The organism is Reyranella sp. (assembly GCF_004297265.1).
GTDB lineage: Bacteria > Pseudomonadota > Alphaproteobacteria > Reyranellales > Reyranellaceae > Reyranella.
This window is the reverse complement of record NZ_SCUT01000040.1, coordinates 1-210,843: the sequence shown is the minus strand read 5'-3', so window position 1 is coordinate 210,843 and position 210,843 is coordinate 1. Positions and strand designations below refer to the sequence as shown.

Here is a 210,843-nt window from a genome sequence, read left to right as displayed (position 1 = left end):
TTCTATCTGCCGTCGATGGTGCCGGCGCCCTACGATTTTTGGATGTATGGCAATGCGCTGGTTTGCTTTGTCGAAATTCTGCGCGACTTGGTGCTGGGGGGCAGACTGCCCAACATGATCCTCTACGGCTGGACATTGTTCATTTCGCTGTTCAGCTTCTATTTCGGCTACTGGTTCTTTGACAGGTATCGGAATGTCATCGTCGACGTCCTCTGAGATCGTCGTCGAGGCGAAGAACCTCGGCAAGGCGTTCCAGCTCTACGCCCACCGCAACGACTGGTTGAAGCAGGTTCTGTTCGGCTGGTGGAAGGCGTACTTCAAGCCGTTCTGGGTGCTGCGCGACATCAGCCTCGAGGTGAAGAAGGGCGAGAGCATCGGCATCCTCGGCCGTAACGGTTGTGGCAAGTCCACGCTGCTGCAGGTGGTCTGTGGCATGACGCTGCCCAGCCATGGCGAACTCAGGGTCAACGGCCGCATCGCGCCGGTGCTGGCGCTGGGCTCGACCTTCGACATGGAGCTGTCGGGCCGGGAGAACGTCCTGATCGGCGGCGCGGTGCTCGGCCTGAAGCGCAGCGAAGTCCTGCGCAAATTCGACTCGATCGCCGAGTTTGCCGGCATCGGCGAGTACATGGACCAGCCGGTGAAGCACTATTCGATGGGCATGCGCACGCGCCTTGCCTTCTCGATCTGTGCGCACGTCGAGGCGGACATCCTGGTCGTCGACGAGGCGCTGTCGGTCGGTGACGCGGCGTTCCAGCGCAAGTGCCTCGACTGGATCGACAATTTCCGCAAGACCGGGACGCTGCTCTTCGTGTCCCATTCGATGGCCGAGGTCCGCCGCCTGTGCACGCGCGCGATCTGGATCGAGGAAGGGCGCATCCGCGAGCAGGGCGATCCCAACGATGTCATCCGCTCCTATCACCGCGCCCTGCTGGTCGAGAAGGACGACGTCCAGCGCTTCTCCTCCGGAAACGCCAAGCAGGTCGCTGCGGGCGAGTAGGGCGGCATGGAGCCGGGGACCCTGGCGTGGCTCGGCTTCGGCTGGTGGTCGTTCGGTTCGGCGATCCAGTGGGCAAGTGCCGCGCTGGGGCGTAGGCCCCGACGGATTTTTGCCGCCAGCCATCGGGCGAATGATTTCAGCATCGTGGCGCCGATGGCCGGCGCCGAGGATGCGACGGCGGCCTACGTGCAGGCCCTGCGGCGGCTGGCCGAGGCCGGGGTCGAAGTGCTGATCTGCGTGGCTGACGCCGACGATGGTGCCGTGACGCCGGTCAGGACCCTTTGGCCCGAGGCGCCGATCCTCGTCGGCAAGGACGACACCTTCAATCCGAAGATGAACAACGTCCGCAAGGGGCTGGAGGTGGCCAGCCGTCCGGTCGTGGGCCTGTGCGATGCCGGCATCCAGCTCAGCCTCGACGAGTTGCGCCGTGCGGCTGCCCCTCTGGCGACGGGAGCGGGGCTTGTGCTCGCACTCAAGGCGGCGGAAGCACCGGCGACTTTCGCGGCCGAGATCGAGCGCGCCTATATCGACGGCCATCAGGCGAGGTTCCTGTTCGCCGCCGACCGACTCGGGCTCGCCGTGGCGTCGGGCGGCGTCACGCTGATGACCCACGAGACGCTTCAGCGCATCGGCAACTGGCGGGGCTTCAACCGCTGGATCGCCGACGACTATTCGGTCGTGCGTTCGGTGCGCGAACTGGGCCTTTCCACACATCTGGGTGAGATTATGCTGCGCCTGCCGATTGGCGAGCGGTCCTGGCCGACCGTGTGGCGACGCCAGGTTCGCTGGGCGCGAACGCGGCTGCGACTGCCCGTCTGGCCGCTCGTGCTGTGGGAACCCGCGATCGGCTGGGCTGCCACGGGCCTCGCCGGCGTCGGCGCTCTCGTCTGTTCGGGGGCGAACGCGGCTCTGGTCGCCGCCGCCCTGGTCCTCCATACCGTCGCATGGCTGCTGGCCGAGAAATGGTTCATGACGGGTCGCGGCCTGTCCTTCGGGCTGCGCGCGGCAACTGCGGCGCTGGTTCGCGAGGCGCTCGCGCCGGTCCTGATCGTGAATGCGCTGTGGGGCCGCACGATCCAATGGCGCGGCAGCGATCTGGGCGGGCAATGGCGGGATCGCCATGTGGCCGCCAGCGACAGGCAGAGGGATGCTGAATCCGGGAAGTCCGTATGAGTAGCATGATCAGGAAGCTGCCGATCTCCACCGTGATGCTGCCGGCCAAGGTCGATTCCGTGACCGCTACGGCGGTCGAAGGGATGCTGCTGGCAGAGCTTCGGCCGGGTGCGCGTGTCATCGTCGATGGCAGCGAGGTCGCCTACATGAGTGCCGCCGGCGTCCGGACGTTTGCGTCCGTCCTGCATCGGGCGGCGGACGTGCAGGCGCGCATCGTGTTCTGCCGGTTCGCCGGTGCGGCGTGGGATTGCCTTCTCGTCAGTGGCTTCTCGGAACTGCTGGAGATCACCGGGACGACTGAAGAGGCCGCGGCGAGGCTTGAGAAGGAACCACGACTCCCCGCAGGGGAAAGCTTGCACCCGCGCCGCACCGCGGGTTAACTACAGATTGGGCTGAGTGACGTATCAATGAGTTGGGACCAGGCGCGGCGCGAATCGCGGCGACAGTTCCGGACGGAGATCGGAATTTGACAATCTGGAGCTGGCTGCGCGCCGCCGCGCGACCTACCGCCATTGTCCTCGGCCTGGTTGTTGGCTTGGCGGCCTGCACCGCGATGCCCGGCGACGGTCCCTGGATGGGGGGCGCGGCCACGACAACGACCGATGCCTTGCCCTTCGACGTGATCGACCTCACGCCGACGACCATCGCGAACTATCGCCAGCCTCCGCCTATCGACCGCGCCTCGACGGTGAGCAATCTGTCGGCCGGCGGCCGAGTCGCCGTGGCGCCCGGCGACGCTATCAAGGTCCGCATATTCGAGCCCTACGAAGGCAGCATCTTCCCGACGATCCAGCGGCCAGGAGCCGATTTCGGCGTCCAGCGCGTCACCGACGACGGCACCATCAACGTCCCTTTCGTCGGCACGATCAAGGTTGCGGGCCTTGACCTGAGCCAGATCGAGAAGAAGATCTCCCAGCAGGTGGCCAGTTCCGGCAAGGCCCAGGACCCGCAGGTCATCGTCGAATTCGTCGCCGACCGGACCCACACCGTGATGGTATCGGGCGACGTCCGGAACCCCGGACGGGTCTCCCTGCTCGAGGGGGTCCGCACCGTCGTCGAGGCGATCAACAAGTCCGGCGGCCCGTCCGGCATCGGCGGACAGCAGCCCAACGGCGTGGGCGCCAATCAATTCGAGGTGGTCGTGCGCCGCAACGGCCAGATCATCCTGCAGCAACAATATTCCGACCTGCTGGCCGGGGGCGACATCGGCCTTCAAAAGAACGACGAGATCGTTGTTCGCCCCAATCCTCGGATGTTCACCGTGCTGGGTGCCGTCGTGAAGGCGGGCAATGTCGACATGTCCAAGCATTCGATCAGCCTGCTCGAGGCCATGGGCATGGTCGGTGGCCTGAACGACTCGCGGGCCAACAAAACGGGCGTTTATGTGTTCAGAATGGGGGATTTGCAGAACAATCCCACAGCCCGGGCGCGCGTTTTCCGGCTGGATCTCTACCAGCCGGTATCCATTTTCATCGCTCAGCAGTTTCCGGTGCTGCCGAAGGACGTTGTCTACATTACGAACGCGCCACTCTACGAGTACGACAAGATCTTGACATCAATCTATCGTACATTCTCGATCGTGGGTGTCGCGCGCGGCAATGTTCTGACAACCGGCTTCTGACGCCGGGCTTCCAACTAGGGGCAGCGTCCCCAGGGGTTTTCTGGTACTATTTGTTATGGCGCAGGTAAGAAAGTTCACTTGGAGCGCCGCAGGATTGGTCGCGCTGCTCGTCGGCGCGGCTCTCATCCTGTGGATGACCCCCAGCCGGCAGACCAGCAGTGCCCAGGACGGCCCCCGTCCGTTGCCACCGCTGATTTCACGTGGCTACACGGACGCGCCTGCGGGCACGGCCCTGATTGCCGGGGACCCGGCCGGCGGCGGCGTGCTGAACGAACTGCGGGTTACCGACGGTCAGACGGTCAAGCGCGGCGAGGTCATCGCCGTCCTGTCGAATTATCCAAAGGCCGACATCGCCGTTCGCACGTCGGAAGCCGAACTTGCCAAGACCGAGCGGGCTCGTGAGGCAATGGTCAGCGGCTATCGCATGGCCGAGATCGCCATGCAGGAAGTCATGGTCAAGTCCGCGGCCGAAGAGGTCAAGCTCAAGAACCTCGAGATGCAGCGTTCCGGCAAGCCGCCGGACCAAAAGCAACTCGAGCAGAGCATTTCGCAGCAGAGCCTCGAGCGGGAGCAGGCAAAACTGCGCGTCATGAAGGAAACGCTCCAGACCGACCTGCAGCAGATCGATACGGACATCTCGATCATCAAGGCCAAGCTGGACAATGCCCGGAACACGCGCGAGCAGGCGCTGGTGCGTTCGCCGCTCGATGGCATCGTGATCCAGATCTATTCGCGTCAGGGCGAGCGCGTGTCTCAGAACGGCATCGCCAAGATCGTCGACCTGTCGCAGCTTCGCGTGCTGGCCGACGTGGACGAATTGAATGTCGGTCGCATTGCGACCGGCGGCAAGGTCGAGGTGACCTTTCGCGGTAGTCCGACCGTTTACATGGGCACGATCTCCCGTGTTGCGCCGACGGTAAAGCGCATGCAGCGCATGGAGCCCGATGGCGGCTCCTCCACCGACGCGCGCGTGGTCCAGGTCGAGATCCAGCTCGACGACCCGTCCAGCATGCCCCAGGTTCTGGGCCGCGAGACGCGCGTCACCTTTCTCTGATGGCTGTCACGCTGCCAGGCAATCCGTCGCTGCGGCCGCGGCGCTGGTTCAACTGGTGGGCGGGCTTCTCGTTGACGCGGTTGCGGGCGGCGGCCGTCACCGCCACGCGCATGCCGCTGGGCGCCCAGCAGCTCAAGCGCCAGCGGACGAGTACCCTTCTGTCGCTCGCCGGCGTCACCGCGAGCCTGCTGGTCATCTTCGCCCAGCTCGGCATCGAGCGCGCCGTCTATGACTCGGCGATCCGGCTTCACCGCTCGGTGGTCGGTGACCTCGTCCTGGTGCCCTACGGCTTCAAGTCGCTGCAGCTTCACGCCGAAGTGCCGGCCTCCATGACAGACGTCCTGTCGGCCAATCCGGCGGTGACCAACACGCTGCCGTTCTGGTTCGGCGTGATGTCGATCACCCACAAGGGCATGGACAGCGGGCGCCGGATTGCCTGGTATGCGGTCGATGTCGAGCGCCCGGCCATCGACGTGCCCGGCCTGCGCGAGAACCTCTACCGGCTGCGCGAGGCGCGCCGGCTGCTCTACGATCGCGAATCGAGACCCTATTTTGGCGATCTCGCCGACCAGGTAGGACCTGGCAAGCCGGAGTTCCAGGTGCTTGGACCGCCCGACAATCGCGGGCTGCTGCGCCAGCTGTTCGTGGTCGGCACATTCGCCCTCGGCCCCAACGTGCTGAACGACGGCTCCATCATCATGTCGGAGGACACGATGGCCGAGGTATTCGGTTCGTGGTGGTCCGACCGGCCGGCGTTCATCGCGATCCAGCTCGCCAAGGGCTCGAACGTCGAACAGGTCCGCCGGGAGCTCAATACCGCTCTGGCCGGGCGCGGCGAGGTCGTCACCCTGCGCGACTTCGAGAAACGCGAACGGACCTATTGGTCGCGCGAGACGCCGGTCGGCTACATCACCGACCTGGGCTTCGTGATGGGCGTGATGATCGGCATGGTCTTCATCTATTACGCCCAGTACCAGATCATCCGCTTCTACCTGCCGGAATATGCCATCCTGAAGAGCCTCGGCTACGACTGGTGGTTCTTCCTGTTCATGATCGGCCAGATCGGCGCCGCCATCATCACGCCGGCCTTCCTCGTGGCCTTCACGCTCGGGCGCTTCGTCTACGGCGCCACGGAAGCAGCCATGCATCTCGGCATGACGATGGGCCTGCGCGAAATGGTCGTGGCGCTGGTCGCCTGCCTGATCATGACCGTCGTTTCCAGCCTGTTCGCCATCCGGCGTCTGTGGCGGGTCGATCCCATCATGCTGTTCGAGTGACCATGACCGCCGACACACAGGGATTCGGGCCGGCGGTCGTCGAGGCCGTCGACGTTCACCACCACTATGGCGAGGGGCCGCAGCGGGTCGACGTCCTGTTCGACATCAACATGCAGGTCCGCGAGGGCGAGCTGGTGATCGTCACCGGCCCGTCGGGGTCGGGCAAGACGACGCTGCTTACCATCCTCGGGACCATGCGCAAGCCCTCCGAGGGCAAGCTTCGCCTGCTCGGGACCGATATCGTGGGCCTGGGCGGCTCTGCCCTCGACGAATTGCGCAATCGCATCCGCTTCCTGTTCCAGAAGCGCAATCTGCTGTCCTCGCTGACGGCCCTGCAGAACGTGATCGCCGGCGTCTCCACGACGCCGCTCGCCGATCCGGCGTGGGACGAGCCGCGCGCGCGGCACCTGCTCGGCATGCTCGGCCTCGGCGACAAGGGCGCTGCATGGCCGGATGAGTTGTCGGGTGGTCAGCAGCAGCGTGTCGCCATCGCCCGGACCATGATCGGGCTGCCTGATCTCATCATCGCCGACGAACCCACTTCGGCCCTGGATCGCGTGTCGGGCCGGCTGGTGGTCGACCAGCTCAAGGACCTGGCCCTGCGTGCCAAGTGCGCGGTGGTGCTTTCGACTCACGACGAGCGCATCTTCGACGTTGCCTCGCGCCGCCTCCACATCGAGGACGGCCGATGCTTCGAAGTCCCCATCCATTACCATTGAGAGCGGCGGCCCCGGCATGCTGCTGTTCCTGATCGATCTCCTCGTCTTCCTGTGCCTCGCCGCGCAGTTCGCGATCGCAGGCTACTTCCTCTATCTGGTGTACTGGCTGTTCGAGCTGCCACGCGGGCAGGCTCCGGCGCCTTCATTGCCCGAGGATCTGCCGCGCGTGCTGGTGCAGGTGCCGGTCTACAACGAGCCGCTGGTGGTGGAGCGCTCGATGGCCGCCATGGGTGCGCTCGACTGGCCGCGCGACCGACTGACGATCCAGCTCCTCGACGACAGCAACGACATCACCTCGGATATCGCCGCCCATGCCATCGCCCGCCTGCGCAAGGCAGGCATAGATGCCCATCATGTCCGCCGCAGTGACCGTGGGGGCTTCAAGGCCGGGGCGCTGGCGGCGGGCCTCGCGCTCGACGATGCGCCCTTTGTCGCCGTGTTCGACGCCGATTTCGTGCCGCCGTCGGACTGGCTGAAGCAGGCGATGGCCGCGATGCTGGCCAATCCGCGGGCCGCCTTCGTGCAGACCCGCATCGAGTGGGGCAACGGCGAGCGCAACTGGCTGACGCGCACCCAGCGCCTCATGCAGGACGCGCATTTTGCCGTGGAGCAGGACGTCCGCGCCCGGCGCGGCGTGCCGTTCCAGTTCAACGGCACCGGCGGCATCTGGCGCCGCGCCGCCGTCGAGGAGGCGGGCGGCTGGTCGCACGACACCTTGTCGGAAGACCTCGACCTGGTCCTGCGGACCTACCTGAAGGGCTGGACCGGCGTATTCCTGATGGACACGCACGTGGTCGGCGAACTGCCGCAGAAGGTCGAGGATTTCAGCGCCCAGCAGAGCCGCTGGTCCAAGGGTTTCGTGCAGGTCGCCCGCAAGCTGCTGGTGCCGATCTGGAAGTCGGCCTGGCCGACCGAGGCGAAGCTCACCACCACCGTGGCGCTCAGCCAGCAGCTCATCTTTCCGCTGCTCGTGGTCGGCATCATGGCCCTGGTCGTCTCGATCCTGGGCCATGGACGGCTGCTGGGGCTCTTCGGTTTCGGCCTCTGGCTGTGGCTGATCGGCATGCTCGCCGTGCTGTTCGGCATGACCTGGGGCGCCTACCGGCGCCTGAAGCGCGGCGGCACGGCGCGCTACTTGGTCACGGCTGCCAGCGTGCCCGCGCTGATCGTATACCTCGCCGTCGCCAACGCCACCGCGATCGTCAGCGCCGGCTTCGGCAAGAAGACCGAATTCAACCGCACGCCCAAGACGGGCGTCTGAGGCAGCGTCGATGGCCATGCTTGCCACCCTGGCTCTCCTTTTCGGCGCCGTGTTCACGGTCTGCTGCGTGTTGCTGGCCGCCTTCATCGGCAGCCTGCTCTACATGGTAGTGCTGCACCACCGCCTGAAGGCCCGCGGCCTCCGTCGCGAGGAGATGCTGCTTTCGACGCCGCTGCCGGCCGACGCCGACCTGCCGCATGTCGTGGTGCAGATCCCGTCGTTCAACGAGGGCCCGGTGGTGCGTCGCGGCGCGGAGTCGGCGGCGGCGCTCGACTGGCCGCGCGACAAGCTGCACATCCAGCTCCTCGACGACAGTACCGACGAGACGGCGGAGATGGTGCGCCAGGTCGCGGCCGAGCTGCGGGCCAAGGGTTTCGACGTGGTCGCGCTCCAGCGCACCGACCGCAGCGGCTACAAGGGCGGCGCCCTGCACGAGGCGATGCAGCAGACGCCCTACGATTTCTTCGCGATCTTCGACGTAGACTACATTCCGCCGACCGACTTCCTGCGCGTCTGCATGCGTCCCTTCTTCGCCGAGCCGAAGACCGCCTTCGTCCAGGCGCGCTTCGACTTCCTCAACCCGCACGAGAACGCGCTGACCGAGATGCAGATGGTGACGCTCGACGCCCATCTCGGCATCGAGCAGGCGACGCGCTGCTGGGCCGGCCATCCGCTGCCCTTCAACGGCACCTGCGGCATCTGGCAGCGCGCGGCGATCGATGCCGGTGGCGGCTGGAAGGGCGATACCGTCACCGAGGATCTCGATCTCACCTACCGCGGCTGGGTAAAAGGCTGGCGCGCGCTGTTCCTGACCAGTGTCGGCGTGCCGGGTGAGCTGCCGGCCGACACCAAGACCTGGCTGCGCCAGCAGCAGCGCTGGCAGGACGGGTTCCGGCACGTCTCGATGCGCATGTTCCCGGAAATCCTCAAGAGCCGGGACATCACCCTGTCGTCCAAGCTCGCGGCTCTCCTGCATCTCTGCATGGCGCTCAACCAGCCGGTGCTTCTGGTCGGCATCGTCTCGGGAATCCTGGCGGGCCTGCTGGCGCCGTCCCTCGTGCCGCTGCTGCTGACCTTGTTCGTCGTCACGGTGGCGTGGGTGCTGGTCTGCGCCACGACCTTCCTGCGCGCCGGCCACAACTTCATCCGCGGCGGCGAGATACCGCCGCTGGAGTTCGGCGTCGTGCTGCTGCGGTTCGTGGGCGGGCAGGTGGCGACCGTCTTCCGCTCGTTCGGCGTCCACCTGCGGAAGACGTTCAGCAAGCCCAAGCCGGTCGTGTTCGACCGCACGCCCAAGCGCGGAACCTAAGCCAGCACGCTCTCGCGCAGCAGCGGATTGTGGGCACAGCGCAGGCCTCCGCCCAGCCGGATCGGGCCGTCGAAGGGCAGGGGGATGACGTCGACCTTGCGCTTGCGCAACTCGTCGATCACGCGCTTGTTGTCCGCGTCGACGATGACCCGCCCCGGCTCGAGGACGAGGCCGTTGGTGGCGAGAAGCGCGGCTTCCTCGGACGAAACCTCGATCTTGTCCCAGTCGCGCAGCGACATAGGCAGGCCGTCGATGAGCTTCTGCGGGCAATGGATCACCAGGCCGGGCTGGATCAGCGCCATGGCGCAGTCGAGATGGAGGACGTGCGACTTCAGGGCGACCGGGATCACGCGATAGGTGTCGCCGAGCAGGGCCTGCAGCCAGTCGGCGCCGGCGAGATCGGAAGCGCAGCCCGAGATGCCGACATAGATCTCGTGGCCGTTGAGCAGCGTGTCGCCGCCTTCGAGGAAGGGACCGTCGACGCAGCCGGGCGAGCCCAGCGGAACGCTCGACCAATGCGCACCCTTGGCCAGTATGGCGTTCTGGATCAGCAGTCGCAGGCCATAGCGCTCGCGCTGGCGGCATTTCAGGCGCAGCGAGGCGTCGATTACGTGCCTGCCGACGACGATCATGCCGTCACGCGGAAAGAGCTGCGCGCCCTCGCCGTTCGGCGCAAGGAACGTGCGCTCCTCGCCCTTCAGCCTTTGCGGGCGATGCACCGTGATGCCCTCGCGGGCCACGAGTTCGGCCAGCGCATCGACCTGGCGTTCGATGCGGTGCGCCCAGTCCGGATCGACGTCGATCAGGCGCCGTCCGGTGTGGCGGCGGCTGAATTCGAGACCCTCCGGCGTCAGCCAGCGGCACGATTCCTCGTAAAAGACGACGACGTCTTCGGCCGGGGAGAGCCCGATCACCATTTCGCGAAGCCTGCCCCACTCGTGGTGTGCGCCGAACAGCATGCTCAGACCCGCGCGTAGATGTCCTCGTAGCGGACGATGTCGTCTTCCTCGACATAGTCGCCGGTCTGCACTTCGACCACTTCCAGGAGCTCTGTGCCCGGATTGGCAAGGCGATGGACGCCGCCGATCGGAATGTAGGTCGATTCGTTCTCGTGGAGCGTCATGACCTTGCCGTCGAGCGTGACCTCGGCGATGCCCTTCACGACCACCCAGTGTTCGGCGCGGCGATTGTGACTCTGCAGGCTGAGCTTGCCGCCGGGCTTGACCGTGAGGCGCTTGGCGCGGAATCGCTCGCCGCGGTCGATGTCCTGGTAGCTGCCCCAGGGACGATGCATCACCGCGTGCTCGGTCGCGGCGCGGTGCTTGCCGTCGGACATGCGCTGCACGACGTCCTTGAGGCGCGGAAGGTTGTCGCGATGGCCGACCAGCACAGCATCGTTCATCGACACCACGACCACGTCCTCGACGCCGATCACCGCGGTCAGCGGTCCGTCCGAACGGATGTAGGAATTGCGCACATGGTCGATCTCGACCGGACCTTCAGTGACATTGCCGGCGCTGTCGGCGTCGCCGACATCGAGCAGCGCGTCCCAGGTGCCGAGGTCGGACCAGCGGAAGCGGGCCGGCACCACCCAGCACTTGTCGGTGCGCTCCATCACGGCATAGTCGATCGACTTGGCCGGCGCCCTGGCGAAGGCCTCGGCGTCGAGGAACACGGTGGAGCCGGTCTTCCTCGCCTTGGCGACAGCCTCCTCGGCGGCGGCGGCCATGGCCGGCTCGAAGCGCTTCATCTCCGAGAGCAGCAGCTCGGGCGGGAACAGGAAATTGCCGCTGTTCCACAGCAGGCCCTCGGCGATGTACTGCATCGCCTTCTGGGCATTGGGTTTCTCGACGAAAGCCGCGACCTTCATCACGGGGCCGATCGTCTCGCTGCCGGGACGGATGTAGCCGTAGTCGGTCTTGGGCTCCGTGGGCGGGATGCCGAAGGTGACGATGCCGCCCTGTTCGACGGCGGTAAGGCCCTCTCGACAGCCGGCGAGGAATTCCTCGGCGCCGATCACCAGATGGTCGGAGGCGAGCGCCAGAACGGCCTTGGCGCCCAGACTGCGGGTGTAGGCGGCGGCGGCCGCCATGGCGGGGCCTGAATCGCGGCGAGACGGCTCGACCAGGATGTCGATCTCGACGCCGATCTCCCGCGCCTGGCTCTCGCACATGAAGCGGTAGGCGTCGTTGGTCGCGATCACCGGCTTGCCGAACAGGCTGCGGTCGGACACGCGCAGGAGCGTCTGCTGGAAGGTCGACTGCTTGCCGAGCAGCGGCACGAACTGCTTGGGCATGCTCTCGCGCGACAGTGGCCACAGGCGCTTGCCGGAGCCTCCGACGAGGATAACGGGCGTGATGAGCGACATTGCGGAGCTTTCGTTGCCTGAGGGGCTTAGCGGGCGGCTTCTGCGGCCGCGTGCCGGGCCGCGATATAGCCGAAGGTGAGGGCTGGGCCAATGGTGATGCCGGCGCCCGGATAGGTGCCGCCCATGACACTGGTCATGTCGTTTCCGGCGGCATAGAGGCCCGGGATCGGCGCCCCCGTGGCGTCGAGGACCCGGGCATGGCCGTCCACCCGAAGGCCGAGGAACGTCCCGATGTCTCCGGGCACCATTTTCATGGCGTAGAAGGGCCCCTGCTCGAGCGGCGCCAGGCAGGGATTGGGTCCGTGCGTGGGGTCGCCGTTGAAGCGATGGTAGGCATCGGTGCCTTTGCCGAAATCGGGATCCTCGCCCCGGGCGGCGTGCCCATTAAATTGGGAAATCGTTGACTGCAGTGTATCTGAATCAACGCCGGTTCTGGCCGCCAGCTCCGGCCAGCTCGCTGCCGTCAACAGATAGCCATTCCGGATGTGGGGGCCGAGCGGCAGCGGCGCCGGCCCGATGGCGCCCATGCCGTAGCGCCGGATGGCACGGTGGTCGCAGAGCAGCCAGGCGCTCGTCTCGCTGCGGCCGCGGCAGGCCTCGACCATGGCCGGCACGAAGTCATGGTAGGAGGCCGATTCGTTCGCGAAGCGCCGGCCCGCCGGGTCGACGGCAATGTAACCGGGCTTGCCGCGCTCGTAGAAATGCGGGAACGGCAGCGTCGATCCATCCGGCTGCGGAACCAGCGAAACCGGAACCCAGGCCGCTGGGTAGGCGACATCTTCCGCCATCGCGCCGCCGACCGACCGGCCGAGCCGGATCCCGTCGCCGCGATTGCCCGGCGGTGGCGCCGAGCGATGGAAATGGCCGTCGCGCACATGGCCGTAGTAGCGGCTCTTGAGTTCGTCGTCGGCGGGAAAGCCGCCGCAGGCCAGCACGACGCCGCGTCGCGCACGGATCTCCTGCCGCTTTCCGTCTCGCTGCACGATCGCGCCGGTAACGACAGCGTCGCGCTGCATCAGCTCGACGACCGGACTCCCCAGCCAGAGCTCGATCCCGCGTTCCTCGGCCGAGAGGGCGAGGGCGGCGATGAGGCCGTTGCCGTTGGTGAGACGGGTGCCGCGATCGTGGCTCAGCCGGTCGATCGCATAGCGTGCCGTCATGCCCGCGACATGGAAAGCCGAGCGGGCGGAGCGCGTCATCTTGAAGACATGGGGCAGGTCGTTGCGGCCGAGCATCATGCCGCCGAACGCCATCATGGTCCGCAGCGGTGCCCGCAATTGGTTGAACCGCTTGCCGAGCCGCCGTCCATCGAACGGCAGCGGCAGCAGCGAACGTCCGCCCTGGGCGGCGCCGGGCCTGGTCGGATGATAGTCGGCCCAGATCGGCACGGCCTCGTATCGGACGTGCGTGTTGTTCTCGATGAACTCGACCGCGGGATTGCAGTTTTCCAGAAAGGCATTGGCCAATTCGAGGTTCAGGCGATTGCCGGCCTCGTGCTGCAGGTAGGTGAGCGCGTCCTCCTTTGAGTCCGCGATACCGAGCGCGCGGCCGTGCCGGTTGCCGGGGATCCAGATGACGCCGGCCGAATAGGCGGTGGTGCCGCCGAACAGCTTCTCCTTCTCGACCATGAGCACGTCCAGGCCGGCATGAGAGGCCGTCAGGGCCGCCGAGAAGCCCGCAGCTCCCGACCCGATCACCAGCAGGTCGGTTTCAATCATGACGTCGTCCCCCCGGATTGGCGCTCGAGGTTCTCCTCGCGCCGACGCCTGGCCTCGTTCTCCACGGCTTCGGCAAGGGCTGGAATGTGGGAGGCGATCTCGTAGAAGTCGCTGGCGTAGAGGACCAGAAGGGTCGTGGGTGTGGTCGTGGCGATGGTTGCGCCGCGAGGCTGCCGGTTGAGCAGCGACATCTCGCCGAAGAAGGCGCCGTCGCCCAGGCGGACCGTGCCGCCGGTCGGCAGGCGCACCTCGACTTCGCCGTTCGAGATGAAGAACATCGAGTCGCCTGGATCGCCGCGACGCAGGACCGTCACGCGGGCGGGATAGTAGCGGGTACGCAGCTTGCCCACGATTTCGGAGAGGGTGACGGTGCCAAGCGACGCGAAGATCGGGACGCGCGTGACCTGATCCCAGACGCGCAGATATTCGCGACGCCGCTCCTCCTGCGCGAAGCCCGTTGCGAGCACACCGGTCATCAACGCCAGCACCGCGATGCCACTGATCATCAGCAGCGAGCCGATGATGCGGCCGGCGGGCGTCAGCGGCACCACGTCGCCGTAGCCGGTCGTCGTCAGGGTGACCACCGACCACCACATGGCGTTGGGAAGGCTGCCGAACTGCTGGGGCTGGCCGTCGCGCTCCGCGATGTGGGCGCCGGTGGCTGCGGACATCAACAGGATCGCAAACACGATCAGTACGCTGGCAATGGGCGCACGCTCATTGGAGATCACGCGGGCGAGCGTGCCGAAGGCGGGCGCGTGAAGGCCGAGCTTCAATATCCACAGGATGCAGAAGACGGACGCGGCATCTGTCCCGGCAATGCTGTAACCACCCGCCAGCATGATGGCGGGCGTGATCGCGAGCAATCCGATCAGGCCGGGTACGCTGCAGGCCCAGCGCAGCCGCGCCGCCAAGGGAGACATGTCGGCCATGTGGGGCAGTTCGGGCGCCACCCAGAGGCGGGCCAGGTACTCGACGAGGAAGAACAACGTCACACCCCAGATCGCGCCACGCAGGACCACCCGATGTGGGGGCGACAATTCATCCACGGACAGCAGGATGACCGCGAGCAGTCCGATGGCGAGGATCACCAGGTGGGCCGTCCGCCAGCGGCGGGCGCCCGGCAAGGGGTCGTTGGGGCGCAGGAGTTCGAACAGCTGAGCCCGGAGCGTCTTTTCTTTGGCCGTCACGGAGCGACCATAGGCGGGCTGGCCTGCGAATTGCAACGCGGCGGCGCCCGGTCTACCCTCAGACCATCCCCCCGAGACAGAGGTTTGCACTCAAGGTGATCAACGATTTGCGTATTGCCGTCGACATTGGCGGCACGTTCACGGATGTGGTGTTGGAAGAAGGGGGCCGTCGGATAACGCGCAAGCTGCTGACGACGCCACAGCGGCCCGAGGAGGCCGTCCTCGAAGGGGTCCGCCTCATCCTCGGCGATGCCGGCAAGGGGTTTGGCGATGTCGGTGTCTTCGTGCACGGGACCACGCTGGCCACCAATGCGGTTATCGAACGACGCGGCGCGCGCACGGCCCTGATCGCTACGGAAGGCTTCCGTGACGTCCTCGATATCGCCAACGAGAGCCGCTACGACCAGTACGACCTCGGCATCGAGAAGCCCAAGCCGCTCGTTGCGCGTGCGATGCGGTTCACCGTCCCCGAACGAATGGACGTCCACGGCAAGGTTCGCTTGGCCTTGGATGAGGGCGCTGTGCGGACTTTGGCTGGAACGCTCAAGGCCGAAGGCGTCGAAAGCGTCGCCGTGGCATTCATGCATTCCTACGTGAATCCGGCTCACGAGCGGCGCGTACGCGAGATTCTGAATGCGGAACTGCCCGAACTCCGGGTGACGCTTTCGAGCGAAGTCTGCCCCGAGGTTCGCGAGTACGAACGGACATCGACGGCGGTGGCCAACGCCTATGTGCAGCCGTTGATGGACTCCTATCTCGCCCGCATGCAGGCGGCCCTCGCGGCGGAAAAGTTCACCGGCACGATCTATCTCGTGACTTCCGGCGGCGGCCTCACCGCCATTGAGACGGCGCGTCGCTTTCCGGTGCGTCTGGTCGAATCCGGCCCGGCCGGCGGCGCGATCTTCGCGGCCCAGGTGGCGGCGCGGGCCGGCGAGGGGCGGGCGCTGAGCTACGACATGGGCGGCACCACGGCCAAGATCTGCCTGATCGACGACTACCAGCCCCACACCGCACGCGTGTTCGAAGTCGACCGTGCGGCCCGTTTCCTGAAAGGCTCCGGCCTGCCGGTCCGCATCCCGGTGATCGAGATGGTTGAAATCGGCGCAGGCGGCGGCTCGATTGCCCGCCTCGATGCCCTGAAGCGCGTCACGGTCGGCCCCGAGAGCGCCGGCGCCGAGCCCGGGCCCGCTTGCTACGGCCGCGGTGGCCGGCATCCGGCCGTCACCGACGCCAATGTCGTGCTGGGCACGATCGACCCGGCGCATTTCGCCGGCGGCTCGATCGCCCTCGACGTCGAGGCCGCGCGTGGTGCCATCGAGCGCGACGTGGCGGAGGGCATCGGACTCTCCAGCGAGATGGGAGCCTACGCCGTTTATGAGATGGTCTCGGAGAACATGGCGAGCGCGGCGCGCGTCCATGCGGTCGAGCGCGGCTCCGTCGTCAACCAGTACACGCTGATCGCCTTCGGCGGCGGCGCGCCGCTCCATGCCGCGCGCGTCGCCGAGAAGATCGGCGTGCAGCGCGTCATCGTGCCGCCCAACGCCGGCGTGGGTTCCGCGGTCGGGTTCCTGGCGGCGCCGGTTTCGTTCGAGCTGGTGCGCAGCCGCTACATGCGCCTCGACACGTTCGATGCGGAGGCGGCTGGCGAGATGCTGGACGAGATGAGCCGGGAGGCGACGGCGCTGGTGGCGCCGGGCGCGCGCGGCCAGCCGACTTTCGAGCGGCGCGTCGCCTTCATGCGCTATGTCGGCCAGGGTCACGAGATCATGGTGACCCTGCCGCAACGGCCGCTGACCGCGGCCGACACCGCTGCTTTGCGCGAGGCCTACGAGCGCGACTACGGCGTGCTGTTCGAGCGTCATATCCCCAACGCGGCCATCGAGATCCTGAGCTGGTCGGTCCAGGTTTCGACCGAGGCCAGGCGGCCCGACGTGCAGGGGAAGGCCGGCAGCGCGCCGGTGCCAGAGCCGGTGGGACGCCGCCCGGTGTTCGACGGACGAAGCGGAAAGACTGCCGACGTGCCGGTCTATCGCCGCGAGAAGCTGCCGCCGGGCAGCAGGTTCGCCGGACCGGCCATCGTCGCCGAGGACGAGACGTCGACCTATGTGTCGGCCAGTTTTGCCGCGCATATCGATGCCTCCGGCTGTATCGTTATGGATCGCAAGGCAGCGTGAGGAGTAACCCATGAGCCAGTCCAACAGCGTCGGCCTGATCGATCTCCAGATCATGTGGAACCGCCTGATCGCGGTGGTCGAGGAACAGGCGCAGACCCTGATGCGCACCGCCTTCAGCCCGATCGTGCGCGAGTGCGGCGATCTCTCTGCGGGTGTCTTCGACCTGCAGGGCCGCATGCTGGCCCAGGCCGTGACCGGCACGCCGGGCCACGTGAACTCGATGGCCGAGTCGGTGAAGCATTTCCTGCGGTACTTCCCGATCGAGACGATGAAGCCCGGCGACGCCTACATCACCAACGATCCGTGGATGGGCACCGGCCACCTCAACGACTTCGTCATCACCACGCCGTGCTTCCGCAATGGCAAGCTGGTGGCGCTGTTCTCGTGCACCAGCCACCTCATGGACATCGGCGGCATCGGCTTCGGCCCGGATGCGACCGACGTGTTCATGGAGGGGCTCTACATCCCCATGTTGAAGCTGTTCGACCAGGGCCGCACGAACGAGACGCTGATGGCGATGATCCGCGCCAACACGCGCCAGCCGGTCGACACCGAGGGCGACGTCTACTCCCTGGCCGCCTGCAACGACGTCGGCGCCCGGCGGCTCGTCGAGATGATGGACGAGTTCGGTATCGATTCGCTGGACGAGCTGGGCGACCACGTCATCGCGCGCTCGCGCGAGGCGGTGCTGGCCGAGATCGCCAAGCTGCCCAAGGGCACCTGGCACAACAGCATGACGGTCGACGGCTACGACGAGCCGGTGACCCTGAAAGCCGCGCTGACCATCTCGGACACCGGCATCCATGTCGACTTCACCGGCACGACCGGCGTGTCGCGGCGCGGCATCAACGTGCCGCATGCCTACACGACGGCCTACACGGTCTTCGGCCTGGGCTGCGTCGTTTCCACGAACATCCCGAACAATGCCGGGTCGCTCGAGCCGCTCACGGTTTCGGCGCCGGAGGGCTGCATCCTGAACGCGCCCAAGCCGACCGCGGTCGCCTCGCGTCATGTCGTGGGCCAGATGCTGCCGGACGTGACCTTCGGCTGCCTGCGTCAGGTCGTGCCGGAGCGCGTGCCGGCGGAGGGCACCTCGTGCCTGTGGAACATCAACGTGCGCGGCCGGGTGAAGGGCGGCGAGGGCGGCAACTACGGCTTCGGCATGGCCATCACCTCCAACGGCGGCACGGGCGCGCGTCCCGACAAGGACGGGCTTTCGGCCACGGCCTATCCCAGCGGCGTGCGCGGCACGCCCGTGGAGATCGCCGAGACCCAGACGCCCCTCATCTTCTGGCGCAAGGAGTTCCGTCCCGATTCGGGCGGCGCCGGCCGCACGCGCGGGGGCCTCGGTCAGATCATGGAGATCGAAAGCGGCATCGACGAGCCGTTCGACCTGCTGGCAGCCTTCGACCGCATCGACCATCCGGCGCGGGGCCGCGACGGCGGCGGCGACGGCAAGGCCGGCGTGGTGGCCTTCAAGTCGGGCCAGACGCTGAAGGGCAAGGGCTTCCAGCTCATCCCGCCGGGCGAGCGGCTGGTGATCCTGACGCCGGGCGGCGCCGGCATCGGCGCGCCGCGAGACCGTGATCGTGCGCAGGTTGCCAACGATCTCGCCGACGGCCTGATCTCGAAGGAGTCGGCCGAAGAGGTCTACGAATTCAAGCCGCCGCAGGCCGCGGAATAAGCCGGCGTCGACGTGAAACGGGGAACGGTGTCAATTCAACGATGGGGGCTTCGATGAAGCTGGGACGCAGGAAGGCCTTGAAGGCGGGCGTGGGTGCGATGGCGATGGTCGGTGCGCCGGCCGTGGTGATGGGGCAGGCGGCGCTCAAGCTGCCGCTGGCGACCGTATGGCCGGATGGAAACTTCCATACGGTCAACGTCAAGCGCTTCGCCGAAGAGGTGAAGAAGGGGACGAACGGTGCTGTCGAGATCGACGTCAAGTCGGGCGGCCAGCTCGGCTTCAAGGGCCCCGAGCAGATGCGCGCCGTGCGCGACGGCCTCGTGCCGATGGCCGACATCCTGAACATCCAGCAGATCGGCGACGAGCCGATCTTCGGCGTCGAGGGCATTCCCTTCATCTGCAACAACATCGAAGAGCTGAAGGTGCTGCACAAGTATCTGCGGCCCGAGTACGAGAAGGTGCTGCTGAAGAACAACCAGACCATGCTCTACACGGTGCCGTGGCCGACGCAGTACCTGCACCTCAAGATCAAGGCGGAGTCGCTCGATGCGCTGAAGGGCATCAAGATCCGCGTGCCCGACAAGAACGCGCAGGAAATGTGCAGCGCCATCGGCATGGCGCCGGCTCTGATCCCCTGGGGCGAGACGATCGCGGCGCTGTCGTCGGGCGCCGTCGCGGGCGTGTCGACCTCGTCGGTGTCGGGTGTCGACGGCAAGTTCTGGGAGTTCCTGAAGTTCTTCCATCAGACCAACCATGCCTGGTCGTCGGAGATCGTCACGATCAACAACGACACCTGGAAGAAGATCTCGCCGGCCAACCAGAAGATCATCGTCGATCTGGCGAAGAAGCTGGAGCCCGAGTTCTGGCAGTCGTCGCTGCAGGCAGACAAGGACAGCAACGCCCGCCTGATCGCGGGCGGCATGCAGCTGGTCATTCCGCCGCCGGCGATGACGGCTGAACTGCAGAAGAAGACGGCGCCGATGATCGCCGAGTTCTACAAGCGCGTTCCGGCCGCGGAGAAGCCGATCAAGGCCTATCTCGTCGAAATGAAGCGCGCGTGAGCGGCCGCGGCCCCAATCCCAACGCCGGCGCGCCGCCCGTGCTGCGCGCCTTCCTCGACGGGATCGACATGCTGGGCCGTCTCGATGGCTGGATGGGCGCCGCCTGCCTGGTGGCGCTCACCTGCCTGATGCTGGGCGAGGTCCTCGTCCGGGCGCTCTCGGACATCTTCCCCTGGGTGCCGGCCGACATTCCCGTCGCCTGGGAATACGGTTCCTATCTCATGGCGGCAGCCTTCACCTTCGGGGCTGCCATGACGCTCCGGGCCGGCGGCCATATCCGCGTCACCCTCGTCCTGGCACGGATCGGGCCGAGGGCAAGGCGCTGGTTGGAGACGGTCCTTGCGGCGCTGGGCGTCGCCTTCTCCGGCTATCTCGCATTGGCCATGGTGAACTTCACCTGGCGCAGCTTCGTGTCGGAGCAGGTCTCGATCTCCAGCGCGACGCCGCTCTGGATTCCGCAGGCGCTTGTGACGTTCGGGATCTGTCTGCTGGTCATGCAGTTCATCGCGCGGTTCTTCCAGGCCCTGTTCGGCCTGCCGCTCGAGGACCTCAATATGCGCGCCGGTTCCGTCGCTGAATAGTCGTTCGCGCAAGTTGAGATCCCATGCTTGAAGTCGTCCTCACCATGTTCGTCGTGCTGTTCGCCTTCCTGGCGGGCGGCCTGTGGATCGGCTGGACTCTGGCCGTCACCGGCACGGTGCTGCTGGCGATCTTCCGCGACATCCCGCTCGACAAGCTGCTGGCGCAGTACACCTGGAACATCCTGACCACGCAGGAACTTCTGGCCCTGCCGCTGTTCATCATCATGGGGGAGATCCTGTTCCGGACGCGGCTGTCGCAAACGCTGTTCAGCGGGCTGTCGCCGTGGGCAGCGATGCTCCCGGGCAGGCTGCTGCACGTGAACGTCATCGGCTGCACGATCTTCGCCGCCATCTCGGGCTCGTCGGCGGCGACGACCCAGGTGGTAGGCCGCATCTCGCTGACGGAACTCCTGAAGCGCGGCTATTCGAAGGATGTCGCCGTGGGCTCGCTGGCCGGGGCAGGGACCTTGGGTTTCCTGATTCCGCCCTCCAACATCATGATCATCTATGGCGTCCTGGGCGACGTCTCGATCGCCAAGCTCTTCACGGCGGGCTTCATCCCCGGCTTCCTGCTGGCGGGCTGCTTCATGGGCTGGATCATGATCAACACCGCGCTGAAGCCCGAACTCGTGCCCGAGGCGGAGCGCAAGGTGCGCATCGCCAGCGCGGCGGAGTTCCTGACCTCGATCCGAGAACTGGGACCGGCGGTGTTCCTGATCCTGTGCGTGCTGGGTTCGATGTATGGCGGCCTCGCGACACCGTCGGAGGCCGCGGCCGTCGGCGTGCTGGGGGCGCTCGTGGTGGCTGGCATCCAGCGCGAACTGTCGGTGCCCGCGCTGAAGGCCATCGCCATCGGCTCGGTGCAGACCTGCGCCATGATCGCCCTGATCGTGCTGGGTGCGTCGATCCTGGGCAGCGCCGCGGCCTTCCTCGGCATTCCGGCGGCCGTCGCCGAGTTCGTGAGCAGCCTCGGTCTTTCATCGTTCATGCTGATCGTGGCCCTGATCGTCTTCTACCTGATCCTCGGCTGCTTCCTCGACGGCTTCAGCATGATCGTGATGACCCTGCCGATCGTCATGCCGATCGTGAAGAACGCCGGCTTCGATCCGATCTGGTTTGGTGTCTTTCTCGTCCTGGTCGTCGAGATGGCGCAGATCACGCCGCCTGTCGGCTTCAACCTGTTCGTGATCCAGGGGCTGACCGAGGACGGGCTGGGCTATATCGCCCGCGTGACCTTGCCCTTCCTCGCGATCATGGTTCTCTTCACGATGGCGATCGCCGTATTCCCCGACATTGCCCTCTGGCTTCCCCGCTACCTCAGCAGCTAGTCTGCCGCGGGGTAACGAGGGGAGTTGGATGGAACCGCGACAGGTCAAGACGGCTGCCGACGCACTGAAGATCGTCAAGCAGCGGGGGCTCACCCACGTGAAAGTGGGCGTCCACGACATCGACGGCATCCTTCGCGGCAAGTACATCCACGTCGACAAGTTCCGCTCCGCCCTCGAGGGAGGCTTCGGCTTCTGCGACGTGGTGCTGGGCTGGGACATGAACGACCAGCTCTACGACAACGTCACCTACACGGGCTGGCATACGGGCTATCCCGACGCCAATGTCCGCATCCTGCCGGAGACCTGCCGCGAGATCGCGACGGAGCCCGGCAACCTGTTTTTCCTCTGCGAGTTCGTCGGAACGGCGGAGGAGATCTGTCCACGCGGCACCCTGCGTCGAGTGCTGGAGCGCGCGCAGAAGCTCGGCTTCGAGGTCAAGGTCGGCTTCGAATACGAATTCTTCGTCTTCGCCGAGACACCGGAATCGATCCGCGAGAAGGGCTACCGGAACCTGAAGCCGATCTCGCCCGGCTTCTTCGGCTACTCGGTCCTGCGCAATTCGGTCCTGTCCGACTGGTACCGCGACCTGCTCGCCCTGTGCGAGGCGATGGACATGGGCATCGAGGGTCTCCACACGGAGACCGGCGCCGGCGTCCTCGAGGCGGCGCTCCGGGTCGACGATGCGCTCGCAGCCACCGACAAGGCCGCCTTGTTCAAGATCTTCACCAAGGTGCTGGCGCAGAAACGCGGCTGGCTCGCCACCTTCATGGCCAAGTGGTCGAAGGACTGGCCGGGCTGCGGTGGCCACATGCATATGTCGCTGTGGAAGGGCGGCAAGCCTGTCTTCTTCGACGAGAAGGCGCCGTATCGCATGAGCCGGACGATGCGGCAGTTCGTCGGCGGCCAGGCGGCGCTGATGCCGGAGCTGCTGGGCATGGTCGCCTCGAACGTGAACTCCTATCGCCGCCTGATCCCGGGCTTCTGGGCGCCGACCGCCTCGACGTGGGGCGTCGAAAACCGCACGACGTCGCTGCGCGTGATCCCGGGCTCGGCCAAGTCGACCCGCGTCGAGTATCGCGTCGCCGCCGCCGATGCCAATCCCTACCTCGCGATCGCCGCCGCCATCGGTTCGGGCCTGTGGGGCATCGAGAACGACATCGATCCCGGCGAGCCCGTCACGGGCAATTCCTACGAGAAGAAGCACCCGGCCAAGTCGCAGCTGCCGCGGACGCTCATGGAGGCGGCCGGCCGGCTCAAGACCTCGAAGCCGGCACGTAATCTCTTCGGCGACGCCTTCGTCGATCATTATTCCGCAACACGCGAGTGGGAAGAGCGTGAGTTCCGCAAGGCCATCACGGATTGGGAACTCGACCGCTACATGGAAATCATCTGATGTCGTCCGCGATGCCGCTCTTCGGCAACTGGAACTTCCCGACCTCGATCCGCTTCGGCGCCGGCCGCATCCGCGAACTTGCCGATGCCTGCAAGGAGGTCGGGCTCCGGCGGCCGCTGCTGGTTACCGATCCGGGCCTGGCGAGGCTCTCGATGGTCTCCAGCGCGACCCTGTCGCTGCGCAAGGCGGGCATCGAGGTTGCGGTGTTCAGCGACGTAAAGCCCAACCCGGTGCTGGCCAATGTCGAGGCCGGCGTCCGTGTGCTGCGGGCGGGCAAGCATGACGGCGTCATCGCCTGGGGCGGCGGGTCAGGCATCGATACCGGCAAGGCCGTTGCCTTCATGGCGGGTCAAACGCGACCCCTATGGGATTTCGAGGATGTCGGCGACTGGTACACGCGCGCCAATCCGGCCGGCATCTGTCCGTCGATCGCCGTACCGACCACGGCCGGCACCGGTTCGGAGACGGGCCGAGCGGTGGTGATCACCGATCCCGCGACCAAGACGAAGAAGATCATCTTTCATCCGAAAATGATGCCGCAGCTCGTGATCGCCGACCCGGAGCTGACGATCGGCTTGCCGGCTAGGCTGACAGCAGGCACCGGCATGGATGCCTTCTGCCATTGCCTGGAGGCTTATTGTGCACCGGGTTACCACCCCTATGCCGAGGGTATCGCCGTCGAGGGCATGCGACTGGTGAAGGAGAACCTCGCCCGCGCGGTCAGAGACGGCCGCGATATCGAGGCCCGCGGGCATATGCTGGCAGCGTCGCAGATGGGCTCGACGGCCTTCCAGAAGGGACTGGGGGCCATCCATGCGCTGTCGCATCCGGTGGGGGCCGTTCTGGATACGCATCATGGGCTGACGAATGCCGTCGTCATGCCCTACGTGATCCAGTTCAATCGTGCGGCCATCGAGGACAAGATCGTGCGCCTGGCGCGCTGGCTCAACCTTCGCACGCCGACCTTCGAGGGCTTCCAGCAGTGGACGCTCGACCTGCGGCGTGAAGCGGGCATTCCCCATACGCTGGCCGAGCTCGGCGTGAAGGCCGAGCATCTCGAAAAATTCTCGGAGATGGCCGCGGTCGATCCGACGGCCGGCGGCAACCCGGTCAAGGCCGGCGTGCCGGAGATGCGCAGGATGTACGAGGCCGCCGTCGCAGGGAGGCTCTGATGGCCGCGTTTCCAACCCAGGCCCGCGTCGTCATCATCGGCGGCGGCATCATGGGCTGCTCGACCGCCTATCACCTCGCCAAGCACGGCTGGAAGGACATCGTGCTGCTGGAGCAGGGGCGGCTGAGCGGCGGCACGACCTGGCATGCGGCCGGCCTCGTGGGCCAGTTGCGCAGCGTCCAAAACCTGACGCGGCTGATCCGCTACAGCACCGAGCTCTATTCGAAGCTCGAGGCCGAAACCGGTCTCGCCACTGGCTGGAAGGAATCCGGATCGCTCATCGTGGCGCGCACCGAGGAGCGCATGACCCTGCTGCGCCGCTCCGCCGCCATGGCCAATGCGCAGGGTGTCGTCTGCGAGCCGCTGACGCCGCAACAAGCCGGCGACAAGTATCCGATCATGCGCACCGACGATCTCGTCGGCGCGGTGTGGCTGCCGGGCGACGGCAAGGCCAACCCGGCCGACATCACGCAGTCCCTGGCCAAGGGCGCGCGCAACGGCGGCGTCCGCATCCTCGAGAAGGTGCGCGTCACGGCGATCGACACCGAGGACGGCCCATCGGGGCCGCGCGTCACCGGCGTGCAAACGACGGAAGGCCCAATCAAGGCCGAGATCGTCGTCAATTGCGGTGGCCAGTGGGCACGCCAGCTCGGCCGCATGGTCGGCGTGACGGTGCCGCTCTATTCCTGCGAGCACATGTACATCGTCACGGAGAAGATGGAGAACGTGCCGCGCGACCTGCCGGTCATGCGCGATCCCGACGGCTACATCTATTTCAAGGAAGAGGTCGGCGGCCTGCTGATGGGCGGCTTCGAGCCCGAGGCCAAGCCCTGGAACAAGGACGTCATCCCCGACGATTTCGAGTTCGGGATGCTCCCCGACGACTGGGACCAGTTCCAGATCCTGATGGACAATGCGCTGATCCGCGTGCCGTCGCTCGAGAAGACCGGCATCAAGACCTTCATGAACGGGCCCGAAAGCTTCACGCCGGACATGAACTACATTCTCGGCGAGGCGCCGCAGCTGCGCGGCTTCTACGTCGGCGCCGGGTTCAACTCCATGGGCATTGCGAGTTCGGGCGGCGCCGGCATGGCACTGGCGGAATGGATCGTCGCGGGCGAACCGACGATGGACCTCTGGCCGGTCGACATAAGGCGCTTCGCGGGCTTCCACGGCAATGATGCCTGGCTGCGCAGCCGGGTCGCCGAGACGCTGGGCCTGCACTACAAGATGCCGTGGCCGCAGCGCGAGCAGGAGAGCGGCCGCCCGTTCCGCCGCTCGCCGCTCTACGACCGCCTCAAGGCGCGCGGCGCCTGGTTCGGCAACAAGATGGGCTGGGAGCGGCCCAACTGGTTCGCGGGCGAAGGCAAGGCGCCCGAGATGCGTTATGGCTGGGGCCGCGGCGCCCCAGGCGGTTGGTTCGATGCGGTCGCCGCCGAGCACCGCGCGACGCGCGAAGACGTGACGATTACCGACGAGACCTCGTTCGGCAAGCTGCTGGTGCAGGGCCGCGATGCCGAGGCCGTGCTGCAGCGCCTGTGCGCCAACGACGTCGCCGTACCGGTCGGCCGCACCGTCTATACCGGTGTGCTGAACGAGCGCGGCACCTTCGAGAGCGACGTCACCGTCGCCCGGCTGGCGCGCGACAAGTTCCTGGTCATCACAGGCTCCGCCCAGCCAGTCCGCGACATGGATTGGCTGGGCCGGCACATGCCGGCGGACGCCCACGCCATCCTGACCGACGTGACGTCGGGCTGGACCGTGCTCTCCGTCATGGGACCGAAGAGCCGCGCGCTGCTCCAGAAGGTGAGCCGGGCCGACCTCTCGAACGAAGGCTTTCCCTTCGCGACGATCCGCGAGATCGGCATCGGCTACGCCACGGTCCTGGCTTCGCGCCGGACCTACATGGGCGAGCTGGGATGGGAACTCTACGTGCCCGTCGAATTCGCCGTCACGGTGTTCGAGACGCTGCACGAGGCGGGCGCTGGACTCGGCCTGCGCGATGCCGGCTACTACGCCATCGAGACGCTGCGCCTGGAGAAGGGCTACCGCGCCTGGGGCCGCGAGCTGACGCCCGACGACACGCCCTTCCAGGCGGGCCTCGGCTGGACGGTGAACCTCGGCAAGCCGGGCGGCTTTATCGGCCAGAAGGCACTCGTGGAAGCCAAAGCCAGGCCGCTGGCCCGGCGGCTCGTCTCGGTCGTGCTGGAGGATGGCGAACCGCTCCTGTGGGGGGGCGAGGCGCTGCTGCGGGACGGCAGGCCGGTCGGCGATCTCACCTCGGCAGGCTACGGCCACACGCTCGGCGCCTCGGTCGGCCTTGGCTACGCGAAGCGCGGCGATGGCGAGGCGATCGACGTGGCCTGGCTGGAAGGCGGCCGTTTCGAAGTCGATCTGGCCGGCAAGCGGCACGCAGCGAGGGTCTCGCTGCGCGCGCCCTACGATCCGAGCGGGCTGCGGATCAGGGGCTGATCCGTCGTCGTCTTGAGGCGAGTCTCGGCCAGTTCGCCGGCGGCCTCGAGGATCGGATAGGCCACGGTTGTGAAGTGGCCGTTGATGCGCTTCAGGTCGCGGATCACGTCCATGTGGATCGAGCTGGTCTCGATCGATTCCGGCCGGCCTTCGCGCAGACGTGCATAGTGGCTGTCGGCGGCGTGCGCCTCGGCCTCACGGATCGCCGCCTTTTCGGCCACCAGCCGGCGGGCAAGGGTGATGTCGCGGGTCGTGAAGACGTTCAGCGCCAGCCGCAGATTGTCGAGCACGCGGGCGTGGAAGGCGCGCAGCTCCGCCGTGCCCTCGGTCGAGAAGGCGTAGCGGTTCTTGATCTTCTTGGCGGCGAGTTCCATCAGGTTCTTGTCGATGATGTCGCCGGCATGTTCGAGGTTGGTGACGAAGGTCAGGATCTCGACGTAGCGCTTGCCGTCCTCTTCGCCCAGTTCCGTGCGCGAGGTCTGGATCAGATAGAGCTTGATCGCCTCGTAGAGGCTGTCGACGGCATCGTCTGCCGCCTCGATCGCCTTCATCGCGCGGGCGTCGTTTTTCTCGAACACCTCCATCGTCTGGCGCAGCATGTCGGCGACCCGGTCACCGAGATTGAGCGTCTCGCGCATGGCACAGCCCAGCGCTTCGGCCGGCGTGTCGAGCACGTTGGGGTCGAGGCTGCGCGGCTTGCCGGGGTCGTCGGTCTGCGGCCGGTCGGGCACCAGGCGTCGGCACAGCGCGGCCATCGGATCGGTCAGCGGCAGGAAGACGATGCCGGCGATCACGCTGAAGGCCGTGTGGAAGTTGACCAGCAGGCGGCCGGGCGCCGGATCGATCATCAACAGCCACTGGTGAAGGTGGCCGAGGAACGGCAGCAGCGCGAGGCCGACTGCCACACGCGTGATGAGGTTGCCGAGCGGCAGGCGCCGTGCCTCGACATCGGTGGAGGCTTGGTCGAAGTAGGGGGCGACCGCGCCGCCGATATTGGCGCCGATCACCATCGCCATGCCGAGCTTCGGATCGATGATGCCGCTCGCGGCAAACGACATGACCAGCAGCACCGTCGACAGGCTGGAATGGATCAGCCAGGTGGCGCCTGTGGCAACCAGAACGGCCATGACATACTCGTCCTGCAGGCCTTCCAGTACGGCCACGAAGGCCGGGGCGGAACGCAGCGGGAGGGCGGCGGCTTCCAGGAGGTGCAGCGACAGCAGCATCAGGCCGAGGCCGATGGCGACCCTGCCGAGATGACGCGCCCGGTCCGAACTGTTCGACAGGAAGGCGATGACGCCGCCCGCGATCATCAGCGGCGAGATCCAGCCGAGCGGGAAGGAGAGGATTTGCGCCGTCAGCGTCGTGCCGACATTGGCGCCCAGCATCACCGCGAGGCCGATCGAGAGCGAGATCAGCCCGCGCCCGGCGAAGGAGGCGAGCAGCAGGGCGGTGGCGGTGCTGGACTGCAGAACGCCGGTCAGCACGACGCCGCCCGCGAAGGCCGAGACGCGGTTGCGCGAGCAGGCGCCGATGGCACGGCGCAGCGAAGCGCCGAAGGCGCGCGTCAATCCCGTGCGCACCATGCGCACGCCCCACAGCAGCAGGCAGACGCTGCCGAGGATATTCAGGATCGTGTCGACGCCATTCATGATTGCGGAATCCTACGCCTCGTTGTCCGATGACGAAAGTTTTTTGACAGTTTTGTTACGACGCAAGTTTCGTCGCTTCGTCCATGAAAGCACGAACGAGCGCGACCCTCCGACGCTCCTGCAGGCACACGGCATATTCCGCGACCGCCAGATCCTGATCGGTGATGGTGATGCGGCGGAAACGGCGATCCTCGCCGAGTTCGCTCGCGAACACCGCGCCGACGCCGAACCCGGCCGCAACCGCCTCGCGCACGCCTTCGCGGGTCTGCACCTCGACGATCGACGCCGGCCTGATATCGGCGGCTGCCATCGCCTGTTCAAGCACTTCGCGCGTGATCGACCCGCGCTCGCGCAGCACCAGCTCCTGGCCGGCCAGTGCCGAGAGGGGCGTGCGGCCGCGTTTGCCGAGGGCATGGCTGGCCGGCGCGAACAGGACCAGCCGGTCGGTGCGCAACCGAACGGCGTGCAGGCGCGGATCGGAGAGGCTCTTGGCCATCACCGCGACATCGGCCTCGTGGCGCAGCAGGCGCTCCAATACGACGGCCGAATTGTCGATCGAGAGTGCGAAGGTGAGCCCGCCGGCCCTTTGGCGCAGCGCGGCCATGATCGGCACGACATGGTGCGCGGAGTCGGCGGCGATGCGGAGATGGCCGCGCGTCAGGGCCTGTTCGCCCTGGAGCAGGGCCTGCGCTTCGTCCTGAAGGGCGAACAGGCGCGTCGTAACGCCGTGGAGCTGACGGCCGGTCTCGGTCGGCGTCACGCTGCGGCCGCGCCGGTCGAACAGGCGGACTCCGTAGGCCTTCTCCAGGGCCGTCACCTGGCCCGAAAGGTTGGGCTGGCTGAGACCGGAGGCGCGGGCGGCGGCGGAGAAGGAGCCGGCCTCGGCCACGAGGTGGAAGGCGCGGAGCTGGGTGGGCGTCATATATGAGAAACCAATAGTTAACATATGGATTATATACTGGACGGATAGACACAGCGAGCCGATCATCCGCGCCATGAAAACCAAGCCTGCTGCCTCCGAAACCGGCGATCCGCTGCTGCTGACGCCCGGCCCGCTCACCACCTCGGCCAGCGTGAAGCAGGCCATGGTCCACGACTGGGGCTCGCGCGATCAGGGATTCATCGCCATCAACAAGATGGTGCTGGAGAAGATCGTCGAACTGGCCGGTGGCCAGGGCACGCACGTCACCGTGCCGGTGCAGGGATCAGGCACTTTCGCCGTGGAGGCGATGATCACGACCTTCGTGCCCAAGACCGGCAAGCTGCTGGTCGTCATCAACGGCGCCTACGGGCAGCGGGCGAAGAAGATCGCCGAGATTGCCGGGCGCGCCGTCGCGACCTACGAGACGCCGGAAGACACGCCCCCTGATCTCGCCAAGCTCGAGAAGATTCTTGCTGACGACAAGGCGATCACCCACGTCTTCGCGGTCCATTGCGAGACCACCTCGGGCATCCTCAATCCCATCGCCGAGCTTGCCGCCCTGGTGAGGAAGCAGGGCCGCCGCCTGCTGGTCGATTCGATGTCGGCCTTCGGCGCGATCGAGATCGATGCCCGTACCGTCCACTATGACGCGCTCGCGGCCTCCTCAAACAAGTGTCTGGAAGGCGTGCCGGGCCTCGGCTTCGTCGTATGCCGCAATGCCGCCCTCGCCGAATGCAAGGGCAACGCGACCACGCTGGTGCTCGACCTGTTCGACCAGGCCGAGGGCTTCGCCAAGACAGGCCAATACCGTTTCACGCCGCCGATCCATGTCATCGTGGCGCTGGGCAAGGCGATCGAGGAACACGCGGCCGAGGGCGGCGTGGCGGGCCGGGGCAAGCGCTATCGCGAGAATGCCAAGGTCCTGATCGACGGCATGCGCGCCATGGGTTTCAGGACGCTGTTGCCGAACGACCTGCAGGCGCCGATCATCGTCACCTTCCACATGCCGACCGATCCGAAGTTCGTCTTCCAGGATTTCTATGACGGGCTCAAGGACCGCGGCTACGTGATCTACCCGGGCAAGCTCACCGTCGCGGATTCGTTCCGCATGGGCTGCATAGGCCGGCTCAACGCCGAACACATGCGCGGCGCCCTGGCGGCGGTCCGCGAGGTGCTGGACGAGATGCGGGTCACCAACGGCGGTCCGGCACTGGCGGCAGAATAGGGGAACGAAACATGGCACCCGACAGCATCAACGTCAGCGGCGGCGACATTTCCGTCAACGGCCGCACCTATCGTCTGCCCCGCCAGCCCGTCGTCGTGGTCTGCGTCGACGGCTCGGAGCCGGGCTATATCGAGCGCGCCGTCGAGGCCGGCCAGGCGCCGTGGTTCGGCAAGGTCCTGAAGGAGGGTACCAACCTCATCGGCGACTGCGTGGTGCCGAGCTTCACCAACCCCAACAACCTGTCGATCGTCACCGGCCGTCCTCCGGCGGTCCATGGCATCTGCGGCAACTACTTCCTCGATCCGGAGACGGGCAAGGAAGTGATGATGAACGATCCGAAGTTCCTGCGGGTGGAGACGCTGTTCCCGGCCTTCCAGCGCGCCGGCTGCCGCATCGCCGTCGTCACCGCCAAGGACAAGTTGCGCGGCCTTCTGGGCAAGGGCCTCGAGCTGGGTGCCGGTAAGGCCTGCTCTTTCTCGTCGGAGAAGTCCGACAAGGCGACTCTGGCCGACAACGGAATCGACCATGTGAACGAGCTGGTCGGCATGGGCGTGCCCGACGTCTACAGCGCCGGCCTCTCGGAGTTCGTGTTCGCCGCCGGCGTCAAGCTGATGGATCGCGACCGGCCGCAGATCATGTACCTGTCGACCACCGACTACATCCAGCACAAGCACGCGCCCGGCACGCCGGTCGCGAATGCCTTCTACGCGATGATGGACGGTTATCTGGCCAAGCTCGACGCCATGGGCTGCACCATCGTCGTCACCGCCGACCATGGCATGAATGCGAAGTTCGGCGGCGATGGCCAGCCGGACGTGATCTACCTGCAGGACCTGTTCGACGGCTGGGTGGGCAAGGACAAGGCGCGCGTCATCCTGCCGATCACCGATCCCTACGTGGTGCATCACGGCGCGCTCGGGTCCTTCGCCGTCGTCTATTGCGACAACCCGAAGGAGTGGGCTGCCAAGCTCAAGGCCATGCCGGGCATCGAGGCGGCGCTCACCAAGGAAGAGGCCGCGGCGAGATTCGAGCTGCCGGCCGATCGCCTGGGCGACCTCATCGTCGTATCGACCAAGCACAAGGTACTGGGGACCTCGGCCTCGCGGCACGATCTCTCGGGCCTGACCGAGCCGCTGCGCAGCCATGGCGGCGTGTCCGAGCAGCGGGTGCCGCTGCTGTGCAACCGCAAGCTCGCGAACGCCGATACGGGTTCGCATCGCTGGCGCAACTTCGACGCCTTCGACCTCGCCCTCAACCTCGTCGCCTGAGAGAGTTCCATGGACACCATCACAAGTTCGAGCGAACGGGCCGGCTCTGACGTCCGGCACGAATATCTCCGCATCGCCGGCAAGAAGGTCGAGACCAAGGCGCGCCTCGAAGTGCGCTTCCCCTGGGACAATCGCCTGGTCGGCACCGTGCCGCGCGCCACGCCCGAGCTGGTCGCCGAGGCCTTCCAGATTGCCCACGACTACAAGCCCAGGCTGACGCGCTATCAGCGCCAGCAGATCCTGCTCAAGACCGCCGATCTCCTGGTCTCGCGCAAGGAAGAGCTGTCGCGCCTGATCACGCTGGAGTCGGGCCTCTGCCTCAAGGATTCGCTCTATGAGGTCGGCCGCGCCTACGACGTATTCACCTTCGCCGGCCAGCTCTGCATGCTGGACGACGGGCAAACCTTTTCCTGCGACCTCACCCCGCACGGCAAGTCGCGCAAGATCTTCACCCTGCGCCAGCCGTTGAACGCCATCTCGGCGATCACGCCGTTCAACCATCCGCTCAACATGGTGGCGCACAAGCTGGCGCCGGCCTTTGCGACCAATAACTGCGTCGTGCTGAAGCCGACCGAACTGACGCCGCTCACGGCGCTGTTCCTCGCCGACACGCTTTACGAAGCGGGCCTGCCGCCGGAAATGCTGTCGGTGATCACCGGCAATCCGTCCGACATCGGCGACGCGATGATCGTCGACCCGCGCGCCGATCTCGTGACCTTCACGGGCTCGGTCCGCGTCGGCAAGTACATCGCCGAGAAGGCAGGCTACAAGCGAATCGTCCTCGAACTGGGCGGCAACGATCCGCTGATCGTCATGGAGGATGCCGACCTCGACAAGGCGGCCGATCTGGCAGTTGCCGGCGCCACCAAGAATTCGGGCCAGCGCTGCACCGCCGTGAAGCGCATCCTGGTCGTCGACAAGGTGGCCGACGCCTTCGTCGAGCGGGTGCTCGCCAAGGCGAAGAGACTAAAGGCCGGCGATCCCCTCGATCCCGAGACCGATGTCGGCACCGTGATCCACGAGCGCGCGGCCACGCTGTTCCAGAACCGGGTGAGCGAAGCGGTGGCGAAGCACGGCGCGAAGTTGCTGCACGGTAATGATCGCCGCGGCGCGCTCTTCCCGCCGACGGTGGTCGACCATGTCGATCCGCAGGCCGAGCTGGTGCGTGAGGAGACGTTCGGTCCCGCGATCCCGATCATCCGCGTGAAGGACATCGAACACGCGATCCGGGTTTCGAACGGCACGGCCTACGGCCTGTCGTCCGGCGTCTGCACCGACCGTCTCGACTACATCACCAAGTTCGTCGACGAGCTGCAGGTCGGCACGGTGAACGTCTGGGAAGTGCCGGGCTACCGCATCGAGATGTCGCCGTTCGGCGGCATCAAGGATTCGGGCCTCGGCTACAAGGAAGGCGTGCTCGAGGCGATGAAGAGCTTCACCAACGTGAAGACCTGGTCGCTGCCCTGGCCGGCCTAGCGACCGCCGTCACGGCGGCGTCATGGTGGCCTTGTCCCGGTTCTTGTCCGGATTATAGACGGTGATCGCGGCGGCCTTGGCCGCCGTCTCGGGGCCGTGATACCGCTCGTATACGACGCCTTCCTGGTTGACCATGAAGGTCATCACGCCGGTGTCGCCGTAGCGGACCGGCCAGGCGAGGATGGCGAAGCCGCCGATCATCCGGCGCTTCACCAGATATTCGCATGCCCTACCGCGGCCGAACGGCGAGACAAGAGGCAGCGTTGAAATAATCTCGATTGCCCTGCAGAGAGCGGGCGAGACAAACTCCGCCGATTGGTCGAACAGGGGAAGGGTTCCATGAGCGTCAGCCAGGCCGAGAAGGCCCGTAAGTTCCGGGTGCTCCATGAGAGGCCGGGCGCATTCGTCATCGCCAATCCCTGGGATGCGGGTTCGGCACGGATTCTGGCGGGGCTGGGCTTCGAGGCCCTGGCGAGTTCGAGTGGAGCCAAGGCGGGCGTGCTGGGCAAGCGTGACGGCAAGGTGACGCGCGAAGAGGCCCTGGCGAATGCACGGCTGATCGTGAACGCGACCGACCTGCCGGTGGCGGCCGACCTCGAGAAGGGCTTCGGCGACCTGCCCGAGGATGCGGCCGAGACGATCCGGCAGGCAGCAGGCGTCGGGCTGGTCGGCGGCTCGATCGAGGATGCGACCGGCAATCCGGACCAGCCGCTGTTCGACATCGAAACGGCGACGGCGCGCATCAAGGCGGCGGTCGAGGCGGCGCGTTCGCTGCCGGTACCCTTCGTCCTTTCGGCGCGCGCCGAAGGCTTCCTGCGTGGCAAGCCGGATCTCGGCGACGTGATCAAGCGCCTGCAGGCCTATGAGGCCGCAGGTGCCGATGTCCTGTTCGCGCCGGGCCTGCCCGACCTGGCGTCGGTCAAGAAGGTTTGCGGTGCGCTCCGCAAGCCCTTCAACTTCATGGTCGGCATCAAGGGAAAATCGTTCAGCAAGGCCGAGCTCGAGGCTGCGGGCGTGAAGCGCATCAGCCTCGCCACCTCGCTCTATCGCGCCGCCATGACGGGTCTGATCGATGCGGCGACAGAGGTGAAAGAGAAGGGCGCTTTCGGCTATCTCGACCGTGCGATCCCGACGGGCGACCTCAATGCGTTCATGAAGGAGTAGAGTGCCGAGATGCTGACTGAAGACGAGATGAAGCGCATCGCGGCCGAGGAGCGCTATCGCCATTCGATCCGCAAATCCCTGGAAGAGGAGTCCGCCCGGCCCGCGCCCGAGCCGCCGCCCCCTCCGGCTCCGCCGGGATTCGGCTCCAAACTCTACGAGTTCCTGAACAGCTCGGTGGGCATGTGGCTGTTGTCCTCGGTCGTCCTCACCGGCGGCGCGGCCTTCCTGCAGCAGGTGCAGCATCAGCATGAGATCGATCAGAAGAACCGGGCGGACCTGATCAGCCATCGCTTCGAGATCGAGCATCGGCTGGACGGCATGAGCTTCCTGCTTCGTCGCGCCACCACGGTGGGCGACGCGAAAGCGGCACTGAGCGGCGTGTTCAAGAGTGCGATCCCGGTCACGCCGGAGCTGCAGAACCGCAGCCTCGCCTCGCTCTATCTCTCGGTCTATCCGTTGCTTGCCGGCACGGAGAAGGAGAAGACCAACAGGGCCTACAATCTCGTGAAGCAGCTCGAAGATGTCGAATTGCTGCTGCAGCCGCTGCCGGACGACAAGCCGCTCGACGAAGCCCAGCGCACCCAGATCTCCAAGTTGATGACGGCGATCCAGCAGCTCAAGTTCGACGACGGCAAATAGGCCTCAGGCCTTGTCGACCGCGCCGCCACTCTCGACCCAGTCCTTGAAGGCGCCGAGGTTGAAGACGTTGGCGTACCCGAAATCCTTCAGCACCTTGCCGCTGAGGGCCGAGCGGCCGCCCGAGGCGCAGTAGACGATCACCGTCTTGTTCTTGTCGAATGCCTTGTCGTGCGCGGGCGATTCGGGGTCGGCACGGAATTCCAGCATGCCGCGCGAGACATGGACCGCGCCCGCGACCTTGCCGCTGTTGGCAACCTCGGCCGCGTCGCGCACGTCGACGACCAGCGTGTTGCCCCTGGCGATCATCTCCTTGGCCTCTGCCGGTGTGACCCGCGGCACCGCGGCATTGGCTGCTTCGATCATCTGCTTGACGTTGGTGGCCATGACATCCTCCCTCGCGTTCGAGTGACGGTAGAGCATAACATGGCCGCGTCGAAGTCATTGGTCGGCGATGGCGCCGGACGCATAGTGGCGACTGTTCTCGAGGGTGATTGAAACATGAGCAGAAGCGACATCACGCGCGTCCCCAATCCGAGGGTACCGGCCAAATCCTCGGTCGCGGTCTACCGGCTGCCGGGCGGCGGCGGCTTTCTGTGGGGCGTGGCGACGTCGCCGGACCGCACGCAGGACATCCGCGTCCAGACCTTGGGCGCACTGGGCGTCATCGACGGCTACCTGAAGGACGCCGGCCTCGACCGGACGCGCATCGTGAAGGCCGAGATCGTCGTGACCGATCACGACAACAAGCCGGCCTTCGACGAGGCATGGGCCACCTGGATGCCGGCCAACCACGGCCCGGTCCGCTCCTTCGTCCAGTCCGTCATGCCCGAAGGCGACCTGATCGAGATCATCATCACCGCGGCGCTGTAGGCTTGCGGAAAGGCGAGTTGCCAGTCGGAATTCTTTCGGCAATGAAGTCGACATGGATACCATCATCTCGCCGGCAGCGGCGCACGGCACAGCAACTGAACATTTCGACGTGCTGATCGTCGGCGCCGGGCTTTCGGGCATCGGCGCCGCCTGGCATCTGCAGAAGAACTGTCCGGGCAAGCGCTATGCGATCCTCGAAGGGCGCGCCGCCAGCGGCGGCACCTGGGACCTGTTCCGCTATCCCGGTGTCCGCTCGGACTCCGACATGTACACGCTGGGCTATCGTTTCCGGCCATGGAAGGATGCCAAGGCGATCGCCGACGGGCCGTCGATCCTGAGCTACATCCGCGAGGTCGCGAGCGATCACGGTATCGATCGCCACATTCGCTACGGCCATCGCGTCGTTGGCGCCTCCTGGTCGACGCCGGACGCGAGATGGACGGTCGAAATCGAGCGCGGGCCGGAGCGCGTATTCATTTCCTGCAACTTCCTGTGCATGTGCAGCGGCTACTATCGCTATGAGGCCGGCTACCTCCCGGAGTTCCCCGGCATCGCCGACTTCAAGGGCCGGGTCGTGCATCCGCAGCACTGGCCGCAGGATCTCGACTATGCCGGCAAGAAGGTCGTGGTGATCGGCAGCGGCGCCACCGCGGTTACGGTCGTGCCGTCGATGGCGGAGACCGCCGCTCACGTCACCATGCTGCAGCGCTCGCCGACCTATGTGGTGGCGCGCCCGGCGCAGGACCCGTTTGCCAACAAGATGCGGCGCCGGCTGCCGCTCAAGCTCGCCTACATGGCGACGCGCTGGAAAAACGTGCTGATGGGCATGTATTTCTACCAGATGTGCAAGCGCAAGCCGGAGAAGGTGAAGAGCCTGATCCTGGGCGGCGTGCGCCAGATGCTGGGGCCGGACTATGACGTCGCCACGCACTTCACGCCGAAATACAATCCCTGGGATCAGCGGCTCTGCCTGGTGCCGGACGCCGATCTCTTCCGTGCCATCCGCAAGAAGAAGGCATCGGTCGTGACCGACACGATCGAGACCTTCACGGAGAAGGGCATCAAGCTGAAGTCGGGTACCGAACTCGAAGCCGACGTGGTGGTGACGGCGACCGGCCTGGTCGTGCAGCCGCTGGGCGGCGCGAAGCTGGTGGTCGACGGCAAGCCGGTCAAGCCTTCGGACACCATGATCTACAAGGGCATGATGTATTCCGACGTGCCCAACCTCGCCGCGGTGTTCGGTTATACCAACGCCTCGTGGACGCTGAAGGCCGACCTGGTCTGCGAATATGTTTGCCGCCTGCTGAACTACATGGACCGCAAGGGCTTCAGGCAGGCGACACCGCACAACAGCGACCCGACGCTGACAGAAGAGCCGTGGGTCAATTTCTCGTCCGGCTACATCCAGCGCGCCCTGCCGCACCAGCCCAAGCAGGGCAGCAAGCGGCCGTGGAAGCTCTACCAGAACTACGTGCTCGACCTGATCACGCTGCGCCACGGGTCGCTGCGCGACAAGGCGATGGTGTTCTCGCGTTGATCTCTTGTCACGGCGATCGGCGTCAGCGGTGATCGCATGAGAAGGTGGCGATTCAAGTTCGTCCTGGCGGCGAGTGCCGCGGCCATCGGCACCGCGAGCCTTGGCGCCGAACCTTTGGACGCATTCGACAAAATACAAGCTGGCGACACGGAGGAGGATGCACGGAAAGCCATGAGCGAGAGCGAAATCGGCGCACGCAATGTCTCGCGATGGGTATTTGATCGCACAGATTACGAACTGTACGTCGACTTCGAGAATGGGCGAACCGTCAGTGGGGCAGGCGGGTCCGGTAAGAAGGCAGACCATATAAAGATGGATTTGCCTGAGCTGCCCTTAGGCCTCTCGGCAGAGCAGGTGACGTCAGCATTGGGGCACCCGATCCATACCTGCGAACTGTATGACCGCTATATCGACCGGCATAAGGACGTCCTGCTCCTTTGTTTTGCAGAGGGGCGGGTGGTCAAGAAGGACGTCTACCGATGGCCGTGGCCGCCCCGACTGCACTAGGCCTTCCGGGTGGATGGCCGAGGATTCCTCACCAAAAGATCCTAAAGCGGTTGTCGGGCATCTTCAGGTGATTGCGACCGTAACCGAGCCGAACGGGCCGAAATCGGCCACGTAGGTCTCCCCTGATTTGGGCCCGAGCATGCCGGTGAGGGTGCCGGTGCTGACCATCTGGCCTTCCTTCAGGCCGACGCCGGTGCGCGACAGTTCGTTGGCGAGCCAGGTGAGCGGGACCATCGGATGGTCGAGCGCGGCCGCCGCCGTTCCCTTGCGGCGCAGGCGGCCGTTGGACGAGAGCGTGGCTTCCTGGCCCGGGACGTCGCGGTTCCGCCAGTCCGCGATGGCGGGGCCGTAGACGATCGTGCCGGAGCCGGCGCCGTCGGCCAGGATGGCCGGCAGCGGCGGGAAGGCCGCGTCGTGGATGAAACGGCACTCCGCCAGCTCGAGCCCGGGATGAAGCGAGGCGACCGCGTCGGTCACTTCCTCCACTGTGTACGGCTTCTCTCGCGGCGGCAGGTCGCAGCCGAGCTTCGCCTGGTACTCCACCTCGGGGATCGGGCTTGCAAGCTTTGCAAGCGCGGCGCTGTACGGTGTCTCCGTCACGAAGTAGACGCGGCCGTAGATCGGCGAGTCGGTCCGCAGCGCCTGTTGCATCTCCTCCTTCATCGCCGCGATCTTCCAGCCCCGCACCGGCCAGCCCAGTTCCTCGGCGACCATGCCGGCGATCCGGTAGGCCGTGGCCTTGTCCGGTGGCACGAGATGCGGGGCGAGGCCGCTCTGGCTGCGCCGATCGCGGCGCAGGGAGGCGAGGAGGCGGGCGAGTTCCCGTTGCGCTGTCATGTCCATCGGTGTTCCTTAGCAGAAAGCGGAGGAGTCGAGATGCGCACGCAGGCGGAAAAGGGACGGGTGTTTCGCGAGCTGCACGAGCGGCCCGGCCTGCTGCTTCTCCCCAATCCCTGGGACGCGGGCACGGCCAAGCTGTTGCAGTCGCTGGGCTTCGAGGCGCTGGCCACGACCAGCCTCGGCATGTCGAACGCGCTGGGCCGCGTCGACGGCGACAATGCGGTGAGCCGCGAGGAGCTGATCGAGAACTGCCGCGTGATCGCGAGCGCCACCGACCTCCCGGTGAACGCCGATCTGGAGAACGGCTATGCCGACGATCCCAGGGAAGCCGCCACCATCCTGCGCGACGCGGCCGCCGTCGGCATCGTGGGTGGCTCGATCGAGGACTGGAGCGGCGAGAAGATCTACGACTTCAGCCACGCCGTGGAGCGCGTGGCGGCCGGTGCCGAGATGGCGCGGTCGCTCGACGTGCCCTTCACCTTCACCGCGCGGGCGGAGAACCTGATCCGCGGCGTGAAGGACCTCGACGACACGATCCGGCGCCTGCAGGCCTTCGAGAAGGCCGGCGCCGACGTGCTCTATGCGCCGGGCCTCCACGACCTCGCGACGATGCGGACCGTGGCGTCGGAGCTGGGGAAGCCACTGAACGTGGTGATGAGTGCGGGCGATCCCGACCTGACGGCCGAGCAGATCGCGGCCACCGGCGTGAAGCGGATCAGCGTCGGCGGCGCGCTGTCCCGACTGGCGCTGGCGGCCTTCATGAAGGGCGCCAACGATATGAAAGCCGGCAGCTTCCAGTGGATGCGCGACACGATGCCGACCAGCGAGCTGAAGAAGGTTTTTCGCCACTAGGCGGCTGACATGACTCGCAAGAGCACGATCCCACGCCCGGGGGAGGGCAAGCGTGGCCCGGAAGGACATCTGGGTTACCTGGTCCGGCAGGCCCATGCGGCGGTGCGCGGGGCGATGGAGAAGGCGCTGGCGGATCTCGACGTCACGCCGCCGCAGTTCGCCGTGCTGACCATGGTCGTGAACTATCCCGGCATCTCTGGCGCGGAGCTTGCTAGGCTCACCTTCCTGACGCCGCAGACGATCAATGTGATCGTCCGCAATCTGGTCAGGGCGGAACTGGTGGGGAAGTCGGCCGATGCCGTGCACGGCCGCATCCTGAGGCTCCATGCGACGGCCCGGGGTGAGGCGCTGCTGAAGCGCTGCCGGGCGCGGGTCATGGAGATCGAGGGGCGGCTTTCGGGACTGCTCGGGCGGGACGAGGAGCAGGTCGTCCGGCGATGGCTGGTTGCCGTCGGCAATAAATTGTCTGGGGAAGGTTGAGAAGGCCGCGTGCACGCGTATGCGGGAAGTGTAACATAAAGGTCATGAACGGCCTGTAGCAGCAGGCGTTCGACAGGGGCTGGAAGACTTAGGGGGACTAACGAAATGATTGATCGCACCATCTTGAGGCGCGCCACCTTGGCGGGCGCCGCCGCACTTGCCGTGTTCGGCCTGGCGTCGCCGGCCTTCGCTCAGAAGACCAGGCTCACCGTCTATACCGCGCTGGAGAACGACCAGCTCGACCCGTTCAAGAAGGCCTTCGAGGCCGACAATCCCACGATCGAGATCGCCTGGGTTCGCGATTCGACGGGTGTCGTTGCCGCCAAGCTGATGGCCGAGAAGGACAATCCCCGCGCCGACATCATCTGGGGCCTCGCCGCCTCCAACGTGGGCCTGATGGCCTCGATGGGCATGCTCGAGCCCTACACGCCGGCCGGTTCGACCGCGCTCAACCCGATGTTCCTGAGCGGCAAGTCGCCCCAGACCTGGGTGGGCATGGACGCCTATCTCTCGCTGGTCTGCTTCAACACGGCGGAAGGCAAGAAGGGCAACAAGCCGGTTCCGACGAGCTGGGCCGACCTGATCAAGCCGGAATACAAGGACTCGATCGTGATGCCGAACCCGGCCTCGTCGGGCACCGGCTACCTCACCATCGCGGCCTGGCTGCAGATCATGGGCGAGGAAGCGGGCTGGAAGTACATGGACGCCCTCCACCAGAACATCGCGCAGTACATCCACTCGGGCTCCGCGCCCTGCGTGCAGGCCGCCAAGGGCGAACGCCTGATCGGCATCGGCCTCGATACCCGCGGCGCCTCGGAGAAGACCAAGGGCGCGCCGCTCGAACTGGTGATCCCGAAGGAGGGCCTGGGCTGGGAACTCGAGGTCACCGCGATCGTCAAGGGCACCAAGAACCTCGACGCCGCCAAGAAGCTCGCCGACTGGGCCGTCACCAAGAAGGCCAACGAGCTTTACGCCAAGACCTATCCGATCGTCGCCTATCCGGGCGTCGCCAACACACCGCCGAACTATCCGCCGAACCTCGAGAAGGTGATGGTGAAGAACGACGTCGAGTGGATGGCCAAGAACCGCGACCGCATTCTGGCGGAGTGGACGAAGCGCTACGACGGCAAGTCCGCACCAAAGGCTAAATGAGGCCGCGAGGCATCGATGCCTTGTTGTCATCCTGAGGCGGAGCCGAAGGATCCTTCGCTTCCCTCAGGATGACAGTGATTGCCATGGCCAATTATCTCGAAGTTCGCAGCCTCTCGAAGCAGTTCGGCACCTTCACCGCTCTCGGCGACGTCTCGCTCGACGTCATCGAAGGCGAGTTCGTCTGCTTCCTCGGCCCCTCGGGCTGCGGAAAGACTACCCTCTTGCGGGCCATTGCCGGGCTCGATCCGCAGACCTCCGGCACGATCCGCCAGAAGGGGCGGGACGTGTCGGCGCTGCCGCCGGCGCAGCGCGACTTCGGCATCGTCTTCCAGTCCTATGCGCTGTTTCCCAACCTCAGCGTCGCCGACAATGTCGGCTACGGGCTGGTGAACCGGCGACAGAACAAGGGTGCGATCGCCAGGCGCGTCGCCGAGCTGCTGGTGCTGGTCGGCCTGCCCGACGCCGGTCCGAAATATCCCGCCCAGCTCTCGGGCGGCCAGCAGCAGAGGGTGGCGCTGGCCCGCGCGCTCGCGACCTCGCCGGGGCTGCTGCTGCTCGACGAGCCGCTGTCGGCCCTCGACGCGCGGGTGCGGCTGAGGCTCCGCCACGAGATCAAGGCGCTGCAGCGGACGCTGGGCGTCACCACCATCATGGTGACGCACGACCAGGAAGAGGCGCTGACCATGGCCGACCGCATCGTGGTCATGAACCACGGCGCCATCGAGCAGGTCGGCACGCCGCAGGAGATCTACCGCCGGCCCGCGACGGCCTTCGTGGCCGACTTCGTGGGCTCGATGAACTTCCTCGCCGGGACCCTGATGGCGCCGGACAGGGTGCGGGTGGCTGGCGTCGATTTCGCCTGCCCGGTGCAGGACGGGCTGGCGCCCGGCCAGAAGGTGAGCCTCTGCATCCGGCCCGAGGACGTGCGCGTGCGCGACCTGCCGGCCGACATCGCCAACCGCGTGCCCGTCGAGGTGGCGGAGCTGGATTTCGTCGGCGCCTTCTGCCGCGCGACGCTGAAGGCGAGGGCGACCTCCGACGTCTCCGTGACCGCCGACTTCTCCAGCAACCTGATCCGCGACCTCGGCGTCGACATCGGCACGAAGCTCGACATTGCTCTGCCGCCCGACCGGGTCAGGATCTTCGCGTGAGGGGAGCTCACTCGTGAGTCTGGCCGCCCCGGCCGTGAAGCCCGGCATGTCGCGCGACGACCTGATGATGCGCGGCGGTGTCGTGCTGCTGGCGGGCGTGCTCCTGGTCATGCTGGGCTTGCCGCTGTGGTCGCTGCTCGCCAAGGGCTTCGAGGACCGCGACGGCAAGTTCATCGGCCTCGCCAACTACGTCTCGTACTTCTCGACGCCGGCGCTGTTCCAGTCGGCGCTGAACAGCCTGCAGGTGGCGTCGATCACGACCGTGATCGTCGTGCCGCTGGCCTTCCTCTACGCCTACGCGCTGACGCGCACGGTCCTGCCGATGCGCTGGCTGTTCCAGGGCATCTCGCTGATCCCGATCTTCGCGCCGTCGCTGCTGCCGGGCCTCGCGCTGATCTACCTGTTCGGCACGCAGGGCTTCTTCAAGGCGTTGCTGGGCAGCGGCTCGATCTACGGGATCGACGGCATCGTGATCGCCCAGGTCTTCTACTGTTTTCCGCACGCGACGCTTATTCTGACGACCGCGCTCGCCACTTCCGACGCCCGCCTTTACGAGGCGGCGGACGTGCTGGGCGCCTCCAAGCGCCGCGTGTTCTTCACGGTCACTTTGCCTGGCGCCAAGTACGGCCTGATCAGCGCCGCGCTGGTCGTGTTCACCCTGGTGATGACCGATTTCGGCATCGCCAAGGTGATCGGCGGCAACTTCAACGTGCTGGCGACCGACGTCTACAAGAAGGTGATCGGCCAGCAGGACTTCTCGATGGGCGCGGTGGTCGGCATGGTGCTGCTGGCGCCGGCCGCGCTTGCCTTCCTGGTCGACCGGCTGGTGCAGCGCAAGCAGGTGGCGCTGCTCACCGCGCGGGCGGTGCCGCTGGTGCCGCGGCCGAAGCTGGGCCGCGACCTCTTTTTCACCCTGTTCTGCGCGGCGGTGTCGGCGGCCATCCTCACCATCCTCGGCATGGCGATCTGGGGCTCGCTGATCAAGTATTGGCCCTACAATCTCAGCCTCACCCTCGACAATTACGACTTCGCCAGGTTCGATGCCAACGGCTGGGAGTCCTACTGGAACTCGGTGCGCATGGCGCTGGGCGCCGCGGTGTTCGGCACGGTGCTGATGTTCACGGGCGCCTGGCTGAACGAGAAGACGCGTGGCTTCGGCGCGATGCGCGGCGTCGTGCAGTTCCTGGCCTTCCTGCCGATGGCGGTGCCGGGCCTGGTGCTGGGCCTGGGCTACATCTTCTTCTTCAACGCGCCCAACAATCCGCTCAACTTCCTCTACGCCACCATGGGCATCCTGGTGCTGAACACGGTGGCGCACTTCTACACGGTGGGCCACCTCACGGCGACGACGGCGCTGAAACAGATCGATCCGGAATTCGAGGCGGTCTCGGCCTCGCTCAAGGTGCCGATCTGGAAGACGTTCGTGCGGGTGACGGCGCCGATCTGCCTGCCGGCGATCCTCGACATCGCGATCTACCTGTTCGTGAACGCCATGACGACCGTCTCGTCGGTGATCTTCCTCTACGCCCCCGACACCAAGCTCGCCTCCGTGGCCGCCGTGAACATCGAGGAGGCGGGCACGACCGCTGCCGCGGCGGCGCTCTGCGTCGTGATCGTGCTGACCTCGGCCGCGGTCAAGGCCGCCCACCTGGTCGCCGACCGCTTCCTCTTCGCCCGCCTGCAGGTCTGGCGGCGACGCTGATTCCGCGCGAACATCGCGCCATGAATCAGCTTCGCATTCCCGCCGTCTACATGCGCGGCGGCACCAGCAAGGGCGTGTTCTTCCTGGCCCACGACCTGCCGTCCGATCCCGCGGCGCGCGACCGGCTGCTGCTGCGCGTGATCGGCAGTCCGGACCGCTACGGCAAGCATACCGACGGCATGGGGGGCGCGACCTCCAGCACAAGCAAGGTCGTGATCCTGTCGAAGTCGGAGCGCGAGGGCTGCGACGTCGACTATCGCTTCGGCCAGGTGGCGATCGATGCGCCGGTCATCGACTGGTCGGGCAATTGCGGCAACCTGAGCGCCGCCGTCGGTGCCTGCGCGCTGGGCATGGGCCTGGTCGAGGGGCCGGCCGACGGCATCGCGACGGTGCGGATCTGGCAGGCCAATATCGAGAAGGTCATCGTGAACCACGTGCCGATGCAGGGCGGCGAGGTGCAGGAGCTGGGCGACTTCGAGCTGGACGGCGTGGCCTTTCCCGCGGCCGAGGTGAAGGTCGAGTTCCTCGATCCTGCCGCCGACGAGGAGGGCGCCGACGGCGCGGGCGGTAGCGCGATGTTCCCGACCGGCAATCGCATCGACGTGCTCGATGTGCCGGGCGTCGGCACGCTGGAGGCGACGCTGATCAATGCCGGCAATCCGACGATCTTCGTCGGTGCGGCGAGCCTTGGCCTCCATGGCACGGAACTGCAGGGCGGCATTAACGGCGACAAGGACCTGCTGAAGCGCGTCGAGGCCGTTCGCGCGCTCGGCGCCGTCGCGATGGGTCTCGTCGCCACGCCGCAGGAAGCGACCGAGAAGCGCCCGCACACGCCCAAGCTCGCCTTCGTGGCCAAGCCCGCCGCCTACACGGCTTCCGACGGCAAGCGCATCGAGGCGAACGCCATCGACCTGCTGGCCCGCATCTTCTCGATGGGTGTCCTGCACCACGCTATGACCGGCACCGGCGCCGTCGCCATCGCGGCGGCCGCGGCGATCCCCGGCACGATCGTGAGCCGCGTGGCTCCTGTCGGAGCCGACGGCCGCATCCGCTTCGGCCATCCCTCGGGCACCCTCAACGTCGGCGCCGAAGCCCGCGAGGAGGGCGGTCAGTGGACCGTCGCCAAAGTCATGATGAGCCGCTCCGCCCGCCGCCTGATGGAGGGGTGGGTGCGGGTGCGGGGCGACTGATCGTCAGTTCTCGTTGCGCCAGAAGCCCAGGAGGAAGCGGCGGCGTTTTCCGGCGCTCGCGCCGAACTGGTCGTTGACCTCGGACAGCGTCGCGCCGTGCCGTGTCATCCATCGAGTGATGACGAGCTTTCCCAGCCAGCCGATCACGAGGAAGCTGCCGAAATAGAGGATGGCGGTATAAAGCGCTCTCACGAATGCGAGCATAGGCCGGGCGGGCGATGAAGTCAGATGTCGTGGTGATCGGGGGCGGGGCGATGGGATCGTCGGTCGCGTACCATCTGAAGTCCGATACGGCGTTCACGGGGACCGTGACGGTGGTCGAGCGCGATCCGGCCTATGCGCGCGCTTCCTCGGCCCTGTCGGCGAGCTCGATCCGGCAGCAGTTTTCCACGCCGCTGAACATCCACCTGTCGCGGTTTGGCATCGGCTTCCTGCGGCACGCGAAGGAGTTGCTGGGCGTCGATCTGGGGCTGAAGGAGCCGGGTTATCTCTTCCTCGCGAGCCCGGCGGGTGAGGCCGTCCTGTGGGCCAATCATGCGGTGCAGAGGGGTGAGGGATGCGCGGTCGAGCTGCTCGATCCGGCGGGCTTGAAGGCCCGCTTTCCCTGGATCTCGGAGGAGGGGCTGGCACTGGCATCGCACGGGACGGCCAACGAAGGCTGGTTCGACGGACCCTCGCTGATGCAGGGGTTCCGGCGCACGGCGCGAGATCTCGGCGCGACCTACATTGCCGACGAGGTCGTGTCATTCGATGCCGGCGGCGTCGACCTGAAGGAAGGCGGCCGGCTGGACGCCCGTACCGTCGTGCTGGCGGCCGGACCCTGGTCGGGCGAGGTGGCGGGACGATCGGGCGTCGCGCTGCCCGTGGAGCCGCGCCGACGTTCGGTCTTCGTGTTCGACGTGCGCGAGGCGCCCGGCCTCACGCCGCTCACCATCGATCCGTCCGGCACCTGGTTCCGGCCGGAAGGGCGGTTCTATCTGGCGGGCACGACGCCGGCTGACGGCAACGACCCGCCCGGTGCGCCGCTCGAGGTCCAGCACGAGGAGTGGGACGAGATGCTCTGGCCCACACTGGCGGCGAGGGTGCCGGCCTTCGAGGCAGCCAGGGTCGTGAATAGCTGGGCCGGCTACTACGAATACAACACGTTCGACCAGAACGGCATCGTCGGCCGCCATCCCAGGGTCGAGACCCTGATCTTCGCGACGGGCTTTTCCGGCCATGGCATCCAGCAATCGCCGGCCGTGGGCCGCGCGGTCGCCGAGCTGATCGTGCACGGCGACTACCGGACGCTCGACCTCAATACTTTTGGTTATGACCGCATTGAATTGGGCCGGCCTATCCGCGAGCTGAACGTCGTGTGATACTCGCAGCCTCACGCGAGGAGAGTGACGTGCCCGATCAAGCGCTGGTGAATTCGGATCTGCAATCTGCCCTGGCCGAGGCCAAGCAGGCCTATGTCGACCGCAATCCCAAGAGCTTCGCCCGCCACCAGGATGCCTGCGTGGCCATGCCGGGCGGCAACACCCGCACCACCCTGCACAATTCGCCGTTCCCGCTGACCGTCGTGCGCGGCGAGGGCTGCCGGCTTTGGGATGCCGACGGCCACGAATACATCGATGTACTGGGCGAATACACGGCCGGCATCTACGGCCACTCCCATCCGGTGATCCGCGCCGCCATCGACCGCGCGCTGAACCACGGCTGGAATTATGGCGGCCGCAACGAGAACGAAGGCAAGCTCGCCAAGCTGATCGCCGACCGCATGCCGTCGATCGACCTGGTGCGCTTCACCAACTCCGGCACCGAGGGCAACGTCATGGCGCTCGCCGGCGCCCGCGTCTTCGCCCAGCGCAAGGGCCGCACCAAGGCCACCAAGGTCATGGTGTTCCACGGCGGCTATCACGGCGGCGTGCTCTATTTCGTGAGCGGCGGCAGCCCGGTGAATATGCCCTACGAATACGTGGTGGCGCCCTACAACGACATCGAAGGCACCAAGGCCCTGCTGGCCAAGCACGGCGAGGAGCTGTTTGCCGTGCTGCTGGAGCCGATGCAGGGCAGCCATGGCTGCCTGCCGGGTGACGTCGAGTTCCTGAAGGCGGTGCGCGAAGAGACGAAGGCGCGCGGCATCACCATGATCTTCGACGAGGTCATGACCTCGCGCCTCTCGCCAGGCGGCCTGCAGGCCAGGTACGGCATCACGCCCGACATGACGACGCTGGGCAAGTATATCGGCGGCGGCATGTCGTTCGGCGCCTTCGGCGGCAAGCGCGAGATCATGGAGCTGTTCGACCCGACCAAGCCGGACGCGCTGCCCCATGCCGGCACCTTCAACAACAATGCGCTCACCATGGCGGCGGGCGTCGCGGGCTATGGCGAGGTCTACACGGCCGAGGCGGCCAAGACGCTGAACGATCGCGGCGACAAGATTCGCGAGCGGCTGAACGCGATCTGCCGATCAGCCGGCGTCGCCTTCCAGTTCTCCGGCATCGGCTCGATGATGACGGCGCACGCCACCGCCCGGCCGATCAGGACGGCGGCCGACATCGCCTCGTCGAACCAGGACGTGAAGGAGCTGTTCTTCTTCGACATGAGCGCCGCAGGCATCTGGATCGCCCGGCGCGGCTTCGTGGCGCTGAACGTCATGATCGGCGACGCCGAGGGCGACCGGTTCGTGGCGGCCGTCGAGGAGTTCGTTGCGGCACGAAAGGCCCTTTTGTAGGCGCCGTAACGGCTTACATTGGGGGAATGACCAAGAGCCAGGAATTCCCCCAGCCGGTCGCCGGCACCGTGGTGCCGCGTTTCGGCGACGTCGCCACCTTCATGCGCCTGCCGCTGTTCCGTGATCCCGCGGAGGTCGAGATCGGCATGGTCGGCGTGCCGTGGGATGGCGGCACGACCAACCGTCCCGGCGCGCGCCACGGCCCGCGCCAGATGCGCGACCTCTCGACGATGATGCGGCGCATCCACCACGTCACGCGCGTCGCGCCCTACGAGCTGGCGAAGTGCGGCGACCTGGGCGACGCGCCGGTCAATCCGGCCAGCCTCGACGATTCGCTCGATCGCATCGAGCGGTATTACGCCAAGCTCCATGCTGCCGGTGTGGTGCCGCTGTCGGCCGGCGGCGACCACCTCATTACTCTTCCGATCATGCGCGGCATCCGCAAAGGCCTGCCGCCGCTCGGCATGGTCCATTTCGACGCCCACAGCGACACCTGGGACACCTATTTCGGCGGCTTCAAGTACACGCACGGCACGCCGTTCCGCCGCGCGGTGGAGGAGGGGCTGCTCGATCCGAAGCGCGTGGTGCAGATCGGCATCCGCGGCTCGCTCTACAAGGCCGACGACAACCAGTGGGCCGTCGACCAGGGCATGCGGGTCATCACCATCGAGGAGTATTTCGACCTGGGCGTCGAGAAGGTGATCGCGGAGGCACGCCGCGTCGTCGGCACCGGCCCGGCCTATGTCAGCTTCGACGTCGACGGCCTCGATCCGGCTTACGCGCCCGGCACCGGCACCCCCGAGATCGGCGGCTACACGCCGCACGAGGCGCAGCGCATGCTGCGCGGCCTGCGTGGCCTCGATCTGGTCGGCGGCGACGTCGTCGAGGTCTCGCCGCCCTTCGACATGAGCGGCAATACCGCCCTCGTCGGCGTCACGATGATGTGGGAAATCCTCTGCCTGCTCTCCGAATCGGTGGCGAAGCGGAAGGGGCGGCTCTGACGGTTCCCGCTGTCTGGCGATGGCGCCCGCTGGGGTGGTGGCGCTATCCTGAGGGCATGCGCGCCTTTCTGCTCAGCCTCCTCCTTGCCTTCGTCGCCTCGTCCGTCTCGGCCCAGCCGGTGCCCCGCTGGATGACCCTGCCGCCCACGCCTTCGTTGCCGCCGGCCGTGAGCAGCGGCCATGCGCCGGTCAACGGCATCTCGATCTGGTACGCGACCTACGGAAGCGGGCCGCCGGTGATCCTGTTGCACGGCGGGCTCGCCAACTCGAATTACTGGGGTCACCAGGTTCCCGAACTGGCGAAAACCCACCGGGTGATCGTCATGGACAGCCGCGGTCATGGACGCAGCACGCGCGACGCCCGGCCCTACGGCTACGCGCTGATGGCCTCGGACGTGATCGGCCTGATGGACCATCTCGGCGTGCCTCAGGCCGCGGTGGTGGGCTGGAGCGACGGCGCCATCATCGGGCTCAGCATGGCCATGACCCATCCGCAGCGGGTGTCGCGGCTCTTCGCCTTCGCTGCCAATTCAGATCCGAGCGGCGTCAAGGACGTCGACAAGAGCCCCGTGTTCATGGCGTTCATTGCGCGGGGCGAGAAGGAGTACGAGGCGCTCTCGGCCACACCCAACCAGTACAAGAGCTTCGTCGAAGAGATCAGCCGGATGTGGGCGACGCAGCCCAACTGGACGGCGCAGGACCTTGCCGGCATCAAGGTCCATACCTGGATCGTCGACGCCGATCACGACGAGGCGATCAAGCGCGAGAACACCGAGTTCATGGCCGGGGCGATCCCCAACGCGGGGCTGCTGCTCCAGCCCGAAGTCAGCCACTTCTCGATGCTCCAGGCGCCGCAGCAGTTCACCGACGACGTGAAGCGCTTCCTCGACCGCAAATGGGACTGACCAGGCGGCATTGTCAGGGGCACAAACGGAATAAACGAAATAGACGAAACTAACGAAACGAAAAATGCCCCCTCGGGGGAGCGATTCCCGGGTTTGCGGTGCCTGGATACCGCGAAAGCGGCTCAGGCGGCCAGTTCCAATATCTCCCTCACTTCGGCGGGCGTCGGGATCGGGCGCGGATTACGGGGGATCCAGGGGGTGCCCATCGCCTGCTCGGCGATGCGGTCGAAATGCTCGCGGCCGATCTTCACATCGGCAAGGCGGCGCGGCATGTCGAGGTCGCGGATGAAGCGGTCGAGCACGTCGCCGGCGTCCTCGCCGGGATAGCCCATCGCCGCCGAGATCAGAGCCTGGCGGTCGGCGTTGGCCGGCTTGTTCCAGCGCATGACCGAGGGAAGCATGATGCAGGAGGTGTGGCCGTGCGGGACGTCGAACACGGCGCCCAGCACGTAGCCGATGCCGTGGCTGGCGCCCATCGGCACGCCGGCTGCGATGCCGGCCATCGAGAGCCACGAGCCGGTCTGGCAGTCGAGCCGTGCCGCCATGTCGGAGGGATCGGCCTTCACCCGGGGAAGGCCGCGCGCCAGCAGCGACAGGCCGTGCAGGGAGGAGGCGTTGCTGAACTCCGTCGATTCGTTGGAGCAGACGCCCTCGACGCAGTGATCGATCGCGCGGATGCCGGTCGAGAGCAGCAGCCACATCGGTGTGTGACGCGTGACCTCCGGATCGAGGATCACGGCCTGTGGGATGGTGAGGGGATGGCGGAACATCTCCTTCACCTTGGTGGCCTCGTTGGTGACGCCGGCGATGGCGGAGAATTCGCCGGCCGAGAGCGTGGTCGGGATCGAGATCTGGCGCACGGTGGGCGGCTTCACGTCCGAGCCGCCGCGGATCCGGTCCATGTCCTCGGGCGTGCGCACGTCGTTGGCGAGGCAGAGCTGGACGGCCTTGGCGGCATCGGTGATGGAGCCGCCGCCCAGGGTGACGATCAGGTCGGCGCCGGCGGCGCGCGCCTGCTCGGCGGCGGCGACCACGGCGGCGCGCGGCGAATGGGCTGGCATCCGGTCGAATGTACCGACGCACTTGTTGCCCAGCGCCCGGCGCAGCTTCTCGATCTCGTCGGTCTCGCGGTTGAGCGTGCCGCTCACCATCAGGAATACGCGGTTCGCGCCCTGGCGCTCGACCAGTTCCGACAAGGCCTCGGCGGCGGGCCGTCCGAAGATGACTTCTTCCATCCTGCTGAAAACGACGCGGCCCGACGCGGTCATGCTCTTCCTCCGGTTATTTTGCTATCGTGACGACGAAACCAGGCAAGGAAAAGCATGACCGGGACACGGGATGGCGCGATCGCCCGCGCAGAGAAATATTTCGACGACGGCGGCTTCCTCGAGGAGCTGCAGCGGCGGGTCGCCATTCCCACGACCAGCCAGGAACAGGGCTCCATGCCCGCCCTGCAGCAATACGTCTCCGGCGAGATGACCGAGTCGCTGAAAAAGCTGGGCTACGACTGCACCGTGCTGCCCAACCCGCGGAGCGAGTACGGCCCGTTCCTGATCGCGCGCCGGGTCGAGGACCCGTCCAAGCCGACCGTGCTGACCTATGGCCATGGCGACGTGATCCGCGGCCAGGAGGAGCAGTGGCGCTCGGGCCTGTCGCCGTGGAAGATCGTGATCGAGGGCGACAAGATGTATGGCCGCGGCACAGCCGACAACAAGGGGCAGCACACCATCAACATTGCCGCTCTGGCCTCGGTCATGCAGGAGCGCGGCTCGCTGGGCTTCAATTCGACGATCCTGATCGAGACCGGCGAGGAGACGGGCTCGCCCGGCCTGGCGGACTTTTGCAAGGCCAACAAGGAGGCCCTCAAGGCCGACGCGCTGATCGGCTCCGACGGGCCGCGGCTCGACCATCGCCGGCCTACCATCTTCGGCGGCACGCGCGGCACGCTGAACTTCAACCTCTCGCTCACCCTGCGCGAGGGCGGGCACCATTCGGGCAACTGGGGTGGCCTGCTGGCCAATCCCGGCATCATCATGGCCCATGCGCTGGCGACCATCACCGACGAGCGCGGCCAGATCAAAGTGCCGGAGTGGCGGCCCAAGACGCTGACCAATTCGATCCGGGCGGCGCTTGCCGATGCCCATGTCGATGCGGGCGAGGGCGCTCCCGAGATCAACGAGGATTGGGGCGAGAAATCGCTCACGCCCGTCGAGCGCGTGTTCGGCTGGAACAGCTTCGAGGTCCTGGCCTTCAAGACCGGCAACCCCGATCGGCCGGTGAATGCGATCCCGCCCAGCGCCGTCGCCTACTGCCAGCTGCGCTTCGTCGTCGGCACCGATCCGCACGACATCATCCCGGCGCTGCGCCGGCATCTGGAGAAGCACGGGTTCGGCATGATCGAGATCGAGCAGGCCCGCGACGTGATCATGAACGCCACGCGCCTCGATCCCGAAAATCCCTGGGCGAAATTTGCCTCCAGTTCGATCGAGAAGACGGCCGGCCAGAAGCCCAACATGCTGCCCAATCTCGGCGGTTCGCTGCCGAACGAGGTGTTCACCGACATTCTCGGCCTGCCGACCGTCTGGGTGCCGCATTCCTACGCCGCCTGCTCGCAGCACGCGCCGGACGAGCATCTGCTGGCGCCGGTCGCCCGGGACGGATTGCGCTTGATGACGGGCCTGTTCTGGGATTTGGGCGCGCAGGGCCGGCCGGGCTAAGCTCGCGGCGATGCTGTCAGCCGATGAGGCCGCGGACCTGATCGAAGCCATCGCGACCCGCCAGGATCGCGCCGCTTTTGCACGCCTGTTCCAGCATTTCGCGCCCCGCGTGAAGGCGTTCATCGTTCGGGGCGGCGCCGATCCCGAAGCGGCGCAGGAGGTCGCGCAGGAAGCCTTGATCATGGTCTGGCGCAAGGCTGCCAGCTTCGACCGGACGAAGGCCTCGGCGGCCACCTGGGTCTTCACCATCGCCCGCAACAAGCGGATCGACCATCTGCGGCGCAACAACCGACCGGCGATCGACACGGATGACTGGCTGACGGTTTTTGCACCGGAAGACGGCGACGCCGACAAATCCGTTCTCGCAGGGCAGACGTATACGCGGGTGAAGGCGTTGCTCGGGGGACTGTCGGCCGATCAGCTGGTCGTGATCGAGAAGGCATTCTTCGAGGACAAGACCCACACGGCCATCGCCGAGGAGCTGAAGCTGCCCCTGGGAACGGTGAAATCGCGCATCCGTCTGGCATTGGGACGCCTGCGGGAAGCCCTGGAGAGAGACGAGTCATGAGCCGCCATCCGGCGCCCGATGAACTTCTGCTGGATTATGCCGCGGGGACCCTGCCGGGCGGGCCGGCCCTCGCCGTGGCCCTGCACGTTGCGTTGGATCCATCGTCGCAGCGCACGGTCGACCGGCTGAACGCCGTGGGCGGGGCGCTGCTCGAGCGCGAACCGGTGCCGGATTTCGGCGAAAAGGATGCTACGGCACTGGACCAGGTGCTGGCGCGCCTCGACGAGGTGCCCGTGGAGTCACCACCGGCCGCTGCGGACCGCCGTCATTCCACCTTCGGCTGGGCGCCGGCGCCCCTGGTGCCGCACCTGCGGCCCGGCATGGACTGGCGCCGGGTGATGGGAAAGTTCGACGAGATCCGGCTCGACCTGCCCGGGGACTTCCACCGCGTTTCGCTGCTGCGGCTGGAGGCCGGGCGCGGCCTGCCGGAGCACAAGCATGCCGGTTATGAGTACACGGTCGTCCTCCAGGGCGGATACACGGACGAGACCGGCAATTACGGCGTCGGCGATTTCGCGGTCGGGCCGGGCGCACAGCGTCACGAGCCGATCGCCGATCCGGGCGAGCCGTGTATCGCTCTCATCGTCGTCGAGAATCCCATCGTGCTGACCGGTCCCTGGGGCCGCTGGCTCAATCCGCTGGTCAGCCGCGGCTGGATCTGAAGCGGCCCAACGGAGCACGTTGACCGCGCAAGGGCTTCCCTTCAGGTTTGCGGCCTGAGGAGAGGACCCCAATGCCGCGCATTCCGTACTACGAAGTCGAAAACGCCACGGGCAAGCATGCCGAGCTGCTCGGCAAGCTCAATCCCATGCTCAACATCTACCGGATGCTGGCCAACTCCGAGCAGGGCGCAAAAGGCTTCCTGCGCATGGGCAACGGGTTGCTCTATCGCTGCGAATTGAATCCGGTGCTGCGCGAGCTGGCCATCATCCGCGTCGGCCGCCTGAGCCGCACCGCCTACGAGGTGTTCCAGCACGAGCGCATCGGCCGCGAGGTCGGCGTGAGCGAGGAGAAGATCGCCGCCCTGCGTGACGCCACCATCGAAGCCCCGGCCTTCGACGACAATGAAAAGGCCGTGCTGCGCTTCACCGACGACGTGGTGCGCAACGTCCGTGCCTCGGACAAGACGCTGAAGGCTGTGCAGGCCTTCCTGACGCCGGGAGCACTGGTCGAGCTCACCCTGACCATCGGCTATTACATGATGGTCTGTCGCTTTCTCGAAACCACGGGTGTCGAGGGCGAAGAAGGCCAGGCGGAGTGGCTCAAGACGGCGAAGCTGTAGTTGACAAAATCCTCCCCCGTCATCGGGGGAGGAGTCGGCGTCTCATGCCGACGGAGGGGTCAGGAAGCGCACGAAAGAGCATGACCCCTCCGCCCCGATGAAGGGGCACCTCCCCATTTGAATGGGGAGGAGGGATGGAAGACTAGGAGTAGAGAAATGGCGTACCGCGTCCTGATCGCGCAGTTCATGCATGAGACCAATACCTTCAGCAAACTCAAGACGACGCTGGAGGACTACCGTAAGCGCTGGCTGATCGAGGGCGAGGAGATGGTGCCGCGCTTCAGCGGCACCAGGAACGAGGTCGGCGGCTACATCGACTCGATGAAGAAGTACGGTTGGGAGCCGGTCTGGGCGGCGGCGGCCAATGCGACGCCCTCGGGCAAGCTCACCAGGGAGACGTGGGAGCATATCCGCGACCTGATCCTCAATGCGGCGAAGAAGGGCGGCAAGCTCGACGCGATCTGCCTTTCGCTGCATGGCGCCGCCGTGACGGAAACAGAAGACGATGCCGAAGGCGCGCTGCTCGAGGCGTTGCGCGCCATCGTCGGGCCGGACATCCCGGTCGTCGCCACGCTCGACCTGCATGCCAATGCCACGGTGAAGATGGCCAAGCATGCCAACGCGCTGGTGAGCTATCGCACCTATCCGCACATCGATGGCTACGACCGCGCGGTGCAGGCTGCGGCGCTGGTCCAGGAGACGCTGGAGGGCCGGAAGAAGCCGAAGTGCCTGCTGGTCCAACCGGCGATGCTGCAGGGCGCGGATTCCGGCAAGACCACGCAGCCCGGCCTGATGCGCGACCTGCTGGCCAAGGCCGACGCCTTCGAGAAGGAGCCGGGCATCAACGTGGTCAGTATCCAGGCGGGCTTCACCTGGGCAGACATCCCCTACACCGGTCCGTCGATCGCCGTGAGCCACGAGCCGGCTGCCGAGAAGCGCGCCAAGGAAGTGGCGGCTGCGATCCTCGATGAGATCTGGAAGCGCCGCGACGAGAACTCCTCGGACTTCCGGCCGGTGTCCGACGCCATCGCCGCGGCCAAGGCGGGCGTCGGCAAGGACGGCCCGCTGGTCGTGGCCGACGGCACCGACAATCCGGGCGGCGGCGGCTACAACGACACGACGCCGGTACTGCAGGCGCTGATCGACGCGGATGTGCAGAACGTAGCCTTCGGCACGATCTACGATCCCGGCACGGTGCAGCAGGCCATCAAGGCCGGCGTGGGCGCGGAGATCGACGTCGAGCTGGGCGGCCATACCGATCCCTCGATGGGCGCGCCGGTGAAGGCTCGGGCGATCGTGAAGATGCTGTCCGACGGTTCGTTCAAGAACGACGGTCCGATGAATGCGGGGGTCGAGACCTCGATGGGGCCGACCGCGGTGCTGCGCATCGGCGGCATCGACGTGGTCACCATCTCCAACCGCATCCAGACCATCGATCTGCAGGTCTTCCTGAGCCAGGGCATCGACCCGCGGCGCAAGAGCGTCGTCGTGGTGAAGAGCGTCCAGCACTTCCGCGCCGCCTATGCGCCGATCGCCCGCGAGATCGTGCTGGTCGATTCCGGCGGCATCTGCTCACCGGACATCTCGCGGCTGAAGTTCACCAAGCTGCGTCGGCCGATCTGGCCGCTCGACGGCGTCAACGATCCTTACGCGGGGCAACGTCCATGAACATCACGCGCGAGGCACCGCTGCCCGGCGCTTCCTTTGGCGCGACGCTGAGGCTCGAAGGCGATGCCGCGAAGATCGTCGCGGCGGCCGAAAGCGATCCGAAGGCCCTCCCGGCGGCGCTGGCCGAGGCGAAGGGATTGCTGCTGATCCAGGGCATGAGCGGCATCTCCGACGATCCCGATCTGCTCATCCGTCTCAGCCGGGTCTTCGGTCCGGAGGTCGAGGATTATCGCCACACGCTCACGGACCTGAAGTCGGTGCATGTCTCGGTGCCGGAGATCCTGCTCGTCTCCAACATGGCGCCCGTCAGCAAGGCACCGCCCAAGCGGCCCGAGCCACCGCTGGCTGCCGACGGTCTGATCCCGACCCAATATCCCCATCGCAAGGGCTGGCACACCGACCAGAGCTATCGCCGCCCGCCGCCCGACATCTCGCTGTTCTATGCCGTGACACCGGCGCAGCGCGATACCGGCCAGACCCTGTTCGCCAACGGCATTCTGGCCTACGAGGCCCTGCCGCCCGCGTTGAAGGAGAAGGTCGAGCCCCTGGTCGGCCTGCACGCCCAGCCGGGCAGCGGCCGGTCGCGCGAGGCGGCTCTGGCCGGACGCACGCCGCGCGCCTTCGCGCCCCATGAGCGCTCGCAGCCGCAGCCGGTCGTGCGCACCCATCCGGTGACGGGGGAGAGTTCGCTTTTCCTCTGCGAATGGGGCCAGATGGACTGGTTCGAGGGGCCGTTTGTGGGTATGGAACCCGGCCCGCACGGGGCGGGGGCCGCGCTGCTGGACGAGATCATGGCGCACTACACGGAGCGCCGCTTCTGCTACGCCCACGAATGGACCGAGGGCGATCTCCTCATCTGGGACAATCGCTGCCTCGTCCATGCTGCGACCTGGTTCGATGGCGAGCGCGAGGGCCGGCTGATGTGGCGCACAACGGTGCACGGCAATCCCGGCGCCTACTATGCGGGTGAGAAGAAGAGCTGGATTCCTGCACCCGCTGCTTGAGGCGGAAATCAGCGCTTCTGTCTGAAGAAGGTGGTGAGCGCGTATCGGCGGCCGCGGGTGACCGGGCCGACCGCGTGCAGCAGCGAGCAGGAGAAGACCGCGGCTGCACCCGCGGGCGGACTGACTTTCACGGCGGCATATTCCGGGAAGACCAGCTCGCCGCCCTCGAAATCGTCGTTGAGGTTGAGCGACACGGCGAAGGCGCGATCGGCCGTCGTCGGCGCGCCATTGTCGCGATGCGCGGCGAAGAAGTGCCGGCCTTCGGCGCTGTAGGACAGCACGACATGCGAATCGAAGGTGAACTCGCGATCGAAGGCGAAGACCTTGGTGAGTTCGGGCCCGATGCGATAGGCGAGGCGGTCTGACACCGCCTTCAGCATCATCGGCTCGACGATCGTGTAATCTTCGGTGCGTTTCAGCGCGGCCATGTTGACGTTGCCGTAGCGGCTGGAGACGCCCGAATCCTTGTGATCGCCCTTGCCCCACAGGCGGATGAGCTGGGTGCAGAAGTCCGGCTCGAAGACGCGCGGCAGGACCAGGACCGGCGCCATCGCCGTGGTCAGGCGCAGGTCGGCGCCGCCGTCGGCGCGCACCGAGTCGGCAACGCCCTTGATCGTCTCGGCGGCCGCCAGCACGGCGCGGGTGTCGAATGTCGTGGCGACCCTTTGATTCGGATCGAGCACGATCACCCTCTGGCGCAGGCCCATGCCCTGGCCGAACGAGACCGCCCCGGCCTGGGAGAGCAGTGCCGGCAGGAACTGCCCCTTATCGTCGCAGAGCAGCAGCGGCTCCTCGGGGACTGCACCGAGCTTCTTCCAGAGAGGTCCGGACGCCGCGACGGTATTGCCGGCGACGACGACGAGCTTCGTTGAGGCCGCGGCACAGGCCTCGCGCAGGGACGCGAATTGCGCGGCGTCGAGGGCCGCGAGATCTGTCACGGCGATCAGGGCGACCGGGTCGCCGTTGAACGACCAGACGAACTTCCGGAGCTTTCCGTCGAGTCCCGGCAGAACGAAGTCGGGGACGCGGTCACCGGGCCGGAGGGAAAGCATGTTCGTCATTCTTTGTTCGGAGGACTATCGAAGGGAGGGGGGTGAAAGATACTGGAAGCCCGGGGGCCAGGGCGTCGCAACTCGACGCAGTCTGTGGATAACGGCACGGGCCGACAATGGCACTCAACCCCTCGCCAGGCCTTCCAGCAATGTCGCTACGGCCTCCGCCCCCGGATCGGGAACGCCCTCAAGATGCGAGGCCGGGACATGGCTGGATCGGCCGGCGCGGGCCGCCGGCATCCGGGCAGTGGCGTCGGCACCGGCACGGGCGGCTTTCGCGGCTTCGTCGAGCCCCTGCGGCAGGGCGCCCAGAGCGGGTGCGATGGCATCGACCATGGTGCGATCACCGGGTTTGGCGCCGCCATGGATCATCATCGTCGCAAGCCCGGCTGCAAGCGAGTCCTGCCAGCTTGCACCGCCCGATGCGGACTGGCCGGCGGCCGAGAAGAAGATGGCCAGCAGCACGCCCGACGATCCTCCCATGGACCGGGAGAGCGCCTCGCTGGTTGCCGCGAAGAATCGGTCCAGCCTGGCGAGCGGCATCAAGGGCAGCGCCGTCTGCAGATGACGGGCGGCGGCGGCGACGGTCGAGCCGGTATCTCCATCGCCGACCCGGGCATCGAGCGCGTTGAGTTTTCCCTCTGCGGCGATGAGGATGTCGCAGGCCCGGCTGACCAGGGCGCTCAACGAGGGGTTCCGGCTCGCCCCGATGGGCTTCCTCTTCAGCTCCCGCGGCAGTTTCACGAGCCGCGGCTTCACGTGGGTGCCGACCTTCGGCCAGACCAGCGGGCTGGCCGGCGACAGCAGCGCCTTCTCGAAGTCGGGTGTCAGGGGCAGGAGGCTCAGGGAGAAGCCGTGCATGTCGAGGGAGGACACCAGCGTGGCTGGACCCAGCACCAGTTTGACCTTGGCGCCTCGCCGGCTCGCCAGCACCTCGTTGGCCAGCAGATTCATCTCCAGCGGCGTGGTGGAGCCCAGATTGTTGACCAGAAGGGCATAGGAGCGGGCGGGCTTCGCCGCGGCGAAGAGGCGGTCGACCAGTACGAGGGCCGCCTGGCGCGCACCTTCGAAGTTCATCAGGTCGGCGCCCGGTTCGCCATGAAGGCCAAGGCCGAGCTCGGCCTTGCCGTCCGGAACGCGATCTTCGCGGCCGATGCCGGGAAGGGTGCAGGAAGACAGCGAGATGCCGAGCGAAACCACCTCATCGGCCGCCTTTTGGGCCATCGCGGCGACGGTCTTCAGGTTTGCCCCTTGCTCGGCGTAGTGACCGGCGACCTTTTCGACGAACATGACGCCGGCGATGCCCCGCGGCTGCGGGATGTCCGGCAGCGCTATGTCGTCCTTCACGATCACCACCTCGACGTTCCTGCCGAGCGCCCGAGCCCGCTCCACGGCAAGCCCGAAGTTCAGGCGATCGCCGGTGTAGTTCTTGAAGATGACGAGACAGCCACCCTTGCCGGTTACCGCCATGATCGCGGCGAACACGGCGTCGACCGACGGCGAGGCGAAGACCTCGCCGCAGACGGCGGCGGTCAGCATGCCCTTCCCGACGAAGGAGGCATGCGCCGGCTCGTGACCGGATCCGCCGCCCGCGACGATCGCCACGCGCCCCGGCTTGTGGTCGGTGCGCAGGACAACCTTGATGCCGGGATAGCCATCGAGCCGCGCCAGGTTGGCGCCACCGCTGCTGCACAGCAGCCCGTCGATCGCATCGACGACGAGGCTCTCCTTGCCGTTGATGAATTGCATGCCAGGCCTCATGTCGTCCGGTTGCAGCGGATTGGACGTATAGCCGGTGACCCGTAGCCGGCGGAAGCGTACTTGCCCGGCGCAGGTCTCGTCAGGCTGGTGACCGGCGCACCAGTGTCCACCAGCCGGCCAACCCGACGATGCCGGTGACGGCAACGCCGATGCCGATGTTCATCTGCGTATCGTGCGGCACGTAACCCACGAGCAGGGTCAACACCGCGGCGGTCACCATCTGTACGAAGCCCAGCAGCGCCGAGGCCGCGCCGACGCGGTTGGCAGGGACCGCGACCAGCGCGTTCGCCATCGCGTTGGGCATGTTGAGGCCGTTGCCCCAGCCCATCAGGATCAGCGGCACGATCAGTGCGAGCGGCGTGACATGGCCCAGCGCCGCCGTCGCCACCATCGCCAGGGCGCCCAGGGTGAGGATGCCCTGGCCCACGGGGATCAGGATCAGGCTCTTCACCCGGCCCTGCAGGCGGCTTGAGACCAGGCTGCCGACGACGAAGTTGCCGGCCCAGGCGAGAGTGAACCAGCCGAAGGTTTCGACGGCCACGCCCATCACCTGGATCAAGAGGATGGGGCCGCCCGAGAAGAAGACATTGAAGCCGGCCGAGGCGCAGGTGGCTGCGATCATGAGACCGATGAAGCGGCGCTCGCGCAGCACTGCGCGGAAGCCGTCGAGATAGTCGGGCACCACGCCGGTCGTGCGCGGCGCTGCCTTCGGCGCGGTCTCGCCAACGATGCGCCAGACCAGGACCAGAACGGCGAGTCCGCAGGCGGCCGTGAACCAGAAATTGCTGCGCCAGCCGAACCAGCCGAGGAGTTGCCCGCCCAGCAGCGGCGAGAGCGCCGGCGCCAGCGCCATGGAAGAGGCCATGTAGCCCATCGCCCGGGGGGCTTCGGGGCCGGCTCTGCTGTCGCGCACGATGGCGCGTCCCAACACCACGCCGCCGCAGGCGCCGCAGGCCTGGACGAGGCGCGAGGCGATGAGGATCTCGATCGTCGGACTGAGCGCGCAACAGACGCTGCCGATCGTGAATACGACGAGGCTGGCCAGAAGTAACGGCCGTCGGCCCAGATTGTCAGAGAGCGGGCCCACGGCCAGCTGGGCAAAGGCGAAGGCAAACAGGTAGATCGAGAGCGTAAGCTGCGCGGTGCCGTAGGCGACACCCAGGTCCATCGCGATGGTCGGCAGCGACGGGAGGAAAATGGTCAGCGCCATCTGCGAGGAAACGGTGGCGCTCATCAGCAGCCAGATCGGCGGTTTGATCGTGCGCATGCGCGGAATTTCACGTGTCCGCGACAGGCGGAGTGGCCGGCTCATAGCAGCCTTCGTCCGCCGGGGGCAGGTCCGCCGTCCGACAGGCGGTCGGGAGCCGTTCTTGAACCGCGAGCGGGCCGCCCGGCTTCGCGGCCCCGATCCTGAAAGAAGGAATTGAGTAGAGGCTGCGGGCGTACATTACCCGGCTTCATGAGTGTCACGGCGTCGAGGCGGCGGCACCGCCGGCTGGAATGGATCTCGGCGGCGGCAATGCCATTGGCGCGGAGCAGTTCGCCGATGCGCGCCTGCGCTCGGCCCTCGACCTCTCGGTTGAGACGGCACGCCCGCTGGCCCCCGTTGTCAGGGCCAGAAGCGCGGCCATGCCGGCGCGCCGCGATGGGCTTGTTCTTCCAAGTCCAGAAATGGGGGCGCCATCAGATGGACGTGCATGGTACGGGCGACCTTCATACCGGGATTGACCTTGCCCAGCCCGACCGGAGCCCTGATCCAGCTGAAAACGTACTCGACTACCCGCACCGTTGCGACGATCGCATCCCGCATTGCCTCCTCGGCCTCGCCCGCACGCCGCGCGACGACATCCATGCCGTTACGTCCGGGTTGCTCTCAGGTAGCGTCGCTGGTCTTCCTGGATTCCCGCGATGACGGCGTTTTCATTGTATGAAGCTATACCCGCGTAGTGGGCAGCGACCTTCAGGAACACCGGAAGGTTCGCGACCGCCTTGTCGTAGGAGATCAGGAGCAGCGGATATTCTGCTGACGCGGCGAGGGCGGCCATCATCCCGTAGGCATTCACAACTTCCTGAAGGCGCTGCACTAGATCGCTTTTCCGGACAATCGCCTTTCGAGCGGCGACCGACAGCGGCTCCTTGAAAATCATGACGGCGTGCGGATTGGGAATCATCTGCGCCACCTTCGCGAGCTGCCTTTCGATCGCCGGCACCTTCCATCCCCAGACCAAATGCAGGTAACAGAAGTCCTCGACAGTTTTGTCCATCATTTTCCAGTTCTGCGCCGAGAAGGCGAGCTGCAACTCAGAGTGCTCAAGGCGAATGCTGAGTTTGTCGTCTGCATCGCGCTTAAAAGGCACGCCCAAGCGGTAGAATACCGAGGCTGCGAACGACGTCCCGCCTCGTGTAGGGCCGCAGATGATGATGGACTTGCGCTCAGTAGTCTTGTGTCCGTTCTTGATGAGTGCGCCTGCAAACGAACTGTCGATCACCGCCTCCCCTTGCGTCAAACCATTCAATCACGAAAGAGAGACTCAGTCGATCAACCATGAGTAAAGGCGGTCACTTTGCTACGCCCACGCTTCTCTTTGTATATATAGAGGGATGAGCAGCGTAGAGAGAGACACATCCGGAGGCTGGAGACACAGGATGACAGATCGGCCACCTCCCAGTGCCCAGAACTTTGCGAAGTTGCTGCGGCTGCAGAAGCGCAAAGCCGAAAGGAAGAGGAAGAGAAGGGCCGATGCGATTCAACCAATCGACGAGCGAGAGCCGGCGGCGCCTCGTTCATTGGCCCGGTCGACAAGAGTGGTTGCCGAACCCTTGAGGCCCCTCGGCCAGCTTGCCAGGCCCGCCGGGTCGAAGGAAATCCGCCTGACTCCGCAGCAATGCGGGGACAGTCCGGTTTGGCGGTGGAGTGATGGCAGGCTGACGTTCTTCAACCTCAATCCGGACAGCCGCCATGTGCTGGCGGAGGAGGAAGTTCAGTCCCTCGAGGTCGAGGAGATCCCGGCCGCCCTGCTTTCCAGGCAAAGGGACCCGATGTTGCCGCCGCGCGCCTTCTCCGGCGCTGTGTATCGCAGTGACGGACACATCGTGCCCGAGTTTCTGGAACAAGATGCGCTGACGCAGCATCGTTGGAACAAGCGCATCAATGTCCCCGTGCTGGATCGGGCCCGGATCGAGGAGGCCGACAGCATCCGTGACACCTGTGTCTATCTCGGCCGCTGGTCCCACCGTTTCGGTCCTTTCCTCCTCGAGTCGCTGGCGCGCGCCTGGTACCTGCTGAAGGCTGATCTTTCGATCTCCCTTGTGTTCCACAGCTGGGCCGACCGGTTGATCGTCCCTCCCTTTGCATTGGCCATCCTGAGGGCGCTTGACGTGCAGCCGTCCCGGATCAGGGTCGTTGCGACTTGCGACGTCAGGGTCAGCAGGCTCATCCTGCCGTCCTCTCAATTCTGGCCGGGCCTCAGGGCCTCGCCCGGTATGTGCACCGTCTTCGATCACGTGAGGGAGCGGATGCTGCAGATCCGCCCCCACAAGGGGCGCACGCCCGAAAAGGTCTATCTGAGCCGGCGGGCCTTCGAGGCGGAGCTGGCCATCCTCAAGCCTGATGCGGTCATCCGGAATGAAGAAGAGGCGGAGACCTTCTTCCGTGGGCAAGGTTACGAGATTCTTCAGCCCGAGCTGATGGATTTCGAGGATCAGGTCGCGATCATCGCCAATGCGACGCATGTCGCCGGACCGTCGGGCTTTGCCCTGTACATGATGCTCTTCAACGCCAATCCGCGGGCCAGGCTGATCGAGCTCATGACCAAGCCTGCCGTCAACCAGTTGCTGATCAGCTCCATCCGAGGCTACGAGGCCTTTCACATTTCAAGTCTCGTGGAGGACGGAGTACCCGGCCCAATGCTGCTCGACATGGATGCGGTCGAGCGGGCAGTGCGTGAGATCGGCTGAGCGCGTGGGTCCCGGACCATGGTGCGGATTCGCTACGGCTGACTTGTGACCAGGCGTCGTCGTTCTGCAGCCGAAGACTTTCAGGCAGCAAGGCTGCCGTACCCATGAGCCGGGTGCACCCATTTCCAAGAAAAAGGCTCCGAAGCGAAGTGCCTCGGAGCCCTTAAAAACCGGTGGTGGGCGCTGTAGGGATTGAACCTACGACCCCACCCGTGGCCGATTTGATCCGCGGTCATCTCGCCGGCCAAGCATGGGTAACGGTAGCGTCAACGGCCTGTGGCGCGGCACGCCGCCGCATGGTACGCGCCTGAAAGCTGCTTCACGGCGAAAATGTCCGGAAATGTCCGTGCAGCCAGTTGAAGGGTGGGGGAGAAAGTTCATGGGAAACAAGGCAAGGACTATTGCTTTTGCGGCCGCAGCGACGATGGCTACGTTGTCTGCAACATCTGCACATGCTGTTTTGCTGTGTTGCGTTGTCCATGGTTCCGAGAGCTGCGCCCCTTACCCTGATATGTCCATGGAAGAATGCAATCGGCGTGTCAAAGTAAGCACATTTGCGTGTTTTCCTGAAGCGCTTATAGCCAACACCGGCGGTGCGGGAGGCTCGAAGCCAGTGGTGCTTCAGAGGGTAAATGGCGAGGCAACGCTCCTCATAGGCGGCAAGGCCTTCCCCATCCTTGTTCCGACGCCAGATGGAGCGAAGTCGTTCAGGGCAGCGCTGGAGAAGAATTCCACGATGGCCGACCCGGCTGTTCTCAAGAGGGCTTATGATGCTTCAATTGCCGGCGCGAGCAGGAAGGTCGACGACCAGCTTGCCAAACAAGCAAGTGAGCAATTCAAGGCAAAGATAGAAATCGGTAAGGGAGAGCCGGTTCGACAGTCACGCTGACGACGCGGAGCGGCGTCGCTAGCGGTGCTGACTTTGCGGGCAACCAAGCGGATGAGATCTATGCGGCGCCAACGGGCGAGATCGTAACCGTTGCGCATGAGAACGCTTTGGCATCGCTTGCCCCAGCGTTGCCCCATGTTCCGTGCTTGTTCACGCGGTTTCGTGCCCTCTCATGCAGGAGGGCATGAGAGGGCAGAAACCAAAATATCTAATGATATCCGGAGGATAGATGGTGGGCGCTGTAGGGATTGAACCTACGACCCCACCCGTGTGAAGGGTGTGCTCTCCCGCTGAGCTAAGCGCCCGGAAGGGGCGCGTATAGGGCAGGTGGGCGTGGCCGTCAACGGGCCGATGCGAGTCGGGCCAGCGCCTCGGGAAGGGCGTCGAAACGGTCGATCACGGCATCGGCGCCCAGCTCGCTCGCGGGCTTGGCGGTGTAGCCCCAGCTCACCAGCACCGCCGGGATGCCCGCGCCGCGGGCGGCCTCGGCGTCGTGCGTCGAATCGCCGATCATGACGGCGCGCTTCGGGTCGCCGCCCATGCGCTCCAGCAGCATCAGGATGTGGCGCGGGTCGGGCTTGCGCACCGGGAAGCTGTCGGCGCCGGCCACGTCGCTGATCGGCGGCATCAGCTTCAGATGCTCGAGGATCATGCGCGAGGGCTTCTCGAACTTGTTGGTGCAGACGCCCTGCTTGAGGCCGAGCCCGGCGAAGGAAGCGACCACCTCGGCGACGCCGGCGAAGGCGGTGGTGTGGCTGATCGGGTCGGCCTCGTAGTAGCGCACGAACTCACGCGTCACGGCGGTCAGCGCCTCGTCGTCCAGAGACTTGCCGTGCTTGGCGAAGGCCTTGCCCATGGTCACCTTGCTGCCCTGGCCCATGAAGATCCGGACATCGTCCTCGGTCACGGGCGGCAGGCCGTGGTCGGCCAGGACGTTGCTGACCGCCAGCTGCATGTCCTTGGCGCTGTCGATCAGGGTGCCGTCGAGGTCGTAGAGGACCGTGTCGAAGCGGGCGGCGATGAGTTTTGCGGCATCTGTCTGCATGCAGTTTCCTCTACCACATCCGCCTTGCCCGTCCGCCAGCCCCGTGGCATCGGACGGGCATGAAATCGCCCATCGCCGTGGTCATCCTGGCAGCCGGTGCCGGCACCCGCATGAAGTCGGCTCTGCCGAAGGTCCTGCACCGGCTGGCCAACCGGCCCATGCTGGCCCACGTTCTGGCCAATGCAGCGGCGCTGAAACCGAGCCGCATCGTGGGGGTAGTCGCGCCCGGCGCCACCGAGGTGGCCAGGGCTTTCGCGCCCCATCCGACGGTGGTGCAGCTCAAGCCGCTGGGAACGGGGCACGCGGCCAAGGCGGCGCTGGGCGCGCTGAAGGGCCATGACGGGCCTGTGCTGATCGTGTTCGGCGATGCGCCGCTCGTCACGACGGGCAGCCTGCGGAAGCTGGTCGCGGCCTGCCGCAAGGCCGGGGCCGCCGTCGGCGTATTGGGCTTCATTGCTCGCGATCCCACGCCGTACGGTCGCCTGATCGAACAGGACGGCGAACTGGTGAAGATCGTCGAAAGCAAGGATGCCGACGCGAAGGAGCGGGCGGTCGCCTTCTCCAATTCCGGCGTCATGTGCATCGAGGGCAAGCTGATCGCCACGCTGCTGGACGCGATCCGCAACGACAATGTGAAGCGCGAATTCTATCTCACCGATGCCGTGCGCCTGGCGCGCGAGGCTGGCCACAAGGCGATCGCCGTGGCGGGCGAGGAGGCGGAGTTCCTGGGCATCAATTCGCGGTCCGAGCTGGCGGCGGCCGAGCAGGCGCTGCAGCAGCGCCTGCGCGCCGCCGCAATGGCGGGCGGCGTCACCATGACCGATCCCGGCACGGTCTGGCTGTCGGCCGACACCAAGTTCGGAACCGACGTCACGATCGGGCCCAACGTGCGTTTCGGGCCGGGCGTGACTGTTGGGTCGGATACCGTCATCAACGCCTTCTGCGATATCGAGGGCGTGCGCATCGGCAGGGGCGTGCTGGTCGGGCCGTTCGCCCGCATCCGGCCGGGCTCGGAGGTCGCCGATGGCGTCCATATCGGCAATTTCGTGGAGCTCAAGGCGACCCGGATGGCGAAGGGCGCCAAGGCCAACCACCTGGCCTATCTCGGCGACTCCGACATCGGTGCGGGCAGCAATATCGGAGCCGGCACGATCGCCGTGAACTACGACGGCTACGGCAAGCACCGGACCGTCATCGGCGCCGACGTGTTCATCGGCTCCAACAGCTCCCTGGTGGCGCCGCTCAAGGTCGGCAGGGGCGCCAACGTGACCGCGGGCAGCGTCGTGACGGAGGACGTTCCCGCCAACGCGCTGGCCTTCGGCCGCGCCCGCCAGGTCACGAAGAAGGGGCGCGCGGCGGCGCTTCGTGCGAAACTGAAGAACCGCGCCGCGGCCCTCAAGAAGGCTGCTGCAGAACGGCCCGGCAAGAAATAGTCCCCTCTCTCGGTCGAGACAGATCCCATGTGCGGCATCATCGGCATCATCGGCAAAGCGCCCGTCACGCCTCTCCTGGTCGACGCGCTGAAGCGGCTCGAATATCGCGGCTACGATTCGGCGGGCATCGCCACCCTGGTGAACGGCCACATCGACCGGCGCCGGGCCGAGGGCAAGCTGGTGAACCTCGAGGCGCGGCTGAAGGACGATCCACTCAAGGGCACGATCGGCATCGGCCACACGCGCTGGGCCACGCACGGCAAGCCCTCGGAGCGCAACGCCCATCCGATCGCCACGGACCGGGTCGCGGTCGTTCACAACGGCATCATCGAGAACTTCCAGGAGCTGAAGGAGGAGATGGAGGCCGAGGGCCGCCGCTTCGACAGCGACACCGACACCGAGGTCGTGGCCCAGCTCATCACCTCGTATCTCGAGCGGCAGATGTCGCCGGAGCAGGCGATGGGCACGGCGATGGAGCGTCTGCGCGGCGCCTTTGCGCTCGCCGTGCTCTTCAGCGGTCGCCATGACCTGCTGATGGGCGCGCGCCGCGGCAGCTCGCTGGCGGTTGGCTATGGCGACGGCGAGATGTATATCGGCACCGACGCGCTGGCGCTGGCGCCCTTCACGAAGCGGGTCAGCTACCTCGAGGACGAGGACTGGGTCGTGGTCACCCATGACAGCGCGAAGGTCTACCAGGGCACCACGGAGGTGAGGCGGGAGATCCGCCAGACCGGTCTCAGCGGCGCCATGATGGGCAAGGGCAACCACCGCCACTTCATGCTCAAGGAGATTCACGAGCAGCCGGCGGTGATCGGCGACACGCTGCAGAGCTACGTCGACCCGGCGACCCGGACGGTCGCCCTGCCGCCGCTGCCGTTCGACTGGACGAAGGTGAGCCGCATCACCCTGACGGGTTGCGGCGGCGCGTTCTACGTCTGCATGGTGGCCAAGTACTGGTTCGAGCAGATCGCGCGGCTGCCGGTCGAGGTCGAGCTGGGCTCCGAGTTCCGCTACCGCGCGCCGCCGCTGCCCGAAGGCGGCGTCTGCATCGCGGTGTCCCAGTCGGGCGAGACGGCCGACACGCTGGCGGCAGTGCGATACGCCAAGGCTGAGAAGCAGACCGTGCTCTCGGTCGTGAACGTGCCGGAGAGCGCGATCGCCCGCGAATCGCATGTCGTGCTGCACACCCTGGCCGGTCCCGAGATCAGCGTCTGCTCGACCAAGGCCACGACCACGCAGCAGACAGTCCTGCTGGTCGCGGCGATCGCGGCCGGGCGGGCACGCGGCACGCTGTCGGCGGCCGACGAGGCGCGCTACGTGGCCGCGCTCATCGAGCTGCCGGCCCTGATCAACGAGGCGATGAACATGGAGGCGCAATACCGGCAGATCGCCGACCATGTGCTGGCCGAAGCGCGCGACGTGCTCTATCTCGGCCGCGGCACCTCCTTCCCGGTCGCCCTTGAGGGGGCTCTGAAGCTGAAGGAGATTTCCTACATCCATGCCGAGGGCTACGCGGCCGGCGAGATGAAGCACGGGCCGATCGCGCTGATCGACGAGCTGGTGCCGGTGGTGGTCGTGGCGCCCAACGATTCGCTGTTCGACAAGACGGCATCGAACTTCGAGCAGGTGAAGGCGCGCGGCGGCAAGCTGGTGCTGTTGAGCGACGCCGCCGGCGTGGCGCGCCTCGGCCCGCACGCGGTCGCCACGCTCACCCTGCCGGCGGTCGATCCCGTGGTGGCGCCGATCCTCTACACGATCCCGGTGCAGTTGCTGGCCTACTACACGGCCGTCGCCAAGGGCACCGACGTCGACCAGCCGCGCAATCTCGCCAAGAGCGTCACCGTCGAATAGTGCTCTCGGGCAGGCACAAAAAAGCCGCGGGCCTTTCGGACCCGCGGCTTTCGATTTCGAGGGCGCTTAGCGCGTGCCCTGCGGCAGGCCGGGCGGCGGGCCCGAGGGCTGCGGCGCCGGGGCGGGCTGGCCGCCACGCGGCTGGGGCTGCGCCGGCCGGGGCTGCGCCGGCTGCTGGGCCGGCATCATCGTCTGCACGATGGCACGGATCTTGGCGGCTTCCGCCTCCTGCGCCTTCTTGAATTCTTCCTCGCTGAGGAAGCGATCCTTGTTGAGGTCGATCTCGCCGAACTGTTTCAGCGCATAGGCCGTCAGCTCGATGCGATCGATCTGGCCGTCCTTGTTGGTGTCGATCTCTGCGAACTTGCGCATGGCGATCTGCTTGCGCATGTCGAACGGCAGCAGGTTCTTGGCCTGCGGCCCGTCCGCGGGGCCGGCCAGGACGACGTATTCCGCGCCGCTGATCTTCGCGTCCTTGTTCTTGTCGAGTTCGTCGCCCTGGCGCAGCTGCATGTCCATGAACTCGTTCAGGGTCATCATGCCCTGGCGACGGCGCGCCTCGGCCTGCTGGCGTTCGGCCGCTTCGCGCTGCATGGCGCGCTGGATGATCAGGCGAACCTCGGGCTCGGTGACCTTGTTGTCGCGGTCGGTGTCGTAGTTGTTGAACTCCGAATGGACCAGCGCCTCGGCTTCGCCGCGCTCGACGAAGCCATCGCGGTTGGTGTCGAGGTTCTGGAACTCGGCACGGGCACGGCTGCGGCGCTCCTCGAGCGGGGGCAGGCCCGGCGCATCGGCCGGAGTCACCGGCGGCTCGACGACCTTGATGAATTCCTCGACCGACAGCTTGTTGTCCTTGTTGGTGTCGAGAGTCTCGAAGGACTTCATGCGGTACTTCAGGAAGTCGGCGCGTGTGACCTCGCCCTTCTTGTCGACGTCGATGTCGATGAACCACTGCGGCAGCGGGATCGCACCGCCGGGAGCGGGAGCCGCCGCAGCGGCGGGGGGCGTGGCGGGCTGCGCCGGTGCAGGCGCCGGCGGCGCGGCCTGAGCCGGCGGACGATTCTGGGGCCAAGCCTGGGTCGGCGGAGTCTGTGCCATGGCCGGGACGGCAAAACAGGCTGCAGCAGTCAGGAAGAGGGTCGGGCGGAACATGCGATTCATTGCGGTAAGCCCGCTATTGGAAGGGGAGATTTCGTATCGGTTGCAAAGAGCGGCGTGTCAATGTCCGCAGACCAAAGCAATGCTGCGGCGCAATCGCGCCGAAAGCATGGCGTTGTTCCATTTGAGTTGCACGTCCGCGCAGGATGAGCCATCGTAACTCAAATGCAGACTCCGAAGAAGGGTCGCAAGTACTTGGGAGGACAGGGTAATTTCGCCACGTCGGCGCGTGTAATGCGCTGGCCTGCGAAACCGACATTCACATGGCAGGACCATCTTCATCCCGCGGCTCGCCGCTGCTCAGCGTGCGCGACGTGTCCGTCCGGTTCGGCGGCATCGTCGCCCTCGATGGCGTAACCTTCGATGTCTTTGGCGGCCAGATCGCCGGGCTGATCGGGCCCAATGGCGCCGGCAAGACGACCCTTTTCAATTGTCTGAGCAGGCTTTACACGCCCAATGGCGGCGACGTGCAGTTCGAGGGCCGGACCATCCTCGACCGGCCCCGGCACGCCATTCCCCGGATCGGCATCGGCCGGACGTTCCAGAACGTGGCGCTGTTCGACAAGATGTCGGTCCTCGACAACGTCAAGGTCGGTTGCCACAGCGTCAGCTCGACCAGCTTCTTCGAGAACGCCCTGCGGGTTCCCAAGGTCAAGGTCGAGGAGGCGGCGATCACCAAGCGCTCCCTCGAATTGATCGAGTTCATGGACCTCGTGCCCTTCACCAACGCCATGGCCGGGCCTCTGCCGTTCCCGATCCGCAAGAGGGTCGAGCTTGCCCGCGCGCTCGCGTCCAGCCCCAAACTGCTGCTGCTCGACGAGCCGGCCGCCGGTCTGAACCACGACGAGATCGAGGTGCTGAAGAGCCAGATCAAGCGCGTTCGCGACCTCCAGAACGTCACCGTGCTGCTGGTCGAGCACCACATGAGCCTCGTCATGTCGGTGTCGGACAAGGTGGTCGCGATCGATTTCGGCAGGAAGATTGCCGACGGCACGCCCGCCGAAGTCCAGCGCGATCCGGAAGTGATCCGCGCCTACCTGGGGACCGCGTAATGGCTGCGCTTCTGGAGGTGAGCGGACTGAAGGCCTTCTATGGCCAGACCCAGTCGCTCTATGACGTCGGCTTCGAAATCCCGACCGGCGGCATCACCACGCTGCTGGGCGCCAACGGCGCCGGCAAGACGACGACGCTGCGGGCGATCTGCAACATGGTCCGCACCGACGGCACGATCCGCTTCGACGGCAAGAACATCCGCGGCATGGCGACGGAAGAGATCGTCCGCCAGCGCATCGCCCACGTACCCGAGGGCCGCGGCACCTTCACGACGCTCACCGTCGACGAGAACCTGCGCATCGCGGCCTATACCCGCAAGGACAAGCAGGCGGTCAGGGATGAGCTGGAGCGAGTGTTTGCCTACTTTCCGCGTCTGAAGGAGCGCATCCAGCAGCAGGCCGGCACACTGTCGGGTGGCGAGCAGCAGATGCTGGCGATCGCCCGGGCGCTGATGCTGAAGCCGCGGCTGATGCTGCTCGACGAACCCTCGTTCGGCCTGGCGCCGCTGATCGTGCTGGAGATCTTCCGCATCCTGCGGCGCATCAACGAGGAGGAGAAGGTGAGCATCCTGCTGGTCGAGCAGAACGCAGCTCTCGCCCTCGACCTCGCCACGCACGCCTATGTGCTCGAAACCGGCAAGGTCGTCATGTCGGGTCCCTCGGACGTCGTGAAGAACGACGAGAACGTCCGCAAATCCTACCTCGGCTACTGAGGCAGACGTAATGGAACAGTTTCTCCAGCAGATCGCCTCCGGCCTCGCCAACGGCGCCATCTATGCCTGCGTGGCTCTCGCGCTGGTCATGATCTACGTGTCGACCGACCACATCAATTTCGCCCAGGGCGAAATGGCGATGTTCAGCACCTACATCTCCTGGCAGCTCATGGACTGGGGGATGAGCTTCTGGCTCGCCTTCATCCTCACCGTGCTGATCTCCTTCGCCATGGGCGTGCTGATCGAGCGGCTCATCCTGAGACCGCTGCACAACGCCCCGGTCCTGTCGATCATCGTGGTGTTCATCGGCCTGCTGGCGATCTTCAATTCGATGGCCGGCGCCTTCTGGAGCTACCTGATCAAGGAATTCCCGTCTCCCTTTCCCAAGGCCGAGTTCGGGATTGCCGGCGTGATCGGGCCTCATCAGCTGGGCGTGGTCCTGGTCACGCTGATCGTGCTGGGGCTGCTGTTCGTGTTCTTCCGCTACACGCCGCTCGGCCTCGCCATGCGCGCGGCGGCGCAGAACCCGCAGATGGCACGGCTGGTCGGCGTCCGCGTCGACTGGATGCTGGCCCTCGGCTGGGGCCTCGCGGCCTCGGTGGGGGCGGTGGCGGGCATCATGGTCGCCCACATCGTCTATCTCGAGCCCAACATGATGGGCGGCATCCTGCTCTATGCCTTTGCGAGCGCCCTGGTCGGCGGCATCTCCAATCCCGCAGGCGCGGTGGCCGGCGGCTTCATCGTCGGCATCCTCGAGAACATGGTGGCCTATGCCGGCAACCAGATCGAGAAGGCGACCGGCGTCTACATCATCGGCAACGGCGAGAAGCTCACGGTGGCGCTGATCATCGTCATCTTCGTCCTGACGGTCAAACCCGCCGGCCTGTTCGGCCGGGTCGTCGTGAGGAGGGTCTGATCATGGCCGCCTCATCGAAGAAGTGGGTGCTCGGCGTCATCGCGCTCGCGGTGCTGGTGCCGCTGCTCCAGCCGGTGTTTCCGGAGGTCGTCTCCGACTATCGGCTGTTCCTGGTCAGCACCATGATCATCGCCGCGATCGCGGTGCTGGGACTGAACCTGCTCACCGGATTCAACGGGCAGTTCTCGCTGGGCCATGGCGCCTTCTACGCGGTGGGCGCCTACACCGCCGCCATCCTGATGGACAAGCTGAACGTGCCCTATTGGGCGACGATCCCGGCGGCGGCTATCGTGTGCTTCATCGTCGGCTACCTGTTCGGCCTGCCGGCGCTCAAGCTCGAAGGGCACTATCTCGCGCTCGCGACCTTCGCGCTGGCGCTCGCGGTGCCCCAGATCCTGAAATACAAGTGGCTCGAAGGTCTGACCGGCGGCGTGCAGGGCATCGTGCTGATGAAGCCGGAAGTGCCATTCGGCCTGCCGCTGAGCGAGGACCAGTGGCTCTACTATTTCTGCCTGCTGGTCATGATCGTGCTGTTCTGGGGCGCGGCGAACATGCTGAACAGCCGCAGCGGCCGGGCCATGATGGCGATCCGCGACCAGTATCTGGCCGCCGACACGATGGGCATCGACACGGCGCTCTACAAGACGGTGACCTTCGGAATCAGCGCGGCCTATACCGGCATTGCCGGCGCGCTGTCGGCTTCTGCCATCGCCTTCGTGGCGCCCGACAGCTTCGGCATCTTCCTGTCGATCAAATTCCTGATCGGTCTCGTGGTGGGCGGCATCGGTTCGTTGTTCGGCTCGGTGCTGGGCGGCATCTTCTACGTGCTGGTCGACAACTCGGCGCAATCCCTGACCCAGTTCATCCGCAACGATCTCGGCCTGCCGTTCGACCTATCGGCCTACACGGTCTTCGGCGTGCTGCTGATCGCCATCATCTACCTGATGCCGATGGGCATCGCCGGCGGGCTGTACATGGCCTACCGCAAGCTGCGGGGTGTGCGGGCATAGACCGGACCCCGTTCGTCGGAAAGTCGCCGGAAGGCGGCCTTCTTTATGGCCGGAATTCGGACGAAGCTCCGGCAGGCGTCAGTCCACTTGGGAGGAAAGCAATGCGTACAAGCAGGCGTGGTTTTGTAGCGGGTGTGTCAGCGTTGACGGTGCTGGGCACGAAGTCGGCCTTCGCGCAGAAGAAGTACGATGACGGCGCGACCGACAAGGAAATCAAGATCGGGCATACCGGCCCCTATAGCGGACCGGCGTCGTCCTACGGCCAGATCGGCAAGACGATCGAGGCGTTCTTCAAGTCGGTGAACGAGGCGGGCGGCGTCAACGGCCGCAAGATCAACTTCATCACGCGCGACGACGGCTATTCGCCGCCGAAGATGGTCGAGCTGGTGCGCCAGCTCGTCGAGCAGGACAAGGTCCTTTGCCTGTTCAACACGCTGGGCACGCCGACCAACACGGCGATCCATCGCTACATGAACCAGAAGAAAGTGCCGCAGCTCTACGTCGCCACCGGCGCGTCGAAGTGGGGCAAGCCCAAGGAGTTCCCGTGGACGATGGGCTTCCAGCCCGACTACCACACCGAGGGCGTCGTCTATGCCAAGCACATCCTGGCCAACGTCAAGGACGCCAAGATCGGCGTGCTGATGCAGAACGACGACTACGGCAAGGACTACTACGAAGGCTTCCGCGAAGGTCTGGGCAAGGAGACCGGCAAGATCGTGAAACACGTGACCTTCGAGGTCACCGATCCGACCGTCGACAGCCAGGTGATCCAGCTCAAGGATTCCGGCGCCAACGTCTTCTTCAACATCGCGACGCCCAAGGCCGCTGCCCAGGCGATCCGCAAGGCGGCCGACATCGGCTGGAAGCCGGCGCAGTACCTCAACAACGTGTCCGCCTCGGTGGGCTCGGTGATGAAGCCGGCCGGCCTCGAGAACAGCCAGGGCATCATCACGGCGCAGTACCTCAAGGACCCCACGGACAAGCAGTGGGAGAATACCGACGACTTCAAGGCGTGGGTCGCCTGGATGGACAAGTGGATGCCGGGTGCCAACAAGGCGGACGCCAACCACGTGTTCGGCTACGCCGTCTCCAATCTGATGCTCGAGACGCTCAAGAAGTGCGGCGACACGCTGACCCGCGAGAACGTCATGAAGCAGGCGGCCAACTACCAGAAATACAAGCTGCCGCTGCTGCTGCCAGGTATCACGATCAACACCAGCCCGACCGACTATTACCCGATCCAGTCGGTGCAGCTCGCCCGCTTCAAGGGCGAGACGTGGGATCTGTTCGGCGACGTCATGTCGGCCGAAGGTTCCTGAAGCAGGAGTTTCCCTGACGACACGAAAGGCCGCCGGCGACCCCGGCGGCCTTTTTGTTTATCCCGCACCGCAGCATCGAAGGCCTTGGGGTGGTCAGGGTTTTTGCTTTCCAAGCCGTCCGTTCTGCGTAACGATATTCCGCATAACGAATCAATAATAGGGAAGAAACGGTTCACCCAAGGGAGGCAACATTGAAAACCAACAGGCGTACCTTTTTGGGCGGCGTATCGACCGCCGCCGTCTTGTCGGCGTCAGGCCGGGCGTTCGCGCAGAAGAAATACGACGACGGTGCGACCGATAAGGAAATCAAGATCGGTCACACCAATCCCTACAGCGGGCCAGCCTCTTCGTACGGCGTCATCGGCAAGTGTGAGGAAGCCTACTGGAAGAGCGTCAACGAGCGCGGCGGCATCAACGGACGTATGGTCAAGTTCGTCACCATGGACGATGGCTACAATCCGGCCAAGACAGTCGAGGTGGTCCGTCAGATGGTGGAACAGGACAAGGTCCTGTGCCTGTTCAACACGCTGGGCACGCCGACCAACTCGGCGATCCACCGCTACATGAACCAGAAGAAGGTGCCGCAGCTCTACGTTTCGACCGGCGCCTCCAAGTGGGGCAAGTACAAGGAGTTCCCGTGGACGATGGGCTTCCAGCCCGACTACCACACCGAAGCCGTCATCTACGCCAAGCACATCCTTGCGACCGTGAAGGACCCCAAGATCGGCGTGCTGATGCAGAACGACGACTACGGCAAGGATTATTGGGAAGGCTTCAAGGAAGGACTCGGCAAGGACGTCAACAAGGTGGTCAAGCATGTCACCTATGAGACGACCGACCCGACCGTCGACAGCCAAATCATCCAGCTCAAGGATGCCGGCGCCAATGTGTTCTTCAACATTGCGATTCCGAAGTTCGCTGCCCAGGCCATCCGCAAGGTGGCCGACATCGGCTGGAAGCCTATCCAGTACCTGAACAACGTTTCTTCGTCGGTCGCTTCGACGCTCAAGCCGGCCGGCCTCGAGAACAGTCAGGGCATGATCACGGCGCTCTATCTGATGGATCCCACCGACAAGCAGTGGAGCGACAATGCGGAGATGAAGGCCTGGCGTGCCTGGATGAACAAGTACATGCCAGGCGCCAGCCAGGACGACGGCAACTACGTCTTCGCCTATGCCGTCGCGACCCTGATGGAAGAGACGCTGAAGCGGTGCGGCGACACGCTGACGCGCGAGGACCTGATGAAGCAGGCCACCAGCTTCAAGAAGTACAGGGTGCCGCTGCTGCTGCCGGGCATTACCGTCAGCACCAGCCCGACCGACTACTACCCGATCCAGTCGGTAAAGCTTGCCCGCTTCAAGGGCGAGACCTGGGAGTTGTTCGGCGACATCATGTCCGCCGAAGGTTCCTGAGTTTTCGGTCCGAGCCGAAGGGAAGGCCGCCGGCGGAGCCCGGCGGCCTTTTCCTTGGAGCGGGACGGCTGCCTACCGCTCGGCGGGCTTGCGCTGCAGCGCCTGGCGGCACTCTGCCGTATCGATGCGGCCGTTCTTGTCGATGTCGCAGCGCGCGAAGTTGCGTTCGGCGCCGGCCATGAACTCCGTCAGGGTGACGAACGCGTCCTTGTCGGTGTCGAGAAGCAGGAAATAGCTCGATTGCTGGCTGGCCTGGCGGTCCGTCGGGAGAACGCTGTTGCCGATGGCGGGCGTACGGGCAAACAGCTCTTCCTTGCTGAGCTTGCCGTCGCCGTTCGCATCGAGGCGCTTGAACCGGGCCTGCTGGCCGGTCTTCCATTCCTCGATCGTGACCGCGCCATCCTTGTTGGCGTCGTAGCGCATGACGCCACCGTCGATCCGCGCCGGCCGGGTCGTGGGTGCGGCGGGGGCTGGATGGGGCACGGGCGTGTCGTTGGGAGCGGCGAGGGCGGGGCCCGCCAGCATCAGGAAAGCGGTGACGAGCAGGGAAAATCTCGGCATGGGAATGTCCTTAAAGTTGTGTCAGGAGACGGCAATACACGCGCCATTTCCCTTACCGGCCCGTCTAGGCCCCGATATAGTCTGCCCGGCGACCGAATTATGGCCGCGTTGAGGTTTTGTTCTCTCTGGGGATAACCCATGGCCTATGATTACGATCTTTTTGTCATTGGCGCCGGCTCGGGCGGCGTGCGCGCCTCGCGCATCGCGGCCACCCATGGCGCGCGCGTCGGAATCTGCGAGGATTACCGCGTCGGCGGCACCTGTGTGATCCGCGGCTGCGTGCCGAAGAAGCTCCTGATGTACGGCTCCAAGTTTGCGCACGAGTTCGAGGACGCGGCGGCCTATGGCTGGACCGTGGCCCCGCCGACGCATTCCTGGGCGACGTTGCGCGACAACGTGAACAAGGAAGTCGACCGGCTGAACGCGCTCTACCTGCGCCTGCTCGAAGGGGCAGGGGTGAGGCTGCACATGGGGCGCGGCCGTCTGATGGACCGCCACACGATCCAGGTGGGCGAGGAGACGATCACCGCCGAGAAGATCCTGATCGCAACCGGCGGCCATCCGGTGATCCCCTCGATTCCGGGCTGCGAGCTGGCGATCACCTCGAGCGACGCGTTCCACCTGCCGGAGCTGCCCAAGCACATAACCATCGTGGGTGCGGGCTACATCGCCGTCGAATTCGCGGGCATCTTCCACGGCCTCGGCGCCAAGGTCGACATCGTGCTGCGGCGCGATCGCGTCCTGCGTGGCTTCGACGAGGAATGCCGCACCTTCGTGCACGAGGCCCTGAAGGACAGTGGCATTCGCATGCGTACCGAGATGGAGATCGCCCGGATCGTCGCCAAGGGCGAAGACGGCAAGGGCGGCCCGTTCGAGGTCCACACGCCCATGGGCGGCATGTTCGAGACCGATTGCGTGATGTACGCGACTGGCCGCGCGCCCAACACGTCCGGGATCGGGCTGGAGAAAGCGGGCGTGCAGCTCAACAAGGCGGGCGCCATAGCGGTCGACGAATGGTCGAAAACGACCGCCGACAACATCTGGGCGGTGGGCGACGTCACCGATCGCATCAACCTGACGCCCGTCGCCCTGATGGAAGGCCACTGCTTCGCCGACACGGAGTTTGGCAGGAAGCCACGCAAGGCCAACCACCACGACGTGCCGTCGGCGGTCTTCTGCCAGCCCGAGATGGCCAATGTCGGCCTGACCGAGGAGCAGGCGAAGCTGCAGCTGGGTGAATTGCGCATTTATACGGCGGCGTTCCGGCCCATGAAGTACACGGTCTCCGGCCGCCACCAGCGCACTTTCATGAAGATGATCGTCGAGGCCGCGACCGACCGGGTCGTCGGCATCCACATGGTGGGTGACGACGCGGCCGAGCTGATCCAGGGACTCGCCGTGGCCATGAAGGCGGGCGCGACCAAGGCCCATTTCGACGCCACCGTGGGTATCCACCCGACGGCCGGCGAGGAGTTCGTCACCATGCGCACGGCACGGGCGGATTCGACCCCGACCCGGGCAGCCGCGGAGTAGAACGGGGCCGGGCTGCCGGCTGGCCTTTTATCCACAGCACGTATAGGTTCACCCACCCCGCCGGCCCCTTCGGCCTGCGGGTCGAGGAGGAGTCGATGACCGCGATCCAGGGCCAGTCCAGGGCCGATTCGCGAACCGCGAAAGGCCAGTCCCGCACGTCGAGCGCCGCCAATTGGTCCCCGACCAGCTGGCGCAGCCGGCCGGCGCTGCAGATGCCGGTCTATCCGGACGCCGCCGCGCTGGCCAACGCCGAGGCACGCCTGCGCCGCTATCCGCCGCTGGTCTTTGCCGGCGAGGCACGCAAGCTCAAGACGGCGCTGGCCAAGATCGCCAACGGCGAGGCCTTCCTGCTGCAGGGCGGCGACTGCGCCGAGAGCTTCGTCGACTTCACCGCCAACAATATCCGCGACACGTTCCGCGTGCTGCTGCAGATGGCGGTCGTGCTGACCTATGGCGCCGGCATGCCGGTGGTGAAGCTTGGCCGCATCGCCGGACAGTTCGCCAAGCCGCGCTCCTCCAACGTCGAGAAGATCGGCGACGTCGAGCTGCCGTCCTATCGAGGCGACAACGTCAACGGCATCGAGTTCACGGCCGCTGCGCGCATGCCGGATCCGGAGCGCATGGTGCAGGCCTACAACCAGTCGGCGGCCACGCTGAACCTGCTGCGCGCCTTCGCCCAGGGCGGCTATGCCGACCTGCACGAGGTCAACCGCTGGAACCTCGACTTCGTGCGCAGCTCGCCCGCGTCGGCCCGCTATGAGGACCTCGCGGCCCGGCTCGACGAGACGCTGAACTTCATGGCCGCCTGCGGCCTGAACTCCGCGACGACGCCGCAGATCGCCGAGACCGACTTCTTCACCAGCCACGAGGCCCTGCTGCTTCCCTACGAGGAGGCGCTGACCCGCGTCGACTCGACGTCCGGCGACTGGTACGACTGCTCGGCCCACATGCTGTGGATCGGCGACCGCACGCGCCAGCCCGACGGCGCCCATGTCGAGTTCCTGCGCGGCGTCCGCAACCCGATCGGCTTCAAGGCCGGTCCGACGCTTCCGACCGATGATCTGCTCCGCCTGATCGACACGCTGAACCCTTCGAACGAGGCGGGCCGCATCGTGATCATCGCGCGCATGGGGGCCGACAAGGTGGCCGACAAGCTGCCGGCGCTCGTCCGTACGCTGAAGCGCGAGGGCCGCACGGTCGTGTGGTCGTGCGATCCCATGCACGGCAACACGGTCACGGCCTCGAACGGCCGCAAGACCCGCCCCTTCGACGCGATCCTGCGCGAGGTGAAGGAGTTCTTCGCGGTGCACCGCGCCGAGGGCACCCATCCCGGCGGCGTGCACTTCGAGATGACCGGCCAGGAAGTCACGGAGTGCATCGGCGGCTCGACCGACATCACGGTCGACAATCTCAACGAGCGCTACGAGACGCTGGTCGATCCCAGGCTGAACGCCAGCCAGGCGCTCGAACTCGCATTCCTGCTCGCCGAGCAGCTCAAGGCGGAGCGCCTGTCCGTCGCAAGGGCCCGCCCGGCCGTCTGAGCGACGTCCGAGGCTTGGCGCGAGAGCCCGGGGAGGGCCATGACGCATCCTGAGAATGGCGAGATCGAACGCTACACCGATCACTACTTCAATCGCTCGAAGCAGGTGATCGGCAAGTTCGGCGACTGTACGGTCACCTACGCGATCTTCATGCGGCGGCCGGTGGTGTTCGCGCCGCGGCTCGCGCTGGAATGGCTGGAGGAGACCGGCCGTGCCCGCAACACCGCGGTCGAACTCGACATGCGCTATCGCGAGGGCAAGTGGGTCGGCGCCGGCGAACCGATGATGTACATCACCGGCTCCTTCTTCCATCTGGTCGACCTCGAGACGATCTTCCTGCAGAAGCTCGGCCCCGCCTGCGTGGCGGCCTACAACGCCTGGACCATGTGCGCGGACATGCCGAAGTCGGCCTTCCTCGCCATGGACGCCCGCCACTGCGCGGGCCGGGAGATGGCCGAGATGATGGCCTATGCCGCCTCGGTGGGCTCGGCCCGCGCCAAGCGCAAGGTCGGTGCCGTCGGCTTCATCGGCAACGCCACCCACGCCACGGCCCATTACTTTGGCCGCGAGTACGGCCTCGGCACCATGCCGCACGCCCTGATCGGCTATGCCGGCTCGACCTTGCGCGCCGCCGAGATGTTCCACGAGACCTTCCCGACCGAAGGCATGACGGTCCTGGTCGACTATTTCGCGCGCGAGATTTCCGACTCGCTCGAAGTCTGCCGGCGCTTTCCCGAACTCGCCGCCCAGGGGAACCTGTCGCTGCGCCTCGATACGACCGGTGGCCGGTATGTCGAGGGGCTCGACCCGGCATCGTCATATGCCGTGCTCGAGCGTTTCTCCCCGGAGTCGATCCGCGGCTATCGGAGCGAGGAGGAGCTGCGCTACCTCGTCGGCACCGGCGTCTCGGCCGCGGCGATCTTCCACCTGCGGGCCGAGCTCGACCGCAACGGTTTCGACAAGGTGAAGATCGTGGCGTCTTCCGGATTCGGTCCCGCCAAGTGCCGCGTCATGGCCGAGGCCAAGGCGCCGATCGACGTGGTGGGCTCGGGCTCGTTCCTGCCGTCCAACTGGTCCGAAACCTACGCCACCGCCGACATCGTCGAGTACGACGGCGAGAAGCGGGTGAAGATCGGCCGCGAATTCCTGCACCGTAACCGCCCGGCCGATGCGGCCAGGCCGCTCTAACCTTCCCGAGGTCAAGATGCTCAAGCTCTACTACGCACCGGGCGCCTGCTCGACGGCTTCGCACATCGGTCTCGAGGAGAGCGGGGCGAAGTATGACTCGCAGGCTCTGTCCTTCGCCAAGAGCGAGCAGCGCACGCCGGAGTATCTGAAGGTCAATCCGCGCGGACGCGTGCCGGCGCTGGTCGTGGACGGGGGGACGATCGTCGAGAACACGGCGATCCTCGACTACATCGCCACGAAATACGCGCCGCACCTGATGCCGAAGGATCCCGTGGCCCGCGCCCGCGCGATCTCGCTGATGGCCTGGTTCTCCAACGCCGTACACCCGAACTTCACCCATATCGGCCGTCCCGAGCGCTTTGCCACGGACACCGCCGTGTTCGATCATCTGAAGACCGTCGGTCGCGAGAACTTCCACGCCAACCTCAAGGAGATCGACGGTCTCCTGGCGGACAAGACGTGGATCCTGGGCGACGAATTCTCGGTGGTCGACGGCTACGCGCTGGTCTTCTACGGCTGGGGCAAGCGTATCGGCCTGCCGGTCGCGGAACTCGCGAACTACACGGCATGGAAGGACCGCATGCTGGCGAGGCCCGCCGTGAAGCGTGTGCTGGAGCGTGAGCAGAGCGTCCTGCTCGCCGCCTGATTCGTCAGCCGACCACGAAACTCTGGTACATGAACTGGAGGTCGGCGCTTTCCTGCGGCGTGATCTCGCCGTCGAGGACCCGGCCTTCCCAAGCGCGCAGCTTGCGCTTGATGTCGACCGGCGTGCGCGGGCTCAGCAGCACCATGAAGAACTGCTCGTGTGGCGACAGTTCGCGCTCGCGGCGGTAGCCGAAGGGACCGGCGCCGGGCGAGCGGGCAGGGACGGTTTCCTGGCCGGGTGAGGGCACGGCGACGCGGGGCAGGACAGCGTCATCGATGACCTGATCCCAGGTGAGGCCGGCTTCGCGCACCATCGCCGAGGCGAGCTTGGCGGCCGCCAGCGCTTCCTGGGCGTGGCTGCTGTCGAGGATCTCGAGGACCTTGACCAGGGTGTTGCGATTGAAGGTCGACACGGGCTTTGCGCCTTTGACTATTGCATGAGCAACGGGCACTAAGTGCTTAAGATATAGATGGATGTGCCTTGGAGCAAGGCAAGACCCCTGTGAACGCTTTCCCGGCCTATCTGGCGGGGCTCGGCAGCTGGTTCGTGCCCCTCGGCATCCAGATGGTGCTGTTCCCATGGCTGGTGGCCGTGGTGCTGCATATGGACGCCTTTGCCGTGGGCGTTGCGCAGGCGGCCGTGATGGCGCCGTCGCTGCTGTTCCTGCCGTTGGGCGGACTGGTCGCCGATCGCGGCAACGCCCGTGCGCTGCTGCTTCGCTACCATCTGGTCTACGCCCTGCCGCCGCTCGCGCTGGCGCTGGTCCTGTGGTCGGGCGGGCTGAGCTACCCGCTCTTGATCGCCTATGGCGTCGCGGCTGGTGCCATTGGCGCCTTCGCGATTCCGACACGCGATGCCCTGCTACCGGTCGTGGCGCCCAAGGGCGGCCTGCCCAGGGCGGTCGCACTGGCGACGGCCCTGCAGTTCGGCGGCCAGCTGCTGGGCATCGCCTGCGCCTCGATGGCCGACCGGTTCGGCGCGCTGCCGCTTCTGCTGCTGCATTCCGGCATGGTGCTGGCGGGCTGCATCTTCGTGCGACGGCTGCCCGATCCGCCCGCCCATCCCAAGACCGAGCATCCGGGATTCTGGCGCAGCGTCGGCGAGGGCGTGTCGGCTGCCGCGAAGTCGGACCAGATCTGGCCGGTCCTGCTGCTGAACTTCGGCGTCGGCGTCTTCTATGTCGGGCCGTTCATGGCGGTGCTGCCGCTGGCGATCCGCGACCACTATGCCGGCGGCGCCCTCGAACTCTCCTACATGAACCTGGCCTTCTGGGCCGCGACCATCGTGGCCAGCATGTCGCTGGTCGGCCTCGCGCGGCGGCTGACCTTGAGGGGACGGCTGATCGGCACCGCGATTCTGGTCGGCGCCATGGTGCTGTTGTCGCTGGCGCAGCTGCCGCCGTTTCCGGTGTTCCTCGCGCTGATCTTCGTCTGGGGCCTGGGCGCCGGCATCACCATGACCCAGAGCCGCACGGTGGTGCAGATCGTGGCGCCGGCCACCCACCGCGCGCGGCTGATGTCGCTGTTCCAATTGGGCCTGAGCGGCGGCGGCCCGATCGGTGCCTTCCTGACCGGCACGATCTGCTCGATCTGGGGCCTCAAGGCCGCGCTGCTGATCCCCGCGATCGCGATGCTGCTGATGATCGCGATCGTCCTGCTGCGCTCGCGCCTGTGGTCGATGCGGACGGTGGAGTAGCGACCTACTCGGCCGCGGCGCGCGAGCCGAGACCCAGTGTCTGCCACACATCCTGCAGGGCCACGACGAGGCGGGTCATGTCGTCGTCGCCATGCATCGGCGTCGGCGTGAGGCGCAGGCGCTCGGTGCCGCGTGGCACGGTGGGATAGTTGATCGGCTGGACGTAGATCGAGTGCCGGTCGAGCAGCAGGTCGCTCGCCTGCTTGCACAGCGCGGCATCGCCCACGAATACCGGCACGATGTGCGTGGTCGAAGGCATCACCGGGAGGCCGGCGGCGGCGAGGCGGCGCTTCAACGTCGCGGCGCGCTCCTGGTGGCGGGCGCGTAGTTCCGGCTGGCCGCTCACGAGGCGCACGCTGGCCAGTGCCGCAGCGGCGATCGCGGGCGGCAGCGAGGTCGTGAAGATGAAGCCCGAACCGCAGGAGCGCACGAAGTCGACCGTGGCCGCCGTCGAGGCGATGTAGCCGCCGACCACGCCGAACGCCTTGGCCAGCGTCGCCTGGACGATGTCGACCTTGTCGAGCACGCCGTCGCGCTCGGCGACACCCGCACCGCGCGCACCGTACATGCCGACGGCATGGACTTCGTCGAGATAGGTGAGGGCGCCATGGCGATGGGCGACGTCGCAGATCTCGCCGATCGGCGACACGTCACCGTCCATCGAGTAGACCGATTCGAAGGCCACGATCTTGGGGGTCGCAGGATCCGCGGCAGAGAGAAGCTCCTCGAGATGGCGCGGATCGTTGTGCCGGAAGATGCGGCGCGTGGCGCCGGAATGGCGGATGCCAGCGATCATCGAGGCGTGGTTGAAGGCGTCGGAATAGAGTTCGCAGCCCGGCAGTAGTGCGCCCAGCGTCTGCAGGGTCGTCTCGTTGGCGACATAGCCCGAGGTGAAGACGAGGGCGGCTTCCTTGCCATGAAGGTCGGCAAGCTCGCGCTCAAGCGCGGCGTGCAGCGTGTTGGTGCCGGAGATGTTGCGCGTGCCGCCGGCGCCGGAGCCCTGCGCGCCGATCGCGGCCTGCATGGCCTCGACTACCGCGGGATGCTGGCCCATGGCGAGATAGTCGTTGCTGCACCAGACCGTGACGTCACGCGGGGATTCGCCCTCGCGATGGAGGCGGGCGCGCGGGAAGGCACCGACGATGCGTTCCAGTTCGGCGAAGACGCGATAGCGTCCCTCGTCGCGAAGGCGGCCCAGATGGCCGTTGAAGAAGGCTTCGTAGTCCATGGGCTGGTGTCTCCCGCGCACTCATTCTAGGCGCAAGGCGCTTTTGCCCGCAGCCACAATTGGTCGCGTTGACGTGCGTCAAACGAGAACGGTTCGCAGTGACCGTCAGCGCAGCAGCGGAACTCAGCGCAGCAGCGGAACGAGGAGCGCGAGGCTGAGGAAAAGCGAGACCGAGAGAAGAGGAAGGGCGCCCAGCCAGCGCGTCTGCGCCGGCAGCCCGTCCCAGTGCCGCAGCGTCGGTACGGCAGCCCACAGAGCAAACAGAAACCCCAGTGCCCAGAACAGGAGGGCGAGGGGCAGGGCGACATTCACCTGGTCGTCGGTGGCCGTCGAGATGCCGAGGCCCACGACGGCCGGTGGGATCGCGGCGGTGAACAGGGACACCGCCCAGATTGCGCGGGTGCGAATGCGCTGGCCCGTCCCGAAGGGCGGCGTGCGAACGGCCGTCGCGCCGCCGCCCTCGGAACCGGCGCTCATGGTCAGCCCTTGAACAGGCCTTCCGACTTGAGGTCGGCCAGGGCGGCGTCGAACGCCTGGCGCAGGCGGCCGAACAGGTCGCCGAGCTCGGCCTCGTTGATGACCAGCGGCGGGCAGATCGCGACGCGGTCGCCCATGTTGCGGATGAACAGGCCGCGCGCCACGGCGTGGTTGTAGACGCGCAGGCCCGCGCCGACCGCGACGAGGTCGAACGGCGTCTTGGTCTTCTTGTCGGCGACGATCTCTAGGGCGCCCACCATGCCGATGCCCATCGCCTCGCCGACCAGCGGATGATCGGCGAACGACTGGATGTGCTTCTGGAAGATCGGGCTCATGCGCTTGGCGTGACCGAACAGGTCGGTCTCGTCGTAGATCTTCTGCGCCTCGAGTGCGACGGCGGCGGCGACCGGATGGCCGGAGTAGGTGAAGCCGTGGCCCCAGGTGCCGATCTTGTCGCTCTCGCTCATCAGCGCCTGGTAGACCTTCTCGTTCACCATCACCGCCGAGATCGGCAGGAACGACGCCGACAGCGCCTTGGCGCAGGTCAGGATGTCGGGCTTGATGTTCATCGTCTGGCTGCCCCAGACGTTGCCGGTGCGCCCGAAGCCGCAGATCACTTCGTCGGCGACGAACAGCATGTCGTACTTGGTGCAGACTGCCTGGATCTTCTCATAGTAACCCTTGGGCGGCACGATAACGCCGCCGGCGCCCATCACCGGCTCGCAGATCATCGCGGCGACCTGCTCGGCGCCGCCTTCCTTGATGATCAGCGCCTCGAGCTCCTCCGCGCAGCGCGTGGCGAACTGCTCCTCCGTCTCGCCCTCGGCGCCGAAGCGGTAGAAGTGCGGGCAGGTCGTGTGCAGCACGCCCTGGATCGGCAGGTCGAACGAACGATGGTTGGCCGGCAGGCCGGTCAGGCTCGCGGAGGCCACGGTGACGCCGTGATAGCCCTTGGTGCGCGAGACGATCTTCTTCTTCTGCGGACGGCCCAGCGCATTGTTCATGTACCACACCATCTTCACGACGGTGTCGTTGGCCTCGGAGCCGGAGTTGGCGAAGAACACCTTCGACATCTCGACCGGCGCCATCGACTTCAGCTTCTCCGCGAGGTTGATCGCGGGCTCATGGGAGCGCTGGTTGAAGGCGTGGTAGAAGGGCAGCTGCTTCATCTGCTCGTAGGCGACGGTTGCCAGCCGCTCGTTGCTGAAGCCCAGCGCGGCCGACCAGAGGCCGGCCATGCCCTCGATATATTCCTTGCCGTCGTCGTCCATGACGTACACGCCGCGGCCGCGCACGATGGTCAGGGGACCGGTCTGCTCGTGCTTCTTGAAGTTGGTGTAGGGGTGGAGATGGTGCGCGATGTCCCGCGAAGCGTTGGAATTGCCACGGAAGCTGCGAGAAACGTCATTCATACCGGTACCCCTGGACTGTGATGGTGCGCACGATAGCCCGCCCGAGGCCGAAGTACACTGTATCTGACCATGCAAATTTTTTGTGCAATTGACGGCCCCGGAGCCGGGGTGCAATTTGACTGAAATATCGCTGACACGGGGACGGTGGCCGGGGAGGCCCACCTTGTGCAGACGAACGGGGACATCGAAGGGGTTAATTCATGCACTTCAAACTGCGGCATTCAGTGGCGCTGGCGGCGCTCGCCTGCGCCGGTTTCGGCTTCGTGGCGTCTGCCGACGCCAAGACGTTCAAGTGGGCGAACTCGGGCGACGTCAGCTCGATGGACCCCTATGCCCGCCAGGAGACGTTCCTCCTGACCTTCACCGCCAACATCTACGACCCGCTGGTCCGCCGCGACAAGGACCTGAAGCTGGAGCCGGCTCTTGCCACCAAGTGGGGCCAGACCAGCCCGACCGAGTGGTTCTTCGATCTGCGCCAGGGCGTGAAGTTCAGCGACGGCACGCCGTTCACCGCCGACGACGTCATCTTCTCGATCAACCGCGCCAACGGGCCGGGCTCGAACGTCAACGGCAACTTCTCCTCGATGAAGGAGATCCGCAAGGTCAACGACCATCGCGTCGAGGTGACGACCAACGTTCCCGATCCGCTGCTCGCCGACAAGTGGGCGTCGATCTCGATCATGTCGAAGGCCTGGGCCGAGAAGAACAATGCCGCGCAGCCCGCGGACATGATCAAGAACGAAGAGAATTTCGCGACCCGCAATGCGATGGGCACGGGCCCCTTCATGCTGAAGGAGCGTCGCGCCGGCGAGAAGACGGTCCTGGTCCCGAATCCGACGTGGTGGGACAAGCCGGTCCATAACCTGACCGAAGTCGTGTTCACGCCGGTCCCGAACGCCGCGACCCGCATCGCCGCGCTCAAGGCGGGCGACATCGACATGACCTACGAGGTCCCGCCGGCCGACACCGACAACCTCAAGAAGGACGCCAACATCAAGGTCCTGGAAGGGCCGGAGACGCGCGTCGTGTTCCTCGGCTTCGACCAGGAACGCGACGAGCTGGTCGAGTCGAACGTCAAGGGCAAGAACCCCTTCAAGGACAAGCGTGTCCGCGAGGCGATGCACCGCTCGATCGACGTCGACGCCATCAAGCGCACCGTGATGCGCGGCCAGTCCTTCCCGACCAACCTGATGGTCGCGCCCGGCATCAACGGCTACATGAAGGATCTCGACAAGCGCCCGGCGCTGCTGAAGCCGGAAGAGGCCAAGAAGATGCTGGCCGATGCCGGCTATCCCAACGGCTTCGAGACGGGCATGGACTGCCCCAACGACCGCTACGTCAACGACGAGAAGATCTGCCAGGCCGTCGTGGCGATGCTCGCCAAGATCGGCGTGAAGGTGAATCTGCGCGCCCAGACGCGCAATCTCTACTTTGCCAAGATCCTGCGCAGTACCGCGGACGGCAAGCCGAGCAACACCAGCTTCTACATGCTGGGCTGGTCGCCGGCGACGACCTACGACGTTCACAACGTCTTCGAGCAGATCATCCAGACGCCGGACGTGAAGGCCAAGAAGGGCCTCTATAACGCCGGTGGTTACTCGAACAAGAAGTTCGACGAGCTGTCGAACAAAGTCGAGGTCGAGACCGACAAGGCCAAGCGCGACGCCATGATCGCCGAGGCGACCAAGATCTACGTCGGCGACTTCGCCTACATCCCGCTGCACCAGCAGGCGCTGGTCTGGGCGACCCGCAAGAACGTCGACCTGGTCCAGCCGGCCGACAACAGCTTCCCGCTGCGCTTCGTCAACCTGAAGTAGCCACGGCAACCGACGTCCGGCCCCGGCGCAGGCACCCTGCGACCGGGGCCGGCTCCGTTCTGGCGTCATTCCTGCTAGGGCTGCGCCAGGCCAAGAACAGCAAATGATCGCCTTCATCCTCCGACGACTTCTTCAATCGATCGCCGTCCTGCTGACGGTCGGTCTGGTGGCTTTTTCACTCTTTCGCTACGTCGGCGACCCGATCAATTCGATGGTCGGCCAGGACACGCCGGCGAGCGAACGCGAGGCGCTGCGCGAGCGGCTGGGCCTGAACGACTCGCCGCCCATCCAGTTCCTGCGCTTCATCGGCAATGCAGCGCAAGGCAAGTTCGGCCTGAGCTACCGGACCTCCGAGCCGGTCGGCCGGATGATCGTGGAACGCCTGCCGGCCACCCTGGAGCTTTCCTTCTGTGCGGCCGTCTTCGCCCTGTTCGTGGGCGTACCGATGGGCGTCTACACCGGCCTCTATCCAAAGCACTGGTCGAGCCGGCTGATGCAGGCCGTCTCGCTCATAGGCATCTCGCTGCCCACCTTCGTGATCGGCATCCTGCTGATCCTCGTCTTTGCGGTCTGGCTGCACTGGCTGCCGTCGTTCGGGCGCGGCGAGACCGTCATGCTGTTCGGCTGGTGGCCCACCAATTTCCTGACCGTGAAGGGCCTGCAGGCGCTGATCCTGCCGTCGATCACGCTCGGCCTGTTCCAGCTCACCCTGCTGATGCGGCTGGTGCGCTCGGAAATGCTGGAGGTGATGCGCACCGACTACATCAAGTTCGCGCGGGCGAGGGGGCTCACCAACCGGGCGATCAATTTCGGCCACGCGCTGAAGAACACACTGGTGCCGGTTATCACCGTGACCGGCCTGCAGCTCGGTGCCCTGATCGCCTTCGCGATCGTGACGGAGACGGTGTTCGCCTGGCCGGGCGTGGGCCAGCTTTTCATCCAGTCGGTGCAGTTCTCCGACATTCCGGTGATGGCCGCCTATCTCATGCTGATCGGTCTCCTGTTCGTGCTGATCAATCTCACGGTCGATCTTCTCTATTTCGTCGTCGATCCGCGCCTGCGCAGCCAGGGCGGCACAGCGCGCGTGGCGGGGCATTGAGATGACCGACCGTTCGACCTCTCAGCCTGGCTGGCTGCACAAGGTGACCGACAGCGACATCTGGTGGAGCTTCAAGTCCTCGTCGCTCACCGTCATTGCCGCCATCGGCACGATCCTGATCGTCGTCCTCGCCTTCCTCTCACCGGTGCTGGCGCCGCACACGCCGTTCGACCCGGCGACGCTCAGCCTCAGCGACGGACTGAAGCCGCCGGTGCTGCTGTCGCCCGACGGCGACTGGGCCTTCCCGCTCGGGACCGACGACCAGGGAAGGGACATCTTGTCCTCGATCATGTACGGCACGCGGCTCTCGCTGATCGTCGGCTTCGCGTCGGTGGTCGTCGCCATGGCGATCGGCATCGCGCTCGGCCTGCTCAGCGGCTATTTCGGCGGCGCCGTCGATGCGCTGATCATGCGCATCGCCGACGTGCAGCTCACGTTTCCAGCGATCCTGGTGGCGCTGCTGATCGACGGCATCGTGCGCAGCGTCATTTCGGTACAGCGCCACGACGAGATCGCGGTCTTCGTGATCGTCGGCGCCATCGGCCTCAGCTTCTGGGTCCAGTATGCCCGCACGGTGCGCGGGTCCGTGATGGTCGAGAAGAACAAGGAATACGTCCAGGCGGCGCGGGTCATCGGCCTGTCGCCGCTGCTGATCATGGTGCGCCACGTCCTGCCCAACGTGACCGGGCCGGTGCTCGTGATCGCCACCATCAACCTGGGTCTCGCCATCATCACCGAAGCGACGCTGTCGTTCCTGGGGGTCGGCCTGCCGTCGACCGAGCCCTCGCTCGGCACCCTGATCCGGCTGGGCAACGACGTGCTGCAGTCCGGCGACTGGTGGATCACCGTGTTCCCGGCCGCCACACTCGCGGCGCTGGTCCTGGCGGTCAACCTGCTGGGCGACTGGCTGCGCGACGCCCTCAATCCCAAACTGCGATAGTCACGACAGATGGCCGCCGCGTCGAATAACCAGCCGCTCCTCGAAGTCCGCAACCTGCGGGTCGAGTTTCCGACTCGCCGGGGCACCTTGCTCGCCGTGGACGACGTCTCCTTCGACATCGCGCCCGGCGAAGTGCTGGGCGTGGTGGGCGAATCCGGTGCCGGCAAGTCGCTGACCGGGAATGCCATCATCGGCCTGCTGGAGCCGCCGGGCCGGGTGGCCGGCGGCGAGATCCGCCTGGAAGGGAGGCGGATCGACAATCTGCCCTATGAGCAGATGCGCAAGATCCGCGGCGCGCGGATCGGTGCGATCTTCCAGGATCCGCTGACGAGCTTGAATCCGCTCTATTCGGTGGGCCGCCAGCTCGTAGAGACGATCCAGACACACAAGCCGCTGTCGGCTGCCCAGGCGCGCACGCGCGCCATCGACCTGCTGAAGGAAGTGGGTATTCCCGGCGCCGAGATGCGCATCGACCATTATCCGCATCAGTTCTCCGGCGGCATGCGCCAGAGGGTCGTGATAGCGCTGGCCTTGTGCGCGGACCCGCGGCTCATCGTGGCCGACGAGCCCACGACCGCGCTCGACGTCTCGATCCAGGCGCAGATCATCGCGCTGCTAAAGCGGCTGTGCCGCGAACACGGCACGGCGGTGATGCTGGTGACCCACGACATGGGCGTGATCGCCGAGACCGCCGATCGCGTCGCCGTGATGTATGCCGGCCGGGTTGCCGAGATCGGCCCGGTGCGCGACGTCGTGAAGCACGCCAGGCATCCCTACACGAAGGGCCTCATGGGCTCCATCCCGAGCCTCGGCGTTCGCACCGACCGGCTGACGCAGATCGACGGCGCCATGCCGCGTCTCACCGAGATACCGTCGGGCTGCGCCTTCAATCCGCGCTGCACGTTCAAGGGACAGCGCTGTCTCGTCGAGCGGCCGAACCTGATGCCGGCCGGCGATACGCGGGCCGCCTGCTGGCTGCACGATCGCGGCGGCGTCGGCGCCCCCATCCTCAAGGAGACGGTCGATGCCTGACGGCGGCGCAGATTTCGTCCGCATCGAAGGGCTGAAGCGTCACTTCGACGTTTCAGCGCCCTGGCTGGTGCGCAAGCTCGAGGGCCGGCCGCGCCAGGTCGTCCAGGCGGTCGACGGGATCGATATCGAGATCGCCAAGGGCGAGACCTTCTCGCTGGTGGGCGAGTCGGGCTGCGGCAAGTCGACGGTGGCCCGCCTGGTGGTCGGGCTCTATCCGCCGACGGCCGGCCGCATCGAGATCGACGGCAACGACATGGCGGGCCGCCGCAGCCGGACGGACATGGCGGCGCTGCGGCGGCGCATGCAGATGATCTTCCAGGATCCGTTTGCAAGCCTCAATCCGCGCTGGCGCGTGTTCGACATCATCGCCGAACCGATCCGCGCCTTCGGCCTCTCGACCGGCAAGGCCGATCTCGAGGCCCGGGTCGCGGCGCTGCTGCGGCAGGTGAAGCTGAACCCGGCCGACGGCCGCAAGTATCCGCACGAGTTCTCGGGTGGCCAGCGCCAGCGCATCTCGATTGCCCGCGCGCTCGCCAGCGAGCCGGAGTTCCTGGTGTGTGACGAGCCGACCTCGGCGCTCGACGTCTCGGTGCAGGCGCAGATCCTGAACCTGATGGTCGACCTGCAGCGCCGGCTGCAGCTCACCTACCTGTTCATCAGCCACAATCTCGCGGTCGTCTATCACATCTCCACGCGGGTGGGCGTGATGTACCTCGGCCGCCTGGTCGAGGTGGCGCCGACCGACACGCTGTTCCGGCGGCCCAAGCATCCCTATACGCGGATGCTGCTCGACACGATCCCCGACCTCGAGATGACGGGCCGCCAGCGCAGCCCGGTGGGCGGCGAGGTGCCGAGCCCGATCAACCCGCCCTCGGGCTGCACCTTCCACCCGCGCTGCCCCTTCGCCAACGACCGCTGCAAGACCGAGCGCCCCAAGGCGCTGCCGATCGAGGGCGGCACGGTGGCCTGCCACGCGATCGAGGAAGGCCGGCTGCCGATCGAGGACCGGACCTACGCGCTCAATACGTGACTCGTCCGAAAGGACCACTTCTCCATCAGGCCTGATGTGCGTTGCCGGGCACCGAGCGCCCTTGATCTGTGGCCGGGCTCCCTTACGATCCGCCGCAACAGTTTCAACGGAGATTTCAGGATGCCGGTCATCAACCGCATTGCCTCGTTCCACAAGGACATGACCGCGTGGCGTCATGACATTCACAGCCACCCGGAGACGGCCTTCGAGGAAGTGCGGACTGCCGACGTGGTCGCCGCGAAGCTGGAGAGCTTCGGCATCGAGGTCCATCGCGGGCTGGCCAAGACCGGCGTCGTGGGCGTGCTGCGGTCCGGCACGTCCAACCGCGCGATCGGCCTGCGCGCCGACATGGATGCGCTGGACGTCCACGAGACCAACGAGTTCGATCACAAGTCGACGATTCCCGGCAAGATGCACGCCTGCGGCCATGACGGCCACACGGTGATGCTGCTGGGCGCCGCCAAGTATCTCGCAGAGACGAAGAATTTCGACGGCACCGTCTACTTCATCTTCCAGCCGGCCGAAGAGAACGAGGGCGGCGGCCGCGTGATGGTCGAGGAGGGGCTGTTCGAGAAGTTTCCGGTCGAAGGCGTCTACGGCATGCACAACATCCCGGGCGTCCCGGTCGGCAAGTTCGCCGTCCGTCCTGGCCCGATGATGGCCGCCTACGACATCTTCGAGGTCGTGCTGAAGGGCGTCGGCGGACACGGTGCGATGCCGCAGTACACGATCGATCCGGTCGTCGTCGGGGCGCACATCGTGACGGCGCTGCAGTCGATCGTGGCGCGCAACGTCGATCCGATGGACACAGCCGTCGTCTCGACGACGCAGATCCATGCCGGCGACGCCTGGAATGTGATCCCGCAGGAATGCGTGCTGCGCGGCACCGTGCGTACCTTCAAGAAGCCGGTGCAGGACCTGATCGAGAAAAACATCGAGAAGATCTCGCGCAACGTCGCCGCAGGTTTCGGCGCCGAGGTCGTGAAGTGGCGCTACGAGAAGCGCTATCCCGCGACCGTGAACAGCACGCAGGAGACCGAGTTCGCGGCCCATGCCGCCTCGTCGCTGGTCGGGCTGGAGAACGTCAACCGCAACCCGACGCCCGCCATGGGCAGCGAGGACTTTGCCTGGATGCTCCTGGCAAGGCCCGGATGCTACATCTGGATCGGCAACGGCGACGGCGCGGGAAGCTGCATGGTTCACAACCCGGGCTACGACTTCAATGACGAGATCCTGCCGCTCGGCGCGTCCTACTGGGCCACGTTGGTCGAGCAGCAGCTCGCGCGCGAGGCGATGCCCCAGGCCGCGGAGTAACGCGAAACACCAGCCTGCGGCGCGGTCGTGTCAGGTCTGCACCCTTATGCCAATGCCCGCATCGGGCTGGCGACGATGCACGAGAAGGAACGGGCGCTCGGGCCCGCCTTCCGGCGCGTGCTGGGCGCGGACGTCGTCGCGGTGCCTGAACTGGACACCGACACGCTCGGCACCTTCTCCGGCGAGGTGCCGCGACCGGATGCCCTGGTCGAGACCTCGCTGCTCAAGGCCGAGCTGGCCTTCCGGACGATGGACGTCGATTGCGCGGTCGCGAGCGAGGGCAGCTATGGACCGATCGACCGGGTGCCGCTGGTCTCGAGCGGCGTCGAGATCCTGGCCTTCATCGACCGCAAGCGTGGCATCCGGCTGATCGACACCTTCCCGACCCATCATACGAGCTGGCGCCTGTCGCGCTTCCGCGCCAGCGATCCCAACCGGCTCGCCGTACTGCGCGCGATGGGCTTCCCGCGCTACGGCGTGTTCGTCGCCTGCAGCAGCGACATGGACCATCCGGTGAAGGGCCTCGCCACCGAGGAAGAGGTGATCGCGACCATGGACCGCGAGGCCGAGCGCTCCACCGAGGGGCTGGCCGTCCTCTATTCGGACATGCGCGCGCACCGCAACCCGACCCGGATGAAGGTGCTGCGCGCGGCCGGCTGGCAGCTCGCCAAGCGCCTGCAGTCCCTCTGCCCGAAATGCCACGCACCCGGCTTCGGCCGCATCCAGTCGCGCCGCGGCCTGCCCTGCGAGGCCTGCGGCGATCCCACCCACTGGATCGACTTCGAGATCGACGGCTGCAACGTCTGCGGCCACGCCGAGGCCCGCCCGCGCAGGGACGGGCGGAAGACGGCGCCGAAGCTCTCCTGCAAGAGCTGTCGCACGGCGTAGCCATGGAGCGCGCCACTCCAGTGGCGCATCAGATTCATGAGCGCCACTGGAGTGGCGCGCTCCAATGAAGGCTAAACGACTAGATCCGTAGCGAGGTGGAACAGGCAGTCGCCACGTTCGCAGCGGGCGGGGACGCGCTTGCAGAGGACGAGGCCGGCGCGCTTGAATTGTACGACTTCCGGCTCGCGCCACGGCGTGTGGTGGAAGTGGATGCGGGCGGCCGGCTGGTCGGCTTTCACCTCGTCGCCCAGTTCGACCAAAGGCTCGAACAGGCCGCCGTCGGTTGCATAGACGTAGTAGTCGTCGCCGCCGATCTCGGTGAAGCGGGTCTTCGTCGGCGCCGGCACCGGGCCCTGCAGCAGGCCGACATGGGCCAGCACGCGGCGCATGCCGTCCTCGGCGACCTTGAGCGAGCCGGGAGTCACGAGACCGCCGCCGCCCAACTCGGTGCCCATGCCGACTACACCCTGACGGTAGGAGGCCGAGGTGAAGGTCCGGCCGCCGCCCTGCGGCGCGGCGGAGATGTAGCTGACCGGGGCGCCGAAGGCTTTCAGCAGGCCCATGACTTTCTCCATGCGCGCGGCGTCCTGGTGGCGGGGCGCCAGTGCGCTCGGGATGTAGGTGAGTGAGCTGCCGCCGGAATGGAAGTCGAAGGCGTAGTCGAAGCCCGGCAGCAACGCATGCTCGATCCAGTAGGCGATCTGCTGCGTGATGGTACCCTCGGCATCGCCAGGGAAGGAGCGGTTGAGGTTGCCCTCGTCGATCGGCGAGGTGCGCCGCCCCTCCATCGCGGCCGGGAAGTTGGCCGAAGGGAGGATCACCAGCCGGCCTTTGATGTCCCTGGGCTCGATCGCGCGGATCAGGTTGCCCAGCCCGATCTGGCCTTCCCATTCGTCGCCATGGTTGCCGGCCTGCATCAGCACGTTGGGGCCGTCACCATTCTTGATGCGCACGATGGGGATCGGGATCCAGCCATAGGCGGAGCGATGCACGGAATGCGGCACGCGCACGAAGCCCGTGGCCTTGCCCTCGGCATTGAGGTCGATGTCCGGCGTGAGCCGGCTCATCGCGGTGAACTCGGTGGACTTGAGCGTTGCGTCGGTCATCAGCGTCTCTCGCTTCTGGGATCGAGGGCATCCTGCAGTCCATCGCCCAGGAAATTGAAGGCGATCACGGTCAGGAAGATCAGCAGGCCCGGCCACAGCGCCAGAACCGGCGCCTCCTGCAGCAGCTCCTGGGCACCGGTCAGCATATTTCCCCAGCTCGCGGCCGGCGGCTGGATGCCGAGGCCGAGGAACGACAGGGTCGATTCGAACAGGATCAGCGTGCCCACCGACATGGTGGTAGCGACGACAAGCGTCCCCGCGGTGTTGGGCAGGATGTGGCGGAACATGATTCGCTGCGGGCGGGCGCCCAGCGCCACGGCCGCACGTGTGAAGTCACGCGCCTTGAGCGACAGGGTCTCGGCGCGCACCAGCCGCGCGACGGTGGTCCAGCCGGTCAGCGCCACGATCACCACGATGCGGTAGAGCGAGAACATCTCCGACTGCGCGACATCAGCCGGGATGCCGAGCTTCCGCGGATCGACCGCCGCCAGCACGATCAGCAGCGGTAGCAGCGGCAGCGAAATCACGCCGTCGGTGAGCCGCATCAGGAAGGCATCGAAGCGCCCGCCGAGATAGCCCGCCACGACACCGATGAAGGCGCCGAGGATCGCCGACAGGACAGCGCCCGAGATGCCCACCAGCAGCGAGACGCGGCCCCCGTCGAGCAAGCGCTGGAAGAGATCACGGCCCAGATCGTCGGTGCCCAGCCAGTGCTGCGCCGACGGACCCTCGAAGCGGCGGAACAGGTCGGTCTGCGTCGGATCGACCCCGCGCAGTTCGGCGATCAAGGGGGCGGCGAGCGCTAGCATCAGCATGACCGACAGAAAGGCCAGCGAGGCCCAGGCCAGCCGGTGGCGCAGCATCCGGCGCCACGCCGACGGCCGGAGAGCGACCGCCGTCATGGCGCGACATCCGCCAGGGAGACGCGCGGGTCGACCCAGGCATAGGCGAGGTCGGCCAGCAGGTTGCCGCCGATGGTGGCGGCCGTCGCGACCAGAAGCCCAACAAGGGCCAGATTGTAGTCGTTTTCGAGAATGGCCTGGTAGATCGCCTTGCCCATGCCGGGCCAGGCGAACATCGTCTCGGTGATCAGCGCCCCGGAGACCAGGCCGCCGAAGGAGAGGGCGAGGATCGTCAGGACCGGGGATAGCGCATTGGCAAAGGCATGCCGCCACAGGACGATGCGTTCCGAGGCGCCTTTGGCACGGGCCGTCCGCACATAGTCCTGGCGCAGCGCCTCGATCATCGCCCCGCGCATGAAGCGGGTGTAGCCCCCGAGCTGGACGAGGGTCAGCGTCAGGACGGGCAGGGCCAGATGCCGCAGCTGGTCGACCGTCGCGGCTGACCAGGATGTCCCGGGTCGGATGTCGGCCATGCCGCCGGCCGGCAACCAGCCCAGCTTCACGGCGAACAGCGTGATCAGCAGCAGCGCCAGCCAGAAGGGCGGGGCGGAGATGCCGCCGAAGCACAGGAGGTTGATCAGGTAATCGGCCCGGCTGCGCGGACGGGCGGCCGCCCACATGCCGAGCGGCAGGGCGATCGCCACCGAGATGACGAAGGCGACGCCGGCCAGCAGCAGCGTGTTCAGCAGGCGCGGCCACAGCACGGTCAGTACCGGCTGGCCGAAGGACCGGGAGTAGCCGAAGTTGCCCTGCACGGCCTGCAGGAGCCAGGCGAGGTATCGCTCTAACAGCGGCTTGTCGAGACCGTAGGCGGCGCGCAGGCGGGCGGCGTCGGCGCTGGTCATGGTCGGGTCGCCCGAGATCATCATGTCGATCGGATCGCCCGGCATCAGGCCGATCAGCAGATAGACGACGAGGCTCATCAGAAGGAGGGTGACGGCGGTCTGCACGGCGCGCGCCACGAAATAGCGACTCATGCCCTCATTCCGGGGATCTTGCCATTATCTAGTTTTCCCAGCGCCACTGTTCGATCCACAGGGTCGAGCTGTTGAGCGTGCCGGTCGGCGTTACGCCCTTGAGCGGCTTGGGAATCACGAAGGGATCGACCCGGAAGAACAGCGGCAGGGACGGCAGGTCGTCGGCCGCGAGCTTCTGGATCTCGGCAAACAGGGCACGTCGCTTGACGACGTCAAGTTCGCGTTCGGTGGCGTCGAGCGCTGTGTCCATCCTGGGGTTGGCGTAGCCCGGATAGTTCTGGCCGCTCCAGCCGTTGGCGGCCGACGGAATTTCCTTTGAATGAAGCGAGGAGCGCGGCACCCCTTCCGGCCGCTGCACCCAGGCGTACATGCCCAGGCCGCTATAGGTCCGCTTGCCCATCGCGTCGAAGAAGATGCGCGGCGGCTCGGCCTTGAGGCGGACCTCGATGCCGACTTGGCGCAGCTGGCTCTGGATCACCTGCGCCACCAGCTCGCGCACCCGGTTGCCGGCGGTCGTACCCAGCTCGATGGACAGCTTCTCGCCCGCCGCGTTCTGACGGACGTTGTTCCGGAGGGTCGAGAAGCCCGCCTCGTCGAGCAGCTTGCGGGCTGCCGCAGGGTCGTAGCCGTACTGGCGGGCGGCCGGGCTGAACATCGGATCGAGCTCACTGATGCCGCCATGGGCGATCGGCTGCTTGCCCTCGAACAGCTTCTCAGAGATGGCCTTGCGGTCGATGGCCAGCAGCATGGCCTGCCGCACCCGCCGGTCGGCCAGCAGCTTGTTGTCGAGATTGACGTCGATATGCTCCCAAATCAGCGCCGGCTTGTAGACGACGTTGTACTTGTCCTTGTGACGCTTCTCGAAGGCGATAGCCTGGTCGAGCGACAGCCCGAGTTCACCCAGCACGTAGTCGACGCTGCCGGAGAGGAGGTTGGCCTCCAGCGCCGCGGTGTTCTCGATGATGCGCACCGTGATGCGCTTGAAATGCGGCTTCTCGCCCGTCCAGGTCGGATTCTGCTCTAGCACGACCCGGCTGCCGGGAACGATCTCGGCGAGGCGGTAAGGGCCGAAGCCCAGGCCGGGATTGGTCGACTGCGTGTCGTACGCGGTCCTGTTGCGATATTCGGCCGGATTGGCGTCGAAGATCGGCTTCTCGATGTGGGCCGGCAGCAATTGCAAGCCGATGCTGTTGTAGTCGAACGTGACGCGGTCGATCGTCATGGTGAAGTGACGGTCGTCCTTTACGTCGAGCTTGATGATCCGCTTGTAACCCTCTGAAGAAGCGACGCCGGAGAGCGGATGCTGGCCGACTTCCAGGGTGAAGGCGACGTCCTTCGCAGAGACCGGCGTGCCGTCGCCCCAGCGCATATCGCGCAGCTCGACGTCGATCTCCATCCCTTTCTTGCCATCGGCAAGATTGATCACCCGGGCCTTGCCGTTCTCGATGGTGGGCAATTCGGTGCAGACGAGACAGACGAGCTTCCAGTCGGCGTCGTAGGCCGTGACCGGTCGCGCCGTCATGTTGGCGATCAGCGACTTGGCCAGCATGGAGCTGATGATCGGGTTCCAGGTGCCCGGCATCTGCGTCATGGCGACGACCAGCTCGTCCTTCGCGTTGGCGGGAGAGGCGAGGGCGCCGAGCGCGAAGATGAAAGAGAGGAGGCGGCGGATCATGTCCGCCGCACCGTAGCAAAGAGCCGGCTAGCGGCCCAGCGCGCGCGACGGCGGCCGGCCGCCGTGGCTGGCCGACCACTTCTCCGGCGCCTCGAGGAAGGCGCGCGTCTCGGCGAGGCCCTTCTCGTCGAAGTACTTGTGCTTTTCGGCGGCTTCCAGCGCGTCCCACCAGGTGGCCAGCGCATGCAGCTTGACCCCGGCCGCGGCCAGCATCTCGATGCTCTGCGGGAAGATGCCGTAGTGGAAGACCACGAAGCAGTCCGTGACCTTGGCCTCGGCCTTTTTCAGAGCCTCGATGAAGACGAGTTTGCTGCCGCCGTCGGTCGCGAGGTCCTCGACCAGCAGCACGCGCTTGCCGGGCTTCAGCTCGCCCTCGATCTGCGCCATGCGCCCGAAGCCCTTGGGCTGCTTGCGCACGTAGATCATCGGCTTCTTGGAAAGTGCGGCTAGGAAGGCCGCGAACGGGATGCCCGCCGTCTCGCCGCCGGCCACCACGTCGATCTTGTTCCAGCCGATGGTCTTCTCGATCATCTTGTGGGCGTGGGCCATGATCTTGGCCCGGGCTTCCGGGAACGAGATGATCTTGCGGCAGTCGATATAGACCGGGCTCGCCCGCCCGGACGTGAAGATATACGGGTTTTCCGGGCGGCAATGGATGGCCTCGATCTCCAGCAGGAGACGGGCAGTGTCCCGCGCTTCCGGGGTGCCGGTCGCACGGTCCGAATTCACCTTTTCGGTCAACTTCTTGGCGGCCTTGGCTGCGGGCGCAGTTTCAGTCGACTTGGCCTTTTTCTTCGTCGCCATGCTGCTTTTGTCCCCCACGCCGCTTGCGACAAAATGACGGCCGTGTGTTTAGCGTTCATACACAGGACCGGCAAGGGCGTGGCGACAAATCCGGCATTTCGGAGGCACGAATTTAGTCAGTTTCTGTGGAGGACTTATTTCGTGTCACGGCCACGGGCAGACTCCATCCGCGGTAAATCGACATGAGTCTCAGGAAAAGACAGAGGGCGGCCCCTGCCAGCGCGATCGGATGGCGGGGAAGGCCGAGCCAGAAGCCCAGGGCGACCGTTCCCGCGCCGGCCAGGGCGGCGACGGCATAGAGTTCGGAGCGCAGGACGGTCGGGATCTGGCGGGTAAGAAGGTCACGCGCCACTCCGCCACCGATGCAGGTCACCATGCCCAGCATGGCGGCCATCAGGGGGGTGAGCCCATAGGCCAGCGCCTTCTGGGTGCCGGTGACGGCGAACAGGCAGAGGCCGGCCGCGTCGAACAGCAGGACCGGGGTGCGCAGCCGGGCAATCAGGTCGGAGGCGAAGAATCCCAGGAGGCCCGCGGCGACCGTCACGGCGAGGTAGCGCCAGTTGGCGATGGCGGCCGGCGGGACGGCGCCGATCATCAGGTCGCGCGCCATGCCGCCAGCGACCGCGGCCACCCAGGCAAGGACCAGCACGCCGAACAGGTCGAACTGCTTGCGCACCCCCTGTGTCGCGCCGCTGATGGCGAACACGAAGGTCGCCGCCAGATCCATCGTGTCGAAAAGCATCGCGGCGAGATTACAACGATTGCCGCCCGCCGCCGAGATGGCAGAGTGCGGCCATGGAATGGAAATGACCGAGACAGCCGTCCCGCCCCGCGGTTTCCGCCGCTTCGTCCACGCCCGCATGCGGCTGCTGATCGCGCTGGCGGCGGGCTTCGTCCTGTTCCTGGTGCTGCCGCAGGACATGCGGTTCGCGACCCGAAGCCTGCTGGGCTGGGACCTGATGGCACTGGCCTACATCGTGATGACGCTGCGCATGATCGCCAAGTCGACGGTGGACACCTGCTACGCGCGCGCGGCCTACTACGATGAGGGCGACGGGGTCATCCTCCTGGTGGTCATCGTAAGCGCCAGCGCGAGCTTCGCCACCATCTTCTCGGAACTGGCGGTCCTCAAGACGCCGCACGGGTCGCTCTGGCATGCGCTCGCCCTGACGGGCGCAACCGTTGCGCTGTCCTGGACGTTCACGCACCTCGTGTTCACCCTGCACTATGCCAACATCTATTACCGCCCGGACGATGACGGGCCGGGCGGCCTGGAGTTTCCCGGCGACCGTCCGCCGGACTACCGCGACTTCCTCTATTATTCGTTCGTGATCGGCTGCGCGGCGCAGACCGGCGACGTCGGCACCGTCTCGCCGGCGATGCGCCGCATCACGCTCGTGCACGGCATCGTCTCCTTCACCTTCAACACCGCGATTCTGGCGCTTACCATCAATGTCGGTGCAAGCCTCCTCTAGACGCCCCGGGCTCGGCACGGGCAGGGACCTGCTGGCGCTGGTCCTGTTCGCCGGCCTGTGCCTCGGCGCCGGAGCGCTCGGCGCTTCGGTGACCGCGACCAGCGTCGCGACCTGGTATCCCACGCTCGCCAAGCCGTCGTTCAATCCGCCCAACGCGATCTTCGGCCCGGTCTGGACGGCCCTCTACGTGCTGATGGCGGTGGCCGCCTGGCGCGTGTGGCGGAAGGCGGACTGGGACACGGCGAGGGGACCGCTGGCGGTCTTCGCGCTGCAGCTCGCGGTCAACCTCGGCTGGAGCGTGGCCTTCTTCGGCCTGCGCGAGATCGGCCTCGCCGTCGCCGTCATCCTCGCGCTCGACCTGCTCGTGCTCGCGACGGCGCTGCTCTTCCGTCGCATCGACCGGTGGGCGGCGCTGCTGCTGGTGCCCTATCTCGCCTGGATCGCCTTCGCGACTGTGCTGAACGTCGCCATCTGGCGGCTCAACTACTTTTCCGGCTCATGATGAGGCGGCGAGTCGTGCTTGCTGATATCGCTGCCGTCATCGGCCTTAAGCTCCATGAAAACGGCTGACGAGACGATCGTCATGACGCCCAGGATCAGAAAGGCCTTCTGCACGCCGTAGATCATCGCGCCGGCATGGGAATGCATCTCGGCAGGCACGAACATGGCGGCGATCAGGGAGGCGCCGGCCACGCCGAAACTGATCGAGAGCTGCTGGCCCGTGGCGGCGATCGTGCTGGCGCCGCTGGTTTGCGGACCGGAGACGTCGGCATATACCAGTGTGTTCATGCTGGTGTATTGCATCGACGTGAAGAGGCCGAGGGCGAAGGCCTGCACGACGATGCGCCAGATGGGGGTTTCCGCGCCCACCGTGGCGAACGACATGATGAGCAACCCGACCACGATCGTGTTGAAGACCAGCACATTGCGATAGCCGAGGCGGGCCAGAATGGCCGGCATGAAGCTCTTGAGTCCGATCGAGGCGATGGCCTGCGGCAGCACCAGCAGGCCCGACTGGATGGGCGAGAAGCCGAGCCCGATCTGGTAGAGCAGGGGAAACAGGAACGGGATGCCGCCCAGGCCCAGGCGCGTGAAGAAGCCGCCGTTCACGGCCGCCCGGAAGGTGCGGATCCTGAACAGGCCGAGATCGAGCAGCGGAAAGGCGGTCAGGGAGGCTCGGATGCCGTAACCCGCGAGCAGAACGACCGAGACTGCCAGCAGGCCGACCACTTCCTGCCCGGAAAGCCTGTTGTCGCCGAACACCTCCAGTACGTAGGACAGCAGGGCGATGCCGCCGCCGAACAGGATCAGGCCCAGCACGTCGAGCGGATGAGTCTTCTCTTCGCGATAGTCCGGCAGGAAACGGCGCACGAAGTAGAGGCCTACGATCCCGACCGGGATGTTGACGAAGAACACGACGCTCCAGTGCAGCCAGTGCACGATCGCGCCGCCCGCCACCGGACCGATCATCGGGCCGATCAGGCTCGGGACGGCGACGAAGCTCATGGCCCTCACCAGGTCGGCCTTGCCGAAGGTCCGGGCGAGCGTCATGCGCCCGACCGGCATCATCATGGCCCCGCCCGCACCCTGCAGGACGCGGCAGGCGACCAGCATCTCGAGGCTCGTCGACAGGCCGCAGAGCAACGAGCCCACGCAGAACAAGGCAATCGCTGCGGCGAAGACGCGGCGTGTGCCGAACCGGTCGGCCATCCAGCCGCTCACCGGAATGAAGACCGCGAGGCTCAGCGTATAGCTCGCCAGCACCGACTTCACGTCGAGCGGCGTCACGTCCATCGCCTGGGCGATGGCGGGCACCGCGGTGTTCAGGATGGTCGTGTCGAGCGACTGCATGAAGAACGCCACGGCGACCAGCCAGGGCAGCAGGCGCTTGATGCTGTCGTCGGGCAGGGGGGGCGAAGGCGCGCTCATGTGCAATTCGTCCGCAGTCTGGCCCCAGACCGGCAGCGGACGCAATGCACCGATTCGGCTAGGGTCCGGCAGGAGGCCTGCATGTATCGGATGTTCGTTTCAGTAATTGTCGTGGCGTGGGCGGCCGGCGCCGGGGCGCAGCCGCAGCTCGCGAATCCGGCCTCGGTCAACTGCACGCAGCAGGGCGGCACACTGACCATCGAACAGCGGCCCGATGGCGGCCAGTTCGGGGTCTGCACCTTCACGGACAACTACCAGTGCGAGGAATGGGCGCTGTTTCGCGGCGAGTGCCCGAAGACCGGCCTGCGCGTGACGGGCTATGCCACGCCGGCGGGACGCTACTGCGCCATCACCGGCGGCCGCTACTCGGTCGTGTCGGCACCCGGCGCGACGCCGGAGCGCGGAAGCTGCTTGCTGCCGAACGGCGCGACCTGCGAGGCCGGCGCGTACTATGCCGGCACCTGCGCCGGCCGATAGGCCATGCCGGGCGCTGAGCAGGGCCACTTCGGCAAGACGAATACCGTGGCGCACTCCCGGCGCAACGCGTCCGTGGGGTGACCGTTAGAGGCGCCATGCGCATACAGGTGGTTCACTGCCATCCTCTTGAAGACAGCTTCAACGGGGCCCTCTTCCGGGCCACGGTCGACGCGTTGCGAGCGGGCGGCCACGAGGTCGTTCCCACTGACCTGTATCGAGAGGGATTCCAGCCCGCGATGACGGAGCGCGAACGTCAGACCTACATGGGAAACGGCTACGACGATTCGGCGGTCGCCGGGTATGTCGAAACACTGCGAAGCGTGGAGGGCATCGTCTTCTGCTATCCGCACTGGTGGTTCTCGATGCCGGCCGTGCTGAAGGGATATGTCGATCGCGTCTGGGGACCCGGCACGGCATTCGTGTATGATGCCAAGGACAATCACCTCGAGCCGAGCCTGAGACGCATCAGGCTCTTCGGGGTCGTGACGACCTATGGCTCGCCGTGGTGGGTGGTCCGCCTGTTCGCCGGCAATCCGGGGCGCATGGTCATGATGCGCGGTCTGAAGCCGATGTGCGCCAAGGGTTGCTCCAGTTTCTGGCTGGCGCACTACGACATGGATCATTCCACCCCCCGCACGCGGAGGGCCTTTCTGGACAAGGTAAAGGCGCGGCTCGCCACTATCCGGTGACGGCCGCGCCTGAGTGTCGCGGCCTCAGCGAGTGGGAGTCGTATAGGTCGTGGTCGTGGTCGTCGCGGCCGGGGCGTAGGGATCCGGCGAGACGGTGGTGGTGCGTTGCGTCGTTGTGGCGGCCGGCGCCTCGACGACACGTTCGGTGCGAACGGAACAAGCAGCCACGCTGGCACCGACCAGGACAACAAGAACCATGGACTTGATCATGAACCTCTCCTGCCTCTGCAATTGATCTGGGGCCAACGGGGGCGGGCCACGCCGGTTGCTCGAACCGCCGGACCATCGCAGTGCGGTGGTGATGCGTTGCAGATCGGCCACACGCGGGGCTACGCTCCGGCCATGACCACTGAAAACAGCCCCGATTTCGATGCCATCATCATCGGTGCCGGCATGTCCGGCCTCTTCCAGCTTCATCGTCTGCGCGAACTCGGCCTGAAGGCCCGCGTATTCGAGGCGGGCACCGGTGTGGGCGGCACCTGGTACTGGAACCGGTACCCCGGCGCGCGCTTCGATTCCGAGAGCTATTCCTATGGCTATTCGTTTTCCAAGGAACTTCTGGCCGAATGGGACTGGACGGAGCATTTCTCGCCGCAGCCCGAGACGCTGCGTTACCTGAACCATGTCGCCGACAGGTTCGACCTGCGCCGCGATATCCAGTTCCGCAGCAAGGTCACGGCGGCGCACTGGCAGGAGGAAACGCGAAGCTGGCGGGTCACTCTCGAGGATGGCAGCCACCACACGGCGCGCTTCCTGATCACCGCGATCGGGCCGCTGTCGGCCTTCACCATGCCGCGCATCGAGGGCGTCGATTCCTTCAAGGGACAGAGCTGCCATACGGCGCGCTGGCCGCACGAACCGGTCAGCTTCGAGGGCAAGAGGGTCGCCGTGATCGGCACCGGCGCGACGGGCGTGCAGACTATCCAGGAAGTCTCGAAGACCGCGAAGCAGCTGACCGTGTTCCAGCGCACGCCCAACTGGTGCGCGCCGCTGCATAACGGCAAGATCGACGCCGCCGAGATGGCGTGCATCCGTGCCGATTATCCGGAGATCTTCCGGCGCTGCCAGGAGACCTTCGCCTGCTTCCTGCACACCGCCGACCCGCGCGGTACCTTCGACGTGACGCCCGAGGAACGCGAGGCCTTCTTCGAGAAGCTCTACGGCGAGCGCGGGTTCGGAATCTGGGTCGGCAATTTCAACGACATCCTGACCAACAAGGACGCCAACGCGCTGATTTCCGATTTCGTCGCGCGCAAGATCCGAAGCCGGGTGAAGGATCCCAGGGTCGCCGAGAAGCTCATTCCGAAGAACCACGGCTTCGGCACCCGCCGTGTGCCGCTCGAGACCCGCTACTACGAGGTCTACAACCAGCCCAATGTCGAACTGGTCGATCTTACGGAGACGCCGATCGAACGCGTGACGCCGACCGGCATCAAGACCAGCGCGCGTGACTACGAATTCGACATGATCATCTACGCCACCGGCTTCGACGCTCTGACCGGCGCTTTCGACCGCATCGATTTCCGCGGCGTTGACGGCCGTAAGCTGAGGGATGAGTGGGCGGAAGGCGCGGAGACATTCGTCGGCATGTCGGTCGAAGGCTTTCCCAACATGCTGCTGCTGCTGGGGCCGCACACCGCCCTGGGCAACATCCCTCGCAGCATCGAATACAATGTCGAATGGGTGACCGACCTGCTGCGCTTCATGCGCGACCGCGGCCTGACCCGCATCGACGCCCGGCCCGAGGGGGTCAAGGACTGGATGAAGACGGTGCACGAGGCGTCGGTCGGCCTGCTGTCCAACGACGTAAACTCCTGGTTCACCGGCATCAACACCAATGTCGAGGGCAAGCAGACACGGCGCATCTCGCGCTATAGCGGCAGTGCGCCCGCCTATCGCGCCCGCTGCGACGCGGTTGCCGCGAACGGCTACCGCGAAATGGATTTGGGTTAGTCGGAGCGGGACGACCCGGAGCGCGCCACTCCAGTTGCGCTCATATCCGTCAACAACATCATGACAGGGCGCCACTGGAGTGGCGCGCTCCAATGAGGTCTACCTTCCGAACCAGCCGGCCACGGTGGCCCTGACCCGGGGCGAAGTGAACGGCAGCACCAGCCAGGCCAGCAGCAGGAACTCCATGTGCATGTCCGGGCGAAGGAACGGAATCATGCCGAGCCCGACGAGGGCCATCACGAGATGACGGTGCATCCGGCGCGCCGGCATCCAGGGAGCAAGCGCCCGGTTCACCCGTTCCAGTTGTTCCTTGTCCATGGCCGTGTGTGAAGGTTGTTCCTCGATCGAATGGAGTCTGCCGGGCCTCTCGGTCGATTGCCAGCCCTGACATCAAGGTTCGAAATCATACGGAAGTGGTGTAGAAATCGGAAACGGCTGCCTGGACGGCACCTGGCTTACGGAAGGACTTGGATCGTGAACGCTCTTCGCACGCTCGCCCTGGCGTTGACGCTCGCCCTCGGGTTGGGCATGTCGGCCCATGCTCAGACGCCGCCCGCGGGCCTCTCGCAGGAGCAGTTCGACTCCCTGGTCGATGCGATCAGCAATTCCGTTTCCGAGAAGCTGAAGGCCGAAGGCGCGCATGCGCCGGCCCCCGCTGCTGCGCCGGCCGCGGCCCCCGCCGAATCGAAGTCGAAGTCGAAGGCGCCGCCGCCCCCGAAGATCGTAAGGGTCGAGCCGAAGACGGGCCCAGATCCGTTCGCCGCCCTGATCGATGGTACGGTCAAGGTGGTCAACGCGCTGCCCACGCTCGGCACCGAACTCGCCCGCATTCCAGGCCTCCTCAACCAGCAAGCGGCCGGTGGGCGAGGGGCCTCGACCTTCCTGCTGCTCCTCTGCGCCGTCGGCGTGGTCGCCGTCGCAGCCGAGGCCATCCTGCGGCTCCTGCTTCGCCGGTTCAGGGTGCGGCTGGCGGCAAATGCCGGGCCCGAACACGGCGTGCGATCGATCGCCCACCTCGTGGGTCTGGCCATGCTGGATGGGTTGGGCGTGCTGGCCGTCTGGCTGATCTGCAATGCAGCCACCGGGGCCTGGTTCACGGGAGCGACGGGACAGGACAAGCTGGCTGCCGCCGTGCTGGCGGGCATCTTCTCCTGGCGACTCTACGTCCTGCTGTTCCGTGTCATCCTGCAGCCCGAGCTGCCGACGGCGCGCCTCTGTGCGGTCGACGATCGCGGGGCGAAGTCCATGTACCTGCGCATCTCCGTGGTGATGCTGGTCATCGTGCTCATGCGTATCCTGGGCCAGGTCCTGGTAGCCATTCGCACGCCGGCGGACGCTCTCGCGGCCTTCCAGGTCGTCGGCGGCGTCCTCTATCTGGCCGTGTTCCTGTGGCTGGCTTACCGGTCGCGGGTCGCTGCACAGCAATGGTTCGGCGGCCTGCGAGAGCTCGCCCCCGTGATTGGTGCCCTCGGCCGCAGGTGGATCCCCATCGCTCCGCTGTTCTTCATCGCGCTGGGCGTAACGCTCATGTACGGGGCCGTGTCCGGCTCCGTGCATGTCGGCTCTGCGATGGTCCTGACACTGAACCTGGTCGTCGGCGTCCTGATCTTCGAGACGCTGATGCAAGCCTTCGTGCGCCGCCTCGACTCCCAGCTCGCCGGGCGGACGCCGGCCAGCGCGACGCCGAAGCTGCCGGACGTGGTGGCGCGCTGCATCCGTGTTGCCGTTCTCATCGGCGTCGCGGTGATGATCGCCGAAAGCTGGGTCGTGAACGTGCTCGGCCTGGTGAACGTCAGCGAATGGGAGCAGCTGACGAGTTCCTCGCGCACGGCTGGCGCCACTTTGTTCGTGGCCTTTGTCGCCTGGGAACTCTTCAAGTACATGACCGAGCCCTATATGGGGCCGAAGACCAAGGATGCCGCTCAGGCGATTGCCGACGGCGATGCGGCGGCGGGCCCAGCCTCGCGGCTCAGCACCATGATGCCGTTGATGCGGCGCACCGCGGCCGTGCTGATCATCCTCGTCGCGGTGATGATCGCGCTGCAGGATTTCGGCATCAACATTACGCCGCTGATCGCCGGCGCCTCGGTGTTCGGCATCGCCATCTCCTTCGGCAGCCAGACGCTGGTGAAGGACATCGTCTCAGGCCTGTTCTACCTGTCCGACGACGCGTTCCGGGTGGGCGAGTACATCGACTGCGGCAAGGCCAAGGGCACGGTGGAGGGCTTCACCCTGCGCTCGATCAAGCTGCGCCACCAGAACGGTCAGGTGCATACGATCCCGTTTGGCCAGCTTGGCCAGATCACGAACTTCAGTCGCGACTGGATCACGACGAAGTTCAACCTGCGCTTCGCCCGCGACACCGACATCGAGAAGCTGCGCAAGGCGTCGAAGAAGATCGGCGCCGACATGATGGAGATGCCGGCGATCGCCGACCAGATCCTGGCGCCCTTCAAGATGCAGGGGGTGGCGGATATTACCGGCAACGCCATCGTCGTGCGCTTCAAGTTCACGGCCCGGCCGGGCAATCCGGCCGCCATCCAGCGCGAGGCCATGAAGCGGATGTTCAGCACCTTTCCGGCGATGGGCTTCGAGTTCGCGAAGGACGGCGCCAACGTCGTCGTTCACACCGGGCCGGCCTCGAACGATGCATCGGAGGGAATGCCCACTCCGCCCGCACCGGCACCGGCAAACGTTCCGGTGGCCGCGAGCTGACGCCTTAATTTCGTCATTGCATACGGGTTGCAACGTGCGACCCGATTGGTGCAAAAGCGCCTCCCGACCCTCGCGAGGAGCCGCCTTATGACGACCGAAGCGCATTCCCAGACCGCCCGCGACCCGCGCAGCCTGCGGCCGATCCCGCGCTTCATCTTTGCGTCACGCTGGCTCCAGCTTCCGCTCTATGTCGGCCTGATCGTGGCGCAGGTCGTCTACGTCTTCCTCTTCCTGAAGGAACTGCTGCACCTCGTGATCGAGAGCCCCAGCGTCACCGAGCAGCAGGCCATGCTGATCGTGCTGGGCCTGATCGACGTGGTGATGATCTCCAACCTGCTGATCATGGTGATCGTGGGCGGTTACGAAACCTTCGTGTCGCGCATGGAACTGAACCGCCATCCCGACCAGCCGGAATGGCTCAGTCACGTCAATGCCAGCGTTCTCAAGATCAAGCTCGCCATGGCGATTATCGGCATTTCATCGATCCATCTGCTCCGGACCTTCATCGAAGCGGGCACGCTCGGCAAGCCGGGCTCGACCTATACCGAAGCCGCGATCATGTGGCAGTCGATCATCCATGGCCTTTTCATCCTGTCCGCCATCGGCATCGCCGTCGTCGACCGTCTTTCGCAGCCGCCGGCACAGCATCACTGAGAAATCGGGGCCGATCGTGTCGCCGGATCGAGGAACGTCGATTCCCCTAGCCGCCAGTCGAATTTCCGCTGACAACCTGTAGATTGACGAGTAGATTTCAGTGATGCCACCGGAACTGGTGGATTGAGGTGATATAACTACTGTCATCTTGCAGGCGGCAACACCCATGATCGAGAGACGTTCGGAAGCCACCCGCCTGGCCGTGGCTTGTTGAGATGCGCGATCTCATCACCGGGATGGTCGCCGTCGTGGTCGTGATCGTCGGCATTTTCTTCCTGGCGGCGGTCATGCAGCGCAGCCAATACCAACCCCCTTCGATTGGCCCGTACCTGCCTGACTGCGCGCTGGGCAAATCCTCGGCCGATCCCCGCGCCTGCGATCCGCAGAAGTGAACCGCTCAAGGCCGGTATCTCTGGAACTCCACGCGTCCGGCACTTGATGGGGTTGCCGGACGCGTGGGGCGCGCTGGAAGGGGGCCGGACTACTGCGCTGCGCCGCCCGCCCAAGGAGACATGATCTCGTTCATGCCGGCGAGTTCGCCCGTCTTGGGATCGCGCACGATGCAGGACGGGTTGGCGAAGCCCAGCGGCGAGACCGGATTGTCGACCTCGACCATCGGCAGCTTCGCCGCGATCGCCTTCTTCACGTCGTCGGGCAGGTCGCGGTTCACCCGGATCGGTCCGACGCCGGAAATGTCGACGCGGGGCTGGTGGAACGCGGCTTCGACGTCCATGCCGCGGTCGATCATCATCAGCGAGAGCTGCGAGACGGCCGGCACGATGCGCCGGCCGCCCGAGGCACCGATGCAGAACCACGGCTGGCCGTCCTTGACGACGACGACCGGGCAGATGTTGCAAAGCGGTTTCTTGCCCGGCGCGATCGAGTTCGGGCGATTGGGCTCGGGATCGAACCACAGCATGCCGTTGTTCATGGTGATGCCCGTCTTGGGCAGCATCACGCAGGAGCCGAACAGGCTCATCAGGGTCTGGGTCAGCGCCACCATGTTGCCTTCGGAGTCGGCTGCGCAGAAATGCGTGGTGCAGGTGTCGGTCGGCTTGTCGCCCAGCGTCTTCAGCCGCTCGTCATAGGCCTTGTGCATGCCCTCGGCGATGGCGGCGAAGAACTCCGCGCCGGGCGCACCCTTGCCCTTCGTCGCCGCGCCCGCGAGTTCGATGGCGCGGCGCAGGGTCGGGCCGGCGGTGAGGCCGCCCGCGACGTTGATGGTGACGCCGTTGTGCTCGAAGGCGAGGGGATCGACGATCCTGGCTTCGTAGCTCGCGAGATCCTCGTAGGAGATCTTCGAGCCCCCGGCCTGCAGGTCGGCGGCGATGTCGCGGGCCAGACTGCCTTCGTAGTATTCGCGCGGGCCGCCTTCGGCGAGGCGCCGCATCGTCTCTCCGAGGTTGCCGAGCTTGATGTAGCGGCGGGTGCCGGCCCAGTCGCTGGCGGGGACGCGTCCGTCGTCGCACAGATAGCTGGCCTTGGAGGCGGGGAACTTCTCGAGATGCTTCGCGCCGTTGGCGATCATCACCTGCATGTACCAGTCGAGTTCCATGCCGCGCTGGGCAATCTCGACGCCGGGCTGCAGCACGTCCTTCCAGGCCACCGTGCCGAAGCGCTCCAGCGCCTTGGCGAGGCCCGCGACCATGCCGGGCACGGCGATCGAGTGATAGCCGACCTCGTTCCGCTGCTCCTTGATGTCGGGCCAGGCGAAGGGGTTGGCGGGGCCGGGGCCGACGATCTCGTAGACCGACGGATCGAGCTTTTTGGCCGACACGGGACCGTAGTCGACCGTCCAGGCACGACCCTCCTTGGCGCTCCAGATCGTCATGAAGCCGACGCCGCCGATGCCGCTCATCCAGGGTTCGAGGGCGCCGATCGCCATGCCGGTGGCAACCGCCGCGTCGATGGCGTTGCCGCCCTTGCGCAGGATGGAGGCGCCGACTTCAGCCGCCTTCACGTTCTGGGCGACGACCACACCCTTGCCGCGAACCGCATGCTTGGTGAATTTCAGTTGCCGTGTCAGCGACTCGCTCATCGATGCTCCTCAAATGCTGGGAAGACTTTAGCGGGGCCTCTTTTGGCCACAAAGCCTGTTAAACTGCAGGGCGGACCGGCAGAAAGATCGTGGCGTGGCTGAACTGAACCAGATCGATCTGCGGGCACTCAACAGAGGCGACAAACGCACATGGGATGCGTTCGTCGTTGCGGCGGCACCGTTGATCAATGCCGTCGTACGCCGGACCCTCGCGCCCTACCGGCTGAGCGAGGACGACGTCCTGGATGCCGCCCAGGACGTCTTCGTGCGGCTGTGCGCCCAGGATTTCAGGCTGTTGAAAACCTATGATCCGGCCCGCGCCGGCCTGCCGACCTGGCTGTCCGTCGTCTCGCGATCCTGCGCCATCGACCATCTGCGGCGCCGGCGTCAGGCCACCGAGCCCATCGATGACGTGCCGGAGGCCTTTCTGGGTATCGAGGATCGCCATGTGGAGAAACTCCGGATCCCCGACGGTCTCCTGACGGCCCGGCAGGTCCTGATCCTGAAATACCTCTACGACGAGGAGCGCGACGTCCTTGAAGTTGCACGGCTGCTGTCCGTCGATGCGCAAACCATCCGAAGCACCCATCACAAGGCCTTGCAGAGGCTGCGTGCGCATTTCCGGGAAGAAGAAAGCGGCGGTGGGGGATGAATCGCGATGTTTTGGCGTAGTGTGAGCAGGAGCGACCTATGAACACCCAGCGGACCCCAAGGAGCGACAAGGAGCTGTGGCGGAGCCTCGCCAGCCAGCCCTCCGTTGCGCCTGTCTCCGCCCCCGCCGCTGTTGGCGAAATGGACCTCGCCGCCTGGCTCGAAGGCCGTTTGACCGAGGAGGCAGCCGGGCCGATCGAGGCGGCCGTGGCGGCGGACCCGGCGCTGCGGCGTGCAGCTCTCGATCTTGCCGATATCCTGGGCAAGACCCTGCCGGCCGCGCCGGAGCGGATGGTCGTGCGGGCTCGCGCGTTGGTGGGATTCGAGACGGAGCGTGGAGGGGCCAGCGGCGGCCTGTTCGGGAGATGGTTCTCCGGCCGGGGCCTCTTCGCCGGTCCAGGCCATGCGCTTCAGCAGGGAGTGATGGCGGCCGCCGCCCTGGTGATCGCGACCGGGGGATTCATGGTCGGCGGCGGGTTGGGCGAATCGCTTGCCCAGCAACGCGAGGGCTATTCGGCCACCGAGACCGCGAGCACGACAACGACGACCTCGAATGAGGTCAGCGAGTTCTTCGCCGGCGACGGCCTCTGACATGACCTCGCGCCTGATCCAGATCCTGCTCGGCCTCTCGCTGCTGTTGAACACGTTCGTCCTGGCGGGCTTCGTCTACCGCAGCTGGATCGCCCCGCCGTTCGAGATGCACCGGATGCCGCCGCCGCGCGGAACCCCCGGTCCGCCGGGACAGCCGGGCGGTCCGCGCCTCAATCCCGTCGAGATGGTTACGCGCGATCTCGATCTCGATGCCGACCAGCGCAAGGTCATGCAGGATCTGTTCGATCAGTATGCGAAGGAGCGACGCGAACGCCTGCAGGCGATTGCGCGTCTGCGCGAGCAGACAGGCACGGAAATTTCCCGGACGCCGCCCGACATGGCGAAGATCGACGCGCTGATCGATCAGGTCAGTGGGTTGCGCGCCGAGCAGCAGAAGGAGACACTGCATACGCTGATTCAGCTTGAGCCGAGTCTTCGGCCCGATCAGCGCGAACGCCTGCAGAAGCTCCTCGTAGACCGGGTTGCTTCGCCACTGCCGCCGCCACCTCGTCCGCCGGCTGGAGGTCCGCCGCCGCGCCCGCCGCAATAGGAGGCCTGTCGTGAGCACACGCCTTGGTCGTCGCAGTTTCGTGGGAGGCGCCGCTGCGCTGTCCGCCGGTCTTTGGTCCGTGCCGCCGGCTCATGCGGCATCGGCGATGGGTTTCGATGACGCGCGGCATCTCCTGTCGCGCACCTCGTTCGGTGTGACGCCGGCGGAGATCCGTTCGCTCGAAGCGGTCGACTATGCGGTGGCCGTCGACCGCCTGCTGGCCGATCCCCGGCGAGAGGCGATGACGCCTGCGCCCGACTGGCTCGGCATGGGCCCGGCCGAACTGCAGCACCGTCAGAAGACCGCCGAAGCGCAGCGCAAGCAGGGCCTCGACGGCAAGAAGCTGGAAATCATGCTGCCGGTCCGCGAGCAGGGCCGCGAGCTCAGGAACTGGTGGGTCGAGGAGATGATCACGACCGACCAGCCGCTGGTCGAGCGCATGACCCTGTTCTGGCACGGCCACTTCACCTCCTCGCTGATCAAAGTGCGCTATCCGTCGTCGCTGTTTCGCCAGAACGCCCTGTTCCGGCGGGAGGCGCTGGGCAACTACGCGACCCTGCTGCGGGCCGTCGCGCGCGATCCGGCGATGCTCGTCTATCTCGACGGCAGGGAATCGGTGGCACGCCAGCCGAATGAGAATTTCGCCCGTGAGCTGCTCGAGCTTTTCACCCTGGGCGAGGGGCAGTACGGCGAAGCCGACATCAAGGCAGCAGCACGCGCCTTCACCGGCTGGAGCGTCGACCGCGAGTCCGGGCGGTTCGTCGAGCATCCCGGCCGGCACGACGATGGCCAGAAGACCTTCCTCGGCAAGTCCGGCCGCTTCGGGGGCGACGAGATCCTGACGATCCTGCTCGCCCATCCGCGCACGGCCGAGATGATCGTCGAGAAGCTGTGGCGCGAGTTCGTGTCGCTGAAACCCGATCCCGCCGAAGTGACGCGCCTGGCGGCCGGGTTCCGCCGGGGCGGCTACGAGATCAAGCCGCTGATGCGGGCGCTCTTCCTGTCCGCTGCCTTTCGCGACCCCGTGAATCGTGGCGCGCTGATCAAGTCGCCGGTCGACCTGATTGTCGGGACCGTCCATGTGCTCGGTCTGCCGGTGCCGGAGAAGACCGGGCTGGTCCGCATGCTGCAGGGACTGGGGCAGGTGCCGTTCGATCCGCCGAACGTGAAGGGCTGGGCCGGCGGCGAAAGCTGGATCTCCACCTACACGCTGCTGCTGCGTCAGCAGTTCCTGCGGCGCATGATCGAGGCGACCACCGTGGCGCCGATGGATGGCGGCATGCGGATGGCCGACAGGCCCAACCGCAGGGCCGACCGCCGCGAGCAGCTTCCGGCTGCGGAAACCATGCCGATGATGGAACCGGCGCGCCCGGTCGAAGGCCGCAGCCTGCGCAATGCCGGCAACGAGGTGCGCCTTGGCTCGACCCTGGCCGGTGTCGACAGTGCCATGCTGCTGCGCACGCTACTGCCGCACCAACCGATCGACGGGGTGGACGCCAACCATACGGCGGGCGCCGTCGTGGCGTCGGCGCTGCTCGATACGACCTACCAGTTGAAGTGAGGAAAGGGCGATGGGCCGTATCCTCCTGCTGGTCGAACTGAAGGGCGGCAACGATGGGCTCAACACGCTCGTTCCCTATGCCGATCCCAGATACCGTGAACTGCGTGCCGGCATCGGCGTGCCCCGCGAGAGGGTCGTGCAGCTCGACGAAAAGGTCGGCTTGCACGAAAAACTCGCGCCGCTGATGGAGTCCTGGAAGGCAGGCGACTTGGCGATCGTGCAGGGCGTCGGCTATCCCTATCCCAACCGCTCGCATTTCCGCTCGATCGAGATCTGGGACACCGCCTCCGCCGCGTCCCAGACGCTGAGCGAAGGCTGGGTTGCCCAAGCCTTCAACGGCGCCAGCCTGGCCAAGGGCGTCGGCGTCGACTGTATCGTGGCCGATACCAATGCGCTGCCTGCGACCGGCCCGTCGCTGCGCACCATCGTCATGCAGGATGCCGAGAACTTCCTGCGCCAGGCCAATGCCATCGGCGCGGCAGCGGCGATGGCCGATGGTGGCAATCCGGCGTTACGTCACTTGCTGGCAGTGCGGCAGGAGATCAACGCCGCGGCAGCCGGCCTGCGCGACCGGCTGCGCAACGCGCCGACGCCGACCGAGGCCTATCCGCAGGAGCTTCTCCTGGGCCGCCAGCTCGATCTTGCGACGCGAGTCCTCTCCGCCAAGGTTCCGGTAGTAGCGATCAAGGTAGCGCTGGGCGGCTTCGACACCCACGCGAACCAGACGCCCACGCATGAGCGCCTGCTGGCATCCCTGGCGTCCAACCTCGCGACCCTGCGCCGGAACCTGATCGCCGCCGACCTCTGGAAGGACGTGGTGGTGGTGACCTATTCGGAGTTCGGCCGGCGTGCCAAGCAGAACGCCAGCGGCGGCACCGACCACGGCACGTCAGCCCCGCAATTCGTCATGGGCGGCGCAGTGAAGGGCGGTCTCTACGGCGTCTATCCGCCGCTGTCCGATCTTTCGGACGGGGACCTGAGACACACGGTCGACTTCCGCAGCGTCTTCGCCACGCTGGCCCAGGGCTGCTGGGGCCAGTCGTGCGATTTCGGGCTGCGTCAGCCGCAGAGGCTGGGTTTCCTGATTTAGTGAAGCCTGACGCCGGGCCGTCCCAGGATCTCGTCGCGCACCGAACCGCGGTCGGCCTCGATACGAATGTACCAGATGAGCAGCGCGGCGATGATCTTGATGACCACCGGAACGACGATATAGACGATGATCAACGCCGTCCCGCTGTACAGTCCTTGGGACGGATTGAACCCCAGCAGGGCCGCCACCGGCAGCGAGCCCGCCGCGCCGATCGCCGTCGCCAACTTGGTCGACAGTGCCCAAAGGCCGAAATACGCGCCGGTGTCGCCCTTCGTATCCTTGCCCTCGTCGGAGTTGATGATGTCGGCCAGGATCGACGGCGGCAGGCCGTAGTCGGCGCCGATGCCGAGGCCGGTGATGACGGCGATGGGCATGAACCAGACGAAGTCGCCGGCGCCGAGGAAGATACCCAAAGACATCGCTGCGGCCGTCAGGACCATCGCAATGAACCAGGCGGCGGTCTTGCTGAAGCGGCGTGACAGCAGCATCCAGAGCGGTACGCTGACGGCGGCGGCACCGAAATATACCAACAGGATGATGCCAGCCTGCAGCTTGTTCCCCTTCAGCACATGCTCGACGTAGAAGAGCATCACGGAGACCGCGACACCCAGTGCCGCCCCGTTCACGATGAACACCAGCAGCAGGCGACGGAAGAGCCGGTTCTTCAGTGGCGCGAAGAACGGGATGAGGGTCTTGATCGTGACGCTTCGGTCCATGTTCCGGGTCGGCCGGGCAAGCGATGGCATCAGGCCAATCAGCCAGTCGCGGAAATAGCGGACATGGATCTCAGGGTTCTCGCGCACGACAGGCGGATGCACCGAGGGCGGCGACCAGAGCAGGGTGGGAAGCGAGAACAGGACGGCGATGGGGATGAAGATCAGCCCCATGTAGACGTAGCCGGCGTGCTCACCCAACTGGGCCGTGAAATAGGTGGGGAGAACGACTGCCAGGGTCATGCCGATCAAGCCGAAGACCTCGCGGCCGACCGTAACCCTCGTTCGTTCGTTGTAGTCGTCGGTCAGTTCGGCGCCGTGGGCGTGATAGCTTATCGACACGCCGGCATAACCGAGGTGAACGACGAACAGGGCTACGAACAACCAGGTCGCCAGCAGGCCGGGCTGGATGAACAGGGACTGCGGCGGGTGGAACAGCATGTAGAAGCCGCCGATCAGCAGCGGCAGCATCAGGGCCACGAAGGTGAGCCGTCCGCGCGGGCCGCGATGGGTGAACTTGTCGCTGACCAGGCCGATGACCGGATCCTGCACCGCATCGATGACGCGTGTCGTGATGAAGATCAGGCCCATGATGCCGAGCGGCACCTTCAGGACCTCGCCATAGAAGTGGCTGACGTTCAGCACCACCGGCAGGGCCGCCATGTTGAGCGGCAGCTGATTGGTGGAGTAGGCGACGAGACGGTCGAAACGCAGCCTTATGGACGTCGTCGAGCCGAGGCCGGACTGGGGCGCATGCACGCGTGTTTTGCCTTCCTGTTCGGCTCACCTTTGACTGGCGGCCTCTTGATTGCCGACAGTTATATATGCCTGAAGTGTGCCTGCAAAACGTCCGTGCGGCGCGTCGAAAAGCCTGCGGCACAATAGGCGAGGTAATACCGCCACATGCGGCGGAAACGCTCGTCGAAGCCCATGCGGCCGACCTGGTCGGCCACCCGGTCGAAGCGGCCGAGCCAGGTTTCCAGGGTCCGCGCATAGTCCAGTCCGAAACTGTAGAGTTCTGCCACCTTGAGACCCGCCTGCCTGCACTGTTCGCGCAGGCTGGAGGGAGACAGGAGCATGCCGCCCGGGAAGACGTAGGTCTGGATGAAATCGGGGTGCCTGCGGTAGCGCTCGAAGAAATCGTCGGCGATCACGATGGCCTGCACGATGGCCGATCCGCCGGGCACCACATGGCGCTTCAGCGTCGCAAAATAGTCGGGCCAATAGCGTTCGCCGACGGCCTCGATCATCTCGATCGACACGATATGGTCGTAGCGGCCCTCGATGTCGCGATAGTCGCGGAACTGGAGGTCGACGCTGTCGGCCAGTCCGGCCCGCTGCAGCCGGGCGCGGGCATAGTCGAGTTGCTCCCTGGAGATGGTGACGCCCGTCACCCGCATGCCGCGTCGGGCGGCGACTTCGGCGAATCCGCCCCAGCCGCAGCCGATCTCCAGGATGCTATCGCCCTGGCGGGCACCGAGCTGCGACAGGATGCGCTCATACTTGGCGATCTGGGCGGCCTCCAGCGGCTTCTCCGCCTCGCCTTCGTACAGGGCGGAGGAATAGGTCATCGAGGGATCGAGCCACAGGCCATAGAACTCGTTGCCCAGGTCGTAGTGGGCATGGATGTTCTTCTTGGATCCCTCGCGGGTGTTCTCGTGGCGCCGATGCAGGAACTTCAGCAACAGCCCGTGAAAGAAATTCGTCCGGGTGATCTTGCCGAGCATCTTCTCGTTGGCGAGCAACAGGCTGATCAGGCTCGGCAGGTCGGGCGACTCGCAGAAGCCTTCCATGTAGGCCTCCGCGAAGCCCATGTCGCCATCGAGGAGGACTTTCCGGAAGAAGCGCCAGTCCCGGACATCGATCTCGGCGTGCGGAGGGCCGTCGCCCGTGCCGAAGACACGCACGTTGCCGTCGGGAAGTCGCACGGTCAGGCGACCGACGGACAGACGTTCCAGGGCTTTCAGGACAAACCGGGCGGCGAGAGGCATGCGGTCCGAAGTGAAGTCAGCGGGTCACGAGCTCCGACGGCGGTGCTGGCTTGGTGTAAAATCTCGCCCGCTTCCGCCACAGATGCAAGGCCTGCCAATGGATCCGGACCATGACGGCCAGCGTCATGGTCGGGTTTGCGAGGAAGCGTCGCAATATGCCGCGGTCGTCCAGCGGTTCGCGCCGGCCGCCCACGGAGGTGGCGAGCATCAGTCCCCGGGCATCATGGAAATTCACGTCGACATGCGCGCGCTCGTCGTCGAGGCGAAAGCGGAAGCGATAGCCGCCCTCGATCGGAAGGAACGGCGAGACGTGGAAGACCTTGCGGCCTTCCAGCCACTGGTCGGGCTCGATCGGCGTCCGGTCGTCGTGGTAGACCAAATAGCAATGGCCTTCGCCGAAGGTGTTGTTGACCTCGCAGAGGACGGCCCGGAGGGTTCCGGTGCGATCGCGGCAGAACCAGAAGCTCACCGGATTGAACACGTAGCCCAGCATGCGCGGCATGGTCATCAGCACGACCTCGCCGTCGCAGACGTCCGCCACGCCTTGCTGCTGCAGGATGTCCTGCAGCCAGACCTTGAGGTCCGAACCGTCGCGGGTCCCATGATCGGCCCGCCGGAAGGAGACGAGGCCGCGGCGGTCGAGCTTCAGCCAGCGGCCGGCGGCGCCCTCCAGCGAATCAAGGTCGAGACAGAGATAGCCTACCTTGTAGCGAAACGCGTTCTCGCGCGGCCTCAGTCGCCGGTGGACGACGGTGGCGTCGACGATCGAATGAGGAGACGCGCCGCTCACGTCGCTTCCGGTGCGACCCGCGCCGCGACGGGAAGCGGCAGCGGTGGGAGGACGGGCCGGTCGGCCACGACCCTCGGTGGGTCGCCGATCCGGCGATGTTCGTCGGGGCGGACCCAGGGCCGGTGGACGCCGAGCTGCTCGGCAACATCGAGGCCGGCCGAGAGCGCATCCTCGTGGAAGCCGTAGCCGCAATAGCTGCCGCAGAAATAGGTGCCGCGGACGCCCTGGATGCGATGCAGTTCGCGCTGGGCGCGGATGGCTGCGGCGTCGTACATCGGATGCTCGAAGGAGAAGCGCGAGTAGGCCGCCGTGGGCGCGCGGCCGGGATTCACCGACACGAAGAGCGGCGTGCCATCGGGGAGATTTTGCAGGCGGTTCATCCAGTAGGTGACGCTCACATGGCTGTCGCGACTGCGGCTGTCGGCAACGTAGTTCCAGCTCGCCCAGACGTTGCGGCGCTTCGGCATCAGGCTCTCGTCACCGTGCAGCCACACCTCGTTCGAAGAATAGGCGAAGCGGCCCAGCAGGTCGCGTTCCGTCTGATCGGCGTCGGTGAGCAGGGAAAGTGCCTGGTCGGCATGGCAAGCCATCACGAGCCGATCGAAGTGATCCCATTGGCCTCCTGCGTCACGCACGTCCACCCCACCGGCTGTACGCCGCACGGCGCTGGCCGGCGTCGCCAGTCGCGCCCGCGCACGCAGCGGTGCCACGATCCGCTCGACATAGGAGCGGCTGCCGCCGCTCACCGTGCGCCACTGCAATTGCGGACCGATCGTCAGGAGACCGTGATTGTTGAAGAAGCGAGCGAACGTCTGTGCCGGATAGTCGAGCATGCGTCCGGGCGGCGTCGACCAGATGCAGGCTGCCATCGGCACGAGATAGCGGTCGCGGAAGGCGTCGCCGAAGCCGCTCTGGTCGATGAAGTTCCCGATCGTGAAGTCTAGGTCTTCCGCCTTGTCGAGGAGCTGCGGCGCCATACGGTTGAAGCGCAGGATGTCGTGCGTCATGCGCAGGAAGGAGGGGCGGGCGAGGTTGCCGCGCTGGGCGAAGTAGCCGGCGAAGGAGCTGGCATACTCGAACCCGCCCTCGTCCAGACTGACGGCGAACGACATGTCCGACGGTTCGGTCGGCACGCCGAGATGGTCGAAGAGCGCGACGAGGTTGGGATAGTTGCGCTCGTTGAAGACGATGAAGCCGACATCGACCGGCTGGCGGCCCTGTTTCGTCGGTGCTTCGACCGTACAGGAGTGGCCGCCGAAGCGGTTCTCGCGCTCGTAGACGACCACGTCGTGGCGGCGGCTGAGAAGCCAGGCGGCTCCGAGACCGGACACGCCGGCGCCGATGACGGCGATTTTCATTTTTCGAAGGCTCCCCTGGATGGCTTCTACGCAGATTTTTTTATGGTTTGGAAGGCGGCCAGCGCCCGGTCCCGGGCGGCGCCGTGGTCGACGATTCGTGCCGGATAGACATCTGCCGGGACCGCGGCTGTCCACGGACGATGGATCGCGTAGTTGGGCAGGTGCGCGAGTTCGGGAATCCAGTGGCGGACGTAGTCGCCGTTCGGATCGAACTTCTCGCCCTGGAGAACAGGGTTGAAGACACGAAAGTAGGGAGCGGCATCGGCGCCGCAGCCGGCGACCCACTGCCAGCCCGTCGCATTGTTGGCGGGATCGGCGTCGACCAGCGTGTCCCAGAACCAGCGTTCGCCCCGGCGCCAGTCGATCAGCAGATCCTTGGTCAGGAAGGATGCCGTGATCATGCGCACGCGGTTGTGCATCCAGCCGGTCGTCCAGAGCTCGCGCATCCCGGCATCGACGACGGGATAGCCCGTCCGGCCGCGTTGCCAAACGCCGAGTGCAGTTCCCGGATCGGCCCAGGGGAACGCATCGAACTCGCGCCGGAAGTTTCGCTCCGCCAGATCGCCGTTGTGGAAGATCAGGTGGTAGGCGAACTCGCGCCAGCCGACTTCCGACAGAAACTTCTCGGTCGCGGCCGAGGCGCCCCGGGTCATCACGGCCTGCCAGACCTGACGAGGCGAAACCTCGCCGAAAGCTAGATGGGGAGACAGGCGGGACGTCCCCTCCACCGCCGGACGGTCACGCGCCTCGCGATAGTCCTCGAAAGCCTCGTCGAGGAAATTCGTGAGACGCTGCCTGGCGCCGTTCTCACCCGGGGTCCAGGCGGCGCGAATTCCGCCGGCCCAATCGGGCGCGGTGGGCAGCAGGCGCCATGAGGCGAGCGGTTCGCTGGCCGGCCACGACTTTGGCGCGGGCAGGCTCTTCGGGGAGGGCAGCGGGGCGGAAGGTGACGGCATCGCGCGGCAGGCGCGCCAGAAGGGTGTGAACACCTTGAACGCGTCGCCGCTCCGCGTCGTCACCTCCCAGGGCTCGAAGAGCAGGTTGGCCTTGAAGCTCTCGACCGCGACCCCCCGTTCGGACAGCGCCTGTTTCAGACGTGCATCACGATCGCGGGAGCCCCGGTCGTAGACCCGGTTCCAGAAGACCGACGCGGCCCCGCAATCGGCCGCGAGTTCCCCAATCACCTTCTCCGCAGGCCCCCGGCGCAGGATCAGCCGAGATCCCAGACGGTGCAGCGACGCGTCGAGGGCGAGGAGGCTGTGGTGCAGCCACCATCGCGAAGCGGCGCCGGGCGGCCTGACACCGTCGGTTTCTCCGTCCAGGACGAAGACCGGCACGACGGCATGGCCCGCCTCCAGCGCCTTGATAAGCGCGGGATTGTCCGATAGGCGAAGGTCGCGACGGAACCAGACGATCGAAACCGACATGTGCGACATACGCACATGCCGAACGAACGGATGACCGGCCGCGACTAGGTCAGGACCGGGGGCAGTTGGGGGCCGGCCGCATCTCCAGGCTCTGGAGATCCGCGGTGACGGTGATCATGCCGGTATCGACGGTCAGACGGTCGAGGACGCCATTCTCGAAGACCTGAGCCGTCACAGAGAAGAGCGGGCGCTGGGCCTGGTCGCGACCGCGGGTGAAGCTCATGGACACTGGCCAGGACTTGCCCTTCGGCGTGGCGACGGGCTTGTCCGTCGGCCGGGACGCCCGCAGACGGCCGTCGTCCAGTTGCGTCACGTCGATCAGGAACCCGTCCCCCATCACTTCGGGATCGAACATCAGGGCCGGAAACGAGGCGGCATTGGCGCGCAGCCTTTCGGTGAGGTGATCGATCGCCGCCACCGGCATCAGCGTGGCGAAGGGCAGAAAGAACTGGGAGGGCTGGGCGCCTGCGGTCGCGATTTCGGCGCGCAGTTCGCCGTGCGCGCGCTGGACGCGACCCTTGGTTTCGCGCTTGTTGCCGTTCTGAACCTGCGTGGTCTGGTACCGCAGGCTGTTGCCGCTGCGGGGTTCCTCGGCGTCCAGTTTGGAGGACAGGCTCATCTTCCAGGACGCGGTCAGCGCGATCTCGGACGTGATGTCGCGCTTGAGGTGCCAGCCTGCGCAATCCTGCGAAAGATCGTGGATCGCGGTGCCGATGCGCGGCGCATTGGCGGCGGCCCCCAGTCGCAGCACGTACTCTGCACGATGCGGCTGCATCTGCGCGAAGGCCAGCTGCGGTCCGCCGAGGAATGCCACGAGGACGAAACACACAAGACGATGCATCACGCCACCTTGCGCAGAGGCCAGTATCGGGTCAATCGTGCTTCGCATGGAATGGCGAGGGATCGTGGCAGGATTCCGGCGGGGTTTCGATCGCAAGGGATCATGAACCGGCTTGAGTTCATCTGCGCGGGAGAGCCGCTCGAGGCGCTGCCGATGGGCGCCTTGCACTGGCCGGCCGAACGGCTGCTGGCGGTGGCCGATCTCCATCTGGAGAAGGGCTCGTCCTATGCCGTCAACGCTCGCAAGTTGCTGCCGCGCTACGACACGCGTCAGACCCTGGGGGCGCTGGCCGCGCTGATCGATGCCGTGCAACCGCGCACGGTCGTTTGCCTGGGCGACTCGTTCCATGATCGCGCGGCCATCGAGCGCATACCGGATGAGGAGCGGAGGGAGATCGAGCGGCTGGCGTCGCGGACGCGCTTCGTATGGATCGCCGGCAATCACGATCCCACGCCGCCTCCTTCCGGCTGGGGGGAGGTCGCGGAGGAGATCAAGGCGGGACCGCTGGTGTTCCGGCACGAGGCGCTGTTCGGACCGGCCGACGGCGAGGTCTCGGGGCACTACCATCCCGTGGCCGCGCTCACGGTGCGGGGCCGCGGGTTGCGGCGGCGTTGCTTCCTCACCGACGGGAGGCGTCTCATCCTCCCGGCTTTCGGCGCCTATGCCGGCGGGCTCAACGCGCTCGACCCGGCGATCGCGCAGCTCTTTCCCGACGACTACGACGCGCTCGTCGTCGGGAAAGACGCGGTGCGCCGCCTGTCGTGGCGGCAGCTCCGGCCCGACGCGACCTTCAGATAGCCGGTTCTACTTCGGCAGCTCGTACCTCAGCGTCACCTCGCCCAGGCCCTCGATCCTGCCGGTGGCGGTACTGCCCGGCGGCACGAACTGGCAGGCGACCATGCTGCCCGACGAGACGATCATGCCCTTCTTCAGGCGCTTGCCGTGGTCGCCAAGCTTGTTCGCAAGCCACGCCAGCGCATTGTAGCAGTGACCCAGCACGTCGCCCGAGTGGCCCTCGCGCACGACCTTGCCGTCGAAGGAAACCGAACCGTGCAGGTTGCCGAGATCGAGCTTCGCCCAGTCCTTGTTGGGCTTCGCCAGCAGCGAGCCGCCGTTCCAGCCGGCATCCATGATCAGCGGATTGACGGCAAGGCGGCTGTAGTCGGCGCCGCGATCCTCGATCAGCTCGAAACCGGCGCGCGCCTCGCCGACATATTGGGCAATCGAGTCCCTGTCGTAGGGCTTTCCCTTCGGTGCCGGCACGTCCGCATTCACGATCAGGATGATTTCGAGTTCGGCGCCCAGTCGCGTCCAGCGATCGGCGCGGACCGTCGCCTTGTGCTCGAACACGCGCTTCTTGCGGATTGGCCCGTAGGCGGGCCCCTTCAGCCCGGTCTGCGCCAGGATCTGCGGCGAGGTCAGCGCGATCTTGTAGCCGACCAGCGGGCCCTGCTTGACGACCTGCTTCTTGAGGAAAGCGTCCTGGACCTTGTAGGCGAGGCGCTCGTCGTCCGTCGCGAACCGTTCCGGCCACCATCCGACCACGGCGCGCGCCTTGTCGACCTGATGCAGCCACGTGGCAGCCCTGGCGATGCTGAACGTCATTGGAGACTCCCCCTTGCTTGATTTCTTCGTCGTCGCATAGTGCCACCATGGTGGCGAAAGCGTTGCAAAATTTCGGGCCCGTGCGCAGCGGTGCTGTCGTGGGCGTCGTGCTTGCCGGCGGCGAGGGGCGACGCATGGGACCGGGCGCGCTGAAGCCACTGCGCCTGCTCGCGGGCCGGCCCATGGTGGCACACGTCGTGGACCGGCTGCGACCGCAGGTCATGGACCTCGTGATCGTCGCCAACGATCCGGCGCCGGAATTTCGCTCACTCGGTGTACCGGTGATCGCCGATCCGCTCGATGTCCAGGAGATGGCCCGGCGCGAGGGACGGCGGCTCGGGCCCCTGGCCGGCATCCTGGCCGGGATGGAATGGGCGCTGGAGCATCATCCCCATTGCGGCTGGATCCTGACGGCGCCGGCCGACGTGCCGTTCCTGCCGCTCGATCTCACTGTCCGGCTGTGCGGACTGATGCATGTTCCCGAGCCCGATGTCCTGATGGTGCGTCACGGCAAGCGGCGCGAGCACACACTCGCCATCTGGTCGGTGAAGCTGGCCGCCGATCTCCGGCGCGCCATCCTCGAGGAGGGGATGCGGCGGGTCGAGACCTTCGCCCTGCGCTATGTTTTCGAGGAATTCGTGTGGCCGGGTGACGCCGAGCCCTTTCTGAACGTCAACACGCCGGCGGAGCTCAGCGAGGCGATGCGTCGTCTGGAGCGAGTTCGATGACGTTGCCGTCGATGACGACCTTGCCTGCATTCTCGAAATTCACGGTGATGCGATGGTCGATCATCGACTGGATCTGGCCCAGACCCCAGTCCGGTCGGCCGGGATGACGCACGAAGTCGCCGGGGCTCAGCAATCCGTTACCGGGCTTGTCGAACAAGTTTCCGTTACTCCGCCGCTGGAGGTACGCTATCGGGTGTCTGACGCCCTGCTGCCGCAATCGGCAGTATAGACTGGGTTTCATCATGTCATGGAGGACACAATGAACACCACCCGCGTCGCCATCGCCTCGGCTCTCGCCGCCGCGCTCGTGCTGCCGGCGGCCACCAGCCAGGCGCAGGGCAACATGGAAAAATGTTACGGCATCGCGAAGGCCGGTAAGAACGACTGCCAGACGGCGAAGTCGTCGTGCGCCGGCACATCGAAGAAGGATGCGCAGGCCGACGCCTGGGTGTCGGTGCCCAAGGGCGCCTGCGAGAAGATCGTGAACGGCAAGCTCACGCCGAGCTGAGCATGAATGCGGGTGCCGGCATCGGGCTGCGTTCGCCGCATCTCGCGGAAATCGCGCGCGATCGTCCGGCGACCGGCTTTCTCGAAATCCATGCCGAGAACTATCTCGCGACTTCCCCGGCGCTGGAAACCGTCGAACTCCTGCGCCGGGACTACGAGTTCTCCGTTCACGCGGTCGGCCTGTCCCTCGGATCCGTCGACGGCCTCGACGAAGCACATCTGGATCGTGTTGCGGCACTGATCGATCGCCTCCAGCCGACGCTCGTCTCCGACCATCTTTCCTGGAGCGTCGCCGGCGGCCGTTATTTCAACGACCTGCTGCCGCTGCCCTACACGGAGGAGGCACTGCAGGCGGTCGTGCGCAATGTCGACCGGCTGCAGGAACGGCTGCGCCGGCGGGTGCTCGTCGAAAATCCATCCTGCTATCTCGCCTTCGCGCATTCGACCCTGTCGGAGCCGGAATTCCTGGCCGAACTCGTCGGCCGCAGCGGCTGTGGCCTGCTGCTCGACGCCAACAACATCTCCGTCACGGCGCACAATCTGCGGCTCGATCCCGAGGCGTGGCTCGGGAACCTGCCGGCGTCGGCGATTGGCGAGTATCACCTCGCCGGTCATACCGTGAACGAAGCGGACGGGGAGCCGATCCTGATCGACGATCATGGGAGCCGGGTCGCCGATGGTGTGTGGTCGCTGTTCGACGAGATCGTGCGCCGCCATGGGCCGCGGCCGACACTGGTCGAATGGGACACCGATCTTCCGGCTCTCGACGTGCTGCTCGACGAGGCGCGGCGGGCGGGTCGGGCGCTCGGCGTCGAGGTGGAGGCCGATGCTCGGGCTGCGTGATCTGCAGGCGGCTTTCGCGGCACACCTGGAGGGCGAGGATCGGCCCAGCCTCGCCGATGCCGTCATGGGCGACACGATCTCCGCCGCGGCGCGGCTAAGGATCCATCGCCATCACGTGGCGGAGAGCCTGGCAACGGCTCTCGCCGCCACCTACTCGACCGTCCAGGCAATCGTCGGGGAAGACTTCTTCCGGGGCATGGCCAAGGCGTTCGCGGCGACGGACCTGCCGCGGCAGCCGGTGCTGGCCGAATATGGCGGGGCGTTTCCGGCTTTCGTTGCAAGGTATGGGCCAGCCGCTTCGCTGCCCTATCTGGCCGATATGGCGCGGCTCGACTGGGCCCTGAATCTGGCGTTCCATGCGCCCTGGCGCGACCGGCTGTCCGTGTCCGACCTCGCGGACCTGCCATCCGAAGGTCTGCTGGCGTCGAGGGTCTCCCTCGCCGCCGGCTCGACCCTTGTCCGGTCGGCGTACCCGATCGACAGGATCTGGGAGGCGTCCAGGCCCGGGGCGGCGGCCGGGCGGGTATCGCTGGATGAAGGTCCCGCTTCGGTGATCGTGCTGCGCCGTTCCGGGGACGCAGCCTTTGCGAGACTGTGCCCGGCGGAGACGGCCTTCGTGGAGGCGCTCGCTGACGGCAAGACGCTCGAGGAGGGCGCCCACGCCGCGTTTGCGGTCGAACCGGCCTTCGACCTCTCTACAACCTTTGCCCGGCTGCTTGCTTTACAGGCATTTGCTGCATTGCAGCATGAGTCCTGACGTGGATGCCCAAATGCCTCGAAATCTGGGGATTATTACAACCGCTGTAATTGCTGCGCTGCACGGCTGAATCGGTCGGCGGCGCCGAAACGTTCTTGCTCCGCGAAAGCCCATCCCTATACTCCGCGCGCTTCGAAAAGGGTCCGCCTTTCCCGGGCGGACTGTCGTGGCTTCGAGTGGAGTTGCCGACGATGTCGATTACGTTGCCGCAGAATTATCGGCCGTCAGAACGTGAAGCTTTCATGAATCCGATGCAGCAGGAGTACTTCCGGCAGAAGTTGCTGAAGTGGAAGGACGAGCTGATCGATGAATCCAATCAGACGCTCCAGAACATGCAGGAAGAGAGTCTGGCGCAGCCCGATCTCGCCGATCGTGCGACCGCCGAGACCGACCGCTCGCTGGAGTTGCGGACGAGGGACCGTTTTCGCAAACTGATCTCCAAGATCGACCAGGCGATCAAGTCGATCGAGGAAGGCACCTACGGCTATTGCGAAGAGACCGGCGAGCCGATCTCGCTGAAGCGTCTCGAAGCCCGGCCGATCGCCACCCTGTCGGTCGAGGCGCAGGAGCGCCACGAGCGCATGGAGCGCACCCGCCGCGACGAAGGCAACGACTGACCAGCAAAAAGGCCCGCTTCTGCGGGCCTTTTCTTTGGCGCTCGTCGAGACCTTCAGGCCTTCGCTTCAGCCTGCATGGCCTCGCGGTTGAGCGCGCGGCCGGCTTGACCGCCGCCGGGCTTGCCGTCGCGCCACGCGAAGGCGCCGTTGCAGATCACCGTGTCGATGCCCGCGGCCGGCGAGATCGGCTTCTCGAACGTGGCGGTGTCGATCACCGTCGCCGGATCGAAGATGCAGATGTCGGCATAGAAACCGGGCTTCACCTCGCCGCGGTTGGTGAGATGGAAGCGCTGCGCCGAATAGGACGTCATGCGGCGCACCGCGTCCTCCAGCGGGAACAGCTTCAGGTCACGCGAGTAGTGGCCGAGCACACGCGGGAAGGTGCCCCACAGGCGGGGATGCGGATGGGCATCGAACGGGATGCCGTCCGAGCCGATCATGGCGCCGGGATGGGACATCGCGGCCTGCACGTCCTTCTCGTCCATCATGAAGTAGATGGCGCCGGCCGGCTGGATGCGGTCAGCGGCCTCCTTCATCGAGCAGCCCATCTCCTCGGCGATCTCCTTGAGATCGCGGCCGCTCATGCCCGGCACCTTGTCGGACCATGTGATGAGGACCTTGTCGGCGCGTTCCAGCATGTCGCTGCGCAGGATCGTGGAGCCGGCGACATACGGATAGACGTCGAAGGAGATCTGCTGCTTCTTCATCGCCTCGTTGAAGTGCGGCAGGGTCTCCTTCATGCGGCCGAAGTTGGAGCGGCCCGAGCACTTGTGATGCGACACGATGATCTCGGCGCCGACGCGACGGCCGATCTCGAACGTCTCGTCCATCGCCTTCAGGATATGGTCGCCCTCGTCGCGCATGTGGGCGGTGTAGACGCCCCCCCATCTGCCGAGCGGCGCGGCCACCTCCGCGACCTCATCGGTCGAGGCGTGGCTCGAAACGGCATAGAACAGGCCACTCGACATGCCGATCGCGCCTTGTTCCAGGCTCTGGTCGAGCAGTTCGCGCATCTGCTTGATCTCGGCGCCGGTGGCGACGCGGTTGAGGTCGTCGCCCATCGAGTTGATGCGCAAGGTGCCGTGGCCGATCAGGAAGGCGCCGTTGATGGCGGGCTTGGCTGCATCGACCTTGCCCGCGAACGACGCGAAGTCCTTCGAAAGGTTTTCCTTCTTCTTGATGATCAGCGACATCCAGTGGCCGACATCGGGCCGGACATACGGCGCGGCCGAGACGCCGCAATTGCCGCACACCACGGTCGTGACGCCCTGGCTCGCCTTCATCGCCATGGCCGGATTGTCGATCAGCGCGGTGTCGTCATGCGTGTGCACGTCGATGAAGCCCGGCGCCACGACCTTGCCGGTGGCGTCGATCTCGTTGTCGCCGCGCAACGTGCCCGGCGCCTCGACGGCTGCGATGCGGTCGCCCTTCACCGCCACGTCGGCGGCGAAGAGCTTCTTGCCTGTTCCGTCGGCCACCTGGCCGTTGCGGATGACGATATCGTAAGTGGCCATGTGGGCTCCTAGGCTTCGTTGCGGCCGAGCCGCATGTCGAGGTCGAACGGGTAGAGCGGGCGCTTGACCCGCTCGTACTTGAACAGCTTGAGGTCGGAGGCGGTGCAGCCGTCGCCGTCACACATCACGATGTGCTTGGCGATCGGCTCGAAGCCGGCGCGGAAGTGCTGGCGCGACTTGATGAGCACATACTTCTTGCGCCGCGGATCGATGCCGCAATGGGTGAAGACGCCGAGATCGTAGGGTTCGGCGCGCTTCTCCGAGATCACGATCTGCATCTTGCCGGTGTCGAGCACGGCGGTGCGGCCCATGCGCACCGTGGTGCCAGTCGCCATCGGGCCGGTCACGGTGAATTGGCCGTCGGTAATTGCCTTCACCTTGCCGGTGACCTTGAGCGGCTTGCCCTTGAGGCCCATGGCCGGCATGTCGATCTTGCCGCCCAGTTCGAGCGTCACCTCGGCGCCGACGCCGGCCTTGATCATCTGCTCGACTGAGGCCGGGTCGCAGATCGGTCCGGCGCAGGCGTCGTCGAGCTCCTGCTTCATGGCCTCCTCGATGACGCTCATGACGTCCTGGGTGCCGCCCGACGCGGTGTTGTCGCCATGGTCGGCCATGACGACCGGATAGTCGGTGTACCCTTTGGCGCGCCCCACCTGGACCGACAGCGGCTCCGGGTGAAACAGAAAGCCCTCGCGCTTCTCCCAGGCTGTATCGAGGATGCGGTTGAGCAGGATTTCGCCTTCGGCGGTGCGCTTGTCGCAGACGATGACCGAGGAGAGGGCGAGGTGGGGGATGTCAGCCTGCGGGAAGCCACCGAACACCGAGGCATTCAGGACCTCGCCGGTATCCTCGGCCTGGTTGGCCATGCCCATCAGGGTCTTCATCGGCTCGCGCGACGGCGTGTGGACCAGCGAGCTGCTCATGATCGGGCGGTTGCCCCAGACCATCTTCGGCTCGACCTCGCCGGCGAGGGTGCGGACCAGGGTGCGGCCGGCCCGGCGGGCCGTGTCGGCCATGTCGATATGAGGATAGGTGCGGTAGCCCGTCATGATCGTGGCGCCGTTCACCATGGCGTCGGTCATCTGGGTGTGGAAATCGAGCGCTACGGCGATCGGCACGTCGGGGGCGATCCGGCGGATACGATTGAGCAACTCACCTTCGCCGTCATCGTAGTGTTCGGCAACCATGGCGCCATGGAGAGCCAGTAGGACCGCGTCGCAGCCCTTCTTCACCTCGTCCACGATGGAGGTGGTCATCTGCTCGTAGGCGGCCTTGGTGACCAGGCCGGACGGATGGGCGGAGGCGGCCATCGGAACGGTGAACTCGGCGCCGGCCTTCCGGGCCACCTCGATGAAGCCGCCCAGGGAGGTGTTGGTGCCCTCCGCCTCCTGGATGGCGACCGGGCCGCTCAGCGAGCCTGCCCGGGCGAAGGATTCGATGGGGGTGGGCAGGGGCGAGAACGTATTGGTCTCGTGCATCATCATCGCGACTACGAACTTCCTGGCCAACAATCCCTCCATCCCGAGCTTAAGTCTTTGAACATCCTACTGAAATTGCGTCCCCACGCGTTTGCCGAAGCAATGCGTTCAGCACATAGCTGCATCGCACTATTATTGTGCGTTGCAAAAACAACACACCCGATGTCAGACATCAACGAACGCTAAATATGTGAATTCAGGGCTCTTTTTCGCTCTTGCATTCTCTTCGCAGGTGCACCATTCTTAGCGGGCAGCAAACGCTACCTCGGTAGCCTCTTTGTTTGCTGTATGCCCGTCTTGGGCGTTTCCTCCCTAAACTCGGGCCGTGCTTGTCACGGCCCCTTTTTTTTGTCTGAACGTGGTCCGGCGAATGATCGGCAGCTTTATTCGGCGGCCAGGGGGCGCGGCGGGGACTGCAAGGTCTCGTGCGCCTGCTGGCCCATTTCCTCGAGCAGGCCGGTGATCAGACGGGCGAAGACGCCCGCGACCGGGAGCCTCTCGTGCCGGGCCTCGTCCATATAGAGCGCCCGGTTGATCTCGATCTGGAGTGTATGGCGCGCTAGCGCCGGCCGACCGTAGCGCTGGGTCGTGAAGCCGCCCGCGTAGGGCTGGTTGCGCAGGACGCGCAGGCCGCGTGCGCGAAACCACCGCTCCGCAGCTGCTGTGAATGCCGGCGCACAGGCTTCCCCGTGATTGTCTCCCAGCACGATGTCGACCCGCTGGTCGCGGTCGCGCGCGCCGAGGTTGGAGGCCGAGGAGGGCATCGAATGGGCATCGATCAGCAGCGCGCCGCCGAACGTGCTGTAGGTGTGCTCCACCAGCAGGGACAGGGTCTGGTGATAGGGCCGCCAGCAGGTTTCCAGCCGGTGCTCGATCATGTCGGAGGGGACACGGCCGCGGTAGATCGCCTCGCCGCTGGCCGCGACCCGCGGGATCATGCCGAGACCGGCGGCCACTCTGGTGGTGCGATGGTTCAACGGTCGCGGAAGTGGTCCCTCGAACATGCCTGGATCGAGTTCGTAGGGCTCGCGGTTGGCGTCGACGTAGGAGCGGGGAAAACGGGCGGCCAGCAACGGCATGCCGAGCGACGGGGCGGCGGCGAACAGCTCGTCGACGAAGGCGTCTTCCGCCCGGCGAAGGGCTGCGAGCGGAACGGCGGCCTGCTCGAGAAAGGCCGCAGGGTAGATCGAGCCGCTGTGCGGCGAGGCCACGACCACCGGAACCGTCTGGTGCGCCGGCAGCCGGCAATCCAGGGCCTCGTGATCGGGCAGGACCGGAAGAAAATCCATCCCATGCTCATAGCGGCTGGGAGGGGGCGCGTCACCCTCGCGCTCTTGCCAATCCGTTTGCGGCAATGTAGACGACCGGGCTTCCGCGTTACCGGTTGGTCCTGGACCCCGGCAACAGCAGGTGATGGGCGCGTAGCTCAGCGGTAGAGCACTGTCTTGACATGGCAGTGGCCACAGGTTCGATCCCTGTCGCGCCCACCATCGCCTTTTTCTGTTTTCGAAGAGCTGCGTTCCGTGTGCGCCTCCCGCGCTCCCCGGCGCTCGTCAACTTTGCGTCAACGGCGGCGCTCGCGCGGGCCTTCGATTGCGATTTTTGCGGCGCCGTGACAGTCTTTTTCATGACGAGTATGGCGGTATGGACGGCAATACAGATCATCGCTTTGAGCAGACGGCGGACAAGAGGACGTACTCCCCGCCCGTGCTTCAGCGCTTGGGAACCCTGAAGGACTTGACTCAGTCCATCGGCCACAAGGGCAACAAAGACGGCCAGCAGACGGGCAATCAGAAGCGCACAAGCTGGTAGGTGGCTGGGCGGATCGCTGTTTGCGAGGCGACGGCGAGCCGTGCCGTGAGGCTTTGCATCTTCGCCACCCCTTGATTGGAAGCCAGCATCGGGGCACCTGTAGAGAATGGCTGGAGTCCCGATGTCCGATTTCTTCTCGCTCTATTCCCACGAGTTCGTGCGCGTGGCCTGCTGCGTGCCACGCACCCGCGTGGCCGATGCGGCCTACAATCTGGCGGAGACGCTGAAACTCGCGGCCCAGGGCGACAAGGCGCGGGCGGCGGTCATGGTCTTCCCCGAACTCGGCCTGTCTTCCTACGCCATCGAGGACCTGCTTCTGCAGGACGCGCTGCTCGACGAGGTCGAACGGTCGGTGGCCAAGGTCGTCGAGGCGTCGCGCGGACTCTTTCCCGTGCTGATCGTCGGTGCGCCGCTCAGGATATCGAGCCGTCTCTACAATACGGCCGTCGTCGTGCATCGTGGCAAGGTGCTGGGCGTCGTGCCCAAGACCTACCTGCCGAACTATCGCGAGTTCTACGAGAAGCGGCACTTCATCTCCGGCGCCAACGTGATTGCCAGCGAGATCGAGCTGGCCGGCCAGACCGTGCCGTTCGGCACCGATCTTCTCTTCAAGGCGACCGGTGTCGATCTCACCTTCCATGTCGAGATCTGCGAGGACGTTTGGGTGCCGATCCCGCCGTCGAGCCACGCGGCTCTCGCGGGCGCCGAGCTTCTGGTGAACCTGTCGGCCAGCAACATCACGATCGGCAAGGCCGAGGCGCGGCGTCTTCTATGCGGCAGCCAGTCCATGCGGGCGGTTGCGGCCTACGCCTATTCGGCATCGGGGCCGGGCGAGTCGACGACCGACCTTGCCTGGGACGGCCACGCCGCCATCTATGAGCTCGGCGACCAGCTCGTCGAGTCGTCGCGCTTCGAGAAGGAGTCGACGATGATCCAGGCCGACGTCGATGTCGGCCGCATCCGCCAGGAGCGCCTGCGCTACAACGGCTTCGCCGATTGCGCGCTGCAGGAGAAGGAGAGGGTCGAGCGCTTCCGGACGTTGCCGTTCGCCTTCGATCCGCCGAAGGACAGCGTTGCGCTGGACCGCGCCATCGAGCGCTTCCCGTACGTGCCGTCGGATCCCGCCAAGCTGCGCGACAATTGCTACGAGGCCTACAACATCCAGGTCCAGGGGCTGGCGCAGCGCCTGCGGTCGAGCCGCACCGAGAATGCCGTCATCGGCGTGTCGGGCGGCCTCGATTCGACGCATGCGCTGATCGTCATCTGCCGGGCGATGGATCAGCTCGGCCTCAGCCGCAAGAACGTCTTCGCCTACACGATGCCGGGCTTCGGCACGTCGGACAAGACACACACCAACGCCTGGCGGCTGATGAAGGCGCTGGGCGTCACGGCGGCCGAGATCGACATCAAGCCGGCCGCGACGCAGATGCTGGCCGACATCGGCCATCCGTTCGGTAAGGGCGAGAAGGTCTACGACATCACCTTCGAGAACGTACAGGCGGGCCTGCGCACCGACTATCTGTTCCGCCTGGCCAACCAGCAGCGCGGCATGGTCGTCGGCACCGGCGATCTCTCCGAACTCGGCCTTGGCTGGTGCACCTACGGCGTGGGCGATCACATGTCCCACTACAATCCGAACGGCTCGGTCTCCAAGACGCTGATCCAGCATCTGATCCGCTTCGTCGCCGCCTCGGGCGACGTGAGCAAGGAGACGGCGGACATCCTGATCGACATCCTGAACACCGAGATCTCGCCCGAGCTGATCCCGGCCGGCGAGAAGGGCGTGGTGCAGGCGACCGAGAGCTTCGTGGGGCCCTATTCGCTGCAGGATTTCAATCTCTTCTACCTGACGCGGCTCGGCTATCGCCCGTCGAAGATCGCCTTCCTGGCGTGGAATGCCTGGCACGACATCGAGAGGGGCGCCTGGCCGGCCAACCTGCCGGAAGGAACGCGGCGCGCCTACACGCTGGAGGAGATCCGCAGCTGGCTGGCGCTGTTCCTGCGCCGCTTCTTCACCAACCAGTTCAAGCGCTCGGCGCTGCCCAACGGTCCGAAGATCTCGTCCGGCGGTTCGCTGTCTCCGCGCGGCGACTGGCGGGCGCCGTCGGACGGCAGCCCCGACGTGTGGCTCGAGGAGATGAAGGCCATCCCCGAGGCCGGCGAAAAATAGCCACGAGGATTTTCACGCGGCGAGCGGGCCGTCGTTTGCGTGCTGCGGCCAAAATGCTACTGACGCTCCAAGGAAGCGCGTAGGAGGGTTCGATGCCGCTTGAGATCAAGAAGACGGTCCAGCAGATGGTCGACGAGGCCAACAGCCAGATCGAGACGTTGTCGCTCGAAGAGGCGATGAAGATCCATGGCCAGCCGGGCGTGACCTTCATCGATATCCGCGATCCGCGCGAACTGTGGCGCGACGGGACCATTCCCGGCGCCATCAACGTGACGCGCGGCATGCTGGAAATGTGGATCGATCCCCACAGCCCCTACGCCAAGGATTACTTCCAGACCGGCAACAAGTTCGTGTTCTTCTGCGCCGGCGCCTGGCGCTCCGCGCTGTCGACCAAGACGGCGCAGGACATGGGCCTGACGCCCGTCGCCCATTTCGAAGGCGGCTTCGGCGCCTGGAAGAAGGCCGGCGGCCCGGTGGAGACGGTCGAGCCCAAGAAGTAGGGCGCGGCCCATGAGCCGGCCCGTGAGCCCCGACCAGCCCATCGTTCCCCAGCCGGTCATCGACGACATCCCCGATTTCACGTCGATCCCGGCACTGGTCGCGCGGCATGCCGGGAGCCATCCGGACAAGCCGGCGGTGAAGTGCGACGGGGTGGTGAGGAGCTGGAAGGCTTTCGACGCCCGCATCAACCGGATCGCACGGCGTCTGTCGGAGATGGGACTGGGCCGGGGCGACAAGATCGCCATCCTGGCCGCCAACTCGATCGAGTACCTCGAAACCTTCATGGGCGGTCTGCGCGCCGGCGTCTGCGTCGTGCCGCTCTCGACCATGGCGGCGGCCGATGCGCTCGAGAAGATGCTCGACGATTGCGACGCCAAGGTCCTGTTCCTGTCGGACCAGTACCGCGCCCTTGTGGAGCCCTACGAAGGGCGGCTGACCAAGCTGGTGACCGGTGGCCGCATCGCCTACGACTTCGCTCGCCCGGGTTGGCAGGATTTCGAGGACTGGCTGGCGCCGGTGAGCGATGCGCCGTTCGAGGCGGCGATCGAGCCGCTGGACGATTTCAACATCATCTACAGTTCCGGCACGACCGGTCTGCCCAAGGGCATCCTTCATTCTCATGCGCTGCGCAGCCAGCTTCCCGTGCGCTTCCCGGCCTTCGATTATGGGCCGGACACGATCTCGCTGGTCTCGACGCCGCTCTATTCCAACACGACGCTGGTCGCCCTGCTGGCGACCGTCGGCGTCGGCGGCACCTCGATCCTGATGCGCAAGTCGGACGTGGTGAAGTTCCTCGAACTGGCACAGAGCGAGCGGGTGACGCATGCCATGCTGGTGCCGGTGCAGTACCAGCGCATCCTCGCCCATCCCGATTTCGACAAGTACGACCTCGGCGCCTTCAAGGCCAAGCTCTCGACCAGCGCGCCGCTAAGGGCTCAGGTCAAGGCCGACTGCCTGAAGCGCTGGCCTGGCCGGCTGATCGAGATCTACGGCCTGACGGAAGGCGGTGGGAGCTGCATGCTCGAAGCCAACCTCCATCCCGACAAGCTTCATACGGTGGGCAAGGCAGGCTTCGGCGTCGAGCTCAGGATCCTCGACGAGCAGGGCCGGGAATTGCCCCAGGGTGAGGTCGGCGAGATTGCCGGTCGCGCCGAGATGATGATGAAGGGCTACTACAAGCAGGACGACAGGACGCGCGAACTCTTCTGGTACGACGCCGACGGCCGTCTGTTCTTCAAGTCGGGCGACATGGGCAAGCTCGACGAGGACGGGTTCCTGATCCTGCTCGATCGCAAGAAGGACATGATCATCTCGGGCGGCTTCAACGTCTATGCCGCCGATATCGAGGTGCTCCTGCTGAAGCATCCCGACGTGATCGACGTCGCCGTGATCGGCGTGCCGAGCGACCAGTGGGGCGAATCGCCGATGGCGCTCTGCGTGCGCCGCAGCGGGGCGACCATCACGGAAGAAGCGGTGCGCGAATGGGCGAACGGCCAGCTCAGCAAGACGCAGCGGCTCGTCGCCGTTGAATTCCGCGACTCGCTTCCGCGTAGCACCATCGGCAAGATCATGAAGCGCGAACTCAGGGCCCCCTATTGGGAAGGCCGGACGGCCAGGATCTGACGGCCAAGATTCGAGGATCAGCATGAGCGAACCGACTCTCCGTTCAACCCATCTCTTCACGCTCTCCCTTCAGGTCGACCCGAATTTCACGGATGTCGGCGAGACGCCCTATGGACGCCGTCGCATCGCCACCGTCACGGGCGGCACCTTCGAGGGCGAGGAATTGCGCGGCATCGTCCTGCCGGCGCCGGCAGGCGACTGGATCCTGCAGCGGCGCGACGGCATCCTGCAGCTCGACGTACGGCTCACGCTCAAGACGGACGACGGGCACCTCGTCTACATGAGCTATCGCGGCATGCGCCATGGCCCGGCCTGGGTGATCGAGCAGCTCAACAAGGGCGAGAAGGTCGATCCCAGCCAGTATTACTTCCGCGCCACGCCCTGGTTCGAGACGGCGTCGGAAAAGTACCGTTTCCTCAACCGCATCGTCTGTGTCTCGACCGGTCGCCGCGACCCCACCGGGCCGGTCTACGAAGTCTTCCAGATCCTCTGATGGTCGATCTCCCGACCCTCGCTCTGTTCGGGCTGGCGGCCCTCGCGCTCACGATGACGCCGGGCCCCGACATGCTGCTGATCGCGTCGCGCAGCGCGAGCCAGGGGAAAGCGGCGGGCTTCGCGACCCTGGCCGGCATCCAGGCCGGTACCTATTGCCATGCCTTGGCGGCAGCCTTCGGCCTGTCGCAGCTCTTCCTGATCGTGCCGCACGCCTACGATGCCGTGCGCTGCGCCGGCGCGGCCTATCTGCTCTACCTCGCCTGGAAGACGGTGCGATCCGGTGCCGTGACGCTCACGCCGGAAGGTGGCACCGCCCGTCACGCGATCGGCACGATGTTCCGTCAGGGCCTGCTGACCAATCTCCTGAATCCGAAGATGGCACTGTTCGTGCTCGCGCTGTTTCCGCAGTTCGTTCAGCCGGAAGCGGGCTCGGTGGCATTGCAGATCCTCGTGCTCGCGACCGTGCTCAACGCGATCGGGCTGGTGGTCAACGGCGCCGTCATCCTGGGCGCGAACCGCCTCGGCCGCATCTTCTCCGGACAAGGCCGCCTGCGCCGCCTGCCGCAATATTTCCTCGGCGCCGTCTTCGCCGGCCTGGCCGCGAGGCTGGCGTTCGACTCGAGGCACTGACTATCAATGGAGCGTGCAACTCCAGAGGTTGTGAAGTTATGGGACTTCGGCGGTAGGTGAACGCAGAGAGTTGGGTGGTCGAAGGCAGGATCTGGCTTGAGGCTATGTATTGAGTGAGGTCAGGCGAGGCCGAGACGTTTGGTCTGGAGGAAGTTGAAGGCGTGGACATGCCAGAGCACCATGGCCTTCACCTTGTCGATGCCGCGCACGAGTAGACGACGGAGGCCGTGGTTCCTCATGTGGGCGTGCGGCCGCTCGGTGGCGAAGCGCTTGCGATAGATGGCCTGGCCCCGTTCGCCGGCCATGCGCTGCCGCCAGGCGACGGTCCCCGGTCCGTCGCCGCGCTTGGTCAGGGCGGGATCGGTTTTGCCCTTTCGCGGCAGGGGACAGAACAGCTCGATGCCTCGCCCATGCAGGGTCTCGATGTCGGCCTTGCTGAAGTAACCCCCGTCCGCCAGCAGCTTGTCCGGTGTCACGCCATAGCGGCGTTCGACCTCCCCGACCGCCTCGCCCAGCAGGCCGTAGTCGCTGCCCCGGTCCGTCACCGACACGCCGACGACGTGGGCGCCGCCCACCGCGGTCTTGACCTGCACGTTGTAGGCCGCCCGGAAGCTGCCATCCCCCATCTTCATGATCCGCGCGTCGGGATCGCTGGTCGAGGCCCGGCTCTCGCCGCCATCCTTGCGCGGCTCCTTGCGACGCTGCCCGGCCGCCGCCTCGTCGCGGCGCTTCTCGATCTTCGCCTGGGCCCGGCGAGCCTTCTCGAGGCGCCGTGTCCGATCCTCTGCAGCCGCCAGCCGCCGCGCCTTGATCCGCCGCTCCGAGGCCGCCGGGTCCTCGTCAACCTCCGCCCGCAGCTTGCGCACCGTCTCGACCGATGCCCGATGCAGCTCCGCCAGACGCCCGGCACTGCGGAACGAACGGCCGCTCGCCAGCGATTGCAGCTTCATGCCGTCGACCGCCAACACCCTCACATCGACCGAGCCTGAGGCGATCAGCCCGGTCAGCGACTGCGACAGCAGCTCATCCAGCACAGGCCCTGCCGAGCCGCGGAAGTCCGACAGCGTGTGGTAGTTCACGCTCACCCCGCCCAGCAGCCACAGGCACGCAAGGTCGGTCTTGCAAAGACGGGCCAGCAGACGCGCGCTGCCGACCCCTTCCAGGGTCGCATACAGCCATAGCGACACCAAAATCGCGGGATCGATCGCGGGCCGGCCACTCGACGACACCGTTGTTCGTACCCGCCCGTACAACAACGACAGGTCCAACTCCTCGACGTAATCCCACACCTGACGGGCCCGGTGATCGGGCGCCAGAAGATCGTCCAGGCTGCTCTGCTGGAACCCGATCTGCGTCCGGACTGCCGTCTCAACACGCAATCCCGGTGGTCTGCCCTTGGCCATCGATGCCTCGCTGAACCGTCTTCCAGATCAGCGAATCAAAACTCCGACCACATCGCCAGCGGTTTCTTCACAACCTCTCCAGTTGCGCTCAAGCTTCGTCGACCAGCAAGACATGAGCGCCATTGGAGTGGCGCGCTCCAGTGACTGCTAACCTTTTGTTGAAGCGATCTTCTCCAGCACCGGCAGGATGTACTCCCGGAATTTGGCCGGGTTCTCGCTCATCGGGAAATGGCCCAGTTCCTTCATGACCTGCACCCGTGCGCCCGGGATCTGCGCCGCCGTGCGCAGCGTGTCCTCGGCGGTGCAGGAGAAGTCGTACTCGCCGGTCAGCAGGAAGAGGGGGCAGACCTTCGTGTCGATCGTCTTCACCTTCTCGCGCAGGTCGCCATCGACCCGGTAGAAGTAGAGATCGCCTTTGAAGATGCCGGGGCCGCCCTGCATGTACATCCACAAGGTCTCGTGACGGCTCACCGGCGGGCTCTGGGGCGCGATCAGGCCGGAGATCAGCGCGGCGCAGACTTCGCCGCCATGGACGTCGGGACGGTGCAGCCACGCCGTGTCGTACCAGGGCTGCTGGAAGTCGGCGGCCTCCAAGGCGACCAGCGCCCGGAACTCGGCGGCATGGGCGATCGCGAGGTTGAGCACGATGCGGCCACCGATGGAGCAGCCCATCACCACGGGCCGGTCGAGTTCGAGGGCCTGGCAGAACGCGCGAATGGCGGCCGTGTAGGACGCGGTGGTCAGTCGGTACTCGGTCTTCTCCCAGCCGTCGGGCGGCGTCGACTTGCCGTGCCACGGCATGTCGAAGGCCAGCACGCGGTAGCGGCGCGTGATCTCCGGATCGGCCAGCAGATGACGGAACTGTCGATTGTCGGCGCCGGCGGTGTGCAGGCAGACGAGGGGAATCCCTTGTCCCGCTTCTTCGAAATAAATGCGATGAGGCGTGCCGTCGATGTCGAGCCGCACGTAGCGACCGACCATGGGGTCGAGAACGGGCGCCATGTCAGGAGGCCTCCGGCAGGCGGCGCGGCAGCGCCAGGAGATCCTTGAAGTACTGCAGGTTCTGCAGCAGCGGCCGGAGGTCGCCTTCCAGCGAGGCGGCGCCACGCTTGGTGAGGGCGAAGAGGTCGTGCCAACCCGGCTCGGGCATTTCTTTCCAATGGCACCGCCAGGCCTCTTCCGTGCCGCGTACGGTGAAGGCGGTGGATCGCATGAGGCGCGGCCCGCGCTCGAGGGAGGCGAGGACGCCGTCCTCTAGCGTCAGATGGAAAGGCTCGGCTCCGATGTCGATCCTGCACTCGACGGTCAGCCAGCGGCCGCGACGCAGCAGGTCGGCATCGTCGGCGAGGAGAGCGGGCAGCTTCGCGAAACGATCTGCAGGGGTCATTCCTGCAGTATGTACTCGATCGTCGATCCGTCGGAAGCCTTGAAAGAAGCCTTCACCCAGCGGCCCCGGTCGTCGAACCACTGGTCCATCTCGACATCGCCCGAATAGGAATAGCGCGTCGCCTCGAGGGACTTTCCGCTGGCGGTTTTGATGGTCTCGCGGCCCCGCGGCGTGACCCGGATTTTCGCCAGCGCACCGTTCTGGGTGTTGAGGATGGCCGACTGCTTCACCTGGTTCAGGTTCCAATGCGTCGTCGGCAGCGTGTTGGCCGGCAGGGTGACCTGTTTGGCCATGCCCTGCTGGAAGCCCGCATCATTGGCGGCGACCCTGGGGCCGGCGCCATCGCCCTCGCGCACGACGGACACTCCACCTGGCTCATGTCTGGCCTTGAGCGTGTACCTGGTGCCGTTGTCGTCGGTCTGGGTGGCGATCGACTCGAAAGTGTTGCCGTTCCAGATTTCCTGGCCGCGATGATTGTAGCGATACATGACGAAGCCCATCGCCTTCACCGCGAAGTCGATCGACGTGGTGACGGTGCGCTTGTCGCCGTTCTGCTGGAAGCTCAGGGAATGCGTGCCGATCTTCTCGCCGTTGCGGAAGGCGGCGAAGACGTGGTTGGGACCGTAAGGGAAATCCGAAGTGGCCTGGGCGGCGGCCGAGCCGCAGCCCATGATCGACAGCGCAAGGATCAGACGACGACGCATCAGCGAGGCTCCCGGTCCCTTATACGCCTTTTGGAGCCACCGGATCAGCCCCTCAGACGATCCGGTCGGCCCTCAATTTGGCGATAACGGCCGGATCATAGCCCAGTTCCTGCAAGATCTGTTCCGTATGCTCGCCCAGTGTCGGCGCGCGGCGGCGGATGGTGAGGGGGGTCCGGGAGAGCTTCACCGGCTCCTGCAGCACCGGCACGCCCATCCTGGCGCCGGGATAGTCCATCGAATGGAAGAAGCCGGCTTCCTGGACGTGCCGGTCGTCGAGCGTCTGCTGCGGCGTGTAGACCGGGCCGGCCGGGATGCGGTTGGCCTCGAGGGCCGCCAGCGCCTCGGCGACGGTCCTGGTATCGCACCACTTCTGCATGATGGCCGACAGCGCCTCGCCATTGTCGCCGCGGGCGAGATCGTCCTTGAAGCGCGGATCGGCGGCCAGGCTCTCGTCGCCCATCAGCCGGCACCAGCGCACGAACAGCGGCTGGCCGATGGTCATGGCGTAGATCCAGCCGTCCTTGCACTTGAAGGTGTCGGACGGTCCCGCGGTAAAGCCACGATTGAGGGTGGCGATGCGGTTGAGGTTGAGCATCGCCTGCTCGATGAGGTGGCCATTGGTGATGTTGATGGCCGTCCGCAGCAGGGCGGTCTCGACCTTCTGGCCCTTGCCGCTCCTGGTGCGCTCCATGAGGGCGGCCAGCACACCCACGGTGTTGAGGAGGGCCGTGCCGAAATCGACGAACGGGGCGTTCATGCGGGTCGGCGTGTCGCCGTCGCCCGACAGGAACATGGCGCCCGACATCGCTTGGCCGATCGTGTCGAAGCCGACGCGCGTCTTGTAGGGGCCTTCCGAGCCGAAGGTCGAGGTGGTGGCGAGGATGATCCGGGGATTGATGGCGGAGAGGCTCTCGTAGTCGATGCCCATCTTCTGCAGGTCTTCGTAGGGCAGATTGGCGATCACCACGTCGGACGTCGCGACCAGCTTCTTCACGATCTCGCGGCCCTCGGGCTTCATCGGATTCAGGGTGAGGCCGAGCTTGTTTCGCCCCATCTGGAGGAACATGGCGCCTTCACCGCCCTCGACGACCGGAGTCACCCAGCGATCCTCGCTGCCCTCGAGCTTCTCGACGCGGATCACCTCGGCGCCGAGATCGGCCAGCATCGTGCCGCAGAACGGACCGGCGATGTAGCGGCCGAAATCGAGTACGCGGATGCCTTCCAGAACGCCTGACATATGCCTCTGCCTCCCTGGCGCCTGCCTCGACGGGGCGGGCTGCTGTGGGGAGCATTAGCAGAGGTCGCGGACCGGTTCTAATCGAAGAAGGTGTTGGGCTTCAGGAAGACGGCCAGCATGAGGCAGCCTTCGTCGGTCCAGGCATCGTGGCGGCTGCCGGCCCGCCGCCAGACATAGTTGCCGGCCCGGCAGACGCCGGCATGATCGGCAAAGGAACCTTCGAGCACGTAGGTCTGTTCGATCGCGACATGTTCGTGTTTCGGCAGGCGGGCGCCGGGCGCCCAGCGCATCAGTACGGTCGAGAGGCCGGTCTCCCTCTGCTCCATCAGGATCTTCCAGTCGATCCCGGGGAAGCGCGTCGGCTGCCACGGGACGTCCTTCACGTCGACATAAGTGGAGTCCGGGGCGAGGCCGGTCAGGGTCTCGGCGTTCATGCCGCGACCCTGCGACGTGCCGCCTTCAACGTGCCGCCGCGCATCACGTGGCCGGGCAGGGGACGGCCGACGATCTCCTCGGCCAGCTTGGCAACTTCGATCAGGCGGTCGATGTCGAGGCCGGTCTCCACGCCCATCTCCTCGCACATGAAGGCGAAGTCCTCGGTGCAGATGTTGCCGGCGGCGCCGTCGGTCGCGGCGAAGGGACAACCGCCCAGGCCCGCGACCGAGGCGTCGAACCGGGTGACACCCAGGCGCAGGCCGGCATAGGCAGCCGCCGCGCCGGTGCCGCGCGTGTCATGGAGGTGCAGCGCGATCTCGAGATCGGGCCATTTCGAGCGCACGGCGCCGATCAGCCGTTCGACGGAGGCGGGGGTGGCCCAGCCCATCGCGTCGGTGAGCTTGATGCCCTTCAGCTTGAAGCCGGCCAGCTCGGCCTCGTCGAGCGCCAGCTGCACGCGCTGCAGGATCAGCTCGGTCGACAGCTCGCCCTCGTAGTTGCAGCCGAACGCGCCCAGGATGACGCCCCATTCGACCGGCATCCCGCGGTCCTTGAAGGTCTTGAGCGACATACGCTGCTCGACCATGGCGTCGGGCACCGACTTGCCGATGTTCTTGCGGGAGAAGGTGTCGGAGGCGGTGACACGGACGCCGCCGTCGACATGCAGGGGGCCCCGAAGCGCGCGCTCGAGGCCCTGCTGGTTCAGCCACAGCGCGCTGTATTGCACGCCGGGCTTGCGATCGATCCTGGAGGCCACTTCCTCGGCGTCGGCCATGGTCGGCACGCGCTTCGGGTTGACATAGGAAACGCAGGCGATGCGCTTCAACCCGGTGTCCGCCAGCGCCTCGATGAGACGGACCTTGTCGGCCACCGGGATCATCTTCTTCTCGGACTGGAAGCCCTCGCGAGGACCCTCCTCGTCGATGGTCACGCGCTTGGGCAGGTCCGACATGGTCTTCCTCCGGATCTATTGGAGGAGGGGCCTTAGCCCTCCTCTTCCACGAATGCTTCCTTGCGCGCCCTCTTGAAGCTTGGCAAGGCCATCAGCAACAGCAGCACTGCCGTCGTGATGAGCAGGCCCAGGCTGATCGGACGCTGGAGGAAGACCATGGCGTCGCCGCGCGAAAGCAGCATGGCGCGCCGGAAGTATTCCTCCATCTGCGGTCCCAGCACGAGGCCCAGAAGGAACGGCGCCCCTTCGCAGCCCAGTTTGACGAACACGTAGCCCAGCACGCCGAAGATCGCGACCTGCATGACGTGGAACGTGCTGTTCTGCAGGCTGTAGGCGCCGATGCAGCAGAACAGCAGGATTGCGGGTGCCAGGAAGCGATAGGGCACGGTCAGCAGCTTCACCCAGATGCCGATCATCGGCAGGTTGATGATCACCAGCATGGCGTTGCCGATCCACATCGAGGCGATCATGCCCCAGAAGAGGTCCGGCTTCTTGGTCATGACCTCGGGGCCCGGCTGGATGCCCTGGATGATCATGGCGCCCACCATCAGCGCCATCACGGCGTTGGACGGGATGCCCAGCGTCAGCATCGGGATGAACGAGGTCTGGGCGGCGGCATTGTTCGCCGCCTCCGGCGCCGCGACGCCCTCGACCGCGCCCTTGCCGAACTGGCCGGGGTTCTTCGAGATCTTCTTCTCGAGCGTATAGGACGAGAAGGCGCCCAGGGTCGGGCCGCCGCCCGGCAGCACGCCCAGCGCCGCGCCGAGGAAGGTGCCGCGCAGGGCCGCCGGAACGGCCCGCCGGACTTCCTCCATGGTCGGCCACAACGACGTCACCTTGATGGTGCCGCCGGTGCGCGTGAGATGTCTCTCCAAGTTCACCACGATCTCGGCGATGCCGAACAGGCCCATGGCGATCGGCGCGAAGTCGATGCCGTCGCTCAGCTCCGGAATGTCGAAGGTGAAGCGCTGGGCGCCGGTGTTCACGTCGGTGCCGACCAGGCCGAACAGCAGGCCGAGGAAGATCATGGCGATCGCCTTGACCACCGAGCCGCTGGCCAGGATGACAGCCGCCACCAGGCCGAGCGCCATCAGCGAGCAATAATCAGCCGGGCCGAACTTCTGCGCCATGCGCGTCAGCGGTTCCGCGAACAGCACGATGATGATCGTGCCGACGGTGCCGGCGAAGAAGGAGCCGACGGCGGAGATCGACAGCGCTGCACCGGCACGCCCGTTGCGCGCCATCTGGTAGCCGTCGAGGCAGGTCACGACCGAGGAGGCCTCGCCCGGCAGGTTGACCAGGATCGAGGTCGTCGAACCGCCATAGGCCGCGCCGTAGTAGATGCCGGCCAGCATGATCAGCGAGGCCGTCGGCGGCAGGTGGAAGGTGATCGGCAGCAGCATGGCGATGGTCGCCACCGGGCCGATACCGGGAAGAACGCCGATCAGCGTGCCGAGCAGACAGCCCAGCAACGCGTAGGTCAGATTCTGGAAGGAGAAGGCGACGCTGAAGCCCAGTGCGAGATTGTCGAGCAGTTCCATCTCACCAGACTCCGCGCAGGATGTAGATATTCATGCCTAACCCGACCTTGAAGACGAGCGTGCAGAGGACGGAGAGGACGACGATGTTGCCGATCACCTCCGTGAGCTTGAATTCCTCACCCGCGAGCGAGGCGACCATGATCAGGACGACAAGGGCCGGAATCAGTCCGGCCCGCTCGAACAGCAGCCCGAAGCAGATGATCCCGAGGGTCACCAGAGTGATCGGCTTCCATTTCGGCCGTTCGACCGGCTCGCTGCCGCTTACGACGGCAATGATGCAGACCAACACTCCCAGCCCCAACAACGTCAATGAGAGCATCCGCGGCACGTAGCCCGGCCCCATGCGCACGGGCGTGCCGAGGGCGAGTTTCTGCCCGAAATAGAGTGCGACCAATCCGAAGCCAATGAACATCAGCCCGGACAGGAAGTCCTTGCTCAGGAATCGATTCAACGATGCCTCCCCAGAAACGCGTAGTCTTCAATGTGCTGTTGGGCCCGAACCCCTGGGCCGCGGACAGCTAAACACAATTCGGCCGCTTTGCCCAAGAGCCAAGTTCAATACAAGTGCTAAGTGCACTATCTAAGCAGCAGACGGACTGCGATTACGGCCAGGCAAAGCGCAAACAAGCGCCGCAGCACAGAGACGGGCGCGCGTGATGACCACCGCGCCGCGATCGGCGCGACAAAGAGCGCCGGAAGCGAGAGGGTCGCAACGCAAAACAGGGCGACATCGCCTAGCGCATCGGCCGGCCGGCCCGGCGTGTCCAGATCCATTGACAGGAAAACGAGGGTCGCAGGCACCGCGATCACGAGATTGAACAGCGCGCCCGCACCGATCGCGCGCTTGATGGAAAATGAGAAGAGCGTCAGCACGGGCGTGCTCAATGTCCCGCCACCCACGCCCACCGCTGCGGCCAGCCCGCCAACCAGCGTCGGAGGCACGTGGGCAAGCGGCCCCTGAGGCTGACGATGCCCAATAATGAGGCGGTCACCTGCCGCCATCTTGACGGCCAGGGCGGCAGCGACCGCCGCGAACAGGCTGGTGAGCACGTGCGACGGCGCCAGGGGTCCCAAGGCCAATCCGATGATGGCCCCGACCATCAGGGCCGGCAGCCAGGACCGGACCAGCTCGCGGTCTATCGTGCCGGCCCGCCAATGGGCGGCAGCGGCCGTGGTCGAGGCGATGAGGATACTGGCCTGGGCCGTACCGACCGCCAGCGACACCGCGAGCGAACTCGAAATACCCATGAATTCGAAGATTTCCAGCAGGATCGGGACGGCGACGATGCCGCCGCCGACGCCCAGAAGCCCGGCCAGCAGGCCGATGAGAATGCCCGTCCCAAGCAGTGCCGCCCAGGCAGCCGGCGGGTAGGCCGAAACGAGCGTTTCCACGCGTCAATGTCCCCGTTGGTCGATATTGCATGCGCTCCGCCGGGCGAGCAAACTCCTGGCCAATATGAACGGTCGTTCAGGAGGCTTTCGGGTGTCACGGCGGGGCGAGGACTATATCGGCACGATGGCGGTGCAGGAAAAGCACCGGTTCGACGAGCAATCGCTCGGCCGTTTCATGGCCGGCAACGTCGAGGGCTTCGTGCCGCCGGTCCGCGCCGAGCAGTTCAAGGGAGGCCAGTCCAACCCGACCTACCGGCTGACCGACGGCGCCGGCCGCCGCTACGTCCTGCGCCGCAAGCCGCCCGGCAAGCTGCTGCCCTCGGCTCACGCGGTCGACCGCGAGTTCCGGGTGATCTCGGCCCTCAATCGTACCGACGTGCCGACCCCGCGGGCCTACGCGCTCAGCGAAGACGAGAGCGTCGTGGGCACGCCTTTCTATATAATGGAGTATTGTGACGGGCGCGTGCTGTGGGATCCGCTGCTGCCGGACGTCCCGAAAGAGGGCCGGCGGGACATCTACCAGGCCAAGTTCGAGGCGCTTGCCCGGCTCCACCGGGTCGACTATGCCGCCCTCGGCCTCGCCGATTTCGGCCGCCCTGGCAGCTACGTGGCCCGCCAGATCTCGCGCTGGGGAAAACAGTACAAGGCTTCCGAAACCGAAAAGATCGAGTCCATGGACCGGCTGTTCGACTGGCTGCCGGCCAACCTGCCGGCGAATGACGAAACGGTGCTGGTCCATGGCGACTACCGCCTCGACAACATGATCTTCCACGCCACCGAGCCGCGTGTGCTGGGCATCATCGACTGGGAGATATCGACCTTGGGCGACCCGCTGGCCGAACTCGCCTATCTCTGCATGCTGTGGCGCACGCCGAAGGACTGGGGCGGGCTGCTGGGACATGACCTCGCCGCTCTGGGCCTTCCCACGGAGGCTGAGATGGTGGGCTACTACAGCACCCTGTCGAAGCGCGCCGTGCCTGAGCCCGCGCTCTGGGAATTTTACATGGCCTACAATCTGTTCCGCGTGTCCTGCATCCGCCAGGGCGTCTACGCGCGGTCGCTCGACGGCACGGCCTCGAACATGCGCGCGGCCGAGTCCGGCAAGCTGGTGAAGCCCGCGGCCGACCTCGCCTGGGAAATCGTGAGCGACATGTCCGGAGCCTCGCGATGAGCAAGCGCAAGACGGTTCTGGCCGACGACGAGCAGACGACAGTCGTGGCGGAACGTGAAGCGCGTCCGCCGGTCGAGGCGATCCGCGCTGCGGCCTTCGCCCAGTTTGCCGAGCGCGGCTATCCGGTCGTCACGGTGCGCGACATCATGAAGGCCTGCGGACTGACGCAGGGCGCGCTCTACAATCACTTCAAGTCGAAGGACGAGCTGCTGCACGACATCATCGCCTCGACCCAGGGCGAGTTGGAGCGGCTCTGCCAGCAGGCGGTGGCGGGAGCGGGCGGCGATCCACGCGCAGAGCTCGCGGCCTTCGTCCGGGTCTATGTCATGCGCCACTGCCGGCTGCGCATCGAGGCGCTGGTCGCCAACCGCGAGATCGGCTGGCTGGACGCCGCGCGCGTGGCCGATATCCGCCGCAGCCGCCGCGCCATTCGTGACATCGTCGTGACCATCCTCAGGCACGGGGTCGAGCGCGGCGTGTTCGATCCGCCGCGCGTCGAGGGAAAGCACGATCTGAAGGCGATCGCCATGGCGCTGCTCGACCAGTGCACCCATGTCTCAATGTGGTACGGTCCAGGTGGTGATCTCACCGAAGAGCAGATGGCGAAGCTCTATACCGACATGGCGCTGCGCGTCGTCGGGGCCACGCCGCAAGCCTGAGTTTGGCAGCCGGAGCAGGAAAGAATGCTGATTCGCGTCGTTGCCCTGGTCGCGTTGCTGGCGTCGCTCGTCGCCTGCACACAGGACTCCGACGCGGCGCCGCCTGCCGGCCGGAACACCTCCATGGCGGCCGCGCCCGGCGACGTGCCGGCGGCGCGCTGGCGCGCCGTGCTGATTGCCGGCGACAACAACAGCCCATCCTTCGACAACGGCATCGACGCGTTGCGCGACAAGCTGTCGTCGCGCGGCGTGCGGGACATCCGCATGCTCACCTCCGATCCGGGACGCAACCCGTCGGCCGAGGTCGCCAGCGCGTCCAACGTCTCCAGTGCGTTGCGCAATGCCGGTGGCGCGGGGGCCTGTCTTGCCTTCATCACCAGCCACGGCAACGAAACCGGCGTCGTGCTGCGGCTGGCCAACGGCGTCATCCGGCCCGGTACTCTCGACAATGCGCTGAACGCCGGCTGCGGCGCCCTGCCGACGGTCGTCGTCGTCTCGGCATGCCACAGCGGCGTTTTCCTGACGCCGGCCATGCGCCAGCCCAACCGCGTGGTGCTGACGGCTGCCGCGGCCGATCGCGTCAGCTTCGGCTGCGGCGCCGGCGACCGCTTCACCTACTACGACCAGTGCCTGCTGCAGCAGTTCGACACCGCCTCGACCTGGGGCCAGCTCGCCCAGGCCACGCGGACCTGTGTGCTCGGTCTCGAGAAGAGCATGGGCATCCGCACGTCCTCGCAGCCGCAGATCTTCGTGGGATCCGCAGCCGCCAATCTCAGGCTTCCCGGCCGCTAACTAGCCGCCGATCACGGCGGTGAAGTCGCACGTCACCTGGTGCGGGCTGTCGCCCGAGAGCTGCAGCGTGTGGCGCGCCGGGCGCGACGCCTCGTCTGGAAACATCTTCACCCATTCGTCGTTCAGCGCCGCGCGGCCGGTCGAGGGCTGTTTCATCCAGAAATTGATCTTGATGATGTCGTCGGGCGAGCCGCCGGCCGCGTCTATGCAGAGCCTGATGTGTTTGAAGATGTTGGTGACCTGCGCTGCGAGGTCGGGCGGGACGTTGCGCGTGCCGGGCTCGGTGCCGTTCATGATGCTCGACATCACGATGTTGCCGATGCGGCTGGCATTGGGAATCGGATTCTGGTGGCTGTACCCGGGATAGTTGACGCTTTTGCGCCTGGTCATCGTTTCTCTCCCTTGCTCGCGAGAATGCTAGAGCCTTTCCAGCGCCATGTCGCGCAGCCGGGCGCGCTGGATCTTGAAGCCGTTGGGCGAAGGCGTCTTCGGAAAGTCGTCGATCGCGAAGACCCGCATCGGCACCTTGTAGTTGGCGAGGCCGTGCCGGCAGTGCGCCATGGCCGCGGCCTCGTCGAGCGCCGCGCCCGGGGCGAGGATCACGAACGCAACGGCGCGAACGCCGTCGGGGCGTGGCACGGCGATCGCCTGGCAGCCGGCAATGCCGGGCAGCTTCTGCAGATGAGCCTCGATCTCCAGCGGGTTCACCAGGAAGCCCGAGAGCCGCAGCACGTCGCCCATGCGACTGAGGAAAGTGAAGCCGCCCCGTCCGTCGAGTTCCGCGAGGTCGCCGGTGCGCACGTAGCCGTCCTCTGTTACCGTCTCGGCGGTGGCTTTCTCGTTGCCATAATAGCCGACCATCAGCGAAGGCCCGGCGCATTCGAGGGCGCCTGGCTGGCCGACACCGAGAAGTTCTCCGGTCTCGGTATCTCGGACGCGGATATGTCCAAGGGGTGAGGTCGGAACGCCGCCGCCCTTCTTGCGAAATGCGACGTCCGAATCAATCGGCTGCAAGGAGTAGAGCGCCTGTACCTCGCTCATGCCATAGAGGCCGCAGAGACGCAGGCCGCGTCGCTCAGCCCTCTCGGCGATGTCGTCGAGCGCAGCATTGAAGGCGGCAAAGCCCGCCCACTTCACCGAGGGGAAGGGATGGTCGCCGGGCACCGTGTCGAGCAGGCGTGCATACATGTCGTCGCTGCCGAACATCGTCGTCGGGCGATGGCGTTCGATGAGCCGTGCAATCTCGTCGATCTCGTAGGACTCGACCAGCACGCAGGGTTTTCCGGCAGCCAGCGTTGCCATCGTCTGATCGAAGCCGTAGACGCCGCACAGCGGAAGAATGGAAAGCGACAGCGTATCCGGCGCCGTGAAGCCGAAGGCGCGGGCGACCTGCTGGGCATGACCCGCAATCGCGCCCTGGCGGTGCAGCACGAACTTCGGCGCGCTGGTCGTCCCTGAGGTCGTGAAGATGTTGCAGGGCGCGCTCGCCTTGGCATGGTTCACGCCGAGGCGCGGCCGCGACAAGAGGCGTTCATATGGCACCCGCCGCAGCCGTTCGATGGCGGACGGTATGGAGGCCGGTTCCTCGCCGACCGTGACGATGGCCGCGAGGCTGTCGAGCGCTTCCGGTTCGATGTCGGCCAGGATCGAGAGAAAATCGATGCGCCGGAAGCCGGGCGCACAGGCCAAGACCTTGGCACCCGAGCGGCCGACGATGTCGGCGACCTCGACGGCGCGATAGCGGGTGTTCACCGCGACCGCGATGGCGCCGAGGCGGACGCAGGCGAGATAGAGGATCGGATAGGCCGGCACGTTGGGCAGCCACAGCGCCACCCGGTCGCCGGGACCGATGCCCAGGTCGGCGAGACCCTGGGCGGCGCGTCTCGCGCTCTCCGTCAGTTCGAGGAACGAGATCGTCCGATCGCCGTGCAGGAGGGCCGGCGCGTCGGGCGTTTGCTCTGCGATGTCGGCGACGAGCGTCCAGACATCGGCTGCGGGTTGGGCGAGTGGCATGCGGGCGGAGACTAACCGAAGACGGTCTCTTCTCAAGCCGGCCGCTTGCGCAGCAGCCTCGCCAGGGTGGGTATCACGATCAGCAAGATCATCGTCGCCGCGAGCGTGCCGGAGATCGGGCGGTCGAAGAAAGCCAGCGGATTGCCGTCGGACTTGATCATCGAGGTGATGAAGTGCTCTTCCAGCAGCGTGCCGAGTACCATGCCGAGGATCGCCGGAGCGACGGGAATGCCGTTCTCCTCCATCAGCCAGGCGAGGATGCCGAAGCCGAGCATCATGGCGATGCCGACGACCGAATTGTTGATTGCGAAGGCGCCGAGAATGCAGAACACCAGGATGCAGGGCAGCAGCGCCTTGCGCGGCAGGCGCAGCACCTGCTTGAAGCTCTTGATCGCGGCCCAACCGAATGGCAGCATCAGCAGGTTGGCCACGATGAACAGCAGGAAGACGGCGTAGACGCTGGCGGCGTTGTTCACGAAGAGCGTCGGGCCCGGGTTCAGGTTCTTCATGTAGAGCACGCCGATCACGATGGCCGTGATCGAGTCGCCCGGGATGCCGAACACCATGGCCGGGATCCAGGCGCCGGCCAGGGCGCTGTTGTTGGCGGCCCCCGATTCGACGATGCCCTCGATATGGCCGGTGCCGAACTTCTCCGGCTCCTTCGAGAGTTTCTTGCTCATCGCGTAGGACATCCACGCGGCGATGTCGGCACCGGCGCCGGGCAGGGCGCCGACCAGCGTGCCGAGCACGCTGCCGCGCAAGGTTTGCAGCGGATACTTCTTCAGAAGTCCCCACATGCCCGAGAAGACGTTGCCGATCGCCTTTTGGGCCGTCTCCAGCGGGGCAGCCACCGAGATCGACGACCGCATCACCTCCGATACGGCGAACATGCCGACCATGATCGGGATCAGCTCGGCGCCGCCCATCAGCTCGGGCAGACCGAACGTGAAGCGTGGATGCCCGGCCGGATTGTCGAGGCCGACCGTCGCCACCAGCAGGCCGATCAGGAGCGAGATCACGCCCTTCAGCTTGTCGCCCGACGCGATGAAGACGGCGCAGGAAAGGCCGAGGAGAGTGAGCCAGAAGTACTCGAAGGAGCTGAAGCGCAGCGCGAACTCGGCGAGGACCGGCGCACAGAGGATGAGGATGAACGTGCCGAACAGCCCGCCGATGACGGAAAACACCAGGCCGGCGCCGAGCGCCAGTTCGCCCTGTCCCTTCTTGGTCAGCGCATAGGCCTCGTCGGTGTAGGCCGCCGACGCGGGGGTGCCGGGCATGCGCAGCAGACAACTCGGGATATCGCCGGCGAAGATCGCCATCGCGGTCGCCGTCACCATCGACGCGATGGCCGGGATCGGCGGCATGAAGAAGGTGGCGGGGACCAGCAGCGCCGTCGCCATCGTGGCGGTGAGCCCCGGGATGGCGCCGACGAACAGGCCGAAAAGGGCCGAGCCCGCGACCACCCAGAGGACGTAGGGATCGAAGACGAGATTGAACGCCTGGGACAGGATTTCAGGGGTCATGAGGGGAAGACCACCTTCTCGAGCAGTCCCCAGGGCAGGGGCACGCGCAGGACCTTGTAGAAGGCGAGGTGCATCAGCGCCGGAAAGCCGATGGCCAACGCGACCGCCGGCAGCAGGCGCACGCCGAAAATCAGCAGCCAGCCGAGCATCGTGACCGACGCCGCGATGTGGAAGCCGAGGAAGTCGCTGGTCAGGATGTAGAACAGCAGGCCGGCGGGGACGCTCAGGAAGCGGACGACGACGACGGGATCGCGTGCCCAGTCGTCGAAGGCGATGGAGCGACCGCCGCCGCCCGCCTGACGCAGCCCGCGCACCGACAGAAGGATCCCGCAGACCAACAGGCCCGCGGCGATGACCCCGGGGAAGAGCGCCGCACCGAACTTCTGGCCGGGAATCACCGGAAACGTCCGGACATGCCAGAGCACGATCGCGCCCAGGAACGCAAACAGCGCCCCCAGGATCGTGTCGCCGATCTTCATCGCGTCACTTGACGATGCCGACGGCCTTCATCACCGCACCGAGGTCGTTGCTCGACTTCTCCATGAAGGCGGCGAACTCGACCGGCGGCATCCACGTCACGCCGAAGCCACGTTGCTTCATGAAGTCGTTGAACTCGGCGCTCTTATGCAACTTTTCCAGCGCCGCGAGCAACCTGTCGGAAACATCCTTGGGCAGGCCCTTCGGCGCCACGATCCCGCGCCAGGCCGCCAGCGTCCAGTCGCTGCCGGTCGCGGCCTTTAGCGTCGGGACGTTGGGGTAAAGGGCGGCCGGCTTGGCATCCATGACGGCGAGGCTGCGCACCTTGCCGGCGTCGATCAGCGAACGCGCCTCGGGCAGCGAGCAGGGCACGATTTCGATGCCGCCGGCGACGAGATCCTGCAGGCCGGGAGCTGCGCCGTTCGACGGCACCCAGGGCGACGCCGCGGGATCGACTGAAAGCGAGCGCAGCATGCCGGCGATCGCGAGGTGCCAGATGCCGCCCTGGCCGGTACCGCTCGACTTCAGCTTGCCGGGATTGGCCTTGATCGCGTCGACCAGGTCCTTGGCGGACTTGTAGGAGGAGTCAGCGCGCACCTGTAGGCCGGCGGGATCGGCATTCACCAGCGCGATCGGCGTGTAGGATGATCCCTTCAGCGCGGTCAGACCCTGCCAGTGCATCATGCCGATCTCGACCGTGGCCATGCCGATCGTGTAGCCGTCGGGTGCGGCGCTAGCGATCGCCTGGTGGCCGACGACACCCGATCCGCCGGTCCGGTTGACGACGTTGACCGGTTGCTTGAGCTCCTTCTCGAGCAGGCTGCCGATGATTCGCGCCGTGGCGTCGGTGCCGCCGCCCGCCCCCCAGGGCACGATCAGCGTGATCGGGCGCTCCGGCCAGGCTGCGTGGGCGGTGCCCGCGGCGGCGAGCGTGAAACCCGCCGCGAGTCCTGCGAGATGGCGTCGCTTGATGGCCGTCATGTGCTTCACTCCCGAAATTGCGTTCGCATTGCGTGCGAAACTTGTCAGACTATTTCGTAAGCATGGCACGGCTCGAGAGTGCGATGCTAGACCCGTTCGGGGGATTGGGATCGTTCGCCTTGTGGCACAGTGCTTGCGGCAGTGCGGGCAATCCTCAAGGGAAGGGGTAATGAACCATGTTCCGTAGAAGCCTGCTTGCCGCTCCGTTCGTCCTTGCCGCGGCGTCGGCACGCGCGCAGCAATGGGTGCCCAAGCAGCCGATCAAGATCCTGGTGGGCTACGCACCCGGCGGCACAGCCGACATGGCGGCCCGCATCGCGGCGGAGACCATCCAGCGCCAGCACGGCTATACAGTAATCGTCGACAACAAGACCGGCGCCGGCGGCTTCATCGCACTCAAGGCCGTGGCCCAGGCCCCGGCCGATGGTTACACGGTGGGCATCGGTATCATGGGCCAGCTTGCCGTCGGTCCCGTGGTCCCCGGTTCGCAGATCCCCCTCGACCTCGACAAGGAGCTGACGCCGATCTGCAACCTCGTCGGCGTGCCGATGGCCCTGATCGTGCGCATGGATGCGCCGTTCAAGACCATTCCCGAGTTCGTGGCCTACGCAAGGCAGAATCCGGGCAAGGTGAGCTATGCTTCGACCGGTCTCGGTTCGACCAACCAGCTCGGCGCCGAGTTCCTAGCGGCCGAAGCGGGCGGCCTCAAGTTGATCCACGTTCCCTATCGTGGTGGCGCGCCCGCCATTGCCGACGTGGCGGCGGGCAATGTCGACGTGTTCTTCGGCAACGTGTCGGAGCTGATCGGCCAGGCGCGGGGCGGCAAGGTTCGCGTGCTGGCGCTCGCCTCCACGAAGCCCTCGGCGCTGGCGCCGGAATTGCCGCTGCTCACCAAGGACATTCCAGCCCTCGACATCAACAACTGGTTCGGGCTCATGGGACCTGCCGGGCTGCCGGCGGATATCAAGGGCGCTCTCGCCAAGCTCTTCATGGAAGCGATCGCCGATCCCAGGAATGCCGAAACGCTCGCCAAGCAGGGGCTTGAGCCGATCGGCCAGGGCCCCGATGCTTTCGCCGCCTACATCGTCAAGGACCGCGAGCGCTGGGCGAAGGTCGCCAAGCAGGGCAATGTGAAGGCTGAATAGCAAAGGACGTGTAATGAGTGCGCCGCTTTCCCTCGGAATCGACATCGGGGGAACTTTCACCGACCTCGTCATCCACGATACGCGGACCGGGCGGGCCGTCATCTGGAAGGAAAGTACGACACCGGACGATCCGGCCCGCGGTGCGCTCGAAGGCACGCGGCGCGTGCTGGAGAAAGCAGGCGCCAGGCCGCAGGAGATCGGCCGCGTCGTCCACGCGACGACGCTGTTCACCAACGCGCTGATCGAGCGCAAGGGCGCCAGGACCGGCCTGCTCACCACGGCGGGCTTCGGCGACGTGCTGGAGATCGCGCGCGAGCGCAAGTACGAGCTCTACGACCTCTTCATCGAGATGCCGAAGCCACTGGTGCAGCGCGCCTGGCGTCGTGAGGCGAAGGAGCGGCTGGGGCCGGACGGCAGCGTCGAGATCGCGCTGGATGTCGATGCGGCGCTCGCCGAGGTGGCCGACCTGGTGGAGCAGGGCGTGGAAAGCCTCGCCATCTGCTTCCTGCACTCCTATGCCAATGCCGCGCATGAGCGGAAAATCGGCGCGGCGGTGGCAGAGCGTTTCCAGAACCTGTCGCTCTCGCTTTCGTCGGACATCGCGCCGGAGATCCGCGAGTACCTGCGGGCCAGCACGACGGTGGCCAACGCCTATGTGCGGCCGCTGGCCGAGATCTATCTCGAACGCCTGGAGCAGGCGCTGCGCGCCGAGGGGATTCCGGGCGGTCTGTTCCTGATGCTGTCCAACGGTGGCCTCACCCATGTGAGCGAGGCCAAGCGTGCGCCGGTCCAGTTGCTGGAAAGCGGACCCGCGGCCGGCGCGCTGGCCGGCGCCTGGTTCGGTCGCAATGCGGGCCTGGAACGCGTACTGGCCTTCGACATGGGCGGGACGACCGCCAAGCTGGCGCTGGTCGACGACGGCGAGCCGCTGGTTGCCTGGGGATTCGAGGCGGCCCGCGAGAAGCGCTTTCTGCGCGGCTCGGGCCTGCCCATCCAGATCGCCACGGTCGAGCTGATCGAGATCGGTGCCGGCGGCGGCTCCATCGCGCACAGGAGCGACCTCGGTACGCTCAATGTCGGGCCGGAAAGCAGCGGTGCGCAGCCCGGGCCCGCCTGCTACGGCCGCGGTGGTACGGACGCCACGGTGACCGACGCCGATCTGACCTTGGGCTATCTAAACGCCGACTTCTTCCTCGGCGGCGCCATGAAGATCGACGCGGCAGCAACGAATGCTGCCTTCGGCAAACTGGCCGGTGTGCTGGGTGTCGAGCCGGGCCGGGCGGCCTTCGGCGTCCACGACGTGGTGAACGAGAATATGGCCGGTGCCGCTCGCGTCGCCATCGCCGAGCGCGGGCGCGTTCCGTCGGAATATGCGCTGTTGGCGACCGGCGGGGCAGGGCCGGTCCATGCCTGGCACGTCGCACGCAAGCTCGGCGTCAGTCGTGTCGTCTGTCCGCCGGGTGCGGGGGCCGGCAGCACCATCGGCATGCTGATGGCGCCGGCCCGTGTCGATCGCGTCGCGAGCTTCACGACACCGCTGGCGGGTGCCGATCTCGCGGCGGCCGGGCGCATCTTCGCCGGCCTCGAGAAGGAGTCGCTCGACGTGCTGCGCCTGACGGGCGCCGCCATCGAGGGCCGCACCGTGCGTCAACTCGCGGACATGCGCTACATCGGGCAGGGCAGCGAGATCACGGTCGTGCTGCCGCAGGATCTGACCGAGGCGGCCGTGAAGACCGCCTTCGAGGCGGCCTACAAGGCGCTGTTCGCCCGCACACCGCCGGGGGCGGCCATCCAGTTCGTGGCGCTGCGTCTCTCGGTCAGCGCGCCGATGCCCGGCACCGGCGGCAAGCTCGAACTGCCGCGCCATGCTTCGGCCGCGGCACTCAAGGGCACGCGGCCGGTGTTCTTCCCCGACGAAGGCAAGACGCTGCCGACGCAGGTCTGGGATCGCTACGCGCTCGAACCCGGCGTGAGCGTCGAAGGCCCCGCCGTGTTCGAGGAGAACGAAAGCACCTTCATCGTCGGCCCGAACGCCAGGGCGCGGCTGCTGGCAGACGGCTCCATCCTGGCGGAGGCAAACTGATGTCTTTGCCGGGAGCGCGCCACTCCAGTGGCGCATCTTCGTCTGTTGCAGGTTCCCATGAGCGCCACTGGAGTGGCGCGCTCCCAGCCATGAGGGCGTTCCCATGAGCCGCACCTTCGATGCCATCGAACTGGAACTGCTGTGGCGCCGGCTGATCTCGCTGGTCGACGAAGCAGCGGCCGCCATGGTGCGGACGTCGTTCTCGACGCTGGTGCGCGAGAGCTACGACTTCTCCTGCGTCGTGACCGACGCGTCGGGCCAGTCGCTGGTCCAGGCGAGCGAAAGCATCCCGAGCTTCATCGGGACGCTGCCCGAGACGGTGAAGCACTTCCTGCGTCACTTTCCGGAAGACCAGCTTTCGCCGGGCGACGTGCTGATCACCAACGATATCTGGCTGGGCACCGGCCATCTGCCTGACGTCACCCTGGCCAAGCCGATCTTCCGCAACGGCAAGCTGATCGCCTTCAGCGCCACGACGGCCCACGTGCCTGACATCGGCGGCAAGATCCGCAGCCCCGAGCCGCGCGAAGTCTTCGAGGAAGGCCTGCAGATCCCGCCGATGAAGATGATCGCGGCGGGCCGGACCGACGAGACGCTGGTGGCGCTGATCCGCAAGAACGTGCGCACGCCCGACCAGACCATGGGCGATCTTTACGCCCAGATCGTCGCGCTCGACCTGATGGAAGACCGGCTGCTGGTCCTGATGGAGAATTACGGGCTGCCCGATCTCACCGACCTGGCACGCGAGATCCAGGGCCGTTGCGAGGCGGCGATGCGGGCCGCCATCCTCGAACTGCCGGACGGCACGTATCGCAGCGAACTCAAGACCGACGGCATCATGGACAAGCCGATCACGATCAGGATGGCGCTCACCATCAAGGGCGACGAGATCCTGATCGACTTCGCGGGCACCGACGCCCAGGTCGACCGGGCGATCAACTGCGCAATGTGCTACACGAACGCGATGTGCATGTATGGGGTGAAGGTCTGCACCAACTCCAACCTGCCCAACAACGAAGGCGCGTGGCGGCCGATCACGCTCACCGCGCCGCCTGGCTGCATCGTCAATCCGCAATTCCCGGCGCCGGGCGGCTCGCGCATGCTGATCGGCCACTACATCCCGATGCTGGTGTTCGGCTGCCTCGGCCAGATCGTGCCCGAGCGGGTGATGGCCGCCTGCGGTTCGCCGATGTGGGGCATGAACCAGTCGGGCGTGCGCGAAGGCGGCAAGCCCTACGCCAACATGTTCTTCTACAATGGCGGCATGGGCGGCAATACGCAGCGCGACGGCGTCACGTGCCTGTCGTGGCCCTCCAACGTCAGCTCGACCTCGATCGAGATCAGCGAGCACATCGCGCCGCTGCGTTTCCACCACAAGAAGCTGCGTCCCGACTCCGGCGGCGCCGGCCGTCATCGCGGCGGGCTGGGACAGGAGATCCTGATCGAGAGCCGCAGCGAGACGCCGATCGCCGTCTCGTTCCTCGCCGAGCGGACTCTCTTTCCGGCCTTCGGCATCGAGGGCGGCAAGGATGGTGCGCCGGGCGAACTGTGCATCAACGGCGAGAAGACCGATCCCAAGAAGCAGTATGTGCTGAACAAGGGCGATACCGTTTCGCTGGGCACGCCGGGCGGCGGCGGTCACGGCGATCCGAAGTTGCGCTCCGCGGCGGCCCTCGCGGCAGACATCGCGGCGGGATACGTGACGGTGCAGTCAGCGTATCAGGGAGACGATTAACACAGCGATTGAACCTCCGGGCAGCGGCCGTTACGCTCGCTGCAAATAAGAGCCAATCGGAGGAAACAATGAAGCTGTTCGCTGCCGCATCCGCGGCTCTGTGCGCTATCGCTTTGGCCGCCGCTTCCACGGCCAACGCCCAAGGCTCCGGCGGGGCCAAGCTCTGCGCCGACCCCAAGCAGATGGAAGGTTTCAAGACCTGCGCCGATGTGGCGAAGGCCAAGGCCGAAGGTGCCTTCACGCTCTACTCGACCGATCCCGAGCAGGGCCAGGTCAAGCTGCTGGCCGCCTTCAACAAGCTGTTCCCCGAGATCAAGACCAGCTACGTCCGCCTGCAGGCCGGCGCGCTCTATGCCAAGGTTCTGTCGGAGCGGCAGGCCAAGTCCTATCTGGTCGACGTGATCCAGATTTCCGACATGGGCATGATCCTGGACTTCCAGCGCAAGGGCGGCTTCCGCCAGTACATCTCGCCCGAGATGCAGTTCTTCCCCAAGGAGGCGAAGAGCCAGCCGGAGGGCTTCTGGACCTGGGGCTCGGTCATCATGGCCGGCATTGCCTACAATCCCAACCAGGTGTCGGCCGCCGAGGCTCCGAAGAAGTGGGAAGACCTGCTCGATCCGAAATGGAAGGACAGCATCAACGTCAAGGTGTCGAATTCGGGCCTGCAGCACGGTGTCTGGTACATGCTGATGCCGATCCTCGGCATGGACTACTTCAAGAAGTTCGGCGAGCAGAAGCCGCGCGCCTTCGACTCCTATGTCCAGCAGTATGGCCGCCTGGTCGACGGCCAGGACAAGATCATCATGGGCGCCCAGTATTCGGGCTACATCGAGTTCAAGGCGAAGGGCGCGCCGCTCGCCTTCGTCTTCCCGGAAACCGGCGTGCCGGCCGTGCCCGAGACCTACGGCATCGTCGACCAGGCGCCGCATCCCAACGCCGCCGAACTGTTCATGGACTGGTTCCTCTCGCCGGTCGGCCAGAAGGCGCTCGCCGACGCCCTGCTGCTCCATTCCCCGCGCCCGGACGTACCGCCGCCGGGTGGGGCAGACACCGTGCCGCTCAGCAAGATGAAGCTGCTCTCGCCGGCCGACTGGAACGCCTTCGAGAAGGATCGTCCGGCCTTCGCCAAGGAATGGAACCGCATCGTCGGTACCGGGCGCTAGGCTTTGGCTGATGCTTCCACGGGCATATCGCGCCCACGACTGAACGGGCAGGCCTTGACGACGCTGGCGGTCCTTCTGATCGTCGGCTTCCTGGTCCTGCTCCCGATGGTGTTCCTGGTCGAGGAGTCGCTGAACGTCGGCGATCCGATGGCGTTTCCGCCGGTCGAGTTCGGAATCGCCAACTACATCGCGATCTTCGAGGAGGATCTGAAGACCGTCTGGAACACGCTGATCATTGCGGTGATGGCCACCGTGATGGCGATCTTCATCGGCTTCACGCTGGCCTGGATCCTGACGCGCACCAACGTGCCGGGCCGCGAGAAGCTCGAGCGGCTGATGGAACTGCCTTACTACATGACTCCCCTGGTCGGTGCGCTGGCCTGGGCGGTGATCGCCGGACCCAAGAGCGGCTTCGTCAACCAGCTGTGGAAGGCGGTGGGCGGCACCGGCGACATTGCCGATATCTACACCCATTTCGGCATCGCCTGGGTGATGGCCCTGTTCGAGGGCACGGTCGCCTTCGTGATGATCTCGGCCTCCATGAAGTCGATGGACCCGGCGCTCGAGGAATCGGCGAGGGTCATGGGCGCCTCCAAGCTCCGCACCATGCTCACCGTGACGCTGCCGCTGGTGATGCCGGGCGTGCTGGGCGCCATGCTGTTCGTCTTCGCGGAGATGCTGGGCTCGTTCGCCGCCGCCCTGGTGCTTGGCATTCCCGGCCGCATCTACGTCATCACCACGGCGATCTGGGATTCGACGCTGTCCTATCCGCCTGACTACGGCCGCGCCTCGGCGATGGGCCTGTCCCTGTTCGTCGTCATGTTCCTCATGTTGTCCTTCTACAGGCGCATGATCCGCCGCGGTACCTTCACCACCATCAGCGGCAAGGCTTTCCGGCCGCGACCGATGGAGATGGGACGGCTCGCCTGGGTGCTGTTCAGCGTCTGTGCGCTCTACGTGGCGCTGGCGGTGGTCTTTCCGATCGCGGCACTGCTCATGACCTCGCTGCAGCGGTTCGCAACCGTGCTCCTGGACCAGGCGCAGTGGACCCTCGCCAACTACCATACGGCGCTGTCCCTCGGTCCGGTGCGCACGGCGCTGTTCAACAGCATCATGCTGGGCCTTGGGGTCGCCACGGTCGGCGTGGTGATCATGGCGCTCCTGGTCTGGATCATCTATCGCTCGCAACTGCGCGGCCGCGGCGCCATCGAGTATCTGGTGATGTTCCCACAGGCCGTGCCGCGCCTCGTCTTCGGCCTGGCGTTGTTGTGGGCCTGGCTCAACATCCCGATCGGCATTTACGGCACCCTGTGGCTGCTCGCGCTGGCCTATTTCACCGTCATGCTGCCGCTGGGCGTGCGTACCCTGGCGGGCGTGGTGCTGCAGATCGACAAGAGCCTGGAGGAGTGTGCGCGCGTCTGCGGCGCCTCCTGGGGCTACCAGATGCGCACCGTCACCTTGCCGCTGCTCAAGCCCGGCATCCTGGCGGCGTGGCTGCTGATCTTCATGGCCTGCGTGCGCGAGCTGGGTGCCTCGGCCTTCCTGATGGGGCCCAACGCCAAGGTGATCGCGCCGTCGATCGTCAGCGCCTTCGCCACCAGCGGCACCGAGCTGACGGCGGCGATGGCGCTGATCCAGACCTTCACCGTGATCGTGGCGTTGGTCATCCTGTTCCGCGTAGCCCGCGGCATGACCAAGGAGCTGCAGTGAGCGAGACGCGTATCGAAGTGAAGGATCTGGTCGTGCGCTACGGCGACCAGGTGGCGGTGAACGGGGTGAGCTTCACGGTCGGCCGGGGTGAGCACCTGACCCTGCTCGGACCGTCGGGTTGCGGCAAGACCACGACCCTGCGTGCCATTGCCGGGCTTGAGCATCCATCGGGCGGCCGCATCAGCCTCGAGGGCCGCGCGGTGTACGACGCGGCAACGCGCACCAACGTGCAGACCGAGCAGCGCGGCGTATCGATGGTGTTCCAGTCCTACGCCATCTGGCCGCATATGAGCGTGTTCGACAACGTCGCCTACGGTCTTCGGGTACGTAAACAGGCCCAGGACGCCATCAAGGCGAATGTCGAGCGCGCGCTGAACCTGGTGCAGATGCGCCATCTCGCCGAGCGCGGCGCGTCGAAACTGTCGGGCGGCCAGCAGCAACGCGTGGCGCTGGCCCGCGCCATCGCCTTCTCGCCGACCGTCGTCCTGTTCGACGAACCGCTTTCCAATCTCGATGCCAAGCTGCGTGCCGAGATGCGGGTCGAGCTGCGCGAGCTGCAGCGGCGGCTGGGCATCACCTCGGTCTACGTCACGCACGACCAGGAGGAGGCGCTGGCCATCTCCGACCGAGTCATCGTCATGAACGTGGGCGTCATCGAGCAGATCGGCACACCGGAAGAGATCTACAACAAGCCGCGCAGCCGCTTCGTCGCCGACTTCGTGGGCTCGGCCAACCTGATCAAGGGCAAGCCCGCCGGCGACGACACGTTCGTCACGGAAGGCGGCACGGTGCTCAGGGTCATGGCGCCGCACAAGCCGCACGGCAACGAAACGGAAGTCGCCGTCCGCACCGCCTATATCGGGCTTGAGCCGATGGCCGGCGAGAACCATGTGCCGGGCAAGGTCCGCCAGCGCCTGTTCCATGGCGATTTCGTGCAGTACGTTATCGACAGTCCGGTCGGCGCGATGATCGTCCGCCGCCCGCCGACAAATCTTCTGCCGGAAGGCGCCGACGTGACGCTGTCCTTCTCGCCCGAGCATTGCGTGCTGCTCGAAGCGTAACACCCGTCGTCTCGACCGGAGCCTCGCGAAGCGAGGCTCCGGTCGAGACGACGGGTTCTTTCTTTCAATCTAAAACGGCTCGGTGCCCGCCACGATCACCCGGTGCATCAACCGGCGTTCGCCTTCGGGATAGTCGGCGTTGGCCTTGTGCATCGTGCAGCGGTTGTCCCAGATCACGATGTCGCCCTGCCGCCAGACGTGGCGGTACTCGTATTTTGCCTGCGTCGAATGGGCGATCAGCTCGTCGAGAAGCCTGTCGCTCACGGCGCGGTCGAGGCCCTCGATCTGTTCCATGCGGTTGGGATTGAGATAGAGCGACTTGCGGCCGGTTTCCGGATGGGTGCGCACCAGCGGATGCGTCGCCTCGGGCATCGCCGCCATCTCCTCGGCCGGGCGGGTCGAGATGCGGCTGAGCTTGCGGCTCGAATGGTACTTGTGGATCACTTTCATCGGATCGATGCGCACCTTCATCTCCGGCGACAGGTCCTCGTAGGCCGCATACATGTTGGTGAACTGCGTGTCGCCGCCGCGCGACGGAACCTCCACGCCGTAGAGCATGGTGAGCGAGCAGGGCGCCCGCATGAAACTGTCGTCGGTGTGCCAGTTGGCGCCGTTCACGATCTTCCTGCCGTCGCCCAGCACGTCACGGTCCTCGCTTGAGATGATGTTCACCTCGGCGCATTCCGGTGTGCGGGCGAGCTGCTTGCGCAGCATCGGCGTTCCGAACCTCGACATGGCCGCGAGAAAGGCCGGCGGCGCCAGGGTCTGATCGCGGATGCAGATCACCAGATTGTCGTGCAGCACGCCCGTCAGGGCGGCCTGCGTCGCGTCGTCAGCCGGTATGTTGAGGTCGATGCCGCTGACCGCGGCGGCCATGTGGGGCCCCAGTTTCTTGGTCTGGAAAGTCATGGCGTTGCTCCCGCTATGCGCGATAACGTGCGCGCCGATCCGATGAATCTCAAGGGGGACCGCCATGAAGATCGCCTACTCCGCTGCAAGTCCGTATGTCCGCAAAGTGATGGCTTGCGCCATCGCGCGCGGGCTCGACGACAAGATCGAGCGCTGGAAGATCGGTACGACCGATCCGGCGCTGCTGCCGGTCAATCCACTGTCGAAGGTGCCGACGCTGATCACCGACGATGGCACGTCGATCTACGACAGCCCCGTGATCTGCGAGTATCTCGACAGTATCGGCAGCGCGCCCAAGCTGTTCCCGCCGGTCGGTCCGGCGCGCTGGAAGGCGCTGACCCAGGAGGCGCTGGCCGACGGCATCCTCGACGCCACCCAGCCGCGCCGCCGCGAGATCGCGCTGCCGCAGGACGAGGGCCGCCAGAGCTACATCGCGCTCCAGCAGGGCAAGGTCGCGCGCGCGCTCGATGAGCTGGAGAGGCAGGCCGACTCGCTCGGCGACCTGACCACGATCGGCGAGATCACCATCGGCTGCGCGCTAGGCTATCTCGACTTCCGCTACGCCAACGAGCCGTGGCGTCCGGGGCATCCGAAGCTCGCGGCCTGGTACGACAAGGTGGTGAAGCTGGCGCCTCTTGCCGAGACGATGCCCGTGGGGTGACAGTCCTCGTCCGGGGAGAGCTGAAATGCCGGCACGGACGGGTGAACAATTCCTGAAGGGGCTTCGCGGCCCGCGCGACGTCTGGGTCGACGGCGAGAAGATTGCCGACGTCGTCGACCATCCCAGGCTGCGGGGAGCGGCCCATGCGCTGGCGGAGGTCTACGATCTCCACCACACAGAATCCGCGACCTGCCTTGCGCCCGACCCCGAGACCGGCGAACCGATCCCGGTCAGCCACCTGATCCCGCGGTCGCGCGAAGACCTCGCGCGTCGCCACGCGGCGTTGCGAGAGGTGGCGGAATACTCCGTCGGCCTGATGGGCCGCACGCCCGACTACATGAACGTGACCTATGCGGGATTCGCCGGCCGGCCCGACGAATGGGGGACGCACGGCAACGAGGCCGGCGCCGAGCGGCTGGTCGCCTATCAGAAATTCCTGCGGCGCGGCGACGTGGCGCTCACCCACACGATCGTCCAGCCCACCGTCGACAAGGCGACGGGCGATGCGCCCTCGGCCGGCAACCAACATGCCTTGCGGAAGGTCGGCGACACCGAGCACGGCATCGTCGTGCGCGGCGCGCGGGTGCTGGCGACCCTGGCGCCTTTCGCCGACGAGATCGCGGTCTATCCCGGCGCGCCGCTGCCCCAGGGCTCCGACGACCATGCGCTCTCTTTCTGCATACCTATCGGAACGCCGGGATTGAAATTCCTCTGCCGCGATTCGATGTCGGCACCGGACAACCGTTTCGATTTCCCGCTCTCGGGCCGCTTCGACGAGCAGGACGCTTTCGTCATCTTCGACGACGTGGAGGTGCCGCGCGACCGGCTATTCATCGACCGCAACCTCGCCACTTACAACACGGTGATGACGTCGAGCTGGCAGCCCAACATCATGCAGCAGACGATGATCCGGGCGTGGACGAAGCTCGACTTTGCCTGGGGGCTCGCACTGCGCATGGCGGCGTCGATCAACGCCGTCGATCCCGAGACGCAGCGCATGATCGGTGAGATCTGGACCTATGCGGAGTTCACCCGCGCCGCCATCGTCGCTGCCGAGGCGGAGGCCCGCGAATGGCCGTCGGGCCTGTGGACCTGCGGCATCCGCCCGTTGCATGCGTTGCGCGCCACCCTGCCGCTCTGGTTCCCGAGGGTGAACGAAATCCTGCGAATGATCGGCTCGCACAATCTCCTGGCTGCACCGACCGCGGCGCAGCTCGCGGATCCGGACCTGCGGCCGCTGATCGACCGTTACCTTCCGGGGGCCAAGGGCATGGCGGCGGAGGAGCGTATCCGCGTCTTCCGGCTGGCCTGGGACTTCACGGGCAGTGCACTCGCCAGCCGCAACGAGCAGTACGAGCGCTTCTATCTCGCCTCGTCGGCGCGCAACCTGGCACGCCACCTGCAGTTCACCGATCGCGGCCGTGCCGACCGGCTTGTGCAGAAGTTCCTGGACGAGGAGTATCGGTAGGAAGAGCGAGGAGGGGCCGATGAGCGATATCGACACCAAGCCGCAGGCGGTGGAGCGGACCAGGACCAAGCAGCCGCCGCTCTACAAGGTCATCCTTCTGAACGACGACTACACACCGCGCGAGTTCGTCGTCGTGGTGCTCAAGGCCGTGTTCCGGATGACCGAGGAGCAGTCCTACCGCGTGATGATGACGGCACATCAGCGCGGCGCCTGTGTGGTCGCGACCTACACGCGCGACATCGCCGAATCCAAGGCGAGCGAAGCCAACGACATGGGACGTAGCGCCGGCCATCCGCTCGAGTTCAGCACCGAACCCGAGGAATAGGGCAACCGCCGCCAGCCCGATCCGTTTGCGCGGCATGGCGAGGCAGTCGCAGGTCCATATCGGCGTGTCGGGATGGCGCTACAAGCCGTGGCGCGGGCAGTTCTATCCGGAAGGCCTGCCGCAGAAGGACGAATTCGCCCATCTCGCCTCAGTCTTTTCGACCGTCGAGATCAACGGCACTTTCTACAGCATGCAGACGCCCGACGCGTTCGCACGCTGGGCCGACGAGACCCCCGAAGGCTTCGTCTTCGCGGTGAAGGGGCCCCGCTTTCTCACGCACATGAAGCGCCTGCGCGACCCCGAAGCGCCCTTGGCCAACTTCATGGCGTCGGGCCTTCTGCGGCTTGGCCGGAAACTTGGCCCTGTCCTCTGGCAGTTGCCCCCGAATTTCCAGTTCGATCCGGAGCGTCTCGAAGCCTTCTTCGAATGCCTGCCGCGCGACACGGAGCAGGCAGCGCGGCTTGGTCGTCGCCACGACCACCGCCTGAAGTCGCGAGCTTGGCTGCGCGTGGAAAGCCGTCGGCCGATACGTCACGCGATCGAGATCCGGCATGAAAGCTTCCGCGATCCGGCCTTCATCGCCCTGCTGCGCAAGCATCGGATCGCGCTGGTCTGCGCCGACACCGTCGAGTGGCCGCTGCTGATGGATCTGACCGCGGACTTCGTCTATTGCCGCCTGCACGGCTCAAGCGAACTCTACCGCAGCGCCTACAGCGCGGCGGAGCTTTCAAGGTGGGCCAAGCGGGTGCGCGCGTGGCGCGACGGCAGGCCCATGACCGACGGCACTTTCGCGGGGCCGCCGCTGAAGCGTCGGCAACGGCGCGACGTCTATGTCTACTTCGACAATACCGACAAGCTGCATGCGCCGCAGGATGCGCGCGCCTTGATGCGGAAGCTGGAACGTTAGCAATGGCGCGCGCGGCCGCGGAGCTGAAAAGCGTTGCCGAGGAGGCGAGGGCCTGCACGCGCTGCCCGCTCTATCGCAACGCCACACAGACCGTATTCGGCGAAGGCCCCGTCCACGCGAAGCTCATGCTGGTGGGCGAGCAACCGGGCGACCAGGAGGACCTCGCGGGGCGGCCTTTCGTCGGCCCGGCCGGCAAGCTGCTGGACCGGGCTCTGGCCGAAGCCGGCATCGATCGCGGCAAGATCTATCTCACCAACGCCGTGAAGCACTTCAAGAACGAGCCGCGCGGCAAGAAGCGGCTGCACAAGCGGCCGAACCGATACGAGACCGAAATCTGCAAGGTCTGGATCGACAAGGAGATCTCGCTGGTCCGGCCGGTGCTCATCCTGGCACTGGGCGTCACCGCGGCACAGAGCTTGACGGGACGCCGGACGATCGTGCTGTCGCACGAGCGGGGGCATTCCATCGCGTTGCCGGATGGCCATCGCGGCATGGTGACGACGCACCCTTCGGCGATCCTGCGCATGCCCGACGAAACAGCGCGCCGCGCGGGCTTCGCGGGCCTGGTGCGGGATTTGAAGGCGGCGGCGAAACTGGCCGGTTAATGATATGTCGCCCAAACCCTTGCGATCATTGACGAATCTCGGACTTCCGGGCAAAGGGGCCGGCTAAAGTTGGGTGGAAAATCAATGGGTTGACGGCAGGCCTTTCGGTACGTATTTTCCGCCCGCTTTCGGAATTCACCCCGGCCCGGCCGGGGCTTTTTGTTGAGTTAGGGCCATGAAGATCCGTCATTCTCTCAAGTCGGTGAAGCTCCGTCACAAGGACTGCCGCATCGTGCGCCGCAAGGGCCGCGTTTACGTGATCAACAAGACCAACCCGCGCTTCAAGGCCCGTCAGGGCTGAAGACGGCATCGGCGTCTTGCTGAAAAAAGCGGCGGAGGCTTCGGCTTCCGCCGCTTTTTCATTTGGCGTATGAGCGAAGCATGGAGATGCCGCCGCTCGATTCCGCCATTCTCGCCCGTCGGTCGGAGATCGTCGCCGCGCTCCGGGCCATCGTTCCCGGCGAGGGCGTGATCGACGATCTCGACGGCATGCGCCCCTTCGAATGCGACGCGCTGTCGGCCTACCGCCAGATGCCGCTGGTCGTGGTGCTGCCCGAGACGGTGGCCCAGGTGGCCGCCATCCTGCGCTACTGCCAGGACAACAAGGTGAAGGTCGTGCCACGCGGCGGCGGCACCTCGCTGTCCGGTGGCTCGATGCCGGTGGGCGACGCGATCCTGCTGGCCATGGGCAAGTTCAACCGTGTGCTCGAGATCGACTACGCCAACCGCTGCGCCCGCGTGCAGCCGGGGGTCACCAATCTCGGCGTCACCAAGGCGGTCGAGCACGAGGGCTTCTACTACGCCCCCGACCCCAGCTCGCAGATCGCCTGCTCGATCGGCGGCAACGTGGCGGAGAATTCCGGCGGCGTGCACTGTCTGAAGTACGGGCTCACGACCAACAACCTGCTGGGCATCGAGATGGTGCTGATGAACGGCGAGGTCGTGCGGCTGGGCGGCAAGCATCTCGATTCGGAAGGCTATGACCTGCTCGGCCTGATGACCGGCTCGGAGGGGCTTCTGGGAGTCGTCACCGAAGTGACGGTGCGTCTCCTGCGCAAGCCCTCGACGGCGCGCGCCGTGCTTCTGGGCTTCCCGACCGAGGCCGGCGCGGCCGACTGCGTCGCGGCCGTCATCGCCTCGGGAATCATCCCCGGCGGCATGGAGATGATGGACAAGGACGCGACCAAGTGCGCCGAGGCCTATGTCGGTGCGGGCTATCCGCTCGACGCCGAGGGGTTACTGATCGTCGAGCTCGATGGGCCGCCAGTCGAAGTCGATCATCTGGTCGAAAGAGTCGCCGAGATCGCGCGAGGCCGCGGTGCCACCACGGTCCGGGTCAGCCACGACGAGCAGGAAAGGGTGCTGTTCTGGGCGGGCCGGAAGGCTGCGTTCCCGGCCGTCGGCCAGATCTCGCCCGACTACATGTGTCTCGACGGCTCGGTGCCGCGCGGGAAACTGGTCGAGGTGCTGGCCGAGATGCGCGTACTGTCGAAGCAGTACGGCTTGCGCGTCGTCAACGTCTTCCATGCCGGCGACGGCAATCTCCATCCGCTGATCCTGTTCGATGCCAACGATCCCGATGAGCTGAAACGCTGCGAGGAACTGGGCGCCGACATCCTGCGGCTCTGCGTGCGGGTCGGCGGCGTGCTCACCGGAGAGCATGGCGTCGGCATCGAGAAGCGGGACCTGATGGGCGTGCAGTTCACCGAGATCGACCTCGATCAGCAGATGCGCGTGAAGTGCGCCTTCGATCCCGACCATCTGCTCAATCCCGGCAAGGTGTTCCCCAAGCTGCGCCGCTGCGCCGAACTCGGCCGCCTGGTCGTGACGCAGAACAACATCCCGTTCCCCGACATTCCGCGGTTTTAAGAGTGTTGAATCCAGCATTCATCGGAGCGCGCAACTCCAGTTGCGCTCATGCTCATGAAAGAATGCGCAACTGGAGTTGCGCGCTCCCATGACAAGCACGATCAAGCCGCGCGACGCGAAGGAGCTGCGGCAGGCGGTGGAGTGGGCGCTGAACGAAGGCGTGCCGCTCGACGTGCGCGGCGAGGGCAGCAAGCTCGCGCTCGGCAAGCCGATGCAGTGCGGCCAGGTGCTCGACCTCTCCGGCATCTCCGGCATCGTCGACTATGCGCCCGAGGAGCTGGTCGTCACCCTGCGCGCCGGCACGCCGATGCGCGAAGTCGAAGCGCTGCTCGCGCAGCGCAACCAGATGCTGGCCTTCGAGCCGCCCGATCTCGGCCCGTTGCTGGGCCGGGAACCAGGGCAGGGGACATTGGTCGGCGCGGTGATGGGCAATCTTGCCGGCTCGCGCCGTCTCTCGGCGGGGGCAGCGCGTGATCACCTGTTGGGCTTCAGCGGCGTCAACGGGCGTGGCGAGGCCTTCAAGTCCGGTGGTCGCGTGATGAAGAACGTCACCGGCTATGATCTCTCCAAGGTCCTTGCCGGATCCTGGGGCACGCTGGCCGTGCTCGACGAAGTCTCGGTCAAGGTACTGCCGGCGCCGGACCAGACGGCGACGCTGATGCTGATGGGCCTGGACGACGCGGCAGCCGTGCGCGCCATGTGCGCGGCGATGGGCAGCCCGCACGAAGTCTCGGGCGCCGCACACCTGCCGGGCAGGACGGCGCTCCGTCTTGAAGGCGTGGCGCCCTCGGTCGAGGCGCGCCTCAAGGGCCTGCGCGAGCTGATGGTCGACGTCGGCGCGAAGATGGAGGAACTCGGCACCCTGGAAAGTCGCGCCTTCTGGCGCGAGGTGCGCGACGTGGTTCCGCTGAATGCCGCGCCCGACGAAAACGTCTGGAAGATCTCTTGCCCGCCGACGGAAGGCCCGGCGATCCTGGCGCGCATCAAGGCGCAGCGTCCCGCGGCGCAGGCCTTCTACGACTGGTCGGGCGGGCTGATCTGGCTGGCGCTGCCGCCCTCGGCCGATGCCGATCACGGGCTGGTTCGTGGCGCGCTCGGCGCGGCCGGCGGACACGCGACCCTGATCCGCGCAGCCGAAACCGTGCGCGCGACCGTACCGGTCTTCCAGCCGCAGTCTGCTGCGCTGGTCGCGCTGGCGGCGCGGGTGAAGGAAAGCTTCGACCCCAAGGGCCTCTTCAATCCAGGGCGGATGGGCTGACGTGCAAACCAACTTCACCCTGGCCCAGCTCGCCGATCCCGAGAACGCGCGCAGCGAGCACATCCTGCGCAAGTGCGTGCATTGCGGCTTCTGCACCGCCACGTGCCCAACCTTCGTGCTGCTGGGCGACGAGCGCGACAGCCCGCGCGGGCGCATCTATCTCATCAAGGCGATGCTGGAGGGCGATCGCGCGCCCACGATGCAGGAGGTGCGGCACGTCGATCGCTGCCTGTCGTGCCTGTCCTGCATGACGACCTGCCCGTCGGGCGTGAACTACATGCACCTGGTCGATCACGGCCGGCACCGCATCGAGGAGACCTATACGAGGGCGCCGGCCGACCGTTTCATGCGCGGGCTGCTGGCCCGGCTGATGCCGCGGCCCACGGCGTTCCGTTGGGCCATGGTGTTGGGACGGCTCGCCAAGCCGCTGGCGCCGCTGCTGCCGGCGACCAGCACCGATCCCGGTGGCGCGACCTTCCTGCGCAGATTGCGCGCCATGCTTGACGCCGTGCCGGCGCGCCTGCGCGGCCCGTCGCCGGTCGACCGGCCGCAGACCTTTCCGGCCAAGGGCCTGCGCCGCAGGCGCGTGGCGCTGATGCCGGGCTGCGGTCAGCAGGTGCTGGCGCCCGAAGTGAACGAGGCGACGGTGCGGTTGCTGACGCGTCACGACATCGAGGTCGTGAACGTCGCGGGCTCGGGCTGCTGCGGGTCGTCCGTGCTCCATGTCGGGCGCAACGAGCAGGCGATCGCGCTGGCCAAGGCCAACATCGCCGCCTGGCTGCGCGAGATCGACGGCGCGGGGCTCGATGCCATCGTCATCAACGCCTCGGGCTGCGGCACGACCGTGAAGGACTACGGCAACATGCTGGCCGACGAGCCGGAATGGCACGAGAAGGCGCTGCAGGTCGCGAAGCTCGCCAAGGATGTCAGCGAGGTCATGCTCGACATCGGCCTCGTGAACGTCGAGCCCAAGGGACTGACCGTCGCTTATCATTCGGCCTGTTCCATGCAGCACGGCCAGAAGGTGATCGAACAGCCCAAGCGGCTGTTGCGAGATGCCGGCTTCGTCGTGAAGGACGTGCCCGAGGGCCATCTCTGCTGCGGCTGGGCCGGCACCTACCAGGTGCTTCAGCCCGACCTGTCGCGCCGCCTGCGCGACCGCAAGGTGGCCAACATCGAGAGCGTTAAGCCTGACGTGATCGCGGCCGGCAACTTCGGCTGCATCGGCAACATCGCCTCGGGCACCGGCATACCGATTGCACATACGGTCGAGTTGCTCGACTGGGCGACGGGCGGCCCGAAGCCGGCCGCGCTCGACTGACCACCGACCGGGGAGGAGGCATGAACGCTCTTCGCGCTTGCCTTGTGGCCTTGATCGGACTGATGCTCGGGGCCAACGTGCAGGCGCAGGACGCCGGGAGCGGCACCATGCTCGACACCCTGTTCATCAAGCTGCAGAGCGCCACCGATCCGTCTGCCATCAAGTCGCTGGAGGCGGCGATCTGGGAGCAGTGGGTGATGGTCCCCGACATGAGCCACCGCGCGCTGATGATGCGCGGCATTGCCGAGATGCAGCAGCAGGAGCTGAAGGCCTCGATCGAGACCTTCACCCGCCTGATCGACCTTGCCCCCGGCCTGTCGGAGGCCTGGAACAAGCGCGCGACGGCGCACTGGCTGATGGGCAACTTCCCGGCTTCGCTGGCCGACATCTGCGAGACGGTTAAACGCGAGCCGCGTCATTTCGGTGCCTATTCCGGGCTAGGCATGATCCGCGCGGAAATGGGCGAGAACGCGCGCGCGGTGGCCGCCTTCGAGCTGGCGCGCAAGTGGAACCCGCACATCGCAGGAATCGACAGCGAGATCGAGCGCCTGAAGGCGTTGGGCGGAGATAATGGCGCCGATGAGGACCCGTTGGGTTGCGGCCGGCCCACGACGTAGGCAAAAGTCCCTCACATTCGAATTCGGGAGTCGTTCATGGCTACGTTGTATGTCGGCGGTCGTCTTTTCGACGGCGAGAAGGTGCAGGACGGGCAGGCGGTGCTGGAAGAGGGCGGACGCATCAAGCGGGTCGCCCCGGCCGGCGAGTTCAAGGGCTTTGCCGGCGAGATCGTCGATACGTCGGGCGGCACGCTCATTCCCGGCATCATCGACTGCCATGTCCATTCGCTGTCGGGCGCCGAGGGCAATCCGGGTGCGGTCCAGGACCGCCTGAGCGCGGCCCAGCTCACGGTGCGTGGCATGGAGTTCATGCGCCAGACCCTGGAAGGCGGCGTCACGGCCGTACGCGACTGCGGTGGCAAGGACTATATCGAGTTCGCGATCCGCGACGCCTACAATGCCGGGCGTTTCCTCGGCCCGACCATGCGCTGCGCCGGCCGCATGATCTGCATGACCGGCGGCCACGGCAATCGCGTCGGTCGCGTTGCCGACGGTGTCGACGAGGTGGTGAAGGCGGTGCGCGAGCAGGTCCATGCCGGCTCCGACCTGGTGAAGATCATGGCCACGGGCGGCGTGATGACCGCCGGCGTCAATCCCGAGGATGCGCATTACAGCGCCGAGGAAATGAAGGCCGGCATCTCGGAGGCGCATCGCTTTCACAAATGCTGCGCCAGCCACGCGCAAGGCGCGCTCGGCATTCTCAACGCGGTGCGCGGCGGCATCGATTCGATCGAGCACGGCATCTTCATGGACGAGGAGTGCTGCCGCGAGATGAAGGAGCGTGGCGTCTGGCTGGTGCCTACCCTGGCGGCCGTGAAGAACATCCTCAAGGGATATGACGAGGGTGACCGCTCGATCCCAGACTATGTGATCGAGAAGAGCCGCCGCGTGTTCGACCGCCACATCGCCGCGACCAAGATGTACTATTCGGCCGGGGGCCGGATCGCGATGGGTACCGACGCCGGCACGCCGCACAATTGCCACGGCGAGAACGCGCGCGAACTCGAGTTCATGTGCGACATCGGCATTTCGAGCCGCGACTCCCTGTTCTTCGCGACCGCGAGCGCGGCTGACCTTATGCGTCTCGCCGATCATGGCCGCATCGAGGAAGGCAACGTCGCCGACTTCGTTCTCTGCGACGGCGACGCGCTGGCCGACATCAAGCGCGCCGCACGCAAGGAGAACCACCGGATGGTGGTCAAGCGCGGCCTCGTCGCCCGCGACAACCGCGCGGCCTTCTCGAGCGAAGCCGTTCGCGTCGCGGCGGAATAAAGAGCAGGGCAGGACGATCCCGGAGCCTTCGTGGAAGAAATCTTCCTCATCCTCGTCGGGATCGCCTGGGCGCTCGGTACGCCGCTGATCGCCATCATGGCGCTGGTCCGGACCTCCGGCCTGCGCGCGCAGAACGAGCGGCTCGCCTCCGAAATGGCGGCGCTCCGGCGCCAGATCGCCGCCATTGGCGAACAACCGCTTCCACCACCCGCCGAAGCGGCTCCGCTCGCGGTAACACCGGCCGAGACGGTCGTGCCGCCACCACCGGCGCCGCCCTTCGTTCCGGAGCCCCAAGCCGAGCCCGAGGCGATCGTCATCGGCGCGGATCTGCCGGCCTCACAGTCGGCTTCCGTGCCACCGCCTGCTCTCCCGACCGTCGAGCCGGTGAAGGGCGGATGGGAGCAGCGGCTCGGCGCCCGCGCCTTCGTCTGGGTCGGCGCGATCACGCTGGCCCTCGCGGCCGTCTTCCTCGTCCGCTACTCGATCGAGGAGGGGTACCTCTCGCCCGAGGTGCGGGTCGTCCTCGCGGCCCTGTTCGGTTTCGCCCTGATTGCAGGCGCGGAGCGCATGCGGCCGCACGACGATCGCGTCTCGCAGGCGCTGGCCGCCGCCGGTGTGGCGGCAGTCTACGGATCGCTGCTGTCGGCCGTGGCGCTCTACGACATGATCTCCAAGGTCGCGGCCGGGGGCGGCGCGGCGGCCCTGACCGCGTTCGCCATTACGCTCTCGCTGCGGCATGGAATCTTCGTGGCGGCGCTGGCCTTCGTCGGCGGCTTCCTCAGTCCCGCGATCATCGGTAGCGAGCAACCCAACACGCCGGTCCTGTTCGGCTATCTGTTGGCCATTGCCGCCGGCACCCTCACGGTCATCCGGCTCCGCGGCTGGTGGATGCTCGGTTGGGGCGTGCTGGCGGGCTCGGCGCTGTGGACCTGCATCTGGATGCTGGCCGATCCCGACCTGCCGGAACTGCATTGGGTCGGACTCTTCCTGGTGGCTCTCGCGGGCCTCTTCGTCTGGGCGTCCTGGCGGCGCCTGCAGGAGAGTGAGAACCCGGCGAAGGACGTGCTGGCGCTCGTCTGGGCCTCACTGGCCGTCACGGGCGGCCTGCTCGTGCTGGCCATCGCGCAGGATGGCGGCGAGCAGACGGCCGGCTGGCTGGCCCTCGCCGTGCACGGGATCGGCATTTTTGCCTTCTCGCGCTGGGCGCCGCGTTTCCAGTTCGCCGCCGGCCTCGCCCCGGCCCTGTCGCTGGCGGCGCTGGCGCTCTGGTGGTGGACGGCGAGCGGCGTGCCTTCCGAGTGGAACGATGGCCGCTTCGGCTGGCTTGTGACGGTATTCGGTGGCTTGTACGCCGCCGCGGCTTTTGCCCTGCTTTGGAACGCCGCCCGGCCGGGTTTCTGGGCAGCGCTCTCGGTGTCGGCCGCGCTGTCTCACTTCCTGCTCGCCTGGTACGGGCTGCGCGGTACGCCCGGCGTTCCCTGGGGCCTGATCAGTGTGGGCCTTGCGGCACCGTTCCTGGTGGGGGCCGAACGCCTGACCCGCTGGCGTGGGACGATGCCGGGAGCCACCGAAGCCCTGGGTTTCCTGGCGGCGGGCGCCACCTTCTTCATCGGCGCCGCCATTCCGCTCGAGCTCAATCGCGAATGGATCACCGTCGCCTATGCGGTCGAGCTGGCCGCGGTCGCCGCCATCTCTGCGCAACTCGGGCTGGTGACCCTCCGCCGGCTCTGCTGGCCACTGCTCGCGATCGTCGTTGTGCGCTTCGTCGTGAACCCCGAGATCCTGAAATATCCGATCGGCCTGACGCCGATCCTCAACTGGATGCTCTGGGGCTACGGCCTCTCCATCGCCGCACTGGTCGTGGCGCTGCGCTTCCTGCGCCCGACCGCCGACGTACGGCTGGTGCGCGCCGTCGAAGCGGCGGCGGCTCTGCTCGTCTTCGTCCTGCTGACGCTCGAAGTACGCAGCCTCTTCCAGCCGACCGCCATGATGACGCCCGATGCGAGCTTCATGGAGCGGGCCTTCTACGTGCTGGTCTGGGGGGCCTTCGCCCTGGCGGCCCTCTGGAAGGCGCGGCTCGACGGCGACCTCGTGGCGCTGTGGGCGTGGCGCCTGAGCGGCGGCGTAGCCGTCGCGGTGGTGCTGATCGTCCAGGTGCTGGTCGCCAATCCCGTGTTCGAGCCGGCCGATGTCGGCCGGCTGCCGATCCTCAACGGGCTGCTGCTCGCCTATGCCGCGCCGGCCGCGATGGCAGCCCTGGCGCGCCGCTGGATCGACGTCGAGTCCGACCGGCGGGTCGATCTCCTCGTCGAAGCGGCAGCCTCTGTCCTGGCCTTCGCCTATGTCTCCTTCGAAGTGCGCCACTTCTTCGATCCCGGCTTCGAGAGACGCGGCTTCGACGCCCACGGGCTGGAACTCTACGCCTACTCGATCGCCTGGCTGCTGTTCGGCGTGGCCCTGCTGGCGCTTGGCTTCCTGAGGCAGGCGGCGGCGCTTCGCCATGCCGGCATGGTGCTGGTCTGCATCGTCGTCGCCAAGGTGTTCCTGATCGACATGGCGGGGCTGCAGGGCCTCCTGCGGGTCTTCTCGTTCCTCGGCCTCGGAGCCGCCCTGATCGGTCTGGGGTACGCCTACCGGCGTTTCGGATTCGACAGCAAATGACCGGAAGCCTGTTCCCCGAGCTCAGCCTGTCGCTCGACGATCTGCGGGCGCTGCAGCTCGACCGGCTGCGCACGACGTTGCGCCACGCCTACGACAACCAGGCGCCGTATCGTGCCAAGTGCGAGGCGGCGGGCGTTCATCCCGACCAGCTTGCCAGCCTCGACGATCTGGCGCGCTTCCCCTTCACGGAGAAGGGCGACCTGCGTGACGCCTATCCCTACGGCATGCTGGCGATCCCGCGCGAGCGCTGCGTGCGTCTGCACGCCTCCAGCGGTACCACCGGCCGCCCGACTGTGGTGGGCTATTCGGCAAAAGACATCGCCACCTGGGGCGACCTGATGGCCCGCTCGCTGTTCGCCGGCGGCGCGCGGCCGGGCGACATCATTCACAACGCCTACGGCTACGGCCTTTTCACAGGGGGGCTGGGTGCGCATTACGGCGCGGAGCGGCTGGGCTGCACGGTGGTGCCGATGTCCGGCGGCTTCGGCGAGCGGCAGGTCCAGCTCATCCGCGAGTTCGGCGCGCGCGTCGTGCTGATGACGCCGTCCTATATGTTGGCGATCGCCGACGAATTCGAGCGCCAGGGCGTCGATCCGCGCGACACGGCGATGCGCATCGGTATCTTCGGTGCCGAACCGTGGACCGAGGGGATGCGCGCCGAAATCGAGCGACGGCTCGGCATCGACGCCGTCGACATCTACGGGCTGAGCGAGGTGATGGGGCCGGGCGTCGCCTGCGAGTTCGTGGAGACGAAGGACGGGCCGACGATCTGGGAGGATCATTTCTATCCCGAGATCGTCGATCCCGTGACCGGCCGGCCGGTGGCCGAGGGCGAGCCGGGCGAACTGGTCTTCACGACGCTGACCAAGGAAGCGATGCCCGTCGTGCGCTACCGGACGCGCGACCTGACGCGGCTGATGCCCGGGACGGTCACTGCGATGCGCCGCATGGCCAAGATCACGGGGCGCAGCGACGACATGCTGATCGTACGCGGCGTCAATCTCTTCCCGAGCCAGGTCGAGGAACAGATTCTCCGCGATCCGGCCCTGAGCGGCCACTATGTCATCGAGCTGACGAGGACGGGCGCGCTCGACGATCTACTGGTGCGCGTCGAGGCGCGGCAGGTTCAGGAGCAGGGGGCTAGGCTTCAGTCAGGCGCCGAACTGACTCGAAGGCTCAAGGGGATGTGCGGCCTCTCGGCTTATGTCGAGGTTGCCGTACCGGGGACGATCGAGCGGTCGCAGGGGAAGGCACGCCGTGTCATCGACAGGCGTCCCAAAACCTAGAGTCCCGTGACCAGGCGGATTCGGGCCTTGAGCAGTCCAGGATCGTCGGGCAGCTGACTGACCTCAGGCGCAATGAGGTTCCCCTGCGTTGCGGGCGCCGCTGCCTTTGCGCGGCCCACCGAGGCGTCGATGACGACCGCGAGCGTGATCAGGGCGGCGGCGATCACGAGCAGGTCGATCCACGAAAAGCGTGACTTGCGAAGTTCATAGGGGACGGCGATCGCCCGCTTCTTCTTCTGGCCTTGGTTCATGTTGGCCTCTGGGAACGGTGTTTCGGCTGGGCTGGAAGGTTGCCTTATGATTCCGATTTCGGTCGGCGTCGCGACCGCACTGAGGCGACACCAAGGTCGTTTGTGTCAGCCGTGTCCGAGCGTGGCACCGGCAACAGCGGCAAAGGTGAGAATCGACGCCGCGATCACGAGGAAATCGATCCAGCCGAGCGAGAGTCGGCGGCGCTTCACGGCCTGTCTCCGGCAGCGTGGGTGGGAGGCGTTGCCGGCGTGGAAGACGCAACGCCCTGCGCAAGCACGCCACCGGCGAAGATGACGATGCACGCCAGGATCAGAAGAGCGTCAACGGTGGCGAAATTGCGGCGAGACATGGAACCTCTCGTTGTGTTCGTACGAGACACTACGGAGAGGGGACGGCCATCATCCCTTGCGGAAAATCATGCGCGCACAGCGCGTCAGACGTAGGCGATGCGCAGGATGTTGGTCGCACCCGGCGTGCCGAACGGGACGCCTGCCGTGATGACGAGGCGCTCGCCTTCCTTCGCGATCTCCTCCTGGCGCGCGACACGCACGGCGCGCTGGACCATGTCGGCGAAGTTGTGCGCGTCCTCGGTCCGGACAGGATGGACACCCCAGGTGAGCGTCATGCGCCGTGCCGTGTTGAAGTTGGGCGTCAGGCAGAGGATTCGCACATCGGGCCGTTCGCGCGCCGCCCGCAGGGTCGTCGAGCCGGTGTTGGTGTAGGTGACGATAGCGGCGGCCGAAAGCGTGTGGGCACACTGGCGTGCCGCGGCGCTGATCGCGTCGGCGGTCGTGGCCTCGGGCTCGCGCCGGCTCGCGTCCATGAGGCGGCGATAGAGCGGGTCGCCTTCGACGCTCTTCAGGATGCGGTCCATGATCGTGACCGCTTCGATGGGGTAGTCGCCCGACGCGGATTCGGCGGACAGCATGACGGCGTCGGTACCGTCATAGACGGCGGTTGCCACGTCGGAGACTTCGGCGCGCGTCGGTGTCGGCGAATGGATCATCGACTCCAGCATCTGCGTCGCCACGATGGTCGGTTTGCCGGCCACGCGGCAGGCGGCCAGGATGCGCTTCTGCAGCGGCGGTACGGCCTCGGGCGGCATCTCGACGCCGAGATCGCCGCGGGCGACCATGATGCCGTCGCTCTGCTCGATGATCTCGTCGAGATGCTCGATCGCCTGCGGCTTCTCGAGCTTGGCCATCACGGCGGCGCGGCCGGCCACCAGCTTCTTCAGCTCGGCGATATCGTGGGCGTGCTGAACGAAGGACAGCGCCACCCAGTCGACGCCGAGCGACAGGCCGAACACCAGGTCCTTGTGATCCTTCGGCGTCATCGGCGACACCGGCAGGACGAGGTTCGGCAGGTTGACGCCCTTGCGATCGCTAATCGTGCCCGCGACCTCGACCTCGGTGTCGATGGTCTTTTCGTCGTGAGCCACAATGCGCAGGCGGACCTTGCCGTCGTCGATCAGGAGAAGGCCGTCCGGCTTCGCCGCCTTGAAGATCTCGGGATGGAGCAGGGGGATGCGCTTGGCCGTGCCCGGCGTCGCGTCCATGTCGAAGCGCAGCTTCTGGCCCTTCTTCAGCTCCATCGGTCCCTTGGCAAAGGTGCCGAGGCGCAGCTTGGGGCCCTGCAGATCCATCAGGATGGCGATCGGGTGCTTGTATTCCTTCTCGAGCGCGCGCAGCTGGTCGACCCGCTGGCGATGGTCCTCCTGCTGGCCGTGGCTGAAGTTCAGCCGGAAGACATCGGCGCCGGCCTCGAACAGGATTCGCAGGCGCTCCGGCGTCGAGGAAGCAGGGCCGAGTGTGGCGACGATCTTGGTGAATCGATTGCGGTGCATGGGACCAGCCTACCTGGAGGGCGACGACACTTTGAAGTCGCCGGCCGCCTCGTAGACCTTGACGACGGCGGCGTCATCCAGTTTGCCGTGACCGGCGCCCGCGGCCGCGATGAAGAGCTGGTGGGCCGCGGCCGCCAGGGGCAGCGGCAGGCGCAGCTCGTGGCCGGTGTCGAGCACGAGGCCCAGGTCCTTCACGAAGATCTCGACGGCCGACAGCGGCGTATAGTCGTCGTCGAGCATGTGCGGCACCCTGTTGCCGAACATCCAGGAATTTCCCGCGCTCGCCGAGATCACTTCATAGACCGCGCGCGTATCCGCTCCGGCCTTGGCGGCGAGCGCCATGGCTTCGGCGGCCGTGGCGATATGCACGCCAGCCAGGAGCTGGTTCACCGTCTTCACCAACGAGCCGATGCCGGCCTTGTCGCCCAGGCGGAACACCTTGGCGGAAGTGGCCGAGAGGATCGACTCCGCTGCAGCGTAGCTCTGTGCATTGCCCGAAGACATGAAGGTCAGTTCGCCCGATTCGGCACGCGCCCGTCCCCCCGACATCGGCGCATCGAGCAACTCGTGTCCGGTTGTCGCCAGACGCTCGTCGAGCTTGCGGATGAAGGCGGCGGGGCAGGTGGCGCACTGCATGACGAGGCCGCCCTTGCGAAGCGTGGCGACGGCGCCCCCCTCGCCATAGAGGACGGCTTCGACCTGCTGGGCATTGACGACGGCGAGGACCACGACGTCGGCGATCTTCGCGGCTTCGGCTGGCGAGGCGGCCGTCGTACCGCCTGCCGCCACGAAGGCGTCGCGCGCGGCGGCGCTGGGATCGACGCCGATCACCTTGTGGCCGTGCTTCAGCAGGTTCTTGGCCATGCCGAGGCCCATCGAACCAAGGCCCACGAACGCGACGACGGGTGTGTTCTTGTCGGTCATGGATCAGGCCTTGATGCCGTATTTCGCCGCCCAGCCGAGGCCGGCGCCGGTCGTGGTCTTCGGCTTGTATTCGAGCCCGACATATCCGTCGTAGCCCAGCCGGTCGAGCACATCGAGCAGGTAGAGGTGATTGACCTCGCCGATGTCGGGCTCGTTGCGGTCGGGGTTGCCGGCGATCTGCACGTGCGAGGTGATCGGGAAGAGGCGCTCCATGCGCTTCTGCAGATCGCCCTCGGTGACCTGTAGGTGATAGAGGTCGAGCTGCAAGCGCAGGTGCGGCGCGCCGACTTGGTCGATGATCGCCTTCACCTGGTCGGTCGTGTTGGTGAAGTAGCCGGGAATGTCGCGGCGGTTGATCGGCTCCAGCACGACGGTGATGTCCATCTTGGCCGTGCGGTCGCAGATCTTCCTGAGGTTCGAGATGAAGGTGCGGTGCATTGCCTTCACGTCGGCACCCGGCGCGATCATGCCCGACATCACGTGCAGGGTCCGGCACTCCAGCGCCTGCGCGTAGTCCAGCGCCTTGTCGATGGCGGCGGCGAACTCGGCCTCGCGGCCCGGAAGGGCCGCCAGTCCGCGCTCGCCCTTGCCGGCATCGCCCGGTGGGAGGTTGAACAGCGCCTGCGTGAGCTTGTGCCTCTTCAGCTCGGCCGCGATCTCGGCAGCTGGCGCCTCATAGGGGAACAGGATCTCGACAGCCTTGAAGCCGTGTGCCGCGGCGGCGCCGAAGCGCTTCAGGAACGGCACTTCCTGGTAGATCCACGAGAGATTGGCGGCGAGCTTGGGCATTCTTCTGTCCGATCAGGAAGGATAGGCTTCTTCGACGTCGCGCACCTCTGCATCCGACAGGGTGCGCAGCTTGAAGCCCTGCAGCAGCAGGTGGAGCTTGGCCGTTTCCTCCAGTTCCTCGATCGAGGCGGAGGCGGCCGACAGCGAGGTTCCCGCGACGACGGGACCGTGATTGGCGAGAAGTACCGCGCGATGGCCCTTGGCGTAGTCGCGGATGGCATCGGCCAGCTTGGGGTCTCCGGGCCTGAAATAGGGAACCAGCGGCAGCTTGCCGACCCGCATCACGAAGTAGGGCGTGATCGGCGGCAGGGTCGTCTCGGCATTGTGGTGGCAGGACGGGTCGAGGCAGGAGATCGCCACGGCATGCGTGCAGTGAAGATGGACGATGGCGCCGTCCTTGGGCCGCACGTCGTAGACCGAGCGATGCAGCAGCGCTTCCTTGGTCGGCGGATCGCCGGCGACGTGCTTGCCCGAGAGATCGATCTTGGAAAGCTGGCCGGGCTCGAGTTCGCCGAGCGAGGAATTGGTCGGCGTCATCAGCCAGCCGTCGGCCACCCTTGCGCTGATGTTGCCGGAAGTGCCGGGGCAGAGGCCGCGCGCCGCGAGCTTGGCGCCCAGCGCGCAGATCTGCTCGCGCATCGTCGTCTCTGCGGTGCTCATAGCCGGTCGAATGCCTTGGTGAAGAAATCGGGAGCGCCGAAATTGCCGGACTTCAGCGCGAGAAGGATCGGCCTGGCCCCGACCGAAGCGGTCCATGGCACACCGGGATCGATCTCGGGGCCGATGCGCAGCGCCGTGACGTCGAGCGCGCTGACGACGGCACCCGAGGTTTCGCCGCCCGCGACGACCAGCCGGCCGACGCCCGCATCGACGAGACCGCAAGCCAGCGCCGCCATGGTCTTCTCGATGGCCTGGCTCGATTTCTCGACGCCGTACTTCGCCTGCAGGGCTTTCACGGAATGAGGCGTGTCGCTGACCGACAGCAGAATCGGTCCGTTGCCGAGCTTGCCCTTCGTCCAGTCGAGCGCTTGGCCTGCGACGTCCTCACCGCGGCAAATCGCATCCGTGTCGAGCGCCAGATGCGCGCCCTTGAAGGCGGCAATTTGGCCCAGCGTCGCTGCCGAGCACGAGCCCGCCAACACGGCCGCTGCGCCTTCGATCTTCGGCAATGCATCTGCGCCGGACCGATGGGCCAGCAGGCCGCGACGCCGATACGCCGCGGGCAAGCCCAGCGCGACTCCCGAGCCACCGGTGACGAGTGTGTCATCACCGATCGCCTCGCCGATGATGCCGAGATCGGTGTCGGCCACGGCATCGACCACGACGTGGCGCACGCCCTCGGCGGCGAGCTTGTCGAGCGACTCGCGAAGCGCTGCCGAGCCCGACTGGACCTGCTTCAGGGCCACGAGGCCGACCTTGTGCGGCGTCTGGCGCGCCAGCACCCGTACCAGGCTGGCGTCGGTCATCGGCGTCAGCGGATGATGCTTCATGTGCGAGTCCGAGAGCAGCACGTCACCCACGAACAGATGGCCGAAGAAGATCGTGCGCCCGTTCACCGGAAAGGCGGGGCAGTAGATCGCCTGCTTTGCCTTCAGCGCATCGAGCAGCGCATCACCCACCGGGCCGATATTGCCGGCGTCGGTCGAATCGAAGGTCGAGCAGTATTTGAAGAAGAAGCGCGTGCAGCCGGCCGCCTGCAGGGCTTTCAGCGCGTCGAGCGATTGCGCGACGGCGTCGGCGGCGGGAATCGAGCGGGTCTTGAGCGCGACCACGACGGCATCGACGTCGTCGGAAATGGTGTCCGTCGCCGGTACACCGATTGTCTGGATCGTGCGCATGCCGCCTTTGACGAGCATGCCCGCGATGTCGGTTGCGCCGGTGAAGTCGTCGGCGATCACTCCGAGAATGGCCATGGAACGACGTTAGGCGATGATCGTCGCCGGCATCCAGAACTTTCGGCGCCGGGAGCGGCGCCGGGCCTCGTCCTCGCCGTCGTAATGGTGCAACGGCGGTGCAGCATCGAATGTGTCGCGGATGTCGAGGGCGTTGACGTTGACGATGCCGATGGCGCCGTTTTCCTCGGGCATCACGGCACCGACATAGGTGCCGCAACGGGCGCAAAGCAGGTAGTCGGTGATGCCGAGGCCGAAACGGTAGCGCGACAGGGCATTTGGTGCGCTGCGGAATTCGACGCTGCCCGTTGGATCGCCCATCGTGCGGGCGCCGTGGCGGCGGCAGAAGCTGCAGGCGCAGCGGCCGACCCGCATCTCCTCCGGCTTCTTCCCGGAGGTGAGCGCGATCCTGATCGCGCCGCAGTGGCAGGAACCGGGATAGGTCCTCATGGCGCGATCAAGGTGACCCTGAAGTCGTTGACGTTGGTCCGCGTTGGCCCGGTGACGAGGGCGTCACCCAGCAATTCGAAGAAACCATGCCCGTCATTGTCGTCGAGCATGGCCTGCGGATCGCCGCCCTTCGCACGCGCCCGTGCCAGCGTATCCGGCGTGAAGACCGCGCCGGCAATATCCTCCGCGCCGTCGACGCCGTCGGTGTCGGCCGACAGACCCCAGATGCCAGCAGTACCATGGGCTGCGATGGCCTGGGCCAGCAGATATTCGACGTTGCGTCCGCCGCGACCCTTGCCGCGCACCGTGACGGTGGTCTCGCCCCCCGAAAGGATCACCACCGGTTTGCCGCCGCGCTTGGCGATCTCGATGGCCTGATGCGCGTGCGCGGCACCCAGCGCGCGGGCCTCGCCCTCGAGATTGTCGCCGAGCATGACCACTTCCACGCCGCGTTCCTTCGCGACGGCGGCGGCGGCTTCGAGCGAGCGCCTGGGCGTGGCCACCATGATCGTCTCGACGTTGGCGAGGCGCGGGTCGCCGGGCTTCGGCGTCTCCTCGATGCGGCCGGCGGCGCCTTCCTTGAGGTGAGCGAGCACGGCAGCCGGCGGATCGATCTTGTATTTCGCGAGCACGGCAAGCGCGTCGGCGAAGGTCGTCTTGTCGGCGACGGTGGGGCCGGAGCCGATGACGCCGGGGTCATCGTTCGGCACGTCGGAGATCAGCCAGGAGAGAACGCGCGCCGGCTGGGCAGCGATGGCGAGCCGGCCGCCCTTGATCGCCGAGAGGTGTTTTCGCACCGTGTTCATCTCGACGATGTTGGCGCCCGACTTCAGAAGCGCGCGGTTGACGTCCTGCTTGTCGTTCAGAGTGAGGCCCGGCGCCGGCAACGCGAGCAAGGCCGAGGCGCCGCCCGAGATCAGACAGAGCACGAGATCGTCGGCGCCCAGCCCCTGGACACGCTCGTAAATGCGGCCGGCGGCCTCGCGGCCCTTGTCGTCGGGCACGGGATGCGCGGCCTCGACGATCTCGATGCGCCTGCAGGTCTCTCCGTAGCCGTAGCGCGTCACCACCAGCCCTTCGAGCGGATGCGGCCACTGGTCCTCGACGGCGCGCGCCATGGCCGCACTTGCCTTGCCGGCGCCGATCACGATGGTGCGACCCTTCGGCGGCTGGAGCTTCGCAATATAGGGAGAAAGGCAGGTGGCGGGGCGAGCGGCGGCGAGGGCAGCATCGAAGAGGGCGCGCAGCAGGGCGCGGGCGTCAGCATCTTTCATTTGCCCGATCTTCGCACTATAGGGGCGCGATGCAACCGTTGCTCAGGCCGGGCGATCCACCGCCGTTTTCCGTCTTCAACGAGCAGGGCCGGGCACCGCTGTTGCTGCTCTGCGATCATGCCAGCAAGGCCGTGCCGCAGGCGCTGGGTGACCTCGGCATTCCCGCGAGCGAACTGGCGCGGCACATCGGCTGGGACATCGGCGGGCTCGACGCGGCGATCGAACTGGCCATGGTGCTCGACGCGCCGCTGGTTGCGTCCGGCTATTCGCGGCTGGTGATCGACTGCAATCGCTGGCCGGGCGGTGAGGGCTCGACGCCGGAGATCAGCGACGAGACGGTCATTCCGGCCAACAAGGACCTCACCAGGGAACAGGTCGACGCGCGCGCCGAGGCCTGCTTCTGGCCCTACCACCGCGAGGTCGACCGGCTGCTTGATGCGATGACGGCGGATGGCCGCCAAGTCTGCCTTCTGGTGATGCACAGCTTCACGCCGGTGATGAAGGGCTTCGTGCGCCCCTGGCATGTCGGCGTGCTGTGGAACGACGATCCGCGCCTGCCCGAGCCGCTGCTGTCCGAGCTGCGCCGCGATCCCTCGCTGGTGGTCGGCGACAACGAACCTTATTCGGCGCGCGCGTCCTACGAATACACGCTGACCGCCCATGCGCGGTCGCGGGCGCTGCCGCATTGTTCTCTTGAAGTGCGCCAGGACCTCATCGGCACACCGGCCGAGGCGCGTGCCTGGGGACGGCGCCTGGCGCCGGCGATCCAGGCTGCGGTCGTCGCGGCCCTGACCTGATACGCACGGCGGCCGCCGTTCACTCCGCTGTGCAGGTCATGCGGGAGCCTTGCGATGCCCCGCCGCAATCAGACCCAGCAGGCTCACGACAACGATCGCCAGAGCGATGAGTTGATAGGATTCGGCGGTCTCGCCGAGCAGGAGCAGGGCAAGGAATGTCGTCACGAGCGGTGCGGGTACGGTGACGGAACTGGCCAGCGACACATCGATGTACGTGGCCGCGTGGAACCAGACGATCAGCTCGAGATAGTAGACAAAGCCCATCAGCAGGGCGGCGGACTGGAAACGCAGGTCGGTGGCCGCAGCGATGATCGTATCCGGACCTGCCGTGACGAGCAGGCAGACGCCTAGGAAGAGTGACGACACGAGGACGCGGGAGAACACGACCTGGTTCGGCGTGACCGGCGTCTTGTTGAGGACCTCCTTGAGAATGACATGTGCCACGCTCCACAGGAACGGAACGCTCAGCGCCAAAAGGAACCAGATGGTCATTCCTTCGATGCGCCATGTGCCGCCGGTTCCGAGAAAGTACATCGTCGCAATCAGTACGCCGGTACACGAGAGTTCCGTGACGCTCTTTCTCCGGCCGAGAAACATCGTCTCCCAAAGAATGGCAAAGAGCGGATAGGCCTGTACCGCGATCGCGAAGCTGATGGCACCGGCTTTCTCGACCGCCAGCACGTAGAGGTAGGTGGAGAATCCGAAGATCATTCCGGTCGCCACGACGACTGCGCGTGCTTTGAGCCCGGCTCCCGGGGCCGCCGGTTTGCCCGCCGCCGTCATCCGCTTTTCCAGCAAGAGCGCGGGCAGGGAGAAGACAAGTTGCCAGAGCGACAGGAATAGCGCGAATGCGAGAGCATCGAAGTCCCCCGGTCGGCTTGCCGAGATGATCGGCATGACCCCGAGAAGTCCGAGGCAGAGTGTTGCGAGTAAAATGCCTCTCGTCCGCCCCGTGCTTTTCATCTCACCACGTCCAGCGCTGCAATAGATACAATTTGTACTGATATGATTGACTATCCGAGGCGACAATAGGAACATTGTTCTCATGACAATGTGGAGCCCCGTCCTGAACGGCAGGAAAGGTCCAGCCTATCTCGCCCTCGCAGATGCCATCGCGGAAGGCGTATCGACGGGTGTCCTGAGGCCGCGTGATCGCCTGCCGACGCAGCGCAGTCTCGCTTACGAACTTCGACTTTCGCTGAACACGGTGAGCCGCGCCTACGCGGAAGCGACCCGGCGCGGCTTCCTCGAGGGAGAAGTGGGGCGGGGAACATTCGTCAGGGTTACCGGCTGGCAACCGGTCGAAGCCCAGCCCGCCCGCATGGCCCGCCCGCTTTCCGGCCCAATAGATTTCTCTCTCAACCTGCCCTTCGCGGGCAATGCCGAGGCGGCGTTGGCGCAGACCCTGGAGTCCTTGAGCCATTCACCGGTGCTGTCTTCGTACCTTCATCACGACAGGAACGATGATCCGCGACGCCATATGGACGCCGGCGCGCGCTGGATGGGGCGGTTGAAGCTCCCGGACGCCGGACGATCCGTCATACTCTGCAACGGTGCGCAACACGGCCTGCTGGTCGCTCTATTGGCGCTGCTGCGGCCGGGCGATGTCTTGCTGGTGGAGGCTCTGACCTACGCGCCCGTCAAGTCGATGGCGCGGCATCTGGGCCTCAGCCTGCGCCCCGTTGCGATGGATGACGAAGGTCTGAAGCCCGAGGCGCTCGATGACGCATGCGCGTCGACGAGGGCCAAGGTTCTCTACTGCCTGCCGACCTTGCACACGCCGACGGCGATCACGATGAGCGAAGCACGGCGGCGCGAGATCGCTCATGTCGTGGAGAAGCGCGGCCTCACGGTGATCGAGGACGATGTCTTTGGCTTCCTGCCCGTGGAACGGCCGCCACCGCTTGCCTGCTTCGCGCCACACCACGCGGTGTTCCTGACGAGTGTCTCGAAGAGCATCGCGCCGGGCCTGCGGGTCGGATACCTGCAGTTTCCCGATCGTCTCAGGGGAGCGCTGCAGGCGGCGACCAACATGTCGACGTGGATGTCGCCACCATTGATGAGCGAGATCGTCTCGCGATGGATCATCGATGGAACCGCCGAGCGGTTGAACGCCGAGCAACGCAACGAGGCGCGCGCGCGCCACGACATGGCCCGCCAGGTCCTGGGACCCCGGCTACCCGGCGGGGACCGATCGGGATTTCACGTATGGCTGCCTTTGCCCGACCGTTGGGATCCGGACGCTTTCTGCGCCGCCGCGCGACGAAGAGGGGTGGAGGTTCAGCCAGCCTCCGTCTTTGCCGTCGGCGATGGTGCGGCGCCAAATGCGATCCGTCTCTGCCTCAGTCACGAGACCAGCCGTGACCGTGTCAGGCAGGGATTGGCCATCATCGCTGATCTTTTCGACGGAGCGCCAGAGGACTCCTCCCTTATCGTCTGATTATCCGGAAGGCAGAGGGCGGGCCGGGATCACGAATGCTGGTCACTGGCATATGCTCCGGGCCGGAACTATATCCCCGGAACGCTTCGTCTCGCGGCCTCCCAGCGCCGCTCAGGAGAGCATCATGGACGACAAGACCCGCACCGAACTCGAAGCCGCCGCTTTCCGGCGTCTGGTATCGCACCTCCAGGAGCGGACCGACGTCCAGAACATCGACCTGATGAACCTGGCCGGCTTCTGCCGCAACTGCCTGTCGCGCTGGTATCGCGAGGAGGCCGGCAAGCAGGGCATCGAGATCGCCGATCCGAAGGCCCGCGAGATCGTCTACGGCATGCCCTACGACGAGTGGAAGGCGAAGTTCCAGAAGGACGCCTCGGCCGACCAGAAGAAGGCCTTCGACAAGGCCGAGCACAAGCACGGCTGAAGGCGTTTCAGCCGGGCCAGTTGTCGATTGCTTCGGCAAAGCGCGTCAACTCAGCGAGAAGCCGCTTCTGTCCGTCGTCCCCGAGCTTCTGCAGGCGGCTGCGCTGCACGTCGAACACGCGGGGGATGGCTTCGTTGATGACGGCCTCGCCCGCCGCCGTGAGCTGGACGCGCAGGGTCCGGCGGTCGCTCGGCTCGGCGAGCCGGGCGATCAGGTTCTGTGATTCCAGCTTGTTCAAGCGGCTCGTCAGCCCCGCGCCGCTGAGAAGCAGCGATTGGACCAGTTGCTTGGGCGTGAGGCAGTAGGGTGTGCCGGCACGCCTCAGCGCGGTCAGGACGTCGAACGTGCCGCGGGTCAGGTCGAATGGAACGAGCGCTTCCTCGATGAAGGCGGTGCACTGGATCTGGATCCGCGCGATCAGGCCGTAGATCTGCACCGGGCTGGTGTCGATGTCAGGTCGCTCGGCGCGCCACTGCGAGAATATGGCATCCACCTGGTCGCGGGCGGCGCGGGCCTTGGCCGTGGGGCGTCGGCCCGGGCGCTGTGGCTTCGCGACCGCGGTCTCCGGTTTGTCTTCCGTTTCCGGTTTGCCGCTGCCCATCTTTCCTCCGTCGAGGCCCGTCATTGCACGCGCGAGTTCAGGGCGTCCAGTCGACGACCCGGCGCTCGATCCATTCGATGCCATGGAAGAGTGCGATGCTGAGCAGGGTCAGCAGGGCGATGGCGGCAAAGGCGAGCGGAGTCTGCGACTGCGACGTCGAGATGAGGATGAGATAGCCGAGCCCCTCCTGCGCCGCCACGAACTCGCCGATGACCGAGCCGATGACGGCAAAGGTCACCGCCACCTTGCAGCCGGTGAAGAAGTGCGGCAGCGCTACTGGAATCCTCAAGCGCCGGAAGATCATGTGCTGCGACGCGCCCAGCGAGCGCATGAGGTCGAGCATCGTGCGTGGCGCGGCTTCCAGTCCGGCGATCAGGTTGACCAGGATCGGGAAGAAGCAGACCAGGACGACGATCACGATCTTCGGCCATTCGGACAGACCGAGCCACAGGATGATCAGGGGAGCCACAGCGACCTTGGGCACCGACTGCAGGCCGAGCAGGATCGGGTAGAGCAGCCTGCGAGCGGTCGCGTTCAGGGCGATGAGCACGGCCAGCGGCAGGGAGAGCGCGATGGCGAGCAGGAAGCCCACGAGGGTTTCGCGCAAGGTCACGAGACTGTTGAAGCCGAGCTCGGGCGCCCACTGCACGGCCGTTCTTCCGATCTCGGTCGGGGCGGGCAGGATCCAGGCGGGAACCGCGAAGACGCGGACGGACAGTTCCCAGGCGACCAGCAGCACCAGATAGACCACGGGGATGGTGGCGCGGCCGGCGAGGCGCGAGGACGGAGACGCGCTCATCGCTCAGGCCCGGCGGTCGAAGATGATGTCGCGGATTTCCTGCTTCAGCGCCTGGAAGCGCGGCAGTCTCGGCGTGTCGGCATTGCGCGGGCGCGGCAGGTCGATCGCGATGTCGGCACGGATGCGGCCGGGGCGCGGGGACATGACCAGCACACGGTCGCTGAGCAGGATCGCCTCCTCGATGTCATGCGTGATCAGGAAGGCGGTTCGTCCGAGATCCTGCCAGAGGCCCGACAGTTCGAGCGAAAGCTCCTCGCGCGTCAGCGCATCGAGCGCGCCGAACGGCTCGTCGAGCAGCAGCAGGCGCGGATCCGCGAGCAGGGCCCGGCAGAGCGCCGCACGCTGGCGCATGCCGCCGGACAGCATCTGGGGGCGATGATTTGCGAACGCCGCGAGGCCGGTCATTTCGAGAAGGCGCAGGGCGCGTTCCCGCGCCGCCGCCCTGGGCAGCGCGAGCACGTCGGCGGGGAGCAGCACGTTCTCCAGCACCGTGTTCCAGGGGAACAGTACGTGCTCCTGGAAGACGATCCCCACCTCATGGGAGGGCGCGTCGAGCGGCGTTCCATAGCGCATCATCGTGCCGCCGTCGGGCATTTCGAGGCCGGCGACCAGCCGCAGCAGGGTGGACTTGCCGCAGCCGGACGGGCCGACCACGGCGACGAAGCTGCCGGTCGGAATGTGCAGGTCGATCGGTCCGAGCGCATGGACCGACGTTCCCGCCGCGGCGGGGTAGTGCTTGCTCACACCCCGGAGATCGATGGCTGCCACGCCCGCCGCCGGCGGAGGGGCGGCCGCCAGGCCACCGGCGGCCGCCATCATTCGACGAAGCCCGGCGCGTAGAGCTGCGCCGGCTGCACGGGCGACTTCAAGGTGAAGTTGGCCGACATGACCTCGACGGTTCCCGCAATGCTCTTCGGGTCGATGCTGCCCAGCGGCTGACCGGGCACGGTCGCAAGCTCGCCGACGAGCCTGGTCTCGCCCTCGATGATCGCCGGCGCCAGTTCCTTCTGGTACTTGGCCATGATCGCGGCAGCTTCGGCCGGATTGGCGAACGCGTCCTTCATGCCCTTGATCGTCGCCTTGACGAAGGCGCGCACCAGCTCAGGCTGCTTGGCGATCGTCTCCTCCGAGGCGATCAGACCGTTGCCGTAATAGTCGAGGCCCGAGTCCTTGTAGGCGATGCGGACCGTTTCCTTCGGCGCGATGGCTGCCGCGATCAGCGGCTCTCCGACGGAGAACTGGCCGATCGCGTCGACCCGCCCGTTGGCGAGCAGCGAGGGCAGGGCGGAGCCTTCCGCGACGACCCACTTCACCTTGCTGGCGTCTATGCCGGCTGCCTTGGCGAAGGCGGGGAACAGCAGGCGGACCGAGCTCGACGCGGTATCGGCGATCGTCTTGCCTTCGAGATCCTTGGGAGAGGTGATGCCGGTTCCCTTGGTCGCGAAGATGGCCTGGGGCGGCCGGGCGTAGACGATCGAGACCAGCTTCACTGGCACGCCGTCATTGCCGCGGGCCAGCACGAGCGAGCCCGCGTCGGCGAAGCCGATCGTGGCAAGGCCGGCGGCCACCTTCTTGATCGCATCGGCCGAGCCCTGACCGCGCAGGAAGGTCACGTCCAGGCCGGCTTCCTTGTAGTAGCCCTTCTCGCGCGCGACGTAGAAATAGGCGTGCCGTCCGTTGAAGCCGAAGTCGGTGATGAAGTTCACGTCGGTCGCGCGGGCCGGCAACGCGCTGGCGCCGGCCATGCCGACGACGAGGCCGATCGCGGCGGCGAGACGTCCAAGCAGTTTCATAGATCACATCCTCGGTTCGAACTGGGAAGGCCCCCGGCAGGCTGCGGCGCCGTCGCCGCCATTGAGCGTCCCACCAGCCTTGCATATTTCATTCCATATCGAATGAAAAGGAGAGAGCTCATGAAGGAGGTCGGCCGACAATTGCCTCTCTTTTGGCCATACTGCCTAATATTTCTCTGTAAATATGGAACTCTACCGAGCGATCGAGGCCCGGCGAGCGTCCTCTTGTTTTCTCATTTGCTCCTATTCATTCGATATCGAATGATTTACGGAGAGTCTCCAAGGGATCGTATTTCGAGGTGAGCGGATGGATCGGCAGACGCGAATCGCAATTGTTGGCGGCGGGTTGGCGGGGCTGACAGTGGCGGCTCTGTTGCAGCGGGACGGTTACCCCGTTGCCGTCTATGAGCAGACGCCGAATTTTTCCAGAATCGGCGCGGGCATCATCCTCGGCGCCAACGTCGCCAAGGTCCTGCGGTCCCTCGGTCTCGAACGCAGCTTCACCGAAACCGGCATCCGGCCGGATGCCTTCGTCAGCCGGGCGTGGGACACTGGCGAGACGCTGTACGAACTCGTCTTCGACGCCACCTGCGAAGCGCGTTTCGACGGTCCCTTCGTCAACATTCATAGGGCCGATCTGCATCGGATCCTCCAGGCGCCGCTCGCCCCGGGAACGATCCGCTTCGGCCATCGGCTGGCGGGTCTCGACGAGACTTCGACTGGAATCAGTCTGGCCTTCGACAACGGTGCCAGCGTCGAGGTCGATATGGTGATCGGCGCCGACGGCATTCGCTCGCGGGTGCGCGACGAGATACTCGGCAAGGAAGAGCCGCGCTTCATCGGGCGAATCGCACCGCGGGCGGTCTTTCCCGCCGAGCGGCTTGGCGACCTGGCCATCCGGGATTGCACCAAATGGTGGGGACCCGACCGCCACGTGCTCGTCTATTACATGACGGCGCGACGGGATGAGGTCTATGTGATGGCCGCCATTCCGGCCGATCGCTGGGACGGCGACGGCACGCCGATCCCCGGGACGCGTGACGATTTCGTTTCGGCGCTCCAAGGCTTCCATCCCGAGCTGCTGCGGGCCGCCGAGGCGGCGACGGACGTCACCGTCTGGCCGATCATGGACCGGCCGCGAAACGACCGTTGGCATGAAGGCCGCGTCGTTCTGATGGGCGACGCCTGCCACGCCGTGCGGCCGTTCATGGCGGCCGGCGGCTCGATGGCGATCGAGGACGCCGCCATCCTTCATCGCTGCATCGTCGAGGCCACCGACACGGAGTCGGCCTTCCGCCGCTACGCCGCCAACCGGATCCCGCGGGTCGCCGAGGTGCAGCGCATCTCGATCGCGAATACCTGGATGCACGGGCCGACGGAGGTCGACTGGTTCTTCGCTTACGATCCCTGCACTGCGCCGCTCGACGCCGCGCTTTGATCCCGGAGCCGCCATGTCCGCACTCGATCCCGCTGCTGCCGACGACGTTCGGCCCGACCCGATGAAGATCCGCGATCTGGTGGGCTATGGCGAGACGCCGCCCCATCCGCACTGGCCGGGCAATGCCCGCATCGCGGTCAACTTCAATCTCAACATCGAAGGCGGCGGTGAATCGACATTGGCCAACGGCGATGCGGTGTCGGAGGGGATGCTGAACGACATCGGCGTGGACACCAAGGCCGGGCGCCGGGTGCCGCTGGTCGAATCGGTCTTCGAGTATGGCAGCCGGCGGGGCGCCTGGCGGCTCCTCGACATCTTCGCGCGCTTTTCGGTGCCGGTGAGCGTGCTGGGAGTGGCCCGTGCGCTCGAGCAGAATCCGCTGCTCGCGCGGGCGTGCGTCGAGCGCGGCCACGAGATGGTCAGCCACGGCTATCGCTGGATCGACTATGGCGAGGTGGACGAGGTGACCGAGCGCCAGCATGTCCACCAGGCAGTCGAGATCCTGACACGCCTCACCGGCAGCCGTCCGCTGGGCTGGATGACCGGGCGCCCCGGCGAGAACACGCGCCGGCTCGTGGCCGAGGAGGGCGGCTTTCTGTACGACCGGGACTCGCTCGCCGACGAGCTGCCCTACTGGGTCGAGACCGCGCACGCTCCGCATCTGGTGATCCCGTATTCGTACGAGGCCAACGACAATCGATTCGATGCGAATTCCGGCTTCTCGACCGGCCAGGACTTCTTCGAATACATGCGCGACGCCTTCGACTACCTCTACGAGGAGGGGGCGGCCGGCGCGCCGAAGCTGCTGTCGATTGGCCTGCATGATCGATTGATCGGACGGCCGGGCCGTGCAGGCGGCCTCGTCAGGTTCCTGCAGCATGCGACGGCCCGCGAAGGGGTCTGGTTCTGCCGCGGCATTGACATCGCGCGCCATTGGCGAACACGGTTCCCGGCCCGTGCAGAGAGCAACAGGTGAGGACCTGCCGTCCCCGTTATCCCCACGTTTCAGCGCGTCGATGTAATTGAGTGGACATGGTGGTCGCTTCTATGGTCTTGCCGGTCGGACCATGGAGTAGTTGGACATGCCGGACGGAAGCGCGATTTCCAAGAAGACCAAAGCGGGCCCGATCTCGGCCGACCGCCTGAAGAGTTTCATCGAGCGGATCGAGAAGCTCGAGGAAGAGCGCAAGGCCATCGGCGGCGACATCAAGGACGTCTACAGCGAGGCCAAGGGCGTCGGCTACGACGTGAAGACCATGCGCAAGATCGTATTGATGCGCTCCATGGACGCCGCCGACCGGGCGGAGCAGGAGACTCTGCTCGACGTCTACAAGCATGCGCTGGGCATGGTCTGACCGCAGCGAAACGCTTCTCGGTTTTTGATTCCGCGCGTGTCGCGCGGGCGCTAGGCTTCTTCACGGCAAATGCTCCGGTCACGGGAGCAGGCCGTGGAGGAATGCCATGCGGAAGTACGGTCATCGGTCGACAATGTCGAGGCGCGGCGTCCTGCGCCTTCCTGCCGCCGCCGCCGTTGCGGCGGCCGGATTGCCGGCCTGGGCGCAGAGCTTTCCCTCTCAACCCGTCCATATCGTCGTGCCGTTTCCGCCGGGGGGCGGTACTGACTCGCTTGCGCGGGCAATCCAGGAGCCCATGCAGAAGGCCCTGTCCGGCACAGTGATCGTCGACAACAAGGGCGGCGGCGGGGGCAGCATCGCCCACGAGTTCGTGGCCAAGCAGCCGGCGGACGGCCATTGGATGGTGGTCAGCGCGAACAACCTGCCACTCTATCCGCACATCGTGGCCAAGCTCGGCTTCGACGCGAAGACGGCCTTCGTGCCGATCGGCTTCATCGCCAAGCAGGAATCCGTGCTCGTGGGCAGCCTCGACGCGCCGTGGCCCGACCTGAAGGCGATCATTGCTGCTGCCAAGGCGGCGCCGGGCTCGGTGCAGTACGGCACGGCGGGCCTGACCACGCCGATGCACCTGTCGACCGAGCAGTTCGCCATGCTGAACGGCATCAAGCTGACGCACGTGCCGTTCCGCGGGACAGGGCCGCTGGTCACCGACCTGCTGGGCGGCCACATCAAGCTCGGCATGTCGAGCATCACCAGCGTCGCCCAGCAGATCGCTTCCGGCAAGCTCAAGCCCTATGCCATGGCCTCGCTCGAGCGCTCCTCGGTCGCGCCGACGATTCCGACCTTCAAGGAGTTGGGCGCGGGCGATGTCGACGGCACGATCGTCTACACGCTGCTGGCACCCGCAGGCACGCCGCCAGCCGTCATCGCGAAGTTGAACGAGGCGCTGAACACCGCCGTGGCGACCCCCGAGCAGAAGGAAGACCTCGCCAAGCGCGGCTTCGTCGCCATGGGCGGCACACCACAGCAACTGGCCGACTGGCTCAAGGTACAGGAACCGATCTGGGTCCCGGTGCTGCAGGCCGCCGGGATCAAGCCGGAGTAGGGGGGCACAAGTCGGTCCTGCCGCTGACACTACGTTGATGCAGGTCAATGCGGTGACCGACGGTCTCTCTGACGTTGGTGTCATGGAAGAGGGGGGGCATGCGTTCGATTCTCGTTACCGTCGATGACACGCCATCCGCTGTCGCCGCCCGAGGACTAGCCGTTGCACTGGCTCGACAGTGCGGAGCCCGGGTAAGAGGCGTGACTGCACTGGATGTCAGCGACCTCGATCGCGTCGAGCCGGTTCCGATCGGAGGCGTCCAGTATGCACATGACCGGTTGCAGCATCGCAGGAAGCTGGCGGACGAACGGCGGGCAAGGATCGCGGAACTGCCTGATGTGTTCCGCCGCTGCCTGGCGGACGAGGGCATGGATGCCGAATGCGCCACGATGGAAGCGGACGTGCGCGCCGGCCTGCTTCGGATGATCGAGACGTGCGACCTCGTCGTCACCGGCCGGGACGCCGAATTTCATCTCGAGGCAATCGACGGCGTGACGCCGCTCGTCGATCACATCATTGCCAAAGGCTGCCGTCCGGTCGTGGTGACTGGGCCCCAGTGGCTGGACAGCGGACCCGTGCTCGTGGCCTACGACGGAAGCGCGCCGGCCGCCAAGGCGCTGCAAATCGCGGCGCTGATGGGGATATTCGGGACTTCCAGGGCGCGCATCCTGTCGGTCGGGCGGGAGCAATCCGCCGCCCTGTGGGTCGCCGAACGGGCCCGTTCCTTCCTCGCGCTCCATGAGGTCGATGCGGACGTCGAGGCGGTCGCAACGAACGAGAATCCGGCCGATGCCCTGCTGCGCCGCGCGTCGGAAACGGGCGCACGGCTGCTCGTCATGGGAGCCTTCGGTCATCGGGGAGTTCGGGAGATCCTGTTCGGCTCGACGATACGGCACCTCTTCGACAGCGCTCCGGTGCCGCTCTTCATCTACCACTGACCGCGCCGGTGTTCCGACGCATAAATGAAACAAACGAAATAAACGAAGAAAACGAAACGGATGTCGCACCCTCTCGAAGCGCGCCCCATGGCGGCCGGCGAGGGGGCAGGCTGTGCCACACCTGTATTTTTCCGAAGAACCTATTGTTGTCAGTCTCTTAGAACCAGATGTTCATCGGCAGGCCGTGGCGGTCGCGCTCCACCTCAGGCCCGAGGCGCGTCGCCGCACCCTGGGCGATCAGGAGGGCCGTGCGGCAGACGGCCATGGCATCGAGCACGTCGTCGCGGGCCGCCCCGGACAGCGTTCTCGGTGCCCACGGGAAGCCGTGGCGGGCGAGCAACGCGAGGCGCTCGACAAACCCCTCCGGGCGCCGCTTCTTGCTGAGCACGGGCTTGCCGTCGTTCATGCGGGCAAAGGCCAGTTCGGGATGGGCTTCGTGGACGATCGAGCGCACGGCCTCGTCGCCACGCATCAGGGCGTCGACCTCGCGCATCTTCGGGAAGAGATGGAAGGTCTGCCGTGTCAGCCCGACACCCAGCGTCTTGCTGAGGGCGTGGGCCTCGGCATGCGTGGTGCAGGCGAGGGCCGGCCGACAGGGCGTGGGGAAGACCGAACTGGACTTGCCGGGCAGGAGGGCGCGGGCTTCGCGTTCGCAGGCACGGCCGGGGCGAGGCGTGTCGACGAGGCCGATCGGCATGTCCACGGCCAGAATGGAAAGACCCTCGCAGGCCTCGGCGAGGGTCTTCACGACTGTAATGTCCAGCGTGCCGTTACCATCGCGCCGGCAGATTACCCAGCCGGTGCGGCAACCGTCGGCGCCCGCGACGATCAATTGTGCCCTACCAGCTGGCCATCTGGGTCTTGAGGTTGCCGTCGAGCACGGCGAGGAACTCCTCGGTGGTCAGGTAGGCTTGGTTCATGCCGATCAGCAGCGCGAGGTCCTTGGTCATCTTGCCGCTCTCCACGGCCTCGACGCAGACCTTCTCGAGCGCTTCGGCGAACTTCACCACCTCCGGCGTGTCGTCGAACGTGCCGCGGTACTTCAGCGCCTGCGTCCAAGCGAAGATCGACGCGATCGGGTTCGTCGAGGTCGGCTTGCCCTGCTGATGCTCGCGGTAGTGGCGCGTCACGGTGCCGTGGGCGGCCTCGGCCTCCACGGTCTTTCCGTCGGGGGTCAGCAGCACCGAGGTCATCAGGCCGAGCGAGCCGAAACCCTGGGCCACCGTGTCGGACTGGACGTCGCCATCGTAGTTCTTGCAGGCCCAGACGAATTCGCCATGCCACTTGAGGGCGGAGGCGACCATGTCGTCGATCAGCCGGTGCTGGTAATAGATGTTCTTCGCCTTGAACCTGTCGGCGAACTCCGTGTCGAAGACCTCCTGGAACAGGTCCTTGAAGCGGCCGTCGTAGCGCTTGAGGATGGTGTTCTTGGTCGACAGGTAGACCGGCCAGCCGCGCATCAGCCCGTAATTGAACGAGCTGCGCGCGAAGCCGATGATCGACTCGTCGAGATTGTACATCGTCATCGCGACGCCGCCGGCCGGGAAGTCGAACACCTCGTGCTCGATGACCTTGCCGTCCTCGCCCTCGAAGCGGACGGTGAGCTTGCCCTTGCCCGGCACCACGAAATCGGTGGCGCGATACTGGTCGCCGAAAGCGTGGCGGCCGATGACGATCGGATGCGTCCAGCCGGGGACGAGGCGGGGGACGTTCTTGCAGACGATCGGCTCGCGGAAGATGGTGCCGCCGATGATGTTGCGGATGGTGCCGTTCGGCGACCGCCACATCTCCCGGAGATTGAATTCCTTCACCCGGGCCTCGTCCGGGGTGATGGTCGCGCACTTCACCGCCACGCCATACTTCTTCGTGGCCTCGGCCGATTCGACGGTCACCTTGTCGGCGGTCCGGTCGCGATTCTCGATGCCCAGATCGTAATATTTCAGGTCGATATCGAGATAGGGAAGGATCAGCTTGTCCTTGATGAACGCCCAGATGATGCGGGTCATCTCGTCGCCGTCCATTTCGACGACCGGGTTCTTCACCTTGATCTTCGGCATCTTCCGGACCTCACAAATTCCCTGACGCGCAATTTAGAAAGCCGCCCCGGTTGCCCGGGGCGGCTTCACCTGGCGCTGCTTTAGAGTGCAGCGAGCGCGTCGTTCAACGTCGCACTCGGCCGCATCCCGGCCGAGGTCTTTTTCTGGTCGGGCAGGTAGTAGCCGCCGGTGTCGACCGGCTTGCCCTGCGCGGCAATCAGCTCGGCGTCGATCTTGGCCTCGTTCTCCTCAAGCGTCTTGGCCAGCGGCTTGAAGCGGGCGGAGAGGGCGGTGCTGTTGTCGCGGCGGGCCAGGGCCTGGGCCCAGTAGAGGGCCAGGTAGAAGTGGCTGCCGCGATTGTCGAGCTGGCCGACCTTGCGGGCGGGCGACCGGTTATTGTCGAGGATCTTGCCGTTGGCCTCGTCGAGCGTTTCGGCCAGGACCTTCACGTCCTCGTTGCCGGTCGTCTGCGCCAGGTGCTCCAGCGAGGCGCCCAGCGCCAGGAACTCGCCCAGCGAGTCCCAGCGCAGGTAGCCCTCGTGCTGGAACTGCTCGACATGCTTGGGCGCCGAGCCGCCGGCACCGGTCTCGAACAGGCCGCCGCCGTTCAGCAAAGGCACGATCGACAGCATCTTGGCCGAGGTGCCGAGCTCCATGATCGGGAAGAGGTCGGTCAGGTAGTCGCGCAGCACGTTGCCGGTGACCGAGATCGTGTCCAGCCCCTGGCGGATTCGCTCGAGCGAGAACTTGGTGGCCTCGACCGGTGCCATGATGCGGATGTCCAGGCCCTTGGTGTCCTCGTTCTTGAGGTACTTCTCGACCTTGGCGATCAACTGCGCATCGTGGGCGCGCTTGGCGTCCAGCCAGAACACGGCCGGGGTGTTGGTCAGCCGCGCGCGGCGCACGGCGAGCTTGACCCAGTCCTGGATCGGCTCGTCCTTGACCTGGCACATGCGGAAGACGTCGCCAGCCTCGACCTTCTGCTCCATCAGGACGGCGCCGTCCTCGGCCACGACCCGCACCGTACCGGCCGAGGCGATCTCGAAGGTCTTGTCGTGCGAGCCGTACTCCTCGGCCTGCTGCGCCATCAGGCCGACGTTGGGCACCGAGCCCATCGTCGTCGGATCGAAGGCGCCATGCGCCTTGCAGTCGTCGATGACGGCCTGGAACAGGGTCGAGTAGCACCGGTCGGGAATTGCAGCGATCGTGTCGTGCAGCTTGCCGTCGGCGCCCCACATCTTGCCCGACTCGCGGATCATCGCCGGCATCGAGGCGTCGATGATCACGTCGCTCGGTACGTGGAGATTGGTGATTCCCTTGTCTGAATTGACCATCGCGAGGCCGGGACGCTTCGCATACTCGGCCTGGATGTCGGCCTTGATCGCTGCCTTCTCGGCGTCCGGCAGCGTCTCGATGCGGGAGAGCAGGTCGCCCAGGCCGTTGTCGGGATCGATGCCGAGCTTCTTGAACGTCTCGCCGTGCTTGGAGAACACGTCGGCGAAGAACACAGAGACGCAATGGCCGAACAGGATGGGATCGGAGATCTTCATCATGGTCGTCTTGAGGTGCAGCGAGAACAGGACGCCGTCCTTCTTCGCCGCCTCGATCGCATCGGCGTAGAAGGCGCGAAGCGACTTGGCGTTCATCACCGAGCAGTCGATGATCTCGCCGGCCTTCAGCGGGATCTTGGGCTTGAGCACCGTGGTCGCGCCTTCGGCCGCGACCAGCTCGATGCGGGCATTGGTCGGCGCGGTAACGGTCGTCGCGACTTCGGAGCCGTAGAAGTCGTTGGCCGTCATGTGGAGGACGCGGGTCTTCGAATCCTTGCTCCAGGCGCCCATCTTGTGCGGGTGCTTGCGCGCGTACTGCTTCACGGCGCCGGCGGCGCGGCGATCGGAATTGCCCTCGCGCAGAACCGGGTTGACGGCGCTGCCCAGCACCTTGCCGTAACGGGCGCGGATTTCCTTGTCGGCCGGCGTCGCGTCGCTGTCGGGGTAGTTCGGGATGTCGTAGCCCTTGGACTGCAGCTCCTTGATCGCCGCCTTGAGCTGCGGGATCGAGGCCGAGATGTTCGGCAGCTTGATGATGTTGGCTTCCGGCTTCAGCGTCAGCTTGCCGAGCTCGGCAAGCTCATCGGGAATCTTCTGTTCGGGCTTCAGCTTCTCCGGGAAGTTGGCGATGATGCGGCCGGTCAGTGAAATGTCCTTCAGCTTCACCTTCACGCCTGCTGTCGCGACGAAGGCCTCGACGATCGGGAGGAGGGAAAACGTCGCAAGTCCAGGGGCCTCATCGACCTTCGTCCAGACGATTTCAAGATCTGACATACCTGCACCTCCGTACGCCGCTTTGGTTTCGGCTGGGTTGATAAATTGCTGATTGTGGCCAGTCTTGTTGCACCGCCGAGAGGCAAAGGCAATCTGGGCAGGAGGTCTACGGGCAGCCCACGCATGACGCGCTGAAATCACCAAAAAATCGGCCTGCCTTCGGCATGCGAAAGGATCAGACTTTGTCCAGACGCTTCTCGAAGCCGGCGGACGCGGGCATTGCGGCAATGGCGGGCAGGACGTCCTTCAACTCGCTCACGAAGGCGACATGATCGAGATGGGTTCGTTCGGCGAATCCGCCTTCCACGACGCCACGGAGGAGCGCGGCCAGGGGCTCCCAGTAGCCCCCTTGATCGATGATCACGATCGGCTTGCTGTGGAGGCCGAGGGTCCGCCAGGACAGGACCTCGAAGAACTCCTCCAGGGTGCCGATGCCGCCGGGCAGCACCACGAAACCGTCTGCTCGCTCGAACATCTGCAGCTTGCGCTCGTGCATGGTCTCCACGACCACGGTCTCGGTGAGCGCCGGATGGCCCGCTTCGCGCTGCAGGAGAAAGTTCGGAATGATGCCGACGGCCCGGCCGCCGGCGTCGAGGGCGGCATTGGCGACCAGCCCCATCAGGCCGACGCCGCCGCCGCCATAGACCAGGGTAATGCCCTCGGCGGCCAGAAGCCGCCCCAGGCCGACGGCGGTGTCGCGGGTGGCGGGATCCGTTCCGAAACGGGCACCGCAGAAGACGCATAGGGAGGAGGGGGTGATCTCAGGCACGAAAGCTGCTTTTCTGGGACGATCCGGCGCGTTTCAGCGCCGGTGTGACGTGGTATTGTTACGCAAAGGCTGGCTGCGACGCCAATGGGGATGGTGGTCGCACCGTTGGGAGGGCGATGTCACGAACTGTTTTCGGGCTGGTCGCTGTGGGCGCGGTGGTCATCGCGATCGCGCTGGGCGTCGCATGGCGCGGGAAGCTGAGCGAGCAGGCCGTCATCGACCAGCCGGTCAAAGCCGCCATCGGCGGGCCGGCAGCTGGGCCTGTTGCCGCCGCACCCGCCGTACCCCCCGCAACCACCGTCCCGGCGCTCGCACCGGCTCCTGCTGCCACCACGGTCCCCTTGCCGTCGTTCGACGTCGCCCGGATCGGTCCGGATGGCCGGGCGGTGATCGCGGGCCGGGCGGCCGCCAGCGCCAAGATCGTTCTTCTGGACGGCGGCAAGGAGATCGCCAAGGCCGAATCCGACTCGCGCGGGGAGTGGGTCATCATCTTGCAGGACCCGCCGCTCACGGTCGGCCAGCACGAACTGCGCGTCGTGCAGCATATCGAGGGGAAGGCGCCGCTCACCTCGGAGCAGGCCGTGGTCGCCGTCGTGCCGGAGCCGCCCGCGGCGAACGCGCCCGCCCAGCCGCGCGCGGAGACGCTGGTCATGATCTCGCCGCCGGCCGGTGCTGCGACCCTTGTGCAGCCGCCGACGGCCGCCGGCCTCCCGAAGTCGGCCGACCTCTCCGTGTCGACCCTGGATTATGACGACGGCGGGCATGTCACCGTGTCGGGGCTTGCCGCTCCGGGCACGGTCGTCAGGGCCTACGTGAACGACAGGATGATCGCCGAAGGCAGGGCGGCCGCCGACGGTCGCTGGCGGCTGAAGCCGGTGGATCCGGTCGAGCAGGGCAAGCACCTTCTCAGGCTCGACCGCATCGCCACCGACGGCAAGCCGGTCGCGCGTCTCGAACTGCCGTTCGAGCGGGTCGTCGTGGCGCCGGTTTCCAGCACCGATGGAAGGCGGCTCCACATCGTGCGGGGCGACAATCTCTGGAACATCGCCCAGGCCCATTACGGGGCAGGGTGGCGTCACACCGTCATTTTTGCCGCAAACAAAGATCAGGTTAAAAACCCCGATCTGATATATCCGGGGCAAATCCTCAGCCTGCCCAAGGTCAACTGACCTTCGGACAACCAAGAGCGCGAGACTCATGCTTGCCAATTTCCTGGTGCCGATCCTCGAGGACGGTTGGCGCTTCATCGCCCTCTTCGCAGCCGCAACCTTCCTGGCCGCGTTGACCGGCGCCGCGTGGCTGTTCTGGCCGCTGTTCGTCCTCACCCTGTGGTCGATCTACTTCTTCCGCGACCCGCCGCGCGGCGTGCCGCAGGATGACGGGCTCTTGATCGCGCCGGCCGACGGGCTGGTGCAGATGGTCGTCGACGCCGTACCGCCCCAGGAACTGGGCCTCGGCGACAAGCCGCTGACACGGGTTTCGATCTTCCTCAGCGTGTTCGACGTCCACATCAACCGCAGCCCCTGCGCCGCCACCGTGGACGTCGTGGCCTATCGGCCGGGCAAGTTCCTGAGCGCCAATGCCGACAAGGCCAGCGAAGATAACGAGCGCACGGCGCTGGCGTTGCGTCGTGCCGACGGCCGCGTCATCGGCTGCGTGCAGATCGCGGGTTACGTGGCCCGCCGCATCGTCTGCTATGTGAAGCCGGGGCAGGCGGTCGTCGCGGGGGAACGTTTCGGCCATATCCGCTTTGGTAGTCGTACGGACCTTTACCTGCCGGAAGGGGCACGTTTGCTGGTCTCCCCGGGTCAGCGCATGATCGGCGGCGAAACCGTCATGGCCGAACTCGATCCCGTGGTGGCAGGGCCGCGCCTCGCCGTCGAATTCTAGTGGCGAATTCCAGGGAGCCCGACATGGACAGCGACCTGCGCACGCAACGCGGTGGATTGCGCGGCTTCTCCATTCACCGACTGATCCCGAACGTCCTGACGCTTGCCGCCCTGTGCTCCGGCCTGACGGGGATACGTTTTGCCTTGCAGGGCGAGATGCGGCTGGCGGTGATCGCCATCATCGTCGCGGCGATCTTCGATGCCCTGGATGGTCGTGTGGCGCGCCGCCTCGGCGTCACCAGCCGCTTCGGTGCCGAGCTCGATTCCCTCTCGGATTTCCTCTGCTTCGGCGTTGCCCCGGCGCTGGTCCTCTATCTTGCCTCCCTGAGCCAGGCCGGGGCGCTGGGCTGGGTCGTGACCCTGATGTTCCCGATCTGCTCGGCGCTTCGCCTCGCGCGGTTCAATACGGCGCTGGTTTCCGACACGCCGCCACCGGTCTGGACGGGATCCTACTTCACGGGCGTGCCGGCGCCGGCGGGCGCGCTGCTGGCATTGATGCCACTCATGGTGAGCTTCGAGATCGAGGCCGCCTGGCCGCGCCATTCCGTCGTCGTGGGCCTGGTCCTGGTCGCCGTCGGCGGTCTCATGGTGAGCCGCGTGCCGACCTTCTCGTTCAAGAAGGGCAGGATTCCGCGCCATCTCGTGCTGCCGACCCTGCTGGCAGCGGCTCTGGTCATGGGGGTGCTGGCAAGCGCGCCGTGGATCGCGCTGTCCCTGATCGGACTGGGCTACATGTGCCTGATCCCTTTCAGCCTGCTGGCCTATCGCCGACAGGCGGCGCAGGATCGCAAGGCCGCCGAGTCCGCGGGAGTGGTGCCGCTGCGCGCCGTCGACAGGGGAACGCCGTCGGGGGACTGAGGCGGGCCGCGTGGGAGGCTCTCTGCTCATCGCACGGATTCAGATTTTCCCGATTCTCGAACTCGGGACGCTCGCCCGTCGATGTCGCGTCTTTGCGACGGCCACAGAAATTCCTTATTCGAATCAAAATGTTAGAAATGAAGACACAAAATGGTCGGCTTTTAATTGACCTGAGATTTCACATTAAGTACTTTCCCTAAGTTGATTCGGCGCGGGGCCGGCAAGTCTAGGCTGGAGACTGGGAATGCTTTCTATCTTCCGTCGGTTGATGAAGAACACCCAGGGCGCCACGGCGGTGGAATACACGCTGATCACTTCGTTGATCGCGGTTGCCGCCATCGCGTCGATCCGCTCCGTCACCGACAAGGTGAGCCACGTCCTCGGGACGGGCGTCCTCAACTAGCGAGCAGCAGGCGGCCTTGCCGGATCTGGCGACGCCTTCTCAGATCGGCTGCCTGACGGGCCTTGCGGCGCTGCTGATCGCGGCGGCGTGGCAGGATTTGCGCACTCTCCACATTGGAAACGGGCTGGCGATCGCCATCGTGGCGCTCTTTGCCGTCTGGGCCGCCATTGGCCTGGTGGGCGGCACGTGCACGCTTGGCGGAATCGGCTTGTCGATCGCGTGTGCGACCGGCTTGTTTGCCGTGGGCGTGGCGGCATTTGCGGCCGGTGTGATGGGAGGAGGCGACGTCAAGCTTCTCGCCGCGACAGGTCTGTTTGCAGGCCCGGCACAAATCGTCGATCTGCTGCTGGTGACGGCATTGGCGGGCGGCCTGTTGGGTATCGCCGTTCTGGCAGGAGCGCCCATCGGTCCCGTTTCCGGGGCGGGCGCCGCGGTGTTGCGCAGGCGATTGCCCTACGGCCCCGCGATCGCGGCGGGCGGACTCTGGGTTGCAACGAGGCTGGCCGTCGGCTGAGATTGGCCGACGAACAAGGAGAGCCCATGCCTTCGCCGATCGCAAAGACAGTCATCGCTGCCGCGGCCGCAACAATGCTGGCGACCGCTGCGGGCGCGCAGGCTCCGCCGATACCGACGCCGCGCAGTCGCGTGGAGGTGTCGACGACCCCTGGCATGCCCGAGTTCCGCGACCCCAAGACGGGCCAGATCTGGACGCCGGAGAATGTCGGCCAGGGACCGATAGGCAAGCCGACACCGGCCGATCTCGCCTTCGATCCGCTGGCCCAGGCCGAACGGATCAAGGGCGTCGTGGTGCAGCGTCCCAATTTCACGCTCTTGGGCTGGGCCGCGCCGAGCGCGGGCCCGGCCACGCCCCTCGTGACGATGGACAATGCCAGCCTGCGCGCGGTTGCCGGGAAGCGGTGGCAGGTCGTTCTTTACGTCAACAACAACAGCGCGGGCACCCTTGCGCCGATGATCGACTGCCGGTTCACCAACGCGGGCAAGCTCGTCGAGGAGACCCGCGTCCTGGTGCCCGGCATCGGCGCCGGCGTGCGCGGCGGGATTACGATCTACGGGCCCAGGACCGACCTGTTCGTCGATCGCGCCGACTGCCGGATCGTCTCGCCCTGATTTTCTACCCCTGCACCGAATAGCCGCCGTCCACGGTGATGGCGGCGCCGGTGACATAGTCCGAGGCGGACGCCGCGAGGAAGACTGCGATGCCGGCGAAGTCGTCGGGCGTCCCCCAGCGTCCGGCCGGCGTGCGCTTCAACACCGAATCGTGCAGCGCCGGCACGTCGCGGCGCGCGCGTTGGGTGAGCGCAGTGTCGATCCAGCCGGGCAGGATCGCATTCACCTGGATATTGTCCTTGGCCCAGGCGGTGGCCATCGCCTTGGTCATCTGTACGATGCCGCCCTTGCTCGCGGCGTAGGCCGTCGTGAAGGAGGCGCCGAAGATCGACATCATCGAACCGATGTTGATCATCTTGCCCGCGCCGACTTTTTTCATCTCGGGATAGGCAGCCTGGCTGCACAGGAAAGCGCTGGTCAGGTTGCTGTCCATCACCTGGTGCCATTCGGCGAGCGAGTATTCCTGTGGCTGCTTGCGAATGTTGATGCCGGCGTTGTTCACCAGGATGTCGAGCCGGCCATGGGTCGCCACCGCATTGGCGATGAGCGCGCGGCACGAGTCTTCCTTCAGGACGTCGACGACGACCGAGCCAGCCTTTGCACCGGCCACCCGCAGTTCCTTGACCGCCGCCTCGTTCTTGGCGGCGTCGCGGCCCGCGACGACGACGGTGGCACCGGCGCGCGCCATGCCCAGGGCCATGCCGAGACCGATGCCGCCATTGCCACCGGTGATGACGGCCACGCGGCCGGAAAGATCAAAGAGCTCCATCGTCTATCCCCCCGTTTCTTGACTGTCTCTATAGCGAACCTGCGGAACCCGAAACAGCGGGACACCGTTGGTTACGGACAGGTAGCGCAGAGGTTACGACACAGACCTGTTCCTGCGGCACGAGTTCGCGGCGTGCCGGCCGGGCTGACCGGCGCGTTGCGGACACGGGTGGCGGCGGTCGAAAGATCGCCGCCATTTTCCGTGGAGGTACATACGTGGAGAGTCTTGCCTTCTCCACGGTTCCTGAGGAGAGGCTCGAGGAACGGAAGTTCCAGCTACTTCTTAGGCGGCTCTTCCGGTGCGTCGCGCTTTTTGTTGCTGGCGGCGTCTTTGTCGATGAGATTGAGAAGATCGTCGGGCAAGGGCTCGTTCGCGATCTCGTCATACATCGCATGGAGCTGCTTGTGCAGCCACATGTCGAACGGCCGGTCGCCAGTTCGAGGCCTGGAGCGCGCCGGGCCGCCGGCGCGCCCTTCCTCGGGCTTGTCGTCGTTAGTGGCCATAACATGCTCCCCCGAGGCGGATCTCCACTCCGCGGGATCCTGTTCGACCCATCCAACTCTCCCCCTGGGACCACTCATGACTTTGTCGCACCCAAACGTCGGCCTTGAAAGAGGCTTTTAACGAGCTGCGACCGAAGAATCGTCGTCGTGGAGGGAAGCGGATGTCCGCCCTGCTCCGGTCGGGCTGCGGACTTCCCCTTCCAGAAGGAGACGCTCGAGCGTGTCGCGAGCGCGGGAGATGCGGCTCTTGACCGTGCCGACCGATACGCCGGTATGCTCGGCGATCGTCTCATACGGCAGACCCTCGAGGACCGCGAGAAGCAGGGCCTCGCGCTGCGCCGCAGCAAGCTTGCCGAAGGCAGACATGAACTCACGCATGACCAAGCCACTGTCCTGATGGGGGGGATGCGAAAGCGACTCGGCGATCGCGGTATCGACCGGCACCGTCGGCCGGCGGCGGCGGAGGCCCGATATGAACTCGTTGCGCTGAATGCGAAAAAGCCAAGCGGCCAGGTTTGTGCCGGGCTGGAAACTATTGCGGCCGGTGAGGGCCTTGATCACCGTGTCGTGTACAAGGTCTTCCGCCTGGTCCCGGTCGCGCGTCAGGGACAAGGCATAGATGCGCAGGCGTGGCAGGATGGTTTTCAGCTGCTCGTGGAAGTCCCGACTGCCGTCATCCTGCTTGGTCTGCGTGCTCATTGGCGGTCTCCGGAAAATTGGTCCTGTGCGAATGAATGTCGGAGACATGAATTGGTTACACAAAAAGGGGCGCCATCTCTAAATTATTGTAGTTGCTCGATAAATTGCCCGTGCTCCACTATTGGAGCTTGTCCGAAAGGTACTTGCGCGCCCGTGATACGCGCGCCTTGAGGGTTCCCACCGAACAACCGCACAACCTCGCCGCTTCCTCGTAGGAGAAGCCGCCGGCGCCTATCAACACCAGCGCTTCCCGCGATTGCGGGTTGAGCTTCCATAGTTCCGTGGACAGCTCCTTCAACGCCATCGTGGCTTCCGGATTGTCCACCGCGGGCAACGGCGTCGCAGCGTCGTTGTCGATCGTCAGTGGACGGCGA

205 protein-coding genes, 2 tRNA genes and 1 pseudogene are annotated in these 210,843 nt (G+C 66.1%); 126 read left to right on the top strand and 82 right to left on the bottom strand.

Annotation, left to right across the window (positions count from 1 at the left end):
- The 10 genes and pseudogenes from EPO41_RS17955 to EPO41_RS17910 form a co-directional block, all read left to right on the top strand.
- Window positions 1–216: pseudogene (locus tag EPO41_RS17955) on the top strand (ABC transporter); the annotation flags it as partial.
- The gene (locus tag EPO41_RS17950) at window positions 194–1,000 is read left to right on the top strand and encodes an ABC transporter ATP-binding protein (protein WP_296327684.1); all 807 of its coding nucleotides are present in this window, start codon (window positions 194–196) and stop codon (window positions 998–1,000) included. The pseudogene EPO41_RS17955 and the gene EPO41_RS17950, both read left to right, overlap by 23 nt.
- 6 nt (window positions 1,001–1,006) lie before the next feature.
- Window positions 1,007–2,173, top strand: a complete 1,167-nt coding sequence (locus tag EPO41_RS17945; RefSeq protein WP_296327682.1) for a glycosyltransferase — start codon at window positions 1,007–1,009, stop codon at window positions 2,171–2,173.
- A 5-nt stretch (window positions 2,174–2,178) separates the two neighbouring features.
- Window positions 2,179–2,553 carry an STAS domain-containing protein gene (locus EPO41_RS17940; protein ID WP_296327678.1) on the top strand — a complete coding sequence of 125 codons (375 nt, stop codon included), beginning with the start codon at window positions 2,179–2,181 and terminating at the stop codon, window positions 2,551–2,553.
- Between the two features lie 86 nt (window positions 2,554–2,639).
- Window positions 2,640–3,794, top strand: a complete 1,155-nt coding sequence (locus EPO41_RS17935; protein WP_296327675.1) for a polysaccharide biosynthesis/export family protein — start codon at window positions 2,640–2,642, stop codon at window positions 3,792–3,794.
- Between the two features lie 55 nt (window positions 3,795–3,849).
- A complete protein-coding gene (locus EPO41_RS17930; RefSeq protein ID WP_296327673.1) occupies window positions 3,850–4,848 on the top strand; it encodes an efflux RND transporter periplasmic adaptor subunit in 999 nt (332 codons plus the stop codon).
- Window positions 4,848–6,125 carry an ABC transporter permease gene (locus tag EPO41_RS17925; RefSeq protein ID WP_296327670.1) on the top strand — a complete coding sequence of 426 codons (1,278 nt, stop codon included), beginning with the start codon at window positions 4,848–4,850 and terminating at the stop codon, window positions 6,123–6,125. Before EPO41_RS17930 ends, EPO41_RS17925 begins: the two co-directional genes overlap by 1 nt.
- A 2-nt stretch (window positions 6,126–6,127) precedes the next feature.
- Complete coding sequence (locus EPO41_RS17920) at window positions 6,128–6,844, top strand: ABC transporter ATP-binding protein (protein WP_296327668.1); 717 nt, start codon at window positions 6,128–6,130, stop codon at window positions 6,842–6,844.
- Between the two features lie 16 nt (window positions 6,845–6,860).
- Complete coding sequence (locus EPO41_RS17915; RefSeq protein ID WP_296327665.1) at window positions 6,861–8,105, top strand: glycosyltransferase family 2 protein; 1,245 nt, start codon at window positions 6,861–6,863, stop codon at window positions 8,103–8,105.
- 10 nt (window positions 8,106–8,115) lie between these two features.
- On the top strand, window positions 8,116–9,414 hold the full coding sequence (locus EPO41_RS17910; protein ID WP_296327663.1) for a glycosyltransferase family 2 protein: 1,299 nt from the start codon (window positions 8,116–8,118) through the stop codon (window positions 9,412–9,414).
- Here the strand turns inward: EPO41_RS17910 and EPO41_RS17905 are convergent.
- Genes EPO41_RS17905 through EPO41_RS17890 form a run of 4 tightly spaced genes read right to left on the bottom strand, consistent with a single transcriptional unit; the run spans window position 9,411 to window position 14,690 of the window.
- On the bottom strand, window positions 9,411–10,373 hold the full coding sequence (locus EPO41_RS17905; RefSeq protein WP_296327659.1) for a hypothetical protein: 963 nt from the start codon (window positions 10,371–10,373) through the stop codon (window positions 9,411–9,413). The two genes, EPO41_RS17910 and EPO41_RS17905, sit on opposite strands and share 4 nt — an antisense overlap.
- A gap of 2 nt (window positions 10,374–10,375) precedes the next feature.
- A complete protein-coding gene (locus tag EPO41_RS17900; RefSeq protein WP_296327657.1) occupies window positions 10,376–11,782 on the bottom strand; it encodes a mannose-1-phosphate guanylyltransferase/mannose-6-phosphate isomerase in 1,407 nt (468 codons plus the stop codon).
- Between the two features lie 26 nt (window positions 11,783–11,808).
- The gene (locus tag EPO41_RS17895; RefSeq protein WP_296327654.1) at window positions 11,809–13,500 is read right to left on the bottom strand and encodes an FAD-dependent oxidoreductase; all 1,692 of its coding nucleotides are present in this window, start codon (window positions 13,498–13,500) and stop codon (window positions 11,809–11,811) included.
- Window positions 13,497–14,690 carry a cyclic nucleotide-gated ion channel gene (locus EPO41_RS17890; protein ID WP_296327652.1) on the bottom strand — a complete coding sequence of 398 codons (1,194 nt, stop codon included), beginning with the start codon at window positions 14,688–14,690 and terminating at the stop codon, window positions 13,497–13,499. The genes EPO41_RS17895 and EPO41_RS17890 overlap by 4 nt, the downstream gene beginning before the upstream one ends.
- Window positions 14,691–14,785: 95 nt before the next feature.
- Between EPO41_RS17890 and EPO41_RS17885 the strand changes: the two genes are divergently transcribed.
- The 8 genes from EPO41_RS17885 to EPO41_RS17850 are packed head-to-tail and all read left to right on the top strand — an operon-like array spanning window position 14,786 to window position 26,554.
- The gene (locus EPO41_RS17885) at window positions 14,786–16,864 is read left to right on the top strand and encodes a hydantoinase/oxoprolinase family protein (protein WP_296327650.1); all 2,079 of its coding nucleotides are present in this window, start codon (window positions 14,786–14,788) and stop codon (window positions 16,862–16,864) included.
- 10 nt (window positions 16,865–16,874) lie between these two features.
- Window positions 16,875–18,548 (top strand): hydantoinase B/oxoprolinase family protein, encoded by a 1,674-nt coding sequence (locus EPO41_RS17880; RefSeq protein ID WP_296327648.1) that lies wholly within the window; start codon window positions 16,875–16,877, stop codon window positions 18,546–18,548.
- Between the two features lie 53 nt (window positions 18,549–18,601).
- The gene (locus EPO41_RS17875) at window positions 18,602–19,609 is read left to right on the top strand and encodes a TRAP transporter substrate-binding protein (protein ID WP_296327646.1); all 1,008 of its coding nucleotides are present in this window, start codon (window positions 18,602–18,604) and stop codon (window positions 19,607–19,609) included.
- Window positions 19,606–20,190 carry a TRAP transporter small permease gene (locus EPO41_RS17870; protein ID WP_296327643.1) on the top strand — a complete coding sequence of 195 codons (585 nt, stop codon included), beginning with the start codon at window positions 19,606–19,608 and terminating at the stop codon, window positions 20,188–20,190. The genes EPO41_RS17875 and EPO41_RS17870 overlap by 4 nt, the downstream gene beginning before the upstream one ends.
- A gap of 23 nt (window positions 20,191–20,213) precedes the next feature.
- Window positions 20,214–21,518, top strand: a complete 1,305-nt coding sequence (locus EPO41_RS17865; protein ID WP_296327640.1) for a TRAP transporter large permease subunit — start codon at window positions 20,214–20,216, stop codon at window positions 21,516–21,518.
- 28 nt (window positions 21,519–21,546) lie between these two features.
- Window positions 21,547–22,911, top strand: coding sequence for a glutamine synthetase (locus tag EPO41_RS17860; RefSeq protein ID WP_296327637.1), 1,365 nt, complete (start codon window positions 21,547–21,549; stop codon window positions 22,909–22,911).
- An 11-nt stretch (window positions 22,912–22,922) separates the two neighbouring features.
- Window positions 22,923–24,083 carry an iron-containing alcohol dehydrogenase gene (locus EPO41_RS17855; RefSeq protein ID WP_296327698.1) on the top strand — a complete coding sequence of 387 codons (1,161 nt, stop codon included), beginning with the start codon at window positions 22,923–22,925 and terminating at the stop codon, window positions 24,081–24,083.
- On the top strand, window positions 24,080–26,554 hold the full coding sequence (locus EPO41_RS17850; protein WP_296327695.1) for an FAD-dependent oxidoreductase: 2,475 nt from the start codon (window positions 24,080–24,082) through the stop codon (window positions 26,552–26,554). The genes EPO41_RS17855 and EPO41_RS17850 overlap by 4 nt, the downstream gene beginning before the upstream one ends.
- On the opposite strand, the gene EPO41_RS17845 is transcribed toward EPO41_RS17850, so the two are convergent.
- On the bottom strand, window positions 26,521–28,206 hold the full coding sequence (locus tag EPO41_RS17845) for a Na/Pi cotransporter family protein (RefSeq protein ID WP_296327634.1): 1,686 nt from the start codon (window positions 28,204–28,206) through the stop codon (window positions 26,521–26,523). The two genes, EPO41_RS17850 and EPO41_RS17845, sit on opposite strands and share 34 nt — an antisense overlap.
- A 55-nt stretch (window positions 28,207–28,261) precedes the next feature.
- A complete protein-coding gene (locus EPO41_RS17840) occupies window positions 28,262–29,128 on the bottom strand; it encodes a LysR substrate-binding domain-containing protein (RefSeq protein ID WP_296327631.1) in 867 nt (288 codons plus the stop codon).
- Window positions 29,129–29,201: 73 nt separating this feature from the next.
- Between EPO41_RS17840 and EPO41_RS17835 the strand changes: the two genes are divergently transcribed.
- Genes EPO41_RS17835 through phnY form a run of 3 tightly spaced genes read left to right on the top strand, consistent with a single transcriptional unit; the run spans window position 29,202 to window position 33,097 of the window.
- Window positions 29,202–30,353, top strand: a complete 1,152-nt coding sequence (locus EPO41_RS17835; protein ID WP_296327629.1) for a 2-aminoethylphosphonate--pyruvate transaminase — start codon at window positions 29,202–29,204, stop codon at window positions 30,351–30,353.
- Between the two features lie 11 nt (window positions 30,354–30,364).
- Window positions 30,365–31,621: a phosphonoacetate hydrolase gene (gene phnA / locus EPO41_RS17830; protein ID WP_296327626.1), complete on the top strand. Its 1,257-nt coding sequence runs from the start codon at window positions 30,365–30,367 to the stop codon at window positions 31,619–31,621.
- A 9-nt stretch (window positions 31,622–31,630) separates the two neighbouring features.
- Window positions 31,631–33,097, top strand: a complete 1,467-nt coding sequence (phnY, locus tag EPO41_RS17825) for a phosphonoacetaldehyde dehydrogenase (RefSeq protein ID WP_296327625.1) — start codon at window positions 31,631–31,633, stop codon at window positions 33,095–33,097.
- A gap of 9 nt (window positions 33,098–33,106) precedes the next feature.
- On the opposite strand, the gene EPO41_RS17820 is transcribed toward phnY, so the two are convergent.
- A complete protein-coding gene (locus tag EPO41_RS17820) occupies window positions 33,107–33,484 on the bottom strand; it encodes a DUF2950 family protein (protein ID WP_296327622.1) in 378 nt (125 codons plus the stop codon).
- Here EPO41_RS17820 and EPO41_RS17815 point away from each other — a divergent pair.
- Window positions 33,437–34,261 (top strand): isocitrate lyase/phosphoenolpyruvate mutase family protein, encoded by an 825-nt coding sequence (locus EPO41_RS17815; protein WP_296327619.1) that lies wholly within the window; start codon window positions 33,437–33,439, stop codon window positions 34,259–34,261. The two genes, EPO41_RS17820 and EPO41_RS17815, sit on opposite strands and share 48 nt — an antisense overlap.
- A 9-nt stretch (window positions 34,262–34,270) precedes the next feature.
- Complete coding sequence (locus EPO41_RS17810) at window positions 34,271–34,900, top strand: hypothetical protein (protein ID WP_296327617.1); 630 nt, start codon at window positions 34,271–34,273, stop codon at window positions 34,898–34,900.
- Between the two features lie 3 nt (window positions 34,901–34,903).
- Here the strand turns inward: EPO41_RS17810 and EPO41_RS17805 are convergent, their stop codons facing one another.
- Complete coding sequence (locus EPO41_RS17805; protein WP_296327616.1) at window positions 34,904–35,284, bottom strand: rhodanese-like domain-containing protein; 381 nt, start codon at window positions 35,282–35,284, stop codon at window positions 34,904–34,906.
- A gap of 114 nt (window positions 35,285–35,398) precedes the next feature.
- Here EPO41_RS17805 and EPO41_RS17800 point away from each other — a divergent pair, with 114 nt between their 5' ends.
- From EPO41_RS17800 to EPO41_RS17790, 3 genes are read left to right on the top strand one after another with little or no spacing between them, the layout of a single operon-like run.
- The gene (locus EPO41_RS17800) at window positions 35,399–35,770 is read left to right on the top strand and encodes a RidA family protein (protein WP_296327614.1); all 372 of its coding nucleotides are present in this window, start codon (window positions 35,399–35,401) and stop codon (window positions 35,768–35,770) included.
- 52 nt (window positions 35,771–35,822) lie between these two features.
- A complete protein-coding gene (locus EPO41_RS17795; RefSeq protein ID WP_296327612.1) occupies window positions 35,823–37,307 on the top strand; it encodes an NAD(P)/FAD-dependent oxidoreductase in 1,485 nt (494 codons plus the stop codon).
- A gap of 36 nt (window positions 37,308–37,343) precedes the next feature.
- Window positions 37,344–37,814: a hypothetical protein gene (locus EPO41_RS17790; protein WP_296327610.1), complete on the top strand. Its 471-nt coding sequence runs from the start codon at window positions 37,344–37,346 to the stop codon at window positions 37,812–37,814.
- A 63-nt stretch (window positions 37,815–37,877) separates the two neighbouring features.
- Here EPO41_RS17790 and EPO41_RS17785 read toward each other — a convergent pair whose 3' ends face one another.
- A complete protein-coding gene (locus EPO41_RS17785; protein WP_296327607.1) occupies window positions 37,878–38,651 on the bottom strand; it encodes a hydratase in 774 nt (257 codons plus the stop codon).
- 39 nt (window positions 38,652–38,690) lie between these two features.
- Here EPO41_RS17785 and EPO41_RS17780 point away from each other — a divergent pair, with 39 nt between their 5' ends.
- From EPO41_RS17780 to prpF, 6 genes are all read left to right on the top strand, one after another.
- On the top strand, window positions 38,691–39,506 hold the full coding sequence (locus tag EPO41_RS17780) for an isocitrate lyase/phosphoenolpyruvate mutase family protein (protein ID WP_296327605.1): 816 nt from the start codon (window positions 38,691–38,693) through the stop codon (window positions 39,504–39,506).
- Between the two features lie 9 nt (window positions 39,507–39,515).
- The gene (locus EPO41_RS17775) at window positions 39,516–39,986 is read left to right on the top strand and encodes a MarR family transcriptional regulator (RefSeq protein ID WP_296327602.1); all 471 of its coding nucleotides are present in this window, start codon (window positions 39,516–39,518) and stop codon (window positions 39,984–39,986) included.
- Window positions 39,987–40,091: 105 nt separating this feature from the next.
- Window positions 40,092–41,138, top strand: a complete 1,047-nt coding sequence (locus tag EPO41_RS17770) for a putative 2-aminoethylphosphonate ABC transporter substrate-binding protein (protein WP_296327600.1) — start codon at window positions 40,092–40,094, stop codon at window positions 41,136–41,138.
- An 83-nt stretch (window positions 41,139–41,221) separates the two neighbouring features.
- A complete protein-coding gene (locus tag EPO41_RS17765; protein WP_296327598.1) occupies window positions 41,222–42,289 on the top strand; it encodes a putative 2-aminoethylphosphonate ABC transporter ATP-binding protein in 1,068 nt (355 codons plus the stop codon).
- Between the two features lie 13 nt (window positions 42,290–42,302).
- On the top strand, window positions 42,303–43,991 hold the full coding sequence (locus EPO41_RS17760; RefSeq protein ID WP_296327595.1) for a putative 2-aminoethylphosphonate ABC transporter permease subunit: 1,689 nt from the start codon (window positions 42,303–42,305) through the stop codon (window positions 43,989–43,991).
- Window positions 43,992–44,011: 20 nt separating this feature from the next.
- On the top strand, window positions 44,012–45,181 hold the full coding sequence (gene prpF / locus EPO41_RS17755) for a 2-methylaconitate cis-trans isomerase PrpF (RefSeq protein WP_296327592.1): 1,170 nt from the start codon (window positions 44,012–44,014) through the stop codon (window positions 45,179–45,181).
- A gap of 3 nt (window positions 45,182–45,184) precedes the next feature.
- Here prpF and EPO41_RS17750 read toward each other — a convergent pair whose 3' ends face one another.
- On the bottom strand, window positions 45,185–45,373 hold the full coding sequence (locus EPO41_RS17750; protein ID WP_296327590.1) for a hypothetical protein: 189 nt from the start codon (window positions 45,371–45,373) through the stop codon (window positions 45,185–45,187).
- A 26-nt stretch (window positions 45,374–45,399) separates the two neighbouring features.
- On the opposite strand from EPO41_RS17750, the gene EPO41_RS17745 reads away from it, so the two are divergent.
- The 4 genes from EPO41_RS17745 to EPO41_RS17730 are packed head-to-tail and all read left to right on the top strand — an operon-like array spanning window position 45,400 to window position 49,806.
- Entirely contained in the window at window positions 45,400–46,542 is a 1,143-nt protein-coding gene (locus tag EPO41_RS17745) for an FAD-binding oxidoreductase (RefSeq protein WP_296327586.1), read from the top strand.
- 29 nt (window positions 46,543–46,571) lie between these two features.
- Entirely contained in the window at window positions 46,572–47,900 is a 1,329-nt protein-coding gene (locus EPO41_RS17740) for an aminotransferase class III-fold pyridoxal phosphate-dependent enzyme (RefSeq protein ID WP_296327584.1), read from the top strand.
- Window positions 47,901–47,926: 26 nt separating this feature from the next.
- Complete coding sequence (speB, locus tag EPO41_RS17735) at window positions 47,927–48,901, top strand: agmatinase (RefSeq protein WP_296327582.1); 975 nt, start codon at window positions 47,927–47,929, stop codon at window positions 48,899–48,901.
- 56 nt (window positions 48,902–48,957) lie between these two features.
- On the top strand, window positions 48,958–49,806 hold the full coding sequence (locus EPO41_RS17730) for an alpha/beta hydrolase (protein ID WP_296327579.1): 849 nt from the start codon (window positions 48,958–48,960) through the stop codon (window positions 49,804–49,806).
- A 122-nt stretch (window positions 49,807–49,928) separates the two neighbouring features.
- Here EPO41_RS17730 and EPO41_RS17725 read toward each other — a convergent pair whose 3' ends face one another.
- On the bottom strand, window positions 49,929–51,074 hold the full coding sequence (locus tag EPO41_RS17725; RefSeq protein WP_296327576.1) for an iron-containing alcohol dehydrogenase: 1,146 nt from the start codon (window positions 51,072–51,074) through the stop codon (window positions 49,929–49,931).
- A gap of 54 nt (window positions 51,075–51,128) precedes the next feature.
- On the opposite strand from EPO41_RS17725, the gene EPO41_RS17720 reads away from it, so the two are divergent.
- From EPO41_RS17720 to EPO41_RS17695, 6 genes are all read left to right on the top strand, one after another.
- Window positions 51,129–52,523: a M20 family metallopeptidase gene (locus EPO41_RS17720; protein ID WP_296327573.1), complete on the top strand. Its 1,395-nt coding sequence runs from the start codon at window positions 51,129–51,131 to the stop codon at window positions 52,521–52,523.
- Between the two features lie 10 nt (window positions 52,524–52,533).
- Window positions 52,534–53,091 (top strand): sigma-70 family RNA polymerase sigma factor, encoded by a 558-nt coding sequence (locus tag EPO41_RS17715; protein ID WP_296327570.1) that lies wholly within the window; start codon window positions 52,534–52,536, stop codon window positions 53,089–53,091.
- Window positions 53,088–53,753, top strand: a complete 666-nt coding sequence (locus EPO41_RS17710; RefSeq protein WP_296327567.1) for a ChrR family anti-sigma-E factor — start codon at window positions 53,088–53,090, stop codon at window positions 53,751–53,753. Before EPO41_RS17715 ends, EPO41_RS17710 begins: the two co-directional genes overlap by 4 nt.
- Window positions 53,754–53,824: 71 nt before the next feature.
- On the top strand, window positions 53,825–54,373 hold the full coding sequence (locus tag EPO41_RS17705; RefSeq protein WP_296327563.1) for a carboxymuconolactone decarboxylase family protein: 549 nt from the start codon (window positions 53,825–53,827) through the stop codon (window positions 54,371–54,373).
- Window positions 54,374–54,529: 156 nt separating this feature from the next.
- Window positions 54,530–56,041, top strand: coding sequence for a M81 family metallopeptidase (locus EPO41_RS17700; RefSeq protein ID WP_296327560.1), 1,512 nt, complete (start codon window positions 54,530–54,532; stop codon window positions 56,039–56,041).
- Window positions 56,038–57,045 carry a TauD/TfdA family dioxygenase gene (locus tag EPO41_RS17695; RefSeq protein WP_296327558.1) on the top strand — a complete coding sequence of 336 codons (1,008 nt, stop codon included), beginning with the start codon at window positions 56,038–56,040 and terminating at the stop codon, window positions 57,043–57,045. Before EPO41_RS17700 ends, EPO41_RS17695 begins: the two co-directional genes overlap by 4 nt.
- An 8-nt stretch (window positions 57,046–57,053) precedes the next feature.
- On the opposite strand, the gene EPO41_RS17690 is transcribed toward EPO41_RS17695, so the two are convergent.
- From EPO41_RS17690 to EPO41_RS17670, 5 genes are all read right to left on the bottom strand, one after another.
- Window positions 57,054–58,097, bottom strand: coding sequence for a 2OG-Fe(II) oxygenase (locus tag EPO41_RS17690; RefSeq protein ID WP_296327556.1), 1,044 nt, complete (start codon window positions 58,095–58,097; stop codon window positions 57,054–57,056).
- Between the two features lie 123 nt (window positions 58,098–58,220).
- The gene (locus tag EPO41_RS17685) at window positions 58,221–59,846 is read right to left on the bottom strand and encodes a dihydroxyacetone kinase subunit DhaK (protein ID WP_296327553.1); all 1,626 of its coding nucleotides are present in this window, start codon (window positions 59,844–59,846) and stop codon (window positions 58,221–58,223) included.
- A 91-nt stretch (window positions 59,847–59,937) separates the two neighbouring features.
- Window positions 59,938–61,125, bottom strand: coding sequence for a multidrug effflux MFS transporter (locus tag EPO41_RS17680; protein ID WP_296327551.1), 1,188 nt, complete (start codon window positions 61,123–61,125; stop codon window positions 59,938–59,940).
- Window positions 61,126–61,467: 342 nt separating this feature from the next.
- Window positions 61,468–61,710: a hypothetical protein gene (locus EPO41_RS17675; protein ID WP_296327549.1), complete on the bottom strand. Its 243-nt coding sequence runs from the start codon at window positions 61,708–61,710 to the stop codon at window positions 61,468–61,470.
- 4 nt (window positions 61,711–61,714) lie between these two features.
- Window positions 61,715–62,347 (bottom strand): hypothetical protein, encoded by a 633-nt coding sequence (locus tag EPO41_RS17670; RefSeq protein WP_296327547.1) that lies wholly within the window; start codon window positions 62,345–62,347, stop codon window positions 61,715–61,717.
- Between the two features lie 199 nt (window positions 62,348–62,546).
- Between EPO41_RS17670 and EPO41_RS17665 the strand changes: the two genes are divergently transcribed.
- Together EPO41_RS17665 and EPO41_RS17660 are read left to right on the top strand one after the other, a co-directional pair.
- On the top strand, window positions 62,547–63,815 hold the full coding sequence (locus EPO41_RS17665) for a glycosyltransferase family 61 protein (protein WP_296327543.1): 1,269 nt from the start codon (window positions 62,547–62,549) through the stop codon (window positions 63,813–63,815).
- 379 nt (window positions 63,816–64,194) lie between these two features.
- Entirely contained in the window at window positions 64,195–64,704 is a 510-nt protein-coding gene (locus EPO41_RS17660; protein WP_296327540.1) for a hypothetical protein, read from the top strand.
- Window positions 64,705–64,934: 230 nt separating this feature from the next.
- Here the strand turns inward: EPO41_RS17660 and EPO41_RS17655 are convergent.
- Window positions 64,935–65,009 (bottom strand) — tRNA-Val (locus EPO41_RS17655).
- Between the two features lie 35 nt (window positions 65,010–65,044).
- Window positions 65,045–65,749, bottom strand: coding sequence for an HAD-IA family hydrolase (locus EPO41_RS17650; protein ID WP_296327538.1), 705 nt, complete (start codon window positions 65,747–65,749; stop codon window positions 65,045–65,047).
- Between the two features lie 59 nt (window positions 65,750–65,808).
- On the opposite strand from EPO41_RS17650, the gene glmU reads away from it, so the two are divergent.
- Together glmU and glmS are read left to right on the top strand one after the other, a co-directional pair.
- Complete coding sequence (glmU, locus tag EPO41_RS17645; protein WP_296327536.1) at window positions 65,809–67,182, top strand: bifunctional UDP-N-acetylglucosamine diphosphorylase/glucosamine-1-phosphate N-acetyltransferase GlmU; 1,374 nt, start codon at window positions 65,809–65,811, stop codon at window positions 67,180–67,182.
- 27 nt (window positions 67,183–67,209) lie between these two features.
- Entirely contained in the window at window positions 67,210–69,033 is a 1,824-nt protein-coding gene (gene glmS, locus EPO41_RS17640; protein WP_296327534.1) for a glutamine--fructose-6-phosphate transaminase (isomerizing), read from the top strand.
- A gap of 66 nt (window positions 69,034–69,099) precedes the next feature.
- On the opposite strand, the gene EPO41_RS17635 is transcribed toward glmS, so the two are convergent.
- Entirely contained in the window at window positions 69,100–70,194 is a 1,095-nt protein-coding gene (locus EPO41_RS17635; protein WP_296327532.1) for a hypothetical protein, read from the bottom strand.
- Between the two features lie 260 nt (window positions 70,195–70,454).
- Here EPO41_RS17635 and EPO41_RS17630 point away from each other — a divergent pair, with 260 nt between their 5' ends.
- The 6 genes from EPO41_RS17630 (at window position 70,455) to EPO41_RS17605 (ending at window position 76,613) form a co-directional block, all read left to right on the top strand.
- Window positions 70,455–71,243 carry an ABC transporter ATP-binding protein gene (locus tag EPO41_RS17630; RefSeq protein WP_296327531.1) on the top strand — a complete coding sequence of 263 codons (789 nt, stop codon included), beginning with the start codon at window positions 70,455–70,457 and terminating at the stop codon, window positions 71,241–71,243.
- Window positions 71,243–71,956 (top strand): ABC transporter ATP-binding protein, encoded by a 714-nt coding sequence (locus EPO41_RS17625; protein ID WP_296327529.1) that lies wholly within the window; start codon window positions 71,243–71,245, stop codon window positions 71,954–71,956. The genes EPO41_RS17630 and EPO41_RS17625 overlap by 1 nt, the downstream gene beginning before the upstream one ends.
- A gap of 10 nt (window positions 71,957–71,966) precedes the next feature.
- Window positions 71,967–72,872 (top strand): branched-chain amino acid ABC transporter permease, encoded by a 906-nt coding sequence (locus tag EPO41_RS17620; protein WP_296327528.1) that lies wholly within the window; start codon window positions 71,967–71,969, stop codon window positions 72,870–72,872.
- Between the two features lie 2 nt (window positions 72,873–72,874).
- Window positions 72,875–73,882: a branched-chain amino acid ABC transporter permease gene (locus EPO41_RS17615; protein ID WP_296327525.1), complete on the top strand. Its 1,008-nt coding sequence runs from the start codon at window positions 72,875–72,877 to the stop codon at window positions 73,880–73,882.
- A gap of 101 nt (window positions 73,883–73,983) precedes the next feature.
- Window positions 73,984–75,201, top strand: a complete 1,218-nt coding sequence (locus EPO41_RS17610; RefSeq protein WP_296327523.1) for an ABC transporter substrate-binding protein — start codon at window positions 73,984–73,986, stop codon at window positions 75,199–75,201.
- 191 nt (window positions 75,202–75,392) lie between these two features.
- Entirely contained in the window at window positions 75,393–76,613 is a 1,221-nt protein-coding gene (locus tag EPO41_RS17605) for an ABC transporter substrate-binding protein (RefSeq protein WP_296327520.1), read from the top strand.
- Between the two features lie 72 nt (window positions 76,614–76,685).
- Here the strand turns inward: EPO41_RS17605 and EPO41_RS17600 are convergent, their stop codons facing one another.
- On the bottom strand, window positions 76,686–77,174 hold the full coding sequence (locus EPO41_RS17600) for an EF-hand domain-containing protein (protein ID WP_296327517.1): 489 nt from the start codon (window positions 77,172–77,174) through the stop codon (window positions 76,686–76,688).
- 138 nt (window positions 77,175–77,312) lie between these two features.
- On the opposite strand from EPO41_RS17600, the gene gor reads away from it, so the two are divergent.
- The 4 genes from gor (at window position 77,313) to EPO41_RS17580 (ending at window position 82,082) form a co-directional block, all read left to right on the top strand.
- The gene (gene gor / locus EPO41_RS17595; RefSeq protein ID WP_296327513.1) at window positions 77,313–78,707 is read left to right on the top strand and encodes a glutathione-disulfide reductase; all 1,395 of its coding nucleotides are present in this window, start codon (window positions 77,313–77,315) and stop codon (window positions 78,705–78,707) included.
- Window positions 78,708–78,802: 95 nt separating this feature from the next.
- Complete coding sequence (locus EPO41_RS17590) at window positions 78,803–80,248, top strand: class II 3-deoxy-7-phosphoheptulonate synthase (RefSeq protein WP_296327511.1); 1,446 nt, start codon at window positions 78,803–78,805, stop codon at window positions 80,246–80,248.
- A gap of 39 nt (window positions 80,249–80,287) precedes the next feature.
- Complete coding sequence (locus EPO41_RS17585; RefSeq protein WP_296327508.1) at window positions 80,288–81,436, top strand: hypothetical protein; 1,149 nt, start codon at window positions 80,288–80,290, stop codon at window positions 81,434–81,436.
- A gap of 16 nt (window positions 81,437–81,452) precedes the next feature.
- Window positions 81,453–82,082: a glutathione S-transferase N-terminal domain-containing protein gene (locus EPO41_RS17580; RefSeq protein ID WP_296327505.1), complete on the top strand. Its 630-nt coding sequence runs from the start codon at window positions 81,453–81,455 to the stop codon at window positions 82,080–82,082.
- Window positions 82,083–82,086: 4 nt separating this feature from the next.
- Here EPO41_RS17580 and EPO41_RS17575 read toward each other — a convergent pair whose 3' ends face one another.
- On the bottom strand, window positions 82,087–82,494 hold the full coding sequence (locus EPO41_RS17575) for a hypothetical protein (protein WP_296327503.1): 408 nt from the start codon (window positions 82,492–82,494) through the stop codon (window positions 82,087–82,089).
- An 89-nt stretch (window positions 82,495–82,583) separates the two neighbouring features.
- On the opposite strand from EPO41_RS17575, the gene EPO41_RS17570 reads away from it, so the two are divergent.
- Window positions 82,584–83,777 carry an MFS transporter gene (locus EPO41_RS17570; protein ID WP_296327501.1) on the top strand — a complete coding sequence of 398 codons (1,194 nt, stop codon included), beginning with the start codon at window positions 82,584–82,586 and terminating at the stop codon, window positions 83,775–83,777.
- Between the two features lie 4 nt (window positions 83,778–83,781).
- Here the strand turns inward: EPO41_RS17570 and hemA are convergent, their stop codons facing one another.
- The 3 genes from hemA to EPO41_RS17555 form a co-directional block, all read right to left on the bottom strand.
- Window positions 83,782–85,005 carry a 5-aminolevulinate synthase gene (gene hemA, locus EPO41_RS17565; RefSeq protein ID WP_296327499.1) on the bottom strand — a complete coding sequence of 408 codons (1,224 nt, stop codon included), beginning with the start codon at window positions 85,003–85,005 and terminating at the stop codon, window positions 83,782–83,784.
- 123 nt (window positions 85,006–85,128) lie between these two features.
- On the bottom strand, window positions 85,129–85,482 hold the full coding sequence (locus EPO41_RS17560; protein WP_296327497.1) for a hypothetical protein: 354 nt from the start codon (window positions 85,480–85,482) through the stop codon (window positions 85,129–85,131).
- A 2-nt stretch (window positions 85,483–85,484) separates the two neighbouring features.
- Window positions 85,485–86,894: an aspartate aminotransferase family protein gene (locus tag EPO41_RS17555; RefSeq protein WP_296327494.1), complete on the bottom strand. Its 1,410-nt coding sequence runs from the start codon at window positions 86,892–86,894 to the stop codon at window positions 85,485–85,487.
- Between the two features lie 200 nt (window positions 86,895–87,094).
- Here EPO41_RS17555 and EPO41_RS17550 point away from each other — a divergent pair, with 200 nt between their 5' ends.
- From EPO41_RS17550 to EPO41_RS17520, 7 genes are all read left to right on the top strand, one after another.
- Window positions 87,095–88,711, top strand: a complete 1,617-nt coding sequence (locus EPO41_RS17550; protein ID WP_296327491.1) for an ABC transporter substrate-binding protein — start codon at window positions 87,095–87,097, stop codon at window positions 88,709–88,711.
- Between the two features lie 103 nt (window positions 88,712–88,814).
- Window positions 88,815–89,810 (top strand): ABC transporter permease, encoded by a 996-nt coding sequence (locus EPO41_RS17545; RefSeq protein WP_296327489.1) that lies wholly within the window; start codon window positions 88,815–88,817, stop codon window positions 89,808–89,810.
- A gap of 1 nt (window position 89,811) precedes the next feature.
- Window positions 89,812–90,750 (top strand): ABC transporter permease, encoded by a 939-nt coding sequence (locus EPO41_RS17540; RefSeq protein WP_296327486.1) that lies wholly within the window; start codon window positions 89,812–89,814, stop codon window positions 90,748–90,750.
- A 9-nt stretch (window positions 90,751–90,759) separates the two neighbouring features.
- Window positions 90,760–91,782, top strand: coding sequence for an ABC transporter ATP-binding protein (locus EPO41_RS17535; RefSeq protein ID WP_296327483.1), 1,023 nt, complete (start codon window positions 90,760–90,762; stop codon window positions 91,780–91,782).
- The gene (locus EPO41_RS17530) at window positions 91,775–92,812 is read left to right on the top strand and encodes an oligopeptide/dipeptide ABC transporter ATP-binding protein (RefSeq protein ID WP_296327481.1); all 1,038 of its coding nucleotides are present in this window, start codon (window positions 91,775–91,777) and stop codon (window positions 92,810–92,812) included. The genes EPO41_RS17535 and EPO41_RS17530 overlap by 8 nt, the downstream gene beginning before the upstream one ends.
- A 120-nt stretch (window positions 92,813–92,932) precedes the next feature.
- Window positions 92,933–94,126: a M20 aminoacylase family protein gene (locus EPO41_RS17525; protein WP_296327478.1), complete on the top strand. Its 1,194-nt coding sequence runs from the start codon at window positions 92,933–92,935 to the stop codon at window positions 94,124–94,126.
- 27 nt (window positions 94,127–94,153) lie between these two features.
- Entirely contained in the window at window positions 94,154–95,014 is an 861-nt protein-coding gene (locus tag EPO41_RS17520) for a DUF6671 family protein (protein WP_296327475.1), read from the top strand.
- A gap of 71 nt (window positions 95,015–95,085) precedes the next feature.
- Here the strand turns inward: EPO41_RS17520 and EPO41_RS17515 are convergent, their stop codons facing one another.
- The 6 genes from EPO41_RS17515 to EPO41_RS17490 form a co-directional block, all read right to left on the bottom strand.
- Window positions 95,086–96,120: a succinylglutamate desuccinylase/aspartoacylase family protein gene (locus EPO41_RS17515; protein ID WP_296327473.1), complete on the bottom strand. Its 1,035-nt coding sequence runs from the start codon at window positions 96,118–96,120 to the stop codon at window positions 95,086–95,088.
- Window positions 96,120–97,022 carry an ABC transporter permease gene (locus tag EPO41_RS17510; protein ID WP_296327470.1) on the bottom strand — a complete coding sequence of 301 codons (903 nt, stop codon included), beginning with the start codon at window positions 97,020–97,022 and terminating at the stop codon, window positions 96,120–96,122. Before EPO41_RS17510 ends, EPO41_RS17515 begins: the two co-directional genes overlap by 1 nt.
- Window positions 97,019–97,999: an ABC transporter permease gene (locus tag EPO41_RS17505; RefSeq protein WP_296327468.1), complete on the bottom strand. Its 981-nt coding sequence runs from the start codon at window positions 97,997–97,999 to the stop codon at window positions 97,019–97,021. The genes EPO41_RS17510 and EPO41_RS17505 overlap by 4 nt, the downstream gene beginning before the upstream one ends.
- Before the next feature lie 28 nt (window positions 98,000–98,027).
- Entirely contained in the window at window positions 98,028–99,674 is a 1,647-nt protein-coding gene (locus tag EPO41_RS17500; RefSeq protein ID WP_296327466.1) for a peptide ABC transporter substrate-binding protein, read from the bottom strand.
- 27 nt (window positions 99,675–99,701) lie between these two features.
- Window positions 99,702–100,478: an orotate phosphoribosyltransferase gene (locus EPO41_RS17495; RefSeq protein ID WP_296327464.1), complete on the bottom strand. Its 777-nt coding sequence runs from the start codon at window positions 100,476–100,478 to the stop codon at window positions 99,702–99,704.
- A 112-nt stretch (window positions 100,479–100,590) separates the two neighbouring features.
- Window positions 100,591–101,220, bottom strand: a complete 630-nt coding sequence (locus EPO41_RS17490) for a trimeric intracellular cation channel family protein (RefSeq protein WP_296327463.1) — start codon at window positions 101,218–101,220, stop codon at window positions 100,591–100,593.
- A gap of 64 nt (window positions 101,221–101,284) precedes the next feature.
- Here EPO41_RS17490 and EPO41_RS17485 point away from each other — a divergent pair, with 64 nt between their 5' ends.
- Together EPO41_RS17485 and EPO41_RS17480 are read left to right on the top strand one after the other, a co-directional pair.
- Window positions 101,285–101,953: a DUF1345 domain-containing protein gene (locus EPO41_RS17485; RefSeq protein WP_296327461.1), complete on the top strand. Its 669-nt coding sequence runs from the start codon at window positions 101,285–101,287 to the stop codon at window positions 101,951–101,953.
- Window positions 101,931–102,455 carry a TspO/MBR family protein gene (locus EPO41_RS17480; protein ID WP_296327459.1) on the top strand — a complete coding sequence of 175 codons (525 nt, stop codon included), beginning with the start codon at window positions 101,931–101,933 and terminating at the stop codon, window positions 102,453–102,455. The genes EPO41_RS17485 and EPO41_RS17480 overlap by 23 nt, the downstream gene beginning before the upstream one ends.
- On the opposite strand, the gene EPO41_RS17475 is transcribed toward EPO41_RS17480, so the two are convergent.
- Window positions 102,437–103,882, bottom strand: a complete 1,446-nt coding sequence (locus EPO41_RS17475) for a DHA2 family efflux MFS transporter permease subunit (protein ID WP_296327457.1) — start codon at window positions 103,880–103,882, stop codon at window positions 102,437–102,439. The genes EPO41_RS17480 and EPO41_RS17475 overlap by 19 nt on opposite strands.
- A gap of 81 nt (window positions 103,883–103,963) precedes the next feature.
- Between EPO41_RS17475 and EPO41_RS17470 the strand changes: the two genes are divergently transcribed.
- Window positions 103,964–104,359 (top strand): DUF333 domain-containing protein, encoded by a 396-nt coding sequence (locus EPO41_RS17470; protein WP_296327455.1) that lies wholly within the window; start codon window positions 103,964–103,966, stop codon window positions 104,357–104,359.
- 95 nt (window positions 104,360–104,454) lie between these two features.
- A complete protein-coding gene (locus EPO41_RS17465) occupies window positions 104,455–105,048 on the top strand; it encodes an NAD(P)H-dependent oxidoreductase (RefSeq protein ID WP_296327451.1) in 594 nt (197 codons plus the stop codon).
- A 24-nt stretch (window positions 105,049–105,072) separates the two neighbouring features.
- Here EPO41_RS17465 and EPO41_RS17460 read toward each other — a convergent pair whose 3' ends face one another.
- The gene (locus tag EPO41_RS17460; RefSeq protein WP_296327448.1) at window positions 105,073–105,258 is read right to left on the bottom strand and encodes a hypothetical protein; all 186 of its coding nucleotides are present in this window, start codon (window positions 105,256–105,258) and stop codon (window positions 105,073–105,075) included.
- A 132-nt stretch (window positions 105,259–105,390) separates the two neighbouring features.
- Here EPO41_RS17460 and EPO41_RS17455 point away from each other — a divergent pair, with 132 nt between their 5' ends.
- The gene (locus EPO41_RS17455) at window positions 105,391–107,001 is read left to right on the top strand and encodes an NAD(P)/FAD-dependent oxidoreductase (protein WP_296327445.1); all 1,611 of its coding nucleotides are present in this window, start codon (window positions 105,391–105,393) and stop codon (window positions 106,999–107,001) included.
- Window positions 107,002–107,100: 99 nt separating this feature from the next.
- Here EPO41_RS17455 and EPO41_RS17450 read toward each other — a convergent pair whose 3' ends face one another.
- A complete protein-coding gene (locus tag EPO41_RS17450; RefSeq protein ID WP_296327442.1) occupies window positions 107,101–107,319 on the bottom strand; it encodes a hypothetical protein in 219 nt (72 codons plus the stop codon).
- 156 nt (window positions 107,320–107,475) lie between these two features.
- Here EPO41_RS17450 and EPO41_RS17445 point away from each other — a divergent pair, with 156 nt between their 5' ends.
- From EPO41_RS17445 to EPO41_RS17435, 3 genes are all read left to right on the top strand, one after another.
- Window positions 107,476–109,716 carry a mechanosensitive ion channel family protein gene (locus EPO41_RS17445; protein WP_296327439.1) on the top strand — a complete coding sequence of 747 codons (2,241 nt, stop codon included), beginning with the start codon at window positions 107,476–107,478 and terminating at the stop codon, window positions 109,714–109,716.
- Between the two features lie 87 nt (window positions 109,717–109,803).
- Window positions 109,804–110,370, top strand: coding sequence for a TIGR00645 family protein (locus EPO41_RS17440; protein ID WP_296327436.1), 567 nt, complete (start codon window positions 109,804–109,806; stop codon window positions 110,368–110,370).
- Window positions 110,371–110,585: 215 nt separating this feature from the next.
- A complete protein-coding gene (locus EPO41_RS17435) occupies window positions 110,586–110,762 on the top strand; it encodes a hypothetical protein (RefSeq protein ID WP_296327433.1) in 177 nt (58 codons plus the stop codon).
- Between the two features lie 89 nt (window positions 110,763–110,851).
- Here the strand turns inward: EPO41_RS17435 and EPO41_RS17430 are convergent, their stop codons facing one another.
- Window positions 110,852–112,408 (bottom strand): gamma-glutamyltransferase, encoded by a 1,557-nt coding sequence (locus EPO41_RS17430; RefSeq protein WP_296327430.1) that lies wholly within the window; start codon window positions 112,406–112,408, stop codon window positions 110,852–110,854.
- 94 nt (window positions 112,409–112,502) lie between these two features.
- On the opposite strand from EPO41_RS17430, the gene EPO41_RS17425 reads away from it, so the two are divergent.
- The 5 genes from EPO41_RS17425 to EPO41_RS17405 are packed head-to-tail and all read left to right on the top strand — an operon-like array spanning window position 112,503 to window position 116,851.
- Window positions 112,503–113,060 carry a sigma-70 family RNA polymerase sigma factor gene (locus EPO41_RS17425; RefSeq protein ID WP_296327427.1) on the top strand — a complete coding sequence of 186 codons (558 nt, stop codon included), beginning with the start codon at window positions 112,503–112,505 and terminating at the stop codon, window positions 113,058–113,060.
- Window positions 113,061–113,098: 38 nt separating this feature from the next.
- Window positions 113,099–113,650 carry a hypothetical protein gene (locus EPO41_RS17420; protein WP_296327425.1) on the top strand — a complete coding sequence of 184 codons (552 nt, stop codon included), beginning with the start codon at window positions 113,099–113,101 and terminating at the stop codon, window positions 113,648–113,650.
- A gap of 1 nt (window position 113,651) precedes the next feature.
- A complete protein-coding gene (locus tag EPO41_RS17415) occupies window positions 113,652–114,200 on the top strand; it encodes a periplasmic heavy metal sensor (protein ID WP_296327422.1) in 549 nt (182 codons plus the stop codon).
- A 10-nt stretch (window positions 114,201–114,210) separates the two neighbouring features.
- Window positions 114,211–115,761, top strand: a complete 1,551-nt coding sequence (locus EPO41_RS17410) for a DUF1800 domain-containing protein (RefSeq protein WP_296327419.1) — start codon at window positions 114,211–114,213, stop codon at window positions 115,759–115,761.
- Between the two features lie 10 nt (window positions 115,762–115,771).
- Window positions 115,772–116,851 carry a DUF1501 domain-containing protein gene (locus tag EPO41_RS17405; protein ID WP_296327416.1) on the top strand — a complete coding sequence of 360 codons (1,080 nt, stop codon included), beginning with the start codon at window positions 115,772–115,774 and terminating at the stop codon, window positions 116,849–116,851.
- Here the strand turns inward: EPO41_RS17405 and EPO41_RS17400 are convergent.
- From EPO41_RS17400 to EPO41_RS17375, 6 genes are read right to left on the bottom strand one after another with little or no spacing between them, the layout of a single operon-like run.
- Entirely contained in the window at window positions 116,848–118,323 is a 1,476-nt protein-coding gene (locus tag EPO41_RS17400) for an MFS transporter (protein WP_296327413.1), read from the bottom strand. The genes EPO41_RS17405 and EPO41_RS17400 overlap by 4 nt on opposite strands.
- Before the next feature lie 59 nt (window positions 118,324–118,382).
- Complete coding sequence (locus EPO41_RS17395) at window positions 118,383–119,555, bottom strand: cyclopropane-fatty-acyl-phospholipid synthase family protein (protein WP_296327410.1); 1,173 nt, start codon at window positions 119,553–119,555, stop codon at window positions 118,383–118,385.
- 16 nt (window positions 119,556–119,571) lie between these two features.
- A complete protein-coding gene (locus EPO41_RS17390) occupies window positions 119,572–120,345 on the bottom strand; it encodes a DUF1365 domain-containing protein (protein WP_296327406.1) in 774 nt (257 codons plus the stop codon).
- A complete protein-coding gene (locus tag EPO41_RS17385) occupies window positions 120,342–121,703 on the bottom strand; it encodes an FAD-dependent oxidoreductase (protein ID WP_296327403.1) in 1,362 nt (453 codons plus the stop codon). Before EPO41_RS17385 ends, EPO41_RS17390 begins: the two co-directional genes overlap by 4 nt.
- 26 nt (window positions 121,704–121,729) lie before the next feature.
- Window positions 121,730–123,139 (bottom strand): deoxyribodipyrimidine photo-lyase, encoded by a 1,410-nt coding sequence (locus EPO41_RS17380; protein WP_296327692.1) that lies wholly within the window; start codon window positions 123,137–123,139, stop codon window positions 121,730–121,732.
- 40 nt (window positions 123,140–123,179) lie between these two features.
- Window positions 123,180–123,971, bottom strand: coding sequence for a DUF1849 family protein (locus EPO41_RS17375; RefSeq protein WP_296327400.1), 792 nt, complete (start codon window positions 123,969–123,971; stop codon window positions 123,180–123,182).
- A gap of 102 nt (window positions 123,972–124,073) precedes the next feature.
- Here EPO41_RS17375 and pdeM point away from each other — a divergent pair, with 102 nt between their 5' ends.
- Complete coding sequence (gene pdeM / locus EPO41_RS17370) at window positions 124,074–124,769, top strand: ligase-associated DNA damage response endonuclease PdeM (protein ID WP_296327397.1); 696 nt, start codon at window positions 124,074–124,076, stop codon at window positions 124,767–124,769.
- Window positions 124,770–124,775: 6 nt separating this feature from the next.
- On the opposite strand, the gene EPO41_RS17365 is transcribed toward pdeM, so the two are convergent.
- Window positions 124,776–125,576 (bottom strand): hypothetical protein, encoded by an 801-nt coding sequence (locus EPO41_RS17365; RefSeq protein ID WP_296327394.1) that lies wholly within the window; start codon window positions 125,574–125,576, stop codon window positions 124,776–124,778.
- An 80-nt stretch (window positions 125,577–125,656) separates the two neighbouring features.
- Between EPO41_RS17365 and mobA the strand changes: the two genes are divergently transcribed.
- Window positions 125,657–126,304 (top strand): molybdenum cofactor guanylyltransferase, encoded by a 648-nt coding sequence (gene mobA / locus EPO41_RS17360; RefSeq protein WP_296327392.1) that lies wholly within the window; start codon window positions 125,657–125,659, stop codon window positions 126,302–126,304.
- Here mobA and EPO41_RS17355 read toward each other — a convergent pair.
- Window positions 126,267–126,461 (bottom strand): DUF3553 domain-containing protein, encoded by a 195-nt coding sequence (locus EPO41_RS17355; protein ID WP_296327390.1) that lies wholly within the window; start codon window positions 126,459–126,461, stop codon window positions 126,267–126,269. The two genes, mobA and EPO41_RS17355, sit on opposite strands and share 38 nt — an antisense overlap.
- Window positions 126,462–126,563: 102 nt before the next feature.
- Here EPO41_RS17355 and EPO41_RS17350 point away from each other — a divergent pair, with 102 nt between their 5' ends.
- The 4 genes from EPO41_RS17350 to dksA all read left to right on the top strand — a co-directional run bounded on the left by EPO41_RS17350 (window position 126,564) and on the right by dksA (window position 129,028).
- Window positions 126,564–126,812, top strand: a complete 249-nt coding sequence (locus EPO41_RS17350; RefSeq protein ID WP_296327388.1) for a DUF2282 domain-containing protein — start codon at window positions 126,564–126,566, stop codon at window positions 126,810–126,812.
- Between the two features lie 2 nt (window positions 126,813–126,814).
- Complete coding sequence (locus EPO41_RS17345) at window positions 126,815–127,654, top strand: DUF692 domain-containing protein (protein WP_296327384.1); 840 nt, start codon at window positions 126,815–126,817, stop codon at window positions 127,652–127,654.
- A complete protein-coding gene (locus EPO41_RS17340; protein WP_296327382.1) occupies window positions 127,638–128,411 on the top strand; it encodes a DNA-binding domain-containing protein in 774 nt (257 codons plus the stop codon). The genes EPO41_RS17345 and EPO41_RS17340 overlap by 17 nt, the downstream gene beginning before the upstream one ends.
- 191 nt (window positions 128,412–128,602) lie before the next feature.
- Entirely contained in the window at window positions 128,603–129,028 is a 426-nt protein-coding gene (gene dksA, locus EPO41_RS17335; protein ID WP_296327380.1) for an RNA polymerase-binding protein DksA, read from the top strand.
- Between the two features lie 53 nt (window positions 129,029–129,081).
- On the opposite strand, the gene EPO41_RS17330 is transcribed toward dksA, so the two are convergent.
- From EPO41_RS17330 to EPO41_RS17320, 3 genes are all read right to left on the bottom strand, one after another.
- Complete coding sequence (locus EPO41_RS17330) at window positions 129,082–130,542, bottom strand: D-aminoacylase (protein ID WP_296327377.1); 1,461 nt, start codon at window positions 130,540–130,542, stop codon at window positions 129,082–129,084.
- An 8-nt stretch (window positions 130,543–130,550) separates the two neighbouring features.
- Entirely contained in the window at window positions 130,551–132,050 is a 1,500-nt protein-coding gene (locus EPO41_RS17325; RefSeq protein ID WP_296327375.1) for a M81 family metallopeptidase, read from the bottom strand.
- A 353-nt stretch (window positions 132,051–132,403) separates the two neighbouring features.
- The gene (locus EPO41_RS17320; protein WP_296327373.1) at window positions 132,404–133,309 is read right to left on the bottom strand and encodes an N-formylglutamate amidohydrolase; all 906 of its coding nucleotides are present in this window, start codon (window positions 133,307–133,309) and stop codon (window positions 132,404–132,406) included.
- Between the two features lie 126 nt (window positions 133,310–133,435).
- Between EPO41_RS17320 and EPO41_RS17315 the strand changes: the two genes are divergently transcribed.
- The 7 genes from EPO41_RS17315 (at window position 133,436) to EPO41_RS17285 (ending at window position 139,251) form a co-directional block, all read left to right on the top strand.
- Window positions 133,436–133,510: transfer RNA gene (locus EPO41_RS17315), tRNA-Val, on the top strand.
- 154 nt (window positions 133,511–133,664) lie between these two features.
- The gene (locus EPO41_RS17310; RefSeq protein ID WP_296327371.1) at window positions 133,665–133,832 is read left to right on the top strand and encodes a lasso RiPP family leader peptide-containing protein; all 168 of its coding nucleotides are present in this window, start codon (window positions 133,665–133,667) and stop codon (window positions 133,830–133,832) included.
- A gap of 121 nt (window positions 133,833–133,953) precedes the next feature.
- Entirely contained in the window at window positions 133,954–136,002 is a 2,049-nt protein-coding gene (locus tag EPO41_RS17305) for an NAD(+) synthase (RefSeq protein ID WP_296327368.1), read from the top strand.
- A 92-nt stretch (window positions 136,003–136,094) separates the two neighbouring features.
- On the top strand, window positions 136,095–136,502 hold the full coding sequence (locus EPO41_RS17300) for a rhodanese-like domain-containing protein (RefSeq protein ID WP_296327364.1): 408 nt from the start codon (window positions 136,095–136,097) through the stop codon (window positions 136,500–136,502).
- Window positions 136,503–136,512: 10 nt separating this feature from the next.
- Complete coding sequence (locus EPO41_RS17295) at window positions 136,513–138,126, top strand: class I adenylate-forming enzyme family protein (RefSeq protein WP_296327361.1); 1,614 nt, start codon at window positions 136,513–136,515, stop codon at window positions 138,124–138,126.
- Between the two features lie 22 nt (window positions 138,127–138,148).
- The gene (locus tag EPO41_RS17290; RefSeq protein WP_296327358.1) at window positions 138,149–138,619 is read left to right on the top strand and encodes a DUF3237 domain-containing protein; all 471 of its coding nucleotides are present in this window, start codon (window positions 138,149–138,151) and stop codon (window positions 138,617–138,619) included.
- A complete protein-coding gene (locus EPO41_RS17285; RefSeq protein WP_296327355.1) occupies window positions 138,619–139,251 on the top strand; it encodes a LysE family translocator in 633 nt (210 codons plus the stop codon). Before EPO41_RS17290 ends, EPO41_RS17285 begins: the two co-directional genes overlap by 1 nt.
- 119 nt (window positions 139,252–139,370) lie before the next feature.
- On the opposite strand, the gene EPO41_RS17280 is transcribed toward EPO41_RS17285, so the two are convergent.
- The 10 genes from EPO41_RS17280 to EPO41_RS17235 form a co-directional block, all read right to left on the bottom strand.
- The gene (locus tag EPO41_RS17280; protein WP_296327352.1) at window positions 139,371–140,654 is read right to left on the bottom strand and encodes a transposase; all 1,284 of its coding nucleotides are present in this window, start codon (window positions 140,652–140,654) and stop codon (window positions 139,371–139,373) included.
- Window positions 140,655–140,801: 147 nt separating this feature from the next.
- Window positions 140,802–141,656 (bottom strand): alpha/beta hydrolase, encoded by an 855-nt coding sequence (locus EPO41_RS17275; RefSeq protein WP_296327351.1) that lies wholly within the window; start codon window positions 141,654–141,656, stop codon window positions 140,802–140,804.
- Window position 141,657: 1 nt separating this feature from the next.
- On the bottom strand, window positions 141,658–142,041 hold the full coding sequence (locus EPO41_RS17270) for a hypothetical protein (protein ID WP_296327349.1): 384 nt from the start codon (window positions 142,039–142,041) through the stop codon (window positions 141,658–141,660).
- A complete protein-coding gene (locus tag EPO41_RS17265) occupies window positions 142,038–142,745 on the bottom strand; it encodes a DUF6134 family protein (RefSeq protein WP_296327346.1) in 708 nt (235 codons plus the stop codon). Before EPO41_RS17265 ends, EPO41_RS17270 begins: the two co-directional genes overlap by 4 nt.
- 52 nt (window positions 142,746–142,797) lie before the next feature.
- Entirely contained in the window at window positions 142,798–143,982 is a 1,185-nt protein-coding gene (locus EPO41_RS17260) for a CoA transferase (RefSeq protein ID WP_296327343.1), read from the bottom strand.
- 77 nt (window positions 143,983–144,059) lie between these two features.
- On the bottom strand, window positions 144,060–144,416 hold the full coding sequence (locus tag EPO41_RS17255; RefSeq protein WP_296327340.1) for a cupin domain-containing protein: 357 nt from the start codon (window positions 144,414–144,416) through the stop codon (window positions 144,060–144,062).
- Entirely contained in the window at window positions 144,413–145,369 is a 957-nt protein-coding gene (locus EPO41_RS17250) for a hydroxymethylglutaryl-CoA lyase (RefSeq protein WP_296327337.1), read from the bottom strand. The genes EPO41_RS17255 and EPO41_RS17250 overlap by 4 nt, the downstream gene beginning before the upstream one ends.
- 32 nt (window positions 145,370–145,401) lie before the next feature.
- Window positions 145,402–146,910, bottom strand: a complete 1,509-nt coding sequence (locus EPO41_RS17245) for a tripartite tricarboxylate transporter permease (protein WP_296327334.1) — start codon at window positions 146,908–146,910, stop codon at window positions 145,402–145,404.
- Window position 146,911: 1 nt separating this feature from the next.
- Entirely contained in the window at window positions 146,912–147,361 is a 450-nt protein-coding gene (locus EPO41_RS17240) for a tripartite tricarboxylate transporter TctB family protein (protein ID WP_296327331.1), read from the bottom strand.
- Between the two features lie 125 nt (window positions 147,362–147,486).
- Entirely contained in the window at window positions 147,487–148,302 is an 816-nt protein-coding gene (locus EPO41_RS17235) for a sulfite exporter TauE/SafE family protein (RefSeq protein WP_296327329.1), read from the bottom strand.
- A gap of 124 nt (window positions 148,303–148,426) precedes the next feature.
- Here EPO41_RS17235 and EPO41_RS17230 point away from each other — a divergent pair, with 124 nt between their 5' ends.
- Genes EPO41_RS17230 through EPO41_RS17220 form a run of 3 tightly spaced genes read left to right on the top strand, consistent with a single transcriptional unit; the run spans window position 148,427 to window position 150,924 of the window.
- Window positions 148,427–149,473 (top strand): phosphotransferase family protein, encoded by a 1,047-nt coding sequence (locus EPO41_RS17230; RefSeq protein ID WP_296327690.1) that lies wholly within the window; start codon window positions 148,427–148,429, stop codon window positions 149,471–149,473.
- The gene (locus EPO41_RS17225) at window positions 149,470–150,132 is read left to right on the top strand and encodes a TetR/AcrR family transcriptional regulator (protein ID WP_296327327.1); all 663 of its coding nucleotides are present in this window, start codon (window positions 149,470–149,472) and stop codon (window positions 150,130–150,132) included. Before EPO41_RS17230 ends, EPO41_RS17225 begins: the two co-directional genes overlap by 4 nt.
- Before the next feature lie 24 nt (window positions 150,133–150,156).
- Window positions 150,157–150,924, top strand: a complete 768-nt coding sequence (locus EPO41_RS17220) for a C13 family peptidase (protein WP_296327324.1) — start codon at window positions 150,157–150,159, stop codon at window positions 150,922–150,924.
- Here EPO41_RS17220 and EPO41_RS17215 read toward each other — a convergent pair whose 3' ends face one another.
- The 5 genes from EPO41_RS17215 to EPO41_RS17195 are packed head-to-tail and all read right to left on the bottom strand — an operon-like array spanning window position 150,925 to window position 155,918.
- Entirely contained in the window at window positions 150,925–151,314 is a 390-nt protein-coding gene (locus EPO41_RS17215; protein WP_296327320.1) for a Rid family hydrolase, read from the bottom strand.
- A gap of 27 nt (window positions 151,315–151,341) precedes the next feature.
- Window positions 151,342–152,937: an AMP-binding protein gene (locus EPO41_RS17210; protein ID WP_296327317.1), complete on the bottom strand. Its 1,596-nt coding sequence runs from the start codon at window positions 152,935–152,937 to the stop codon at window positions 151,342–151,344.
- Between the two features lie 32 nt (window positions 152,938–152,969).
- The gene (locus tag EPO41_RS17205; protein ID WP_296327315.1) at window positions 152,970–154,460 is read right to left on the bottom strand and encodes a tripartite tricarboxylate transporter permease; all 1,491 of its coding nucleotides are present in this window, start codon (window positions 154,458–154,460) and stop codon (window positions 152,970–152,972) included.
- Window positions 154,457–154,939 carry a tripartite tricarboxylate transporter TctB family protein gene (locus EPO41_RS17200; RefSeq protein WP_296327312.1) on the bottom strand — a complete coding sequence of 161 codons (483 nt, stop codon included), beginning with the start codon at window positions 154,937–154,939 and terminating at the stop codon, window positions 154,457–154,459. The genes EPO41_RS17205 and EPO41_RS17200 overlap by 4 nt, the downstream gene beginning before the upstream one ends.
- Before the next feature lie 4 nt (window positions 154,940–154,943).
- Entirely contained in the window at window positions 154,944–155,918 is a 975-nt protein-coding gene (locus EPO41_RS17195) for a tripartite tricarboxylate transporter substrate binding protein (RefSeq protein ID WP_296327309.1), read from the bottom strand.
- A gap of 176 nt (window positions 155,919–156,094) precedes the next feature.
- Here EPO41_RS17195 and EPO41_RS17190 point away from each other — a divergent pair, with 176 nt between their 5' ends.
- From EPO41_RS17190 to EPO41_RS17165, 6 genes are all read left to right on the top strand, one after another.
- Window positions 156,095–157,063 carry a tripartite tricarboxylate transporter substrate binding protein gene (locus tag EPO41_RS17190; RefSeq protein ID WP_296327306.1) on the top strand — a complete coding sequence of 323 codons (969 nt, stop codon included), beginning with the start codon at window positions 156,095–156,097 and terminating at the stop codon, window positions 157,061–157,063.
- Between the two features lie 13 nt (window positions 157,064–157,076).
- Window positions 157,077–159,146 carry a hydantoinase/oxoprolinase family protein gene (locus EPO41_RS17185; protein ID WP_296327304.1) on the top strand — a complete coding sequence of 690 codons (2,070 nt, stop codon included), beginning with the start codon at window positions 157,077–157,079 and terminating at the stop codon, window positions 159,144–159,146.
- A gap of 103 nt (window positions 159,147–159,249) precedes the next feature.
- Entirely contained in the window at window positions 159,250–160,881 is a 1,632-nt protein-coding gene (locus EPO41_RS17180) for a hydantoinase B/oxoprolinase family protein (protein ID WP_296327302.1), read from the top strand.
- A 68-nt stretch (window positions 160,882–160,949) separates the two neighbouring features.
- Window positions 160,950–162,044 carry an extracellular solute-binding protein gene (locus EPO41_RS17175; protein ID WP_296327299.1) on the top strand — a complete coding sequence of 365 codons (1,095 nt, stop codon included), beginning with the start codon at window positions 160,950–160,952 and terminating at the stop codon, window positions 162,042–162,044.
- A 54-nt stretch (window positions 162,045–162,098) separates the two neighbouring features.
- Window positions 162,099–163,754, top strand: a complete 1,656-nt coding sequence (locus EPO41_RS17170; RefSeq protein WP_296327296.1) for an iron ABC transporter permease — start codon at window positions 162,099–162,101, stop codon at window positions 163,752–163,754.
- Complete coding sequence (locus EPO41_RS17165; protein WP_296327294.1) at window positions 163,751–164,815, top strand: ABC transporter ATP-binding protein; 1,065 nt, start codon at window positions 163,751–163,753, stop codon at window positions 164,813–164,815. The genes EPO41_RS17170 and EPO41_RS17165 overlap by 4 nt, the downstream gene beginning before the upstream one ends.
- Before the next feature lie 69 nt (window positions 164,816–164,884).
- Here the strand turns inward: EPO41_RS17165 and EPO41_RS17160 are convergent, their stop codons facing one another.
- Window positions 164,885–165,724, bottom strand: coding sequence for a TauD/TfdA family dioxygenase (locus EPO41_RS17160; protein WP_296327292.1), 840 nt, complete (start codon window positions 165,722–165,724; stop codon window positions 164,885–164,887).
- Window positions 165,725–165,788: 64 nt separating this feature from the next.
- On the opposite strand from EPO41_RS17160, the gene EPO41_RS17155 reads away from it, so the two are divergent.
- The 13 genes from EPO41_RS17155 to paaK all read left to right on the top strand — a co-directional run bounded on the left by EPO41_RS17155 (window position 165,789) and on the right by paaK (window position 179,974).
- On the top strand, window positions 165,789–166,385 hold the full coding sequence (locus tag EPO41_RS17155) for a glutathione S-transferase family protein (RefSeq protein ID WP_296327290.1): 597 nt from the start codon (window positions 165,789–165,791) through the stop codon (window positions 166,383–166,385).
- A gap of 25 nt (window positions 166,386–166,410) precedes the next feature.
- On the top strand, window positions 166,411–167,853 hold the full coding sequence (locus EPO41_RS17150; RefSeq protein ID WP_296327287.1) for a 4-hydroxyphenylacetate 3-hydroxylase N-terminal domain-containing protein: 1,443 nt from the start codon (window positions 166,411–166,413) through the stop codon (window positions 167,851–167,853).
- Window positions 167,854–167,872: 19 nt separating this feature from the next.
- Window positions 167,873–168,178, top strand: coding sequence for an ATP-dependent Clp protease adapter ClpS (gene clpS / locus EPO41_RS17145; RefSeq protein WP_296327284.1), 306 nt, complete (start codon window positions 167,873–167,875; stop codon window positions 168,176–168,178).
- Between the two features lie 34 nt (window positions 168,179–168,212).
- Window positions 168,213–169,085, top strand: coding sequence for a DUF72 domain-containing protein (locus EPO41_RS17140; protein WP_296327281.1), 873 nt, complete (start codon window positions 168,213–168,215; stop codon window positions 169,083–169,085).
- Window positions 169,086–169,087: 2 nt separating this feature from the next.
- Window positions 169,088–169,690 (top strand): UdgX family uracil-DNA binding protein, encoded by a 603-nt coding sequence (locus EPO41_RS17135; protein ID WP_296327277.1) that lies wholly within the window; start codon window positions 169,088–169,090, stop codon window positions 169,688–169,690.
- 175 nt (window positions 169,691–169,865) lie between these two features.
- Window positions 169,866–169,991: a type B 50S ribosomal protein L36 gene (ykgO, locus tag EPO41_RS17130; RefSeq protein ID WP_068191747.1), complete on the top strand. Its 126-nt coding sequence runs from the start codon at window positions 169,866–169,868 to the stop codon at window positions 169,989–169,991.
- Between the two features lie 80 nt (window positions 169,992–170,071).
- The gene (locus tag EPO41_RS17125) at window positions 170,072–171,559 is read left to right on the top strand and encodes an FAD-linked oxidase C-terminal domain-containing protein (RefSeq protein ID WP_296327273.1); all 1,488 of its coding nucleotides are present in this window, start codon (window positions 170,072–170,074) and stop codon (window positions 171,557–171,559) included.
- Window positions 171,560–171,647: 88 nt separating this feature from the next.
- Window positions 171,648–172,817 (top strand): glycolate oxidase subunit GlcE, encoded by a 1,170-nt coding sequence (glcE, locus tag EPO41_RS17120; protein ID WP_296327270.1) that lies wholly within the window; start codon window positions 171,648–171,650, stop codon window positions 172,815–172,817.
- 1 nt (window position 172,818) lies between these two features.
- Window positions 172,819–174,138: a glycolate oxidase subunit GlcF gene (gene glcF / locus EPO41_RS17115; RefSeq protein ID WP_296327269.1), complete on the top strand. Its 1,320-nt coding sequence runs from the start codon at window positions 172,819–172,821 to the stop codon at window positions 174,136–174,138.
- 20 nt (window positions 174,139–174,158) lie between these two features.
- The gene (locus EPO41_RS17110; protein WP_296327267.1) at window positions 174,159–174,755 is read left to right on the top strand and encodes a tetratricopeptide repeat protein; all 597 of its coding nucleotides are present in this window, start codon (window positions 174,159–174,161) and stop codon (window positions 174,753–174,755) included.
- Between the two features lie 36 nt (window positions 174,756–174,791).
- Entirely contained in the window at window positions 174,792–176,027 is a 1,236-nt protein-coding gene (locus EPO41_RS17105; protein WP_296327264.1) for an amidohydrolase family protein, read from the top strand.
- Between the two features lie 30 nt (window positions 176,028–176,057).
- Window positions 176,058–178,688: a DUF2339 domain-containing protein gene (locus tag EPO41_RS17100; protein WP_296327262.1), complete on the top strand. Its 2,631-nt coding sequence runs from the start codon at window positions 176,058–176,060 to the stop codon at window positions 178,686–178,688.
- Complete coding sequence (gene paaK / locus EPO41_RS17095) at window positions 178,685–179,974, top strand: phenylacetate--CoA ligase PaaK (RefSeq protein WP_296327259.1); 1,290 nt, start codon at window positions 178,685–178,687, stop codon at window positions 179,972–179,974. Before EPO41_RS17100 ends, paaK begins: the two co-directional genes overlap by 4 nt.
- Here paaK and EPO41_RS17090 read toward each other — a convergent pair.
- From EPO41_RS17090 to EPO41_RS17055, 8 genes are all read right to left on the bottom strand, one after another.
- Window positions 179,971–180,225, bottom strand: a complete 255-nt coding sequence (locus EPO41_RS17090; protein ID WP_296327256.1) for a hypothetical protein — start codon at window positions 180,223–180,225, stop codon at window positions 179,971–179,973. The two genes, paaK and EPO41_RS17090, sit on opposite strands and share 4 nt — an antisense overlap.
- Window positions 180,226–180,659: 434 nt before the next feature.
- On the bottom strand, window positions 180,660–182,072 hold the full coding sequence (gene pyk, locus EPO41_RS17085) for a pyruvate kinase (RefSeq protein WP_296327254.1): 1,413 nt from the start codon (window positions 182,070–182,072) through the stop codon (window positions 180,660–180,662).
- Window positions 182,073–182,081: 9 nt separating this feature from the next.
- On the bottom strand, window positions 182,082–182,996 hold the full coding sequence (ltnD, locus tag EPO41_RS17080) for an L-threonate dehydrogenase (protein ID WP_296327251.1): 915 nt from the start codon (window positions 182,994–182,996) through the stop codon (window positions 182,082–182,084).
- 3 nt (window positions 182,997–182,999) lie between these two features.
- On the bottom strand, window positions 183,000–183,785 hold the full coding sequence (otnI, locus tag EPO41_RS17075; RefSeq protein WP_296327243.1) for a 2-oxo-tetronate isomerase: 786 nt from the start codon (window positions 183,783–183,785) through the stop codon (window positions 183,000–183,002).
- Between the two features lie 12 nt (window positions 183,786–183,797).
- A complete protein-coding gene (gene otnC / locus EPO41_RS17070; protein WP_296327241.1) occupies window positions 183,798–184,445 on the bottom strand; it encodes a 3-oxo-tetronate 4-phosphate decarboxylase in 648 nt (215 codons plus the stop codon).
- A complete protein-coding gene (otnK, locus tag EPO41_RS17065; RefSeq protein ID WP_296327238.1) occupies window positions 184,442–185,698 on the bottom strand; it encodes a 3-oxo-tetronate kinase in 1,257 nt (418 codons plus the stop codon). Before otnK ends, otnC begins: the two co-directional genes overlap by 4 nt.
- A 9-nt stretch (window positions 185,699–185,707) precedes the next feature.
- Window positions 185,708–186,127 carry a hypothetical protein gene (locus tag EPO41_RS17060; RefSeq protein WP_296327235.1) on the bottom strand — a complete coding sequence of 140 codons (420 nt, stop codon included), beginning with the start codon at window positions 186,125–186,127 and terminating at the stop codon, window positions 185,708–185,710.
- Window positions 186,124–187,401 (bottom strand): glycerate kinase, encoded by a 1,278-nt coding sequence (locus EPO41_RS17055; RefSeq protein ID WP_296327232.1) that lies wholly within the window; start codon window positions 187,399–187,401, stop codon window positions 186,124–186,126. The genes EPO41_RS17060 and EPO41_RS17055 overlap by 4 nt, the downstream gene beginning before the upstream one ends.
- 29 nt (window positions 187,402–187,430) lie before the next feature.
- Here EPO41_RS17055 and EPO41_RS17050 point away from each other — a divergent pair, with 29 nt between their 5' ends.
- Window positions 187,431–188,198 carry an N-formylglutamate amidohydrolase gene (locus EPO41_RS17050; RefSeq protein ID WP_296327229.1) on the top strand — a complete coding sequence of 256 codons (768 nt, stop codon included), beginning with the start codon at window positions 187,431–187,433 and terminating at the stop codon, window positions 188,196–188,198.
- A gap of 36 nt (window positions 188,199–188,234) precedes the next feature.
- Here the strand turns inward: EPO41_RS17050 and EPO41_RS17045 are convergent, their stop codons facing one another.
- A complete protein-coding gene (locus EPO41_RS17045) occupies window positions 188,235–189,095 on the bottom strand; it encodes a DMT family transporter (protein WP_296327227.1) in 861 nt (286 codons plus the stop codon).
- A 154-nt stretch (window positions 189,096–189,249) separates the two neighbouring features.
- On the opposite strand from EPO41_RS17045, the gene EPO41_RS17040 reads away from it, so the two are divergent.
- Both EPO41_RS17040 and EPO41_RS17035 read left to right on the top strand, forming a co-directional pair.
- Window positions 189,250–190,638, top strand: a complete 1,389-nt coding sequence (locus EPO41_RS17040; RefSeq protein WP_296327225.1) for a PLP-dependent aminotransferase family protein — start codon at window positions 189,250–189,252, stop codon at window positions 190,636–190,638.
- Between the two features lie 124 nt (window positions 190,639–190,762).
- A complete protein-coding gene (locus EPO41_RS17035) occupies window positions 190,763–191,062 on the top strand; it encodes a DUF1244 domain-containing protein (protein WP_296327222.1) in 300 nt (99 codons plus the stop codon).
- A gap of 7 nt (window positions 191,063–191,069) precedes the next feature.
- On the opposite strand, the gene EPO41_RS17030 is transcribed toward EPO41_RS17035, so the two are convergent.
- The 4 genes from EPO41_RS17030 to EPO41_RS17015 all read right to left on the bottom strand — a co-directional run bounded on the left by EPO41_RS17030 (window position 191,070) and on the right by EPO41_RS17015 (window position 194,255).
- The gene (locus tag EPO41_RS17030) at window positions 191,070–191,687 is read right to left on the bottom strand and encodes a MarR family transcriptional regulator (protein WP_296327219.1); all 618 of its coding nucleotides are present in this window, start codon (window positions 191,685–191,687) and stop codon (window positions 191,070–191,072) included.
- A 13-nt stretch (window positions 191,688–191,700) separates the two neighbouring features.
- Complete coding sequence (locus tag EPO41_RS17025) at window positions 191,701–192,462, bottom strand: ABC transporter permease (protein ID WP_296327216.1); 762 nt, start codon at window positions 192,460–192,462, stop codon at window positions 191,701–191,703.
- A 3-nt stretch (window positions 192,463–192,465) separates the two neighbouring features.
- Complete coding sequence (locus EPO41_RS17020; protein ID WP_296327214.1) at window positions 192,466–193,206, bottom strand: ABC transporter ATP-binding protein; 741 nt, start codon at window positions 193,204–193,206, stop codon at window positions 192,466–192,468.
- Between the two features lie 71 nt (window positions 193,207–193,277).
- Window positions 193,278–194,255, bottom strand: a complete 978-nt coding sequence (locus tag EPO41_RS17015; RefSeq protein ID WP_296327212.1) for an ABC transporter substrate-binding protein — start codon at window positions 194,253–194,255, stop codon at window positions 193,278–193,280.
- Window positions 194,256–194,562: 307 nt separating this feature from the next.
- Between EPO41_RS17015 and EPO41_RS17010 the strand changes: the two genes are divergently transcribed.
- The 5 genes from EPO41_RS17010 to EPO41_RS16990 all read left to right on the top strand — a co-directional run bounded on the left by EPO41_RS17010 (window position 194,563) and on the right by EPO41_RS16990 (window position 199,091).
- The gene (locus tag EPO41_RS17010; protein ID WP_296327211.1) at window positions 194,563–195,693 is read left to right on the top strand and encodes an FAD-dependent monooxygenase; all 1,131 of its coding nucleotides are present in this window, start codon (window positions 194,563–194,565) and stop codon (window positions 195,691–195,693) included.
- A gap of 13 nt (window positions 195,694–195,706) precedes the next feature.
- Window positions 195,707–196,669: a polysaccharide deacetylase family protein gene (locus tag EPO41_RS17005; RefSeq protein ID WP_296327209.1), complete on the top strand. Its 963-nt coding sequence runs from the start codon at window positions 195,707–195,709 to the stop codon at window positions 196,667–196,669.
- Window positions 196,670–196,775: 106 nt separating this feature from the next.
- Window positions 196,776–197,048, top strand: a complete 273-nt coding sequence (locus EPO41_RS17000; RefSeq protein WP_296327206.1) for a DUF2312 domain-containing protein — start codon at window positions 196,776–196,778, stop codon at window positions 197,046–197,048.
- Window positions 197,049–197,154: 106 nt separating this feature from the next.
- Window positions 197,155–198,153, top strand: coding sequence for a tripartite tricarboxylate transporter substrate binding protein (locus tag EPO41_RS16995; RefSeq protein WP_296327204.1), 999 nt, complete (start codon window positions 197,155–197,157; stop codon window positions 198,151–198,153).
- Between the two features lie 98 nt (window positions 198,154–198,251).
- Entirely contained in the window at window positions 198,252–199,091 is an 840-nt protein-coding gene (locus EPO41_RS16990) for a universal stress protein (RefSeq protein ID WP_296327202.1), read from the top strand.
- 157 nt (window positions 199,092–199,248) lie between these two features.
- Here the strand turns inward: EPO41_RS16990 and EPO41_RS16985 are convergent, their stop codons facing one another.
- The 4 genes from EPO41_RS16985 to EPO41_RS16970 form a co-directional block, all read right to left on the bottom strand.
- On the bottom strand, window positions 199,249–199,923 hold the full coding sequence (locus tag EPO41_RS16985) for a DUF429 domain-containing protein (RefSeq protein ID WP_296327199.1): 675 nt from the start codon (window positions 199,921–199,923) through the stop codon (window positions 199,249–199,251).
- Between the two features lie 7 nt (window positions 199,924–199,930).
- Entirely contained in the window at window positions 199,931–201,148 is a 1,218-nt protein-coding gene (locus EPO41_RS16980) for an NADP-dependent isocitrate dehydrogenase (RefSeq protein WP_296327197.1), read from the bottom strand.
- Between the two features lie 80 nt (window positions 201,149–201,228).
- Window positions 201,229–203,451: an NADP-dependent isocitrate dehydrogenase gene (locus EPO41_RS16975; RefSeq protein WP_296327194.1), complete on the bottom strand. Its 2,223-nt coding sequence runs from the start codon at window positions 203,449–203,451 to the stop codon at window positions 201,229–201,231.
- Between the two features lie 175 nt (window positions 203,452–203,626).
- Window positions 203,627–204,220, bottom strand: coding sequence for a TIGR00730 family Rossman fold protein (locus tag EPO41_RS16970; RefSeq protein WP_296327192.1), 594 nt, complete (start codon window positions 204,218–204,220; stop codon window positions 203,627–203,629).
- A 116-nt stretch (window positions 204,221–204,336) separates the two neighbouring features.
- Here EPO41_RS16970 and EPO41_RS16965 point away from each other — a divergent pair, with 116 nt between their 5' ends.
- The 6 genes from EPO41_RS16965 (at window position 204,337) to EPO41_RS16940 (ending at window position 208,498) form a co-directional block, all read left to right on the top strand.
- The gene (locus tag EPO41_RS16965) at window positions 204,337–205,389 is read left to right on the top strand and encodes a LysM peptidoglycan-binding domain-containing protein (RefSeq protein WP_296327190.1); all 1,053 of its coding nucleotides are present in this window, start codon (window positions 204,337–204,339) and stop codon (window positions 205,387–205,389) included.
- A complete protein-coding gene (locus EPO41_RS16960) occupies window positions 205,352–206,110 on the top strand; it encodes a phosphatidylserine decarboxylase (protein ID WP_296327687.1) in 759 nt (252 codons plus the stop codon). Before EPO41_RS16965 ends, EPO41_RS16960 begins: the two co-directional genes overlap by 38 nt.
- A gap of 23 nt (window positions 206,111–206,133) precedes the next feature.
- The gene (pssA, locus tag EPO41_RS16955; protein WP_296327187.1) at window positions 206,134–206,967 is read left to right on the top strand and encodes a CDP-diacylglycerol--serine O-phosphatidyltransferase; all 834 of its coding nucleotides are present in this window, start codon (window positions 206,134–206,136) and stop codon (window positions 206,965–206,967) included.
- 244 nt (window positions 206,968–207,211) lie between these two features.
- Complete coding sequence (locus tag EPO41_RS16950; RefSeq protein ID WP_296327185.1) at window positions 207,212–207,370, top strand: Flp family type IVb pilin; 159 nt, start codon at window positions 207,212–207,214, stop codon at window positions 207,368–207,370.
- A gap of 16 nt (window positions 207,371–207,386) precedes the next feature.
- The gene (locus tag EPO41_RS16945; protein ID WP_296327183.1) at window positions 207,387–207,884 is read left to right on the top strand and encodes a prepilin peptidase; all 498 of its coding nucleotides are present in this window, start codon (window positions 207,387–207,389) and stop codon (window positions 207,882–207,884) included.
- Between the two features lie 26 nt (window positions 207,885–207,910).
- Entirely contained in the window at window positions 207,911–208,498 is a 588-nt protein-coding gene (locus EPO41_RS16940; RefSeq protein WP_296327181.1) for a hypothetical protein, read from the top strand.
- A 4-nt stretch (window positions 208,499–208,502) separates the two neighbouring features.
- On the opposite strand, the gene EPO41_RS16935 is transcribed toward EPO41_RS16940, so the two are convergent.
- The 4 genes from EPO41_RS16935 to EPO41_RS16920 all read right to left on the bottom strand — a co-directional run.
- Window positions 208,503–209,267, bottom strand: coding sequence for a glucose 1-dehydrogenase (locus EPO41_RS16935; RefSeq protein WP_296327179.1), 765 nt, complete (start codon window positions 209,265–209,267; stop codon window positions 208,503–208,505).
- 275 nt (window positions 209,268–209,542) lie between these two features.
- Window positions 209,543–209,770 carry a NepR family anti-sigma factor gene (locus EPO41_RS16930; RefSeq protein WP_296327177.1) on the bottom strand — a complete coding sequence of 76 codons (228 nt, stop codon included), beginning with the start codon at window positions 209,768–209,770 and terminating at the stop codon, window positions 209,543–209,545.
- A gap of 117 nt (window positions 209,771–209,887) precedes the next feature.
- Window positions 209,888–210,469 (bottom strand): sigma-70 family RNA polymerase sigma factor, encoded by a 582-nt coding sequence (locus EPO41_RS16925; protein ID WP_296327175.1) that lies wholly within the window; start codon window positions 210,467–210,469, stop codon window positions 209,888–209,890.
- A gap of 118 nt (window positions 210,470–210,587) precedes the next feature.
- A partial coding sequence (locus EPO41_RS16920) for a sigma factor-like helix-turn-helix DNA-binding protein (RefSeq protein ID WP_296327173.1) occupies window positions 210,588–210,843 on the bottom strand: 256 nt, incomplete at its 5' end.

Bases quoted from the DNA above. Each gene is read 5' to 3' on its own strand.
- dksA (WP_296327380.1), top strand. From the start codon at position 128,603: ATGTCGATTACGTTGCCGCAGAATTATCGGCCGTCAGAACGTGAAGCT.
- EPO41_RS17880 (WP_296327648.1), top strand. From the start codon at position 16,875: ATGAGCCAGTCCAACAGCGTCGGCCTGATCGATCTCCAGATCATGTGG.
- EPO41_RS17865 (WP_296327640.1), top strand. From the start codon at position 20,214: ATGCTTGAAGTCGTCCTCACCATGTTCGTCGTGCTGTTCGCCTTCCTG.
- EPO41_RS17555 (WP_296327494.1), bottom strand. From the start codon at position 86,894: ATGAATGACGTTTCTCGCAGCTTCCGTGGCAATTCCAACGCTTCGCGG.
- prpF (WP_296327592.1), top strand. From the start codon at position 44,012: ATGAATCAGCTTCGCATTCCCGCCGTCTACATGCGCGGCGGCACCAGC.
- EPO41_RS17580 (WP_296327505.1), top strand. From the start codon at position 81,453: ATGCTCAAGCTCTACTACGCACCGGGCGCCTGCTCGACGGCTTCGCAC.
- EPO41_RS16995 (WP_296327204.1), top strand. From the start codon at position 197,155: ATGCGGAAGTACGGTCATCGGTCGACAATGTCGAGGCGCGGCGTCCTG.
- EPO41_RS17050 (WP_296327229.1), top strand. From the start codon at position 187,431: ATGCAACCGTTGCTCAGGCCGGGCGATCCACCGCCGTTTTCCGTCTTC.
- EPO41_RS17160 (WP_296327292.1), bottom strand. From the start codon at position 165,724: ATGACTTTCCAGACCAAGAAACTGGGGCCCCACATGGCCGCCGCGGTC.
- EPO41_RS17125 (WP_296327273.1), top strand. From the start codon at position 170,072: ATGGAGATGCCGCCGCTCGATTCCGCCATTCTCGCCCGTCGGTCGGAG.
- EPO41_RS17795 (WP_296327612.1), top strand. From the start codon at position 35,823: ATGGATACCATCATCTCGCCGGCAGCGGCGCACGGCACAGCAACTGAA.
- EPO41_RS17230 (WP_296327690.1), top strand. From the start codon at position 148,427: ATGGCGGTGCAGGAAAAGCACCGGTTCGACGAGCAATCGCTCGGCCGT.
- EPO41_RS17715 (WP_296327570.1), top strand. From the start codon at position 52,534: ATGCTGTCAGCCGATGAGGCCGCGGACCTGATCGAAGCCATCGCGACC.
- EPO41_RS17045 (WP_296327227.1), bottom strand. From the start codon at position 189,095: ATGCCGATCATCTCGGCAAGCCGACCGGGGGACTTCGATGCTCTCGCA.
- EPO41_RS17695 (WP_296327558.1), top strand. From the start codon at position 56,038: ATGAACATCACGCGCGAGGCACCGCTGCCCGGCGCTTCCTTTGGCGCG.
- EPO41_RS17690 (WP_296327556.1), bottom strand. From the start codon at position 58,097: ATGCTTTCCCTCCGGCCCGGTGACCGCGTCCCCGACTTCGTTCTGCCG.
- glmU (WP_296327536.1), top strand. From the start codon at position 65,809: ATGAAATCGCCCATCGCCGTGGTCATCCTGGCAGCCGGTGCCGGCACC.
- EPO41_RS17250 (WP_296327337.1), bottom strand. From the start codon at position 145,369: ATGTCGGACCTGCCCAAGCGCGTGACCATCGACGAGGAGGGTCCTCGC.
- EPO41_RS17090 (WP_296327256.1), bottom strand. From the start codon at position 180,225: ATGAACCAAGGCCAGAAGAAGAAGCGGGCGATCGCCGTCCCCTATGAA.
- EPO41_RS17110 (WP_296327267.1), top strand. From the start codon at position 174,159: ATGAACGCTCTTCGCGCTTGCCTTGTGGCCTTGATCGGACTGATGCTC.
- EPO41_RS17685 (WP_296327553.1), bottom strand. From the start codon at position 59,846: ATGCAATTCATCAACGGCAAGGAGAGCCTCGTCGTCGATGCGATCGAC.
- EPO41_RS17010 (WP_296327211.1), top strand. From the start codon at position 194,563: ATGGATCGGCAGACGCGAATCGCAATTGTTGGCGGCGGGTTGGCGGGG.
- EPO41_RS17725 (WP_296327576.1), bottom strand. From the start codon at position 51,074: ATGACCGCGTCGGGCCGCGTCGTTTTCAGCAGGATGGAAGAAGTCATC.
- EPO41_RS17405 (WP_296327416.1), top strand. From the start codon at position 115,772: ATGGGCCGTATCCTCCTGCTGGTCGAACTGAAGGGCGGCAACGATGGG.
- EPO41_RS17730 (WP_296327579.1), top strand. From the start codon at position 48,958: ATGCGCGCCTTTCTGCTCAGCCTCCTCCTTGCCTTCGTCGCCTCGTCC.
- EPO41_RS17205 (WP_296327315.1), bottom strand. From the start codon at position 154,460: ATGACCCCTGAAATCCTGTCCCAGGCGTTCAATCTCGTCTTCGATCCC.
- EPO41_RS16950 (WP_296327185.1), top strand. From the start codon at position 207,212: ATGCTTTCTATCTTCCGTCGGTTGATGAAGAACACCCAGGGCGCCACG.
- EPO41_RS17600 (WP_296327517.1), bottom strand. From the start codon at position 77,174: ATGCCGAGATTTTCCCTGCTCGTCACCGCTTTCCTGATGCTGGCGGGC.
- EPO41_RS17305 (WP_296327368.1), top strand. From the start codon at position 133,954: ATGTCCGATTTCTTCTCGCTCTATTCCCACGAGTTCGTGCGCGTGGCC.
- EPO41_RS17710 (WP_296327567.1), top strand. From the start codon at position 53,088: ATGAGCCGCCATCCGGCGCCCGATGAACTTCTGCTGGATTATGCCGCG.
- EPO41_RS16925 (WP_296327175.1), bottom strand. From the start codon at position 210,469: ATGAGCACGCAGACCAAGCAGGATGACGGCAGTCGGGACTTCCACGAG.
- phnY (WP_296327625.1), top strand. From the start codon at position 31,631: ATGGACACCATCACAAGTTCGAGCGAACGGGCCGGCTCTGACGTCCGG.
- EPO41_RS17060 (WP_296327235.1), bottom strand. From the start codon at position 186,127: ATGAGGACCTATCCCGGTTCCTGCCACTGCGGCGCGATCAGGATCGCG.
- EPO41_RS17395 (WP_296327410.1), bottom strand. From the start codon at position 119,555: ATGCCTCTCGCCGCCCGGTTTGTCCTGAAAGCCCTGGAACGTCTGTCC.
- EPO41_RS17680 (WP_296327551.1), bottom strand. From the start codon at position 61,125: ATGCGCACGATCAAACCGCCGATCTGGCTGCTGATGAGCGCCACCGTT.
- EPO41_RS17135 (WP_296327277.1), top strand. From the start codon at position 169,088: ATGGCGCGCGCGGCCGCGGAGCTGAAAAGCGTTGCCGAGGAGGCGAGG.
- EPO41_RS17585 (WP_296327508.1), top strand. From the start codon at position 80,288: ATGACGCATCCTGAGAATGGCGAGATCGAACGCTACACCGATCACTAC.
- EPO41_RS17535 (WP_296327483.1), top strand. From the start codon at position 90,760: ATGGCCGCCGCGTCGAATAACCAGCCGCTCCTCGAAGTCCGCAACCTG.
- EPO41_RS17210 (WP_296327317.1), bottom strand. From the start codon at position 152,937: ATGCCACTCGCCCAACCCGCAGCCGATGTCTGGACGCTCGTCGCCGAC.
- EPO41_RS17245 (WP_296327334.1), bottom strand. From the start codon at position 146,910: ATGGAACTGCTCGACAATCTCGCACTGGGCTTCAGCGTCGCCTTCTCC.
- EPO41_RS16990 (WP_296327202.1), top strand. From the start codon at position 198,252: ATGCGTTCGATTCTCGTTACCGTCGATGACACGCCATCCGCTGTCGCC.
- EPO41_RS17810 (WP_296327617.1), top strand. From the start codon at position 34,271: ATGCTGACTGAAGACGAGATGAAGCGCATCGCGGCCGAGGAGCGCTAT.
- EPO41_RS17415 (WP_296327422.1), top strand. From the start codon at position 113,652: ATGACCTCGCGCCTGATCCAGATCCTGCTCGGCCTCTCGCTGCTGTTG.
- clpS (WP_296327284.1), top strand. From the start codon at position 167,873: ATGAGCGATATCGACACCAAGCCGCAGGCGGTGGAGCGGACCAGGACC.
- EPO41_RS17505 (WP_296327468.1), bottom strand. From the start codon at position 97,999: ATGAGTCGCTATTTCGTGGCGCGCGCCGTGCAGACCGCCGTCACCCTC.
- EPO41_RS17285 (WP_296327355.1), top strand. From the start codon at position 138,619: ATGGTCGATCTCCCGACCCTCGCTCTGTTCGGGCTGGCGGCCCTCGCG.
- EPO41_RS17175 (WP_296327299.1), top strand. From the start codon at position 160,950: ATGAAGCTGTTCGCTGCCGCATCCGCGGCTCTGTGCGCTATCGCTTTG.
- pyk (WP_296327254.1), bottom strand. From the start codon at position 182,072: ATGCACCGCAATCGATTCACCAAGATCGTCGCCACACTCGGCCCTGCT.
- EPO41_RS17430 (WP_296327430.1), bottom strand. From the start codon at position 112,408: ATGAGCGAGTCGCTGACACGGCAACTGAAATTCACCAAGCATGCGGTT.
- glmS (WP_296327534.1), top strand. From the start codon at position 67,210: ATGTGCGGCATCATCGGCATCATCGGCAAAGCGCCCGTCACGCCTCTC.
- EPO41_RS17835 (WP_296327629.1), top strand. From the start codon at position 29,202: ATGAAAACCAAGCCTGCTGCCTCCGAAACCGGCGATCCGCTGCTGCTG.
- EPO41_RS17350 (WP_296327388.1), top strand. From the start codon at position 126,564: ATGAACACCACCCGCGTCGCCATCGCCTCGGCTCTCGCCGCCGCGCTC.
- EPO41_RS17500 (WP_296327466.1), bottom strand. From the start codon at position 99,674: ATGATCCGCCGCCTCCTCTCTTTCATCTTCGCGCTCGGCGCCCTCGCC.
- EPO41_RS17925 (WP_296327670.1), top strand. From the start codon at position 4,848: ATGGCTGTCACGCTGCCAGGCAATCCGTCGCTGCGGCCGCGGCGCTGG.
- EPO41_RS17215 (WP_296327320.1), bottom strand. From the start codon at position 151,314: ATGACCAGGCGCAAAAGCGTCAACTATCCCGGGTACAGCCACCAGAAT.
- paaK (WP_296327259.1), top strand. From the start codon at position 178,685: ATGACCGGAAGCCTGTTCCCCGAGCTCAGCCTGTCGCTCGACGATCTG.
- EPO41_RS17255 (WP_296327340.1), bottom strand. From the start codon at position 144,416: ATGAACGCCGAGACCCTGACCGGCCTCGCCCCGGACTCCACTTATGTC.
- EPO41_RS17895 (WP_296327654.1), bottom strand. From the start codon at position 13,500: ATGATTGAAACCGACCTGCTGGTGATCGGGTCGGGAGCTGCGGGCTTC.
- EPO41_RS17015 (WP_296327212.1), bottom strand. From the start codon at position 194,255: ATGAAACTGCTTGGACGTCTCGCCGCCGCGATCGGCCTCGTCGTCGGC.
- EPO41_RS17525 (WP_296327478.1), top strand. From the start codon at position 92,933: ATGCCGGTCATCAACCGCATTGCCTCGTTCCACAAGGACATGACCGCG.
- EPO41_RS17030 (WP_296327219.1), bottom strand. From the start codon at position 191,687: ATGACGGGCCTCGACGGAGGAAAGATGGGCAGCGGCAAACCGGAAACG.
- EPO41_RS17450 (WP_296327442.1), bottom strand. From the start codon at position 107,319: ATGGACAAGGAACAACTGGAACGGGTGAACCGGGCGCTTGCTCCCTGG.
- EPO41_RS17620 (WP_296327528.1), top strand. From the start codon at position 71,967: ATGGAACAGTTTCTCCAGCAGATCGCCTCCGGCCTCGCCAACGGCGCC.
- EPO41_RS17930 (WP_296327673.1), top strand. From the start codon at position 3,850: ATGGCGCAGGTAAGAAAGTTCACTTGGAGCGCCGCAGGATTGGTCGCG.
- EPO41_RS17540 (WP_296327486.1), top strand. From the start codon at position 89,812: ATGACCGACCGTTCGACCTCTCAGCCTGGCTGGCTGCACAAGGTGACC.
- EPO41_RS17940 (WP_296327678.1), top strand. From the start codon at position 2,179: ATGATCAGGAAGCTGCCGATCTCCACCGTGATGCTGCCGGCCAAGGTC.
- EPO41_RS17000 (WP_296327206.1), top strand. From the start codon at position 196,776: ATGCCGGACGGAAGCGCGATTTCCAAGAAGACCAAAGCGGGCCCGATC.
- EPO41_RS17365 (WP_296327394.1), bottom strand. From the start codon at position 125,576: ATGACGTTCAGCATCGCCAGGGCTGCCACGTGGCTGCATCAGGTCGAC.
- EPO41_RS17180 (WP_296327302.1), top strand. From the start codon at position 159,250: ATGAGCCGCACCTTCGATGCCATCGAACTGGAACTGCTGTGGCGCCGG.
- ltnD (WP_296327251.1), bottom strand. From the start codon at position 182,996: ATGACCGACAAGAACACACCCGTCGTCGCGTTCGTGGGCCTTGGTTCG.
- EPO41_RS17855 (WP_296327698.1), top strand. From the start codon at position 22,923: ATGCCGCTCTTCGGCAACTGGAACTTCCCGACCTCGATCCGCTTCGGC.
- EPO41_RS17385 (WP_296327403.1), bottom strand. From the start codon at position 121,703: ATGAAAATCGCCGTCATCGGCGCCGGCGTGTCCGGTCTCGGAGCCGCC.
- EPO41_RS17550 (WP_296327491.1), top strand. From the start codon at position 87,095: ATGCACTTCAAACTGCGGCATTCAGTGGCGCTGGCGGCGCTCGCCTGC.
- gor (WP_296327513.1), top strand. From the start codon at position 77,313: ATGGCCTATGATTACGATCTTTTTGTCATTGGCGCCGGCTCGGGCGGC.
- EPO41_RS17910 (WP_296327663.1), top strand. From the start codon at position 8,116: ATGGCCATGCTTGCCACCCTGGCTCTCCTTTTCGGCGCCGTGTTCACG.
- EPO41_RS17465 (WP_296327451.1), top strand. From the start codon at position 104,455: ATGCGCATACAGGTGGTTCACTGCCATCCTCTTGAAGACAGCTTCAAC.
- EPO41_RS17515 (WP_296327473.1), bottom strand. From the start codon at position 96,120: ATGACCGACGCAACGCTCAAGTCCACCGAGTTCACCGCGATGAGCCGG.
- EPO41_RS17915 (WP_296327665.1), top strand. From the start codon at position 6,861: ATGCTGCTGTTCCTGATCGATCTCCTCGTCTTCCTGTGCCTCGCCGCG.
- EPO41_RS17310 (WP_296327371.1), top strand. From the start codon at position 133,665: ATGGACGGCAATACAGATCATCGCTTTGAGCAGACGGCGGACAAGAGG.
- pdeM (WP_296327397.1), top strand. From the start codon at position 124,074: ATGAACCGGCTTGAGTTCATCTGCGCGGGAGAGCCGCTCGAGGCGCTG.
- EPO41_RS16980 (WP_296327197.1), bottom strand. From the start codon at position 201,148: ATGCCGAAGATCAAGGTGAAGAACCCGGTCGTCGAAATGGACGGCGAC.
- EPO41_RS17545 (WP_296327489.1), top strand. From the start codon at position 88,815: ATGATCGCCTTCATCCTCCGACGACTTCTTCAATCGATCGCCGTCCTG.
- EPO41_RS17480 (WP_296327459.1), top strand. From the start codon at position 101,931: ATGTCGGTGCAAGCCTCCTCTAGACGCCCCGGGCTCGGCACGGGCAGG.
- EPO41_RS17920 (WP_296327668.1), top strand. From the start codon at position 6,128: ATGACCGCCGACACACAGGGATTCGGGCCGGCGGTCGTCGAGGCCGTC.
- ykgO (WP_068191747.1), top strand. From the start codon at position 169,866: ATGAAGATCCGTCATTCTCTCAAGTCGGTGAAGCTCCGTCACAAGGAC.
- EPO41_RS17815 (WP_296327619.1), top strand. From the start codon at position 33,437: ATGAGCGTCAGCCAGGCCGAGAAGGCCCGTAAGTTCCGGGTGCTCCAT.
- EPO41_RS17705 (WP_296327563.1), top strand. From the start codon at position 53,825: ATGCCGCGCATTCCGTACTACGAAGTCGAAAACGCCACGGGCAAGCAT.
- EPO41_RS17155 (WP_296327290.1), top strand. From the start codon at position 165,789: ATGAAGATCGCCTACTCCGCTGCAAGTCCGTATGTCCGCAAAGTGATG.
- EPO41_RS17770 (WP_296327600.1), top strand. From the start codon at position 40,092: ATGATTGATCGCACCATCTTGAGGCGCGCCACCTTGGCGGGCGCCGCC.
- EPO41_RS17635 (WP_296327532.1), bottom strand. From the start codon at position 70,194: ATGAATCGCATGTTCCGCCCGACCCTCTTCCTGACTGCTGCAGCCTGT.
- EPO41_RS17490 (WP_296327463.1), bottom strand. From the start codon at position 101,220: ATGCTTTTCGACACGATGGATCTGGCGGCGACCTTCGTGTTCGCCATC.
- EPO41_RS17440 (WP_296327436.1), top strand. From the start codon at position 109,804: ATGACGACCGAAGCGCATTCCCAGACCGCCCGCGACCCGCGCAGCCTG.
- EPO41_RS17950 (WP_296327684.1), top strand. From the start codon at position 194: ATGTCATCGTCGACGTCCTCTGAGATCGTCGTCGAGGCGAAGAACCTC.
- EPO41_RS17435 (WP_296327433.1), top strand. From the start codon at position 110,586: ATGCGCGATCTCATCACCGGGATGGTCGCCGTCGTGGTCGTGATCGTC.
- EPO41_RS17905 (WP_296327659.1), bottom strand. From the start codon at position 10,373: ATGCTGTTCGGCGCACACCACGAGTGGGGCAGGCTTCGCGAAATGGTG.
- EPO41_RS17790 (WP_296327610.1), top strand. From the start codon at position 37,344: ATGAGAAGGTGGCGATTCAAGTTCGTCCTGGCGGCGAGTGCCGCGGCC.
- EPO41_RS17260 (WP_296327343.1), bottom strand. From the start codon at position 143,982: ATGTCAGGCGTTCTGGAAGGCATCCGCGTACTCGATTTCGGCCGCTAC.
- EPO41_RS17745 (WP_296327586.1), top strand. From the start codon at position 45,400: ATGAAGTCAGATGTCGTGGTGATCGGGGGCGGGGCGATGGGATCGTCG.
- glcE (WP_296327270.1), top strand. From the start codon at position 171,648: ATGACAAGCACGATCAAGCCGCGCGACGCGAAGGAGCTGCGGCAGGCG.
- EPO41_RS17845 (WP_296327634.1), bottom strand. From the start codon at position 28,206: ATGAATGGCGTCGACACGATCCTGAATATCCTCGGCAGCGTCTGCCTG.
- EPO41_RS17860 (WP_296327637.1), top strand. From the start codon at position 21,547: ATGGAACCGCGACAGGTCAAGACGGCTGCCGACGCACTGAAGATCGTC.
- EPO41_RS17420 (WP_296327425.1), top strand. From the start codon at position 113,099: ATGAACACCCAGCGGACCCCAAGGAGCGACAAGGAGCTGTGGCGGAGC.
- EPO41_RS17805 (WP_296327616.1), bottom strand. From the start codon at position 35,284: ATGGCCACCAACGTCAAGCAGATGATCGAAGCAGCCAATGCCGCGGTG.
- otnC (WP_296327241.1), bottom strand. From the start codon at position 184,445: ATGAGCACCGCAGAGACGACGATGCGCGAGCAGATCTGCGCGCTGGGC.
- EPO41_RS16965 (WP_296327190.1), top strand. From the start codon at position 204,337: ATGTCACGAACTGTTTTCGGGCTGGTCGCTGTGGGCGCGGTGGTCATC.
- EPO41_RS17320 (WP_296327373.1), bottom strand. From the start codon at position 133,309: ATGGATTTTCTTCCGGTCCTGCCCGATCACGAGGCCCTGGATTGCCGG.
- EPO41_RS17005 (WP_296327209.1), top strand. From the start codon at position 195,707: ATGTCCGCACTCGATCCCGCTGCTGCCGACGACGTTCGGCCCGACCCG.
- EPO41_RS17290 (WP_296327358.1), top strand. From the start codon at position 138,149: ATGAGCGAACCGACTCTCCGTTCAACCCATCTCTTCACGCTCTCCCTT.
- EPO41_RS17265 (WP_296327346.1), bottom strand. From the start codon at position 142,745: ATGCGTCGTCGTCTGATCCTTGCGCTGTCGATCATGGGCTGCGGCTCG.
- EPO41_RS17485 (WP_296327461.1), top strand. From the start codon at position 101,285: ATGACCGAGACAGCCGTCCCGCCCCGCGGTTTCCGCCGCTTCGTCCAC.
- EPO41_RS16940 (WP_296327181.1), top strand. From the start codon at position 207,911: ATGCCTTCGCCGATCGCAAAGACAGTCATCGCTGCCGCGGCCGCAACA.
- EPO41_RS17275 (WP_296327351.1), bottom strand. From the start codon at position 141,656: ATGGCGCCCGTTCTCGACCCCATGGTCGGTCGCTACGTGCGGCTCGAC.
- speB (WP_296327582.1), top strand. From the start codon at position 47,927: ATGACCAAGAGCCAGGAATTCCCCCAGCCGGTCGCCGGCACCGTGGTG.
- EPO41_RS17225 (WP_296327327.1), top strand. From the start codon at position 149,470: ATGAGCAAGCGCAAGACGGTTCTGGCCGACGACGAGCAGACGACAGTC.
- EPO41_RS17590 (WP_296327511.1), top strand. From the start codon at position 78,803: ATGACCGCGATCCAGGGCCAGTCCAGGGCCGATTCGCGAACCGCGAAA.
- otnI (WP_296327243.1), bottom strand. From the start codon at position 183,785: ATGCCCAAGCTCGCCGCCAATCTCTCGTGGATCTACCAGGAAGTGCCG.
- EPO41_RS17800 (WP_296327614.1), top strand. From the start codon at position 35,399: ATGAGCAGAAGCGACATCACGCGCGTCCCCAATCCGAGGGTACCGGCC.
- EPO41_RS17630 (WP_296327531.1), top strand. From the start codon at position 70,455: ATGGCAGGACCATCTTCATCCCGCGGCTCGCCGCTGCTCAGCGTGCGC.
- EPO41_RS17615 (WP_296327525.1), top strand. From the start codon at position 72,875: ATGGCCGCCTCATCGAAGAAGTGGGTGCTCGGCGTCATCGCGCTCGCG.
- EPO41_RS17700 (WP_296327560.1), top strand. From the start codon at position 54,530: ATGGCGTACCGCGTCCTGATCGCGCAGTTCATGCATGAGACCAATACC.
- EPO41_RS16935 (WP_296327179.1), bottom strand. From the start codon at position 209,267: ATGGAGCTCTTTGATCTTTCCGGCCGCGTGGCCGTCATCACCGGTGGC.
- EPO41_RS17185 (WP_296327304.1), top strand. From the start codon at position 157,077: ATGAGTGCGCCGCTTTCCCTCGGAATCGACATCGGGGGAACTTTCACC.
- EPO41_RS17720 (WP_296327573.1), top strand. From the start codon at position 51,129: ATGACCGGGACACGGGATGGCGCGATCGCCCGCGCAGAGAAATATTTC.
- EPO41_RS17195 (WP_296327309.1), bottom strand. From the start codon at position 155,918: ATGACGGCCATCAAGCGACGCCATCTCGCAGGACTCGCGGCGGGTTTC.
- EPO41_RS17140 (WP_296327281.1), top strand. From the start codon at position 168,213: ATGGCGAGGCAGTCGCAGGTCCATATCGGCGTGTCGGGATGGCGCTAC.
- EPO41_RS17330 (WP_296327377.1), bottom strand. From the start codon at position 130,542: ATGGCCACTTACGATATCGTCATCCGCAACGGCCAGGTGGCCGACGGA.
- EPO41_RS17345 (WP_296327384.1), top strand. From the start codon at position 126,815: ATGAATGCGGGTGCCGGCATCGGGCTGCGTTCGCCGCATCTCGCGGAA.
- EPO41_RS17055 (WP_296327232.1), bottom strand. From the start codon at position 187,401: ATGAAAGATGCTGACGCCCGCGCCCTGCTGCGCGCCCTCTTCGATGCT.
- EPO41_RS17840 (WP_296327631.1), bottom strand. From the start codon at position 29,128: ATGACGCCCACCCAGCTCCGCGCCTTCCACCTCGTGGCCGAGGCCGGC.
- EPO41_RS17625 (WP_296327529.1), top strand. From the start codon at position 71,243: ATGGCTGCGCTTCTGGAGGTGAGCGGACTGAAGGCCTTCTATGGCCAG.
- EPO41_RS17775 (WP_296327602.1), top strand. From the start codon at position 39,516: ATGACTCGCAAGAGCACGATCCCACGCCCGGGGGAGGGCAAGCGTGGC.
- EPO41_RS17455 (WP_296327445.1), top strand. From the start codon at position 105,391: ATGACCACTGAAAACAGCCCCGATTTCGATGCCATCATCATCGGTGCC.
- EPO41_RS17280 (WP_296327352.1), bottom strand. From the start codon at position 140,654: ATGGCCAAGGGCAGACCACCGGGATTGCGTGTTGAGACGGCAGTCCGG.
- EPO41_RS17510 (WP_296327470.1), bottom strand. From the start codon at position 97,022: ATGACGGCGGTCGCTCTCCGGCCGTCGGCGTGGCGCCGGATGCTGCGC.
- EPO41_RS17200 (WP_296327312.1), bottom strand. From the start codon at position 154,939: ATGAAGATCGGCGACACGATCCTGGGGGCGCTGTTTGCGTTCCTGGGC.
- EPO41_RS17040 (WP_296327225.1), top strand. From the start codon at position 189,250: ATGTGGAGCCCCGTCCTGAACGGCAGGAAAGGTCCAGCCTATCTCGCC.
- EPO41_RS17475 (WP_296327457.1), bottom strand. From the start codon at position 103,882: ATGAGCGCGCCTTCGCCCCCCCTGCCCGACGACAGCATCAAGCGCCTG.
- EPO41_RS17650 (WP_296327538.1), bottom strand. From the start codon at position 65,749: ATGCAGACAGATGCCGCAAAACTCATCGCCGCCCGCTTCGACACGGTC.
- EPO41_RS17105 (WP_296327264.1), top strand. From the start codon at position 174,792: ATGGCTACGTTGTATGTCGGCGGTCGTCTTTTCGACGGCGAGAAGGTG.
- EPO41_RS17945 (WP_296327682.1), top strand. From the start codon at position 1,007: ATGGAGCCGGGGACCCTGGCGTGGCTCGGCTTCGGCTGGTGGTCGTTC.
- phnA (WP_296327626.1), top strand. From the start codon at position 30,365: ATGGCACCCGACAGCATCAACGTCAGCGGCGGCGACATTTCCGTCAAC.
- EPO41_RS17460 (WP_296327448.1), bottom strand. From the start codon at position 105,258: ATGATCAAGTCCATGGTTCTTGTTGTCCTGGTCGGTGCCAGCGTGGCT.
- EPO41_RS16930 (WP_296327177.1), bottom strand. From the start codon at position 209,770: ATGGCCACTAACGACGACAAGCCCGAGGAAGGGCGCGCCGGCGGCCCG.
- EPO41_RS17035 (WP_296327222.1), top strand. From the start codon at position 190,763: ATGGACGACAAGACCCGCACCGAACTCGAAGCCGCCGCTTTCCGGCGT.
- EPO41_RS17610 (WP_296327523.1), top strand. From the start codon at position 73,984: ATGCGTACAAGCAGGCGTGGTTTTGTAGCGGGTGTGTCAGCGTTGACG.
- EPO41_RS17340 (WP_296327382.1), top strand. From the start codon at position 127,638: ATGCTCGGGCTGCGTGATCTGCAGGCGGCTTTCGCGGCACACCTGGAG.
- EPO41_RS17560 (WP_296327497.1), bottom strand. From the start codon at position 85,482: ATGAGCGCCGGTTCCGAGGGCGGCGGCGCGACGGCCGTTCGCACGCCG.
- otnK (WP_296327238.1), bottom strand. From the start codon at position 185,698: ATGGCCATTCTCGGAGTGATCGCCGACGACTTCACCGGCGCAACCGAC.
- EPO41_RS17875 (WP_296327646.1), top strand. From the start codon at position 18,602: ATGAAGCTGGGACGCAGGAAGGCCTTGAAGGCGGGCGTGGGTGCGATG.
- EPO41_RS17220 (WP_296327324.1), top strand. From the start codon at position 150,157: ATGCTGATTCGCGTCGTTGCCCTGGTCGCGTTGCTGGCGTCGCTCGTC.
- EPO41_RS17270 (WP_296327349.1), bottom strand. From the start codon at position 142,041: ATGACCCCTGCAGATCGTTTCGCGAAGCTGCCCGCTCTCCTCGCCGAC.
- EPO41_RS17300 (WP_296327364.1), top strand. From the start codon at position 136,095: ATGCCGCTTGAGATCAAGAAGACGGTCCAGCAGATGGTCGACGAGGCC.
- EPO41_RS17785 (WP_296327607.1), bottom strand. From the start codon at position 38,651: ATGACAGCGCAACGGGAACTCGCCCGCCTCCTCGCCTCCCTGCGCCGC.
- EPO41_RS17900 (WP_296327657.1), bottom strand. From the start codon at position 11,782: ATGTCGCTCATCACGCCCGTTATCCTCGTCGGAGGCTCCGGCAAGCGC.
- EPO41_RS17660 (WP_296327540.1), top strand. From the start codon at position 64,195: ATGGGAAACAAGGCAAGGACTATTGCTTTTGCGGCCGCAGCGACGATG.
- EPO41_RS17190 (WP_296327306.1), top strand. From the start codon at position 156,095: ATGTTCCGTAGAAGCCTGCTTGCCGCTCCGTTCGTCCTTGCCGCGGCG.
- pssA (WP_296327187.1), top strand. From the start codon at position 206,134: ATGGACAGCGACCTGCGCACGCAACGCGGTGGATTGCGCGGCTTCTCC.
- EPO41_RS17820 (WP_296327622.1), bottom strand. From the start codon at position 33,484: ATGGAGCACCCGGAACTTACGGGCCTTCTCGGCCTGGCTGACGCTCAT.
- EPO41_RS17375 (WP_296327400.1), bottom strand. From the start codon at position 123,971: ATGCATCGTCTTGTGTGTTTCGTCCTCGTGGCATTCCTCGGCGGACCG.
- EPO41_RS17470 (WP_296327455.1), top strand. From the start codon at position 103,964: ATGTATCGGATGTTCGTTTCAGTAATTGTCGTGGCGTGGGCGGCCGGC.
- EPO41_RS16975 (WP_296327194.1), bottom strand. From the start codon at position 203,451: ATGTCAGATCTTGAAATCGTCTGGACGAAGGTCGATGAGGCCCCTGGA.
- hemA (WP_296327499.1), bottom strand. From the start codon at position 85,005: ATGGACTACGAAGCCTTCTTCAACGGCCATCTGGGCCGCCTTCGCGAC.
- EPO41_RS17780 (WP_296327605.1), top strand. From the start codon at position 38,691: ATGCGCACGCAGGCGGAAAAGGGACGGGTGTTTCGCGAGCTGCACGAG.
- EPO41_RS17380 (WP_296327692.1), bottom strand. From the start codon at position 123,139: ATGTCGCACATGTCGGTTTCGATCGTCTGGTTCCGTCGCGACCTTCGC.
- EPO41_RS17675 (WP_296327549.1), bottom strand. From the start codon at position 61,710: ATGGATGTCGTCGCGCGGCGTGCGGGCGAGGCCGAGGAGGCAATGCGG.
- EPO41_RS17765 (WP_296327598.1), top strand. From the start codon at position 41,222: ATGGCCAATTATCTCGAAGTTCGCAGCCTCTCGAAGCAGTTCGGCACC.
- EPO41_RS17295 (WP_296327361.1), top strand. From the start codon at position 136,513: ATGAGCCGGCCCGTGAGCCCCGACCAGCCCATCGTTCCCCAGCCGGTC.
- EPO41_RS17025 (WP_296327216.1), bottom strand. From the start codon at position 192,462: ATGAGCGCGTCTCCGTCCTCGCGCCTCGCCGGCCGCGCCACCATCCCC.
- EPO41_RS17150 (WP_296327287.1), top strand. From the start codon at position 166,411: ATGCCGGCACGGACGGGTGAACAATTCCTGAAGGGGCTTCGCGGCCCG.
- EPO41_RS17530 (WP_296327481.1), top strand. From the start codon at position 91,775: ATGCCTGACGGCGGCGCAGATTTCGTCCGCATCGAAGGGCTGAAGCGT.
- EPO41_RS17495 (WP_296327464.1), bottom strand. From the start codon at position 100,478: ATGGCGACGAAGAAAAAGGCCAAGTCGACTGAAACTGCGCCCGCAGCC.